Genomic DNA, 164,953 nt, shown 5'->3' on the forward strand with positions numbered 1-164,953 from the left:
TTCATCCGACCGCTCCTTCGGGGCGCGGGATCGAGAGGGCTCATCGCCTCCCGCCGCAACTTGGACGCTTGTACAAGACGCTTGACTTGTACGAGCGACCGTCTCATTCTGAGTGAACTGAAGTCAACGTTCCGGCGGGGAGTTCTCGTGACCCAGAATCAATCCCTCGTGGCGGCAGGCCCTCCGACGGGCGCGCGCATCGCGGTGGACGACCCCGCCACCGGAGAGGTGGTCGGCGAGGTGCCCGACACGTCCGCGGCGGAGGTGGCGCGGGCGGTGGAGCGTGCCCGGCGGGCGCAGCGGGGCTGGGCCGGGCTGGACACCCGGGCTCGCGCCGAGTTCTTCGCGCGCGGCCGCCGCTGGCTGCTGGCCCACCGGGAGGAGGTCGCCGACCGCATCGTCGAGGAGAACGGCAAGGCGCGGGAGGACGCGATCGTCGAGATCGTCTACTGTGCCGCCGCCTTCGCCCACTGGGCGAAGCGGGCGCGCGGCCTGCTCGCCCCGACGCGGATCCGCTCCCTCTCGCCCTTCGTCCTGGGCCGCAGCATGTACACGCGCAGGGTGCCGCGCGGTGTCGTCGGGGTCATCGGCCCGTGGAACAACCCGCTGCTCAACTCCTTCGGGGACGCCATACCCGCGCTCGCCGCAGGCAACGCGGTCGTCCTGAAGCCCTCCGAACAGACCCCGCTCACCGCGCTGCTCATGGAGCGGATGGCACGCGAGTGCGACTGGCCCGAGGGCGTCTTCCAGGTCGTCACCGGCGCGGGAGCCACCGGGCGCGCGGTCGTGGACACCGTGGACTTCGTGATGTTCACCGGATCGACCAGGACCGGCCGCCAGGTCGCGGCGCGGGCGGGCGAGCGTCTCATCCCCTGCTCACTGGAGCTCGGCGGCAAGGACGCCCTGGTCGTCCTCGCCGACGCCGCCCTGGAGCGGGCCGTCAACGTGACCGTCCAGGGGGCGCTGTCCAACGGCGGTCAGATGTGCACCTCGGTGGAGCGGGTCTACGTCGAGGCGCCGGTGTACGACGCGTACCTCGCCCTGCTGCGGGAACGGTTCCAGCAGGTCACCTCGGGCCGGCCGGGCGGGCTCGGCAGCGTCGACGTGGGCGCCGTCACCTTCCCGCCCCAACTGGCGCTCATCGAGGACCATGTGGAGGACGCCGTACGCAAGGGCGCCCGTGTACTCGTCGGCGGCCGGGTCGCCGAAGGGCCCGGCCGGTTCTTCGAACCCACGCTGCTCGTCGACGTCGACCACAGCATGACGTGCATGCGGGAGGAGACCTTCGGCCCCACGCTGCCCGTGATGAAGGTCGCCGACGCCGAGGAAGCCCTCCGGCTGGTCAACGACAGCACGTACGGGCTTCAGGCCTCGATCATCGGATCGGACGTGAAGCGCGCCCGCCGCCTCGCCGAACGCTTCGAGGCCGGTTGCGTCACCATCAACGACGCCCAGACCAACTACATGGCCCTGGGCCTGCCGATGGGCGGCTGGAAGGAGTCGGGCCTCGGGGTCCGGCACGGGGCCGAGGGATTTCTGAAGTACACCCGGCTCCAGGCCGTCAGCACGAACCGGTTCCCGATGCGCCGGGACCTGCACATGATCCCGTACGAGCCCTCGGCCTACCGGTTGCTCCTCCGCCTGGTGGACGTCATGTACGGCACCGGCCTGCGCCGCCGCGCGAAGTAGCGGTTCACATAACCCAGTTCACGTAACCACGGTTCACGTAACCCCAGTTCAGGCATCCGCAGTTCACGCATCCGCAGTTCACGAGAGGGCCGGATCATGACCACCACTCCCGAGGCACCCGTGCACGCCTCCGTCGGCACCCTGCCCGAAGGCGTCTCCCTGCCGCTGCCCCGGCAGAACCTGACCCACGAGCAGGAGCGCGAGGTGCGCAAGCAGGAACTCGCCGCCGCCTTCCGCCTGTTCGCCCGTTTCGGCTTCTCCGAGGGGGTGGCCGGCCACATCACGGCCCGTGACCCCGAGAACCCGTCGGCCTTCTGGGTCAACCCCTTCGGAATGTCGTTCAGCCGGATCCGCGTCTCGGACCTGATCCTCGTCGACCACGACGGCACGCTCCTGGAAGGCAGGCGCCCGGTCAACAACGCCGCGTTCTGCATCCACTCCGAGGTGCACCGGGCCAGGCCGGAGGTGGTCGCGGCGGCCCACACCCACTCCGTGCACGGCAAGGCCTTCTCCAGCCTCGGCGTCCCGCTGGCACCGATCACCCAGGACGCCTGCGCCTTCTACGAGGACCACGGCGTCTACGCGGACTACCGGGGCGTGGTGAACGACACCGAGGAGGGCCGGCGCATCGGTGTGGCCCTCGGCGACGGCAAGGCCGTCGTGCTCCGGAACCACGGACTGCTCACGGTCGGCGCGTCCGTCGCCGAGGCGGCCTGGTACTTCATCACCATGGAGCGGTCCTGCCAGGCCCAGCTGCTGGCCATGGCGGCCGGAGAGCCCACACTCATCGACCCGGAGACGGCGCGAACGGTCCGTGACCAGATCTCCGGTCCGCTGCCGGGCTGGTTCCAGTTCCGCCCGCTCTGGGACCAGATCACCGCGGAACAGCCGGACCTGTTCGACTAGGCCGCTCGCGGGCGGGCCAGCGTCAGGAGGTGTTCGCCGGTCAGGCGCAGGACCTCGCGGCTGTGCTCGCTGTCGCGGTCGACCAGCCAGCTCAGAGTGATGCCGTCGAGCACCGCGTTGAGGTAGCGGGCCAGCACCGGAACGGGCACGGTCCACTCGATGTCAGCGGCCTCGGCGGCCTCTTCCAGGAGCTCCTCGTGGACTTCCCGGTAGTGCCGGTACTGGCGCCGGGCCAGGTCCTCCAGCCCGGCCTGGCGCAGGGCGTAGTGCGTGAGCTCGTAGCTGACCTGGTGCTCTCCCGGGCTGAGTTCGACGGTGCCCCAGAAGGCGCTCAGGCTCCTGGTGATACGCGATCCGAGGTCACCCTCCCCCTCGAACGTCTTCCGTGCGGTGGCCACCGTGGTGTCGGTGAAGCGGGTGAGGACTTCCTGAAGCAGTTCCTCGCGCGAGTTGAAGCAGTAGTGGAAGACGCCCAACGGCATTTTCGCCTCGTTGACGATGGCCCGTGTGGTCGCCTTCGCGACTCCCTCACGGATCATCACCCGAAACCCCGCCGCGATCAGCTCTTCGCGTCGGTCCTTCGCTGCCATACGAGACATCTGGCCGCCTTCTGCTTCGAGAACGGAATGCGTGTGCCACTCATGCTATCGCAGCGTCTTGGACGGTTGACCAAATCCTGGCCTCAGCCGTTCCCGCCGCCCAGCTCGCGCAGCCGTTCGGGCAGGGCGATCCCGATGGGGTCCCGGATGATCTCGTCGGCGAGTCCGTCGTACGGCGTCGGCTCGGCGTTGACGATGATCAGCCGGGCGCCGTGGTCGGCGGCCACGCCCGCGAGTCCGGCGGCGGGCTGCACCTGGAGGGTGCTGCCGACGGCGATGAACACCGTGCAGGCCTTGCTGATGGCGAGGGCCTCGCCCAGCACGACCGGGTCGAGCCGCTCACCGAACATCACCGTCGCCGACTTGAGGATGCCCCCGCACTCCAGGCACGGCGGGTCCTCCTCGCCGGCCTCGACGCGGGCGATCGCGTCCACCATCGGCCCTCGCGCATGGCACTTGGTGCACACGACACTGCGTGCCGAGCCGTGCAGTTCGAGCACCTTGCGGGCGGGCATGCCGGCGAGCTGGTGCAGCCCGTCCACGTTCTGCGTGATCACCCGTACGGGTGTCCCCGACTTCTCCAGTTCGGCGACGGCCCGGTGCGCCGCGTTCGGCTCGGCCGTCAGCGTCCGGTTCTTCCGCCGCATCTGCCAGGACCGGCGCCGGATCTCCGGGTCGCCCATGTAGTACTCGTACGTCACGAGCTTCTCGGCCTCGGGATCCTTCCGCCACAGCCCGTTGGGACCGCGATAATCAGGAATCCCGGAATCGGTGGAGATGCCTGCGCCACTCAGGAGGGCGACGAGAGGCTTGTTCATAGGCCGAGACTAGGACGCCTGCGCGGACGGAGGCGAACGGATATCCGGGTGCGGCCGTGTCCCCGGTGCACCGCTCCGGCCGAATCCCGTGACGCCTCGCCGATCTCAGACCGACGCTGGTACTTGGCGCCAGGTGCGTTCACTGCCCGGGCGGGCGCGGTTTTCGGCCGACGCTCCGGACGGATCACGTGGCGGACGGGCCAAACGGGCGCGGGGGGCGTCGGGGCGGTGGTTCACCGTCATCCCTGTCCGGCGGCCGGTGCCGGAACGGGACATCGTCGTCGACCTGTTCGGGTCTTGACCAGGTGCGATAGCCGGCGGGTGGATCGCCTCGTTCCCATTCTGGGTCTGCCATCTCGAAGCGACGCGCGCCTGTAACCTCAAGAAGATCTTGCAGCATCCGGCGGGTCAGGGCTTGGTCGAGATGCTCGGCAACGCCTTCCGATCCCCAACGGACAACAAGTTCAGCGGCTTTTGTGAGGCCTTCTGCGGAAGCACCTGGAAACGCTAGGGCGAGGGAGGCTCGCACAATCTCAACGGCGTCTTCGGATCGCACGGTTACCGCCTCCTCTCACACACGATGCAGATGCCCGCCTGGGCTGTGATGACGAACGTGAGATGTGCGGTGTCTTGCGCTTGGCTGAGGCATTCATGTCGGTCCAGGTGAGCGTACTGCTGGGTCGACACCATGTCTCGGATGAAGACTTCCCAGTGGTCTTGGGCGCGCTCCCAGTCGTTGCGATGGGCGATGCGTACCCACGCGTCGACGAAGTTCTGCTGGGCGTAAGAGCCGTGGAAATACGTCCGTAGGTCTGGGATGAGACCAGGGGGTTTCAGCCTCTGCCCCCAGGTGCGGCGGCGGAACAACTTCTCTGTGGAGATCGCCTTCACGCTGCTGATGCGCTGGGCAATGACATGACCGGCCACGCCACCGATGATCGCCGGCACAAGGAGCCACCCGACGACGGACGGTAACCACAGCGCGAAGCGATCCGGAGGGTCGATCAGCGTGAAGGCCCTGTACACGTGGCTGGGTGAGGTGGTGCGCGCGGCGTAGACGTATACGGCGATCGCGCCTGCAGTGAGCGGTATGCCCCAGTCGATCAGCCACTGGGTAAAGCCCTTGAGTGCCTTCCTTGATCGCCATGATCGGCGCATTCGCGCACGTAGAGGGCTCTTGGCCGGTGCCAGCTTCAAATCCGGCGGGATCGGGATGGGTCCCCCAGACAACACAGTCCCCCGTTCACGACTCGCTGCGCGCATGATCTGCGCAGTACAGATCCCATCGCGTCAGCGGGGGTAGATTTTGCACCACCTGCCAGACTGGCGCCAACGGATCATGGATTCGTGTCACCGTCGTAACCTCGGTCGCCGTCAGGGCCCCCAGACACTGATCGCACGGGTTGAACCACGAATCTCTTGGTTGGTCACCCGCTCCCGGGGGCCTCAGCGCACCTGGCACTACAGGCAGGCGGGAAGCCTCCGGTCGGTCGGGATACCGGCGCCCCTGAGGATGGCGCCGAGGGGCTTGGCCATGTGTTCGGGGGTGGGGTGTTGGTGGCGAACGGTTGTCGCCCGCCCCCCCGGGGTCACTCCGCGCGGTGGCCGTTCTCCAGCTCTGCGGTGCCCGCGCTCTCGTCCAGCACGTCCAGTGCGGCCAGTACGCGGCGGCCCAGGGAGCCCGCCAGATACGTGGTGAGTTCCACGCGGGGGACCAGCCGCCAGGACAGCAGCTCCTCCTCCTGGAGCCGGATCGCCTTGAGGTCGGCGTCGGAGAGGACGCCGCCGTCGTACAGATAGGCGACGATCGGCGGTCGACCCGTGCCGTGCACCCAGTCCACCGCGAGCAGCCGGCCCATCTCGCGGTCCAGGCCGATCTCCTCCAGGGTCTCCCGGCGGGCGCCCTGCCGCGGGGTTTCCCCGTCGTCGGACTCGACGGTCCCGCCCGGCAGCGCCCAGCCCTCCCGATAGTTGGGTTCGACGAGCAGCACCCGTCCCTCGGTGTCCCGGATGAGCGCGGCGGCCCCGGCGAGGATCCGGGGGAGGCTCGCGATGTACGCGGCGTAGGCGTCAGTCGTGGTCACTCAGGAAGAGTAGCCAGTGCGGACTCCGTGCTCGTCCGGGCGAGGCGCACGGTGCGCTCCGCCAGGTCGCTGATGCGGGCCCCGTCGAAGCCGAAGACGGCGCTGCGGACCGTGTCCTCAAGGGGGGCCTTCCACTGCTCCGGGACGGCCGCCGCGCCGGTCATCACCCCGGCCACCGAGCCCGCCGTCGCCCCGTTGGAGTCGGTGTCCAGGCCGCCGCGCACGGTGAGGGCGATGGTCCGGGTGAAGTCGCCGTCGCCGTAGAGCAGTCCGGCGGTGAGCACGGCCACGTTCGGGACGGTGTGGATCCAGCCGAGGCCGGAGGTCTCGGCGGAGACGGTGTCGAGGGTGTCCTCCCAGCTCAGCCGGGTCTCGTACAGGGAGACGACCCGGCGCACGGTCCGGGCCACGCGGCAGCTCGCCGGTACGACGGTGAGCGCGGTGTCGACCGCCTGCCGCACCGTCGGCGCGGTGAACGCCGCCGAGATCAGCGCGGCGGCCCACATCGCGCCGTACACCCCGTTCCCGGAATGGGAGAGCACGGCGTCGCGGCGGGCCAGGGTGGCGGCCCGGTGCGGGGCGCCGGGGGAGGTCCAGCCGAAGACGTCGGCGCGGATCAGGGCGCCGATCCACTCCTGGTAGGGGTTGTCGTAGGTGGCGGTGAGGGGCGGTTTCAGCCCGTTGGCGAGGTTGCGGTAGGCGGCCCGCTCCGCGGTGAACGTCTGGAGGTACGGCAGCCGTTGCAGCCACAGCTCGCCGACCTGCTCGGTGCTGAAGCCGAACCCGTGGGTCTCCAGGAGGTGCAGGCCGAGGATCGCGTAGTCGACGTCGTCGTCGCGGCAGCTGCCGTGGACGCGGCCGCGCACGCACTGCCGCCACTCCGGCCGCAGGGCGAGGGCGTCGCTCTCGTCGGCGGGCTCGGGGAGGTAGTCGGTGAGCGGCAGGGCGGCGGCCCGCCGCAGATAGCCGTCGATGCGTCCACGGGTCCACAGGTCGCCGCGCTCGACCGGTTTGCCGAGCATGTTGCCCGCGATCCGGCCGAGCCAGCCGCCGAGCACACGATCGGTGAATCCTTGCCCCGGACTGCTCATGGCTGTGGTCTACCCGTTTTCCGGCGCCTTGCCTTCCTGGGCGGTGGCCGGCCCTTTCCCAGGCTTCGGGCGGAGCATGACGGCGAGGGTGTCCTCCGGTTAAGGTCACAGCGGCGCGACTGGCCTTGACGTGCGCGAGGCCCGGAGAGCAAGGGGATACAGGTGACACAGCGCGTGCTCATCGCCGCGGACAAGTTCAAGGGCTCGCTGACGGCCGTACAGGTCGCCGAGCGGGTCACGGCGGGGCTCAGGCGGGTCGTGCCCGGCCTCGACGTCGAGGCGCTGCCCGTCGCGGACGGCGGGGACGGCACGGTGGCGGCGGCCGTCGCGGCCGGATTCGAACGGCACGAGCGGCAGGTCGCCGGACCCCTGGGGCAGGAGGTCACCGCCGCGTTCGCGCTGCGCGGTGACACCGCGGTCGTGGAGATGGCCGAGGCGAGCGGTCTCCAGCGGCTGCCCCGCGGTGTCTTCGCGCCCCTGACGGCCTCCACGTACGGCTCCGGAGAACTGCTGCGGGCCGCGCTGGACGCGGGTGCGCGCACGATCGTCTTCGGTGTCGGGGGGAGCGCCACGACCGACGGCGGCGCCGGGATGCTCTCCGCGCTCGGGGCGCGGTTCCTGGACGAGGACGGCGAACCGGTACCGCCGGGCGGCGGCGGCCTCGCCGGCCTGGCCCGCGTGGACCTGTCCGGGCTGGACCCGCGCCTGTCCGACATCGACCTGGTCCTCGCCAGCGACGTCGACAACCCGCTCACGGGCCCGAAGGGCGCGCCCGCGGTGTACGGCCCGCAGAAGGGGGCCTCGCCGGACGACGTGGCGGCCCTGGACGAGGCGCTGAGCCACTTCGTGAAGGTCCTGGAGGCCGAGGGCGGTCCGCGCGCCGTCGAGTACGCGGTCGCGCCGGGCGCGGGGGCCGCCGGGGGCATCGGATACGGCGCCCTGCTGCTCGGCGCCCGCTTCCGGCCCGGTATCGAGGTCATGCTCGACGTCCTGGGCTTCGCGCCCGCGCTGGAGCGGGCCTCGCTGGTGATCACGGGCGAGGGGTCGCTGGACGAGCAGACCCTGCACGGGAAGGCGCCGGCCGGAGTGGCGGCCGCGGCACGCGCCGCCGACAAGGAGGTCGTGGCGGTGTGCGGCCGCCTCGCCCTGCCGCCGGCGGCGCTCGGCCGGGCCGGTATCCGTCGCGCCTACCCGCTGACCGAGGTGGAGCCCGACGTGGTGAAGTGCATCGCGGACGCCGGGCCGATCCTGGAGCGGGTGGCGGAGCAGATCGCGCGTGACTTTCTCTGCTGAGGGCGGCCTAGACCGGCGTCAGGGCGCCCGTTGAGTCACGGTAGTAGCTGCCGCTCGTGAGGCCCCACACCTTGTGCTTGTTGTGGAGCCACTGGAACGCGATGTCGTGCACGATCTCGGCGGGGCGCTCCCAGACTACGGAGTGTCCCGCACCCTCCAGCTGGAACATCAGCTTCTCGGGCCCCCCGATGGCCTTGTAGAGGGCCGGCACGGAGAAGCGCAGGGGCGGGGGAACCGGGACGTTCGGCTGGGTGTTGGCCGTCTTGTCCAGTTCTCCGTAGACGATGGCGACCGGAACCCGGTCACCGAGGACGTAGTTGCCCAACGCGTCCTGGTAGGGCACCGTCTCGTTGGTCCAGCCCCAGGAGTAGAGGTTCCGGAACCGGTGGATGCCCTCGTACACGCCGGGTGACAGCTCCCGTCCCCATTTGCTGCCGACGGGGTCGTTCGCCATCATGGCGGCCCATGCCGCGTCCCCCATGCCGGGCTCCCGTTGGGGTGGGTTGCCCTGCTCCTTGGCCCATGCGTCCACGAAGCTCTTCTTGTCGCTGACGAACATGGGGAAGCCGTACAGCGTGGGCGGGTCGGAGACCGGCAGCGAGGTGCCCGCCGGAAGGGCGAAGGGGTCCGCGGGGTCGCCCGACCACCGCCCCGCAGGCGGGAAGATGGGGGCGAGCAGGAACAGGCTCTTGACCATCTCGGGGTGCTGGAGGGTGTACGGCCCCATGGATGGCGCCGCGGCGGACCAGCCGATGAAGTCCATCGGCTTGTTCCTGCCGGGCAGCGACCTGATGAAGTCGACCACGGTGGCCAGCTCGGCACATTCGCTGTCGGTGTTGCTCAGCTGGTGTGGGTACAGCGGTGGCCCGGTGTACGGGGGCGACAGCGGATTGGGCGACAGGACGCTCCGCTGCGCCGGGTTGGCGTTGCGGGGCTCGTCCATCTTCGGGCGTGGCGACCGTCCGTTGCCCTGGAGGTCCATCATGAAGACGTCGAAGTGGTGCTTGGCCAGGTCCTGTGCCCAGTTGTAGTCGATGGCGGACCCGGGGACCGTCAGGTCGTACCCGGCGAGGACCGGCACGCTCCTGCCGTGGAGCATCAGCACCGGTTCGCGGGGCTGGTTGCCCTGGGTGCCGTCGTACTCCCGGACGAAGAGCTTCACGGTGTCGCCCTCGTTCGCCGGAAGCTTCGAGACGTGCGGGACCGAGTAGTCCTTGTGCGTGAATGCGGCCATGGCTGTCCTCCGATCCGTAGGAGGGGAGTGATCCCCATCCCCGAATGGGGACAAATCCCCGTAAAGTTCAGCCCAATTCCACCGTCCTCCCTTGTCTCGTCCTGCGCAACTCGGCCCTGGCCAGGGGTGGTTGACCGGTCAAAGGCCAACGCCGTGTGCCCTTGAAGCCGAAACGGGTGTGGCCCGAGCCTCGCAGGCTCGGGCCACACCCGTTTCGCGTCGTCAGGAGACTCAGGGCAGCTGCGCCGCCCGTGCCTCGCGCCGGTTGTCGCGGATGTTGTTCACCCGGCGGGCCGTGGCGAACAGCGGGATCACCGCGCCCATCACCAGCTGCAGCGCACAGCCGGTCTGGAGCAGGAGCTGGCCGCCGGGGGCGTCGAAGGCCCAGGCCGCCAGGAGCCCCATCGAGAGGACGATCCAGGCCAGCATCGCCCCGGCGAGACGCCCGCGCGGCTTCGGGTACTCGACCCGGCTCACCATCAGCCACGCCGTGCCGAGGATCGCCAGGAGGGTCGCGAAGAAAGGCAGCTCGAGCAGCACGATCGAGACGACCGTGAGCGCACCGAACGGCGACGGCATGCCTTGGAACATGCCGTTCGGCGGCGACACGCAGCTGAAGCGCGCCAGCCGCAGCACCACCGCCAGCAGCACGACCACCGCTCCGACCGCGGCCACCTTCTGGTACGCGTCGTCGGCCACCATGCCGTAGACGAGCACGAAGTACGCGGGGGCCAGACCGAAGCTGATCAGGTCCGAGAGGTTGTCCAGCTCGGCGCCCATGGGGGAGGAGCGCAGCTTGCGTGCGACGAGGCCGTCGAACAGGTCGAAGACCGCCGCGCAGAGCATGAGGATGACCGCGGTGGCGGCGCTGTGCCGCGCCATGCCCGCCGACTGGTCGTCCCCGGTGAGGTGCGGGATCAGGATGCCGGTGGTGGTGAAGTACACCGCCATGAAGCCGCACGTGGCGTTGCCCAGCGTGAGGGTGTCCGCTATCGAGAGGCGGAGAGAGAGCGGCATCTCCTCCTCGTCGTCGCCGACCTCGTCGGCCTCGGGCACCCAGCCCGCCTGGGTCTCCGGATCAATCACGGTCAATGCGAGTCACCCCAGCCACGGTCTTCTGCCCGACCTCGACCGCGACCTCCACGCCCTCGGGCAGGTAGATGTCGACGCGCGAGCCGAAGCGGATCAGACCGATGCGGTCGCCCTGCTCGACCTTCGTGCCCTGCGGGACGTAGGGCACGATGCGACGGGCCACCGCGCCGGCGATCTGGATCATCTCGATGTCGCCGAGTTCGGTGTCGAAATGCCAGACTACGCGCTCGTTGTTCTCGCTCTCCTTGTTGAAGGCGGGAACGAAGCCACCGGGGATGTGCTCCACCGACGTCACCTCGCCGGACAGCGGCGCCCGGTTGACGTGGACGTTGAGCGGGCTCATGAAGATCGCGACGCGGGTGCGGCCGTCCTTCCACGGCATGATGCTCTGCACCACACCGTCGGCGGGGGAGATGACACGGCCCTGGGCGATCTCACGCTCGGGGTCGCGGAAGAACCACAGCATGCCCGCCGCGAGCGCGGTGGCGGGCAGGGCGACGGCCTTCGCGGCGCCGGAGCGACGGGCGCGGAGGAGGCTGACGGCTGCGGTGGCGACGGTCGGGAGAAGCCACGGCGATGCTCCGCGCGCGAGGCGTACGCCGGCCAGGCTGTCTCGATGTGCAGAGGTTTGGCTGTGGGGCATGGATGACCTTCGTAGCGGATGATGCCGCGCGGGAAATGGGGACGGCGGCTTTCCGGGATCGTACCGGTCGGGGGCTGCAACTGGGCAAGCCAGGAAGCCGAGTCGGCGGCCGAAGACCGCTGACGGGGTGTGATCTTCTTCTCGAAGAAAACACCCCGTACCCGGACAATCAGCCCTGGAATCGATACTCTTCGAGCAACCTTCGCCCGATGATCATTTTCTGGATCTCGGCGGTACCTTCGCCGATCAGCAGCATCGGCGCCTCACGGTAGAGACGTTCGATCTCGTACTCCTTGGAGAATCCGTAGCCGCCGTGGATCCGGAAGGCGTCCTCCACGACCTCCTTGCAGTACTCGGAGGCGAGGTACTTCGCCATCCCGGCCTCAAGGTCGTTTCGTTCCCCCGAGTCCTTTTTGCGTGCAGCGTTGACCATCATGGCATGCGCGGCCTCGACCTTGGTGGCCATCTCCGCGAGCTTGAACTGGATGGCCTGATGCTGGGCGATCGGCTTGCCGAAAGTGTGACGCTGCTGGGCGTACCGGACACCCAGTTCGAACGCACGCTGCGCGACACCGCAGCCACGCGCCGCCACGTTGACGCGGCCGACCTCGACTCCGTCCATCATTTGGTAAAAACCTCGGCCGGTGGCCCCGCCCAGCACCCGATTGGCCGGAATCCTGAGCCCGTCCATGATCAGCTCGGTGGTGTCGACGCCCTTGTAGCCCATCTTGTCGATCTTGCCCGGGATGGTGAGGCCGGGGCGGACCTCTCCGAAGCCGGGCTCCTTCTCGACCAGGAAGGTCGTCATCGACTTGTGGGGGGCCGTGCCCTCGGGGTGGCCTTCGTCACTCCGGACGAGGACGGCCACGAGGGACGACGTGCCGCCGTTCGTCAGCCACATCTTCTGGCCGTTCAGGACGTACTCGTCGCCGTCCTTCACCGCCTTCGAGGCGATCGCCGACACGTCCGAGCCCAGGCCCGGCTCCGACATCGAGAACGCGCCCCGGATGTCGCCGGCCGCCATGCGCGGCAGGAAGTGGTCCTTCTGCTCCTGCGTGCCGTGCTGCTTGAGCATGTACGCCACGATGAAGTGCGTGTTGATGATCCCGGAGACGGACATCCAGCCCCGGGCGATCTCCTCGACGCACAGCGCGTACGTCAGGAGGGACTCGCCCAGGCCGCCGTACTCCTCGGGGATCATCAGGCCGAACAGGCCGAGTTCCCGGAGGCCGTCGACGATCTGCTGCGGGTACTCGTCGCGGTGCTCCAGCTCGGTGGCGACCGGGATGATCTCCTTGTCCACGAAGTCGCGGACGGTGGAGAGGATCTCCTGCTGGACGTCGGTCAGACCGGCGGTCTGGGCGAGACGGGCCATGGCTACTTCTCCTGCTCCCTGAGCTCCGGGCGGCCCGGCTGCTCGCCGCCGCGCTCCTTGATGTACGTCTCGGTCGGCACCATCACCTTGCGGCGGAAGATGCACACCAGCGTGCCGTCCTGCTTGTAGCCCTTGGTCTCGACGTAGACGATCCCGCGGTCGTTCTTCGACTTCGAGGGCCACTTGTCGAGCACGGTCGTCTGGCCGTAGATCGTGTCGCCGTGGAAGGTCGGCGCCACGTGCTTGAGCGACTCGATCTCCAGGTTGGCGATCGCCTTGCCGGAGATGTCCGGCACGCTCATGCCGAGCAGCAGCGAGTAGATGTAGTTCCCGACCACCACGTTCTTGCCGAAGTCCGTCGTCTTCTCGGCGTAGTTGGTGTCCATGTGGAGCGGGTGGTGGTTCATGGTGAGGAGACAGAACAGGTGGTCGTCGTACTCCGTGACCGTCTTTCCGGGCCAGTGCTTGTACGTCGCCCCGACCTCGAACTCCTCGTACGTGCGTCCGAACTGCATCGCGCTCAGTCCTCCGGGATCTCGAACGTCGACGTGCGCTGCATGCCGGCGGCCCGGCCCTTGCCGGAGATGACCAGGGCCATCTTGCGGCTGGCCTCGTCGATCATCTCGTCGCCGAGCATCGCGGAGCCCTTCTTGCCGCCCGCCTCGGACGTGTAGTAGTTGTACGCGTCCAGGATCAGCTCGGCGTGGTCGTAGTCCTCCTGGGACGGCGAGAAGATCTCGTTGGACGCCTCGACCTGGCCGGGGTGCAGCACCCACTTGCCGTCGAAGCCGAGGGCCGCGGCGCGCTGGGCGACCTCGCGGTAGCCCTCCACGTTGCGGATCTGGAGGTAGGGGCCGTCGATCGCCTGGAGGTTGTTGGCGCGGGCGGCCATCAGGATCTTCATCAGGATGTAGTGGTAGGCGTCCGCCGGGTAGCCGGGCGGCTGCTCGCCCACGACCAGCGACTTCATGTTGATGGATGCCATGAAATCGGCCGGGCCGAAGATGATGGTCTCGACACGCTGGGACGCGGTGGCGATCTCGTTGACGTTGTTGAGGCCCTGCGCGTTCTCGATCTGCGCCTCGATGCCGATCTTGCCGACCTCGAAGCCCATGGTCTTCTCGATCTGGGTGAGGAGCAGGTCCAGCGCGACGACCTGCTGGGCCGTCTGCACCTTCGGCAGCATGATGCAGTCGAGGTTCTGGCCGGCGCCCTCGACGACCGTGACGACGTCGCGGTACGTCCACTCGGTCGTCCAGTCGTTGACGCGCACCACCCGCGTCTTGCCCGTCCAGTCACCCTCGTTGAGGAACTTCACGATGGTGTGCCGCGCCTCGGGCTTGGCGAGCGGCGCGCACGCGTCCTCCAGGTCCAGGAAGACCTGGTCCGCCGGGAGACCCTGGGCCTTCTCCAGGAAGCGGGGGTTCGAGCCGGGCACGGCCAGGCAGGAGCGCCGCGGGCGGAGCCGGTTGACGGGCGTGGTCATGCGGGGACCTCCAGGGGGTCGAGCTTGTTCGCTTTCCGGATCTCGTCGACGATGCGGCCGATGATTCCGGTGATGTCGAAGTCCTTCGGGGTGAAGACCGCGGCCACTCCGGCTTCCCTGAGCTGCTCGGCGTCACCATTCGGGATGATGCCACCGGCGATGACGGGTATATCTGTGGCACCGGCCACACGGAGTCGTTCCAGGACGTCCGGGACCAGCTGGGCGTGCGAGCCGGACAGGATCGACAGGCCCACCGCGTGCACGTCCTCGGCCAGGGCCGCGTCCACGATCTGCTCGGGCGTCAGCCGGATTCCCTGGTACACCACTTCGAAGCCGGCGTCCCTGGCCCGCACGGCGATCTGCTCGGCGCCGTTGGAGTGTCCGTCAAGACCCGGCTTGCCGACCAGGAAGCGGAGCTTGCCGCTGCCCAGGTCACGGGCGGTGGCGTCCACCTTCGCCCGCACCTCGGCCAGCGCCGAGCCCGCCTCGACGGGGACGGCGACGGGAGCGGAGGAGACGCCGGTAGGCGCCCGGAACTCGCCGAACACCTCCCGCAGCGCGCCCGCCCACTCGCCGGTCGTGACCCCGGCGCGGGCGCACTCCAGGGTGACCTCCATGAGGTTGCCGGTGCCCTTGGCGGCCTCCTTCAGCCGCTCCAGCGCCTTGCAGGGCCGCGGGTGGTTGAACGGCGGCTGGTAGCGCGTGTCGCGCCAGCGGCCGATCGCCGCCACCACCCGGGCCTCGACCGCCGGGTCGACCGTCTGGATCGCGGTGTCCAGGTCGGCGGTGAGCGGGTTGGGCTCGGTCGTCTCGAAGATGTTGACGCCGACGATCTTCTCCCGCCCGGACTCGATCCGGCCCCGGCGCTCCGCGTGCGAGGCGACCAGCTGCGACTTGAGATAGCCGGACTCGACTGCGGCCATCGCGCCGCCCATCTCCTGGATCCGGCCCATCTCGGCGAGGGAGTCCTCGACCAGCTGGGCGACCTTCGCCTCGATGACGTGCGAGCCCTCGAAGATGTCCTCGTACTCCAGCAGGTCGCTCTCGTGGGCGAGCACCTGCTGGATGCGCAGCGACCACTGCTGGTCCCAGGGCCGGGGCAGGCCCAGCGCCTCGTTCCAGGCGGGCAGCTGCACGGCACGCGCGCGGGCGTCCTTCGACAGCGTCACGGCGAGCATCTCCAGGACGATCCGCTGGACGTTGTTCTCCGGCTGCGCCTCGGTCAGCCCCAGCGAGTTGACCTGGACGCCGTACCGGAAGCGCCGCTGCTTGGGGTTCTCGATGCCGTACCGCTCGCGGGTGACCTTGTCCCAGATGCGGCCGAACGCCCGCATCTTGCACATCTCCTCGACGAACCGGACGCCCGCGTTCACGAAGAAGGAGATGCGGGCGACGACATCGCCCATGCGCTCCTGCGGCACCTGGCCGCTGTCGCGGACGGCGTCGAGGACGGCGACGGCGGTGGACATCGCGTACGCGATCTCCTGGACCGGGGTGGCGCCCGCCTCCTGCAGGTGGTAGCTGCAGATGTTGATCGGGTTCCACTTCGGCATGTGGGAGACCGTGTACGCGATCATGTCCGTCGTCAGCCGGAGCGAGGGACCCGGCGGGAAGACATGCGTCCCCCGGGACAGGTACTCCTTGACGATGTCGTTCTGGGTCGTGCCCTGGAGCTGGGTGATGTCCGCACCCTGCTCCTCGGCGACGACCTGGTAGAGCGCCAGCAGCCACATGGCGGTGGCGTTGATCGTCATCGAGGTGTTCATCTGCTCCAGGGGGATGTCCTGGAACAGCCGGCGCATGTCACCGAGGTGCGAGACGGGTACGCCCACCCGGCCGACCTCGCCGCGGGCGAGGATGTGGTCGGGGTCGTAGCCGGTCTGCGTCGGCAGGTCGAACGCCACCGACAGGCCGGTCTGGCCCTTGTCGAGGTTGCGCCGGTACAGCTCGTTGGACGCCTCGGCCGTGGAGTGCCCGGCATACGTGCGCATGAGCCACGGCCGGTCCTTCTCCCTCGGCGCCTGCGGCACGGAACCCCGCCCGCCGTCGGCGATCTGACGCTCAGTCATCTATGACCTCGGGTGTCTCAGATGTTGCGGAAGCGGTTGATGGCGTCGAGGTGCTTGGCGCGCATCTCCTCGTCGCGCACGCCCAGGCCCTCCTCGGGGGCGAGGCAGAGGACGCCGACCTTGCCCTGATGGAGGTTGCGGTGCACGTCGTAGGCGGCCTGGCCGGTCTCCTCCAGGGAGTAGACCTTCGACAGCGTCGGGTGGATCTTGCCCTTCGCGATCAGCCGGTTGGCCTCCCAGGCCTCGCGGTAGTTGGCGAAGTGCGAGCCGATGATCCGCTTCAGGGACATCCACAGGTAGCGGTTGTCGTACTCGTGGTTGTAGCCCGAGGTGGAGGCGCAGGTGACGATCGTGCCGCCCTTGCGGGTGACGTAGACCGAGGCGCCGAAGGTCTCGCGGCCCGGGTGCTCGAAGACGATGTCGACGTCCTCGCCGCCGGTGAGCTCGCGGATGCGCTTGCCGAAACGCTTCCACTCCTTCGGGTCCTGCTCGTGCTCGTTCTTCCAGAACTTGTAGTCCTCGGCGTTGCGGTCGATGATCGCCTCGGCGCCCATCGACCGGCAGATCTCCGCCTTCTGCGGCGAGGACACGACACAGATCGGGTTGGCCCCGCCGGCCAGCGCGAACTGGGTGGCGTAGGAGCCGAGTCCGCCGCTCGCGCCCCAGATGAGCACGTTGTCGCCCTGCTTCATGCCGGCGCCGTTGCGGGAGACCAGCTGCCGGTAGGCGGTGGAGTTGACCAGACCCGGGGCGGCGGCCTCCTCCCAGCTCAGGTGGTTCGGCTTCGGCATCAGCTGGTTGGACTTGACCAGCGCGATCTCGGCGAGGCCGCCGAAGTTGGTCTCGAAGCCCCAGATGCGCTGCTCCGGGTCGAGCATGGTGTCGTTGTGGCCGTCGGACGACTCCAGCTCCACGCTCAGGCAGTGCGCGACGACCTCGTCACCGGGCTTCCAGGCGTTGACGCCCGGGCCGGTGCGCAGGACCACGCCCGCGAGGTCGGAGCCGATGATGTGGTACGGCAGGTCGTGCCGCTTGGTCAGCTCGGAGAGCCTGCCGTAGCGCTCCAGGAACCCGAAGGTCGACAGCGGCTCGAAGATCGAGGTCCAGACCGAGTTGTAGTTGACGCTCGATGCCATGACGGCCACCAGGGCCTCGCCCGGGCCCAGCTCGGGCAGGGCCACCTCGTCGAGGTGGGTGGACTTGCGCGGGTCCTTGTCGCGGGTCTCCAGGCCCGCGAACATCTCCGTCTCGTCCTTGTGCACGGTGATCGCGCGGTACGACTCCGGGAGGGGCAGGGCGGCGAAGTCGGCCGGCGTCGAGTCCGGCGACTGGATCGCGTCGAGAATGGCCTGAGTGGTCACGGTGTTGCCTCCGGCGGTGTGCGCCCCTGAGGGAGGGGGCGCTGAGGGTTCGTCGGTGCTGCTGAGGGTTTGGGGAAGGTGCCGTCGGTTCGGCGTGGGTGGTGCTTCGGCAGCGCTTTGTGGCGCGGGAGGTTGCCTGTGACGCAGGCGTCCGGCGGGCGGGCTGGTGGGCTCACCGGGACAGGCCGGACACCAACAACGTATGACACCGCGTGTCAGGTGGCAAGGCACTGAGTGCCAGAACTTGCTCTCAGATGAAATCTTTACGTAACAAATGAGCGATGATCGATCAAAGCTACTGACGGGTAGGCCAAGGTGTGCCGACTTGCGGGGGTCGTCCCGATGTCGGAGCCGTCACCCGGCACGCAGTGCCATCGCCTGCGGTAGCTGGAACCGGCCCCAGGGGCCGGCCGGGTTACGGAGAACGCCTCCTCATGGCCGGCGGCGGGATTCTCACCGGCCAGGCGCTGACGCGCCCGAGAGGGGCGCGAGGCTGTGTCGATCCGCTGCTCCGCCGCGTGGGCGCGACCAGTCACGACGATGCCGCACGCGCGAGACGGAACATCGCGGCACCCCCTGGGTGCTCAACGCTCCTTCAGCGCCTGCTCGATCGTGCGCATGACCTCGTCCAGCGGCGCGTCCGTCCGGGCCACCGTCACCAGTACCTCGCCCTGCGAGGCCACCGACGCCGTCGTGGCCGGCCGGGGTGCGGTCTCCCGTCCCGCCCCGATCCCCGTCCCGAACGTCTTCCGCACGATCGCGAAGGCGTGGTCGAGCTGCGCCTCCACGTCGCCCTGCCCGCCGGCCCGCAGCCAGCGCCGCAGGACATGGTTGTGGGCGGTGACCACCGCCGACGCGGCGACCTCGGCCAGCAGCGGGTCGTCGTTCGCGTCGTCCGCGTGCGCGTGCTCATCGAAATGGCCGAGGAGATAGCGGGTGAAGAGGCGCTCGTAGCGGGCCACCGAGGCGATCTCGGCCTCACGGAGGGTGGGCACCTCGCGGGTGAGCTTGTAGCGGGCGACCGAGATGTCCGGCCGGGCCGCGTACATCTTCATGACTTCCTTGATGCCACGGCACACGGTGTCGAGTGGGTGCTCGTGCGCCGGGGCCGCGTTGAGCACGGCCTCCGCGCGGATCAGTGTGTCGTCGTGGTCCGGGAAGATCGCCTCTTCCTTGGAGCGGAAGTGGCGGAAGAAGGTGCGTCGGGCGACCCCGGCCGCGGCCGCGATCTCGTCGACGGTGGTCGCCTCGTACCCCTTGGTCGCGAACAGCTCCATCGCGGCAGCCGCCAGTTCTCGGCGCATCTTGAGCCGCTGGGCGGCCGCGCGACTGCCGGCGGCACTTTCCGGCGCGTCGGGCGTGGCTGGTGTACGTGAGGACCTGGCGGACTGGGGCATGACCCGAACGTACTGCATGTGCGCAGCTTGATGGGCATGTCCGGGGTTTCCCCCGCCCGTGCGGGGCGGGGGACCGCCGGACGGGGCGGGCGGGGGAGGGCTGTGCCGGATGGGCGGGGGGCGGCCGCCCGGGTCGAGCAGCCCGCCCCACTCCCGCTCGTCCCGGAACCAGTCGCCGAGGCCCTCAGCGGCGGGCATATTCGCGGAAGCCACGGCCGGTCTTGCGGCCGAGGCAGCCCGCGGCCACCAGATGCTCAAGGAGGGGCGAGGGCGCGAGGCCGGGGTCGCGGAACTCCCGGTGCAGGACCTTTTCGATCGCGAGCGAGACGTCCAGGCCGACCACGTCCAGCAGCTCGAACGGGCCCATCGGGTAACCGCCGCCGAGCTTCATCGCCGCGTCGATGTCGTCCAGCGAGGCGTAGTGCTCCTCGACCATCTTGATCGCGTTGTTGAGGTACGGGAACAGCAGCGCGTTCACGATGAACCCGGCCCGGTCACCGCAGTCGACGGCGTGCTTCCTGATGTTCGCGCAGACCTCGCGGACGGTCGCGTGGACGTCCTCGGCGGTCAGCACGGTACGGACGACCTCGACCAGCTTCATGGCCGGCGCCGGGTTGAAGAAGTGCATGCCGATCACGTCCTGGGGACGCGAGGTGGCCCGGGCGCAGGCCACGACCGGGAGCGAGGAGGTCGTGGTGGCCAGGACCGCGCCGGGCTTGCAGACCTTGTCCAGCGTCGCGAACAGCTGCTGCTTGATCTCCAGGTCCTCGGCGACCGCCTCGACGGCCAGGTCGACGTCGGCGAAGGCGTCGTACGAACCCGCCGCGGTGATCAGGTCCAGGGTCCCCGCCGCGGCCTCGGCGGTCATCCGCCCCTTGCCGACGGAGCGGTCCAGGGACTTGCCGATCCTGGCCTTGGCCGCCTGGGCCTTGTCCTCGCTGCGGGCGGCGAGGACGACCTGGTAGCCGGCCTTGGCGAAGACCTCGGCGATACCGGAGGCCATGGTGCCGGAGCCGGCCACCCCGACCGAGCGGACCGTACGGCCGGGGGTGAGGGCGGCGCCCTCCAGCGGGGTGTGCGCGTCCCGGACGACGGTGGCGCTGCCCGGGGCCTCGTAGGTGTAGAAACCGCGCCCGGACTTGCGGCCGGTCAGGCCCGCCTCGCTGAGCTGCTTGAGGACGGGGGCCGGGGCGTGCAGCCGGTCGCGGGACTCGGCGTACATGGCCTCCAGGACGGTACGCGCGGTGTCGATGCCGATCAGGTCGAGCAGGGCGAGCGGGCCCATCGGCAGGCCGCAGCCGAGCCGCATGGCCGCGTCGATGTCCTCGCGGGAGGCGTACTTCGCCTCGTACATCGCGGCGGCCTGGTTGAGGTAGCCGAACAGCAGCCCGTCCGCGACGAACCCGGGGCGGTCGCCGACCGCGACCGGCTCCTTGCCCAGTTCCAGCGCGAGGTCGGTGACCGCGGCGACCGCACTGGGGGCGGTGAGCACCGAGGAGACGACCTCGACCAGCTTCATCGCCGGGGCCGGGTTGAAGAAGTGCAGGCCGAGGACGCGCTCGGGACGGGCCGAGTCGGCGGCCAGCCGCGTCACGGAGAGCGCGTTGGTACCGGTGGCCAGGATCGTCCCGGGGCGGACGATGCCGTCCAGCTCGCGGAAGATCTGGTGCTTGATGTCGTACGACTCCGGGACCACCTCGATGACGAGGTCGGCGCCGGCCGCGGCCGTGAGGTCGGTGCCGGTGCGGACCCGGGCGAGGACGTCGGTGCGCTCCTGCTCGGTCAGCCGGCCACGGGCCACGGCACGGGCCGTGGAGGCCTCCAGGGCGGCGAGGGAGCCGGCGGCCTGGGCCTCGCTGACGTCGATGCCGATCACCTCGCGGCCGGCCTTCGCGAGGACCTCGGTGATACCGGTGCCCATGGTGCCGAGGCCGACGACGGCGACGGTCCTGAGCGGGGACAGGGAGGGGTCGGACTGGGGAGTGGCCATCGCGGGACTCCAGGAATGAGGGTGACGACTGGAAACGCCCCCGGGTGCGCCGAAGGGGCGCACCGGGTGCGGAAAGAGCTGCGTGAGAGCTGCGTGAATGCGGGTGTTACCGGGCTACTGGCGCACACGCCCGGTGCCGTCACCACAGGCGTGCACACGCCTGGGAGCGGCTGATCCCGACCGGCCCTGTCCCGGAGCCGAGTCGTACGTACGGTACGAGGTACCGAACCTGATGCTCACGACGGCTGCGTCACCAAACCGGAGTGAGCGTTAGTGCGAGTGGGTGACTCGCTCGATTGAGCTTAACCGGCGGGTAACGAGCGCGCCAGCCCCCCGACTTTGTGATGTACGTCCCTCGGCTCCCGCAACCCCTCTACGCTGGGCTTCGTGGACGAAGAGTTGCGATCACTCACGGAGCGTCTGCGCCAGGAGTCGCAGGGAACGGCCGCCTACGACCGGCTCCTGGCCACCGAGGACCACGACGAGTTGGCGGAGGTGCTCACCGCCGCCGGACAGCCCCTGTGGGCCAGGGAGTTGGCGGCGTACCGCCTGGGGACGGCCGGCGACCGGCGCGCCTTCGAAACCCTGGTCCTCCTTTTGAACCACCGTGACCCACCCCGCTGCGCCTCCGCCGCGCACGCCCTCGCCCGCCTGGAGGACCCGCGCACCGCCCGCGCGGCCGCCGCCCTCGCCACCAACGAACTCCGGGTCGCCTACGCCCTGCACCCGGTCCGTCTCCTGGTCGTGCTCCGCGCCCCGGAGTCCGTGCCGGCCCTCATCACCACCCTGGAGCGCCGACTGCGTCCCCACGACCCCTACCGCAAGGTCGCCCTCGCCTGTGTGGAGGGCCTCGGCACCCTGGGCGACACCCGGGCCCGCCGCGTCCTGAGCGAGGCGCTGGCCCACCCCACCCTCGCCGAGGCCGCGGTCCAGGCCCTGTCCCACATCCCTAGGCCGAGGTGAGGTCGCGGTCCCTGACGTACCGCACCTCGGGCACGGGCACCCCGTCGACCTCGTACGGCTCCTCGGTGCCGTCGGGCCGGAAGCCCGCCGTCTCGTAGAACCGCCGGGCGCGCGCGTTCCCCTTCAGTACCCACAGGTACACGCGCGCCTGCCGGGCGCACTGCCTGAGCACCGTCTCCAGGAGCCGCCGCCCGGCCCCGGTCCCGACATGCGCCGGGTCGAGGTAGATCGCGTACAACTCGGCGTCGCCGGTGCGTACTTCCCCGTCCCGGTACGGCCCGTGCGCCGCCCAGCCGACTATCTTGCCGCCCAGCTCGGCGACCAGGTCCGTCACCCCGTCCTCGCCGTCCCGGAACCGGGCCCGCCGGCGCTCGGCGTCCCGCTCGACACTGAGCCCGTCCAGGAACGGCTGCGGCATGAGCCCCCGGTAGGCGTACTGCCAGCCCCGGACGCGTATCTCCGAGACACGGTCGCAGTCGTCGAGGGCCATCGGTCGGATGCGGAGGGAGTCGTCGGTCATGACGGCACCTTAGGAAGCCGACGGTCCGGGCCGCCCGGGATTTCGCTCAGTCCGCCACCACCGCGAGGGCCTCGATCTCCATCAGGAACTGGGGCGCGACGAGTGCGGCCACCTGGATCGCGGACGACGCCGGGAGGCGGTCGTCGGGTATGTGGGCGGCGCGCGCCTCGCGGACGGCCGGCAGATGGGCCATGTCCGTGACGAAGTAGGTGAGCTTGACGACGTCGTCGAAGCCGGCGCCGGCGGCCGCCAGGCAGCGGCGCAGGTTCTCGAAGACCTGGCGGGCCTGGGCGGCCGGGTCGCCCTCGCCGACGAGCCTGCCCTCCTCGTCCAGCGGCAGCTGGCCGGAGACGGCGACGAACCGGCCGGTGGCCGCCACCACATGGCTGTACTGGGCGGCCGGGGCGACGCCGTCGGGGGCGGTGATGCGGGTCGGGTCAGTCATGCGTCCATGGTGGACCATGGGTCCGACAACGCCCCCGACGGGCCGTCAGGACCGGTTCAGCCGCGGAAGCCCAGCAGCCCGTGCAGGGTCGAGCCGCGGGACGACGTCGACGCGGCCTTCGTGCTCAGGGGCTTCGGGTCCGGGGTCTTCCGGCAGACCGCGTCGGCGGTGCCGTCGCCGTGCGGGACCTTGCCGTCGGTCAGATAGGCGGCGAGGTAGTCGTCCAGGCAGGTGTTGCCGCTCAGGGTGATGCCGTGGTTGCCGCCGCCCTGCTCGACGACCAGGCTGGAGCCGGCCAGCAGGCGGTGGGCCGTGACGCCGCCCTGGTAGGGCGTGGCCGCGTCGTCCGTGGCCTGGAAGAGGAGGGCCGGCGGGAGTTTGCCGTTGGCGATGTCCGGCGGCTTCAGGGCGGACGTCGGCCAGGAGGTGCACGCCGCGTTGTACCAGGCGTTGTTCCAGACCATGAACGGCGCCTTCTCGTAGGCCGCCCAGTTGTCCTTGCGCCACTGGTTCCAGTCCCGCGGCCAGGAGACGTCCCGGCACTGGACGGCCGCGTAGACGCTGTAGCCGTTCTCACCCGAGGCGTCGACGGCGGCGAAGTTCTGGTACGCCTCGACCAGTGCCGCCGTCTTCTTGCCGTGGACGTAGGCCGAGAACGCCTCCGCCAGGTAGGGCCAGTAGCCGTTGTAGTAGCCGCCCGGGATGAAGGTGTCCTCCAACTCGGCGGCGCCCACCTTGCCGCCCGCCGGCTTCTTCGCCAGTGCCGCCCGCATGGCATACCACTTGGCCTCGACCTGCTTCGGGTCGGTGCCGAGCTTGTAGGTGGCGTCGTACTTCGCGATCCACGCCATCAGGGCGCGGTGGCGGTCGTTGAACGCGTAGTCCTGGCCCAGGTTGTCGTCGTACCAGACACCCGTCGGGTCCACGATCGAGTCCAGGACCAGGCGGCGGATCCGCTCCGGGTGCAGCTTCGCGTACACGGCGCCCAGGTAGGTGCCGTACGAGTAGCCGAAGTAGCTGATCCGCTCGGAGCCGAGGGCCTGGCGGACGGAGTCCATGTCCTGTGCGGCGCTGACCGTGTCGAGGTACGGCAGCAGGCTCGCGTACTTCTTGCCGCAGGCCGCCGCGAAGGACTGCACGCGCTTGAGGTTCGCCTGTTCCAGGGCGGGCGTGGCCGGCACCGAGTCGGGGCGCACCGGGTCGAAGTAGCCGGGCGCGCAGTCGATCGCCGGGCTGCTCTTGCCGACGCCACGCGGGTCGAAGCCGATGACGTCGTACTGGGCCGCCACCTTTTTCGGCAGCGTGGAGGCGACGAAGCCCGCGAGGCTCAGCCCGCTGCCGCCGGGGCCGCCGGGGTTGACCAGCAGCGGCCCCTGGTACGTGGACGCGGTGTGCGGGATGCGGGAGAGGGCGAGCGTGATCTGCTTCCCGCCCGGGTTCCGGTGGTCGAGGGGCGCCTTGACGGTGCCGCACTGCAGCGTCGGATAGTCGGTGGTGCCGCACTTCTTCCAGCTCACCGAGGGTGCCTGGACGGCGGCTCGGGCGGTGGCGCTCGCGGGCAGGGCGGTGAACGACCCGGCCACGACAGCGGCGGCGGCGCACAGCACGGCTGCGCGTGTTCGCATGGGGTCCTCCCAGGACGGAGGTGTCGCGGACCGCACGTGTCACGGTCCTCGCCGCATCGTCCCGGGAACAGCACCCGGAAGAACCTATTCTGACGATTATTGACCCAATTGGGCCGAGGGTTGCGCTCGAACGCTCTCAGCTGTGAACGCCTCGGTCGCGAACGCTCTCAGAGCAGCGTGAGTTGTGTCGGCTCCGGCAGCGCGGGCTCCTCCTCCGCCGTCGGCACCGGCATCCGGCGGGGGGTGGCGGCGCGGTTCGGCCCGATGCCGTACTCCTCGGCCAGCTCGTGCACCTGACGGGTGATCCGGCGCTGGTACCACTTGGGCGCGTAGGCGCCCTCCGCGTACAGCCGCTCGTAGCGCCGGACGAGGTGCGGGTGGTGGGCCGCGAGCCAGCTCATGAACCACTCGCGGGCGCCGGGGCGCAAGTGCAGCACCAGCGGGGTCACGGAGGTGGCCCCGGCGGCCGCGATCGCCCGCACGGTGGCCCGCAGTTGGGCCGGGTGGTCGCCCAGGAAGGGGATCACGGGCGCCATCAGGACCCCGCACCCGATACCGGCCTCGGTGAGGGCCCGCACGGCGTCCAGGCGGCGCTCGGGGGCCGGGGTGCCCGGCTCCACGGTGCGCCACAGCTCGGGGTCCACGAAGCCGACCGAGACCGAGATGCCGACGTCCGTGACGTCCGCGGCCCGGCGCAGCAGATCGAGGTCGCGCAGGATCAGGGTGCCCTTGGTCAGGATCGAGAACGGGTTCGCGTGCTCGGTGAGGGCGGAGATGATCCCCGGCATCAGCCGGTAGCGGCCCTCCGCGCGCTGGTAGCAGTCGACGTTGGTGCCCATCGCGATGTGGTCGCCCAGCCAGCGCCGTGAGCCCAGCTGGCGGCGGAGCAGATCGGGGGCGTTCACCTTGACCACGATCTGGGTGTCGAAGCCGATCCCGGTGTCGAGGTCCAGATAGCTGTGCGTCTTGCGCGCGAAGCAGTACACGCACGCGTGCGTGCAGCCCCGGTACGGGTTCACCGTCCATTCGAACGGCATCCGCGAGGCGCCCGGCACCCGGTTGATGATCGACCGCGCCCGCACCTCGTGGAACGTGATCCCCCGGAACTCGGGGCTGTCGAAGGTGCGGGTCGTCACCGCGTCCGCGCCGAACAGCGCGGTGTCGGCGCGGCCGTGTCCGGACTCCTCGGTGAGGTTCTCCCAGCGCATGACGCCTCCTCGGTAGCACTGGGCCCAGAATAGAACATCTGTTCCCATGATCGTGCGAACGATCTGTGGAGACCGCGCGGACACCGTTTCCGACCGCTTCCGGCACCCCGATTTGGGCGGCCGGGCGCCGGGGTGGTTGGCTTGCCCCGATCCCCGAGAACCCAGGTGCTGGAGGAAGTCAATGGCGCAGGTCGAGGCCACTACGGAGCGGGTCGTCGCGGCGGACGCGGAGACGGTGTTCGACGCGCTCGCCGACTACAGCGGCACGCGCGCGAAGCTGCTGCCCCAGCACTTCAGTGAGTACGAGGTGCGCGAGGGCGGCGACGGCGAGGGCACCCTGGTCCACTGGAAGCTCCAGGCCACCAGCAAGCGTGTCCGCGACTGCCTCCTGGAGGTCAGCGAGCCCACCGACGGCGAGCTGGTCGAGAAGGACCGCAACTCCTCCATGGTCACCACCTGGCGCGTCACCCCGGCCGGCGAGGGCAGCTCCAAGGTCGTCGTCCACACCACCTGGCAGGGGGCCGGAGGCATCGGCGGCTTCTTCGAGAAGACCTTCGCCCCCAAGGGCCTCGGCCGGATCTACGACGAGGTGCTCGGCAAGCTCGCCACCGAGGTCGAGAAGTAGTCCTGCTCCACGGCGGTAGGTAACCGCCGGATGAACAGGGGGTGTTGACCCCCCTCACCGGTTCGAGTGGATCTCCGGGCCGGTCGGCCTCGTGCCGTAACTCGTCGTGCTTGCCCACAGTTGTCGCCCTACGGGACATAAGGCGGCAACTGTGCGCAGGCGCGACGAGGGGAGCGGTACGTGGGAACGACTCTGGTGCAGTACGAGGAGCCGGCCGCGGCGCCTGCCGACGCCCCCGCGCCGGAACCCGCCCCGGCCCCCGGACTCGGGCCGCGCCGCACCCGGTTGGTGTTCTGCGGGCTGATGCTCGCCCTGCTCCTGGCCGCCCTGGACCAGATGATCGTCGCCACCGCGCTGCCGAGGATCGTCGGCGAGCTGCACGGCCTGGACCGGATGTCCTGGGCGATCACCGCCTACCTGCTCACCTCCACCATCGGCCTCCCGGTCTACGGCAAGCTCGGCGACCTCATCGGCCGCAAGAGCGTCTTCCAGTTCGCCATCCTGGTCTTCGTCGTCGGCTCCGCGCTGGCCGGACGGGCACAGAGCATGGACCAGCTGATCGCCTTCCGCGCGGTGCAGGGCGTCGGCGCCGGCGGGCTGATGATCGGCGTCCAGGCGATCATCGCCGACATCGTGCCGCCCCGGCAGCGCGGCCGCTTCATGGGGCTGATCGGCGCCGCCTTCGGCCTCGCCTCCGTCGCCGGGCCGCTGCTCGGCGGCTACTTCACCGACCACCTCTCCTGGCGCTGGTGCTTCTACGTCAACGTGCCCTTCGGGCTGGTCACGCTGGCCGTCATCACCGCCGTACTGAAGCTGCCGAAACCCCGGGTCCGGGCCCGCTTCGACGTCCTGGGCACCCTGCTGCTGGCCGCCGCCTCCACCTGCCTGGTGCTGCTGACCAGTTGGGGCGGCACGGAGTACGCGTGGGGCTCGCGGGTCATCCTCGGGCTCGGGGCCGGCGCCGTGGCAGCCACCGTGCTGTTCCTGTTCGCCGAGCACCGCGCGGCCGAACCCCTCATCCCGCTGCGGCTGTTCCGGGACTCCGTCTTCAACGTGACCGGACTCGTCGGACTGGTCGTCGGCGTCGCGCTGTTCGGCGCCGCCAGCTATCTGCCGACCTTCCTGCAGATGGTCGACGGCGCCTCGGCCACCGAGTCCGGGCTGCTGATGCTGCCCATGATGGGCGGGATCGTCGGCGCCTCGATCGTCGCCGGCCAGCTCATCAGCCACACCGGGCACTACCGGATCTACCCGGTGCTCGGCGGGGCGCTGTCCGTTCTCGGCATGTGGCTCCTCTCCCGGCTCGAAGTCGACACCCCGCGCTGGCAGTACAGCGTCTGGATGGCCGTGCTCGGCGCCGGCATCGGCATGGTGATGCCGGTGCTCATCCTCGCCGTGCAGAACTCCGTACCGCCCGCCGACCTCGGCACCGCCACCAGCGCCAACAACTACTTCCGGCAGATCGGCGGCAGCGTCGGCGCCGCCGTCTTCGGCACCCTGTTCGCCGACCGGCTCACCGACGCCCTGCACAAACGTCTCCCCGCCGACGCCGGCGCCCGGCTGCCCGACCCCGAGTCCCTCACCCCGCAGCTCGTTCACGCGCTGCCCCCGGCGCTGCGTGACGCCTACATCCGCGCCTACGCCGACGCGATGCCACGGATCTTCCTCTACCTGGTCCCGCTGCTCGTCCTCGGCCTGCTCATCGCCTGCTTCCTCAAGGAGAAACCGCTGGTGTCCCACCACACCGCCGATACCGAGTCCATCCCCGTGAACGCCCCGATCCCACAGGCTCGTTCGCCGTACACCGGCGCCGGGATCCCGGTCTGCGGCACGGTGCAGCACCCCGACGGGACCGTGGTGCCCCGCGCCGCACTCACCCTCATCGACGCCGTCGGCCGGCAGATCGGCCGGGGCGCCAGCGGCGACGACGGACGGTACGCCCTGTCCACGCCCGGCTCCGGGGCGTACGTCCTGATCGCCGCCGCAGGCGGCCACCAGCCGCAGGCGGTCACCGTGACCGTCGGCGAGCGGCCCGTCGAACTCGACGTCGTCCTCGGCGGTGCCGGACGCCTCGCGGGCACCGTCCGCACCGCCGACGGCACGCCCGTCCGCGATGCCACCGTCACGCTCACCAACGTGCAGGGCGAGGTCGTCGCCAGCACCCGCAGCGGACGCGAGGGCGGCTATGTCATCACCGAGCTGGTGGCCGGCGAGTACACCCTCGCCGGCAGCGCGCCCGCCTTCCGCCCGGCCGCCCTCCCGGTCACCGTCCAGGCCTCCCGGGAGACCCGGCAGGACGTCGAACTCGCCGGCGGCGCCGTGCTGAAGGGCACCGTCCGGGCCGGGGGCGGGCGGCCCGTCGAGGACGCGCGCGTGACCCTGCTCGACGCCGCCGGGAACGTCGTGGACACCCTCACCACCGGTCCCGACGGAACGTTCCGGTTCGTCGACCTCTCCTCCGGCGAGTACACCGTCATCGCCGCCGGTTACCCGCCGGTCGCCACCGTGCTCCAGGTCGCGGGCGGCGGCCGCACCGAGCGCGATCTCCAACTGGGGCACGAGGACTGACCGGAGGGGGCGCGAGGACCGGCCGGGCCGGGCGCGAGGGCGCGGACCTGCGCGTCGGCGCGCTCCGGTGAAACCAATTCCAGGAATGCCACACATCGCAACCGACGGCCACCGTACGGTAGTGGCGGGCGGCACAGATCTTTCGCGGAGCCGTGGGGAGAGAGGGCCTGGGCCATGGACCATGGCAGCGAGCGGGACACGCCTCCCGGCCTCGGTGCTGGGGAGGGCGCGCCGGGCCGCATCCCGCTGGCCGTGGTCGTCGTCGACCGCGACGGGCGGGTCTCCCACTGGAGCACCGGCGCACGCCGGCTGTTCGGCGCCGCCAGGGAACAGGCGATCGGCCACCCCGTCCTCGACCTGCTGCCGGTCTCCGGGGCGCTTCCCGAGTACGACGAGATCACTCCGTACGGCGCCTACGCGGCCTACGACGGACTCGGCCCCGACCTGGAGTCCTCCCTCGACGGACGGCTGAACTTCCCCGCCGCGGGCCGCGCCCGGCTCACCGTGCCGGACCGCGACCGCGTCGATGTGCTGTGGTGGGCGTATCCGCTGGTCGGCCCCGGCGAGGAGCGGCTGCTGGTGCTCGCCGCCGACGCCGAACGGCTCCGCCGGTCCGAGCACGCCGAGGACGTGGCCTTCGAGCGCATAGCGCCCGGATTCGCCCTGCACACCGACTTCCCCGGCGCCGAGGAACTCGCCCGCAGGCTCCCCGAGATCCTGCCCAGCATGAGCGTCGACGAGAGTGCCCGGATCGTCGCCCAGGTCCTCGAACTCGGCTATCCGATCCTGGAGTTCAGCCAGAACGACCGGGTTCCCGTCACCCCCGACTGGGGCGTCGCCCGGCGCACCGAGCGTAAGGCCCGCCGGGAGCACGCCGCCCGGGTGGCCGCCCAGGGCCTGCCGGTGCCCGCCGACCTCACCGACGACGAGGGCGAGGACCTGGAGTACGCGGCCGTCCGCGAGCGCCTCGAATTCCTCAACGAGGTCAGCGGGAGGATCGGCACCTCGCTCGACCTGTCCCGCACGATCGTCGAGGTCAGCAGAGCCGTCGTGCCCCGCTTCACCGATGTCGCCGGCACCTATCTGCGCGAACAGGTCGTCGCGGGCGAGGGGTTCCCGGACGGTGTGCCCGACACCACCACCATGTGGCACCGGGTCGCCCTGGAGCACACCGACGAACCCGGCCGCTGGGACGACGTCGTCCCGGTCGGCGAGGCCATGCCGTTCCCCGCGCACACCCCGTTCTTCCAGTGCATGACCAGCGGCGAGCCGGTGCTGGTGCCGCGCATCAGCGTGGAGATGGGCCACGCCATCGCCTCCCAGTTCGAGAAGCGGGACATCCGGCCCCTGATCACCGGCCGCTCGATGCTGGTCGTCCCCCTCAAGGCTCGCCAGGTCGTGCTCGGCTTCATGATCCTGCTGCGCCACCCCGAACGCGAGATGTTCAACGACATGGACCGCGTCACCGGCGCCGAACTCGCCGCCCGCGCGGGCCTCGTGCTCGACAACGCACGCATGTACACCTTCCAGGAGAGCGTCGCCGAGACCCTCCAGGACAGCATGCTGCCGCACATCCCGCCGCGCATGGCCGGCTGTGACATCGCCACCCGGTACCTGCCGGGCACCCTGCTGGGCCGTGTCGGCGGCGACTGGTTCGACTCCGTGAAACTCCCCGGCGCCCGCACCGCCCTCGTCGTCGGCGACGTCATGGGCCACGGCCTCAACTCGGCCGCGATGATGGGCCAGTTGCGGACGGCCGTCCAGACCATGGCGGCCCTGGACCTGCCGCCGGCCCAGCTCCTGCGCAACCTCGACGACCTGGCCCAGCGGCTCGGCGACGGCTACCTCGCCACCTGCCTCTACGCCGTCTACGACCCGATCGAGAGCGAACTCCACCTCGCCAACGCGGGCCACATCCCGCCCGTGCTGGTCCGTGCCGTCGACGGCCGCAGCGAACTCCTCGACCTGCCCACCGGGGCGCCCATCGGCGTCGGCGGGGTCGCCTTCGAGTCGCTGCGGGTGCGCGTGGCCCCCGGCGACCGGCTGGTGATGTGCACCGACGGACTCGTCGAGATGCGCGGCGAGGACATCGGCGTCGGCCTCGCCACCCTCTGCGAGTCCGCCGCCCACCCGGCCGCCTCCATGGACGACGCCTGCGACACCGTCATCCGCGCCCTGAACACACGCGGCGGCCGCAAGGACGACGTCGCCCTGCTGATGGCCCGCCTCAACGGCATCGAACCGGACGATGTCGCCGAATGGCGGCTCGCCCTCGACCCCGCCGAGGTCCGCCGCGCCCGCGCCGCGGTCCGCGAACAGCTCCACGACTGGGGCCTGGCCCGGCTCGCCGACCCCACCGAGCTGATGGTCAGCGAACTCGTCACCAACGCGCTACGGCACTCCCACAGCCGTCCGGTCCAGCTCCGGCTGATCCACGGCGAGAACCTGCTGTGCGAGGTCGATGACGACGACCACGCCCTGCCGACCCTGCTCAGCGCGGAACCCGGCGCCGCCGCCGGACGCGGACTGCGGGTGGTCAGCACGCTGGCCCGGGAGTGGGGCACCAGCCGTACGGCCGCCGGGAAGACCGTCTGGTTCGAGCTGACCTCACGCCGCCGCTGACCGAGGGGCGCACGTTCGTCGAAAGTGGGGTGAAGGTACGCGCTGGGCGCTTGTGGCCGAAACCGGCGCAGGGTAAACCGTACTGGCCCGTCACATACGGCGGCCTTCTGCGGTCACACCCTGGGGAGTTGGGCATGAGCGTGACGAGTCGATACCGGGACGCCTGGGAGGGCTTCTGGCGCGAGGCGCCCAGTGAGACGGGGGCGGTGTTCTGGGACGCGGAGCCGGGCGTGACCGCCTCGGTCCATGTCCCCCTCTTCGAGCCCCACCTCACCGACCCCGGCCTGCCGCTGGTCGACCTCGGCTGCGGCAACGGTACCCAGACCCGCTTCCTCGCCGGCCGCTTTCCACGGGTGCTGGGCACCGACATCGCCGAGGCCGCCCTGGAGCACGCCCGGCACGCCGACCCCGCCGGACTGGCCCGCTACCGTCAGCTGGACGCGGCCGAGAAGAGCGAGGCCGAGGCCCTGCACGCCGAACTCGGGGACGCCAACGTCTATATGCGGGGCGTTCTGCACCAGTGCGAACCCGACGACCGGCAGCCGTTGACCGACGCCGTCGCCACGCTCGTCGGCGGTCGCGGCCGGGCCTTCCTCGTCGAGCTCTCCGAGGCCGCCGGCCCCATCCTCGGCGGCCTCGCCCAGAGCCCGTCCGGTCCGCCGCCCAAGCTCGCCCCGGTCTTCCGGCACGGCATCGCCCCCGGCGAGGTCGCCGACGACGCGGTACCCGAGTACCTGCGCAACGCCGGCCTCACGGTCCTCGCGAGCGGCGAACTTCCCTTGACGACAACGGAGTTCACCCCGGACGGCGAGCGGATCGTGCTGCCGTCGCGGTGGCTGGTGGCCGGCCGCGCGAACTGACCATCAGGACAGCGCGAGTCCGCCCCTCGGCGTGGCGTGGCCGCGGGGTGGACCGCTGTGCCGGGCCGGTCAGGTGCTGTCGCGGCCACGGCGGTAGGCCGCCCAGCCCGTGCCCAGCAGCGCCGCCGCGAGCGCGGCCGCGGAGAGCGCGCCGACGCCCGTGGCGGCGAGACTGCCACCGGAGACGGCGGTTCCGGTGCCGCCGGTGGTGGTTGCGGTGCCTCCAGCGGTGGTTGCGGTGCCTCCGGCGGTGGAGGTGCCACCGGCCGTGGTGACCGAGCCCGAGCCGCTTCCGCCGGAGCCGCCGTCGCCCCCGGTGGTGGTCCCGCCGTCCGTCGGACCGCCGGTACCGCCGTCGTCACCACCGGCCCCGCCGTCGTTCCCGCCGTCGTCCTCGCCCGGTTCGGAGACCGTGAGGGTGACCGGTGAAGTGCGCGTGGTCCCCGCCGAGTTGGTGAACTCGGCGCGGTAGCGCTCACCGTCCTGACGGATCCCCGCGGTGAAGGTGTACGACGTCTCCGTGGCCCCCTCGACCGCCGACCAGGTCTGTCCCTCGTCGGTGCTGACCTGCCACCGCACGGTCGGCTCCGGTGTGCCCTCGGCCGCCGCGGCGAACGTGACCTCCTCGCCCGGTGCCGCGGTCCGGTCGGCCGGGGCCCGCACGATCTTCGGGGACATCCGCAGCTCGAACCTCAGCACCTTGCTCTCGGCGCCGTCCGTGACGAAGACCGTGCCTGCGCCCGGGGCGACCGCGACGCCCGCGTAGGCATCGGCGCGGCTGCCCGGCAGGGCGACCGGCTCGGCCACGCGCCCGAAGTGCCCGCTGTCGTAGACCTCCAGGGCCCCGGTGTTGTCGGCGCCGTCGTCGGCGTTGCCGTAGTCCTCCCGGAGTACGTAGGCCCGGCGGGTCGCCGTGTCGAAGGCGAGGGCCGTCGGGCGGTCGTCGCCCTCCAGGGTGGCGAGGAGCTTCGCGTCCCCGTCGTAGACGAGCACCGAGTCCCCGCTGCCCACCCAGACGTTGCCGGTGGCCGGATCGGCTTCGAGGAACGTGACGTAGGCGTCGGGGAGTCGGGCCGTCGCCGTCACGGTGAAGGAACCGGTGTCGATCCGGCGCAGCTGTCCGCCCGCCGAACCGGCCGACCAGGCGGCCGAGCCGGCGCTGTCCACGCCGAGGACCGAGCCGCCGTCGAGGGTGAGGGTCCGCCGGACGGCGCCCGTGGCCGTCTCGACCTCGGAGAGGGCCGGGCCCTGGGCGACCAGTACCGTGCCGGCCGATGTGCCGGAGCCCACGCCGGTGACCGTGGCGCCCGCGAGCCAGACGCCGCCCGCGGTCGCGTCGCCGTCCTTCGCGGTGCCGATGCCGCGCAGCGGGTAGTGGAAGACCACCCCGTCGCCGGCCAGCGGTGCGACGAGCAGCGGTACGTTGCGGGCGGCGAGCGCTCCCGTGGAGCCGGGCGCCTGCGCGATGTGCGACAGGACCCTTCCGTCCGCCGGGTCCAGGGCGTACAGGCCGCGCTCGTTGACGTCGGCCGTGTCCGGGATGTCCGCCGAACCGACGTACAGCTTCCCGGAGTCCGGGTGGAGCAGCAGGTCCTGCGGGCGGCCGGCGGTGGTGAACTCCGCCGTCTTCGCGTAACTCACCGTGCCCGGCGGCACGTCGACGCCGTCGCCGCCGTCCTCGGGGGCCTGCCCCGCGAAGACGACCGGGACACGGACGTCCTGCGAGCGGTCCCCGGTGCCGCGGTGGTCGACGCGGGTGACGACCGAGCAGACGACCTGCGCACAGTCGACGTGGGAGTCCTTCGCCCTGACGGCGAGCCGGATGTCGAAGGTGCCGCCGGGGCCGTAGGCCTGGGCGAGCTCGCCCTCGTTGGGGTCGCCGTCGGGGACGATCCATGTCGAGGCGCCCGCGCCGCCGGAGGTGTCGGCGCCGCCGACGCACGGGCCGGGGATCCGGTCGTCGCCGTTGTCCTTGCACAGGGCGACGTAGATGCCCTTGGTCTCGTCGTAGCCCGCGCCGGTGACCTGGACGGTGTCGCCGTCGGGGCCGAGGTTCGCGGTGGCCGAGACGGTGAGTTCCTGGCCGCCCGGACCGTGCGCGGTCCGCGGGGTGTCCGCGGCCCGGGCGGCGGACCCGGTCGCGATCGAGGCGGTGGCGAGCGCGGCGGCGCCGAGGAGCGCCGCCGGGCCGGTGTGTCTGCTCCGGGTCACTGGAAGGTGATCGGGACGTGGACGTCGTACTTGCGGTCCTCGCTGTCGAAGTGGTCGGCGCGGGTGACCACGGCGCAGGTGACGTCCTCGCCGCAGACGCTGCCGTCGTCGAGGGCCGCCTTCACGTAGATCTGCACACTGAAGGTGCCGCCGGTGCCGAACCTGGAGCTGTTGGCGAAGAGCCCGCCGAAGGTGTTGTTGACCCAGTGCGAGGCGCCCGTGGTGCCGGACTCGTCCTGACCGCCGAGGCAGGGGCTCGGCTTGTTGGCGCCCGGCGTGCCGTCGACCACGCACAGGCCGACGTAGACGCCCTGGCTCGTGTTGTACCCGGAGCCCGTGACGGTGATCGTCCGGCCGGCGGCGGCGGCCGTGTCGGGGGCGCTGAGCGACAGGCTGTAGGTGGTGCCGGCGTCGGTGACCGTGCGGGTCGAGGTGGCGGCGGAGGCGGAGCCGGCCAGGCCCAGGGTGAGGGCTGCGGAGGCGGTGACGGCGAGCGCGGCACGGGCGACGGTACGGGATCTCATGACGGAGGGTGAACCCTTCTCGACGGGAGGTGACTTAGGTAAGGCTTACCTAAATGCAAGGTTCCGTCTTTTGTCAACGCACGGCAAAGAACGTCAACTGCGCACCATGTCAGCGGGGTTGGAGGACGACGCCTTGCTTCCTGGCCGGTGGCCGCCCGGACGCGTAACGTGGCGCACCATGAAGATCCTCATCAGCGCCGACATGGAGGGCGCCACCGGGGTGACCTGGCCCGGCGACGTACTGCCCGGAACGCCGCAGTGGGAGCGGTGCAGGTCGATGTTCACCTCCGACGTCAACGCCGCCGTCCTCGGCTTCCTCGACGGCGGTGCCGACGAGGTCGTCATCAACGAGGCCCACTGGAGCATGCGCAACCTGCTCCTGGAGCAGCTCGACGAGCGCGCCGAGATGATCACCGGCCGCCACAAGACCCTCTCCATGGTCGAGGGCGTCCAGCACGGCGACGTCGACGGCATCGCCTTCGTCGGCTACCACACCGGAGCCGGCATGGAGGGCGTCCTCGCCCACACCTACCTCGCCAACTCCATCACCGGCGTCTGGCTCAACGACGTCCGCGCCAGCGAGGGCCTGCTCAACGCGCACGTCGTCGCCGAGTACGGCGTCCCCGTCGTCCTCGTCACCGGCGACGACCTGGCCTGCGAGGACGCCCTCGGCTACGCGCCCGAGGCGCTCAAGGTCGCCGTCAAGGACCACGTGTCCAGGTACGCGGCCAAGTGCCGCACGCCCGCCAGGACCGCCGCCGACATCCGCGCCGCCGCCAAGGACGCGGCCGGGCTCGCGGTGCGGCACGAACCCGTGACCGGCGGGCCGTTCACCGTCGCCCTGGAGTTCGACGCCGAGCACCTCGCCCTCTCCGCCACCGTCGTCCCGGGCGTGGAGCGGACCGGCGAGCGGAAGGTGGCGTACACCGAGGGGACCATGTACGACGCCATCCGCACCTTCAAGGCGGTCACCACGATCGTCTCGGCAGCCGTGGAGGAGCAGTATGGCTGACCAGCAGGCGCTGGACGAGGTCGTCCGGTTCACCTCCGAGCTGATCAGGATCGACACCAGCAACTTCGGCGGCGGTGACTGCCGCGAGCGGCCCGCCGCCGAGTACGCGGCGGAACAGCTGGCGGGAGCGGGTCTGGAGCCGATCCTCCTGGAGCGGACCGAGGGCCGCACCAACGTCGTCGCCCGGATCGAGGGGACGGACGCGACGGCGGACGCGCTCCTCGTCCACGGGCACCTGGACGTGGTGCCCGCGCAGGCCGCCGACTGGAGCGTCGCCCCCTTCTCCGGGGAGATCCGCGACGGGGTCGTGTGGGGCCGGGGCGCCGTCGACATGAAGAACATGGACGCGATGATCCTGGCCGTGATGCGGGCCTGGGCCCGGGAGGGGGTGCGGCCGCGCCGGGACATCGTCGTCGCGTTCACCGCCGACGAGGAGGCCAGCGCCGAGGACGGCTCCGGCTTCCTCGCCGGCCACCACCCCGAGCTGTTCGAGGGCTGCACCGAGGGCGTCAGCGAGTCGGGCGCCTTCACCTTCCACGACGGCACCGGGCGGCAGCTCTACCCCATCGCGGCGGGGGAGCGCGGCACCGGCTGGCTGAAGCTCACCGCGCGCGGCCGGGCCGGACACGGCTCCAAGGTCAACAAGGAGAACGCGGTCACCCGGCTGGCCGCCGCCGTCACGCGCATCGGCGAGCACACCTGGCCGACCCGGCTCACCCCGACGGTCACCGCCGCCCTCACCGAACTCGCTGTCCTCTACGGCATCGAGCCCGACCTGGACGAGGTCGACCTGCTCCTCGACAAGCTCGGCCCGGCCGCCAAGCTGGTCGAGGCCACCGTCCGCAACAGCGCCAACCCGACCATGCTGAACGCCGGTTACAAGGTCAACGTCATTCCCGGCGAGGCCGTCGCCTTCATCGACGGACGCCATCTGTACGGCACCGAGGACGAGTTCCGCGCCACCCTGGACCGGCTCACCGGGCCCGACATCGACTGGGAGTTCCACCACCGCGAGGTCGCCCTCCAGGCACCGCTCGACTCACCGACGTACGCCCGGATGCGCGCCGCCGTCGAGGAGTTCGCGCCCGAAGGGCATGTGGTGCCGTACTGCATGTCGGGCGGCACCGACGCCAAGCAGTTCTCCCGGCTCGGCATCACCGGCTACGGTTTCACACCGCTCCGGCTGCCCGAGGGCTACGACTACCAGGCCATGTTCCACGGCGTCGACGAACGCGTCCCCGTCGAGGCCCTGCACTTCGGCGTCCGGGTCCTGGACCGCTTCCTGCGCACGGCATAGGAGACATCGTGGAGACGAAGCCGTACGGCTCCTGGCCCTCGCCCATCGACGCGGCGCTGGCCGCCGCGCACGACGGCAGCCCCGACTGGGTGGGCTTCGTCGGCGACGAGACCTGGTGGACCGAACCCCGCCCGCGGGAGGGCGGGCGCCGGACCCTGGTGCGGGGCAGCACCCGGGAGTCGGTGCTGCCCGCGCCGTGGAACGTCCGCAGCCGGGTCATCGAGTACGGCGGACAGCCCTGGGCCGGTGCGGTGCCCGCCGGCGGCGAACCGCTGCTGGTCTTCGTCCACTTCGACGACCAGCGGCTGTACCGGTACGAGCCGGGCGCCGAGCCCCGCCCGCTGACCCCGCCCGGACTCCGCTGGGCCGACCCGCGGTTGCTGCTCGACCGGGGTGAGGTCTGGTGCGTCCTTGAGGAGTTCACCGGGGACGGCCCCGGCGATGTGCGGCGGGTGCTCGCCGCCGTACCGCTGGACGGCTCGGCCGCCGAGGACCGGGCCGCCGTACGCGAACTCACCGGCGAACGGCACCGGTTCGTGACCGGGCCGCGTCTCTCGCACGACGGGCGGCGGGCCGCCTGGCTCGCCTGGGACCATCCGCGGATGCCGTGGGACGGCACGGAACTGCTGGTCGGCGAGGTCGGTGACGACGGTGTGCTGCACGAGGTCCGTACGGTCGCGGGCGGGCCCGAGGAGTCCATCGCCCAGGTCGAATGGTCGAAGGACGGCCGCCTCCTGTACGCGAGCGACCGCAGCGGCTGGTGGAACCTCTACCGCGACGGCACCCCCCTGTGCCCGCGCGAGGAGGAGTTCGCCGGGCCGCTCTGGAGGCTCGGCCAGCGCTGGTTCGCACCGCTGGACAACGGGCTGATCGCCGTCGTCCACGGCCGCGGGGCGACCGCACTCGGGATACTCGACCCGGAGTCCGGTGAACTCGTCGACGCCGCCGGACACTGGACCGAGTTCGCCCCCACCCTCGCGGCGCACGGCACCCGCGTCGCCGGGGTCGGCGCCGGCCCGCGCACCGCGGGTGAGGTGATCGAACTCGACACCGCGAGCGGCCGCGCCCGGGTCGTCGGCACCCCCCACCGCGACCCGGTCGACCCCGCCTACTACCCCGAGCCGCGGGCCCGCACCTTCACCGGCCCGGACGGCCGCGAGGTGCACGCCCACATCTACCCGCCCCACCACCCCGGCCACACCGCCCCCGACGGCGAGCTGCCGCCGTACGTCGTCTGGGCACACGGCGGCCCCACCAGCCGGGCGTCCCTCGTCCTCGACCTGGCGATCGGCTACTTCACCTCCCGGGGCATCGGGGTCGCCGAGGTCAACTACGGCGGCTCCACCGGGTACGGGCGGGAGTACCGCAACCGGCTGCGCGAGCAGTGGGGCGTGGTCGACGTCGAGGACTGCGCGGCCGTCGCCCTCGCCCTCGCCGAGGAGGGCACCGCCGACCGCGCCCGGCTCGCGATCCGGGGCGGCAGCGCCGGCGGCTGGACCGCCGCCGCCTCGCTGACCAGTACCGACGTCTACGCCTGCGGCACCATCGCCTATCCCGTCCTCGACCTCACCACCTGGGGCTCGGGAGAGACCCACGACTTCGAGTCCCGGTACCTGGAGTCACTGATCGGACCGCTGGCCGAGGTGCCCGAGCGATACCTGGAACGCTCGCCCAGCGAGCACGCCGACCGGCTCGCCGCGCCCTTCCTGCTGCTCCAGGGCCTGGACGACGTGATCTGCCCGCCCGCGCAGTGCGAACGCTTCCTCGCCCACCTCGACGGACGGCGCGTGCCGCACGCCTACCTCACCTTCGCGGGCGAGGGCCACGGCTTCCGTCGCGCCGAGACCATGGTTCGCGCCCTGGAGGCCGAACTCGCCCTGTATGCGCAGGTGTTCGGGCTGACCGTGCCCGGCATCCCCGAGTTGGAGCTGGTGAAGTGACAGAGCTGGTACGGCCGTCGAGGCTCGCCCCCGGAGCGCGGGTCGCCGTGGTGGCGCCGAGCGGACCGGTGGTGGAGGAGCGGCTCCAGGCGGGCCTCGACATCCTGCGCGGCTGGGACCTCGACCCGGTGCTGACACCCCATGTGCTCGCCAGGGACGGGAAGCTGGGCTACCTCGCGGGCTCCGACGCCGACCGGGCCGCCGACCTCCAGCGGGCCTGGTGCGACCCGTCCGTGTCCGCCGTGCTCTGCGCGCGCGGCGGCTACGGCGCCCAGCGCCTGGTCGACCTGCTCGACTGGGAGGCGATGCGGGCCGCCGGGCCGAAGGCCTTCGTCGGCTTCAGCGACGGGACCGTACTGCACGACGCGTTCGCCACCCGGCTCGGGCTCGCCACCCTGTACGGGCCGGTGGCCGCAGGCGCCGACTTCGTCAAGAGCACCGAGGCCCAGGAGCACCTGCGGGCCACCCTGTTCGCCCCGGAGACGGTGCGCACGATCACCGGCCGAGGCAGGGCGCTGGTGCCGGGCCGGGCCCGGGGCGTCACGGTCGGCGGCTGCCTGCGCCTGCTCGCGACCGGCATCGGCACCCCGCACACCCACCCCGGCGCGCGCGGCGGGCTGCTCCTGCTGGAGGACGTGGGCGAGCAGCCGTACAGCCTCGACCGGAGCATCACCCAGCTGCTGCGGTCCGGCTGGCTCGACGGGGTCGCCGGGATCCTGCTCGGGTCCTGGGACCGGTGCGGGCCGTACGAGGGCGTGCGGGCGGTGCTCGCCGACCGGCTCGGCGGGCTCGGGGTACCGGTGGTGGAGGAGTTCGGCTTCGGGCACTGCGAGTCGGCCCTGACCATCCCGCTCGGCGTCGCGGCGGAGCTGGACGCCGACGCGGGCACGCTCACCCTGCTGGAACCGGCGCTGCGCTGAGACCGCACGGCCGGTCGCGCTCGCCGTGCGGGGCACGTTTCGTGAAACGCCGTGGCCGGCTTTGCGTAGGGTGGCCGAATGCCGCACATCGCTTCCCGCTATCTCGCCGAGGGCCCTCGCGTGGGCATCCGCCACTTCAGCTACGAGGACGGCGCCGAGTTCATCGCCCGGGCCCGGGAGAGCAAGGACCTCCACCAGCCCTGGCTGTTCCCGCCCACCACGGACGCGGCCTACGCCGGCTACGCGGGCCGCCTGATCGAGGACCGCAGCAAGGCCGGGTTCCTGGTCTGCGCGAAGGACGGCGGAGAGCACGGTGGGGCGATCGCCGGGTTCATCAACATCAACAACATCGTCGAGGGCGGCTTCCAGTGCGGTGCCCTCGGTTACGGGGTGTTCGCGCACGCCGCCGGGCGCGGACTGATGCGGGAGGCGATGGGGCTGGTCGTGGACCACGCCTTCGGGCCGATGCGGCTGCACCGGCTGGAGATCAACGCCCAGCCCGGCAACGCCGCGTCCATCGCGCTCGCGCGCGGCGCCGGGTTCCGCCTGGAGGGCTTCTCGCCGAACATGATCTACATCGACGGGGCCTGGCGGGACCACGAGCGGTGGGCGATCACGGCGGAGATGCGCTGATTCCGGCAGGTGTCCGGCCTTTGCGGAATCCTGACCGGCAGCTCCCCTGGTCAGCTCGTCCCGCGCCGGGTTCCATGGCGATCGTGACGAGGATCCGACGTGAGGTACTGACCCTGCCCGCGGCGGAGCTGGGCCCGGACAACCCGCTGCCCCCGCTCCGCCCCCTCGACGAGGTTCACCGCGTCGACGAGCGCGACCGGGACGAACTGCCCGCCGACATGGCCCGGCAGCTCGGCTACGAGCCGCTCCGCAGCCTCCTCCCGGTACGGATCCGCGACGGCTACGGCAGAACCCGCGAGCCCCGCGCCCTCGACGCGCTCGTGATCGAGAACGACCGGCTGCGCGCCACCGTCCTGCCCGGCCTCGGCGGCCGTGTCGCCTCCCTCGTCCACCTGCCCACCGGCCGTGAACTCCTCTACCGCAACCCGGTGTTCCAGCCCGCCGACTTCGCCCTCAACGGCGCCTGGTACGCCGGTGGCATCGAATGGAACATCGGTGCCACCGGCCACACCACCCTGTCCTGCGCCCCGCTGCACGCGGCCCGCGTCCCCGCCCCCGACGGCGGGGAGATGCTCCGGCTGTGGGAGTGGGAACGGCTGCGCGACCTGCCCTTCCAGGTCGACCTGTGGCTGCCGGACGGCTCCGACTTCCTGTACGTCGGCGTCCGCGTCCGCAATCCGCACGAACGCCCGGTGCCGCTCTACTGGTGGTCCAACACGGCCGTCCCCGAGGACCGCCGGGTCGTGGTACCGGCCGCGGAGGCCTGGGAGTTCGGGCCCGAACGGCGGCTGCGCCGGGTGCCCGTTCCGCCGTACGACACCCAACACGACTACGCCACCGACTACTTCTACGACGTGCCGGACGGCCGGCGCCCCTGGATCGCCGCGCTGGACGCGGACGGGCACGGGCTGGTGCAGACCTCGACCGACGGACTGCGCGGCCGGAAGCTGTTCGTGTGGGGCTCGGGTCCCGGTGGCCGGCGCTGGCAGGAATGGCTCGGCGGACCCGGCACCGGCGGCTATCGCGAGATCCAGGCCGGGCTCGCCCGCACCCAGTTGGAGCACGTCCGGCTGGAGGCGGAGAGCGAGGTCTCCTGGCTGGAGGCGTACGGGCCGCTGCCCGTGTCGGCGGAGACGGCGCCGGAGTGGGCGCCGGAGACCGTCGAGGAGCGGCTGGCGGCCGCCCTGCCCCGCACCGCGCTCGATGCCGCGTACGCGGCCTGGCAGCCCTGCGCCGACACCGCACCCGGCGAGATCCTCGCCACCGGCTCCGGCTGGGGCGCCCTCGAAGTCCTGCGCACGGACTGGAAACTGCCCGGCACGCCGTTCGCCGAGTCGACGCTGGGCGAGGAGCAGGCGCCCTGGGTGGCACTGCTGCGCACCGGCACGCTGCCCGAACCCCGCCGGGTCCGGCCGCCGGGACCCACCCTGGTCGCCCCGATCTGGCGGGACATGCTGGAGACGGCCCCCGCGACCCCGCACACCGAGTACCACCTCGGCGTCGCCCAGTGGCACGCCGGCGACCGTGCCCAGGCCGTCCGCAGCTGGGAGCGGGCCCTCCAGCTCGCGCCGTCCCTGTGGCCGTTGCTGCGCTGTCTCGCCGTCGCCGACCAGGAGTACGGGCACCACGAGCGGGCCGCCGAGCGGTACGCCGACGCATTCGACGACCTGTGCCGGGAACGCCGCGACGACGGTGCGGCCTGGACGGCGGCCGGTGCCGCGCTGGGCCGCGAGGCCCTCGAAGCGCTGCTGCGGGTCCGGCGGGTCGCGGACGCCCGCACCGTCTGGGAGGCGCTGCCGCCGGCCACCCGGGAACGCGGCCGGTTCCGGCTCCTGGCGGCCGAGTTGCTGCTCGCCGAGGGGCGGCGGGAAGCGGCCCGGGCCGTGTTCGAGGACGGGTTCGAGGTCGCCGACCTGCGGGAAGGGGCCGATCCCGTCGGCGTGTTGTGGGCGCGGCTCGGTGACGAGCCGCTGCCCGGTCGGTACGACTTCCGGATGCGGCCGCGGAACCCCTGATCAGGCCGGGTGCTGATCGACGTACTCGAACACCGAGCCGTCCGGGTGCATCGCGAGCAGGTTGCGGCCGGCGGGGGTGGGTACCGGCCCCGCGAGGATGTGGGCGCCGAGGTCGTCCAGCAACCGGTGGGCCGCGTCGACGTCCTGTACCGCGATCGTCGCGGTCACCTTGCGCAGCACCTCCAGCTCCGCCTCCGGGCCGCTCATCAGAAGGAAGGAGCCGACCGCGGCGACCTGGACGCCCCCGCGTTCGAAGCGGAGGGCTCTGCCGCCGGAGAGGCGTTCGTAGAACGGGATCGCGCTTTCGAGGTCGTCGACGCAGATGCGCAGGGAGGCGCCCAGAATCTCCATGCGACGAGCCTAGTTGGCCCCGGACGGGAAGACGCCACCTCCGGTGATCTCCTGTTACGGCTTTTCGCGTCCGGGTACCCGGCCCGCATGGCACATCTGGATCATCTCGAACATCTGGACAAGGATCTCGTCGACGAACTGGCGCAGGTCGCCCGCGAGACCGTACGGGATGAGCTGCGCGAGCAGGGCCGGAAACGCCGACGGGCCGCCCTGCTGTACGGCGCCTCCGGTGCGGTCGCCCTGTACGCCGGGGCGGCGGTGGCGGCGGCCGTGGGCCTGGCGCTGGCGATCGTGCTGCCGGGGTGGGCCGCGGCACTGCTCACCGCGGTGATCCTGGGTGCGGTCGCCGGCCTGCTGCGGGAGGCCGGCCGGCCCAGGAGGCCGCACGCTCCCCACCGGGGCATCGGCGAACCGGCGCCCGCGGGGCCGCCCGGCGGGCTGCCGTATCCGCCCATGCCGTCCGAGCCGCCGGTCCCGCCCGTCACTCCGGTCACGCCCCTGACGCCCGACGCCGGCCAGGAGGCACCGCACGATCGGGCCTGAGGCGGACACCCGCCGTGCCGTCGGCCGCCCGCGCGTGTGCGGCCGGTCGCACGGTGCCGCGTTCGCAGGGCGGGGCGCCTTCGGCGGGCGGCGTTTGGCCGGTCCGCCTACGGTTACCTGGGAAGCCTCGGAACCCAGACGCATGCCCGGAGGCGCACCGTGAGCCGTCGACCCCGGATCGTGACCGTCGGCGCCGGTTTCGCCGGGTGTCGCGCGGTCTCCATCCTTGCGCGGCCGGCCCGGCACCGGGCCGCCGTCACTCTGTCCGACCCCGCCGACCACTTTCCGTTTCCGCCCTCGTCGAGGCTCGCACCGTCCTCGCCGGGGCCGCTGGACACGGACTCGCCGGCAGCTGCCTGAAGGCCCCCGGAACCGCTACGGACACTCCCTCCGAAGGAGTCTCATGAACACCGCCGAACTCGTCGAGCTCGCCCAGCAGTTGCGTGTGGACAGCGTGCGGGCGGCGGCCGCGGCCGAGTCCGGGCATCCGACCTCGTCGATGTCCGCCGCCGATCTGATGGCCGTCCTGCTCGCCCGCCATCTGCGCTACGACTTCGACCGGCCCGCCCACCCCGGCAACGACCGTCTCATCCTCTCCAAGGGCCACGCCTCGCCCCTGCTGTACGCCGCCTACAAGGCGGCCGGCGCCATCGACGACGCCGAACTGCTCACCTTCCGCAAGCTCGGCTCCCATCTGGAGGGTCACCCCACCCCGCGCCGGCTGCCCTGGGTCGAGACCGCCACCGGCTCCCTCGGCCAGGGTCTGCCGGTCGGCGTCGGCATCGCGCTGTCCGGGAAGCGGCTGGAGCACGGCCGGTACCGGACCTGGGTGCTGTGCGGGGACAGCGAGCTGGCCGAGGGTTCCGTGTGGGAAGCCGCCGAACACGCCGGGTACGAGCATCTCGACAACCTCACCGCGATCGTCGACGTCAACCGGCTCGGCCAGCGCGGCCCCACCCGGCACGGCCACGACCTGGACGCCTACGCCCGTCGCTTCCAGGCCTTCGGCTGGCACACCGTACAGATCGACGGCCATGACGTGGACGCCGTCGACCGCGCCTGCACCGAGGCCGCGGCCACCGCGGGGCAGCCCACCGTGATCCTCGCCCGCACCCGCAAGGGCCGGGGCGTCGCCGCCGTCGAGGACCGCGAGGGCATGCACGGCAAGCCGCTGCCGGACCCCGAGGAGGCCGTCGCCGAACTGGGCGGCGTCCGGAACCTCCACGTCCATGTGAAGGAGCCGCCGGCGGCCCGTGCCCTGCACTCCGTGCCCACCGGTGCGCTCGAACTCCCGCGCTACGACAAAGGGGACGAGGTCCCCACCCGTGACGCGTTCGGCAAGGCGCTGGTCGCGCTCGGCACCGCCCGTGCCGACATCGTCGCGCTGGACGGCGAGGTCGGCGACTCCACCCGTACCGAGCTCTTCGGCAAGGAACACCCCGACCGGTACTTCGAGTTCTACATCGCCGAACAGCAACTCGTCGCGGGTGCCGTCGGGATGGCCGCGCGCGGCTGGGTGCCGTACGCCGTCACCTTCGCCGCCTTCCTCAGCCGGGCCCACGACTTCGTCCGCATGGCCTCGGTCAGCGGCAGCGGGATCAACCTGGTCGGCTCGCACGCCGGTGTCGCGATCGGGCAGGACGGGCCCTCCCAGATGGGCCTGGAGGACCTGGCGATGTTCCGTTCCCTGTACGGCTCGACCGTGCTGTACCCCTGCGACGCCAACCAGACCGCCAAGCTTGTCGCGGCCATGGCCGGGCTGGACGGCATCCGCTATCTGCGCACCTCGCGCGGTGCGAGCCCGGTGATCTACGGGCCTGACGAGGAGTTCCCGGTGGGCGGCAGCAAGGTGCTGCGCTCCTCCGACGCGGACCGGCTGACCGTGATCGCCGCCGGCGTCACCCTGCACGAGGCGCTGAAGGCCGCCGACGCGCTCGCCGAGGACGGCATCCGGATCCGGGTGGTCGACCTGTACTCCGTCAAGCCTGTCGACCGGGGGACCCTGCACCGGGCCGCCGAGGAGACCGGCTGCCTGCTCACCGTCGAGGACCATCACGAGGAGGGCGGGCTCGGCGACGCGGTCGCCGAGGCGTTCGCCGACGGCCGGCCGGTACCGCGCCTGGTGCGGCTCGCCGTGCGGACCATGCCGGGCTCGGCCGCCCCCGACCAGCAGCTGCACGCGGCGGGCATCGACGCCGAGGCGATCGCGGCGGCCGGGCGGCTGCTGGTCGAGGAAGCGATCGTGCGATGAGCGGCGACGACGACGGTGACGAGGCGGTCGTGCGATGAGCGGTGGCGGGGTGCGGGAGCCGGTGGTGGCTCTGGCGGCCGGACGTGGACGGTGGCAGGAGGCGGACCCATGAGCGGACAGGCCGGACTCCGGTACGTGTACGCAGTCTGCCGCCCCTTCGAGGCGGCCCTGCAGGCCCAGCTCACCGGCGTGGCCGGCGTCCCGCCCGGGCTGCTCAGGCACCACGGGCTGGTCGCCGTCGTCAGCACGGTCCCGGAGGGTGACTTCGCCGAGGCGCCCCTGCGGGACCATCTGGAGGACCCGGACTGGCTGGCCGCGACCGCCCGCGCCCATCAGGGCGTGGTCGACGCGCTCACCACGGTCACCACCCCGCTGCCGCTGGGGGTGGCCACGGTCTTCCGGGACGACAGCGGCGTACGGACCATGATGGAGGCCCGAGAGGCCGACTTCCTGCACACCCTCGACCGGCTCGACGGCCGGGTCGAGTGGGGCGTCATGCTGTACGCCGACCCGTCCGAGAAAGAGCCGGCGCCCGCCGAGGAATTCGCCCGCACCCTGCACGAGCGGCTTTCCCGGTACGCCGAGGATTCCCGGCTGCACCCGCCACCGAAAGCGCCGCCCACCGGAGCGCCGGAACGGAATCTGTTCTGCGCCGCCTATCTGGTGGCGCGCGCGAATTGCGAGGAATTCGTGGAACTGGTGGACCGTACGAAGGACGAGAGGCCGGGAATACGGGTGGAACTCGCCGGCCCATGGGCGGCCTACTCGTTCACCGACTACATCGCCCTGCAGGAGCATCCCGATCTGCTGGACCTCTGCACGCGGCCCGGCTCCGGGACCGTGACGGGCAGCGGCCCGAGGACCTGAATCCGGACCTCGGACCGCTGGGGCCGCTGTTGCCGCTGTTACCGCGCGAGTGAACCGGCCACCGGAGGCGGCTCTACCACCGGTACCAGCGGCCCCTGCCACCGGTGCCGGTCGTGCCGCGTACCAGGAATCCGAGAAGCCACAGCACGAGCACGACGAGCGCGATCCACCAGAGCAGTTTCACCGCGAATCCGGCACCGAAAAGTATCAGCACCAGAAGCAGAACCAGCAGAATGGGAACCATAGTCTGACCTCCTGCGATCCGGGTTTCCCGAATGGCTTGGATCAGGCTCACTTACGGCAGAGAATTTCTCCGTGCAGGACGGCGAACCAGCCGTCGTCCGATGCCGCCCATTCCCGCCAGGCCCCCGCGATCGCCCGCAGTTCCGCGGTGGTCGCGTGACCCCCCTCGGTGGCCTGCTCGGCGTACGACGAGGCGACCGTGCGGTCCGCCCACAGCCCGCCCCACCACGCCCGCTCCTCGGCCGTGCTGTACGTCCAGGTGCCGGAGGTCGCGGTGATGTCGGTCAGTCCAGCCGCCAGCGCCCAGGACTTCAGCCGCCGCCCGGCGTCCGGCTCGCCCCCGTTGGCCCGGGCCACCCGCCGGTACAGCTCCAGCCAGTCGTCCAGGCCCGGCACGGCCGGGTACCAGGTCATCGCCGCGTAGTCCGAGTCCCGTACGGCGATGAAGCCGCCGGGCTTGGTGACCCGGCGCATCTCGCGCAGCGCCTGCACCGGGTCGCCCACGTGCTGGAGCACCTGGTGGGCGTGGACCACGCAGAAGGTGTCGTCCGGGTAGTCCAGGGCGTGCACGTCGGCGACCGTGAAGTCCACGTTCGTCAGTCCGCGCCCGGCGACGGTCTCCCGGGCCTGCTCCAGGATGCCCGGCGCGTGGTCGGCGCCGGTGACTCGGCCGTCGGGGACCAGTTCCGCCAGGTCGGCGGTGATGGTGCCGGGGCCGCAGCCGATGTCCAGGATCCGCATGTGGGGCTTCAGTGAACCGAGCAGATAGGCCGCGGAGTTGGCGGCGGTGCGCCAGGTGTGGGAACGCAGCACCGACTCGTGGTGCCCGTGCGTGTAGACGGCGGTCTCCTGCGGTTTCGACATGGCTCAGCCCCTTCGCTTCACACCAGGCGGACGGGGCCGGACGACCCCGTCCCGCGGTATCCGCAACGCTACGCCCGCATGCCGAATGATGAGACCCGCGTTTTATGATGTGGACTGACGCTCTGTCAGAGCGGCCGGTAGACGGTCAGCGCCTCCGGCAGCTTGTCCACCGTCACCTCGCCCTGCACGTCGGTGACTTCCCCGTCGTACGCGAGCGGGGTACCGGTCTTGAGGCCGGTGAGCCGCAGCCGGCTCACCCGCACCTCCGCGTGTGCGGGGGAGCGGGTCAACGGGCCCGCGAGGGCGGCGGTGAGCAGGCGCAGCGCGGGATGCCTGCCGCCGTGCACCACCCGTACGTCCAGCTGGCCGTCCGCCAGGTCGGTACGCCGGCCCGGTGTCAGGCCCATCCGGTGGTAGACGCAGTTGCCGACGAACAGCAGCCACAACGGGTGGGCGGAGCCGCCGAGTTCGACCTCCAGCGGATGCCGGTCGGTGCGCAGCACGCGCAGCGCCGCGAGCACCTCGGCGGGCCGGCCGCCGATGCGGTGCGCCCAGCGCTCCCGCTCGCGCACCAGCTCCGGATACACACCGAGGCTCAGCGTGTTGAGGAAGACGCCCTCCTGGCCGTCACTGGCGAAGCGGCCGACGTCCACCCGGACCGCCTCGCCGTCGCGCACCGCGCGGCCCAGGCCGCGGCCGCCCTCCACGGTCAGGTCGTAGGCGAAGTGGTTGAGGGTGCCGCCGGGCAGCACCGCGAGCGGCAGGCCGTGCCGCAGGGCGATCCGGGCGGCCGCGTTCACGGTGCCGTCGCCGCCGCACACCCCTAGCGCCCGCGCCCGCAGCGCCGCCTTCTCCAACTCGGCCTGCACCTCTGCCGGTTCGCACTCCACCAGCTCGGCCATCGGCAGCTCGTCGTGGAGCGCCCGGACCCGGTCGGAGCTGCCCGAGGCCTGGTTGGCCACCACCACCAGACCCTCCCCGTCCGGCAGCGCCGGGACCTTGGCGCGCGGCCGGGGCGGCGGGCCGATCTGGCCCCGGGTCGGCACCAGCCGGCGTATCGCGAACGCGGCGCCCACGCCCAGAGCCGCACCCGCGAGCACGTCGCTCGGGAAGTGCACGCCCGTGTAGACCCGGGACATCGCGACCGAGAACGCCACCGGTGCCACCACCGCGCCCCACCCCGGGGACTCCAGGGCGACCCCCGCCGCGAACGCCGCCGCCGACGCGGCATGACCGGAGGGGAACGAGGTGGTGATCGGCTGCCGCTTCAGATGCCGCACCGCCGGCACCGGGTCCAGGACCGGCCGGGGCCGGCGCACCGAGCGCTTGCCGAGGGTGTTGATGGTCAGGGAGGCCAGGCTGAGCGAGGCCAGGCCGCGGGCGGCGGCCCGGCGGGCCCGGGGAGTGCGGGACGCCGCCACCGCGGCGGCCGCCGCGAACCACAGCACGCCGTGGTTGGCGCCGCGGCTCAGCCGGGGCAGCACCGGTTCGGCGAACGGCCAGTTCCGCTCGGCCGCCACCTCGAACAGCCTCAGGTCGAGAGCGAGCAGCCGGTCGCGCAGCGCGTGCCGGCCGGGCTTCAGGACGGTCAGGTCAACATCTGGGCTCATGCGGGTCCGGGTACCCTGAAGTGGCTGTTTCCTGCCGGTACGCGGTGTGGTCGAGTGAGAGGAACCCCTGGATGCGCCTGCTCCTCATACGTCATGGGCAGACCCCCACCAACGTGGACTTCCTGCTCGACACGGGCGTACCGGGCCCCGGTCTGACCGCGCTCGGCGAGCGGCAGGCGGCGGCCCTGCCCGAGGCCCTCGCCGGCGAGGACGTCGAGGTGCTCTACGTCTCCACGCTGACCCGCACCCAGCTCACCGCCGCGCCGCTGGCCGCCGCCCGCGGTCTCGTCCCGATCGTGCGTGACGGCATCCGCGAGGTCTCCGCCGGCGACCTGGAGCTGCTGCCCGGCCACTCCGAGCGGGGCCAGGAGTACATGCGGACCGTGTTCGCCTGGGCGGCCGGGGACACCGGGCTGCGCATGCCCGGCGGGGAGACCGGGGACGAGACCCTGGCCCGCTACGACGCGGTGATCGCCGAGGCCGCGGCGAGCGGTGCCGGGACGGTCGCCGTGATCAGCCACGGTGCCGCGATCCGCCTGTGGACGGCGGCCCGCGCCGACAACGTCGACGTCCCCTTCGCCGCCGCCCGTCCCCTCGACAACACCGGCGTGGTCGTCCTGGAGGGCTCCCCGGCCGACGGCTGGAAGGCGGTGTCCTGGGAGGGTGCGGTGGTGGAGCCGGCGGGGGAGAGCGGGCCGACGGGGGAGCCGCTGGAGTCCGCCGCGGAGTGACTGCGTCACGGGGCTGCCGACGTGTTCGGGTGCGGGCCGGTGGGGGCTGGTCGCGCCCACGCGGCGGCAGCCGCATATCGATACAGCCCCGCGCCCCTTTCAGGGGCGTCCACTTGGCGCCCCTTCAGGGGCGCGAGCAACCACGACGCGTCCGCGGCCGAAGGCATCGGGCCGATAACGGTTTGCCCTATCTCGGCGGTGCCGCGCAGAATCCCTGACCATGGGACACCTGGAAGCCGCGCATCTCGAGTACTACCTCCCCGACGGGAGGGCCCTGCTCGGCGATGTGTCGTTCCGGGTCGGTGAGGGGGCCGCCGTCGCGCTGGTCGGCCCCAATGGCGCCGGCAAGACCACCCTGCTGCGGCTGATCTCCGGCGAGCTGAAGCCGCACGGCGGCACCGTGACCGTGAGCGGCGGCCTCGGCGTGATGCGCCAGTTCGTGGGCTCTGTACGGGACGAGACCACCGTGCGTGATCTGCTGGTGTCGGTGGCGCCGCCCGGGATCCGGGAGGCCGCGCAGGCCGTGGACCGGGCCGAGCACGGCATCATGACCGTCGACGACGAAGCCGCCCAGCTCCGCTACGCGCAGGCACTCGCCGACTGGGCCGAGGTGCGCGGCTACGAGCACGAGACGCTCTGGGACATGTGCACGATGGCCGCGCTCGGCGTGCCGTACGACAAGGCCCAGTGGCGGCAGGTGCGCACCCTCTCCGGCGGCGAGCAGAAGCGGCTGGTGCTGGAGGCCCTGTTCCGCGGCACCGACGAGGTGCTGCTCCTCGACGAGCCGGACAACTACCTCGACGTCCCCGGCAAGCGCTGGCTGGAGGCGCAGCTGGGGGAGACCCGCAAGACGGTCCTGTTCGTCTCCCACGACCGGGAGCTCCTCGCCCGCGCCGCCGAGAAGATCGTCTCCGTGGAACCCTCGCCGACCGGCGCCGACGCCTGGGTGCACGGCGGCGGCTTCGCCACCTACCACGACGCCCGGCGTGAACGCTTCGCCCGCTTCGAGGAACTGCGCCGCCGCTGGGACGAGAAGCACGCCCAGCTGAAGAAGCTGGTGCTGAACCTCCGCCAGGCCGCCGCCGTCTCCCACGAGATGGCCTCCCGGTACGCGGCCGCGCAGACCCGGCTGCGCAAGTTCGAGGAGGCCGGGCCGCCCCCGGAGCCGCCGCGCGACCAGGACATCAGGATGCGGCTGCGCGGCGGCCGGACCGGCGTGCGTGCCGTCACCTGCGCGGGACTCGAACTCACCAGCCTGATGAAACCCTTCGACCTGGAGGTCTTCTACGGCGAACGGGTCGCCGTCCTCGGCTCCAACGGCTCCGGCAAGTCGCACTTCCTGCGGCTGCTGGCCGGGGAGGAGGTGGCGCACACGGGACAGTGGAAGCTGGGCGCACGGGTGGTGCCCGGGCACTTCGCCCAGACCCACGCCCACCCCGAGCTGCAGGGCCGTACCCTCCTCGACATCCTGTGGACGGAACACTCCCAGGACCGGGGCGCCGCGATGTCCCGGCTGCGCCGCTACGAGCTGACCCACCAGGCCGAACAGACCTTCGAGCGGCTCTCCGGCGGCCAGCAGGCCCGGTTCCAGATCCTCTTGCTGGAGCTACAGGGTGTAACGGCACTGCTGCTCGACGAGCCGACCGACAACCTCGACCTGGAGTCCGCCGAAGCCCTCCAGGAGGGCCTGGAGGCCTTCGACGGCACGGTGCTCGCCGTCACCCACGACCGCTGGTTCGCCCGTGCCTTCGACCGCTACCTGGTCTTCGGCACCGACGGCCGGGTCCGCGAGACCCCGGAGCCGGTGTGGGACGAGCGCCGGGTGGAGCGCGCCCGCTAGACAGGCCCGGCAGCCCGGACCTTCGTACAGTGGATGCAGGGATCCGGACCGCCGGGACGGACACGACGAGCGGGGTACCACCATGACCGGAGTCGACCCCAGCCGGCTGGACGACCAGCAGCTCATGAAGGAGCTGGAGACCATCCACCGGACGCGCCACGACACCCTGCTGTACGGCTCCAACGACGCGCTGCGCGCCCACAACGAGCGCATGGCCCAGCTGGAGGGCGAGTACCTGCGCCGCAACCCGCGCCGCATCGTCGCCGCCGGCCGCACCCGGGAGGGCGCCAGGGAGCGCAGCTGCTCGGAGACGGCGACACCGCGCGCCTCCGCGAGCTGAGACCGGCGCCCTGCTCGGGCTCAGGCCTCGCGGAGCGCGTCGAGGAAGGCCTCGCAGAAGGCCTTCAGGTCGTCCGGCTTACGACTGGTGACCAGCGTGTTGGGACCGGCCCCGCAGACCTGGGCCTGCTCGTCGACCCAGGTGCCGCCGGCGTTGCGGATGTCGGTCCGCAGGCTCGGCCAGGACGTCAGGGTCCGGCCCCGCACGACATCGGCCTCGATCAGCGTCCAGGGCGCGTGACAGATCGCCGCGACCGGCCGGCCCGCCTCGAAGAAGCCCTTCACGAACGCCACGGCCCGCTCGTCCGTCCGCAGAATGTCCGGATTGGCGACCCCGCCGGGCAGCACCAGCGCACCGAACGAGTCCGCCGAGGCGTCGCCGACCACCTCGTCCACGGGGAACGTGTCCGCCTTGTCGAGATGGTCGAAGCCTTGGACCCGCCCCGGCTGCGTCGACACCAGCACCGGCTCGTGCCCGGCGTCGGAGACCGCCTTCCACGGCTCGGTCAGCTCCACCTGCTCCACGCCCTCGGGCGCGGTCAGAAACGCGATACGCATGATGTCCACTCCTTGCTTCCTGGGCTTGCCCGCCGGCGTCCCGGCCCGGACCTGAGCAGCTCGTGGTTCACCTCGTCGTCCCGGTGAACGCTCAGCCGGTCACTGCCGCGCTGCACATCTCCCCCAGATGCTTCGGGGAGTGCGGGACGCGTACCCGGTGACAAGGGGCCGACACGCCGAACCGGCCCGTCAGGTCACCCGAAAGGGCGGGCGTGTCCCGCGAATGGGGGTCGGCCGCGCGCGGCACGGCGTGGGGCGGGCTGTGATGGCTGCGGGGGCACCAGCCGCGTGTCCCCGGAGTCGTACGTTCCGAGGAGCCACCCCATGCGCCGTACCGCTCGCGCTCTGTCCGTCGCCGTCCTGGCGGGTGCCGCCTTCGGCGTCGCCGGTACGACCGCCGCGGCCGGCCCCGCCGCCGAAGCCGGCCCCGGCGCCGCGCCGCCCGGCGCTTCCGTCTCTGTCACCTGCGGGACGGCCGACGGGACCTGCCCGGCGGCGGGCGGGGTGCAGGGGCCGCCCTGGAGCACACCCCTCACGGTCGCCGGGAGCCAGGGGAGCGCCGTCGGGAGTGGGGGGAGCGCCCTCCGGAATGAGGGGAGCGCCGTGCCCCCGGCCGACGGTGGCGCGGTCCCGGGCGGGGACAGCGGGGTGCCGCACGGGGACGCCGGCGCGGTACCCGGCGGAGACAGCGGGGTCGCTCACGGGGATGACGGCACGGTCTCTCGGGGGGACGACGGCACGGTCCCGCACGGCGACGATGCCACGGCTCCTTGGGGCGACAGCGACAGCGACAGCGGCAGCGGCACGGGCGCTCGGGGCGACAGCGGCACGGGTGCGCGGAGTGACAGCGGCACGGGTGCTTGGGGAGACGACGGCGGCACGGCTGCTCGGGGTGACGCAGGCACAGGCGGTCGGGGTGACGATGCCACGGGTTCCCGCGGGGACGTCGGGGGCGGCACGGCGACCGGGGGCAGTGGCGAGCGGCCCTGTTCCGCGGGGCAGAAGTCGTGCGGCGAGGGCGGACACGAGTGTGCCTCCTCCGGTTCCTCCCATTCCTTCGGCTCCTCTTCCTCCGGTTCCTCCGGTTCCGGCGGAGCCGGTTTCTCCGGTTCCTCCGGCCCCTGCGCGGACGACCAAGCGTGTGACGAGCCGCGCGGCGGTGACGCCTCCTGTGATCCGCCGACCGTCGAGCACGGCGTGGAGGCCGGGGCGGGCGGCGCCTTCACGGACTCGGTTCCCGCACTGGTCGCGGGCGGCATGCTGATCGCGGCCGCGTGCGGCGGTGCGGTGTACCGGCTGGCCGGCGGGAGGTCCCGCGCGGACGGATGAGACGGCCGCCACCGGGTAACCCCTGGGGCGACCACTCCGGCACCGTACGCATCACCACCCGACGGAGCGCGCGGCCCGGACCGGACGGCACACGGCACCACGGACTGCGCGGAGGCGGACATGCGGCAGACGGATCCCGAGGATCAGCGGCCGCTCCGGGACACGCCCGCGCGGGGCCACGGACCCGTCCGGTACGGGCCGCCGCTGCCCGACGACGGGCTGCCCGTCCTGCCCGAACTCTCCGCCGCGCTGGCCGCCGCCGCGAGCCGGGGCGGCGAGGAACCCGTCGGCGGCGGTCCGGCGCTGCTCGACGCGGCCCGCGGCTACTGGGAGCGCCGCGGGCTGACCGCCACGCCCGGCCGGGTGACCGCGGGCCCCGGCGCCCCCGCCCTCCTGCTGGCGCTCACCGCCGCGCTCGGCGGCGACGTCCTGGTGCCGCGCCCCTGCGCCGCCTGGTGGGCGCCGTACGCCCGACTCCTCGGCCGGCCCGTCTTCCACGTGGCCACCCCCGCCGAGTCCGGGGGCGTGCCCGACCCCTACGCGCTGCTGGAGACCGTGCGCCGGGTCCGGGACGAGGGCGGCGACCCCCGGCTGCTGGTCCTCTCCGTCGCCGACGACCCGACCGCCACCGTCGCCCCGCCCGAACTGCTGCACGCGACCGTCGAGGCGGCCACCGGCGAGGGACTCCACCTGGTCAGCGACGAGACCTGGCGCGACACCCTGCACGCGCCGCACGCCACGGTGCTGCTCAGTCCCGCCGAGATGCTCCCGGACCGGGTCACCGTCGTCACCGACCTGGCCGGCGCCCTGCTGCCGGCCGGCTGGCCCGCCGCCGTCGCCCGGTTCCCCGAGGGCGACACCGCTTCGGCCCTGCACGCGCGCGTGCTCGACGTCCTCACCGCGCTCGGCGCCCGCCTCGCCGGACCGGTCGCGGTCGCCGCCGCCCACGCGCTCGACGAGCCCGAGCCCGTCACCACCCGCCGGGCGGACGCCGTACGCCTGCACGCGCGCCTGGCCGCCGCCGTGCACACCGCGGTGGTCGAGGGCGGCGGCGTGGCCCGGCCCCCGCAGGCCGGCCGTCACCTGTACGCCGACCTGGAATCGCTGCGCGCCGCGCTCGGCGCTCAGGGGGTCGGCGACGCACAGGAGTTGGAGGAGTTCCTCACCGCCCGGCTCGGCATGCCCGCGCCCGGCGGCCACCGCTTCGGCGACGACCTCCAGGCGCTGCGCGTCCGGCTCGCCACCGGGCCACTGCTGGGCGGAACCGACGAGGAACGCCTGGAATGCCTCACGTCCCCCGCACCGTTGGAACTGCCACACGTGCAACGCGCGTTGATGTCCTTGAGGTCGGTACTCGACGATCTCCGCGACGACGCTCAGCGATGGGAGCCTCCTCGATGACGCAGCAGACGCAGCAGACGCATGAGTCAGGATCCACCACGACGACTGCCACCACGACGACTGCCCCGGCGACGACTGCCGACCCGCCTGCCACGACGCCCCGGGACGCCACCACTCCCACCGTCACGACCCCCACCTCCCCCACCCCCAGCGCTCCGACTCCTTACGCGCCTCCGTTCCCGCCGCTCGCCGACCCCCGTCCGCTGGGCGAAGTCCGGTTCTGGCCGCGGACCTTCCACGACCGGCTGACCGCACCCCTGCCCGGCCTCAAGGCCATGGCCCGCTTCGCCCGCGAGGGCTCCGTCCGCCCAGGGCGCGAGGGCCTCGCCGACATCCCCCGGCTGCCCTACGAGCCGGGCCCGCTGCCCCGCGTCGACACCGACACGGTCGCCGTCACCTGGGCGGGGCACGCCAGTTGGGTCGTCCGGATCGGCGGCCTGACCGTCCTCACCGACCCCGTCTGGTCCCGCCGCATCATCGGCACCCCGGCCCGGGTCACCCCGGTCGGCGTCGACTGGGAGACGCTGCCGCGCGTCGACGCGGTCGTCATCAGCCACAACCACTACGACCACCTGGACGCCCCCACCCTGCGCCGCCTCCCGCGCGACACCCCGGTGTTCGCACCGGCCGGCCTCGGCCGCTGGTTCCGGCGCCGCCGCTTCACCACCGTCACCGAGCTGGACTGGTGGGAGGCGGCGGAACTGCCCGGTGTCCGTTTCGACTTCGTCCCCGCCCACCACTGGTCCAAGCGCACCCTCACCGACACCTGTCACAGCCTCTGGGGCGGCTGGGTCCTCACCGCCGCCGACGGGCAGCGCGTCTACTTCGCCGGCGACACGGGATACGGCCACTGGTTCTCCCGCATCGGCGGCCGCTACCCGGGCATCGACCTGGCCCTGATGCCCATCGGCGCCTACGACCCCCGCTGGTGGCTGAGCGACGTCCACCTCGACCCCGAGGAGGCGGTCCGGGCGACCGAGGACCTGGGGGCGAGGCGGATGGCCCCCATGCACTGGGGGACCTTCATCCTCTCGGCAGAGCCGGTACTGGAGCCGTTGCGGCGGGTACGGGCGGCCTGGAAGAAGGCGGGGCTGGACCGGGAGAACCTGTGGGATCTGCCGGTCGGGGGGTCGAAGGTGCTGGAGTTCAGCGCCCCATAGGGGCGCGGCGCCCGCGGTCAGCCACGCACCGCACCACCCCGAACTCGCCGCACCACACCCGGCATCGCGCTGATCACCACGGTCAGCGCGACCGCCAGCACAACCCCCTCCCACGGCTCCGGGAACAACGACCCGCCCAGAATCCCGATCAACTGATAAGTCGCGGCCCACGCCACACAGGCCGGCGCGTTCCCCCGGGCGAACCGCCGCAACGGCCAGTCGGCCAGCAGACACGCCAGCATCACCGGGATGCGGCCGGCCGGCACCAGCCGTGACAACACCAGTACGGCAACCCCGTGCTCGGCCAACCTCGCCTGCGCCTGCTCCAGCCGGTCCTCCGGCGCCCGGGCCCGGATCGCCGCCAGCCACCGCGACCCGTTCTTCGACCCCATCCCGCGCCGCCCCAGCCAGTACAGCGCCGCGTCCCCCAGGAAGGCGGCCAGCGACGCCGTCACCAAGACCAGCGCCAGCGCGAACGGCGCCGTCTGGTGAAAGGCCACCACCGCCGCCGAACTCACCAGCGCCCCCGTCGGCACCACCGGCACCAGCGCCCCCACCAACACCAGCAGAAACAGCGTCGGATAGCCGATCGCCTGCTGCGTGGACTCGGTCGACGAGGGCGACGAGGTGGCTGCCGTGGCGCCGGCGGCCGCCATCACCACCAGCAGTCTCACCGTGCGACCTCCAGCCGCACGCTCTCCCCGTGACCGAGCTTGTGCACCGCCACCCGCGGCGCGTACTCCGCCGCCAGGCGCACGAACTCGTCGCCCGGCGCATGGAACTCGTGCGGGCGCACCCCGTCCATGCCGATCGGCCAGTACGTGCCGTAGTGCACCGGCACCGCGCTGCGCGGCGCCAGCCGGGCCAGTGCCCGCGCCGCCCGCCCGGCGTCGAGATGCCCCTCTCCGAGGTGGGGCCCCCACCCGCCGACCGGCAGGAGGGCCACGTCCACCGGCCCGACCGCCTCGGCCATCTCGTCGAACAGCCCGGTGTCCCCGGCGAAGTACGTCCGTGCCGCACCCTCGACGACGTACCCGAGGGCGGGGGAGCGGTGCGGGCCGACCGGCAGCCGGCGCCCGTCGTGACGTGCGGGCACGACGCGTACGACGAGCGGGCCGACGGATATCTCGTCCCCGACACCGACCTCGGTGATCCGCAGCTGCCGGAGCCGACGGAGCGTGGGCACCGCCCGTGGTGCGCCCCGGGGCACAAGCAGGCGCGTGCCCGGGGCGAGCCCGGCCAGCGAGGGGACGTGCAGATGGTCGGCGTGCAGGTGGGAGACGAGCGCGAGGTCCGCACGACGGGCCTCGGGCGGCGGCGGGGCGCCACGGCGGCGGCGCAGGTGCGCGAGCCTGCGAGCGAACAGAGGATCGGTCAGCAGTCGTACGCCCGAATCCTCGATCGTGCAGGTGGCGTGACCCCACCAGGTGATCTCCACCGGCACCTCTTTGCCTCCTTCGCGCGACTCCCCGAAGCCTACGTGCAGGAGTAGGGTCGGCGGCGAAACCCGGAGGTGAGGGGGGACGCCATGGGACAGGTGCGGGGTGCCTACGGCGGGCTCGCGCCGGTGCGGGTGACCGCCATCGCGAGTCTGACGCCCCTGGAGGAACTGGAGATCGACCCCTTCCTGGTCGACTCCCGCAGCCAGCACGCGATGTGCGCGCGCTGGGCACTGGAGCACGGGTACGTCATCGCCCGGGAACTCCTGGTCCGCGGGCTGCGCCACGACCACAGCGCCCTGTGGGCGGGTGTCCGGCCCGGCCTGGACGTCTTCGTCGCACCGAGCAGCCGGGTGCTGGAGAGCGCGCTGTCGTCGGTCGAGGACTTCACGGCGGAGTGCGTGAGACGCGGGGTGCGGGTGGAGACGGTGGGGCGGGCCGAGCCCCGCTACGACGCCCAGATGAAGGCGAGGGTCCACCGGCGGCTGTCGATGCCGACGGCGGGGTACGACGGCAGGTGAGCCCGCTCGCGCCCATGGCCGTGTGACAGTGTGGGCGGCAGCAGACCCGCGGCGGACGCGGGTCGCGGACGTGAGGTCGGTGGGGCGTGCGGTGGCGGCGGGTCGTCAGTCAGATCGGGCGGAGCGTCGTGGTGTGGGCGGTGTCCACCGTGACCATGCTGGTCCTCGCCGGGATCCTGCCCGACTTCCAGCTCCAGTCCGCCGACGGTGACAGCGCCACCCGTATCGCCGTGACCGCGGCCCTCGGCGCCGGCGCCTTCGGTGTGCTGTCGGCCGTCGTATGGCCCCTTCTGGTACGACTGCTGCTGCTGGTGCCCGCGCTCGTCCTCGGCCTGCTGGTCTTCGCCCTCAACGGCTCCCTCCTCCTCGTCGCCCTGCGTATCAACCCCTCCGGACAGAGCGAGGCCGCCCCGGAGACCGCCGTGATCGTGGCCGCCGTGATGTCCGCCGTCGCCTCCGCCACCGGCGGTGCCCTCGCCGTCCGCGACGACGACGCCTACCGGCGCCGGCTCTCCCGCCTCGCCACCCGCCGCCGCGGCTCCCGCCCGCCCTGCCCGGCCACCCCCGGCACCGTCTTCCTCCAGCTCGACGGCGTCGGCCACGACGTCCTCACCGACGCCGTCGCCAAGGGACTGATGCCGACGGTCGCCGCCTGGCTGGACGCCACCCACCGGCTCACCTGCTGGCGCACCGACTGGTCCAGCCAGACCGGCGCCAGCCAGCTGGGCATCCTGCACGGCTCCACCTTCGACGTCCCGGCCTTCCGCTGGTACGAGAAGGACAGCCGGGAGGTGATGGTCTGCAACCGGCCGACCAGCGCCGCCGAACTCCAGCGCCGTGCCGTCGAGCGCACCGCCGACGGGGGACTGCTCACCCTGGACGGCGCCAGCCGCGGCAACCTCTTCAGCGGCGGCGCCGACGAACAGGCGCTCGTGCTGTCCATAGCCACCCGCCGACGAGGCCGGGAGAACCGTTCCCGCGCCGGTTACTTCGCCTACTTCTCCGACCCGGCCAACGCCGTCCGCACCGCGCTCTCCTTCTTCGCCGAGGTCGGCCGCGAGATCGGCCAGTCCGCCACGGCCCGGACGCGCAAGCAGCGGCCCCGCGTCAAGCGCGGCGGCCTCTACCCCTTCGTCCGCGCCTTCGCCACCGTCGTCGAACGGGACGTCGTCGTCGCCGCGGTCATGGGCGACCTGCTCGCCGGCCGCACCGCCGTCTACGCCGACCTCGTCGCCTACGACGAGGTCGCCCACCACTCGGGGCCGCACAGCCGGGACGCCGAGAAGGTGCTGCAACGCCTGGACCGCGCCCTCGCGCTGATCGAGAAGGTCGCCGAGCACGCGCCGCGGCAGTACCGGATCGTCGTCCTCTCCGACCACGGGCAGAGCCCCGGCGAGACCTTCCACTCCCGGTACGGCCTCACCCTCGGTGACCTGGTCCGGGCCGGCTGCGGGCTGCACGTGCCGCGCCGCGCCGAGCGGACGCACAGCGGCGCCGAGGCCCGGGCCGCCGTCCGCGCGGCCCTGCGCAGGCCGGTCGAGGAGGGCGGTGAGAAGCACCGGCCCACCCGGCGCTCGGAACCGGTCGTGCTCGCCTCCGGCAACCTCGGCCTGGTCTCCTTCCCGGACGTGCCGCACCGCATGACCAAGGAGGAGATCGACGCCCGGTACCCGGCGCTGCTCACCACCCTCGCCAACCACCCCGGCATCGGGTTCCTGCTGGTGCGCAGCGAGGAGCACGGCGGGGTGGTGCTCGGGGCGTACGGCGCGGAGATACCGCTGGACCGGCTCGACGGCGTCGCGGGGCCGCTCGCCGTGTTCGGGCCGGGCGCTGCTGATGCCGTGCGGCGGACCCACTCCTTCCCGCACACCGCCGACATCATGGTGAACTCGTCGTTCGATCCGGAGTCCGGGGAGGTGCTCGCCTTCGAGGAGCAGATCGGGTCGCACGGGGGGCTCGGCGGGGCCCAGGGGAGGCCGTTCCTGCTGTCGCCGGTCTGCGTCTCGGAGCCGGCTGAGGAGTCGGAGGAGCTCGTGGGCGCGGAGGCCGTGCACGGAGTGCTGCGGCGGTGGCTTCGGGAGGCGGACGGGCCGCAGGTGCCGGTGCCTGCGGAAGGGGAGAGGGCCGCGTGAGGGTGCGGGCCGGTGGGGGTTGTTCGCGCAGTTCCCCGCGCCCCTGACGGGGCGCTCCAGTCCAGCCCGGATAAATCAGCTGCGTTCCTCTCGCTCCCGGCACACACTGATTCGAGTCGCAAGTCTCTCGAACACTCCTCAGGAGCCGTCCCTTTGCAGGCAGCCGTTACCGTCACCCCCGCCCGTCTCCCCGAGCTCCTGCTCGGCCTTGCCACCGTGCGGCCCGTGTTCATCTGGGGGGCGCCCGGGATCGGGAAGTCCTCGCTGGTGCGGGCGTTCGCCGAGTCCCTGGGGCTGGAGTGTGTGAGTCTGCTCGGTACGCAGCTCGCGCCCGAGGACCTGATCGGCGTTCCGCAGATCCGTGACGGGCGGTCGGTGTTCTGCCCGCCCGAGGTGATCGCCCGGGACGAGCCGTACTGCCTCTTCCTCGACGAGCTGAACGCGGCCACCCCGGATGTGCAGAAGGCGTTCTACTCGCTGATTCTCGACCGCCGGATCGGCAGCTACGAGCTGCCGAAGGGGTCGATCGTCATCGGCGCCGGCAACCGTGCCACCGACAACGCCCTCGCCCGGCCCATCGCCTCCGCGCTCGTCAACCGGCTCGCCCACGTCCACCTGACGGCCTCGGCCCACGACTGGCTCGCCTGGGCCGCCGGCAACGGCATCCACCCGTGGATCCTGGACCACCTCACCGACCGGCCCGACCATCTGTGGTCCAAGCCGCCGAAGACCGAGGAGCCGTTCTCCACCCCGCGCTCCTGGCACATGCTCTCCGACGCCCTGCACTCCTTCGGGCGCGACCTCGACGAGGAGACCCTGAAGGTCCTCGCGCACGGCACGCTCACCCCGGCCCACGCGACCGCCTTCTGCGGATACGTCAAGATCGTGCGCAGCCGGTTCGGGATCGAGGCGATCCTCAAGGGCGACGCCGGCTGGCCGCACCGGATCGAGGACCGCGACCTGCTGTACTACCTCGCCGAGTCGTTCCGCGGGCGGCTCGTCAAGGAACTGCCCGTCGACAAGGAGCACATGTCGGCGAACGGCCGGCAGACCGCGTACCGCGCCAAGTCGCTGCTCGTGCAGCTCGCCGAGATCTCCGTCGAGGTCGCCCAGACCGTCATCGCCTCCGACGCCGACGGCAACCCCGTGCTGCCCGCCTGGTTCCTGATCGAGGCGGCCCGGGACATGCCCCGGCTGGTGGAGGCCCGCCGGTGAGCCGGGCCGCCGCCCGCAAGGAGCAGCAGAAGAAGAAGGACCCCGCCGCGGAGAACTTCGCGGCCGGCGTCGAGCTGCTGCGCGCCAACCCGGCCCTGCGGGCAGTGGAGTTCACCATCTGCCGGCACGAGAAGTGCGAACTGGCACCCCACGAGGGGCTGGTACGGGCCGACTCCGACGGCGTCCTGCACGCCCACGCCACCCGGCGCGCCGAACCGGCCGAGTGGGCCTGGGCGCTGGCCCACTGCACCATCCATCTCGGCTTCGGCCACCTGCCCGCCGCGACCGGGCCGCGCACCCAGCCCGACCGCTACGACCTCGCCGCCCGCTGCACCGTCGTCAACCGCTTCCTGGAGACCTTTCCGGTCGGCGAGGCACCGGACCACCTGCCCGCGTCCTATCCGGAGGGTGACGAGGAACGGCTCGCCGCCGGCTGGCGCCGCGTCGGCTCCATCCCGGCCGCGTACGAGCGGGGCGGCACCAGCGGCGGCGAACCGGACCAGCTGCTCCTCTCCTGGAACAAGTGGGCCGGCCAAGTCCCCGACTGGCAGGTCGGGTTCGCGCACGCACTGACCCGCACCATGTCCCGGGCGATGGACCTGGCCGGCGGCCGCCGCACCTCCATGACCGGGCCGCCGACCCCGCTGCGCCCCTGGGAACAGGCGCTGAGCTGGTTCGTATCCTCCTATCCGCTGCTCGGCGGGATCGCGGCCGGCATCAAGCTGGTCGCCGACGCCGAACTGGCCCGCGCCCACGACATCGCGATCGCCGCCGTCAACCCCGAGGCCGGCGAGATCTACGTCAACCCGCTGCGCACCCTGGACGACGAGGAGTGGCGGTTCGTCCTCGCCCACGAGATGCTGCACGCCGCCCTGCGCCACGGCGGCCGCCTCGGCGGCCGCGACCCCTACCTCTTCAACGTCGCCTGCGACTACGTCATCAACGGCTGGCTGGTCGAGATGCGGGTCGGCACCATGCCCGAGGGGCTCCTGCACGACCCGGAGCTGAAGGACCTGTCGGCGGAGGAGGTGTACGACCGGATCGCCGTCGACCTGCGCCGGATGCGGCGCCTGGCCACCCTGCGCGGCAAAGGGCGCGGCGATGTCCTGGGCGCGCCGCTCGGCCCGCCCGGCGCCTGTGTCGACCTCGACGAGTTCTACCGCCGGGGTCTCGGCCAGGGTCTCGACCTGCACCAGACGCAGGGCCGCGGCTTCCTGCCCGGCGGCCTGGTCGAGGAGATCCGCGCGCTCAGCCATCCGCCGCTGCCCTGGGACGCCCAGCTCGCCCGCTGGTTCGACGAGTTCGTGCCCCGGCCGGAAGCCGTCCGGTCCTACGCCCGGCCCTCCCGCCGGCAGTCGTCCACCCCGGACATCCCGCGCGCGGGCCGCTACTTCCCGCCCGAGGAGGTCGCCCGCTGCACCTTCGGCGTGGTCCTGGACACCTCCGGCTCCATGGACCGCACCCTGCTCGGCAAGGCCCTCGGCGCGATCGCCTCCTACGCCGAGGCCCGTGACGTACCGGCGGCCCGTGTGGTGTTCTGCGACGCCGCGCCGCACGACGCCGGGTACCTGCCGACGACCGAGATCGCCGGGCGGGTCCGGGTGCACGGCCGCGGCGGAACCGTCCTCCAGCCCGGGATCGACCTGTTGCAGCGCGCGGACGACTTCCCGCCGACCGCACCGGTCCTGGTGATCACCGACGGCTGGTGCGACGTCCTGCGGGTGCGGCGCGAGCACGCCTACCTCGTCCCCGACGGCCGTCGCCTGCCGTTCACTCCCCGTGGGCCGGTCTTCCGCGTGCGGTGAGCCCGGATGTGATCGGATGGGAGGCAGCGAAACCGGTTCATTCGCCTTCGTACGCCGAAAGGAACAACCGTGGCCACCACGCGCACCGCACACACCGTTTGGGAAGGCAACCTCCTGGAGGGCAACGGTGTCATCACCTTCGACTCCTCCGGTATCGGCCAGCAGCCGGTCACGTGGGCCTCGCGTTCCCAGGATGCGAACGGCAAGACCAGCCCGGAGGAGCTGATCGCCGGCGCCCACTCCAGCTGCTTCTCCATGGCCCTCTCGCACGCCCTGGCCGGCGCCGGCACCCCGCCCACCAGGCTGGTGACCAACGCCGACGTCAAGTTTCAGCCGGGTGAGGGCATCACCGGGATCCACCTGACCGTCGAGGGCACGGTGCCCGGCCTGGACGAGGCGGGCTTCGCCGCCGCCGCCGAGGACGCCAAGAAGAACTGCCCGGTCAGCCAGGCCCTGGCCGGCACCACCATCACCCTGGACGCGAAGCTCGCCTGACCGTCGTACCCCTTCGGATGCCGCGTCCCCGTGCTGGGGCGCGGCATCGTCGTTCACGGGGCTCCCGGCATTGACAACGGCTCGCTCAAGTTTTGTGCTGGAGTCGGGGAAGTGCCCCGGGCGGAAGGGGACGGACATGACACGTGCGGTCGGGATCGACCTCGGTACGACGAACTCGGTGGTGGCCGTCCTGGAGGGCGGTGAGCCCACCGTCGTCGCCAACGCCGAGGGGGCGCGCACCACCCCGTCGGTGGTGGCCTTCGCGAAGAACGGCGATGTGCTGGTCGGAGAGGTCGCCAAGCGGCAGGCGGTGACCAATGTGGACCGCACCGCGCGCTCGGTGAAGCGGCACATGGGCGACGGTGCCTGGCGGTTCCCGGAGAGCGGGAGCGTCGACGGCACGCGGTACCGGGCCCAGGAGCTGTCGGCGCGGGTGCTGCAGAAGCTGAAGCGGGACGCCGAGGCGTACCTCGGCGAGGACGTCACCGACGCGGTGATCACCGTACCCGCGTATTTCGACGACTCGCAGCGGCAGGCCACCAAGGAGGCCGGGGAGATCGCCGGCCTGAAGGTGCTGCGGATCATCAACGAGCCGACCGCCGCGGCGCTCGCCTACGGCCTCGACCGGGGCGAGGAGCAGACGGTCCTCGTCTTCGACCTCGGGGGCGGAACTTTCGACGTTTCCCTCCTTGAGATCGGCGACGGTGTGATCGAGGTCAAGGCCACCAACGGCGACACGCACCTCGGTGGCGACGACTGGGACCAGCGGGTCGTCGAGCATCTGGTCAAGCGCTTCAAGGGGCAGTACGGCATCGACCTGGGCAACGACAAGATGGCACTGCAACGGCTGCGCGAGGGTGCCGAGAAGGCGAAGATCGAGCTGTCCTCGTCCACGGAGACGTCGGTCAACCTGCCGTACATCACGGCATCCGCCGAGGGCCCGCTGCATCTGGAGGAGAAGCTGACGCGGGCTCAGTTCCAGCAGCTGACCGCGGACTTGCTGGACCGCTGCAAGAAGCCGTTCCATCAGGCCGTCAAGGACGCGGGTGTGGCGCTGTCCGCGATCGACCATGTGATCCTGGTCGGCGGCTCGACCCGGATGCCCGCCGTCACCGACCTGGTCAAGGAACTCACCGGCAAGGACCCGCACAAGGGCGTCAACCCGGACGAGGTGGTGGCGGTCGGCGCCGCCCTCCAGGCAGGCGTGATCCGCGGCGACGTCAAGGACGTCCTGCTCCTGGACGTCACCCCGCTGTCCCTGGGCATCGAGACCAAGGGCGGCATCATGACGAAGCTGATCGAGCGCAACACCACGATCCCGACCCGGCGTTCGGAGATCTTCACGACCGCCGCCGACAACCAACCCTCGGTGGGCATCCAGGTCTACCAGGGCGAACGGGAGATCGCGGCCTACAACAAGAAGCTCGGTGTCTTCGACCTCACCGGCCTGCCGCCGGCACCGCGCGGTGTGCCACAGATCGAGGTCGCCTTCGACATCGACGCGAACGGGATCATGCACGTCTCGGCGAAGGACCTGGCGACCGGGCGTGAGCAGAAGATGACCGTGACCGGCGGCTCCGCCCTTCCCAAGGACGACATCGACCGCATGATGCGGGAGGCCGAGCAGTACGCCGAGGAGGACCGCAAACGCCGCGAGGCCGCCGAGACCCGCAACCAGGCCGAGCAACTCGTCTACCAGACCGAGAAGTTCGTCCGCGACAACGAGGACCGCGTGCCGGCCGACACGAAGACCGACGTGGAATCGGCGATCACCGAGCTCAAGACCCTGCTGGACCGCGACGCGGACACCGCGGAGCTGCGCCAGGGCGTGGAGAAACTGGCGACTGTCAGCCAGCGGATGGGCCAGGCCATGTACGCGTCTGCCTCCGGCGGTTCGGCCGAAGAACAGCGCCCGCCCGAGGCCGACGAAGAGGGAGTGGTGGACGCGGAGATCGTGGACGACGAGAGGGGCGCGGCCGGGTGAGGAACCGCCGGAATCCGTCGTCGTGGCTGATCACCGTCGCGGCGGAGAGAGGGTGAGCGGCGGCAAGAAGGGTGCGTGCGGCAAGAAGGGTGCGTGCGGCCGGAAGGGAGCGGCTGGGGGTCAGCGGCGGGTTGTCTCCCAGCCTCGGCGTTCCGGGCGGGGGCCCAGTTGGTGGGGGTCTCGGCTGCGGTAGATCACGTAGGGGCGGAAGAGGTACTGGAGAGGGGCGCTGAACATGTGGACCAGGCGGGTGTAGGGGACCAGGGCGATCAGGGCCATGCCGATGACCGCGTGGATCTGGTAGAGGAGCGGGACGTCCGCCATGAGCGCCGTCTTCGGCTGGAGGGTGAAGAGGCTGCGGGCCCAGGGGGCGATCGTCTCGCGGTAGTGGTAGCCGTCGCCGGAGGTGCGGCTGAGTTTGGCGGTCATGCCCATGAGGAGCGCGGCCGCCAGAAACAGGTACATCACCTTGTCGTTGGCCGTCGTGGCGCGGAAGACCGGTGCCCGGGTGCGGCGGCGGAAGACCAGCAAGGCCAGGCCGGCCACCGCGAGGACGCCCGCGAACGTGCCGCCGTACAGGGAGAACAGGTGGTACGTGTGCTCGCTCACGCCGATCGCGTGCGTCCAGGACATCGGGATGAACAGGCCGATGAGATGGCCGGCCAGGACGAACAGGATGCCGTAGTGGAAGACGGGCGAGGCGATGTTGAGGAGCTTCGACTCGTAGACCTGGGAGGAGCGGGTCGTCCAGCCGTACTTGTCGTAGCGGTACCGCCAGACCAGGCCGGCGACGAGCAGCGCGAACGCGACGTAGGGCAGGGCGCCCCACAGGAGGATGCTCATCGGCGGGCTCCGGTGCGTGCGGTCGGCAGGGCCGCACAGACCGCGTCCAGCACACACGCGTACGGAGTGCCGAAGTCGGCGAGCCTGCGCCGGAGTTCCGACAGGCAGTCACGGTGCTCGGTGAGCAGGTCCGTGTTTCCGGTGCGCGCCGTGAACTCCAGGACCGCGGGCAGGAAGTCCGGCAGTTCCTCGCCGGTGAACTCCATGCCGTACGCCTTGTAGACGTCCTTGAAGCGGACCAGGGACATGCCCCGGCGGCGGGTGTCGCCGTCGTGCCACCAGCTGAGATAGAGGCTGTGCCGGTTCTTGAAGTCGAAGACCTGCACATAGTGCGCGGCCAGCTCCTGCGGCGGGGTCACCGCCGCATGGTCGGTGAACTCCCGCAGTTGCGGGGCTGCTTCGCGCAGCAGCGGCAGCCGGGCGATGAAGTCGTCGTCCGGGTAGGTGAGGCAGAGCGCCGCCGCCTGGTAGAACACCGCGTCCGTGGACATCAGGCCTCCTTAGCCTCGTCCGGGGTGTCGGCGGTCTGCCGTCTGCGCAGCAGGTGGAAGTTCTCCACCGACACCAGGGGGAGCAGTTTCCGGCCCGAGTCCTGGCCGAAGGGTCCGTCGCCGCCCATGCCCGGGCCGCCGTCGTAGTCGAGGCTGCACCCGTCCGGGAGCGCGGACTCCTCCAGCCGGCGTGCGTCGCCGACCGCCGCGGTCGGGATCACATACCGGTCCTCGTACTTGGCGATCGCCAGCAGCCGGTACATCGTCTCGAGCTCCGCCGCGGTCATGCCCACCTCGGCGCAGATCCGCGCGTCCGGCTCCTCGCCGAGGTTGAGCGCCCGCATGTGGGAGCGCATGGCGGCCAGCTTCTCCAGGGACGCCCGCACCGGCGCGGTGTCGCCCGCCGTGAACAGCTCGGCCAGGTAGGCGAGCGGGATGCGCAGGGTGTCGATCGCGGCGAAGAGGTTCTGGGCGTCCTCGCCGTCGTGGCCCGTCTCGGACAGGGCCTCCACGACGGGGGACAGGGGCGGGATGTACCAGACCATCGGCATCGTGCGGTACTCCGGGTGCAGGGGCAGGGCCACCCGGTAGGTGTGGATCAGCCGGTACACGGGGGAGCGGCGGGCCGCCTCCAGCCAGTCGTACGGGATGCCCGCCTCCTCGCAGGCCTGCCGCACCGCCGGATCCTCCGGGTCCAGGAAGACGCCCAACTGGGCCTCGTACAGGGCCTTCTCGTCCTTGGTCTCGGCCGCCGCGGTCACCCGGTCGGCGTCGTAGAGGATCACCCCGAGATAGCGCAGCCGGCCCACGCAGGTCTCCGAGCAGACCGTCGGCAGCCCCACCTCCAGGCGCGGATAGCACATAGTGCACTTCTCGGCCTTGCCGGTGGCGTGGTTGAAGTAGACCTTCTTGTACGGGCATCCGGTCACGCACATCCGCCAGCCCCGGCACCGGTCCTGGTCGACGAGGACGATGCCGTCCTCGGCCCGCTTGTACATCGCCCCGGACGGGCAGGAGGCCACGCACGACGGATTGAGGCAGTGTTCGCAGATACGCGGCAGATAGAACATGAAGGTCTGCTCGAACTCGAACCGCACCTTGTCCGAGGCCTGTTGCCGGGTCCGCTCGACCATCGGGTCCAGGTCGCCGTAGGCGGGGGCGCCGGCCAGGTTGTCGTCCCAGTTCGACGACCACTCGATCTTCATCGGCTTGCCGTCGAGCTGGGAGACCGGGCGGGCGACCGGGTAGTCGTCGCCGAGCGGGGCGTCGGTGAGGTTCTTGTAGTCGTACGTCCAGGGCTCGTAGTAGTCCTTGATCTCCGGGAGCCTGGGGTTGGAGAAGATCCCGGCGAGCTTGTGCAGCCGGCCGCCCGCCTTGAGCTTCAGCGCGCCGCGCCGGTTCAGCTCCCAGCCGCCGCGCCAGGTCTCCTGGTCCTCGTAACGGCGTGGATAGCCCTGGCCGGGCCGGGTCTCGACGTTGTTGAACCAGACGTACTCCATGCCCCGCCGGTTGGTCCATGCCTGCTTGCAGGTGACCGAACAGGTGTGGCAGCCGATGCACTTGTCGAGGTTCATGACCATCGCGATCTGGGCCATGGGACGCATCAGTATTCGACCTCCTGGCCGCGGCGGCGGATCACCGTCACCTCGTCGCGCTGGTTGCCCGTCGGACCCAGGTAGTTGAAGGCCCAGGAGAGCTGCGCGTATCCGCCGATCAGATGGGACGGCTTGAGGATCAGCCGGGTGAGCGTGTTGTGGGTGCCGCCGCGCATGCCGGTGGCCTCCGTCTTGGGGACGGCCACCGTGCGTTCCTGGGCGTGGTGCATGTAGACCGTGCCGGGCGGCATCCGGTGCGAGACGACCGCGCGGGCCACGACCACGCCGTTGCGGTTGACCGCCTCGATCCAGTCGTTGTCCGACACCCCGATCGCGTCCGCGTCCTGCGGGGACATCCAGATGTTCTGGCCGCCCCGGGAGAGCGCGAGCATGAACAGGTTGTCCTGGTACTCGGAGTGGATCGACCACTTGTTGTGCGGGGTGAGGTATCGGACCGTCACCTCCCGCTGTCCGTCCGGGCCGAGGCGCGGCTCGCCGAAGAGCCGGTTCATGTCCAGCGGCGGCCGGTAGACCGGGAGCGCCTCGCCCAGTTCGTGGATCCAGTCGTGGTCGAGGAAGAAGTGCTGGCGGCCGGTGAGCGTGTGCCAGGGCTTGAGGTGCTCGGTGTTGAGGGTGAACGCCGTGTAGCGGCGGCCGCCGGACTCGCTGCCCGACCACTCCGGAGAGGTGATCACCGGGACCGGCGCCGCCTGGGTGTCGGCGTAGGTGACCCGCTTGCCCTCGTGCTCGGCGGCGAGGTGGGCCATCTCCTGCCCGGTGCGCTGCTCCAGGGTGCGGAAGCCCTGGGTGGCGAGCCGCCCGTTGGTGGTGCCGGACAGCGCCAGGATGGTGTTCGCCGCCTTGACCGCGGTGTCGAGGGAGGGGCGGCCTTCGAAGCCGGTGCCGTTCAACTCCTTCAGATACGCGACCTCTTGGTCCGGTCTGAGGGCGATGCCCTTGGCGGGCAGACCCAGTTGCTCCACCAGGGGTCCGAGTGCCGCGAATCTTCCGCCGATCGCGGTGTAGTCCCGTTCGACCACGACCAGGTTCGGCATGGTCCGCCCGGGCACCGGCTCGCACTCCCCGCGCTTCCAGTCCCGCACCACCCCGCCGGGCTGGGCGATCTCGTCCGGGGTGTCGTGCTGGAGCGGCGCGGCCACCAGGTCCCTGCGTACCCCGAGATGGCGCACGGCCAGCTCGCTCAGCCGCTCGGCCAGTGCCTTGAAGGTGTCGAAGTCGGTGCGCGCCTGCCAGGGCGGGTCCACGGCCGGGGTGAACGAGTGCACATAGGGGTGCATGTCGGTGGACGACAGGTCGTGCTTCTCGTACCAGGTGGCGGCCGGCAGGACGACGTCCGACAGCAGGGTGGAGGAGGTCTGCCGGAAGTCCAGCGAGAGCAGCAGGTCCAGCTTGCCCTCGGGCGCCTCCTCCCGCCAGGTCACGTCCCGGGGCCGCTCGTCCGGGGCCGCCTCCTCGGCGCGCAGCGAGGAGTGGGTGCCCAGCAGGTGCTTGGTGAAGTACTCGGCGCCCTTCGCCGACGAGCCCAGCAGGTTGGCCCGCCACAGGGTCAGGACCCGCGGCCAGTTCTCCGGGGCGTCCGGGTCCTCGCACGCGAACTTCAGTGTCCCCGCGCGGAGTTCGTCCACCGCCTTGGCCACCGGGTCGCCGAACGCACCGCCCAGTTCGAGGGGGTTGCGGTCGAAGGTCGGGTACGACGGCATCCAGCCCGAACGGGCCGACAGCGCCAGGCAGTCGGCGCCCGTCATTCCGGCGAACCTGCCCTCACCGAGGGGCGAGGCCAGGACGTCGGCGCCGAAACGGTCGTAGCGCCACTGGTCGGTGTGGAGGAACCAGTAGGCCGTGCCGATCATCTGGCGCGGCGGCCGGGACCAGTCGCCCGCGGAGGCCAGAGTGGCCCAGCCGGTGACCGGGCGGCACTTCTCCTGGCCGACGTAGTGCGCCCAGCCGCCGCCGTTGCGGCCCTGGCAGCCGGTCAGCTGGAGCAGGGCCAGGAAGGTGCGGTAGATGGTCTCCGAGTGGAACCAGTGGTTGGTGCCCGCGCCCATCAGGATCATGCAGCGGCCCTTGGAACGCTCCGCGGTGCGCGCGAACTCCCGGGCGATCTTTATGCACTTGGCGGCCGGGACCGAGGTGTGCTGCTCCTGCCAGGCGGGGGTGCCCGGGGAGCGCGCGTCCTCGTAGCTCGCGGGCCAGCTCCCCGGCAGACCGTGCCGCCACACCCCGTACTGCGCCACCAGCAGGTCGAACACCGTCGTCACGAGTGGGCCGTCGGTCCCGCCCAGCCGCGTCGCCGGCACCCCGCGCCGCAGCACTTCCCCGCGGCCCTGTCCGTGCTCGCCGCCGTCCGTGTCGAAGCGCGGGAGCAGCACCTCGACCCCGCTCGCCACCTCACTGCCGTACAGGCTCAACACCGGCTCGATGTCCCCGAGTTCGAGGTTCCAGAGGCCCTTGCCGGTGTCGGTCCAGCGGAAGCCCAGGGAGCCGTTCGGGACGACCGCGCGGCCGGACGCCGCGTCCAGGACGACCGTCTTCCACTCGGCGCCCTCGCCCCGGTGCCCGATATCGGTGGCGCGCAGGAACTTGCCCGGCACGTACGCGCCGTCCCGTTCGGTGAGGGTGACCAGGAAGGGCAGGTCGGTGAACTTCTTTACGTAGTCCGCGAAGAACGGGGTCTCCCGGTCGACGAAGAACTCCTTCAGGACGACGTGGCCCATCGCCAGGGCCAGCGCGCCGTCGGTGCCGGGGTGCGGATGCAGCCACTCGTCGGCGAACTTGGCGTTGTCCGCGTAGTCGGGGGCGACGACCACCACCTTCTGGCCGCGGTAGCGGGCCTCCGCCATCCAGTGCGCGTCCGGGGTGCGGGTCACCGGGACGTTCGAGCCCCACATCATCAGATAGGCCGCGTCCCACCAGTCGCCCGACTCGGGGACGTCCGTCTGGTCGCCGAAGACCTGCGGCGAGGCCACCGGGAGGTCGGCGTACCAGTCGTAGAACGACAGCATCGGGGCGCCGATGAGGGAGTGGTAGCGGGCGCCGGCCGCGTGGGACACCATCGACATCGCCGGGACGGGGGAGAAGCCGGCGATCCGGTCCGGGCCGTAGGCCGCGATGGTGTGCACCTGGGCGGCGGCGACGATCTCCACCGCCTCGTCCCAAGTGGCCCGCACCAGACCGCCCTTGCCCCGCGCCCGCTGGTAACGGCGGCGCCGCTCGGGGTCGTTCTGGATGTCCGCCCAGGCGGCCACCGGATCCCGCAGCCGGCTCTTCGCCTCCCGGTACATCTCCAGCAGCACGCCCCGGACGTACGGGTACCGCACCCGGGTCGGCGAGTACGTGTACCAGGAGAACGCGGCACCGCGCGGGCAGCCGCGCGGCTCGTACTCGGGGCGGTCGGGGCCGACCGACGGGTAGTCCGTCTCCTGGGTCTCCCAGGTGATGATCCCGTCCTTGACGTACACCTTCCAGCGGCAGGAGCCGGTGCAGTTCACGCCGTGCGTGGAGTGCACGACCTTGTCGTGGCTCCAGCGGTCCCGGTAGAAGGCGTCCGCCTCCCGGCCGCCGGTCAGGGCCACACTGTGCAGATCGGGCGCGGGCGTGCCGGGGCGGAAGAACCGGGCGGCACCGAGCAGCGCCGCACCGGGCTCCCTGGGAGGTGTCTGCGTGTCGGTCACCTGCGCTCCCTTGCTCACCCGTCGCTTCGACGCTAGGGGCGGGCGCGGGAACGCACCTGTCCAGACGATCCGAACGGGTCACCCGGCCGAGCCGTACGACCGGGTCGTCGGTCCGGAGCGACCGAACGGCTCAGGCCTTGCGGGCCACCCCTCCGTACACCGGCACGATGCCCTCCTGCTGGAGGGCCACGTCCTCGGGGTCCGGGCGCCAGCCGGAGACCGGGATCACCCCGGGGCCGAGCAGTTCCAGTCCGTCGAAGAAGCGGTGGAAGCCGGTCAGCGGGCGCGGGTGGAAGGGCGTCCCGCTGCGCCGGAAGTGCGCGGCCGCCTGCGCCACGGCCTCGGGGCTCAGGTCCGGGGTGACCTGGGACAGGATCAGATGGCTGCCCGGGGCGAGCGCGTCGACGTACCTCTTCAGCAGGCCGTGGACGTCGTCGCCGTCCGGGTCGTCGTCGAGGTAGTGGGTCAGCGCCACCAGCGACAGGGCGATCGGCTCCGCGAAGTCCAGGGTGTCGGCGGCGCGGGCCAGCAGGGTGTCGGGGTCGCGGACGTCGGCGTGGACATAGGCGGTGCTGCCCTCGGGCGTGCCGCGCAGCAGGGCCTCCGCGTGCCGCAGCACGATCGGGTCGTTGTCCGCGTACACCACCCTCGACTCCGCCGCGACGCCCTGCGCCACCTGGTGCAGATTCGGTTCCGTGGGGATGCCCGTGCCGATGTCCAGGAACTGACGGGTCCCGGACTCGGCGACGACGCGCACCGCCCGCTGCATGAACCGGCGGTTGGCGCGCGCACCGCGCAGCACCGTGCCGTCCACGGCGAGGATCTTCCGGGCGAGCTCCTCGTCCACCGGGTAGTTGTCCTTGCCGCCCAGCCACCAGTCGTACACCCGCGCCGGATGCGGCCGGCTGGTGTCGACGGCGGTGGGTGCTGCGGGCTCGGATGCGGTCACGGTCGCTGCTCCTCAGAGGTTGTGACGGTACTCCCGCAGCAGTTCCTCGGTCCGCTGCGCCGAGGCGGCCCGGGCCGTCATGTGGTCCAGCACCTCCAGATGGGCGCCGACCTCGTCACGGGAGTCCAGATACAGGGCGCCGGTCAGATACTCGGTGAAGACCATGTCGGGCAGCTCGGGTTCGGCGAACCGGAACAGCGTGAACGGCGCGTACGTCCCCGGGTGGGGGCCGCTCGCGAACTCGGCGATCTGGAGCGTGATCCGGTCCCGTTCGACGAAGGCGAGAAGCTTGTCGACCTGGTCGCGCATCACCCCGCAGTCGGTGCTGACCGGGCGCCGCAGCACCGTCTCGTCCATGATCACCCACAGGTGGGGCGGATCGTCCTGCTCCAGCAGCCGCTGCCGGGTCAGGCGCAGCGACACATGCCGTTCCACGGCCGTGGGGTCGCTGTGGCCTATCGTCCCGGCCTCCAGCACGGCCCGCGCATACGCCTCGGTCTGCAACAGGCCGGGCAGGAAGTGCGGTTCGTAGGAGCGGATGACCCGGGCCGCGCCCTCCAGGCTCACGTACAGGCTGAACCAGTCCGGCAGCACGTCGTGGAACCGCTGCCACCAGCCCGGCTGGTTGGCCTCCTCGGCCAGCCGCACGAACGCGGCGTGCTCCTCCTCGGGCACCCCGTACGTCTCCAGCAGCACCTGGACGTACGGGATCTTCAGCGCGACCTCGGCCATCTCCATCCGCCGTACGGTCGCCTGGGCCACCCGCAACACCCGCGCCGCCTCGTCCCGGCCGAGGCCCGAGGCCTCCCGCAGTTCCTGCAACCGCTTGCCGAGCACGACCTGCCCTACGGTGGGCGCAGCACGCCGCTCACTCACGCCACGCCTCCCCTACGTGCACAAGTACGGGGAGCAGTGTGCCACGCGATGCTGCCTCGCACACCTGGTCGAGACAACCTCTTGGGTCAACTTGCCAGTGAGTGCAGGTACTTGCTCGTCGCCGGATCCGCGGGCAAGAACGTCTCGATGGCCAGCTCGGCGACCGTCACGTCCATCGGGGTGTTGAACGTCGAGATCGACGACACGAACGACAGCACCCGCCCCTGGTGCTCGATCCGCATCGGCAGCGCGAACCAGGCGACGGGCTCGGCGGGTCGGACGTCGTCCACGCCCGCCGGGGCCGGATAGCCGGCGACCTCCTCGTACAACTCCCGCAGCGCGTCCGAGCGGTGCAGCGCGATCTGCCGTTGCATCTGCTCCAGCAGGTGCCCGCGCCACTCGCGCAGGTTGCGGATGCGCGGTGCCAGGCCCTCCGGATGCAGGGTCAGCCGCATCGCGTTCGGCGCGGGCGCGAGCAGCGACTCCGGTACGCCCTCCAGCAGCATCGCGATGCCCCGGTTGGCGGCGACCACGGTGTACGTGGCGTCCACGACCAGCGCCGGATACGGCTCGTAGCCCTGGATCAGCCGCTCCATGCCGTCGCGCAGCGCGTCCAGCGCCGGGTCGTCCAGCGGGGTCTCCGGGTAGTGCGGGGCGTAACCGGCCGCCAGCAGCAGCGCGTTGCGCTCCCGCACCGGCACGTCCAGGTGCTCGGCCAGCCGCAGCACCATCTCCTCGCTGGGCCGCGAGCGGCCGGTCTCGACGAAGCTGATGTGCCGGGCCGAGGAGTCGGCGCGCAGGGCCAGCTCCAGCTGGCTGACCCGCTGCCGCTCCCGCCAGGCGCGCAGCAGCGGGCCGACACCCTTGCCGTCGGGGGCGGGCGGGGAGGCGGCGGGGCCGGGGGCGACAGCGGTCATGCGGACGACGGTAGTCGAGGAGGGGGCCGCCCTCCGGGCCGAGAGGGCGGCTCCCGTCGAGGGCGCGGGCCGCGCGGCGACGCGCACCGCCGTGCGTCCGCGCCCGCAAGGCCCGGTCGTGGCAGGCTGAACCCACGTACGCCCCCGGGCATCTCAGGGAAGGAAGCCGCACCATGGCCGTCGAACCGCTGGCGCAGCAGGAGATCGAGGACCGGCTGGCCGAGCTGCCGGGCTGGTCGGTGGACGGCGACCGGCTCGTCCGCGTCTACCGTCTCGACTCGCACTTCGCCGCCGCCGCACTCGTCGTGCACATCGCCCGGATCCAGGACGAGCTCGACCACCACTCCGACCTCACCCTCGGCTACCACACGGTCACCCTCGCCGTGAACACCCACAGCGTGGGCGGCGCCGTCACCGGCCTGGACTTCGAACTCGCCCGCAGAGTGGAGGACATCACCCCAGGTCACGGCGCACACTGAGCCATGTGCTCGACACCGACCCGCGGCCCGGCCGGTTCACGGTGCTACGGCCGTCGAACCCGGCGGACGGCTGAAGTCCATCGTCCAGTTGGTCACCCAGGTCTCCCCGCCGTCCACCGAGAACGCCTGCTCCCAGCGCGCGCCGGCGGGAGAGACCCCCGACCACACGAACCGGACCCGCACGTCCTTGCCGTCGTACGTGTCGTCGCCGTAGAACTCCCCGCGGTTCCCGTCGAACCGCCCGACGACCGGCGGGAAGAGCGTCCCGCTCCGGCTCGCCGCCCAGTTCAGTGACCACTGGCCGGTCTCCCGGTCGAAGAGCCGCAGGGTGGCGCCCTTCGCCCGCAGATGCGGCATGTCGATCTCGTCGACGTTCGCGGCGCCGTCGAACAGCGGCCAGCAGCGGTTGGTGGCGGGGAACTCCTCCCAGGCGCTGTCCGGGTCGAGGAAGTCGGTACGGCGTCGGTTGCGGACCTGCCACTCGCCGTGGAAGAAGTCGAAGTCGTGCGAGCTGCTCATGCGCGGTCTCCTGTGGTTCCCTCGGGCAGCGAGTCGGCCAAGTAGGCGGCCAGGTCGGGGAGTTCGGGCGCGAGGAGGTGCCGTACCCAGGCGTCCCGTTCGTGCTGGATCGGCGGCAGTTCCCAGACGCAGCCGATCCACGGCAGATCGGGCTTGATGAAGTGGGCCGGGTCCTCGTCCGGACAGCCGAGCACCGGCTGGCCCGCCGAGGCGCCCCGGAAGTGCAGCACGTTGTCCCACACCCAGCTGTACGCGTTGAGGTAGGCGCCGGTGTCGCCGCCCTTGTGCAGGACCACGAAGGTCGCGGGCGGGGTGCCGTCCGGCTCGGGCAGCAGCTCGGGCAGGATCTCGTACGCCGCCTTCTCGATGGCGGGCGCGATGCCGGTGGGGTCGGCGGTCACGTGGTAGCGCTTGACGTGCCGGCCGGCGACCTCGATCGGTGGCGGCACGGTCAGCAGTTTCTCCCTGAAGCTCATGGCCGGTGACGCTAGGCCCGCTCCACTGACATCTGCTGTCAGTGGAGACTGGGATTCTGGGGTGGTGAAGTCCAGCCGACTCGTCTCGATCCTGCTCCTGCTCCAGACCCGGGGCCGGATGACCGCCGCCCAGCTCGCCGCTGAGCTGGAGGTGTCCGTCCGCACGGTCTACCGGGACGTCGAGGCCCTCTCCGTGGCCGGCGTCCCGCTGTACGGCGACGCGGGCCACGCCGGCGGCTACCGCCTCCTAGACGGCTGGCGCACCCGCCTCACCGGCCTCACCACGGGGGAGGCCGAGGCCCTCTTCCTGGCCGGTGCCCCCGGTCCCGCCGCCGACCTCGGCCTGGGCCCGGTCCTGGCCGCCGCCCAGCTCAAGGTGCGCGCCGCCCTCCCGCCGGACCTGCGCGCCCACGCCGACCGGATCAGCGGCCGCTTCCACCTCGACGCTCCCGGCTGGTACACGGACGCCGTCGAGGCCCCGTACCTTCCCGCGGTGGCCGAAGCCGTCTGGAGCGGCCGAGCCCTGGACGTCCGGTACCGGCGCTGGCGCGAACCCACCGATGTACGGCGGCGCCTGGAGCCGTACGGACTGGTCCTGAAGGCGGGCCGCTGGTATGTCGTGGCGGCCCCGGGCCCGCGCACCTACCGTGTCGACCAGATCCTCGAACTGACCCTCCTGGAGGAGGAGTTCGACCGCCCGCCGGACTTCGACCTGGCCGCCCACTGGACCGCCTACCAACGCGACTTCCACGCCCGGTTGTACGGCGGCGGGGGCGAGGCCCTGGTCCGGCTGGCGCCCGGAGCGACGCTCCCCAGAGGAGCGAAGGCCGACGCCGCGCAGGACGCCGACGCCTGGACCGTGGCCCGGGTCCCCATCGAGTCGGTCGACCACGCCGTTGCCGAATTCCTGCGCCTGGGCGCGGACATCGAGGTCCTGGACCCGCCCGAGCTGCGTGAACGCATCGCCCGTACGGTCGCCGAACTGGCCGAAAGATACGGCAACTCCGGGACGGACGGCGCCGACTGACGGAGGACCCCGTCCGTCTCCCGGAAGGCATGTCCCGTGCAGCACCCGCATCGCAGCCGCCGCTCCGCCGTCCTGGCAGCGCTCACCACCACGGCCGCCCTGGTCGGCGCCGGCCTGACCGCCCTCTCCGCGGGCAGCGCCCAGGCGGCCACCGCCCGCCAGGCCGAGGCCCTCGACCGGGGCGTGGTCAGCGTCCACACCGACGCCGGCAACCTGGTCAGCTGGCGCTGGCTGGGCACCGACCCCGACAACGTCTCCTTCAACCTCTACCGCGCCGGTACGAAGGTCAACTCCACCCCCGTCACCGGCTCCACGAACTACTTCCACGCCGGTGCCCCGGCCCAGGCCGACTACACGGTCCGCGCGATCGTGAACGGTGTCGAACAGGCCGACTCGGTCCACGCGATCCAGTTCCGCACCGGCTACAAGGACGTCCCGATCACCCCGCCCGCGGGCGGCACCACCCCCGACGGGGTGTCCTACACCTACGAGGCGAACGACGCCTCCGTCGGCGACCTCGACGGCGACGGCCAACTGGACTTCGTCCTCAAATGGCAGCCGACCAACGCCAAGGACAACTCCCAGTCCGGCTACACCGGCGACACGATCCTCGACGGCATCAAGCTCGACGGCACCCGCCTGTGGCGCATCGACCTCGGCCGCAACATCCGCTCCGGCGCCCACTACACCCAGTTCCAGGTCTACGACTACGACGGCGACGGCAAGGCCGAGGTCGCCATGAAGACGGCGGACGGCACGGTCGACGGCACCGGCACCGTGATCGGCAGCGCGTCCGCCGACTACCGCAACTCCAGCGGATACGTCCTCTCCGGACCCGAGTACCTGACCATGTTCAACGGGCAGACCGGCAAGGCGATGGGCACGGTGGACTACGTCCCGGCCCGCGGCACGGTGTCGTCATGGGGCGACTCCTACGGCAACCGCGTCGACCGCTTCCTCGCCGGCACCGCCTACCTGGACGGCTCCCGCCCCTCCCTGATCGAGGCCCGCGGCTACTACACCCGCACGGTCATCGCCGCCTGGGACTGGCGCAACGGCGCCTTCACCCGCCGCTGGACCTTCGACACCAACTCCTCCACCAACACCGGCAAGGGCTACGACGCCCAGGGCAACCACCAGTTGTCCGTCGCGGACGTCGACGGGGACGGCAGGGACGAGATCGTCTACGGCTCGATGGCCGTCGACGACAACGGCAACGGCCTGTGGACGACGAAGAACGGCCACGGCGACGCCATGCACGTCGGCGACCTCGACCCGTCCCGCCCCGGCCTGGAGGAGTTCAAGGTCGACGAGGACAGCTCCAAGCCCTCCTCCTGGATGGCGGACGCCAGGACCGGCGAGATCATCTGGTCCACGCCCGCCAACGGCGACAACGGCCGGGGTGTCTCCGGCGACATCTGGGCGGGCAGCGCGGGCGCCGAGTCCTGGTCGTCACGCGCGGACGGGGTGCGCGACCCGAAGGGCACGGTGGTCGCGAGCCGCAAGCCCTCCAGCATCAACTTCCTCTCCTGGTGGGACGGCGACCCGGTCCGCGAACTCCTGGACGACACCCACATAGACAAGTACGGCACGGCATCCGACACCCGTCTCCTGACCGGCGCCGGCGTCCACTCCGACAACAGCACCAAGGCGACCCCGGCCCTCTCCGGAGACATCCTCGGCGACTGGCGCGAGGAGGCCGTCTGGCCGACGACGGACAACACGGCCCTGCGCGTCTACTCCACGCCGTACGAGACCAGTACGAAGATCACCACGCTCCTCCACGACACCCAGTACCGCACGGCCCTGGCCTGGCAGAACACCGCCTACAACCAACCCCCGCACCCGAGCTTCTTCATCGGCGACGGGATGGGCACGGCACCTCGTCCGACGGTCTACACACCCTGAGCGGCAGCGGGCGCGTGCCGGAGACGGCACGCGCCCGCGCTCGATGACGTGCGCGTCGCCGCGTGGCACCGGTTGCGGTCGGTCACTCGGCGCGCGCTCCGTCGCGTGCACGGAACGGAATGCTTGACTTACCCGAGGAATTGGACATTCAGTAACCACTCCACATCAAGGTGCGAAATCGTGCAGACGATCATGACCGAACCCCCGAACCTCCGATCCGACGCGTTCGAGGCGTTGATCCGTGGCATCGTCGGGCCGCTCGCCGACGAGGTGGACCGGGCCGGCCGCTTCCCGCGGGAGGGGATCCGGGCGCTGGGCGAGGCCGGGCTGCTGGGGTTGCTCAGCGCGCGGGAGAACGGTGGAGCGGGCGCGGGACTGCGTGAGGCCGCCCAGGTGATCGAAGGGCTCGCGGGTGCGTGCGGGTCGACGGCCATGGTGCTGCTCATGCACTACTCGGCGGTCACCGCCCTCGACCGGCACGCACCCGAGGACGTCCGGCGCGAGATCGCCGCCGGCCGCCATCTGACCACCCTGGCGTTCTCCGAGCGCGGCTCCCGCAGCCACTTCTGGGCCCCGGTGAGCACCGCCGAGCCCCAGGGCGCCGACGCGGTGCGCCTGGACGCGCAGAAGTCCTGGGTCACCGCGGCCGGCGAGGCCGACAGCTACGTCTGGTCCAGCAGGCCGCTGCGGGCGGACGGCCCGATGTCGCTGTGGCTGGTGCCCGCCGGCAGCGCCGGACTCGAAGTACACGGCGACTACGACGGGTTCGGGCTGCGCGGCAACGCGTCCAGCCCCGTGTCGGCGACGGCCGTCGCCGTGCCCCGGTCCGCGCTGCTCGGTGCCGACGGGGAAGGACTGAGCACCGCTCTCGAAGTGGTGCTGCCGTGCTTCCTCGTGCTGAGCGCGGCCTTCTCGCTCGGCGTGACCGAAGCACTGCTCGGCCTCACTGCCGCGCACCTTCGCAACACCCGCCTGGCGCACCTGGACCAGACACTGGCCCAGCAGCCGATGACCCGCAACCAGTTCGCGGGGCTGCGACTGCGTGCCGACGCGCTGCGCGCCCTGCTGGAGGAGACGCTCACCGCGACGGAGACCGGACGCCCCGAGGCGACGCTGCGGGTCCTGCAGATCAAGGCCCTCGCCGCGGAGACCGCCGCCGAGGTGGCGGACGGCGCGATGCGCCTGTGCGGCGGCGCCGCCTTCCGCCGTGAGACGGGTGTGGAGCGACGGTTCCGGGACGCCCTCGCGGCCCGGGTGATGGCACCCACCACCGAGGCGCTGCACGACTTCTGCGGCCGTGTGGAACTGGGCCTCCCGCTCTTCGAGGAGGCCTGATGCCAGAGCTGGTCCTCGGTGCCGTCGCCTACGATCCGAAGGTCGTCACCCTCTGGTCCGGCTTCCGGTCCTGGCTCCTCGCGCAGGGTCTGCCCTTCGACTTCGTGCTCTACGCCCACTACGAGCGGCAGGCACAGGACCTGGTCGACGGGCGGATCGACGCGGCCTGGCACTCGCCGCTGGCCTGGCTGCGCACCCGCCGGCTGGCCGCCGCCGCGGGTGCGGAGGTGGCGCCGCTCGTGATGCGGGACACCGACCGCGACCTGACCTCCGTGGTGGTGGTCCGGGCGGACGGCGAGATCCGCTCGACGGCCGATCTGAAAGGCCGGACGGTAGCCGTCGGCGCGGTCGACTCGCCCCAGTCGACCCTGATCCCCCTGCAGCACCTGGCCGATCTCGGCCTGGTCGCGGGCACCGACTTCGAGGTGCGCCGCCATGACACCGGGGTCGGCCTGCACGGCGACCACATCGGCGGCGAACGGGACGCGGCCCGCGCGCTGATGGCCGGGGAGGCGGACGCCGCCTGCATGATCGACGCCGGCCACCTGCTGTTCGGGCAGGAGGGCACCCTGCCGCCCGGCGGCACCCGGCTGCTGTCGCGCACCGAGCCCTACGACCACTGCGTGCTGGCGGCCGGACCGTCCCTGGACAAGGAACTCGGCGACCGGTTCTCGGCGCTGCTGCTCTCCATGTCGTACAGCGATCCCGAGGTGCGCCGACTCCTGGACCTGGAAGGGCTCACCCGGTGGCTGCCCGGCCGGGAGACCGGCTTCGGGCAGCTGACCGCGGCCGTCGACGCCACCGGCTTCTACGACGCGGCCGGCCGGATCACCGCGGCCGGCTACCGGCCGTGACAACCGCCGGCGCGGTCTCGGCCGACCTCGGCACGCTCGGCTTCGAGCAGGGCGCGCGGCTGCTGCTGAGCCGCGCCCTGCGGCAGGCACCGCCCGGCACACGGGTCGACGTGCTCGGGACGGACCCGGCGCTGCTGCCCCATCTGGCCGTCTGGTGCCGCCACGAGGGGCACGAGCTGGAGGCCGCGGAGCCGCGGGCAGCGCCGGTGGTAGCGCGGGTGCGGGCGGGGCCTGTCGCGGGCGCCCGCCTGCACGGGGCGGAACGCGCCGGCGGCGTGTCGGCGGGCGGGGTCGCGGACCGGGCGCCCCTGCACTGGGGACTCGCCGCGCGCGGAGCGCTGGTGGAGGCGGGCGGACCGGACGTGCCCTTCGCCGTCGTCGACAGGGACGTCGCGTGGACCGACCTCGCGCCCCGTCTGTACCGGCAGGCGGTCACCTCGCAGTGGGACCCCTACCGCGCGGTGGAGTGGGACGAGGACTTCACCCTGCCCGACGAGATCGAGACCGCCGTCGTCCAGGTGATGACCTACCTGGTGGAGAACGAGCAGGCCGCCCTGGTGATCCCCGGGCGGCTGCTGGTCCAGGTCCATCCGCACTTCCGCGAGGTGCTCCAACTGCTCGCGGTACAGGCCGCCGACGAGGCCAGGCACGTGGAGGTCTTCACCCGGCGGGCGCTGCTGCGCGGCGGCGAGATGGGCACCTCCTCGGCGGGCGGCCGGGCCTCCCTGGCGACCCTGCTGACCGAACCGGACTTCTCCATCGCGTCCTTCCTGCTGTCCGTGCTCGGGGAGGGCAGCTTCCTCAACCTCCTGTCCTTCCTGGAGCGGCACGCCCCCGACCCGGTCACCCGCCGCATCAGCCGTCTGGTCCGCCAGGACGAGGCACGGCACGTGGCGTTCGGCGTCGGGCATCTGGAGCACCGGGCCACGGTCGACCCGCTGCTGCACGGCCGGCTGCGTGCCGCGGTGGAGCGGCGGCACGACGCGCTGACCGGCACCGCGGGACTCAACCAGGACGTCTTCGACTCCCTGGTGCTGCTCGCCGCGGGCTCCTGGGCGCCGCGGGACATCGCCCGCGGCTGGCAGGCGGTGCGGCAACTCCAGAAGGAGATGGACGAAGGACGCCGCCACCGCCTGGCCCGCCTGGGATTCCCCGACGACGAGGCGGCGGCCCTGTCGGCACTGCACACCCGCAACTTCATGTGACATCCACGGGCGTCACAGCCGCAGGCCGCACCCAGGAACCCGGCTCCGCGAACCCGGCTCCGCGAACCCGGCTCCGTCCGCGAACGAACGAATGCGCAGGGACCATGACGAACACGCCGGAGCCCCCCGGCCAGGACGACGCTCCGATCTACCTGGACCACAACGCCACCACCCCCGTCGATCCCCGGGTGGTGGAGGCGATGCTGCCCTTCCTGGCCGACGGCTTCGGCAACCCGTCCAGCGCACACGCCTATGGGCGGGCGCCGCGCACCGCGCTGGCCCGGGCCCGACGGCAGATCGGCGCACTCGTCGGAGCCGAGCCGCGGGAGATCGTGCTCACCGGCTCCGGATCCGAGGCGAACAACCTCGCGCTGCGCGGCGCCGTCCTCGCCTCCGCCGCCGGCAGACGGCGAGTGATCACGCAGGTCACCGAGCACCCGGCCGTGCTGGAGACCTGCCGTGCCCTGCACCGGCTGCACGGCGTGGACGTGACGTACCTGCCCGTCGACGGGCAGGGCCTGGTCGATCCCGCCGACCTGGCCGCGACGCTGGACGAGCGCACCGCGGTGGTCTCCGTCATGGCCGCCAACAACGAGACCGGCGCCCTGCAGCCGGTCGCCGAACTGGCCCGGCTCGCCCACGACCACGGCGCGCTGTTCCACTGCGACGCCGCCCAGGCCGCCGGCAAGATCCCGGTGGACGTACGCACGCTCGGCGCCGACCTGCTGACCGTCGTGGGCCACAAGATGTACGCCCCGAAGGGCGTCGCCGCGCTGCGCGTACGGGCCGGCGTCCGCCTCGAACCCCTGGTCCACGGCGGCGGCCAGGAGGGCGGGCTCCGCGCCGGTACCGAGAACGTCGCCCTCGCCGTGGCGCTGGGCACCGCCGCCGAACTCGCCGCCACCGAACTCGCCGAGGGCGGTGCCCGGCGCGTCGAGGCACTGCGCGACCGCCTGCACCGCTGGCTCACCGCCGCGCTCCCCGGCCGGGTGCGCCTGAACGGCAGCGCCCGTCGCCTGCCCGGCACCCTGAACGTCAGCGTCGACGGCACCACGGGCCACGAACTCCTGGCCGCCGTGCCGCACCTCGCCGCCTCCACCGGCTCGGCGTGCCACAGCGGGACGCACACGCCGTCGCCGGTACTGCGCGCGATGGGCCTGGACGACACCCGGGCGCTGGCCGCCGTGCGGCTGTCCCTGGGCCGCTGGACGACACCGGCGGACGTGGACCGGGCGGCCGGGATGCTGGCCGACGCCGCACGCTCGCTCACCACCGCGGGCCGGGCCGGGCCCCGGTCCGCGGTGCCCTGAACTTGCCGCGGCCCGCCCCGCGGGTAGCGTGGGAACGAGGCCGGGGGCCCTGACGCGAAGGAGCGGGCGGATGGGCGTGAAGCGGTGGGCGGACCTGTGGCCGGTGTACCGGCAGATCACCGGAGCCGACCGGCTGGGCCGGGGCCGGGCGGTCCAGTCGAAGCGGTCGAGGACCCTCACGCCCCACACCGAGGACGCCGACCAGGTCGTGCACTCGGTGTGCCCCTACTGTGCCGTCGGCTGCGCCCAGAACGTCTACGTCCAGGACGAGCAGGTCACCCAGATCGAGGGCAACCCGGACAGCCCGGTCTCCCGCGGCCGCCTGTGCCCCAAGGGCTCCTCCAGCAAGCAGCTGGTCACCGGACCGCAGCGCGAGGACAAGGTGCGCTACCGGGCCCCGTACGCCACCGAATGGCAGGACCTGGACCTGGAGACGGCCCTCGACATGGTGGCCGACCGGGTCCTCGCCGCCCGCCGCCGGGGCTGGCAGGACACCGACGAGCACGGCAACCCGCTCCGCCGCACCATGGGCTTCGCGAGCCTCGGCGGCGCGGCGCTGGACAACGAGGAGAACTACCTCATCAAGAAGCTGTTCACCGCCCTGGGCGCCCTGCAGATCGAGAACCAGGCGCGCATTTGACACTCCGCCACGGTTCCCGGTCTGGGAACCTCGCTCGGCCGTGGCGGTGCCACGGACACCCCGGAGAGCCTGACGGACGCCGACTGCATCGTCATCATGGGCTCCAACATGGCCGAGGCCCATCCGGTCGCCTTCCAGTGGGTCATCGAGGCGAAGAAGCTCGGTGCCCGGGTGGTCCACATCGACCCCCGGTTCACCCGCACCAGCGCGCACGCCGACCAGCACGTGCGGATCAGGGTGGGCAGCGACATCGCCTTCCTCGGCGGCGTCGTCAACCACATCCTCGCCAACGACCTGCACTTCGAGGAGTACGTACGGGCCTACACCAACGCCACGTTCCTGGTGCGCGAGGACTTCCGGGACACCGAGGACCTGGACGGCCTGTTCAGCGGCTACAACCCGGAGACCGGCAAGTACGACAGCAGCAGCTGGGCGTACGAGTGCGTCGGCGGCGAAGGCGACGGCAGGCAGGGCAGCACGCTCATCTCCGCCACCCCCGCCCAGTCGGCCGGCGGTCACGAGGACCTGCCCGGCCCCGCCGGCCGGATCGCGACGGACCCCACGATGCGGCACCCGCGCTGTGTGCTCCAGATCCTCAAGCGGCACTTCTCCCGGTACACCCCGGAGATGGTGGAGCGGGTCTGCGGCATCACCCGGCGGCAGTTCCTCGACGTGTGCCGCGCCTGGACCGAGAACTCCGGCCGGGAACGCACCACTTCGCTCGTCTACAGCGTGGGCTGGACACAGCACTCCGTCGGCGCCCAGTACATCCGGGCCGGCGCCATCGTCCAGCTCCTCCTGGGCAACATGGGACGGCCCGGCGGGAGCATCCTGGCGCTGCGCGGCCACGCCAGCATCCAGGGCTCCACGGACATCCCGACCCTGTACAACCTGCTGCCCGGCTACCTGCCGATGCCCAACGTCACCCACACCAGCCTGACCAGGTTCGTGGACGACGTACGCCATGTGATGCGCAAGGGGTACTTCGCGAACGCCAGGACGTACATGGTCTCCCTGCTCAAGGAGTACTGGGGCGACGCGGCCACCCAGGAGAACGACTTCCGCTACGACTGGCTGCCACGCATCAACGGCGACCACGGCACCTACCGCACCGCGATGGACATGATCGCCGGCACGGTCTACGGCTTCTTCCTGGTCGGGCAGAACCCGGCGGTGGGGTCGGCCCACGGACGGCTCCAGCGGCTCGGCATCGCCAACCTGGAGTGGCTGGTCGTCCGCGACCTCGCGATGATCGAGAGCGCGACGGTCTGGAAGGACGCGCCCGAGATCGAGACGGGCGAGATCTCCACCGGGACCTGCAAGACCGAGGTGTTCTTCTTCCCCGCCGCCTCGCACGTCGAGAAGTCCGGCACGTTCACCCAGACCCAGCGCATGGTCCAGTGGCGCGACCAGGCGCTCGAACCGATCGGCGACCGCCGCTCCGACCTGTGGTTCTTCTACCACCTCGGGCGGATCGTCCGGGAGAAGCTGGCGGGGTCGCGGGACGAACGCGACCGACCGGTCCTCGATCTGGCCTGGGACTACGCGATGGAGCAGGGGGACGAACCGTCCGCCGAGGACGTCCTGCGCCACATCAACGGCATCGACCTCACCACCGGACGCACCGTCAACTCCTACGAGGAGCTCAAGGACGACGGGACCACCGCGTGCGGCTGCTGGATCTACAGCGGCGTCTTCGCGAACGAGACGAACCAGGCCCGGCGCCGCACCTCGCGGTTCGAGCACCCGATCACGGACAACCAGTGGGGATTCGTGTGGCCGCTCAACCGCAGGGTCCTCTACAACCGGGCGTCCGCGGACCCCGACGGCAGGCCGTGGAGCGCGCGCAAGGCTCTCGTCTGGTGGGACGGCGACCGCGGCGAGTGGACCGGCCACGACGTCCCCGACTTCCAGCGGCACAAGCCTCCGCACCACCGGCCGCCGCCGGAAGCCACCGGTACGGACGCGCTGGCCGGGGACGACGCGTTCATCATGATGGGCGACGGGAAGGCGGCGCTGTTCGCACCGACCGGCCTGGTCGACGGGCCGCTGCCCACCCACTACGAACCCGAAGAGTCCCCGGTGCGCAACGCGCTCTACACGCAGCAGTCCAACCCGACCCGGCTGACCTACGCGCGCGCCGACAACCCGTACAACCCCTCGCCTCCCGAGCCCCACACCGAGGTGTTCCCGTACGTGTTCACCGCCTCCCGGTACACCGAGCACCACACGGCCGGCGCGATGAGCCGCCAGCTCCCCTACCTCTCGGAGCTCCAGCCCGGACTGACGGTGGAGGTCTCCCCGGAACTCGCCGCCGAGCGCGGACTGCACCACATGGGCTGGGCGCACGTGATCACCAGCCGGACTGCGGTGGAGGCCAAGGTGGCCGTCACCGACCGGCTGGCCCCGCTGCGGCTCGACGGCCACACGGTCCACCAGATCTGGATGCCCTACCACTGGGGCAGTCGCGGCATCACCACCGGTGACGTCGTCAACGACCTGATCGGCGTGGTGGCCGACGCCAACGTGCTGATCCAGGAGAGCAAGGTGCTCACCTGCGACATCCGGCCCGGGCGGCGCCCGCGCGGCCCCGCACTCCGCGCGTACGTCGAGGACTACCGGCGCCGGGCGGGGATCACCACCGGGACCGGCACCAGCGAGGTGACGGCCCACGGCCACCGGACGGACGGGCCCCCTGACGACGGCCGCCGTCCAGCGCCGGACGGACCGGAGGACTCCGGCCGCCCGGCCACCTCTGAAGGGCCGGAGGAACCCAGATGAGCGAGCACGAGAACAGCTTCTTCGGCCCGCTGGCGGACCCGGCCGGCGACGCCGGCCACCCCGAGGACCACCCGCCCCGGGTCGGCTTCTTCACCGACACCTCCGTCTGCATCGGCTGCAAGGCGTGCGAGGTGGCCTGCAAGGAGTGGAACGACGTCCCGGCGGACGGCTTCGACCTGCTCGGCATGTCCTACGACAACACCGGCTCGCTCGGCGCGAGCACCTGGCGGCACGTCGCCTTCATCGAGCAGGACCTGCGGCTCGGCGACCAGGACTCCGGCCTGGTCGGCCTGCCCACCGGACCGTCCGGGACGGAGACCACCCGCGAGGTGGTCGCGGAGGCGCTGCACGACGCGGGCCACCGGGCCGGCGCCGAACTAGGCACGGAACCGGTCGACCTGGGCTTCCCCAGCTTCGACCTGCCCGGCGCCGGGAGCGGCGCGGAGACCCGCACCGACTTCCGCTGGCTGATGTCGTCGGACGTGTGCAAGCACTGCACCCATGCCGCATGCCTGGACGTCTGCCCCACCGGGGCGCTCTTCCGTACCGAGTTCGGCACCGTCGTCGTCCAGCCCGACATCTGCAACGGCTGCGGCTACTGCGTCTCCGCCTGCCCCTACGGCGTCATCGACCGCCGCCCCGACGACGGCCGGGCCTGGAAGTGCACCATGTGCTACGACCGGCTCAAGGGCGGGCTGGAACCGGCCTGCGCCAAGGCCTGCCCGACCGACTCCATCCAGTTCGGCGTGCTCGACGAACTGCGCGAGCGCGCCGACGCCCGCCTGGAACAACTCCACGAGGCAGGCGTGCCCGAGGCCCGGCTGTACGGCCGCGACCCCGACGACGGAGTCGGCGGCGACGGCGCGTTCTTCCTGCTCCTCGACGAGCCGGAGGTCTACGGGCTGCCGCCGGACCCGGTCGTCACCACCCGTGACCTGGGATCCATGTGGAAGCACGCGGCCGTGGCGGCCGGGATGATGGTGGCCGCGTCCGCAGCGGTGTTCGTCAAGGGAGGCCGTCGATGACCGGGCGCGGCGGGGGCGGGAAGCACCGCGGGGGCGGCGGTGGCGAGGAGCCGATGGTCCCGCGCGCGGAGTTCCGCTCCTACTACGGTCGTCCGGTGCTGAAGCCGCCGGTCTGGGAGTGGAAGGTCCCCGCCTACCTCCTCACCGGCGGACTCTCGGCGGGCGCCGCCCTGCTGGCCGTCGGCGCCGACCTGACCGGGCGGCCCGAGATGCGCAGGTCCTGCCGCGTCGGCAGCTTCGGGGCGCTGCTCGCCAGCAGTTACCTCCTCATCGGCGACCTCGGCCGGCCGCTGCGCTTCCACCACATGATGCGGGTGGCGAAGCCGAGTTCCCCGATGTCGATGGGCACCTGGATCCTGATGTCGTACGGCCCCGGCTGCTCCCTGGCCGGCATCGCCGAGCTCGTGCCGAAGCCCTGGCTGGACCGGGCCGGGCTCACCACCGCCGTGCAGTGGGCCGCCCGCCTCGGCGGCGTCTCCGCGGCCGCGATCGCCCCCGCGCTCGCCTCGTACACGGCGGTTCTGCTCTCCCAGACGGCCGTGCCGGCCTGGCACGAGGCCCACAAGGAGCTGCCGTTCGTCTTCACGGGGTCCGCCGCGGCGAGCGGCGCCGGTCTGGCGATGATCTGCGCCCCGCCGGCGGAGGCGGGACCGGCCCGCCGGCTGGCTCTCCTCGGGGCCGCGACCGAGATCGTGGCGTCCCGCCTCATCGACCGCAAGCCGCAGTTCGAGACCTCGGCGTTCACCCACGGCGCCGCCCACCGGATGCGCAGGGCGTCGGAGTACCTGACCATCGGCGGGGCGTGCGCCGCACTGACCTTCGCCCGACGCAGCCGGGTCGCCGCCGCGCTCGGCGGCCTCGCGCTCCTGGCGGGCAGCGGGTTCCAGCGGTTCGGGACCTTCGAGGCGGGCGTGGCGTCCACGAAGGACCCCGCGTACGTGGTGAAGCCGCAGCGCGAACGCCTCGACGCCCGGCGCGAGGCCGAGGGCGGTACGTGACCCCGTCACACTCCGCACGAGGCCCGCGCACCGGGCCCTGAGCCGCGCCGGTCCGACCCGGACCCCGCACGGTGCGGCGCGGGCTCCGGGAGCGGCCGCCGACCTAGCCTGGCAGGGATGCCGTCAGCAGGGCCGGAGCGGAGGTGCACGAGATGGCGCGCGACCACGCCGGCGCGGCGGGCGCCGCCCCGCCCGTCGACGAACGGCGGCGGCTGCCGCGCACCGATGTGCTGCTGGCCGATCCCCGGCTGACCGCGGCGGCACGGCGGCTCGGACGGGAGCTGGTCAAGGACGTGGTCGCGGAAGTGCAGTCCCGGGCCCGGGCGGGCGAGGTACCCGCCGACGAGATCGCCGACCGCGCTGTGGCCGCCCTCCCCGCCACCGCCTGCGCCCTGCGCCCGGTCGTCAACGCCACCGGCGTACTGCTCCACACCAACCTGGGCCGGGCCGCCCTCTCGCAGGCCGCCCGGGACGCCGTGCTGTCCGCGTCCGGCACCACGGACGTCGAACTCGACCTCACCACCGGCACCCGGTCCGGGCGCGGGCGGGCCGCGCTCGACGCCCTGCTGCGCGCCGTGCCGGCCGCCGAGGCCGCCCATGTGGTCAACAACGGCGCGGCGGCCCTCGTCCTGGCCGCGACCGCGCTCGCCCAGGGACGGGAGATCGTCGTCAGCCGGGGCGAGATGGTGGAGATCGGGGACGGCTTCCGCCTGCCCGACCTGCTCGTCTCCACCGGCGCCCGGTTGCGCGAGGTCGGCACCACCAACCGCACCACCCCCGCCGACTACGCCGCGGCCGTGGGCCCGGACACCGGTTTCGTCCTGAAGGTCCACCCCTCCAACTTCCGTGTCACCGGCTTCACCCGGGAGGCGTCGGTCGCCGAACTGGCCCCGCTGGGCGTGCCCGTGGTGGCCGACATCGGCTCGGGCCTGCTCACCCCGGAGCCCGCACTGCCCGGCGAGCCCGACGCGACGACCTGGCTGCGGGCCGGGGCGTCCCTGGTCACCGCCAGCGGCGACAAGCTGCTCGGCGGACCGCAGTGCGGGCTCCTGCTGGGCGACGCGGAACTGGTACGGCGGCTGGCCCGGCACCCGCTGGCCCGTGCCCTGCGCGTGGACAAGCTGACCCTGGCCGCCCTGGAGGCGACCGTGCGCGGCCCCGTCCCGCCGACCGTCACCGCGCTGCGCGCCGACCCCGTACGGCTGCGGGAACGCGCCCGGGACCTCGCCGCGGGCCTCGGCGCGGACGGGATCGACAGCCAAGCCGTCGACACCGAGGCGGTGGTGGGCGGTGGCGGTGCGCCGGGCGTGACGCTGCCGAGCGCCGCCGTCTCGCTGCCCGCCGCCTACGCGGCCCCGCTGCGCGCCACCGACCCCGCCGTCATGGCCCGCGTCGAGGACGGCCGCTGCCTGCTGGACCTGCGGGCGCTGCCGCCGGAGGCCGACGCGCTCCTGGCACGGGCGGTGCGCCTGGCCGAGGTCCCGCCCGGGGCGGCCGGGCCGGGAACCGGGAACTGACCCGTGCACGTCGTCGCCACCGCGGGACACGTCGACCACGGCAAGTCCGCGCTGCTGCGCGCCCTGACGGGGATGGAGCCCGACCGCTGGGCGGAGGAACGCCGCCGGGGCATGACACTGGACCTGGGTTTCGTGTGGACGCGGCTGCCCGGTGCGGGTGACGTGGCCTTCGTGGACGTACCGGGGCACGAACGCCTCGTCGGCAACATGCTGGCCGGGGTCGGCCCGGTCCCCGCCGTCCTCTTCGTCGTCGCCGCCGACCAGGGCTGGCAACCGCAGTCCGAGGAACACCTGTCCGTCCTGGACGCGCTCGGGGTACGGCACGGCATCCTCGCCGTCACCCGCTGCGACCTGGCCGGACCGGACGCGGTCCGCGCCGAGGCGCTCGCCCGGATCGCCCGCTCGTCCCTGGGCGACGTACCGAGTGTGGCCGTCAGCGCGGTGACGGGTACCGGCCTCGACGCGCTGCGCGCCGCCCTGGTCCGGATGAGCGGCGGCCTGCCCGCCCCGGACCTGGCCGCGGACGTACGGCTGTGGGTGGACCGGGCGTTCACGGTGCGCGGCCACGGCACGGTCGTCACCGGCACCCTCGGCGCGGGGACCGTGCGCGTCGGCGACCGGCTCCAGCACGCGCACGACGGGCGGACGCTGCGGGTACGCGGGCTGGAGTGCCTCAAGGAGCCGTGCCAGGAGGCCGGGGCGGTCGCACGGGTGGCGGTCAACGTGACGGGACCGGGCGCGGGGGACCTGCGTCGCGGGCACGCGCTGCTTACCCCGGACCGCTGGCTGACCACCGACCTCGTGGACGTACGGCTGCGCGGCGACGCGGCCCGTGATCTGCCGCGCGACCTCACCCTGCACGCGGGCTCCGCGGCGGTGCCGGTGACGGTTCGTCCGCTCGGCGCGGACACCGCGCGCCTGCGGCTGGCCGTACCGCTGCCGCTGCGCGTCGGCGACCGCGCGCTGCTGCGCGACCCCGGACGGCACCGCGTCCCGGCGGGCATCACCGTGCTCGACGTCCGCCCGCCGCGGCTGACCCGGCGCGGTGCGGCGGCGGCCCGGGCCCGGGAACTGGCGGTGGCGCCGGGACCCGCCGACGGAGCCGGGGAACTGCGCCGACGCGGCCTGATCCGCCGCTCGGAACTGCTCGCCATGGGCGTGGAACCGCCGGTGGAGCCGGTCGCGGGGGAGTGGCTGGCGGACCCGGCCCACTGGGCGGCGCTGCGCGAGCGCCTGGCCGAGGCGGTCGAGGAGCACGCCGCCGGTAACCCCCTCGAACCCGGCATGCCCCTGGAGACGGCCCGCCAGACGCTCGGACTGCCGGACCGCGGCCTCGTCGACGCGCTCCGGGCACGGTCGCCCGGCCTGCGCTACAGCGACGGCCGGCTCTACGGCAGCCACGGCGGCCCCACGCTGCCGCCCGCGATCGAGGCCGCGCTGGAAGCCGTACGCGCGGACCTCGCCCGTGCGCCCTTCCACGCCCCGGACGCCGACCGGCTGCACCAACTCGGCCTCACACCCAAGCTGCTGGCCGCCGCCGAGGCCGCGGGCGTCCTGCTGCGGATCGGCCCGGGGATCGTGCTGCTGCCGGACGCGGACGTACGGGCCGCCGCCGTCCTCGCCCGGCTGGAGCAGCCGTTCACCACCAGTCAGGCACGCCGGGCGCTGGACACCACGCGCCGGGTCGCCGTCCCGCTGCTGGAATACCTGGACCGGCACGGCCACACCGTACGGGTGGACGCCGCGCTGCGCCGCTGCCCCGCCACAGTCCTGGACGGCCGGTGACGCGGCCGGCACGCGCCGATCGGCGGAGACGGACGGGAATCGAACCCGCCTGCCCGAGTTGCTCGGACACCTCGGTTTTGAAGACCGGGAGGGCCACCAGGCACCCTTACGCCTCCTCGCAGGGTCATCGAACCGTCGCATTCCCGGGCAAGTCAACGCGCCACACGGCGCTCCCCGTCACCCGCAAGGATTGATGCAGCCATGACTGGCACACGAACCGGCATCCATGAGCCACCACGGCAGGGGACCGTGCGGCTCACGCAGTACGCCCACGGCGGCGGCTGCGCCTGCAAGATTCCCCCCGGCGAACTGGAGGAGATCGTCGCCGGACTGACGGCCCCGGGGACGCCCGGCGTCGCCACGGGCGACCTGCTCGTGGGCCTCGAAGCCGGCGACGACGCGGCGGTCATCCGGCTGCCGGGCCACGCCGGCGCGACCGCCGCCGTCGCCACGGCGGACTTCTTCACGCCGGTGGTCGACGACCCCTACGACTGGGGCCGCATCGCCGCCGCCAACGCGCTCTCCGACGTCTACGCCATGGGCGGCACCCCGCTGGTGGCGGTCAACCTCCTGTGCTGGCCCCGCGACGTGCTGCCGTTCGATCTGGCGCGAGAAGTACTGCGCGGCGGAATGGACATCGCCGCGGCGGCGGGCTGCGTCGTGGCGGGCGGCCACAGCGTCGACGACCCGGAACCCAAGTACGGCATGGCGGTGACCGGCACCGTCGACCCGGACCACCTCCTGCGCAACGACGCGGGACGGCCGGGGACGCCACTGTCCCTGACCAAGCCGCTGGGCCTGGGAGTCCTCAACAACCTGCACAAGACGACCGGCGAGGTCTTCCCGCACGCGATCGAGACGATGGTGGCGCTCAACCGCGACGCGGCGCGCGCCGCGGTGGCCGCGGGGGCGGTCTGCGCCACCGACGTCACCGGCTTCGGCCTGCTCGGCCACCTGTACAAGCTCGCCCGCGCGTCGGACGTGACCGCCGTCGTCGACTCCGCCGCGGTGCCGTTCCTCGACGGCGCCCGGGAGGCCGCCCGCACCGGGCACATCAGCGGCGGCACCCGTCGCAACCTCGCGTGGGTCACCCCGCACACCGACTTCGGCGGCGCCGACGAGCTGACCCGGCTCCTCCTCGCCGACGCCCAGACCTCCGGCGGCCTCCTCGTCGCCGGCGAGGTCCCGGGCGCCCCGGTCATCGGCGAACTGGTCCCGGCGGGACCGCACCGACTGGTCGTGCGCTGACCGGACCCGTCGCGCGGCCGAGAGGGCGCGTGCCCGGTGCGGCACGCGCCCTCGGCCGGTCAGGCGACCGTGCAGGTCTGGTCGCCCAGTTTGAAGGACGTGGGTTTGGTGTTCGCCCCCGTCCAGGTGCCCGTGAAGCCGAAGGACACCGAGGAGCCGGCCGCGACCGTGCCGTTCCAGCTGACGTTCTTCGCCGTCACCGAGGCGCCGGACTGGGTCCAGTCGGCGTTCCAGAGCTGACCGACGGTCTGGCCGCTCGGGAAGGACCAGGCCAGGGACCAGCCGGTCCAGGACGCGGAACCGGTGTTGGTGAGCCGGACGTCCGCCTGGAAGCCGCCCGTCCACTGGTTGGTGATGCCGTAGGCGACCGTGCAGGCGCCGGTCGGGGTGGGATCCGTGCCGCCTCCGCCGTCGTCACCGCCTCCGGCCGTGTCGCCGTAGATCACGCCCCGGCCGTTCGTGGAGACGTACACCCGGCCGTACACCCGCGGATCCCCCGTGATCGCCGCGCCGGTCCAACCCCACTGGTGGGCATCGTCGTTGATGCGCGTCCAGGTCGTGCCCTTGTCGATGGAGCGGAAGATGCCGCGTACTCCGCCGATCTTCGCGCTGGTGTAGAGGGTCTGGTACGAGGCGCCGGTCGCCGCCTTGCCGAAGCCGATCGTGTCGGCCTGGTCGACGTTCGAGAGCTTGGCGAAGCTCGCGCCGCCGTCCGTGGAGTGCCACAGCCCGTACGCGCCGTCCGTGGCGCCGCCGGCCAGCCACACATCGCCCTTCGTCCCGGGCAGCGCCTTGAAACGCACGCTGTCGCCGCTCGGGAGGCCGCTCGCGGCGGACGCGGTGAAGCTCGCGCCGCCGTCCGTACTGACGTAGAACTTGCCTGACTTGAAGCCGTAGAAGGTCTTCGGGTCGACGCGGTCCGACTCGACGGCCGCCCCGGCCGGGATCCCGCTCGACGCCGACCAGGACGAGCCGAAGCCCGTCGTGTACTGGACGCCGGTGCCCGCCGGGCTCCAGACGAACCGGCTGCCGTCGGCGGCCGCGGCGACCGTACCGCCGCCGCTCACCCCCGAAGGGTCCGTCCCGGCGAACCAGTTGGCGCCGTTGTCCGTCGAGAACGCGACGTGCGGGCCGGAGTCGAGATTGCCCACCCTGACCACGGTGTTGGGGTTCGTCTCCGCGAAGTCCAGGCTCGTCGTGGTGGTGAAGGTGGGGGACGTGTACATCAGCGAGGGGACCTTGGTCAGGTCCGTGTGGCGGAAGCCGCCGATGTCACCGAGCGCGCTGAAGAGCTGGGCCCCGCCGGACGGGGGCGCGGCCAGGTCGTCGACCGCCGTCTCCTCCAGGCCCTGCACCATCGGCTTGACCGTGAACTGGCCGCCGGAGTCCCAGTTGCCCAGGTTCTCGGTGCCGTAGAGCGTCGCTCCCGTCCCGTACATCATCCGGTTCGAGTTGAACGGGTCGATCTCCAGCGCCTCCGTCATCCAGCCCAGTTTCGGGGCCTGTTCGGGCGGAGAGGGGTTCGCTCCGAAGGTGAGCCAGGGGGAGGACGAGACGTCCATCGTGTAGCGGTTCGAGCGGTTGGGGTACGACGTGTAGTCCCACGCCTTCGTCCAGGTCGCACCGCTGTCCGTGGAGCGGAAGAGCTGGGTGTCCGGCCACCAGGAGCTGTACGCCGTCGCCATCACCGTGCCGGGGTGCTGCCGGTCGACCGTCAGTCCCGAGAAGCCGTAGTACGTGTCGGTCTCCGCCACCGGGCTGATGTCCGTCCAGGTGCCGGTCGCGGTCGTGTACCGCCACAGCCGGCCCTTGCCGCCGTCGTACGGGCCGCCCTTGTCGCTGTAGGAGAGATACAGATAGCCGTTGACGGCGTCCAGCACACCCTTGTGCGCCAGATACCCCGTCGGCTGTCCGGCGAGCCGGGTCCAGGTGGCACCCGCGTCCGTCGAGCGGTACACCGAGTTCTGCAGGTCGGCGACCCCGACGTAGATCGTCTTCGTCGCCGTGCCGGCCGTCCCGGTCGACTCGTCGAAGGTGACCCAGGTGATGCCCTGGTTGTCGGAGGCGTAGCCGCTGGTGTCGGCCGGATCCTGCACGTAGTTGCCGACGTTGGGGAAGCCGGCCACCTGCGCCCAGGTCACCCCGGAGTCCGTCGACCGCCACAGCCCCTTGCCGCTGGGGGCGCCCAGATACAGCACACTGTCCTTGTTCGGGTCGACCGCCAGCCGCTCGCCCATGCCCCGGCCGGGCATGTTGCCGCCCAGCTTGAACGGCAGATCGGTCTTCTGCCAGCTGGCACCACGGTCCGCGGAGCGCAGCACGGCCCCGTTCGTCGGGTCCCAGCCGTTGGTGTACGTCCCGACGGCCGCGTACACCCTGTTCGGATCGACCGGGTCCGAGGCCAGACTGACCACGCCCGTGTGGCCCCACTCGTCCCAGCCGACCGAGTCGAGCAACGGCGTCCAGGTCTTCGACGACTCCTGCCAGCGGTAGGCGCCGCCGATGTCGGTACGGGCGTAGGCGAGGTTCTTCTCGCTGCGGTTGAAGACGATCCCGGGGACGAAGCCACCCCCGTCGATCCGGGCGTTGTGCCAGGTGTACGTGTCGGCTGCGAGCGTGACCTGCGCGGTCTCATGGACGGCGAGCGCGGGCGGGGTGCCGACGAGTAAGCCGGCTGCGAGGGCGAGGACGGCGGTGAGGATGCGGGTTCTTTGCACGGAGGCTCCTTCCAAGAATGAGTGGAGTAAGCGCTTTCCGTCTGGTGTGAGAGGTGCCGGGCCGCCCCCAGTGCGGGTGAGGACGGCCCGGCTGCAGCGCCCCGTAAGGGGCGCGGGGCTGTATCGATATGCGGCTCCGCCGCGTGGGCGCGACCAGCCACGACGAAACCCGCGGCCGACCACGGCAATCACCGGAACTACTCAAGAAGCTCCGCATACGACCCCATGGCCAGCGCGATGTCCGCCTGAGCCCAGAACCGGTGATAGCTGAACGACGGCGCGGCCCCGCCCGCCAGATAGCTCTCGATCTTCGACCACGCCGGGTCGTCCTGATAGAAGGACCGCAGCGAGGCGAACGTCGACGACGAGTTGACCGCGTCACCGTTCGGCATCTTCCCGGACCACCCGCTCGGCACGTACACGCTGTCGTCGAAGCGGTTGTAGTCGGCCCGCGTCTCCGGCACCGCGATCCCCAGGCCGTCCTGGTAGTGGGCCCACATGCCGTCGAGCAGCGCCTTGGCCGTCGACTTCGCCGTCGCGTTGCCGGACTTGGCGGCGTAGTACGTCAACGTTTTGGCGTACGCGGCCGCCACGCCCACGTCGTTCGTGTAGTCGGCGACGGTGACGTGAAGTCCGCTGTTGGAGCCGGGACTTGAGGCGTTCCAGGTGTCGGGCTGGCCCGACCACTGGAGCGTCGAGGGGATCTGGTAGGTGCCGTCCGGGTTGATCGTGGTCTTGGACAGCGCCCACGCCACCCACTTGTCGAGGATCGCCTTGGCCGTGGCGTTCCCGGTCTGCTGGTAGTACTCGGCGACCCGCTCCATCGACCAGGCCTGGAAGCCGAACCACTGGTTGGACGGCGGGTCGTGGTAGACGGGCTGCTGGTCGTAGTACATGCCGTAGAACGTGGACGTACCGGCCGGCGGACTCGCGTACCTGCCCTGCCAGCTGTTCGTCGCACCGCCCGCGATGGCGCCCTCGGAGGACTGCAGCCAGCGGTAGAACTCCAGCTGCCGGGTGAGGGACGTGCCCCAGTCCGCCGCGCCCGTGGTCGACTTGGGCTTCAGGTCGGCGTACGAACTCAACGCATAGGCGGCCAGGGGATTCTGATAGCCCCCGTGCACATGGCTGGACCCGATCCGCCACGCCCAGCCCGCACTCGTGTCGGTCGCGCCGCCCCATGCGTAGTACCAGGACAGCAGATAGTCCGAGGCGTCCTTGCCGGTGCCGGCCGCGCAGGTCGACGGGCCGACGCAGTTGCCGATCTTCTTGAAGTACTTGTCGTACATGGCGTAGCGCAGATAGTCGCCCATCTTCGCCGCCTTGCCGACCGTGGCGGAGACATCGGCGCCCTTGCCCTGCGCCTTCGCCCACACGTCCGCCCAGTACGCGGCCTGCACCGCCCGCGCGTCGGCGTCCGGGGCGTCCGTGTACTTCCACTGCTTGGCGTACGACGAGTCGCCGGTGAACAGGTCCAGGTACCCGTTCGTGCCGCCGTACTTGAAGGCGTCGCAGGTCGGCTGCGGGACCGTCTCCCACACCGACTCCTGCGCCCCGCGCTGGAAGGTGTTGATGTAGGACGGCCCGTCGGCCGCCGGGCCCGCCTCGCAGCCGCCGCCCGGAGTGTCGCCGTAGCCGTAGACGTTGTCGACGTCCTGTAGCCAGTGCATGCCGTAGACGTCGTCCGTGCCGTACGCGGTCTTCAGTTCGGCGGCGATCGGGTCCGAGCCCACCGGCACCGAGGTGTCCAGCTTCGCCGGGTACTCGTTCGGGGTGTCCAGCTCCGGTGCGTACGTGGCCGGTTTGGACGCGTTGTAGAAGGAGTTGGTCGGCTGGTCGGCGTGGGTCGGGATCATGTACTTCTCCATGAGGGCCCACGCGCCGTTGAACTTGGACCAGTCACCGGTGACCTTGCCGTACATGGCCTGCAGCCAGAGAAGGTAGCTGTAGGCCTCCGACGTGGTCTCATGCCCCTGGTCCGGCGCCTCGACGATCAGCGTCTCGACCGAGTGGTACGGGATGCCCTCGGGGGAGAAGTAGCCGTTCGCCGGGTTGGTGATCCTCCCGTAGAGGTCCAGGAAGCGCGCGTCGTACGTCTTCGACGCGGCCAGTTCCGTCACGGTGACCGCGGCGCTCGTGTAGCCGGTCGCCGACGCGGTGAAGGTCGCGGTGCCGGTGCCGGCGGAGTCCGCGGCGACGGTCACGTTCTGCGCGGTGTTCCAGTTGGAGGGGGTGAAGGTCAGCGACGATCCGGCGCTCACCGACAGTCCGGTGTTCCCGGCCGTCCGGGCCACCGAGACCGTCACGTTGGCGGTCGGCTGCTTCGACAGGCGCACCCCGAACGTGCCGGTCGCGCCCTGCTGGATGCCCAGCTGGGTGGGCGAGGCGACCACGGCGGGACCGGAGGCGACCGTGATGCCGACCGGGGTCGAGGACGCGGAGGCGCCCAGGCTGTCGTACGCCTTCGCCACCAGCGAGTAGCTGCCCACGGTCAGACCCGTGACCGAGAGCGAGTACGGCGACGAGGTGTCCGTCCCCAGCAGTGTGGTGTCGTCGTAGAACTCCACCTTGCTGATCGTCGCGCCGTCGGCCGCCGCAGCGGTCGCCGCCAGCGGCACCGCGTCGCCCTGCGTGTAGACCGCGCCCGCGCCCGGGCTGGTCAGCACGGTGACCGGCGGCTGGTGCGCGCCGGCGCAGGTCGTGCCGTTGACCGCGAAACCGGTGGGCGCCGCGTTGCTGCCGGTGTACGAGAACTGGGCGCCCGTCGACACCGCCGCGCCCGCCGCGACGGTGCCGTTGTACGACGCGTTCTGCAGGGTGACCGAGGTGCCGGACTGGGACCAGATGCCGTTCCAGCCGTTCGTCAGCTTCTGGTTGCCCGTGTACGCGTAGGTCAGCGTCCAGCCGTTGATCGCGTCGGTACCGCGGTTGGTGAGGGTCAGGTCGGCGGTGAAGCCGGTGCCCCAGTCGTTGGTCCTGTAGTCGACGCTGCACTGGACCGTCGCCGCATGGGCGGGAGTCGTCCCGGTGGCGAGCATCGACAGCGGCAGGGCGAGGGCAGCGACGACGGCCGTCCACAACCGTCGTACGGCTCTGCGTCTCCGCCCGGGGTGCGGGGGGTGTGCGGGATGCATGTGCTGGTTCCTCCTTGCGCTTGCGGCTCGGGAAGAAGTCAAGGCTTGAACCAGTGGGAGCGCTCCCATAGTGGAGACGTGGCATGGTGCGGTCAAGGCAGTTGAAGAGTCGAAAAGATTCGACGGACGCCGCTGAGGAAAAGTCAAGCAACTCCCCTGTTCTTTGCTGTCACTTGGCGCTACCTTCCTTCGCACCAGTGGGAGCGATTCCGTTCAGTCGACGCGTCCGTCACGACGCGCCCGAGCTGCAAGGAGTCGCTCATGCGACACCCCCCGCGTTCAGTTCTTTTAGCCGTCGCCGGTGCGGTCGCCCTCGTCGGGTCCGCGCTGGTGCCGGTGGTGTCGGCGTCCGGAGCAACGCCGGCGTGCACGGTGCAGTACACGGTCACCGGCCAGTGGGACACCGGCTTCCAGGCCTCCGTGACCATCACCAACAACATGGCGGCCATGAGCGGCTGGAGCCTCGGCTTCGGCTTCGCGAACGGCCAGAAGGTCACCCAGGGCTGGAGCGCCAAGTGGTCCCAGTCCGGTACGGCGGTCACCGCCACGAACGAGAGCTGGAACGGCCCGCTGGCCACCGGCGCCAGCGTCAGTGCCGGGTTCCTCGGCTCCTGGTCGGGGAGCAACACCGTGCCGACGGCGTTCAAGCTCAACGGCACGACCTGCAACGTCGATTCTGAACCCACTCCCACTCCCACTCCCACCCCGACCCCGACCGAGCCGCCCGGCACCGGCACGGCGCCCGCCCTGCATGTCTCCGGCACCAAGCTCGTGGACGCCGGCGGCACGGCCCACCGCCTCCTCGGCGTGAACCGCTCCGGCGGCGAGTTCATGTGCGTGCAGGGCTACGGGATCTGGGACGGCCCGGTGGACGACGCGGCGATCAAGGCGATCGCCGACTGGAAGGCGAACGCGGTCCGCATCCCGCTCAACGAGGAGTGCTGGCTGGGCCTGTCCAACGTCAAGCCCGAGTACGGCGGCGCCAACTACATCAACGCGGTCAAGGACCTGGTCGCCCGCGTCGAGTCGTTCGGCATGACGCCGATCCTCGAACTCCACTGGTCCTACGGCCAGTACACCGGTAACTCCGCGGGCTGCTCCGACGTGCACGCCACCTGCCAGAAGCCGATGCCGGACGCGCAGTACACCCCGTCCTTCTGGTCCTCGGTGGCCGGCACCTTCAAGGACGACCCGGCGGCCGTGTTCGACCTGTTCAACGAGCCGTACCCGGACCGGGCGACCTCCACCACCACCCAGGCCTGGCAGTGCTGGCGGGACGGCGGCACCTGCCCGGGCATCGGGTACGAGGTCGCCGGCATGCAGGATCTGGTGGACGGCATCCGGTCGGCGGGCGCCAGGAACGTGATCATGATCGGCGGGCTGGCGTACTCGAACGACCTCAGCCAGTGGCTCGCGTACAAACCCACCGACCCGGCCGGCAATCTCGTCGCCGCCTACCACGTCTACAACTTCAACACCTGCGCCAGTGAGAGCTGCTGGAACTCCACCCTCGCCCCGGTCGCGGCCCAGGTGCCGCTGGTCGCCGGGGAGATCGGCGAGAACACCTGCTCGCACGGCTTCGTCGACCAGGTCATGAAGTGGTTCGACGACCGCGGCCTGTCCTATCTGGGCTGGACCTGGAACACGTGGGACTGCTCCTCCGGCCCGTCCCTGATCTCCGACTACAGCGGTACGCCGACGGCGTACGGCGCCGGTCTGCGCGACCACCTCCAGGTCGTCAACCCGTAAGCACGCCCACCGAAGAAGAAGGAACCCGCACTCATGAGCCGTACCAGAACAGCGGTACTCGCCGCCCTGGCGCTCGTCGCCGGGGTGGCCGGGCCGGCGGTCGCCGTGACCCCCTCCTCGGCGGCGGCCGTCGCCGCGATCCCCTGCACCGTCGACTACAAGATCCAGAACGACTGGGGCGCCGGCTTCACCGCGGCCGTCACCGTCACCAACAACTCGGCGGCGAAGTCGAGTTGGGCGGTGAAATGGTCGTACGCCGGGAACCAGAAGGTGACCAGCTTCTGGAACAGCAGGATCACCCAGAGCGGCACCGCCGTCACCGCGGCCAACGAGACCTACAACGGCACGCTGGCCACCGGCGGTTCGGTCAGCTTCGGCTTCAACGGGTCCTACAGCGGCACCAACGCGCTCCCGACCGCCTTCACCCTCGACGGCGTCACCTGCAACGTCGACGACGGCAGCGGCGGTGGCGGGGACAACGGGGGCGGCTCCGGGACCCGCGTCGACAACCCCTACACCGGCGCCAAGGTGTACGTGAACCCCGAGTGGTCCGCGAAGGCCGCCGCCGAGACCGGTGGCAGCCGGATCTCCAACCAGCCCACCGGCGTCTGGCTGGACCGCATCGCCGCCATCGCGGGCGTGAACGGGGGCATGGGCCTGCGCGCCCACCTGGACGCCGCCCTCGCCCAGAAGGGCAGCGGCGAGGAGGTCGTCCAGCTGGTCGTCTACGACCTGCCCGGACGGGACTGCGCGGCCCTCGCCTCCAACGGCGAACTCGGGCCGACGGAGATCGACAAGTACAAGACGCAGTTCATCGACCCGATCGCGACGATCCTCGCCGACCCCAAGTACGCCTCGCTCAGGATCGTCACCACCATCGAGATCGACTCACTGCCCAACCTGGTCACCAACACCGGCAGCCGCGCCACCGCCACGGCCAACTGCAACACCATGCTGGGCAACGGCAACTACGTGAAGGGCGTCGGTTACGCGCTCGCCAAGCTGGGCGCGATCCCGAACGTCTACAACTACCTCGACGCCGGCCACCACGGCTGGCTCGGCTGGGACGACAACTTCGCCCCGTCGGCCACCCTGTTCAAGCAGGCGGCCACCAGCGAGGGCGCGACCGTCGACGACGTGGCCGGCTTCATCACCAACACGGCCAACTACAGCGCCCTGAAGGAGAACAACTTCACCGTCAACGACACGGTGAACGGCACCTCCGTGCGCCAGTCCAAGTGGGTCGACTGGAACCGCTACGTCGACGAGCTGTCCTTCGCCCAGGCCTTCCGCACCCAGCTGGTCTCGGTCGGCTTCAACTCCGGCATCGGCATGCTGATCGACACCTCCCGCAACGGCTGGGGCGGCAGCGCCCGCCCGGCCGGCCCCGGCGCGACGACCAGCGTGGACACCTACGTCGACGGCGGCCGCTACGACCGCCGGATCCACGTCGGCAACTGGTGCAACCAGTCCGGAGCCGGTCTCGGCGAGCGCCCGCAGGCAAGTCCGGCCACCGGGATCGACGCCTATGTCTGGATGAAGCCCCCGGGCGAGTCCGACGGCTCCAGCACCGCCATCCCGAACGACGAGGGCAAGGGCTTCGACCAGATGTGCGACCCGACGTACACGGGCAACGCCCGCAACGGCAACAGCATGTCCGGCGCCCTGCCGAACGCGCCGCTGTCCGGGCACTGGTTCTCCGCCCAGTTCCAGCAGCTGATGGCGAACGCGTACCCGCCGTTGTCGTAGGACGGTGACCGTCCGCCGGGGTCAGCCCTCAGCAGAGTCCAGGGCGAGGCCCCGGCGGACCGCGAGCTCGACCGGCGAGTAGGTCCCGTCGGGGCGGTCCAGCTCCAGGGGCGCGTTCAGGTACAGCGGCGGCTGGGCCAGGAAGCGCGGACGGGTGCCGTGGTTCGGCTGGGCCGCGTGGACCAGGAACGGGTGGCACAGGTAGACGTCGCCCGGCCGGCCGGTGGCGAGGGCGACCGGGCGGTGCGCGGAGGCCGCCGCCACCAGCGGGCCGAGCTCCTGCAGCGTGGCACCCTCCGCGCCGTACGGCTCCAGGATCCGGGGCACGTCCAGGTGCGAGCCGACCCGGATGCGGGTCGGGGCGTCCGCCTCGGTCACCTCGCTGAACAGGAACAGCATCAGCAGGGCGCGCTCCCTGGACCACACGTTGGCGTACCAGTCGGTGGCGCCCTCCGGCTGGAAACTCGTGTCGATGTGCCAGCCCGCGTCGTCCGGCTCCTCCCGGTGCGGGAACCTGAGCGGGAAGGCGCCCAGCGAATAGCGCGGATCCCAGCGCCGCTCACCGACCAGCAGGTCGAACGCCTCGTGCAGCGCAAGGGAGTTGGGGGCGGCGGCGAAGGGGCCGTCGGCCAGGCCGCCCACCCAGACCACCGGGTCCTTCCAGGTGCCCGGGTCCTCGGGGTCGTATCCCGTCTCCCGCCACAGCCGCCGGGCGCAGCCCTCGGCGACACGGGGCGCGACGGCACCCTCGATCTTCACGAAGCCGTCGGTCAGGAAGCGCTCCACCAACTCGTCGTCCATCCGGCCATCGTGGCCCGCCGGTCTTGCCGTCCGCATCCTGTTTTTTGCCGCACCGGCAACAGGACTGGCCCGCGGGCGGTGCGTCGGCGCACCCTGGCGGCACCCGGACGAGAGGCTGCTCCCATGGCGCACGATCACCACCACCAGCACACCGACACCCACACCCATCCCCACGCGCACACCGACATCGACTGGGCCGAGATGGCCCCGCACCTGGAGTCGCAGGCGGAGCTGTTCGCCCCGCTCTACGAGCACGCCCTGGGCTGGCTCGGCAAGGAGGTCACCGAGCCGGGGCTGATCGTCGACGTGGGCAGCGGGCCCGGTGTGGTGTCGTGTCTGTTCGCCGAGGCCTTCCCGGGTGCGCGGGTGCTGGCCGTGGACGGCAGCGAACCGCTCCTCGACCGGGCCACGGCCCGCGCCGAGCGACTCGGCGTGGGGGACCGGTTCGGCGTCCTCGCCGGTGAACTGCCGGGCGTCCTGGACAGGCTGGACTACCCGGCGGACCTCCTGTGGGCGGGGCACAGCCTGCACCACCTCGGTGACCAGCGGGCCGCGCTCACCGCCTTCGGCGAGCGGCTGGCCCCGGGCGGCACCCTGGCCATCCTCGAAGGCGGCCTGCCCAGCCGCTTCCTGCCCCGTGACCTCGGCATCGGCCGGGCCGGGCTCCAGGCACGGCTGGACGCGCTGCAGGAGGAGTGGTTCGCACAGATGCGCACCGACCTGCCCGGAGCCGTCGCCGAGGCCGAGGACTGGCCCGCGCTGCTCGGCTCCGCCGGGCTCAAGTACGCCCGCAGCCGCAGCTTCCTCATCGACCTGCCCGCCCCGGCCTCCGACCGGGCCCGCGCCTACGTGACCGAGATCCTCTCCCGGCTGCGCGACACCGTCGGCGAGGGGCTCGACGCCGACGACCGCACCACCCTGGACCGCCTCCTCGACCCGGCCGACCCGGCGAGCGTGCACCGCAGGTCCGACGTGTTCGTCCTCGGCGCCCGGACGGTGCACACCGCCGTACGGCCCGTCTAGCAGCGGAGCGCGTACACGCTCACCCGCGCTCCCCGCACCGTCCGCGTCCCGCACTCCTCGAACCGCTCGGCGAGCGTCCTGCGCTTCATGACCTCACCGGGCGCGGTGTCCGGCGGCTGTCCCACCGGATCCCGCAGTACGACGACGCGGTGCGCGGTGAGCAGCCGGGCCCGGATCACGGACGGCCCGGCCTCCGTGTCGTACAGCGTTCCGGAGGCCGCGGGGGTGCGGTCCAGGGCGAGGTCGCGCAGCCCCCGCACGGTGCCCGGGTCGGCGAGCGACCAGACCCGGCGGCGGGCCGGCAGGTAGAGGATCCCGTCGGCGCCCGTGCCCGCCGTACGTACGGCCGCGCCGATGGCGGTGACGTCGTCCAGGCGGCTGCCCGGGGTGCGCAGGTACGCGGTGACGGGAGCAGTGCGGCGACGGCCGCGCCCGCGGCGAGCAGCGCGGCCGCCCGGCGCGGACCGCCGGCCCGGATCAGCCGGTCCAGGGCGGCACCGACCAGCAGTGCGGTGCCCGCCTGGCCGTAGAGGACGTACCGGTCGACGTACAAGGGCTTGGCCAGCGACACCAGCATCAGCAGCCCGGCGGGCAGCACGGTGAGCGGCAGGGCGAGCCGGACCAGCGCCCTCGGCAGCACCGTCGCGCAGGCGCACCCGAGCAGCGCGACCCCGCCGAAGCCCAGCAGCGCCCCGGCCCCGAGCCCGCCGATCCACGCCACCTGCGCCGACTGCCGCATGCTCAGGACGGCGAGGGGTGCCAGCGCGGCGACGACCGGGCACACCGTCCTCAGCCACGCGCGCCGGGCCTCGCGGGGTACGGCCACGGCGTGCGCGGCGAGTACCAGTACCGCGAACTCGTGCAGCAGACAGGCAGTCAGCAGCACGGCGCCGTAGCCGGCCCAGGCCCGGGCGGTGCCGGTGTCCACGGCCCGGACCAGCAGACACGTCGCCCAGACGACGAGGGCGCAGACCAGCGCGTACGACCTGCCCTCCTGCGCGTAGCGCTGGACCGGCGGCAGCACCGCGAACACCAGCCCGGCGAGCAGCCCCGCGCGCGGCCCCGCGTACCGGGCGCCGAGCAGGGTGAGCAGGCCGGCCGTGACGGCGACGGCCAGCACGGAGGGCAGCCGCAGTACGAGCAGCGGGTCGGCCCCGGGGAAGAGCCGGAACAGGGCGTGCAGGAGGAGGTAGTAGAGGCCGTGCACGGCGTCGGCCCGCTCCAACGTCCGTGTCAGATCCGGGAGTTCGCGCCGGGACAGGTCGTAGCTGACCACCTCGTCCCGCCACAGGGCGCCGTCGCGTCCGATCCCCCACAGGCCGAGGGCGAGGGAGAGGACGACCGGGGCGAGGGCGGGCAAGGTTCGGTGCCGTGGCCGGGCCGGAACGGGCGGGGACGCGGTGCGGGTGGCGTGCAGGGTGGCGATGGCGGACTCCGGTGCAGGTCGGCGGCTTGTGCACCGGCGAGTTCAGCGGCCGGGGGATTGATGGGCGGCCCCGAACCGGCTCCCCTGTCAATCCCGGTTAGGTTGCGGAGGGTTGCTGTCGACGGGGGAGACGTGGATGGGGCGCCGGGAGAAGCCGCTGGATCCGGCGGCGGGGGCGGTGGAGCGGTTCGCCTTCGAGCTGCGCAAGCTGCGGGACGAGGCGGGCACGCCGACCTACCGGGCGATGGGGCTGCGGGCCGGTTACTCGGGGCCCACGCTCTCGGCGGTGGCCGCCGGGGAGCGGCTGCCCACACTCCCCGTGGTCACGGCCTACGTCGTCGCGTGCGGCGGCGACCCCGAGGAGTGGGAGCGGCGCTGGCGGACGGCCGCCGCCGAGACCGCCGGCACCCGGCTCGCCGAGGACGACGAGCCCTGTCCCTATCCGGGCCTCGCCCGGTTCGAGGCCGGCGACCGGGACCACTTCCACGGCCGCGACGAACTGATCGCCGAACTGGTCGCACACGCCCGCCGCAACCGCTTCGGAGCGGTGGTCGGCGCCTCGGGAAGCGGCAAGTCGTCCCTCCTGCGGGCCGGGCTAGTCCCCGCCCTGCGGGAGGCCGGGGACCCGGAGCGGCGACCCGCCGTCATCCGGATCCTCACCCCGGGCGTCCACCCCGCCCGCATCCACCCGGCACTCCTCACCCCGCACGACGCCCCCGGCGACACCCTGCTCGTCGTCGACCAGTTCGAGGAGGTTTTCGCGCTCTGCGCCGACCCGGCCGAACGCGAGCTGTTCATCGGCCGGTTGCTGCACCCGGATCCCCGGCTGCGCGTACTGCTCGCCGTACGCGCCGACTTCTACCGGCACTGCGCCGAACATCCCCTGCTCGCCGAGGCGTTGCGGGACTCCACCCTGCTCGTCGGCCCGTTGGCGCCGCAGCGGCTCCGGGAGGCGGTGGTCCGGCCCGCGGCCGCCCGGCAGCACATCGTCGAACGTGCCCTGACCGCCCGGATCGTCGCCGACGTCGCCGGTGAACCCGGCGGGCCGCCGCTCATGGCCCACGCCCTGCGCGAGGTCTGGCGCCGGCGCTCCGCCAAGACCCTGACCCTCGCCGCCTACGAGGCGGTCGGCGGCGTCCGGGGCGCCGTCGCCCACACGGCCGAGGAACTCCACGCCCGCTGCACCCCCGCCGAGGCGGCCGCCGTCCGCGCCCTGCTGCTGCGCCTGGTCACCCCCGGCGACGGCACCGGCGACACCCGGCGCCCCGCACAGCGCGCCGAACTCGGCACCGGCCCCACCACCGCCCGCGTCCTCGAACGCCTGGTCAGGGCCCGTCTGCTGACCGTCGACGGCGACACCGTCGACCTCGCCCACGAGGCCCTGCTCGGTGCCTGGCCCCGGCTGCGCGGCTGGATCGACGCCGACCGCGAACGCCTGCGTGCCCACCGCCGGCTCACCGAGGCGGCGGCCGCCTGGGCCGGGCTGGAGGGGGACGCGGGGGCGCTGTACCGGGGCGCCCGCCTGACCGAAGCGCGGGAGGCCTTCGCCGAAGAGGGGCCCTACCGAGGGGAGTTGAGCCTGCTGGAGCGGGAGTTCCTGGCGGCGAGCGTCGAGTCGTACGAACGCGGGCGGCGGGCCGCCGTGCGGGCCGGGCGCCGGCTGAGGGCGCTGACCGGTGCGCTCGCCGTCCTGCTGTGTCTGGCCCTGACCGCGGGCGCCGTCGCCTGGCGGCAGAGCGCGGTGAGCGCACGGCAGCGGGATCAGGCCGAGGCCCGCCGGGTGGCCGCCCTCGCCGACAGCCTGCGTACCGCCGAGCCGCGCACCGCGATGCGCCTGGCCCTGGCCGCCTGGCGTACCGCCGACCTTCCGGAGACCCGGCAGACGCTGCGCACGGCGGCCGCGCAGAGCGAACAGGACCTGTTCGTCCAGCCCGAGGAGGGCGGCCGGGCCCTGAACGCACCCGTGTGGCTCAGCACGGACGGGCGGATCCTGACGGCGGTGGCACGCGACCGCGCCGTGCAGTGGGACGTCCGCTCCCACCGGCGCATCCACTCCCTCAGCCGACCCGGCCTGTCCGCCGGGGTGATCGCGGTCAGCGACGACGGCCGGCTGATCGCCTCCCGGGCGCCCGGCGGCACCGGCACGGTGATCCGCTCGCTCGCCGACGGCCGCACCCGGCGGCTGGCGACCGGCCCCTGGCGGGACGCCGACTGGGTGTTCGGGCCGAACGGACACACCTTCCTGGTACGACGCCTCGCCCACGACCCGGGAAGCGACCGGGCGACCCTGGACCTGTGGGACACGGCCGACACCGCCGACACCGTCGGCACCGACGACGCGGACCGGCAACGCCCGTTCCACCGGTACGCCCAGGGCGAGGACGACGGCCCGCTGCCCCTGCCGAGCCCGGACGAGCGGTACCTCGCCCTGGTGCGGTACCTGCCCTCCGTGCCGTACCGCGCCGCCTGCGGTGGTTGACATCGAGAGCGCTCGAAGTGATGGACTCCGGTCGATCGCCAACCACAGGGGGAAACCATGAACGACTCTCCGGTCGCGCTCATCACCGGCGGCGGCAGCGGCATCGGCGCCGCCGTCGGGCGCCAACTGCTGGACGCCGGCCACCGGGTGGCCGTCACCGGCCGGAGCGAGCAGCGGCTGCGCGCCTTCGCCCGCGAACTCGGCGACCCGGACGGCCTGTTGACCATCGTGGGCGACACTGCCGAGTACGCCGACGTGCAGGCGGCGGTCGACAGCACGCTCAAGGCGTACGGCCGGCTCGACACCGTCGTCGCCAACGCCGGTTTCGCCACCCACGACACCGTCGCCGACGGTGACCCGGCGGGCTGGGCCGAGATGGTGCTCACCAACGTCCTCGGCCCCGCCCTGCTGATCCGCGCCTCCGTCGACGCCCTGAAGGCGAGCCGGGGGCGGATCGTCCTGGTCGGCAGCGTCGCCGGGTTCGTGAACACGCCCGGCAACCTGTACGGCGCGACCATGGGGGTCCCCCCGCTCGAGTGAATTCGAGAGTGGGGGAGGGCGGTCACCGGGCTCGCGGAGAACACCCGCCGCCAGGTCACCGAGTTCGGCATCGGCGTCACGCTGGTCGCGCCGGGCCGGGTGGAGACCCCGTTCTGGGACGCCAACGGCAGCCTGCCGCCCGGCCTGCTGCTGACCGCCGACCAGATCGCCGACTCGGTGGTGTGGGCGATCCGGCAGCCGGCCGGCGTGGACGTCAACACCCTCGTCGTACGTCCGCTCGGGCAGCCCAACTGATATGCCCGACGGCCCGGTACCGCGTGGTACCGGGCCGCCCGCCCCGGTTCAGTTATTGGCGAGGAACTGCTTCGCCAGCTGGTCGCCGAGGGACACCGCCGCGCTGTGGCTCTCGATGGGGGAGACCGTGGAGTTCTTGAAGAGTATGTAGGTGACGCCGGAGTCGGCACCGCCGGTCTCCGGGTCGGGGTCGATGCCGAGCGCCTTGGCGGTGGCGTACGACGCCTCGCCGATGATCTTCGTGGGGCCGGTGTCGCCGACCACCGCGTACTCGACCTTGTTGTTGTAGATGACGGCGACCACGCCGCCGCCCTTGATGCCGGCGCTGGAGTAGTTCCAGATGCTGCTGGAACTGGGGACCACGACGTACGGCAGCGACTCGGCCTTGAGCGGCTTGCCGTCGGACTGGTGGAACGCGGTGTCGTCCTGGTACCAGGGGTCGCGGTCCTCGTTGCAGTTGGTGGTGCGCTGGCCGTCGCAGTCGATGTCCATGTCGGACTTCCAGAACACCGCGCCGTTCTTGCCGCACACGGGGATCGTGGCCGAGGTCTCGTCGTCGGTCTTGTACTTGCCGCTGGAGATCTGGGAGCAGGAGGTCACCTTGGCGAGCAGGTCGGCCGCGCTGACCGAGCCCTCCTGGGCGGACTTCGGGACGGTGGTGCCGGACGCGCTCGCGGGAAGCACTCCGGCGGCCAGCAGTGCGGCCCCGGAGGCCGCGGCGAGGGTCAGTGTTCGGATGCGCACTGTGGGGGGTCCCCTTCTGTTAGGAAAGTTTCCTGACCGGGTGCCGTACAAGGTGGCCCCGGCTGCATGTCCGCGTCAACCCCTGGGTGTGAACTCGGAGAATTGTCATGCATTGCGGCGATATGGAGCCCGGGGAACACTGGTGGGGCAGGACATTCCGAACATTTATGCAGGAGCCGTGCGGCGGTTGTGCGGTGGCTCCGGTGGCTCCTGGGAGGCGAGGGGTCATGTTCGTACGCACGGTGTACGCCACCGGCGATCCGGCGCAGATCGAGTCCGCCATCCGGGCGCTGAACAGCGAAGGGCGCAGTCTGCTGGAGGAACGTCCCGAGTACCGGGGCTCGGGCGTCTTCGTCGACCGGGAGCTGGGCAAACTGCTCGCGGTGAGCTGGTGGGGTTCCGAGGAGGCCCGGCGCAACAGCGACCAGGTGATGCGCGAGCGGCGCGGGCCGATGCTGGAGCCGTTCGCGGGCACCGTCGCCGTCGAGAACTACGAGGTGGGCGTCCTCCACACGGTGCAGCTGCCGAGGGTGGGCGGCGGGGTGCGGATGACCCGGGTGGAGTTCGACCCGGCCGACACGGACCTGTTCATCGAGACATTCCGGTCCTCGGGCATACCCCGCCTGGACACGCTGCCCGGCTTCGCGCGGTGTGCCCTGCTCGTCGACCGGCAGCTGGGCCGGGGCACGGTCGGTGTGCTCTTCGTCGACCGCGCCTCGATGGCCGCGTCCCGCGGCGGCCAGGCGGCCGCCCGGCGCCAGGACGTCGCCAAGGCGCATGTGACCGTGGTCGCCCTGGAGGAGTTCGAGGTCGTCCACGCGGACGTGCACTCCGACTGACGCGCCCCGCACGGGAGTCGGGGAACGCGAGCGGCCGTTCCGCCGTGTTCACGGCGGAACGGCCGATGTGCACCGGGCCGCTGCTCAGCCCGTGTCGGCTGCTCGGCCCATGCGGGCTCAGCCCATGTCGAAGGTGGCCGGGTCCGGGCCGATGCGGCGGTCCTCGTTGAGTGCGCTGATCGCCGCGAGGTCCTCGGTGTCCAGGCTGAAGTCGAACACCTCGATGTTCTCCTTGATCCGGGACGGCGTGACCGACTTCGGGATCACCACGTTGCCCAGCTGGATGTGCCAGCGCAGCACGACCTGGGCCGGGGTGCGGTTGTGCTTCTGCGCGATGGCGACGATCGCCGGCACCTCCAGCAGGCCCTTGCCCTGGCCGAGCGGGGACCAGGCCTCGGTGGCGATGCCCTGCTCGGCATGGAACTCCCGGGCGGCGCGCTGCTGCAGATGCGGGTGCAGTTCGATCTGGTTGACCGCGGGGATGACCGACGTCTCCTCGATCAGCCGCTCCAGGTGCTCCGGGAGGAAGTTGGAGACGCCGATCGCCTTGACGAGGCCGTCGGTCAGCAGCTGCTCGAACGCCTTGTAGGAGTCGATGTACTTGCCGCGGGCCGGCAGCGGCCAGTGGATGAGGTACAGGTCCAGGTAGTCCAGACCCAGCTTCGCCAGCGACGCGTCGAAGGCGCGCAGCGTGGCGTCGTACCCGTGGTCGGCGTTCCAGAGCTTGGTGGTGACGAAGATGTCCTCGCGAGGCACACCGGAGACGGCGATGGCCTTGCCGGTGCCCTCTTCGTTGCCGTAGATCGCCGCTGTGTCGATGCTGCGGTACCCGGCCTCCAGTGCCGTGGCGACGGCCCGCTCGGCCTCGTCGTCCGGCACCTGCCACACACCGAAGCCCAGCTGGGGCATCTCGACGCCGTTGTTGAGGATTTTCGGGGGGACCTTGCTGCTCACGAGCTCTCGATCCTTAGGTTGTCGACAGGTGGTACCCCCATCGTCAACGATCACCGGCCGTGATGCATTCCTGAGCCCGGAATCCGCCGGAACCGAGCGGTGCGCCGGCTTCCCGGGACGGAGATTGGCCGGAAATGCATCCGACCTCAAGGGCCCGTAACATTGACCGCGGCCCGTTTCTGCCGAGACTCTGGTTCGCATCATCGGACGTATCGCTGAACCTGGTACAGGGATGTGAACCATCCTGTGGGTTTCCCGGCAGATCCCTGTGAACGTGACTCCCCGTCTGTGCTCTGAGACCCCCCAACCTCAGGAATCCAGGTGTGCACCCATGGACGAGACGACACCCGAAGACGGCCAGGCGGAACCCACCATTCTGCAGACATCCGATGAAGAGGTCTGGCGAAGCCCCGGTTATCAGGTCGTGGAGACTGCCCTGGAAGTGACCGGCTACGCCCTCGGCGACCGCTGACCCGCACCATGACTGCCATGAGCGTCCACGCCGGGACGGCCGCCGGCCCCTGGCCGGTCACGGAGTTCACCGAACGGCTGCGCGCCGTCACCGCCGACCGCTACCACGACCGGCACCCCTTCAACCAGCGCATGCACCGGGGCGAACTGACCCCGACCGAACTGCGCCGCTGGATCACCAACCGCTTCCACTACCAGCGGCACCTCCCCGTCAAGGACGCCCTGATCCTCGCCAAACTGGACCGGCCGGCGTTGCGCCGCTCATGGCTGCGCCGCATCCGCGACCACGACGGCACCGCGGAGGGCGAGGGCGGTATCGAACGCTGGCTGCGCCTCGGCGAGGCAGCCGGCCTCACCCGCGACCAGGTGTGGGACAACTCCCGGGTGTTGCCCGGGGTGCGCTTCGCGGTCGAGGGGTACGTCACCTTCTGCCGGGTGCGCCCCGCGCTGGACGCGGTCGCCGCCTCACTCACGGAACTGTCCGCGCCCGGCCTGATGCGCACCCGTATCATCGCGTTCGAACGCCACTACCCGTGGATCGACCCGGCCGGACTCGCCTACTTCCGGACCCGTGTCGACCAGGGCACCCTGGACGGCGAGGAGGCGCTCGCCCTGGTGCTGGGCTGGGCCCGCACCAGAGAGCAGCAGCAGCGCGCCGTCGCCGCGCTCGCCTACAAGTGCGAGGTGCTGTGGGCGCTGCTCGACGCCGTGGACCGTGGGGACACCGGGGGTTGGGGCGGGTCATGACCTGGCGACCCGAACTGGCCCGCGCGGTCGTGCTGCGCCACGACCGGGTGCGCGGGACCGATCTGTTGCTGCTGCCCGAGCGGGTGGTTGTACTGCACGGCCAGGCGGGCGGGGTGCTGCGCCTGTGCGACGGCAGTCGGGCGGTGGCGGAGATCGTCACCGAACTCTCCAGGGCGTTCCCGAACGCCCCGATCGCCACCGAAGTCCCCGAGTTCCTCACGGCGCTACGGAGAGAGGGGTGGCTGAAATGACCACGGCACGCCCGGACAAGGACCCGCCCGTGACGAACACCGCCCGGCCGGCTGGGGGCCGGGCTTCACCGGCTCCCGTCGAGCCGGCTGGAGTGCTGGGCTCGCCCACCCCCGTCGAATCCGGCGAAGGACCGGCCGAACCGACCCCCGTCGCCCCGCCCTGGGCGTTGCTCGCCGAACTCACTCACGCCTGTCCCTTGCGCTGCGGGTACTGCTCCAACCCGGTCCAACTGATCGGTCGGTCAGCTGAGCTGAGGGCCGCGCGGTGGGCGGAGGTGTTTCGGCAGGCAGGTGAGCTGGGCGTGGTGCAGACCCATCTGTCCGGCGGTGAGCCGCTGCTCAGGCGGGATCTGCCCGACCTGGTCGCCGCCGCCGACACCGCCGGCCTCTACACCCAGCTCGTCACCAGCGGGGTCGGGCTGAGCGAACGGCGGCTGGCTGGGCTGGCCGGCGCCGGGCTGCGCAGTGTGCAGCTGTCCGTGCAGCACGCGAAGCCGACGGCCGCCGAACGCATCGCCGGCGCCCGCTCGTTCGCGGCCAAGGAACGCGCGGCCCGGCTGGTCCGGGCGGCGGGCCTGCCCCTCGGTCTCAACGTCGTCCTGCACCGGGGCAACCTGGACGCCGTCGAGGACCTGATCGCGCTCGCTGTGGCCTGGGGCGCGGACCGGATCGAGCTGGCCAACACCCAGTACCACGGCTGGGCGGCCCGCAACCGCGCCGCCCTGCTCCCGCTCCCCGGCCAGGTCGAGCGGGCCCGGGAGACGGTCCTTCGCCGACGCCGACACCGACGCCTGGACGAACCCGAGCTGGTCTGGGTCGCCCCCGATCTGGCGGGCGGCACGGCGAAGCCCTGCATGGGCGGCTGGGGCCGGATCTCGCTCACCGTGGCGCCGGACGGCACGGTCCTGCCCTGCCCGGCCGCGGCCGCCCTGCCCGGCCTGGACCTGCCGAACGTCCGGGAGCATGAACTCGCCTGGATCTGGCGGGAGTCGAAGGCATTCAACGCCTACCGGGGCGAGTCCTGGATGCGCGAGCCGTGCCGCGGCTGCGCCCTGCGTACCGCCGACTTCGGCGGCTGCCGCTGCCAGGCGTACGCGCTCACCGGAGACGCCCGCAACACCGACCCGGCCTGCCGCCACGCACCAGACCACCGTGCCGTACCCCTCCGGCGGACCGCCACGGCCGCCGCCGTCTACCGAGGACCGTCATGAGACCAGAGAACCTGCTGGCCCGTGCCCTGCCTCTGGCCCTTTCCACAGTGCTCGTCGCCCTGCTGCCGGGCACGGTGGTCGCGGTCGGCCTCGACACGGCCGTCGACACCCAGGCCCCCACCCGCCCCGGCCGGCCGTCCTGCTCCGACATCGGGGAGGTCGGGCTCACCCTCCGCTGGGGCGCGGCCACCGACAACGTGGGCGTCACGGCGTACGACCTCAACGAACACGGCAACAAGTTCGTCGAGGTGCCCGGGAGTTCGACGTCGAAGGTGTTGACCGGGCTTGCCCCGAACACCACCTACGACCTCACCGTCATCGCCCGCGACGCGGCGGGGAACACCTCGCCGGCCAGCCCGGTGGCCGACTGCACGACGAAGCCGAGTTCCGACACCACCTCGCCCACCGAACCCGGCACGCTGTCCGCGGCCGGCGTCACGGCGAACACCGTCGACCTCACCTGGGGCGCGTCCACCGACGACCGGGCGGTGACCGCGTACCACATCCGCAGCGGGTCGGCGGTCTACCGGACGGTCACCGGCGCCACGACCAGCACCCTCACCAGCCTCGCCTGCGACAGCCCCTACACCCTGGACGTCGTCGCCCGGGACGCGGCAGGCAACGTCTCCGAGCCGAGCAACAGCGTCACCTTCACCACCAAGGCCTGCACCACCGGCGGCGGTGTCCCCTCCTCCGTCGCCACCCTTTCCTCCGGCTGGACGATCCCCTGGGGCACCTACTGGATGCCCGACGGCAAGACCGCCCTGGTCACCGAGCGGGACGACTTCCGGGTCCGGAAGGTGGCCAAGGACGGTACGAAGACCCAGGTGGGGACCGTCCCGAACGCCGTCACCACCAACGGCGAGGGCGGTCTGCTCGGGGTCGCGGTCGACCCCAAGTGGGAGACGAACCACTACGTCTACTTCATGCACACCGCGTCCGAGGGCAACCGGGTCGTGCGCATGACCTACGACGGCAGCAGGCTCAGCGACTACAAGGTGCTGCTCCAGGGCATCAAGAAGAACCGCTATCACGACGGCGGACGGCTCCTCTTCGGCCCCGACGGCTATCTCTACGTCTCCACCGGTGAGGCCCAGACACCCGATCTCGCCCAGGACAAGAACTCCCTGAACGGCAAGATCCTGCGGACGACGACGGATGGCAAGCCGGCCCCGGGCAACCCGTTCGGGAACTACGTCTACAGCCTCGGCCACCGCAACCCGCAGGGCCTCGCCTTCGACCGCGACGGGCGGCTGTGGGAGGCCGAGTTCGGCAACAACTCCAAGGACGAGCTGAACCTGATCAAGCCGGGCGCCGACTACGGCTGGCCCACCTGCGAGGGCACCTGCTCGGTCGCGGGGATGACCAACCCGAAGGCCACTTGGAACGTCTCGGAGGCCTCGCCGAGCGGTATCGCCATCGTCCGCAACGTCGTCTACATGGCGTCCCTGCGCGGCGAACGGCTCTGGCGCATCCCGATCAACGGCAACGCCGAGAGCGTCGGCACGCCGACGGCGTACTACGTGGGCACGTACGGTCGCCTGCGGACCGTGACCAAGGTGCCGGGCGCCGACCAGCTGTGGCTGTCCACCACCAACTGCGACAACAACGGCAACGAGCCCGACGGATCCGACAAGGTCTTCCGGATCCAGCTCAAGTGACGGGCCGTCAGGCCCGGTAGAGGGCCTCTACCTCGTTGGCGTAGGCGTTCTCGATCGCCTTGCGCTTCAGTTTCAACGACGGGGTCAGCAAGCCGTGTTCCTCGGTGAACGGCTGGGCGAGGATACGGAAGGTACGGATCGACTCGGCCTGGGAGACCAGGGTGTTGGCGGCCACCACCGCGCGCCGCACCTCGGTCTCCAGGTCGGCGTCGCGCACCAGCTGGGCCTCGGACATCCGGGGCTTGCCGCGCATCTGCAGCCAGTGCTCGACGGACTCGGTGTCCAGCGTGACCAGGGCCGCGATGTAGGGGCGGTCGTTGCCGACGACGATGCACTGGTTGACCAGCGGATGGTCGCGCACCCGCTCCTCCAGGACACCGGGGGAGACGCTCTTGCCGCCGGAGGTCACCAGGATCTCCTTCTTGCGGCCGGTGATGGTGAGGTAGCCGTCCTCGTCCAGGGAGCCCAGGTCCCCGGTGGCCAGCCAGCCGTCGTGCAGGGTGGCGTCGGTGGCCTTCTGGTTGTTGAGGTAGCCCTGGAAGACATGGCCGCCGTGCAGCCAGACCTCGCCGTCGTCCGCGATGTGCACGGTGGTGCCCGGGACGGCCTGGCCGACCGTGCCGTAGCGGGTGTGCTCGGGCGGGTTGGCGGTGGCGGCCGCCGTCGACTCGGTCAGGCCGTAACCCTCGTAGATCTGCACGCCAGCGCCGGCGAAGAACAGGCCGAGCCTGCGGTCCATGGCCGAGCCGCCGGACATGGCGTTGCGGATCCGGCCGCCCATCGCCGCCCGCACCTTGGAGTAGACGAGCTTGTCGAAGACCTGGTGCTGCAAGCGCAGCGACGCCGACGGGCCGGGCCCGGTGCCCCATGCCTTCGCCTCGACGGCGTCCGCGTACTTCACGGCGAGCTCCACCGCCTTCTCGAACGGGCCGCCCTTGCCCTCCTTCTCCGCCTTCCGCCGGGCCGCGTTGAACACCTTCTCGAAGATGTACGGCACGGCCAGGATGAACGTCGGCCGGAACGCGGCCAGATCGGGCAGCAGCGCCGCCGCGTTCAGCTGCGGCTGATGGCCGAAGCGGACGCCGTGCCGGATGGCGGCGACCTCCACCATGCGGCCGAAGACGTGCGCGAGCGGCAGGAAGAGCAGGGTGGAGACCTCCTCGCCCTTCTTCGCGCGGAACACCGACTCCCAGCGGCCGACGACCGTGTCCGCCTCGAACATGAAGTTGCCGTGCGAGAGCACACAGCCCTTCGGGCGGCCGGTGGTGCCCGAGGTGTAGATGATCGTGGCGACCGAGTCCGGGGTGACCGCCTGCCGGTGCCGGTGCACGACCTCGTCCTCCAGGTGCGCGCCCGCGTCGTACAGCTCCTGCACCGCGCCGGAGTCCAGCTGCCACAGCTGGCGCAGCTGCGGCAGCCGGTCGATGACGGTGGCGATCGTCATCGCGTGGTCCTCGTGCTCCACGATCGCGGCCGTGCACTCGGCGTCGTAGAGCATCCAGAAGCACTGTTCGGCCGACGACGTGGGGTAGACCGGCACCACCTGGGCACCGATCGTCCACAGGGCGAAGTCGAACAGGGTCCACTCGTAGCGCGTGCGGGACATGATCGCGACCCGGTCGCCGAACCGGATGCCGCGCGCCAGCAGGCCCTTGGCGAGGGCCAGGACCTCGTCACGGAACTCGGCGGAGGTCACGTCACGCCACTGGCCGAGGTCGTCCTTGCGGCCCAGGGCGATGTGCAGCGGGTCCGTCAGGGCATGCTCGAACACACAGTCGGCCAGACCGCCGACCGGCGGTGCCGACGCCAACGGCGGGTTGGTGAACTCGCGCAAACCCCGCTCCCGCTTCTCGCTCCCCAGTCACTCTCCGCACAGCGCCGTGAAAGCTACCCCACCGGCAGACCGTTCGGGAGGGGGTGCGAAAACGAGCATTGCTCTCGTATGCTCCCGCCAGGGCCTGCAAAATACACTCACATGGGGAAGGGTCGGACAGAATCCTTACGGTTCAGTAAGTTCCGCCTCCGTAATCTCCACTGAATCTGTACGACCCGATTACCGCCCCCGGCCGGTTACCGGCCGGTCAGGCCCGCGGCAGTGCCGGGCCCTGAGAGGACTGCGCCGCCGGGGCCGATTCCGTCACCGGGCCGTCCGCGCGCGGGGCCCGCACCAGCACCAGGACCAGTGCGCCCGCCACCACGGCGGCGCCCCCCAGCACCATCAGGGCACCGTTCAGCCCCGAGGCGAAGGCCGTGCGCAGGGTGTGCTCGGCGAAGGTGCCCCGCAGTGCTCCGGCGCCGCCGCCCGCCAGTGTGTGCGCCGCGTCGTGCGGGAGGGTGGCGGTCATCCTGGAGGTCACCACGGTCCCGGAGACGGCGACCCCGAGCGCGTACCCCAGCTGCCGGACCGTGTTCACCGCACCGCCCGCCATCCCGGCCCGCTCGGGCGGCACCGCGGCCAGCGCCGCGCCCGCGACCGTCGGCGACACGAGCCCGGTGCCGACGCCCACCAGCACGAACCCGGGTATCAGCGCCGTCCAGGAGGAGCCCGCGCCCAGCACCGCCTGGCAGAGGTCGCCCGCGCCGATCAGCAGCAGCCCGCCGCCGACCGTCAGCCGGGCCGGCGCCCCGTGCAGCAGCCGTCCCACCAGCACCGCGACCACCATCGCCGCCACCGTCATCGGCAGCAGCGTCAGCCCGCCCCGCACCGGGGTCATCCCGAGCAGGGTCTGCATCCAGATCGACACGTACGGCAGCGCGCCGAAGGCGACCCCGCTGAACGCGAACGCGCCCACCATCACCCCGGTGAACGACCGGCCGCGCAGCAGCGACAGCTCAAGGAGCGGATGCGCGGCCCGCCGTTCCACCAGCACGAACACCAGTAGCCCGAGGGCCGCCGCGGCGAACGCGCCGAGCGCCGCCGGCGCCGTCCAGCCGTCCTCCCCGGCCCGTACGACCCCGTAGGTCACGCCACCGGCGAACAGCGCGAACGCGACCGTACCCGCCCAGTCCACGCGCATCCCCCGCGGACCCCGCGACTCCGGTACGACCCGCAGCGTCAGCCACACCGCCACCACACTGACCGGCAGGTTCACCAGGAAGATCCACCGCCAGCCGGGCCCCGCCGTCAGCAGCCCGCCGACCACAGGCCCGACCGCCGCGGCCCCGCCGCTCACCGCGCCCCACACGCCGAGCGCCGCCGACCGCTGCCGCCCCTGGTAGACCGAGCCGAGCAGCGGCAGCGTCGTCGCGAACATCGCGGCCGCGCCCACTCCCTGCACGGCCCGTGCCGCCACCAGCGTCCCCGGCCCCGGCGCCAGCCCGCACAGCAGGCTCGCGGCGGCGAACAGCACGACACCGGCCACATGCACCCGGCGCCGGCCGAGGATGTCGGCCGCCGCCCCCGCCCCCAGCAGCAGCGCGGCCAGCGCCAGGGCGTAGCCGTCCACCACCCACTGCAGATCGCTCAGGGACGCGTGCAGTGCCGCCGCCATGTCCGGCAGCGCCACCACCACGATCGTCACGTCGAGCAACAACATGAACGTTCCCAGACACACCGCGGTCAGCGGCCCCCACCTGCGCATCTCTTCACTCCTCGGCAGAACGGTCGGCCCAACGGCCTGCTGTCACTCCGTACCATGGGGCCACTCCGGCCGATCAGGGCGGTGGAACAAGCTTGATCGGCGGAATCCGAGGGGAGAGGCCGTGCTGGCACTGGAATCCGACACGTTCGACGAGCTGGACCTGCGGCTGCTCAGTGCGCTGGAGGTCGACGGCCGGGCCTCCTTCAGCCGGATCGGGGCGGTGCTCGGCGTCTCCGACCAGACGATCGCCCGCCGCTACCGCCGACTGTGCGCCGAGGCCGGACTGCGGGTGGTCGCGGTCCGGGACGCCGAACGGCTCGGCCAGGACCAGTGGATGCTCCGGCTGCGCTGCGCGCCCGACGGCGCCACCGTCATCGCCGACGCCCTCGCCAAACGCCCCGACACCGCCTGGATCGGGCTGGCCTCCGGCGGCACCGAGATCGCCTGCATGACCCGGCCGCGCCACCCCGGGGACCACGACGACCTGCTGCTCGGCAAACTGCCGCGCACCCCCAGCGTGGTGGAGATCCGTGCCCAGCAGCTCCTGCACCGCTTCTACGGGGGGCCGTCCGGGTGGATGCGGAAGTTCCGGGCGCTGTCGGACGACCAGGTCGCCGCTCTGCGCCCGCCGGTGACCGGGGGCGACGGGCCGGCCCGCCTGGACCCCGAGGACGCGCCGCTGCTCGCCGCGCTGGAACGGGACGGCCGGGCGACCTACCCGGAGCTGCAGCGGGCGACCGGCCGGTCCGAGTCGGCGGTGAAGCGCCGGCTGGCCGCACTGATCGCCTCCGGGGCGGTGTACATCGACGTCGAGTACCGCTCCGAGGTCCTCGGGTACGGCATGGCCGCGGTGCTGTGGATCACCACCGCGCCGTCCGCGATGCACTCCGTCGGGGAGGCCCTCGCGGAGCACGACGAGGTGGCGTTCGCGGCGGCCACCGCCGGCCCCTCGCACATCGTCGTCACCGCGGTGATGCGGAACACGGCCGGTCTCTACGCCTACCTGAGCGGGCCGCTCGGACGGCTGGAGGGAGTGCAGCACGTGGAGGCCACGCCGTTCCTGCGCACGGTGAAGCAGCTGACGTATCAGGAGGTGTGGTGAGGCGCGCGTCGCCGAGGCCGCGCTGTGACGGTCAGCTCCTTCGGTGCAGGCGCTCCCCGCCCCGGAGGATCGCCGCCGCCAGCGCGTCCGCCGCCGACTGCGCCGGTGAGCGCCGGTGGCCGTGCACCAGTACGAAGTCGATCTTGCCCAGCTCCGGCAGGTCCGCCCGGTCCGGGACGCGGAACAGCCCCGGCGGGACCAGGCCCTTGGAATGGGCCATCACGCCCAGGCCCGCCCGCGCCGCCGCGATCAGGCCGTTGAGACTGCCGCTGGTGCAGACGATGCGCCACTCGCGGCCCTGGCGTTCCAGCGCCTCCAGGGCCAGGGCGCGGGTGATGCCCGGCGGGGGATAGACGATCAGCGGGACCGGGCGGTCGGGGTCCAGACGGATCCGCTCCGCACCGATCCACACCAGGTCGTCGTGCCAGACCAGCTCGCCCAGCGGATCCTCCGCGCGCCGCTTCGCCAGCACCAGGTCCAGCTTCCCGGCGGCCAGCTGCTCGTGCAGGGTGCCCGACAGCTCCACCGTCAGCTCCAGGTCGACCTCGGGGTGGTCGGAGCGGAAGCCCTCCAGGATCTCCGGCAGCCGGGTGAGGACGAAGTCCTCCGACGCGCCGAACCGGAGCCGGCCGCGCACCCTGGTTCCGGTGAAGAAGGCCGCCGCCTGCTCGTGCACCTCCAGGATCCGGCGGGCGAAACCCAGCATCGCCTCGCCGTCCTCGGTCAGTTCCACCGAGTGGGTGTCCCGGGAGAACAGCTGGCGGCCGGCCGCGTCCTCCAGACGGCGTACGTGCTGGCTGACCGTCGACTGGCGCAGTCCCAGGCGGCGGGCCGCCTGGGTGAAGCTGAGCGTCTGGGCCACCGCGAGGAAGGTCCGCAACTGCGAAGGGTCATACACTCGAACATGTTATCGCGGAACGCGATGGCAGTCAGAGTGGTATACCGGATTCCCGATCACCTGCCGGAGGAGGACGATGGAGAGGGCCCTTCCGGCCACCGGCGAGAGCCCGGCGTACGCGCCGGTCCGACACCATTGACCGACCCGCAAGTGGAGCACCGTGAAACGCCTGAGCTGGCCCAGTTGGATGCCGATCGACCCGTACGTCCTGCTGTTGCTCGGGACGGTATGCGTCGCCGCGCTCCTCCCGGCCCGGGACACCGCCGCCGACGTGGCCTCCGGCGCCTCCACGGCCGCGATCGCCTTTCTCTTCTTCCTCTACGGCGCCCGGCTCTCCACCCGCGAGGCCGTCGACGGACTGCGGCACTGGCGGCTCCACGTCACGGTCCTGGTCTGCACCTTCGTGATCTTCCCGGTGCTGGGCCTGGCCGCCCGCGGCCTGGTGCCCGTGCTGCTCACCCATCCGCTCTACCAGGGGTTCCTCTTCCTCACCCTGGTGCCCTCGACCATCCAGTCGTCGATCGCCTTCACCTCGATCGCTCGGGGCAACGTGCCCGCCGCGATCTGCGCCGGGTCCTTCTCCTCGCTGATCGGCATCGTCGTCACCCCGCTGCTGGCCGCCGCGCTGCTCGGCAGCAACGGGGGCGGCTTCTCCGCCGACTCGATCGTCAAGATCGTCCTCCAGCTGCTGGTGCCGTTCGTCGCCGGACAGCTGCTGCGCCGCTGGATCGGCGAGTTCATCGCCCGGCACAAGAGGATCCTCGGCCTGGTCGACCGCGGCTCGATCCTGCTCGTCGTCTACACCGCGTTCAGCGAGGGCATGGTCCGGGGCATCTGGCACCAGGTCAGCGCCGTCCGGCTGGCCGGACTCCTCGCCGTCGAGGCGGTGCTGCTCGCCGTGATGCTCGTCCTGACCTGGTACGGCGCCAAGGCGCTGGGCTTCGGCCGCGGCGACCGCATCGCCATCCAGTTCGCCGGGTCGAAGAAGTCCCTCGCCTCCGGACTGCCCATGGCCAGCGTCCTGTTCGGCGCCCACGCCTCGCTGGCCGTGCTGCCGCTGATGCTCTTCCACCAGATGCAGCTCATGGTGTGCGCGGTCATCGCCAAGCGCCGCGCCCACGACCCGGAGGCCCAGGAGGACCCCGTGCCCCCGGCCGCCCCCGCGGCCAAGTCACGGTCGGCCGTCAGCACCGGGACCGCCGGCCGCTGACCGGCCGGCGAGGGGCGGCCGCTCCGAGGCCGGCCCGGGACCCGGTCACCGGTGTCGTCGGCTGCCGAACGCGACCAGTTCACGGGCCTGTTGATCCGGATTTCCGGTACGGACGGCTGATGACGGCTAACGTTCCGTCATGACCGCACCCCTGGCGCTCGACCCGGCGCGCACCGCTCTCGTCCTCGTCGACCTGATGGACCGCATCGTCGCGCTGCCCCTGGAGCCCCGCAAGGGCACCGACGTCCTGCACACCGCCGAGGAGCTGGCCCACTCCTTCCGCGCGGCCGGCGCACCCGTGGTGCTCCTGCGCGTCGAACGGCCCGCGCTCGCCGAGCAGCCGCCCGGCAGCAGGCTGGTGGCCGGACTCCGCAGAGAAGGGGACATGGAGATCGTCAAGCGCACGATCGGCGGCTTCCAGGGCACGGACCTCGACGCCCGGCTGCGCCGGCTCGGCGTCACCCGTCTGGTGTTCGGCGGCATCGCCACCAACCTCGGCGTCGAGTCCACCGCCCGCGCCGCCGCCGACCTGGGCTACGACCTCGTCTTCGTGGCGGACGCCATGGCCGCCTTCACCGCCGCCGAGCACGAGGCGTCCGTCCGGCTCGACTTCCCGCGCCTGGGCACGGTCGTGACCGCCGCCGACGTACGCCTCACCCCGGCCTGACCGCTCAGACCAGCGACCCGCCTCCGTCCACGACCACCACGGACCCGGTGCTGTACCCCCCACGCATCAGGTACAGGTACGCCTCCGCCACATCCGCCGGCTCGCCGACCCGCCCCACCGGCAGCGACTCGGCGGACGACCGGAAGAGACCGTCCCGGTCCGCCTCCGGCAGCTCCCGCCACAGCTCGGTCCGCACCACTCCCGGCGACACCACGTTGACCCGCAGCGGCGCCAGCTCCACGGCCAGCGCCCGGGTCAGCGACTCCATCGCCCCGCACAGCGCCGACGCGACGCTCGAACCCGGCATCGGCCGCTGCCCCGCCGTGCCCGTGGTCAGCACCACCGACCCGCCCGGGCGGATCGACCCGGCGCCGTACTTCACCGCCGTGTACGCACCGAACAGCCGGGTGTCCAGGAAACGCCGGGCCGCCACGACGCTCGTCTCGGCCACGGTCTCCAGCAGCAGCGACTCACCCGCCGTGAACACCAGGTGGTCGTATCCGCCGATCCGCGCGAAGAAGCCGCGCACCGCGTCCTCGTCCGTGGCGTCCAGCACCTGGCCCTCGGCGTCCTCGGGCAGCACCTTCAGCGCCGCGTCCACGCTCTCCTGCCGGCGCGAGGCGACGACCACCCGCGCGCCCTCCCGCGCCGCGCCCTCGGCGACCGCGAGCCCAATACCCGACGTACCTCCGACGACGACGACACGCTGTCCCTGCAGACCCATGACCGGACCCCTCTCCAAGCTGCTGTTCCGTCCCGTTCGGACGCTTCCAGCCTGCGGCCCGGCGGCATCGGCCGTCCAAGACCTCTTCCGGCGGTGGCGATACCCTGAAGGCATCGCCGTCACTGGCCAGGAGGTGCGGGCATGGACCTGGATCTGCGCAAGATCCGTTACTTCACGGCGGTCGCCGAGCTCCTCCACTTCGGCCGGGCGGCCGAGCTGCTGCACATCGCCCAGCCGGTGCTCAGCCGTCAGATCCGCGCGCTGGAGAAGGACTTGGGCGCCGAGCTGTTCGTACGGGACAGCCACGGCGTCACCTTGACCGACGCCGGACACCAACTCCTCGACGACGCCCACCAGTTGCTGGCCACCGCCGACGGCACCCGGCGCCGCGTCCTGCGGGCGGCACGCGGCCGGCGGCGGCTCGTCGTCGGCTTCCGCGCCGGTGTCGTCGTCACCCCCGCGCTGCGTGCCTTCGCCGCGGTCCACCCGGACGTCGAGGCGGGCGCCCGCCGGGTCGAGTGGGACGACCAGGAGCGGCTCGTCCTCGACGGCACCGTCGACATCGCCTATGTACGGCGGCCGGTCCGGGAGGACGGACTGGAACTGCGCCCCCTGTACAGCGAGACCCGCGTGGCCATGCTCCCCGCCGAGCACCGGCTCGCCGGGAAACCGGAGATCATGCTCGCCGACCTCGACGGCGAGCGATGGCTGCGCTACAACGATCCCCTCCCCGGCGACCTGCCGCTGCGCACCATCGAGGAGAAGTTCGAGCGCGTGGCCGCCGGCACCGGCATCACCCTGGTGCCGCACTCGGTCGCCGAGCAGTACTCCCGCCCGGACATCGCCTACGTCCCGGTCTCCGACGCCGATCCCGACCGGGTGCTGCTGGCCTGGGCGGCCGGCCGCCGCTCACCGCTGATCGCCGCGTTCGCCGAGGCCGCGGCGGGCGCCGCGGTGCCCGACTGAGGCGGGGCCCCTGCGGCGCAGGGGGCGCTCCCCGCCGGTCGGGGCCCCGCCGCCGTGCCGCGGGGAGCCGGTCAGCCCTGGGCGGCCGCGGCCCGCAGGGCGATGCGGTCCTCGCCCGCGTACACGTTCATGTTGCTGCCCCGCAGGAAGCCGACCAGGGTCAGCCCGGTCTCCGCCGCCAGGTCCACCGCCAGCGAGGACGGCGCGGAGACCGCCGCCAGCAGCGGGATGCCCGCCATCACCGCCTTCTGCGCCAGCTCGAAGGAGGCCCGCCCGGAGACCAGCAGGATCGCCCGGGACAGCGGCAGGCCGCCGTTCTGCAGGGCCCGCCCGACCAGTTTGTCGACCGCGTTGTGCCGGCCGACGTCCTCCCGGATGTCCAGCAGCTCCCCGTCCTCGGAGAACAGGGCCGCCGCGTGCAGCCCCCCGGTCCGGTCGAACACCTGCTGAGACGCGCGGAGCCGGTCGGGGAGGCTCGCGAGCAGCTCGGGTCCGACCCGGACCGGGGGAGTGTCGGCGATCGGCCAGCGGGCCGTCGTACGCACCGCGTCGAGGCTCGCCTTGCCGCACAGCCCGCAGGACGAGGAGGTGTAGACGTTCCGCTCCAGGGTGAAGTCGGGGAGCCTGACGCCCGGCGTGGTCCGCACGTCGACCACGTTGTAGCTGTTCGAGCCGTCCACCGTCGCTCCCGCACAGTAGACGATGTTCTGCAGATCGTCGGCGGTCGCCAGGACGCCTTCGCTCACCAGGAACCCGGCCGCCAGCGCGAAGTCGTCGCCGGGCGTGCGCATCGTGATGGCCAGGGGTTTCCCGTTGAGCCTGATCTCCAGCGGTTCCTCGGCGACGAGTGTGTCCGGCCGGGCGGAGACCGCTCCGTCGCGGATGCGGATGACCTTGCGTCGTTCCGTGACTCGTCCCATGGTCTGATCAGCCCCGGTTCTGTACGTGCTGGTAGCCGAAACGGCCCTTGATGCAGAGGTTGCCGTGGGTCACCGGGTTGTCGTGCGGCGAGGTGACCTTGACTATCTCATTGTCCTGCACGTGGAGCGTGAGGTTGCAGCCCACACCGCAGTACGCGCACACCGTGGTCGTCTCCGTCTGCCGTGACTCGTCCCAGCTGCCCGCCGCCCGCATGTCGAACTCCGACTTGAACGACAGCGCCCCGGTCGGACACACCTCCACACAGTTCCCGCAGTAGACGCAGGCCGAGTCGGTCAGCGGGGCGTCGTGCTCCACGGCGATCCGGGCGTCGAAGCCCCGCCCGGCGACCGAGATCGCGAAACTGTTCTGCCACTGGTCGCCGCAGGCGTCCACACACTTGTAGCAGAGGATGCACTTGTCGTAGTCGCGCACATACAGTTCGTTGTCGACCCTGGGCTCCTCGTCCAGGCGGGCCGCGCCGGGCCCGAAGCGGTCCGGCTTCGCCTCGTACTCCTTGATCCACTCGGCGGCGCGCGGGGTCGTGGACAGGTCCACCGAGGAGGCCAGCAGCTCCAGCACGATCCTGCGGCTGTGCCGGACGCGCTCGGTGCCGGTACGCACCACCATCCCCGGCTCGGCCTTCCGGGAGCAGGCCGGCACCAGGGTCCGGGCCCCCTCCACCTCGACCACGCACACCCGGCAGGCGTTCTTCGGGCGCAGGGTGTCGCCCTCGCACAGGGTCGGCACGTCCTTCCCGGCCGCCCGGCAGGCGTCCAGGACGGTCGAGCCCTCCGGAACCCGCACCTCCTGGCCGTCGAGCGTGAACTCCAGCAGCCGGCGCGGGATCCCCAGCGGTGTGACGGTCATGCGTACGCCCCCAGACGGTCGATGGCGGATTCCACGGCGTTCCAGGCGGTCTGGCCGAGACCGCAGATCGAGGCGTCCCGCATCGCCCGGCCGACCTCGCGCAGCAGCGCGATGTCGTCGGCCGCGCCGGCGCCGGTGCGCTCGGCGATCCGGTGCAGCGCCTCCTCCTGCCGGACCGTCCCCACCCGGCACGGCACACACTGCCCGCAGGACTCGTCCCGGAAGAACTCCGCGATGCGGAGCAGGAGCCGGGGCAGCGGCACGGTGCCGTCGAAGGCCATGACCACACCGGAACCGAGCGTGGTGCCCGCCTCCCTGGTGCCCTCGAAGGTGAGCGGGATGCCCAGTTCGTCCGGCCGTACGAAGCCGCCGGCGGCCCCGCCGAGCAGCACGGCCCGCAAGTCGTCCTGTACCCCGGCGAGTTGGAGCAGCTCGCCGAGCGTGGCGCCGAAGGGGAGCTCGTAGACACCGGGGCGGGCCACGCTCCCCGACACGCAGAACAGCTTGGGTCCGGTGGACCTGGCGGTCCCGATCGCCGCGTACGCCGGGGCGCCCATGGTCAGGATCGGCAGCACGTTGACCAGCGTCTCCACGTTGTTCTCGACCGTCGGTCTGCCGAACAGCCCCTTCTCCACCGGGAACGGCGGCTTCGAGCGAGGTTCGCCCCGGTACCCCTCGATGGAGTTGAACAGGGCCGTCTCCTCACCGCAGATGTACGCCCCCGCCCCGCGCCGGATCTCGATGTCGAAGGCGAAGCCCTGACCGAGGATGTCGTCGCCGAGGAAGCCGCGGGCACGCGCCTGGTCGACCGCGTGCTGTATCCGTCGTGTCGCGCGCGGATACTCGCCGCGGATGTACAGGAAACCCCGGTGCGCGCCGATCGCGTACGCGGCGACGGTCATCGCCTCCACCAGCGCGTACGGGTCGCCCTCCATGAGCACACGGTCCTTGAAGGTGCCCGGCTCCGATTCGTCGGCGTTGCAGACGAGGTAGTGCGGGCGGTCCGGCTGGGACGCCGTGGCCTGCCACTTGCGGCCGGTGGGGAAGGCGGCGCCCCCGCGTCCGACCAGGCCGGAGTCGGTGACCTCGCGGATGACCCCGGCGGGCCCGAGGGCGAAGGCCTGGCGCAGGGCGGTGTATCCGCCGTGCGCCCGGTAGTCGTCGAGCGAGGACGGGTCGACCACGCCCACCCGTTTCAACAGGGTCAGACCTTCCTGTCCCGCCTGCGGTACGGCCGTCGCGGCCGGCGGCTCCTCGGGCGCCGAGTCGGGCGCGGTGGCCGCGAGGACGGCCGTCCTGACCGTCGCCGGGGCCGCCACCGCCGTACGCACCGGGTCCCCGGCCCGGATCGCGAGGGCGGCCGGAGCCCGCTCGCACAGCCCCAGGCAGGGACTGCGTTCCAGGTGCACCCCGGGGCCCAGATCCGCTTCGACGCCGGCGCACAGTTCCGGTGCCCCGGCCGCCGTGCACGCCAGGTCCGTGCAGACGTGCAGGACGGTCGCGGGGCGGGGCCCGACGGAGAACATCGCGTAGAAGGTGGCCACGCCGTAGGCCTCGGCCGGCGGGACCGTCAGGCGGCGGCACAGATAGCCGAGGGCGCCCTCGCTGATCCAGCCGACGCGGTCGTTGATCGCGTGCAGCCCCGGCAACAGCAGGTCGCGGCGGTCCCGGGCGGGGCGCCCGCCGCGTGCCCACCGCAGATCCGCGTCGGAGCGGTCGGCGCCCTCCCAGGAGGACTCCGGAGGGCCGAGCAGGGCGTCAACGGCCGAGCGTTCCTCGTCCGTCGGTTTGCTGTCGCCGAAGTGCAGGTCCACTTACGTCACCTCACGATGGTCGCGACCGGGAGCTTCTCGATACGGATCGCCGACGCCTTGAACTCCGCCGTCCCCGCGATCGGGCAGTTGGCCTCGATCGTCAGCTGGTTGGTGTCCACCTCGTCGGGAAAGTGCATGGTCATGAAGGCGAGACCGGGGCGCAGGGCGGTGTCGATCCAGACGGGGGCCACGACCGAGCCCCGCCGCGAGGACACCTGGACCTCCTCGCCGACGACGACCCCGTACCGCTCGGCGTCCTCCGGGCACAGCTCGATGTACTCGCCGCGCCGCAGCGGGGAGGCGTAACCACCGCTCTGCACCCCGGTGTTGTAGGAGTCGAGCCGCCGCCCGGTGGTGAGCCGGACGGGGTACTCCTCGTCGGTGAGGTCGACCGGCGGATCGTGCCGGACCAGCCCGAAGGGGGCCGGGGTGCCGCGCCGCGCCGGTTCCTTCTCCCACAATCTGCCGTGCAGGTAGGCCGGTTCGAGACGCTCGGTGCTCGGGCACGGCCACTGGATGCCCTGGTGCTCGACGAGCCGGTCGTACGTCATCCCGTAGTGGTCCGGGGAGACCGACCTCAGCTCGTTCCAGACGGTCTCCGCGTCGGCGTACTTCCAGTCGTGGCCGAGGCGGGTGGCGAGGTCGCAGAGGATGTCGATGTCCTCGCGGGCCTCGCCGGGCGGGGTCACGGCCCGGCGCACCCGCTGCACCCGCCGTTCGCTGTTGGTGGTCGTGCCCTCGGTCTCCGCCCAGCCGGCGGTCGCGGGCAGCACCACGTCCGCCAGCTCCGCCGTCTTCGTGAGGAAGATGTCCTGGACGACCAGGAAGTCGAGGGCGCTCAGCCGGCGGATCGCCTGCTCGCTGTCGGCCTCCGACTGGGCCGGGTTCTCGCCGATGCAGTAGACCGCCTTGAGCGTGCCCTCCTCCATCGCCTCGAACATCTCGGTGAGGTTCAGCCCGTAGTGCGGCTGGATGACCGTGTCCCAGGCCGACTCGAACTTCAGCCGGGCGTCCGGGTCGAGGATGTCCTGGAAGCCGGGGAGGCGGTTGGGGATCGCGCCCATGTCGCCGCCGCCCTGCACGTTGTTCTGGCCGCGCAGCGGTTGCAACCCGGCGCCGTAGCGGCCCACCTGTCCGGTGAGCAGGGAGAGGTTGATCAGGGCGCGGACGTTGTCGGTGCCGTTGTGGTGCTCGGTGATGCCGAGGGTCCAGCACAGCTGGGCGCGCTCGGCGCGGGCGTAGGCGTGCGCCAACTCCCGGATGGCGGCGGCCGGAACGCCCGTCACCTTCTCCGTCAGCGACAGCGTCCACGGTTCGACGAGCGCCCGGTACTCCTCGAAGCCGGTCGTCGCCCGCTCGATGAACGCCTCGTTGGCCAGCCCCGCGTGGATGATCTCCCGGCCGATCGCGTGCGCCATCGGGATGTCCGTGCCGACGTTCAGCCCGAGCCAGCTCTCCGCCCACTCGGCGGTGGAGGTGCGGCGCGGGTCGACGGCGTACATCCGGGCGCCGTTCCTGATCCCCTTCAGCACGTGCTGGAAGAAGATCGGGTGCGCGAAGCGGGCGTTGGAGCCCCACATCACGATGACGTCGGTGTGCTCGATCTCCTCGTACGAGGACGTGCCGCCGCCGGAGCCGAAGGCGGCGCTCAGTCCGGCCACGCTCGGGGCGTGACAGGTCCGGTTGCAGGAGTCGACGTTGTTGGTGCCCATCACCACCCGGGCGAACTTCTGGGCCACGTAGTTCATCTCGTTGGTGGCGCGGGCGCAGGAGAACAGCCCGAACGCGCCGCGGTTGCGGTCCAGGCCGCGGGCCGCGCGGTCCAGGGCCTCCTGCCAGCTCGCCCGCCGGAACGGCTCGTCACGGGAGTCCCGCACGAGGGGGTGGGTGAGCCGGGTGTAGGTCTTCTGCTGCCGTTTCCTCATGCGGCGCTCCTCAGCGCGAGCAGGTCCGAGATGGCGTGCACGGTGCGCAGGGTGGGCACCGGTACGCCGGTGATCTCCGCCAGCTCGACGACGGCCGCGAGGAGCACGTCGAGTTCCAGCGGCTTGCCGCGCTCCAGGTCCTGGAGCGTGGAGGTGCGGTGGTCGCCGACCTTCTCGGCGCCCGCGAGCCGGCGTTCGATGGAGACACCGACCTCGCAGCCGAGCGCCTCGGCGACCGAGAGTGTCTCGCGCATCATGATCTCGATGACCCGGCGGGTGCCGCCGTGCAGGCACATCTGCCGCATCGTGGCCCGGGCCAGCGCGCTGATCGGGTTGAAGGAGATGTTGCCGAGCAGCTTGAGCCAGATGTCGTTGCGCAGGTCCGGCTCCACCGGGCACTTCAGCCCGCCGGTCTGCATGGCCTCGCTGAACCGCAGACAGCGCTCGGACACACTGCGGTCGGGCTCGCCGATCGAGAACCGGGTGCCTTCCAGGTGCCGTACCACGCCCGGGGCCTCCAGCTCGGTGGCCGCGTAGACCACACAGCCGACGGCGCGTTCGGGAGCGAGTACGGCGCTGACCGCGCCGCCCGGGTCGACGCTCTCGACGCGGTGGCCGTCGTGGGGGCCGCCGTGCCGGTGGAAGTACCACCAGGGGATGCCGTTCTGGGCCGCGACCACCGCCGTGCGCTCGTTCAGCAGCGGCTCGATCAGCGGCCCGCACGCCGCGTACGAGTTGGCCTTCAGCCCGAGGAAGACGTAGTCGACCGGGCCGACCTCGGCCGGGTCGTCGGTGGCGTGGGCATGCGCGGTGAAGTCGCCGCGCGGGCTCAGCACCCGTACTCCGTACTGCCTCATGGCCGCCAGATGGGGTCCACGGGCGACGAGATGCACATCGGCGCCCGCGCGGTGGAGCGCGGCACCGACATAGGCGCCGATCGCACCGGCGCCGAGAACTGCGACTTTCACGGAACACTCCGTTCGGTTTGAGGGATACCGCGGAGGTGGCCTCGGGGAGACCGGGTCGTGGGTCGTCGTGTGAAGCGGTCCGGCCGTCGGCCGAATCATGTCGACGAAATATTGTCTACAGTATGGAGTCAGGCCCGACAAGGGTTCGGACAGCGACCGTTCGGCGCATTCTGGATACCGCTCATCGCATACGATCGAGCCGTCGGGTTCTCAACCACCCTGGCCCGGCCCTACCGTTCGGGACTCATGAGCAGCCCCCCTGTAGCGCCTCCGGGCTGGAGCCGCTGGCTCGTCCCGCCCGCCGCCCTCTCCGTCCACCTCTCCATCGGCCAGGCCTACGCCTGGAGCGTCTTCAAGCCGCCGCTCGAATCCGCGCTGAACCTCAGCGGCACCGAGAGCGCGCTGCCCTTCCAGCTCGCGATCGTGATGCTCGGTCTGTCGGCCGCGTTCGGCGGCACCCTCGTCGAGCGCAACGGACCGCGCTGGGCCATGACGGTCGCCCTGGTGTGCTTCTCCACCGGCTTCCTGATCTCCGCGCTGGGCGCCGAGACCGAGCAGTACTGGCTGATCGTCCTCGGCTACGGCTTCGTCGGCGGCATCGGCCTGGGCATCGGCTACATCTCGCCGGTCTCCACGCTGATCAAGTGGTTCCCGGACCGGCCCGGCATGGCCACCGGCATCGCCATCATGGGCTTCGGCGGCGGCGCGCTGATCGCCTCGCCCTGGTCCGCGCAGATGCTCTCCTCCTTCGGCAGTGACAACGATGGCATCGCCCTCGCCTTCCTGGTGCACGGGCTGGCGTACGCCGTCTTCATGACCCTCGGGGTACTGCTGATCCGGGTGCCGCGCAGCGAGAAGCCGGTCGCGAACGCGCCGAGCGCCTTCGAGGGCGTGCAGGTCTCGGCCAACACCGCGATCCGCACCCCGCAGTTCTGGTTCCTGTGGGTCGTGCTCTGCATGAACGTGACCGCGGGCATCGGCATCCTGGAGAAGGCCGCCCCGATGATCACGGACTTCTTCGCCGACAGCTCCACCCCGGTGACGGTGTCCGCGGCGGCCGGGTTCGTCGCCCTGCTGTCCGCCGCCAACATGGCGGGCCGCATCGGCTGGTCGTCCACCTCCGACCTGGTCGGCCGCAAGAACATCTACCGCGTCTACCTCGGCGTCGGCGCGCTGATGTACCTGCTCATCACGTTGTTCGGGAACTCCTCCAAGCCGCTGTTCATCCTCTGCGCGCTGGTGATCCTCTCCTTCTACGGCGGCGGCTTCGCCACCGTCCCCGCCTATCTGAAGGACCTGTTCGGCACCTACCAGGTCGGCGCGATCCACGGCCGGCTGCTCACCGCCTGGTCCCTCGCCGGTGTGCTCGGGCCGCTGATCGTCAACTGGATCGCCGACCACCAGAAGGACGCCGGCAAGCACGGCTCCGACCTGTACACCCTGTCCTTCGGCATCATGATCGGACTGCTCGTCGTCGGGTTCGTCGCCAACGAGCTGATCCGGCCCGTCAACGCCCGCCACCACATCCCCGCACCCAGGGAGGCCGTCGATGTCGAACGACAGCAGCCTGCATGAACCCGACCGCCGCTGGCTGATCGCCGTCGCCTGGCTCTGGGTGGGCGCGCCCTTCGCCTACGGCGTGTACGAACTCGTACAGAAAGCGACACAGCTGTTCAACGGGTGAACCAGGAGAATGTTCGGGCGTCCGAGTGTCTGCAAGAAGCCGACAACTCGGGCGCCCGTTTCCTGTGGCCTTACGTGCCGTCGTACCCGTGAGTCACTGAACAGACTGGTGGGCCCATACCGAGGCAACGAGGGGGACCCACCACCCATGAACGGCTCGCGCATCGCCGCCGTCGGCCACTACCAGCCCGCGAAGGTACTCACCAACGAGGACCTGGCGGGCATGGTCGACACCAGTGACGAGTGGATCCGCAGCCGGGTGGGCATCAACACCCGGCACATCGCGGGCCCCGACGAACCCGTCGACGAGCTGGCCGCGCACGCCGCGGCCAAGGCCCTCGCGGCGGCCGGCCTCACCCCCGCGGACATCGACCTGGTCCTGGTCGCCACCTCCACCGCGATCGACCGCTCCCCGAACATGGCCGCTCGCGTCGCCGCCCGGCTCGGCATCCCGCAGCCCGCCGCGATGGACGTCAACGTCGTGTGCGCCGGTTTCACCCACGCCCTCGCCACCGCCGACCACACCGTCCGCGCGGGCGCCGCCACCCGTGCGCTCGTCATCGGCGCCGACAAGATGTCCGAGGTGACGGACTGGACCGACCGCACGACGTGCGTCCTGGTCGGCGACGGGGCGGGCGCGGCGGTGGTCGAGGCGTGCGGGCCGGGCGAGGAGCCCGGGATCGGGCCGGTGCTGTGGGGTTCCGTCCCCGAGATGAGCCACGCCGTACGCATCGAGGGCACCCCGCCCCGGTTCGCGCAGGAGGGGCAGAGCGTCTACCGCTGGGCCACCACCCAGCTGCCGCCCATCGCCCGGCGCGCCTGCGAGAAGGCCGGGGTCACCCCCGCCGACCTCGCGGCGGTCGTGCTGCACCAGGCCAACCTGCGGATCATCGAGCCGCTCGCGCAGAAGATCGGCGCGGTCAACGCGGTGGTCGCCAGGGACGTCACCGAATCGGGCAACACCTCGGCCGCGAGCATCCCGCTCGCGTTCTCCAAGCTGGTCGAGCAGGGGAGCGTCTCCAGCGGCGACTCGGTCCTGCTGTTCGGTTTCGGCGGCAACCTGTCCTACGCGGGGCAGGTCGTGCGGTGTCCGTGAGAGCGCGTTCTGCGGTGTGACGTGGTCAACTCGCGCTTCCCCTGGCAGTTGTGCGCCGTAGACTGTAGACGAAAGACAATCGATACTGAGTGTCCGCTCGTAACGGGTGTCTGCCGAAGGGGGACCCGATGTTGTCAGCCGGACTGCCGCAGGGCGCGGTGCCCAAGCTCGAACGCCCCGGCCCGCTCCGCGACCGCGTGTACGAGGCGCTGCTCGAACTCATCACCACCCGCGCCCTCCAGCCCGGCCAGCACCTCGTCGAGAGCGAACTCGCCGGTCACCTGGGCGTCTCCCGGCAGCCGGTGCGCGAGGCGCTGCAGCGGCTGAACACCGAGGGCTGGGTCGACCTCCGGCCCGCCCAGGGTGCGTTCGTGCACGAGCCCACGGAGGACGAGGCCGACCAACTCCTCACGGTCCGCACCCTGTTGGAGGCCGAGGCGGCGCGGCTGGCGGCGGCCAACGCCGGCAGCGCGGGAGTGGCCGCGCTGGAATCCCTGTGCGCCGAGGGCGAGAAGGCCGTCGCCGCGGACGACGTGGACGGGGCCGTCGCCCTGAACGCCGCGTTCCACACCAAGATCATGGACCTGGCCGGCAACGCGGTCCTCGCCGAACTCGCCGCCCAGGTCGACCGCAGGGTCCGCTGGTACTACACGCCGGTGGCCCGGCAGCGCGGCCACCAGTCCTGGATCGAACACCGTGAACTGATCGCGGCGATCACGGCCCGCGACGAACAGCTGGCGACCCGCCTGATGCGCGAACACACGGAGCACACCCGGCGTTCGTACCACGAGCGGGCGACGTCCTGACCGAGCCGCCGGCGCGAATGCCCCGGTTCCTCACCGTCAGGCTTGGCGGGCGTAGGAGGCGAGGCGGTCGGCGAACGCGGTGACGAGGTCGCGCAGTTCACCGGGGCGCTCGATGACGAACGGCCGGTCGAGTGAGGCGAGTACCGGAGGCAGCCAGTCGAGCCGCTCCGCCCGTAGGTCGACGCGCCGCCAGCGCTCGGTCGCCCGGTCCTCGTCCGCCGCGGGCACAGGCTCCTCCAGGCTCGCGACGCCGGCGGGAAGGCGGGCGCGGATCTGCTCGACGGTCCCGTGGATCCGCAAGGTCACCTCATGCCGGTACTCGGCCGTGGCGAACCCCGACAGCACGCGCTGCGCCGGATCGAGGCCCACGGGCGCCTCGAATGAGCCGGGCAGGGTCCTCGCGTCCGCGATGCGGTCGAGCCGGAAGGTCCGGGCCTCGCCGATCTCGGGGTCCGTGCCCGTGACGTACCACCGGCCCGCATGGGCGACGATCCCGTACGCGTGCAGCGTGCGTCGGCTGTGCCGGCCGTCGCGGTCGGTGTATCCGATCGAGACCGGTCGGCGGTGGCGTACCGCATCGGCGATGGTGAGCAGGACTCCGGCGTCCGGGGTGGCGAACTCACCGGGCTGGTCCGTGAAGGCGAGAGATTCCAGGAGTGCGTCGAGCCGGCGGGCGACGTGCTTGGGCAGCACCCGCCGGATCTTGGCCGATACCGTCTCGCTCGCCGTGCGCTCCGCCGTCATCAGCCCTGCTCGGCGGCCGGCGACCAGGCCGAGCAGCACGGCCAGCGCCTCGTCGTCGCTGAGCATCAGCGGAGGCAGACGGTATCCGGGGCCGAGCCGGTACCCGCCGTAGCGGCCGCGCACCGACTCCACGGGCACGTCGAGGTCGATCAGGTGATCCACGTACCGCCGCACGGTGCGCCCGTCGACGCCGAGCCGGTCGGCGAGTTCGGTCACCGTCCGGGTGCCGCCCGACTGCAGCAGTTCCAGGAGTGTCAGTACGCGGCCGGTGGGTCCAGGCATGCGCCCAGCCTAGTGCGAATACCGGACCGATTCTGTCCACTATCTCTCCTAGCCTACGACGTGCAGCAACCCCGTCAGCCAAGGAGAAACACCATGGACTTCGTCTCGATCCGCATCATTACCAGCGACGTCGCGCGCCTCGTCGAGTTCTACGAGCGCGTCACAGGGGTGCAGGCGACGTGGGCCACTGAGGACTTCGCCGAACTCGGGACTCCCCACGCCACCCTCGCGATCGCCGGCACCCGCACCGTCCCGCTGTTCGCCCCGGGCTCCGCCCGCCCGGCGGACAACCACAGCGTGATCACCGAGTTCCGCGTCGACGACGTGGACCGCGTTCACCGGGACCTGACCGGCTTCGTCACCGACTTCGTCAACGAGCCCACCACGATGCCCTGGGGCAACCGGTCGCTGCTGTTCCGTGACCCCGACGGCAACCTCGTCAACTTCTTCACCCCCGTCACCCCGGCGGCCGTCGAGAAGTTCGCACGTGGACAGCAGGGGGGTATTCCCCTGCCCTCGGGTGCGAGGACATCCCTACGGCACGCGGGCGACGCCGACGTAGAAGCCGCTCAGCTCCTCGGCGGGAGCCGGTGAATCCTTGTACCACTTGGTCGCCGTGACCAGCCCTGGAGCCACCAGTTCCAGGCCCTCGAAGAACGGCTCGATCTCGGCCCGCGTACGCATGCGCAGGGGGATCTCGCCCTTGCGGTACGTCGTGGTCACCGACTTGGCGAGGTGCGGGTGCTCATCCGTGGTGCCGTGGGAGAACATGAAGTAACTGCCCGAGGGCAGCGCGTCGAGAATCGTCCGCGTAAGACCGTAGGGGTTCTCGTCGTCGGTGATGAAGTGCATCAGCGCGATCATCGACAGCGCGACGGGCCGGGTGAAGTCCAGGAACGTACGGGCGTGGTCGAGGATGGTTCCCGGCTTCCGTACGTCGGCCTCGATGTAGTCGGTGTTTCCCTCGGGAGTGCTGATGAGCAGAGCCTCCGCGTGCCGCAGCACGATGGGGTCGTTGTCGGCGTAGGCGACCCGCGCCGACGGCACTATGCCCTGCACGATCTGATGCAGGTTCGGCTGGGTCGGGATGCCCGTACCGATATCGAGGAACTGGTCGATGCCGTTGCCGGCCAGCCAGGCCGCCGCGCGGTGCATGAACGCCCTGTTGCGCATGGCGTTGAGACGCGCTTCCGGTGGCAGCTTCGCCGCCACCTCCTCATCGACCGGATAGTTGTCCTTGCCGCCCAGCAGCCAGTCGTAGACGCGTGCCGGGTGGGGCCTGCTCGTGTCGATACGACTTTCGCGGGAGGGGTCTGCCGTCATGCATGACTCCAGCGGGTACTAGATCGCTGACCGACTCACCGAGGTCGCTTCGCGCGCCGTGGATGAGGCGGTGGAGGGCATGGCGATTGTGCCATTGGCCCAGCCCTCACGCAGAGTTGGTGCTCGATTGAGCGAGGAGCGCTGCTGACCTTGGACGACGGGGACACTTGTCCAGGGTTCATTCGTCATGGCGAGGGGCGTCACCCGGCGGGCGTGCAGTGGTGGTGGGGGCAGGTGCAGCGGCGGATGAGCAGGATCCCGAGGCTGTGGGGGAGCGGGATGTCCTGGGTCTGGCTGCACTTCTCGTGCCAGGCCGAGTACCCCCGTCGCTGGGCCGGCGCGCATTCCGCGGACATGGTCGAGGTGTCCTGGGCGGGTGCGGTCACGAGAAGATGCCGCCGCTGCTGGCGGAGTTCAGGGCGCGGGTGCGCTCGGCCACGGCTCTCAGCCGCTCCTCGTCGGTGGCGCGCCGGACGTGGGCGGGGTCGGCGTCCCACTCGCGCCCGCCGGCCACCGGCCGCAGCTGGACGTACGGACCCTCGCGCCCCATGACGTACCCGAGCCTGTCCTGGGCGGTGTCGATGACCAGGGTGCCGGCGGGTTCATCCTCGGCGGTCACTCGCGGGTCCCCTGCTGGAGCACGCCGGCGAGGCGGACGGCGACGTCGACGCGCACCCGTCCCAGCTCGACCAACTGCAGCCCGGGCGAAGCCGGATCGACCCTCAGCGAGGGAAACACGATTCCCACGCCGCCCAGGGCGGTTCTGATTGCCTCGACTGCGGCCTGTGTGTCGGTGACGTTCTGTGTCTTCTTCGGTGCCATGAAACGGACGCTAGAGCTCAGGCGTTGGAGAGCGCGATGGAAGTTGCGCGAAGTTGCTTGACGCTTCCTCTGGGTTGCGGAAGGTTGCTGATAAAGGCCGTCGCAACCCGGGTCGGCGGCCTCCGAACTCGGACAAGCTTTGGAGATCAGTCCTCTGACGAAAGGAACTGATCATGGCGCGTCGACTGCGCTTCAACGGCACGGGCAGCGGCGTCAACGGGTGCCCGTCCGTGCACGAAGATCTCGACTCGGGTGAGGTCATCGTGCACGGTCCGGCTCTCACCGACCCTGACGACATCGGTCAGCTCCGGCACCTGAACGGGGGCGAGGTGGCCATCGTGGTACCGCGCGAACTGCTCGTCGACTTCCGCCCGAAGGAGGTCACCCGCGTGCCGGACATCATCGGACTGGACGAGTTCGACCGGCTCTTCACCCAGTTCGAACACACGGCCTGGCGGTTGGAGACACGGCGCCGGTACGCCTCGGACGAAGCCACCGCGACCTACGCCCAGTTCACTCGCGGTGAGCCCGTGAACTGGGACGGAGTCGACGCCGCGTGGTGCGCCGAACGCCGGGAGCAGACCGCGCTGGGAAAGCGATTCGAGCGCGCGCGGATCATCGACAGCCCGCCGACGGCCGGACAGCTCTACCTCCTCGAAAACGCCCGGCGGAACAGTGCCGTCGGGGAGAAGATCTTCAGCCTGCCGCGCGCCGATGCCGACCTGCTCGCCCTGCCCGCAGAGGATTTCTGGATCTTCGACTCCAGGCTGGTCGCCCTGCTCAACTTCGACCAGGGCGACAACCTGCTGAACGTCGAGCTGATCACCGAGCCCGCAGCGGTTCTGCGGCACGCCCAGGCCCGGGACGCGGCGATGCACCGCGCGGTCCCCTACGAACAGTTCGCGGCACAGCTGGCCGCGAAGGAGTAAGGCAGGTTGCTGACCGGTGAGCACGGACTACCAGCAGGCGCGCGAGGCGCTCGGCGTGCGGCTGCGTGAACTGAGGCTTTCGGCCCCAGGCGGTCGGCTCACCGGTCAGCAGCTGGCCGAGGCGTACGGGTGGAACAAGTCGAAGGTCAGCAGGCTGGAGAACGGCAGGCAGACCCCCACGACCGACGACCTGCGCAAGTGGGCGGATGTCACCGGCCACCCCGAGGCGTACGACGAACTGCTCGCCAGGCTTCGGGGCTTCGAGTCGCACATCCGGTCGTGGCGGCGGCAGCTGGCTTCCGGACACAAGCCGGTGCAGGACACCCACCTGGGTGCGCATGTCGACGCCTCGGTATTCCGTGGCTGGGAGTCCTCCATGATCTTCGGCGTGCTGCAGACGCCGGACTACGCCCGGTCGATCTTCACCAGGTACGCGGAGCTCCAGCGGTCGCCGCGCGACACCGAGGAGGCCGTCCGCTCCCGCATAAGACGGCAGGAGGCGCTGTACGACTCCTCGAAGCGCTTTCACCTCATCCTCTGGGAGGCCGCCCTCCACGCCCTGATCTGCCCGCCCTCGGTGCTCATGGCACAGCTGGACCGGCTGTCGGGAGCCATCGGCCTGGACACGGTCGAGCTGGGCATCATCCCGCTGTCGGCGTCTCTCAAGATTCCTCCGGCCACCACCTTCTGGATCTACGACGACCGCCAGGTGATCGTGGAGAACTGGCACGCCGAGCTGTGGATCGACGACTCCGACAGCGTCGCCACCTACCTGCGCACCTGGCGGACCCTCCATGAATCCGCCGTCTACGGCGCCGACGCCCACAACGTCATCAACTCGGCCAGGCGCGCCTTGAACCCCAACACCTGACGCAGACCTGTTCTTCGGGCCGCGGACGGCCGGGTGCACCGAGTCCGGAAACGGTTGAGTCCCGGATGTCGATCCGGGACTCAACAAGCTCACTTTGCAGTGAGACCAAGAGGGAGGACCCGTCAGGTCGCCGTCTGTGGCTGTACCGCGCCCACCTTCGCCGTCGCGCCCGGGCCGCGGCCCGGCTGGCGGAGCAGGAGCGCCACCCCCGCCGCCAGCATCGAGATGCCGCCGGCCAGGGCGTACGCACCGTTGTAGCCCCAGGCGCCGACCACCATGGAGCCGAGGCCGCCGCCGAACAGGCCGCTGACGAGTTTGCCGCTGTAGACCAGGCCGTAGTTGGTGGCGTTGTAGTTCTCGCCGAAGTAGTCCGGGGTGAGGGCGGCGAAGAGCGGGTAGAAGGCGCCGCCGCCGAAGCCGGAGAGGAAGGCGAAGAACAGGAACAGCCACTCGCTCTTGACGTCACCGGCCCAGATCACGCCGAACTGGGCCAGGCCCAGGACGACGATGACGAAGACGAGGGTCGGTTTCCGGCCGAGGCGGTCGGAGAGCCAGCCGACCACGCCCCGCCCGATGCCGTTGATGACCGCCATCACGCCCATGGACGAGGCCGCGACCAGCGGGCCGAAGCCGACGTCCTTGGCGAAGTCCACCTGGAAGGAGATACCGAAGATCGAGACGCCCGCCGTCATGACGATCGCGATCCACATCAGGGGGAGCATGCCCGTGCGGATCGCCTCCTTCGGGGTGAACTGCCGTACCGCGGGCGGGTTCTTGGCGAGAGCCATGGCGTTCTTTGCGTCGCCCGAGGGGGCGAGCGGGTCGATGTCGGCCGGCCACCAGTTCTTCGGCGGGTCCTTGAAGAAGAACGCGGTGACCAGGACCACGACCATCACGTAGGCGCCGATGAGGTCCAGCACCCGGTGGTAGTTGGCCGTGTCGAAGGCGTAGTTGAAGATGAAGATGAAGGGGAGTGAGCCGTAGGCGAAGCCGCCGTTCACGAATCCCGTGCGGGCGCCCCGGCGTTCGGGGAACCACTTGCCGACCATGTTGATGCAGGTCGCGTAGACCAGGCCGGAGCCGAGACCGCCGATCACACCGAAGCCGAGGATCGCCAGCCATATCTCGCTGATGTGCGAGAGGGCCAGGAACCCGATCAGGCACATACCGGAACCCGTGTACATCGCCCGGCGGGCCGTGAGGATGCCTTTCTCGCGCAGCCAGCCCGCCGGGAAGGCGATGCCGGCCTGGAAGAACACCCAGACGCTCAGGATCCAGAAGGTGTTGGACTGCGTCCAGCCGTGCGCGTGGGACAGGGTGTCCTCCGCGGAGCCGTACGCGTACTCGAAGACGCTGATGGCCATCATGGCCACCCACGGGAGATACACCATGAAGTTGCGGGAGTGGCCGAGGATGTCCCGGTCGGTCTCGCCGATCCGGTACACCCGGCCGCGGGCGTCCGTCACCTCACGGTACGGACGCCGTCCGGCGCCGGTGCTGTTCGTGGCTACAGGGTCTGCCGTCATGTCACGCCATCTCCTCGCCGAGCGGGTGCGGGTTGGGGACGATGTCCCGGGCGCTGGGCCTGCCCGGTGCCTTGAGGAAGAGCGCCAGCACCGCGGAGGCCAGGCCGACGGAGCCCGCGAGGACGAACGCGCCGTGGTAGTCCCACTCACCCACGACGACCGCGCCCAGACCGGAGCCCACCAGGCCGGAGATCAGCTTGGAGCTGTAGACCATCCCGTAGTTGGTGGCGTTGTTGTTCTCACCGAAGTAGTCCGCCGTCATGGCCGCGAAGAGCGGGAAGATCGCCCCGCCGCCGAACCCGGAGACCATGGAGCAGAACAGGAAGAACGGCATGCTGCCCATCTGGCCGGAGACCAGCACACCGAACTGCGCGCTGCCGAGCACGATGCACACGATGATCAGGGTGTTGCGGCGGCCGTACCGGTCGGAGATCCAGCCGATCACCCCGCGGCCGGTGCCGTTGACGATTGCCTTCAGGGACATGGCCGTGGCCACGATCCCGCCCGCGAACCCCATGTCCTTGCCGAACGGCACCTGGAAGGCGATGCCGAAGATGTTGATCCCGGCCGTGCAGAGCAGGCAGAACCACATCATCCACAGGACGGGCGTACGGGCCGCCTCCTTCGGGGTGTACTGCTTGACCGCCGGCGGGTTCTTCTCCAGCGCCCGCCGTATCCGCGGATCCTGGGTGGCCTTCAGGGGATCGACGTGCGGCGGCCACCAGCTCTTCGGCGGGTCCTTGAAGAACCAGCCCGCCGACGCCACCACCAGACACAGTCCGATGCCGACCGAGGTGAGCAGGACCTTGTAGTTGCCCAGGTCCAGCACGGAGGTGAAGAGGAACACGAACGGCACGGACCCGTAGGCGAAACCGCCGTTCACGAAGCCGGTCTTGCCGCCCTTGCGCTCCGGATACCACTTGCCGACCATGTTCACGCAGGTCGCGTAGACGAGACCGGCGCCGATACCGCTGCACATGCCGAAGCCGAGGTAGGCGACGAGCACGTTCGGCGCGAACGCCAGCGCCACATAGCCCAGCAGGGTGCCGACCGCGCCGATCAGCATGGCCGTCCGGGCGGGAAGCCGTCCGCTCTCCCGCAGTTGCCCGGCCGGGAAGGCCACGGCCGCCTGGAAGAACACCCAGACGCCCATCAGCCAGAAGATGTGTCCGCTGCTCCACAGATGCGCGTCGTGCAGCGTGTCCTCCGCCGACGTGAACGCGTACTCGGCGGAACTGATGCCCATCATGCCCACCCAGGGCAGGATGACCATCCACTTGCGTGTCCGGCCCATCAGATCGACGTCGGTCTCGCCGATCCGGTATGTGCGGCCGTTGCGGTCCGTCACCTCCCTGAAGGGGACGGATGTCGTTAGATCGATGGATGACATGTTCGTTCAGCACCCCTTGCGTCGAAAGCTCTGGCCAGCGCCCCCTGTCCAATGCCTTTCGTGCGCGCACGGGTCCCGGGGCCGGCCGCAGCGCACCGCCGGCCGGCCCCCTCCTCGGCTAGGTCATGAGCCGCCCCCCAGCAGTCCGGCCGCCCGCGCCCAGCGGTACTTGGCGCCGAGCACGGCCACCGGCCGTTCGGTCGTGTACGGATACGCCACGACCCCCCGCTCGTACAGGTACTGGCAGGCCTCCTCGACCTCGACGTCCCCCGCGAGCGAGGCGACGACCGGCTTCTCGATGCCTCGCTCCCGGAACTCCGCCACCACACGCGCGGTCAGCTCCGCGAACACCATCGGCGGGGTGACGATGGTGTGCCAGTAGCCGAGGACCAGGGCGTGGATGCGCGGGTCCTCAAGACCGAGCCGGATCGTCGCCTCGTACGTCGACGGCGGCTCGCCGCCCGTGATGTCCACCGGGTTGCCCGCGGCTCCGAACGGCGGGATGAAGCGCCGGAACGCCTCGTCCAGGTCCGGCGGTATCTCCATCAGGGACAGGCCGTTGTCGGTGATGGCGTCGGACAGCAGCACGCCGCTGCCGCCCGCGCCGGTGATGATCACGACGTTGTCGCCGCGCGGGGCCGGCAGCACCGGCAGGCCGCGCGCGTACTCCAGCATGTCGTTCAGGCCCGGCGCCCGGATCACGCCCGCCTGCCGCAGGATGTCGTCGTACACGGCGTCGTCACCCGCGAGGGCCCCCGTGTGCGAACCCGCCGCCTTGGCACCGGCCGCCGTACGCCCCGCCTTGAGGACCACAACGGGCTTCCTCGGTACGGTGTTCCGCGCCGCGTCGACGAAGGCGCGGCCGTCCTTGAGGTCCTCCAGGTGCATCGCGATGCACTCGGTGTGCGGGTCCTCGCCGAACCAGGTCAGCAGGTCGTCCTCGTCCAGGTCCGACTTGTTGCCGAGGCCGACGATCGCCGACACCCCCGTCTTGGTGGTCCGCGCGAAGCCCAGGATCGCCATCCCGATGCCGCCCGACTGGGACGTCAGTGCCACGCCGCCCTTCACGTCGTACGGCGTGCAGAACGTGGCGCACAGGTCCTGCCAGGTGGAGTAGTAGCCGTAGATGTTCGGGCCGAGGAGGCGGACGCCGTACCGCTCGCCGATCGCGACGATCTCCTCCTGGAGTTCGTGTTCGCCGGTCTCCGCGAAACCGGAGGGGATCAGGACGGCGTTGGGGATCTTCTTCCGGCCCACCTCCTCCAGTGCCGCTGCCACGAACCTGGCGGGAATGGCGAAGACTGCCACGTCCACCTCACCGGGAACGTCCGTGACACTCTTGTACGCCTTGCGGCCCAGAATGTCATCGGCCTTGGGGTTCACCGGATGGATCTCCCCGGCGAAGCCGCCGTCCACGAGGTTGCGCATCACCGAGTTGCCGATCTTGCCCTGCTCGTTGGAGGCGCCGATCACGGCCACCGAGCGGGGCTGCATCAGCCGGCGCATGGAGGTGAGGATCTCCTCGCGCGCGTACTTCCGGCGCGACGGCGGCTGCTTGTCGGCGAGGATGATCCGGATGTCGGCGGCGACCGCGCCCTCCGGGGTGGCGATCACCGGGTTGAGGTCCACCTCGGCGATCTCGGGGAAGTCCGCGACCAGTTGGGAGACCCGGCGGATCTGCTCGGCGACCGCCCACCGGTCCACGCCGGCCTGCCCGCGCACCCCGCGCAGCACTTCGGCCGCCTTGATGGAGTCCAGCATGGACAGCGCCTCGTCGGCGGAGACGGGCGCGAGCCGGAAGGTCACGTCCTTCAGCACCTCGACCAGCACCCCGCCGAGCCCGAAGGCCACGACCTTCCCGAACGTCGGGTCGGTCACCGCGCCGACGATGACCTCCTGCCCCTTCGGGAGCAGCTCCTGCACCTGCACGCCCTCGATCCGGGCGTCGGCGTCGTAGGCCTTCGCGTTCCCGACGATCCGGTGGAAGGCCGCGCGCACGTCCGCCGCGCCCTCGACCCCTACGATCACCCCGCCCGCGTCGGTCTTGTGCAGGATGTCCGGCGAGACGATCTTCATCACCACCGGCCCGGCGAAGCGCGCCGCGTACGCCACCGCCTCGTCCACGTCGGTCGCCAGCTCCTCGCCGGGTACGGCGATCCCGTACGCGTCGGCGATCACCTTGCCCTCGGGCGCGGTGAGCGCGTTACGGCCCTCCGCGCGCACGGAGTCGAGGAGTGTGCGGACCCGCAGCTCCCGGTCCTCTGCCATCACGTCAGATCACTCCGTTCGACTTGAGCAGGCGCAACTCTTCGTCGCCCAGACCGAGTTCGCCGATGTAGACCTCTGCGTTGTGCTCGCCGAGGAGCGGTGAACTGGTCACGTCCACGGGGGAGTCGGAGAGCTTGAGCGGGCTGCCGACGGTGACGAACTCACCGCGCTCGGGGTGCGGGACGGTGACCACCATCTCGTTGGCGACCAGCGACTCGTCCTCGATGATCTCCTTGGTGGAGAGGATCGGCCCGCACGGGATGTTGTGGGCGTTGAGCTTCTCCAGCACCTCCCACTTGGGGAGCGTCGAGGACCACTCCTCGATCAGCTGGAACATCTTGCCGAGCTTGGGCAGCCGGGCCTCCGGGGTCGCCCACTCCGGGTCGTCCGCCAGCTCCGGCCGGCCGATCAGCTGGGTGATCGGCTGCCAGCCGACGGGCTGCACGATGACGTACACGTAGTCGTTCGGGCCGCCCGGCGCACACTGGACCGCCCAGCCGGGCTGGCCGCCGCCGGAGGCGTTGCCGGAGCGGGGCACCTGGTCGCCGAAGTCCTCGTTGGGGTACTCGGCGAGCGGCCCGTGCACCAGCCGCTGCTGGTCGCGCAGCTTCACCCGGCAGAGGTTGAGCACGGCGTGCTGCATGGCTACGTTGACGCGCTGGCCGCGTCCGGTGTGCTCCCGCTGGAACAGAGCCGCCAGTATTCCGGCGACGGTGTGCACCCCGGTGCCCGAGTCACCGATCTGCGCGCCCGTGGCCAGCGGTGGCCCGTCCTCGAAGCCGGTGGTGGCCATCGAGCCGCCCATCGCCTGGGCGACCACCTCGTACGCCTTGAAGTTGGTGTACGGACCGTCCCCGAAGCCCTTGATCGACGCGTACACGATCCGGGGGTTGATCTCCTGTATGCGGTCCCACGTGAACCCCATGCGGTCGACCGCACCCGGGCCGAAGTTCTCCACCATGACGTCCGAGCGGCGTATCAGCTCGGTGAGGAGCTCCTTGCCGCGCTCGGTCTTGGTGTTGAGGGTGATGCTCCGCTTGTTGCAGTTGAGCATCGTGAAGTAGAGGGAGTCGACGTCCGGGAGGTCACGCAGCTGCTTGCGCGTGATGTCACCGGTCGGCGCCTCCAGCTTGACGACGTCCGCGCCGAGCCAGGCGAGCAGCTGGGTGGCGGACGGCCCCGACTGGACATGGGTCATGTCGAGGACGCGGATGCCTTCGAGTGCCTTGGTGGTCATCGGCGTTCACCTCACTTGTACATGGTCTGGTTCATGGTTCCGGGGGCGTAGGCGTCCGGGTCGACCCAGACGTTGATCAGCGACGGCTTGCCCGACTCCCTGGCCCGGCGCAGGGCGGGGCCGATGTCGGCGGGGTCGCGGACCTCCTCGCCGTACCCGCCCAGCATCTGGGCGAACTTGTCGTAGTGGACGTCGCCGAGGGTGTTGCCGACCCGCTCGCGCTCCTTGCCGTACTTGGCGGCCTGGCCGTAACGGATCTGGTTCATCGAGGAGTTGTTCCCGACGATCCCGACGAAGGGCAGGTCGTAGCGGACCAGCGTCTCGAAGTCCCAGCCGGTGAGGGAGAACGCGCCGTCGCCGAAGAGGGCGACGACCTCCTTGTCGGGGCGGGCCTGCTTGGCGGCGAGCACGAAGGGGACGCCGACGCCGAGGGTGCCGAGCGGGCCCGGGTCCATCCAGTGCCCGGGCGACTTGGGCTGCACGACCTGTCCGGAGAAGGTGACGATGTCGCCGCCGTCGCCGATGTAGATCGAGTCCTCGGTGAGGAAGTCGTTGATCTCGCTGACCAGGCGGTAGGGGTGGATGGGGGAGGCGTCCGAGCGGAGTTGAGGCAGCCGCTTCTCCAGTGCGGTCTGCTCGGCGGCGCGCAGCTCGTCGAGCCACTCCTTGCGCCTGGAAGCGCCCCCGTTGACCCTGCCGGAGGCGGCCTCGGTCACCGACTTCAGGACCAGGCCCGCGTCGCCGACGATCCCGAGGTCGATGTCCCGGTTCTTGCCGACCGTCCGGTAGTCGAGGTCGATCTGTACGACGGTCGCGGCGGGGGAGAGGCGCTTGCCGTAGCCCATGCGGAAGTCGAAGGGCGTGCCGACGATCACGATGACGTCGGCGTTGGAGAACGCGTACCGGCGGGAGAGCTGGAAGTGGTGCGGGTCGCCGGGCGGCAGGGTGCCGCGGCCGGCGCCGTTCATGTACGCCGGGATGTTGAGGGTGCGGACCAGCTCGATGGCGGCCGCGGTGCCCCGGGTCGTCCAGACCTGGCTGCCCAGCAGGATGGCCGGTTTCTCCGCGTGCACGAGCAGGTCGGCGAGCTTCTCGATCGCCTCCGGGTCGCCGGCCGAGCGGGTGGAGGCCCGGTAGGCGCCGGACCTGGGGATGCGTGCCTTCTCCGCCGGGACCTTGGCGTCCAGGACGTCGCGCGGTATCTCCAGGAAGGAGGGGCCGGGGGCGCCGTGGTAGCACTCGCGGAACGCCATGGAGACCATGTCGGCGGCGCGGGCGGTGTCCGGGACGGTCGCCGCGAACTTGGTGATCGGCGCCATCATGTCGACGTGCGGAAGGTCCTGAAGGGACCCCATCTTGTGCTGGGTGAGCGCGCCCTGGCCGCCGATCAGCAGCATCGGGGACTCCGCGCGGAAGGCGTTGGCGACCCCGGTGACGGCGTCGGTCGTCCCCGGTCCCGCGGTGACGACCGCGCATCCTGGCTTGCCGGTGATGCGTGCGTAGCCGTCGGCGGCGTGGGCCGCCACCTGCTCGTGGCGGACGTCGACGACTTCTATGCCCTCGTCTACGCAGCCGTCGTAGATGTCGATGATGTGGCCGCCGCAGAGGGTGTAGATGCGGTCGACCCCCTCGGCCTTGAGTGCCTTGGCAACGAGATGACCACCGGAAATCACGTCCTGGGTGTCGTCGGGCATGGCGAAGTCCTGTCCCTTCGTAGGGGGTGGGATGCCGTCTTCGTACATTGCATACAGTCGACGAATACTGTATGAAGCTTGTTATCCCGCATCCGGTGGGTGGTGTCCAGGGGGCGTGCGGCACTTTTCAGTCATCGGAGTTCGGCCTCTCGATGACTTCTGGATGACTTCGCAGACAGGAGCCGGAATGGACCTGTACGAACACCAGGCAAGGGAACTCTTCGAGGAACACGGCATCGTGGTGCCGAGGGCCGAGGTCACCGACTCGCCCAAGGAGGCGCGGGAGATCGCCCGCAGGCTCGGCGGCCGGGTCGTAGTGAAGGCGCAGGTCAAGACCGGTGGCCGGGGCAAGGCGGGCGGCGTCAAGCTGGCCGCCGACCCGGCCGCCGCGGAACTGACGGCCCGGCAGATCCTGGGCATGGACATCAAGGGGCACACGGTCGGCAAGGTGATGCTGGCCCAACCCGTTGAGATCGAGAGCGAGTTCTACGTCTCCTACGTCCTGGACCGCGCGGCGGGCGCCTTCCTCGCGATCGCCTCCGCCGAGGGCGGCATGGAGATCGAGGAGGTGGCCGCGACCCGTCCCGAGGCGGTGGCCCGGGTGCCCGTCGATCCCGCGGTGGGCGTCACCTCCGCCAAGGCCCAGGAGATCGCCGGGGCCGCAGGACTGCCCCCGCAGACGGTCGACGTCCTCGTACGGCTCTGGGAGGTGCTGGTCCGCGAGGACGCCCTGCTCGTCGAGGTGAACCCGCTCGTGCGGACCAAGGAGGGCCGGATCCTGGCGCTCGATGGCAAGGTCACCCTGGACGACAACGCCCGTTTCCGACAGGCCCGTTGGGGCGCCGACGAGGACGGGCACCACGACCCGCTGGAGGCGACGGCCGCCGCCAAGGGCCTCAACTACGTCAAGCTGGACGGCGAGGTCGGCATCATCGGCAACGGCGCCGGCCTGGTGATGTCCACCCTGGACGTGGTGGCCGGCTGCGGCGCGAGCCCCGCCGACTTCCTGGACATCGGCGGCGGAGCCTCCGCCCAGATCATGGCCGACGGGCTCTCGGTGATCCTCTCCGACCCGGCCGTGAAGTCGGTCTTCGTCAACGTCTTCGGCGGGATCACGGCGTGCGACGCGGTCGCCGACGGGATCGTGCAGGCCCTGGAGACCGTCCGGCTGACCAAGCCGCTGGTGGTCCGCCTCGACGGCAACAACGCGGCGCGCGGCCGGGCGATCCTCGACGGACGTGCGCACCCCCTGGTCGAACAGGCCACCACCATGGACGGCGCCGCCCGCCGCGCCGCCGAACTCGCCCACACCGCCTGAGGAGTCCGGACATGGCGATCTACCTGACCAAGGAGAGCAGGGTCCTCGTCCAGGGCATGACCGGCGGCGAGGGCATGAAGCACACCCGGCGGATGCTCGCCGCCGGGACGGACGTCGTCGGCGGGGTCAACCCGCGCAAGGCCGGCCAGACCGTCGAATTCGACGTCCCCCAGTGCCCGAACGGCCTGGGAGGTGCCCCCGTCGCGGTCCCGGTCTTCGGCACGGTCGCCGAGGGCATGGCCGCGACCGGCGCCGACGTCACGGTCGTCTTCGTGCCGCCCGCGTTCGCCAAGGCGGCGGTCCTGGAGGCCGCCGACGCCGGGATCGGCCTCGCGGTCGTGATCACCGAGGGCATCCCGGTCCACGATTCGGTGTCCTTCACGGCGTATGCGAAGCGGAACGGCACCCGGATCATCGGCCCCAACTGCCCCGGCCTGATCACCCCCGGCCAGTCCAACGCGGGCATCATCCCCGCCGACATCACCAAGCCCGGCCGGATCGGCCTCGTCTCCAAGTCGGGCACGCTGACCTACCAACTCATGTACGAGCTACGGGACATCGGCTTCTCCACCTGCGTGGGCATCGGCGGCGACCCGGTCGTCGGCACGAGCCACATCGACTGCCTGGCCGCCTTCCAGGAGGACCCCGACACCGAACTCGTCGTCCTCATAGGGGAGATCGGCGGCGACGCGGAGGAACGGGCCGCCGCCTACATCCGGGAGCACGTCACCAAGCCGGTCGTCGCTTACATCGCCGGGTTCACCGCGCCCGAGGGACGGACCATGGGCCACGCGGGCGCGATCGTCTCCGGTTCGGCCGGCACCGCGCGGGCCAAGCAGGAGGCGCTGGAAGCGGTCGGGGTGCGGGTGGGGAGCACACCGACCGAGACCGCCCGGCTGGTCCTCGACCTGCTGGACGCACGGCAGCCGGAAGGGAGCTGAGCCATGGCCCTCGGCGCTTCGATCCCGTTGGTCCACAAGCCCGGCACCGGGTGGCGCGACGCCTGGGCGCGCTGCCTCGCTCTCGCCCCCGAGGCCTTCGAGGACGAGCGTGTCCTCAACCTCTGGGCCGGCACCTGGCATCCTGACGGCCGGCCGCTGCCCGCCACCAGCCCCGTCGACGGCAGCCCCATCGCCGGCCCCCCACGGCTCGACCGCGGCACCGCGCACCGGGCCGTCCGCGCCTGCCTCGACCAGCACCGCGCCTGGCGGCACGTCCCGCTGGAAGAGCGCCGGGCCAGGGTGGCCGCCACCCTGGACGCCCTGACCGAACACCGCGAACTGCTCGCCCTGCTCCTGGTCTGGGAGATCGGCAAGCCCTGGCGGCTGGCCCAGGCGGACGTGGACCGGGCGATCGACGGGGTGCGCTGGTACGTCGACGGCATCGAGCCGATGCTCGCGGGGCGCGCCCCGCTGGACGGGCCGGTGTCCAACATCGCCAGCTGGAACTACCCGATGAGCGTGCTCGTTCACGCGGTCCTGGTGCAGGCCCTGGCGGGCAACGCGGTGGTGGCGAAGACCCCGACCGACGGCGGGGTCGCCTGCCTCACCCTGGCCTGCGCGCTGGCCGCCCGGGAGGGCCTGCCGGTCACGCTGCTGAGCGGCAGCGGGGGCGAGTTGTCCGAGGTGCTGGTGCGGGCGCCGGAGATCGGCTGCGTCTCCTTCGTCGGCGGCCGGGACACGGGAGCCGCGGTGGCCACCGCCGTCGCCGACCTCGGCAAGCGGCACGTCCTCGAACAGGAGGGGCTCAACACCTGGGGCATCTGGGACTTCACCGACTGGGAGGCATTCACCGCCGTCGTCCCCAAGCTCTTCGACTACGGCAAGCAGCGCTGCACCGCCTACCCGCGCTTCGTCGTCCAGCGCGAACTGTTCGACGAGTTCCTGACCGCCTACCTCCCGGCGGTCCGCGAACTGCGTGTGGGCCACCCCCTCGCGGTCGCCGACCCAGCGGACCCGCTCCCGGAGCTGGACTTCGGGCCGGTGATCAACGCGGCCAAGGCCAAGGACCTGACCGACCAGGTCGCCGAGGCCGTCGACCGCGGCGCCGTCCCGCTGCACCGCGGCCGCCCGGCCGACGCGCGCTTCCTGCCCGGCCAGGACACCTCGTCGTACGTGCACCCGGTCACCCTCCTCAACCCGCCCCGGTCCTCCCCCCTCCACCACGCGGAACCCTTCGGCCCGGTCGACACGATCGTCCTGGTCGACACGGAGGCCGAACTGCTGGCCGCCATGAACGCGTCCAACGGCGCACTGGTCGCCACCCTCTCCACCGACGACGAGGCCACCTTCGCGCGGCTGGCCCCGCAGATCCGCGCCTTCAAGGTCGGCCACGGCGCTCCGCGTTCACGCGGCGACCGGGACGAACTGTTCGGCGGCTTCGGCGCGTCCTGGCGGGGCGCCTTCGTCGGCGGCGAACTGCTGGTGCGCGCGGTGACACAGGGGCCGGTGGGGGAGCGGCTGCCGGGGAACTTCCCGGAGTACCAGCTCATGCCGTGAGGTCGAGCACCGGGGCCATGACCTCCTCGGCGAGCCGGCGGGCCACCCCCTGCGGGTAAGGGCGCGGCAGGTTCAGCACGATGTGGTTCATCCCGGCCCGGACGAGGGCGGTGACCGTCGCCCGGGTGGCCGCGGGTTCGTCGTACGACACCAGGACCTGGACCGAGCGGACGATCTCCGCAGGATCCCGGCCCAGTCCGGCGCAGTGCGCGTCCAGCACCCGGGCGCGCTCGGCGACGAACTCCACGGTGTTGTGCGGCGGTCCGGGCACGTTCCAGATGTCCGCGTGTTCGGCGACCAGCCGCAGCAGCCGGGTGCCCCAGCCGCCGACGAGCAGCGGGGGACCCGGACGCTGCACCGGTTTGGGTTCGTTGCGCGTGCCCCTGAGCCGGTAGTACCTGCCCTCGAAGTCGAAGACGTCCCGGGTCCACATCAGCCTGAGGATCCGTACGGTCTCGTCGAGCCGGGCGATGCCCTCGGCGGGCGGCACGAGGGTGAGGCCGTACGCCTCGTACTCGGCCACCGCCGGATTCTCGCCGGGGATCCCGCCCGCCCCCGGCGGCTGATGCGTCCCGCCGACCCCCAGACCCAGGACCAGCCGCCCGCCCGAGACCACGTCCACGGTGGAGGCCATCTTGCCGAGGAGGGCGGGCGGCCGGATCCGGTTGCCGGTCACCAGCAGGCCGAGCCGCAGCCGCTCGGTCTGCGCGGCCAGCGCGGCGAGCAGCGTCCAGCCCTCGTGGACGGCGCCGTCCCGCGGGCCGGCCACGGGCAGCAGATGGTCCCAGAGCCAGGCGTCCGAGATCTCCGGTATCGCGTCGGCTTCCTGCCAGACCCGGCGGATGTCGTCGTAGGGAACGTGCATGGGTGTCGTCTTGATGCCGAAACGCACGGTCGTCGTCATGGCCGTCAGCGTAGGGGATCGTCAGCTCTGCTGACGATCAGTTTTCGATATCGTCTACGGCATGGTCAGTGATCCCCTCGAATCCCGGCTGGGCTACCTGCTCAAGCACGTCCAGACCGAGCTGACGCGGAGTTCGGCCGAGGCGCTCGCGCCGTACGGCATGGACGGGCACGAACTGGTGGTGCTGGTGGTGCTGGCCGGGGCCGAGCCGCTGTCGCAGATCGAGGTGGCCGGGCGGCTCGGGGTCGATCGCACGACGATGGTGGCCCTGCTCGACAGCCTTGAGGGGCGAGGGCTGGTCGTGCGGCGGCGCAGTCCCCAGGATCGGCGGCGCAACATCGTCGAGCTGACCGACGCCGGGCGTGAGCGGATGGGGCGGGCCGAGGAGGCGCGGCTGGCGGCCGAGCGGCGGTTTCTCGCGCCGCTGGACGACGAGACGGCCGCGACGCTGGTGCGGGCCCTGCGCGCGTTGCTCCCGGCTCGGTAGCCGATCGGACACGCACGGTGAGGGGGTGTCCCACCTGCGGAGATGCCGACGGAAACGCAGGTGAAGGGCACTCCGAAAGCTTGGTATTGTTGTCCATGTCGCCGCGGGGAACACCCCCGGTCAGGCGGCAGACACCTGGTCCGGGTGGCGGAATGGCAGACGCGCTAGCTTGAGGTGCTAGTGCCCTTTATCGGGCGTGGGGGTTCAAGTCCCCCCTCGGACACATCACTGGCCCTGAGTACCGTTTCGCGGGCAGGGCAGACTGGCACCCGCTTCTGGCTTCTGGCCGGGCGCGGGTGTTCTTCGTTTTGGCAGGCTTCTGACTTCCTCGTCGCGGGTCTGTACGGTCATCGCGCTGCGGACCCGGATACGGGCGCGGGTGATCTCCCGTTTGGAGAGGATGCCGAGGAGGATCATGAGTTCTTCCTGGCCGGCGATCTGCGGGTCGATGGCGCCGCAGTTCCGGTACCCACACCTCCACCCCGTAGTGCTCAAACAGCGGGGCCATGGCTGAGAACTGGTTGCCGTAGAAGGCGCGTTCGCTGGAACCGACGATGACCGCATCGAAGTCCCGGGCCGGATCGGTAGAGCAGCGAGAGGCGCGCGCCACCATCGCCGCCTACGCCAACCACATCCAGGCATTGACCCTGCGTAACGCCGAACTCGAAGCGGAGAATGCCGCCCTGCGCGAAGCTCTCCACCAGCCCGGCGGCAACGTAGCCTCTCTCCCCGTGACGTCTTGAAGGCGGGCGTGGCGCCAGGGCTCAGGCGTTGAGCGCCTTGGTGAGGAAGCCGATCGCCTCTGGGTGACGGTGGCCGCGGCGGGTGCGCCGGCTGTTACGAGCGCCGGTCCGCTGGCCATCCCTGCGCGTCGAATACGGCGATGGGATCCAGGTAGTCGCGCCAGTGCGTCACCTTGCGGTCCTTGACGGTCACGACGGAGACGAAGCGGTTGTCGTAGGGCCGTCCCGTCACCGCCGACGTGCCGTGGACCTCGTACTCCAGGACGACCGTCGAGGTCTCGGGGTCCCGGTGAACGCGGAGGTTGTCCGCGCCGTGCAGCTTGATGTAGTCCCCGTAGTCGCTGTACAGGTCGATGATCCCCTGGCGTCCCTCGACCCGCCGGGGGTAGCCCGGCACGGTGATCACGTACTCGAAGACCACGTCCTCGGCGAGCAGGTCGTAGTAGTCCTCCCCGTCGACCAGGCCGTCCAGCCCCTCCTTGATGATGCGGAAGAACGGGCTGTTCGCCCCGAAGGGAGCCTTGTCGTCAACGGCCTTGGTCACTTCGCCTCCGGGGTCCAGGCGTGGGCGGTGCGCTCGGCGAACGCGCGGAAGGTGGTGGCCGGCCGGTCGGTGACCTTCTCGATGTCGCCGGTGGGCGTAGCACCGTTGCCGGCGATGACGCTGCCGGTGAGCCAGCGCATCATCACCGCGTAGTCGGCGGGGACTCCTGCGGCGAGCGCGCCGTTGATCCACGTTTCCTGGTCGATGTCGTGGTAAGCGACGGGGCGGCCGCTCACGGCGGCGATGATGTCCGCGACCTCCTGGAAGGTGAGGGCCTGCGGGCCGGTGAGCGAGTAGGTGGCGCCGGCGTGGGTTTCGGGGTCCAGCAGCGTCTGGGCCGCGACCGCCGCGATGTCGGCCGCGTCGACGAAGGCTTCCCTGCCGCCGGCGCTCGGGACCATGATCACTCCGTCGATCACCGGGAGGTGGTCGTCGGCGAAGTTCTGCATCACCCACGACGTGCGCAGGACCGAGTGCGTGATGCCGTGCCGGGACGCCAGATCGGCCTCGACGGCCGCGATGTCGACCTCCGTCGGCGCCTGGTCGGCGTTGTAGACGCTCAGGTAGGTGACGTGGCGCACGCTGGCCGCCTCGGCGAGGTCCAGGAAGGCCCTGACCTGGCCGGCGTAGCTGATACGCGCGGTGGGTGTCACCAGATAGAGGCGGTCAACGCCGTCCAGGGCGGCCTGGTGGGTGGCCGGGGCGTCCCAGTCGAACCGGACGTCCGCTTCGCTTCGTGCCGCGGTACGGGGGATGATCCCTCGCTGGGCGAGCGCGTCGGCCAGCAGCGAGCCGGTCCGGCCGGTGCCGCCGAGGATGAGTGCGATGGGTGCTTCGTTGTTCATGACTCCATGCTCGAAGCCCAGAGCGAGACAATCCATGCGTGATTTGCTCGGACTTTTACGTAAAGCTCTCACACCTTGACCCTGGATACTCGTGCTGGTCAAGCTGATCCCATGGACCTGCTAGCTGACCACCTGGTGCGGGCACGCGCCACCGGCGCGGTGTTCGCGCGGACGGTCGCCCAGCCGCCGTGGGGCCTGCGGCTGGGCGGTTCGATACAGCTGTCGGTACACACGGTCGTCCGCGGCCGCGGCTACCTCTGGCTGAACACCCCCGACAGCACCGTGGAGCTCATACCGGGAAGCGTCACCCTGGTACGCGGCGGACCGGACCACTACATCGGGCATGAGCCGGGCGCCGCCTGCCTGGAGCCGGAGGAGTTCCGGGCACGCCACGCCCAGTCGCGCCCCGGGGACAACCCGCAGGCCACCGTTTTCCTGTGCGGCGCCTACCAGTTCTCCGGCGATGTCGGCAGCGGGCTGCTGGACGCGCTGCCCCAGGTCATGACCCTCTCGGCGGCCGATGACGATCCGCTGCGGGACGTGATCACCTTGCTGTCCCGCGAACTGGTCCGCAACGAGCTCGCCCAGCAGATCGTCCTGGACCGCCTCCTGGATCTGCTGCTCGTCCTGGCCATCCGCAGCGACTTTCGTCGCAGTGCGACCGCACCGCGCTGGTACCGGGCGGCCGCGGACCCGCGGCTGGGAGCCGCGCTGCAAGCCATGCATGAGAACGCGGCCCACCCGTGGACGGTCCCTGAACTCGCCGCGGTCAGCGGCCTGTCCCGGGCCGCCTTCGCGCGGGTGTTCCGGGAGGCTCTCGGTCAGGCCCCCATGCAGTATCTGACCGAATGGCGCATGACCATCGCCCGCGACCACCTGCGCGCCGACGATCTCACCCTGCCCCAGATCGCCGACGCCGTCGGCTACGGCTCCCCCTTCGCCTTCGCCGCAGCCTTCCGCCGCCACCACGGAGAACCGCCCGGAACCTGGCGACAGAGGGAGCGAACGGCCGCCCAGACGCGACTGCTCACCACGCACCACGGCTCGTGAGCAGCGTCATGCAGGTCGCATAACGCCGTCCGGTGCTGTCGCGTCCGGCAGCCGGCTGCTCCCGCATTCGATCTCCGGGAACGAAGCCGCCAGGCTCGTGCCCCGCCGTGAGTGCAGCACTACCCGGCCCACGTCGATGCAGACCAGGGCCCGCCCTCCGTCCTGCTTCGGCTCACCCGCCCACCCCGGCGGCACGGCAGGATCGGACACAGGGGCGGCGAGTATCGGTTCCGGCAGTGTCCACGTCACAGCCCATGCCTTCCACCCAGCCCGCCCGTCGGCAGTCCGAGTGCGCGTACGCACCCGACTACCGGCCTGACCACGGCAGGTCAGCGCACTACAACACCTCGCCGGGGGCTGTGTGCTGAGCTCCTGGCGCACGTCCAGGCAGCGCAGCCGGACACCGGGCTGCCCGGATCCCGTGGCGTACGGTCTGATGTCGCGGTCGCCCACCGTCCGCAACGGATCTCACCGAACCCGGTGGTGCCGCCGGTACGGCCGAAAGATCTGAACCAATACCGGGAATCAGGCCGCGACGAGCTCCTGCTCGCGCTCCGGCGTCTTGACCTTGGGCTTCTTGTTCGGCAGCGAGAGCCGGAAGACCTTGTGCCACGCGGAGAACACCTGCTTGGGCAGTGGCCCGGTGACGTACTCCAGCTCGTACTTCTCGAACAGTGCGCGCACCTTCACCGCGACCTCGGCGTACCGGTTGCTCGGCAGGTCCGGGAAGAGGTGGTGTTCGATCTGGTGGGAGAGGTTGCCGGTCATGAAGTGCATGGCCTTGCTGCCGCTGATGTTCGCCGAGCCCATCATCTGGCGCAGGTACCACTGGCCGCGCGTCTCGCCCTTGATCGACCGGCGCTCGAAGACCTGCACGCCCTCGGGGAAATGCCCGCACATGATCACCGAGTGGGACCAGATGTTGCGGACCAGGTTCGCGGTGAACGTGGCGGCGAGCGTGGTGAGGAACGACGGGCCCGACAGCAGCGGGTGGATCACGTAGTCCTTGAGCACCTGCTTGCGGATCTTGCGGCCCACGGCCCTGGCCCGCGCGCGGAACTCCGGGTTCTTGCGGCGGCGCTTGTTCAGGTTCTTGCCCAGCTCCAGGTCGTACGCCGCGATGCCGTACTCGAAGAAGCATGCGTTGAGGAAGTTCCACAGCGGCTGGCCGAGGTAGATCGGGTGCCACCTCTGGTCCTCGTCGACGCGCATGATGCCGTAGCCGAGGTCGTTGTCCTTGCCGATCACGTTGGTGTACGTGTGGTGCAGCTCGTTGTGCGAGTGCTTCCACTGCTCGGCCGGCGAGACGTGATCCCACTCCCAGGTGGTGGAGTGGATCTTCGGGTCCCGCATCCAGTCCCACTGGCCGTGCAGGATGTTGTGCCCGATCTCCATGTTGTCCATGATCTTCGCCACGGACAGACCGGCGGTGCCGAGCAGCCACGCGGGCGGGAAGAACGAGAACAGCAGCACGCCCCGGCTGGCCAGTTCGAGCTTGCGCTGCGCCGAGATGACCTTGCGGATGTAGGCGGCGTCCTTCTCGCCGCGGCCGGCGATCACCTCGTCGCGGATCGCGTCCAGCTCGCGGCCGAGCTCCTCGATCTGCTCCGCGGTCAGGTGGGCGGTGGGGTCGATGGCGGTCAAGGTGCTCCTACCGTTCGATGTCGCAGGGGCCCGCCGCGGCGGACACGCAGGTCTGGATGAGGACGCCCGGCTCGGCCGCGGTGATCTCGCCGGTGCGCAGGTCGCGGACGGCGCCCGCCTTGAGCGGCGTGACGCAGCCGAAGCAGATGCCCATGCGGCACCCGGAGGGCATGAGCACGCCGGCCTCCTCGCCGATGTCCAGCAACGGCGTGGCGCCGTCCGCGTCGACGGTCTTGCCGGTGGCGCTGAACGTGACCTCACCGCCGTCGCCGGTGACGATGATGCCGGGGCGGAAGCGTTCGGTGTGCAGGCGCTCTCGTACGCCGTGCTCGCTCCAGTGCCCTTCGGCGGCGTCGAGCAGGCCCGTGGGCCCGCAGGCCCAGGTCTCGCGCTCAGCCCAGTCGGGCACGAGTTCATCGAGACGGGCGATGTCGAGCGTGCCGTCCGTGTCGGTGTGCACCTCGGTGAGCCGCAGCTTCTTGTCCGCGACCAGGTCGTGCAGTTCGTTGCGGAAGATCACGTCGTGCGGCTGCGGCGCGCAGTGGACCATGACGACGTCGTCGAACTCGGAGTCGCGCAGCATGCCCATCACGGGCGTGATGCCGCTGCCGGCCGTCAGATAGAGCACCTTGGCGGGCTTGGCCTTCGGCAGCACGAAGTCACCGGTCGCCTGGTCGAGTTGGATCAGCGTGCCCGGTCTGGTCCTGCGGACCAGGTGGTTGCTGACCTTGCCGTCCGGGATCGCCTTCACGGTGATCGTGACGCGGCCGTCCTGGCGGTCGGTCGGCGAGGTGAGGGAGTAGGCACGCCACAGGCGCACCCCGTCGACGTCGACCCCGATCCGCACGTACTGACCGGCCGTGTGGCCGCGCCAGCCCCGTCCCGGCCTGATCACGATGGTCGCGGCGTCACCCGTCTCGGGGTGCACGGCCTCGATGCGCCCACGCAGGTCGGCGCCCGCACGCAGGGGGCTGACCAGGTCGAGGTAGTCCGACGGCAGCAGCGGCGTCGTGACCATCTCCAGCAGTTTCCACGCCCTGCTGCGAAGGGCTGCACTCGTCATGGCTCCAGCTTGCTGCGCCTCAGGGCGTAAAGTCCTGACCGCAGGACGTGAATCTGGTCGGCTGAATTGTTCGCAGGGAACAAAAACGTGAGCCATGCAATCGAGAGGGCCAGCGAACTGGCCCTGGATGAGACGACGGTCACCGCACTTCGGGCCGCGCTGACGAGCACCGCCGATGAGGTCGTCCAGGCGATCATCGACGAGGTCCCTCCCTACGCCAACGCCCTTTCGGGCCGCATGGGCGTCACCATCCGCCGAGCCGTCCGCACCGCCCTGGGGAACTACCTGGACCTCGCGAGCGGGAACGCCACAGGCGGCGACGCCGGTGACGCAGCCTACGAGCTGGGCCGTGGCGAGGTCCGGGACGGCCGTTCGATGGACGCCCTGCTCAGCGCCTACCGCGTCGGTGCCCGCGTGGCCTGGCGATGCCTGGCGGCAGGTGCCGTACCCGCGGGTCTGCCGGCCGCCGAGGTCGCCAAGTTCGCCGAGCTGACCTTCGCCTACATCGACGAGCTCTCCGCCGCGAGCGCCGCGGGCCACGCCGACGAACTGGCCGCCCGGGGCAGGGCCCAGGAGCGCCACCTGGAGCACCTGGCCCGCGACCTCCTCGCCGGCGCGAGCCCGGACGTGCTGCTGGCCTCTGTTCAACGGGCCGGGTGGCAGCCTCCGGTTTCGCTGACCGCGGTCCTGCTGCCCGCCGCCCAGGCCCGGCCTGCCTACCGCACGCTCGACCCGAGCACCCTCGTCCTCGACGATCTGCCGGACGCCACCGGTGTGCTGCTCGTCCCCGATGCCGACCGATCACATCTCTTGCGGCAGCTCACCGACCGCACCGCCGTGGTCGGCCCGGCCCGGCCATGGGCTCGCGCGTCCGCCTCGTACGCACGAGCCGCACGCGCGCGCTCCCTCTCCTCCGATATTCGCGACACCGAGGACCACCTGCCCGAGCTGGTGCTGAGCGCCGACGCGGCCGCGTTCGCAGACCTGCGTGCCCGAGCCCTCGCACCGTTGCGGACCTTGCCTGTCGCCACCGCACGGCGGCTGGAGGAGACGTTGCGGGCGTGGCTGCTGCACCAGGGCAGGCGGGACGAGGTGGCGGCGGCGTTGTTCGTCCATCCCCAGACAGTCCGATACCGGATGTCGCAGCTGCGGGAGCTGTTTCCGGATCTCGCATCGCCACACCGGGTCCTTGAACTGACGCTGGCGGTCGGTCTTCGGGTCAGCTGACGCGTACTTCGACCGTCCACGGCCGCGTCCGCGAGCGGTCCAGGAATCGTGCCTCGTTCTCGGTGCCATCAGCTGGCTCATGCGGCGCGGGAAGATCGGTATCAGCCGGCTGAGACCGGGGGTTGATGTGAAGACCGGACAAGGCCTCGGGAAGCCCGTCGGGGGCGTTGTCTCTGAGAAGCGCGGTGACAGATACGGCTCGACTGGATCCGGTGGACGATGCGCTCCGGCCCGCTCGTCGACGCGCTCATCGAGCATCAGGTCGATGAGCTGGGCCGCTACGCCCTGGAAAACGGCTTTCATGTCGTCGTGGAGGGCGCTGTCCTGGCACGGGCTGACCCACGGGCGCGCGGCGGGCTGCAGCTGGGTGACCGGCGGGGCGGCCAGGCCGGGTCACCAGGGGCGGGGGCCGGGCCGCTCCCGCCGGGGACCACCGTGGTTCTGCGACGGCCCCGTGCCTCCCTTCCGACAGGTCAACCGGACGACCAACCGGGTCGGCCTGGCACACCGCTCGAGGGATGATGGGGATGGAATGACGGAACGTGAGGTCAGGAGTATCCATGACGAAGCGGGTTCACCGACCCCGTGAGGACGCGGAGTTCAATTTCATCCTCGGGATGAGCGGAGTTCCGGTCCTCGCATACTTCACAGGGACATGGCCCAAGGCAATCGACCCCTGCCGGGTGATGGACCGCGTCGTGGATGGCATCGCCGACGACTACACGGGCCGCCTGACGGCCGTCCGCGCCGACATCACGCGTTGTCCGGCCGCAACCGAGCGATACGGGATCACCGGAGCCCCGTCCTACGTCCTGCTGAAGGAGGGAGAGGCGGTGGCGCACGGCACGGGGCCTATGACCACCGCCGAGGTACGAAGTTCCTGGACGGCCACCTCTGAGCGGCCGCTGCGGCACGTGGCCGCGACGCCCGTCACGTCTCGTCTATGGGAGCTGCGCCGCCTGAGACACCTTGGGGCTGAGACACCCCACGGGTCACATAATGCCGTCCAGGGCGGTGCCCACCGGCAACTGGTCGAGCGCTGCCGCCCGGATATCAGGGAACGCCGGCGTCATGTCCGTGCCGCGACGGGAGCGCAGCACGACCCGGTCGCTCGTGACGACGGCGAGCTGGACGGGAGAGCGTGGAGCAGGGTCAGCGGGTCGGTCGGCCGCCGCGGGTTCTGACCTTTCGCAGCGAAGATTGAGCGGCACTGCGCGGCGAGCACGGGCTGCCCTGTGAGCTGCCAGCCGTGGCGTGATGTACGGCCGCATACGGCCGACCGACCCGCACCGGCGCATCGGCTCCGGTACGGGCCCTGGCCCGGTCAGAACCGGAACGCCGATGTCACGACATGAAGATCACGGAGCGGAACTCCATGCCCGCGCCTCCCTCGCCGACCTCTTTGGCCAGGACGTATTCCGTGCCCTCGCAGTCTGGTTCCGCGTAGACATAGGCCTTGTCGTCCGTGCGGTTATAGGGCGAGTGCGCGGGCTTCTCGGCGTCCGGGTCGTCCGCTTGCTCGATGTTGTGGCAAACGTTGCTCTTAGGATCTTCGAGCCTGTCCCTGAGCGTATTTCCGGCCGAGTCGACGTAGCTGTAGGTGAAGGTGCCGACGGTGGCGTGGGCGGAGCCGGGGGTGGCGACGAGCAATGTCAGGGTGCTGATGGCGGCAAAGGCGATGGCGCGTAGACGCAACAAAGTGGGGTCCTTACGTGGAGGGGGGCTTGCTCAGGCGCTTCCGGGTTATCCGGAAAAGCCGCTGGTAGGCCGTGTTTCCCCTGAACGGGGCGGGAGAAATGTCTTCCGTGCCCATGCGGGCTGTCCTGGCGCGGGCATCGTCCGCGCCAGGGGCGGCTACAGGGTGCCGGTGACGTTGGTGGCAGTCACCACTACGCCCGTGATCAGGTTCTGGGCCGTGGCGACGGCCGAGGCGGCAGCGGTGCGACGCATGGCGAAGTGCCTTTCAAAAAAGGGAAGATGGCGCTCAACTCAGCAACCGGAGCGAGCCGTTCCCCTCAACGGCCCGAGGCGATGATCGGACACGTCCCCTCACTCGTACGAGCAGACAGAACCGGAAGCGGTGGTTCGATCCGTGTGTGGCGCCGTCATCTGGCTTTGCGACATCAACCGGTCTCCTCCAGTAACACCGGCCGCCGGGTGTCGGCAATCCACAGTGCCCCGGCTGTCCGCCGCCGGCTCTCGCCTGCTACTGAACCTGAAAGCGTGATGTCGGTCCCGTTCGTCGGACATCGGGCCCTCCGAGCCGGTAGTCCAGTGCGGGTGAGGTATGCACAGGGCGGCG

General features: G+C 71.4%; 140 protein-coding genes, 2 tRNA genes and 3 pseudogenes (1 of these 145 only partly in view). 73 read left to right on the top strand and 72 right to left on the bottom strand.

Annotated features, from left to right (window positions below):
* Window positions 1-5 carry the 5' end (the start) of an SMP-30/gluconolactonase/LRE family protein gene (locus ACFWXC_RS01405; RefSeq protein WP_384471178.1) on the bottom strand. It extends 976 nt beyond the left edge of the window, so the window shows 5 of its 981 coding nt (coding positions 1-5); the start codon lies at window positions 3-5; the stop codon falls past the left edge of the window.
* A gap of 142 nt (window positions 6-147) precedes the next feature.
* Between ACFWXC_RS01405 and ACFWXC_RS01410 the strand changes: the two genes are divergently transcribed.
* Together ACFWXC_RS01410 and ACFWXC_RS01415 are read left to right on the top strand one after the other, a co-directional pair.
* Window positions 148-1,689 (top strand): aldehyde dehydrogenase family protein, encoded by a 1,542-nt coding sequence (locus ACFWXC_RS01410; protein WP_384471181.1) that lies wholly within the window; start codon window positions 148-150, stop codon window positions 1,687-1,689.
* 96 nt (window positions 1,690-1,785) lie between these two features.
* A complete protein-coding gene (locus ACFWXC_RS01415) occupies window positions 1,786-2,595 on the top strand; it encodes a class II aldolase/adducin family protein (protein WP_384471184.1) in 810 nt (269 codons plus the stop codon).
* On the opposite strand, the gene ACFWXC_RS01420 is transcribed toward ACFWXC_RS01415, so the two are convergent.
* The 5 genes from ACFWXC_RS01420 to ACFWXC_RS01440 all read right to left on the bottom strand — a co-directional run bounded on the left by ACFWXC_RS01420 (window position 2,592) and on the right by ACFWXC_RS01440 (window position 7,187).
* Window positions 2,592-3,185, bottom strand: a complete 594-nt coding sequence (locus tag ACFWXC_RS01420) for a TetR/AcrR family transcriptional regulator (RefSeq protein WP_384471188.1) — start codon at window positions 3,183-3,185, stop codon at window positions 2,592-2,594. The genes ACFWXC_RS01415 and ACFWXC_RS01420 overlap by 4 nt on opposite strands.
* 92 nt (window positions 3,186-3,277) lie before the next feature.
* A complete protein-coding gene (locus ACFWXC_RS01425; protein ID WP_384471190.1) occupies window positions 3,278-4,012 on the bottom strand; it encodes an NAD-dependent deacetylase in 735 nt (244 codons plus the stop codon).
* A gap of 558 nt (window positions 4,013-4,570) precedes the next feature.
* On the bottom strand, window positions 4,571-5,275 hold the full coding sequence (locus tag ACFWXC_RS01430) for a DUF6313 family protein (RefSeq protein ID WP_384471193.1): 705 nt from the start codon (window positions 5,273-5,275) through the stop codon (window positions 4,571-4,573).
* A 326-nt stretch (window positions 5,276-5,601) separates the two neighbouring features.
* Window positions 5,602-6,096: an NUDIX domain-containing protein gene (locus ACFWXC_RS01435; RefSeq protein ID WP_384471196.1), complete on the bottom strand. Its 495-nt coding sequence runs from the start codon at window positions 6,094-6,096 to the stop codon at window positions 5,602-5,604.
* On the bottom strand, window positions 6,093-7,187 hold the full coding sequence (locus tag ACFWXC_RS01440) for an ADP-ribosylglycohydrolase family protein (RefSeq protein WP_384471198.1): 1,095 nt from the start codon (window positions 7,185-7,187) through the stop codon (window positions 6,093-6,095). The genes ACFWXC_RS01435 and ACFWXC_RS01440 overlap by 4 nt, the downstream gene beginning before the upstream one ends.
* A 156-nt stretch (window positions 7,188-7,343) precedes the next feature.
* On the opposite strand from ACFWXC_RS01440, the gene ACFWXC_RS01445 reads away from it, so the two are divergent.
* Window positions 7,344-8,480: a glycerate kinase gene (locus ACFWXC_RS01445; RefSeq protein ID WP_384471566.1), complete on the top strand. Its 1,137-nt coding sequence runs from the start codon at window positions 7,344-7,346 to the stop codon at window positions 8,478-8,480.
* A 7-nt stretch (window positions 8,481-8,487) separates the two neighbouring features.
* Here the strand turns inward: ACFWXC_RS01445 and ACFWXC_RS01450 are convergent, their stop codons facing one another.
* The 10 genes from ACFWXC_RS01450 to ACFWXC_RS01495 form a co-directional block, all read right to left on the bottom strand.
* Window positions 8,488-9,714: an alpha/beta fold hydrolase gene (locus ACFWXC_RS01450; RefSeq protein WP_384471201.1), complete on the bottom strand. Its 1,227-nt coding sequence runs from the start codon at window positions 9,712-9,714 to the stop codon at window positions 8,488-8,490.
* A 231-nt stretch (window positions 9,715-9,945) separates the two neighbouring features.
* Window positions 9,946-10,770, bottom strand: coding sequence for a CDP-diacylglycerol--serine O-phosphatidyltransferase (gene pssA, locus ACFWXC_RS01455; RefSeq protein WP_384471569.1), 825 nt, complete (start codon window positions 10,768-10,770; stop codon window positions 9,946-9,948).
* A 22-nt stretch (window positions 10,771-10,792) separates the two neighbouring features.
* Window positions 10,793-11,449, bottom strand: a complete 657-nt coding sequence (locus ACFWXC_RS01460; RefSeq protein ID WP_351698945.1) for a phosphatidylserine decarboxylase — start codon at window positions 11,447-11,449, stop codon at window positions 10,793-10,795.
* Between the two features lie 169 nt (window positions 11,450-11,618).
* On the bottom strand, window positions 11,619-12,824 hold the full coding sequence (locus ACFWXC_RS01465) for an acyl-CoA dehydrogenase family protein (protein ID WP_384471204.1): 1,206 nt from the start codon (window positions 12,822-12,824) through the stop codon (window positions 11,619-11,621).
* Window positions 12,825-12,826: 2 nt separating this feature from the next.
* Window positions 12,827-13,339: a MaoC family dehydratase gene (locus ACFWXC_RS01470; protein WP_360474917.1), complete on the bottom strand. Its 513-nt coding sequence runs from the start codon at window positions 13,337-13,339 to the stop codon at window positions 12,827-12,829.
* Between the two features lie 5 nt (window positions 13,340-13,344).
* Window positions 13,345-14,310 carry an HpcH/HpaI aldolase/citrate lyase family protein gene (locus tag ACFWXC_RS01475; protein ID WP_384471208.1) on the bottom strand — a complete coding sequence of 322 codons (966 nt, stop codon included), beginning with the start codon at window positions 14,308-14,310 and terminating at the stop codon, window positions 13,345-13,347.
* On the bottom strand, window positions 14,307-16,379 hold the full coding sequence (locus tag ACFWXC_RS01480; RefSeq protein WP_384471211.1) for a protein meaA: 2,073 nt from the start codon (window positions 16,377-16,379) through the stop codon (window positions 14,307-14,309). The genes ACFWXC_RS01475 and ACFWXC_RS01480 overlap by 4 nt, the downstream gene beginning before the upstream one ends.
* Before the next feature lie 17 nt (window positions 16,380-16,396).
* Complete coding sequence (ccrA, locus tag ACFWXC_RS01485; protein WP_351698953.1) at window positions 16,397-17,740, bottom strand: crotonyl-CoA carboxylase/reductase; 1,344 nt, start codon at window positions 17,738-17,740, stop codon at window positions 16,397-16,399.
* A 584-nt stretch (window positions 17,741-18,324) separates the two neighbouring features.
* Entirely contained in the window at window positions 18,325-19,137 is an 813-nt protein-coding gene (locus ACFWXC_RS01490; protein WP_384471214.1) for a TetR family transcriptional regulator, read from the bottom strand.
* A 184-nt stretch (window positions 19,138-19,321) separates the two neighbouring features.
* A complete protein-coding gene (locus ACFWXC_RS01495; protein WP_384471217.1) occupies window positions 19,322-21,127 on the bottom strand; it encodes a 3-hydroxyacyl-CoA dehydrogenase family protein in 1,806 nt (601 codons plus the stop codon).
* A 387-nt stretch (window positions 21,128-21,514) separates the two neighbouring features.
* Here ACFWXC_RS01495 and ACFWXC_RS01500 point away from each other — a divergent pair, with 387 nt between their 5' ends.
* Window positions 21,515-22,090, top strand: a complete 576-nt coding sequence (locus ACFWXC_RS01500; protein ID WP_384471220.1) for an adenylosuccinate lyase — start codon at window positions 21,515-21,517, stop codon at window positions 22,088-22,090.
* Here the strand turns inward: ACFWXC_RS01500 and ACFWXC_RS01505 are convergent.
* From ACFWXC_RS01505 to ACFWXC_RS01520, 4 genes are all read right to left on the bottom strand, one after another.
* Window positions 22,077-22,610: a GNAT family N-acetyltransferase gene (locus tag ACFWXC_RS01505; RefSeq protein ID WP_384471223.1), complete on the bottom strand. Its 534-nt coding sequence runs from the start codon at window positions 22,608-22,610 to the stop codon at window positions 22,077-22,079. The genes ACFWXC_RS01500 and ACFWXC_RS01505 overlap by 14 nt on opposite strands.
* Before the next feature lie 46 nt (window positions 22,611-22,656).
* Complete coding sequence (locus ACFWXC_RS01510; RefSeq protein WP_384471226.1) at window positions 22,657-23,055, bottom strand: RidA family protein; 399 nt, start codon at window positions 23,053-23,055, stop codon at window positions 22,657-22,659.
* Between the two features lie 56 nt (window positions 23,056-23,111).
* Window positions 23,112-24,680 (bottom strand): alpha/beta hydrolase, encoded by a 1,569-nt coding sequence (locus ACFWXC_RS01515; RefSeq protein ID WP_384471229.1) that lies wholly within the window; start codon window positions 24,678-24,680, stop codon window positions 23,112-23,114.
* A gap of 167 nt (window positions 24,681-24,847) precedes the next feature.
* Window positions 24,848-25,888 carry an Rv2578c family radical SAM protein gene (locus tag ACFWXC_RS01520; protein WP_384471232.1) on the bottom strand — a complete coding sequence of 347 codons (1,041 nt, stop codon included), beginning with the start codon at window positions 25,886-25,888 and terminating at the stop codon, window positions 24,848-24,850.
* A gap of 181 nt (window positions 25,889-26,069) precedes the next feature.
* Between ACFWXC_RS01520 and ACFWXC_RS01525 the strand changes: the two genes are divergently transcribed.
* The 4 genes from ACFWXC_RS01525 to ACFWXC_RS01540 all read left to right on the top strand — a co-directional run bounded on the left by ACFWXC_RS01525 (window position 26,070) and on the right by ACFWXC_RS01540 (window position 32,563).
* Window positions 26,070-26,513 (top strand): SRPBCC family protein, encoded by a 444-nt coding sequence (locus tag ACFWXC_RS01525; RefSeq protein WP_352224235.1) that lies wholly within the window; start codon window positions 26,070-26,072, stop codon window positions 26,511-26,513.
* Window positions 26,514-26,693: 180 nt separating this feature from the next.
* Window positions 26,694-29,081, top strand: a complete 2,388-nt coding sequence (locus ACFWXC_RS01530) for an MFS transporter (RefSeq protein ID WP_384471236.1) — start codon at window positions 26,694-26,696, stop codon at window positions 29,079-29,081.
* A gap of 174 nt (window positions 29,082-29,255) precedes the next feature.
* Entirely contained in the window at window positions 29,256-31,703 is a 2,448-nt protein-coding gene (locus tag ACFWXC_RS01535; protein WP_384471239.1) for a SpoIIE family protein phosphatase, read from the top strand.
* A 134-nt stretch (window positions 31,704-31,837) separates the two neighbouring features.
* Window positions 31,838-32,563 (top strand): class I SAM-dependent methyltransferase, encoded by a 726-nt coding sequence (locus ACFWXC_RS01540; RefSeq protein WP_384471242.1) that lies wholly within the window; start codon window positions 31,838-31,840, stop codon window positions 32,561-32,563.
* Between the two features lie 69 nt (window positions 32,564-32,632).
* Here the strand turns inward: ACFWXC_RS01540 and ACFWXC_RS01545 are convergent, their stop codons facing one another.
* Both ACFWXC_RS01545 and ACFWXC_RS01550 read right to left on the bottom strand, forming a co-directional pair.
* A complete protein-coding gene (locus tag ACFWXC_RS01545; protein WP_384471245.1) occupies window positions 32,633-34,774 on the bottom strand; it encodes a hypothetical protein in 2,142 nt (713 codons plus the stop codon).
* Window positions 34,771-35,298 (bottom strand): hypothetical protein, encoded by a 528-nt coding sequence (locus tag ACFWXC_RS01550; protein ID WP_384471248.1) that lies wholly within the window; start codon window positions 35,296-35,298, stop codon window positions 34,771-34,773. The genes ACFWXC_RS01545 and ACFWXC_RS01550 overlap by 4 nt, the downstream gene beginning before the upstream one ends.
* Window positions 35,299-35,476: 178 nt before the next feature.
* Here ACFWXC_RS01550 and ACFWXC_RS01555 point away from each other — a divergent pair, with 178 nt between their 5' ends.
* The 6 genes from ACFWXC_RS01555 to ACFWXC_RS01580 all read left to right on the top strand — a co-directional run bounded on the left by ACFWXC_RS01555 (window position 35,477) and on the right by ACFWXC_RS01580 (window position 43,115).
* A complete protein-coding gene (locus ACFWXC_RS01555) occupies window positions 35,477-36,310 on the top strand; it encodes a M55 family metallopeptidase (protein ID WP_384471251.1) in 834 nt (277 codons plus the stop codon).
* Complete coding sequence (locus ACFWXC_RS01560) at window positions 36,303-37,607, top strand: M20/M25/M40 family metallo-hydrolase (protein ID WP_384471254.1); 1,305 nt, start codon at window positions 36,303-36,305, stop codon at window positions 37,605-37,607. The genes ACFWXC_RS01555 and ACFWXC_RS01560 overlap by 8 nt, the downstream gene beginning before the upstream one ends.
* An 8-nt stretch (window positions 37,608-37,615) precedes the next feature.
* Window positions 37,616-39,547 carry an LpqB family beta-propeller domain-containing protein gene (locus ACFWXC_RS01565; RefSeq protein WP_384471257.1) on the top strand — a complete coding sequence of 644 codons (1,932 nt, stop codon included), beginning with the start codon at window positions 37,616-37,618 and terminating at the stop codon, window positions 39,545-39,547.
* On the top strand, window positions 39,544-40,467 hold the full coding sequence (locus tag ACFWXC_RS01570) for an LD-carboxypeptidase (RefSeq protein ID WP_384471260.1): 924 nt from the start codon (window positions 39,544-39,546) through the stop codon (window positions 40,465-40,467). Before ACFWXC_RS01565 ends, ACFWXC_RS01570 begins: the two co-directional genes overlap by 4 nt.
* Before the next feature lie 78 nt (window positions 40,468-40,545).
* A complete protein-coding gene (locus ACFWXC_RS01575) occupies window positions 40,546-41,100 on the top strand; it encodes a GNAT family N-acetyltransferase (RefSeq protein ID WP_384471263.1) in 555 nt (184 codons plus the stop codon).
* Between the two features lie 74 nt (window positions 41,101-41,174).
* Window positions 41,175-43,115, top strand: a complete 1,941-nt coding sequence (locus ACFWXC_RS01580) for a DUF5107 domain-containing protein (RefSeq protein ID WP_384471266.1) — start codon at window positions 41,175-41,177, stop codon at window positions 43,113-43,115.
* Here ACFWXC_RS01580 and ACFWXC_RS01585 read toward each other — a convergent pair whose 3' ends face one another.
* Window positions 43,116-43,466, bottom strand: coding sequence for a VOC family protein (locus tag ACFWXC_RS01585; protein ID WP_384471269.1), 351 nt, complete (start codon window positions 43,464-43,466; stop codon window positions 43,116-43,118).
* 87 nt (window positions 43,467-43,553) lie between these two features.
* Between ACFWXC_RS01585 and ACFWXC_RS01590 the strand changes: the two genes are divergently transcribed.
* The 3 genes from ACFWXC_RS01590 (at window position 43,554) to ACFWXC_RS01600 (ending at window position 47,127) form a co-directional block, all read left to right on the top strand.
* Window positions 43,554-44,009 (top strand): phage holin family protein, encoded by a 456-nt coding sequence (locus ACFWXC_RS01590; protein WP_384471271.1) that lies wholly within the window; start codon window positions 43,554-43,556, stop codon window positions 44,007-44,009.
* Window positions 44,010-44,412: 403 nt separating this feature from the next.
* A complete protein-coding gene (locus ACFWXC_RS01595) occupies window positions 44,413-46,260 on the top strand; it encodes a transketolase (RefSeq protein WP_384471274.1) in 1,848 nt (615 codons plus the stop codon).
* Between the two features lie 108 nt (window positions 46,261-46,368).
* Window positions 46,369-47,127 (top strand): GvpL/GvpF family gas vesicle protein, encoded by a 759-nt coding sequence (locus ACFWXC_RS01600; protein ID WP_384471277.1) that lies wholly within the window; start codon window positions 46,369-46,371, stop codon window positions 47,125-47,127.
* A 73-nt stretch (window positions 47,128-47,200) separates the two neighbouring features.
* On the opposite strand, the gene ACFWXC_RS01605 is transcribed toward ACFWXC_RS01600, so the two are convergent.
* From ACFWXC_RS01605 to ACFWXC_RS01615, 3 genes are all read right to left on the bottom strand, one after another.
* Complete coding sequence (locus ACFWXC_RS01605; protein ID WP_351730305.1) at window positions 47,201-47,371, bottom strand: hydrophobic protein; 171 nt, start codon at window positions 47,369-47,371, stop codon at window positions 47,201-47,203.
* A gap of 47 nt (window positions 47,372-47,418) precedes the next feature.
* Entirely contained in the window at window positions 47,419-48,234 is an 816-nt protein-coding gene (locus tag ACFWXC_RS01610) for a class I SAM-dependent methyltransferase (protein ID WP_384471280.1), read from the bottom strand.
* Between the two features lie 125 nt (window positions 48,235-48,359).
* Complete coding sequence (locus tag ACFWXC_RS01615) at window positions 48,360-49,844, bottom strand: bifunctional phosphatase PAP2/diacylglycerol kinase family protein (RefSeq protein WP_384471283.1); 1,485 nt, start codon at window positions 49,842-49,844, stop codon at window positions 48,360-48,362.
* A gap of 71 nt (window positions 49,845-49,915) precedes the next feature.
* Here ACFWXC_RS01615 and ACFWXC_RS01620 point away from each other — a divergent pair, with 71 nt between their 5' ends.
* From ACFWXC_RS01620 to ACFWXC_RS01630, 3 genes are all read left to right on the top strand, one after another.
* The gene (locus ACFWXC_RS01620) at window positions 49,916-50,575 is read left to right on the top strand and encodes a histidine phosphatase family protein (RefSeq protein WP_384471285.1); all 660 of its coding nucleotides are present in this window, start codon (window positions 49,916-49,918) and stop codon (window positions 50,573-50,575) included.
* Window positions 50,576-50,795: 220 nt separating this feature from the next.
* The gene (locus ACFWXC_RS01625; protein WP_384471288.1) at window positions 50,796-52,415 is read left to right on the top strand and encodes an ABC-F family ATP-binding cassette domain-containing protein; all 1,620 of its coding nucleotides are present in this window, start codon (window positions 50,796-50,798) and stop codon (window positions 52,413-52,415) included.
* Window positions 52,416-52,497: 82 nt separating this feature from the next.
* Entirely contained in the window at window positions 52,498-52,755 is a 258-nt protein-coding gene (locus ACFWXC_RS01630; RefSeq protein ID WP_384471291.1) for a DUF6158 family protein, read from the top strand.
* A 20-nt stretch (window positions 52,756-52,775) separates the two neighbouring features.
* On the opposite strand, the gene ACFWXC_RS01635 is transcribed toward ACFWXC_RS01630, so the two are convergent.
* A complete protein-coding gene (locus tag ACFWXC_RS01635) occupies window positions 52,776-53,312 on the bottom strand; it encodes a type 1 glutamine amidotransferase domain-containing protein (protein ID WP_384471294.1) in 537 nt (178 codons plus the stop codon).
* A 324-nt stretch (window positions 53,313-53,636) separates the two neighbouring features.
* Between ACFWXC_RS01635 and ACFWXC_RS01640 the strand changes: the two genes are divergently transcribed.
* From ACFWXC_RS01640 to ACFWXC_RS01650, 3 genes are all read left to right on the top strand, one after another.
* The gene (locus ACFWXC_RS01640; protein ID WP_384471297.1) at window positions 53,637-54,641 is read left to right on the top strand and encodes a hypothetical protein; all 1,005 of its coding nucleotides are present in this window, start codon (window positions 53,637-53,639) and stop codon (window positions 54,639-54,641) included.
* 120 nt (window positions 54,642-54,761) lie between these two features.
* Window positions 54,762-56,042 (top strand): aminotransferase class I/II-fold pyridoxal phosphate-dependent enzyme, encoded by a 1,281-nt coding sequence (locus ACFWXC_RS01645; protein ID WP_384471300.1) that lies wholly within the window; start codon window positions 54,762-54,764, stop codon window positions 56,040-56,042.
* Window positions 56,039-57,202, top strand: coding sequence for an MBL fold metallo-hydrolase (locus ACFWXC_RS01650; protein WP_384471302.1), 1,164 nt, complete (start codon window positions 56,039-56,041; stop codon window positions 57,200-57,202). The genes ACFWXC_RS01645 and ACFWXC_RS01650 overlap by 4 nt, the downstream gene beginning before the upstream one ends.
* A gap of 17 nt (window positions 57,203-57,219) precedes the next feature.
* On the opposite strand, the gene ACFWXC_RS01655 is transcribed toward ACFWXC_RS01650, so the two are convergent.
* Together ACFWXC_RS01655 and ACFWXC_RS01660 are read right to left on the bottom strand one after the other, a co-directional pair.
* Window positions 57,220-57,858 (bottom strand): DedA family protein, encoded by a 639-nt coding sequence (locus tag ACFWXC_RS01655; protein WP_384471572.1) that lies wholly within the window; start codon window positions 57,856-57,858, stop codon window positions 57,220-57,222.
* Between the two features lie 14 nt (window positions 57,859-57,872).
* Window positions 57,873-58,646: an MBL fold metallo-hydrolase gene (locus tag ACFWXC_RS01660; protein WP_384471304.1), complete on the bottom strand. Its 774-nt coding sequence runs from the start codon at window positions 58,644-58,646 to the stop codon at window positions 57,873-57,875.
* An 84-nt stretch (window positions 58,647-58,730) separates the two neighbouring features.
* On the opposite strand from ACFWXC_RS01660, the gene ACFWXC_RS01665 reads away from it, so the two are divergent.
* The 6 genes from ACFWXC_RS01665 (at window position 58,731) to dnaK (ending at window position 66,793) form a co-directional block, all read left to right on the top strand.
* A complete protein-coding gene (locus ACFWXC_RS01665; protein ID WP_384471307.1) occupies window positions 58,731-59,162 on the top strand; it encodes a hypothetical protein in 432 nt (143 codons plus the stop codon).
* A 131-nt stretch (window positions 59,163-59,293) separates the two neighbouring features.
* Entirely contained in the window at window positions 59,294-61,294 is a 2,001-nt protein-coding gene (locus ACFWXC_RS01670) for an alkaline phosphatase family protein (RefSeq protein ID WP_384471575.1), read from the top strand.
* Between the two features lie 153 nt (window positions 61,295-61,447).
* Complete coding sequence (locus ACFWXC_RS01675; RefSeq protein ID WP_384471310.1) at window positions 61,448-62,509, top strand: ATP-binding protein; 1,062 nt, start codon at window positions 61,448-61,450, stop codon at window positions 62,507-62,509.
* On the top strand, window positions 62,506-64,314 hold the full coding sequence (locus ACFWXC_RS01680; protein ID WP_384471313.1) for a hypothetical protein: 1,809 nt from the start codon (window positions 62,506-62,508) through the stop codon (window positions 64,312-64,314). Before ACFWXC_RS01675 ends, ACFWXC_RS01680 begins: the two co-directional genes overlap by 4 nt.
* A 69-nt stretch (window positions 64,315-64,383) precedes the next feature.
* Window positions 64,384-64,809: an OsmC family peroxiredoxin gene (locus ACFWXC_RS01685; protein WP_384471316.1), complete on the top strand. Its 426-nt coding sequence runs from the start codon at window positions 64,384-64,386 to the stop codon at window positions 64,807-64,809.
* Between the two features lie 136 nt (window positions 64,810-64,945).
* Window positions 64,946-66,793, top strand: a complete 1,848-nt coding sequence (gene dnaK, locus ACFWXC_RS01690; RefSeq protein WP_384471319.1) for a molecular chaperone DnaK — start codon at window positions 64,946-64,948, stop codon at window positions 66,791-66,793.
* A 120-nt stretch (window positions 66,794-66,913) separates the two neighbouring features.
* Here dnaK and narI read toward each other — a convergent pair whose 3' ends face one another.
* The 7 genes from narI to ACFWXC_RS01725 form a co-directional block, all read right to left on the bottom strand.
* On the bottom strand, window positions 66,914-67,636 hold the full coding sequence (gene narI, locus ACFWXC_RS01695; protein WP_384471322.1) for a respiratory nitrate reductase subunit gamma: 723 nt from the start codon (window positions 67,634-67,636) through the stop codon (window positions 66,914-66,916).
* On the bottom strand, window positions 67,633-68,127 hold the full coding sequence (gene narJ, locus ACFWXC_RS01700) for a nitrate reductase molybdenum cofactor assembly chaperone (protein WP_384471325.1): 495 nt from the start codon (window positions 68,125-68,127) through the stop codon (window positions 67,633-67,635). The genes narI and narJ overlap by 4 nt, the downstream gene beginning before the upstream one ends.
* Window positions 68,127-69,731: a nitrate reductase subunit beta gene (narH, locus tag ACFWXC_RS01705; protein WP_384471328.1), complete on the bottom strand. Its 1,605-nt coding sequence runs from the start codon at window positions 69,729-69,731 to the stop codon at window positions 68,127-68,129. The genes narJ and narH overlap by 1 nt, the downstream gene beginning before the upstream one ends.
* Window positions 69,731-73,414, bottom strand: coding sequence for a nitrate reductase subunit alpha (locus tag ACFWXC_RS01710; protein WP_384471331.1), 3,684 nt, complete (start codon window positions 73,412-73,414; stop codon window positions 69,731-69,733). The genes narH and ACFWXC_RS01710 overlap by 1 nt, the downstream gene beginning before the upstream one ends.
* 130 nt (window positions 73,415-73,544) lie before the next feature.
* Window positions 73,545-74,363 carry an SAM-dependent methyltransferase gene (locus ACFWXC_RS01715; RefSeq protein WP_384471334.1) on the bottom strand — a complete coding sequence of 273 codons (819 nt, stop codon included), beginning with the start codon at window positions 74,361-74,363 and terminating at the stop codon, window positions 73,545-73,547.
* Window positions 74,364-74,375: 12 nt separating this feature from the next.
* Window positions 74,376-75,239, bottom strand: a complete 864-nt coding sequence (locus tag ACFWXC_RS01720; RefSeq protein WP_384471337.1) for a helix-turn-helix domain-containing protein — start codon at window positions 75,237-75,239, stop codon at window positions 74,376-74,378.
* 86 nt (window positions 75,240-75,325) lie between these two features.
* On the bottom strand, window positions 75,326-76,156 hold the full coding sequence (locus ACFWXC_RS01725) for a helix-turn-helix domain-containing protein (protein ID WP_384471340.1): 831 nt from the start codon (window positions 76,154-76,156) through the stop codon (window positions 75,326-75,328).
* A gap of 173 nt (window positions 76,157-76,329) precedes the next feature.
* On the opposite strand from ACFWXC_RS01725, the gene ACFWXC_RS01730 reads away from it, so the two are divergent.
* The gene (locus tag ACFWXC_RS01730; protein ID WP_384471343.1) at window positions 76,330-76,635 is read left to right on the top strand and encodes a 4a-hydroxytetrahydrobiopterin dehydratase; all 306 of its coding nucleotides are present in this window, start codon (window positions 76,330-76,332) and stop codon (window positions 76,633-76,635) included.
* A gap of 36 nt (window positions 76,636-76,671) precedes the next feature.
* Here ACFWXC_RS01730 and ACFWXC_RS01735 read toward each other — a convergent pair whose 3' ends face one another.
* Together ACFWXC_RS01735 and ACFWXC_RS01740 are read right to left on the bottom strand one after the other, a co-directional pair.
* Window positions 76,672-77,154 carry a hypothetical protein gene (locus ACFWXC_RS01735; protein WP_384471346.1) on the bottom strand — a complete coding sequence of 161 codons (483 nt, stop codon included), beginning with the start codon at window positions 77,152-77,154 and terminating at the stop codon, window positions 76,672-76,674.
* Window positions 77,151-77,630: a hypothetical protein gene (locus ACFWXC_RS01740; protein WP_384471349.1), complete on the bottom strand. Its 480-nt coding sequence runs from the start codon at window positions 77,628-77,630 to the stop codon at window positions 77,151-77,153. The genes ACFWXC_RS01735 and ACFWXC_RS01740 overlap by 4 nt, the downstream gene beginning before the upstream one ends.
* Before the next feature lie 64 nt (window positions 77,631-77,694).
* Here ACFWXC_RS01740 and ACFWXC_RS01745 point away from each other — a divergent pair, with 64 nt between their 5' ends.
* The 11 genes from ACFWXC_RS01745 to selB all read left to right on the top strand — a co-directional run bounded on the left by ACFWXC_RS01745 (window position 77,695) and on the right by selB (window position 94,015).
* The gene (locus ACFWXC_RS01745) at window positions 77,695-78,657 is read left to right on the top strand and encodes a helix-turn-helix transcriptional regulator (protein WP_384471352.1); all 963 of its coding nucleotides are present in this window, start codon (window positions 77,695-77,697) and stop codon (window positions 78,655-78,657) included.
* A gap of 36 nt (window positions 78,658-78,693) precedes the next feature.
* Window positions 78,694-80,565 carry a rhamnogalacturonan lyase gene (locus ACFWXC_RS01750; RefSeq protein ID WP_384471355.1) on the top strand — a complete coding sequence of 624 codons (1,872 nt, stop codon included), beginning with the start codon at window positions 78,694-78,696 and terminating at the stop codon, window positions 80,563-80,565.
* 180 nt (window positions 80,566-80,745) lie between these two features.
* Window positions 80,746-81,900, top strand: a complete 1,155-nt coding sequence (locus tag ACFWXC_RS01755) for an acyl-CoA dehydrogenase family protein (RefSeq protein ID WP_384471358.1) — start codon at window positions 80,746-80,748, stop codon at window positions 81,898-81,900.
* Window positions 81,900-82,754 (top strand): phosphate/phosphite/phosphonate ABC transporter substrate-binding protein, encoded by an 855-nt coding sequence (locus ACFWXC_RS01760; RefSeq protein ID WP_384471361.1) that lies wholly within the window; start codon window positions 81,900-81,902, stop codon window positions 82,752-82,754. Before ACFWXC_RS01755 ends, ACFWXC_RS01760 begins: the two co-directional genes overlap by 1 nt.
* On the top strand, window positions 82,751-83,959 hold the full coding sequence (locus tag ACFWXC_RS01765) for a ferritin-like domain-containing protein (RefSeq protein ID WP_384471364.1): 1,209 nt from the start codon (window positions 82,751-82,753) through the stop codon (window positions 83,957-83,959). Before ACFWXC_RS01760 ends, ACFWXC_RS01765 begins: the two co-directional genes overlap by 4 nt.
* Window positions 83,960-84,063: 104 nt before the next feature.
* The gene (locus tag ACFWXC_RS01770) at window positions 84,064-85,269 is read left to right on the top strand and encodes a cysteine desulfurase family protein (protein WP_384471367.1); all 1,206 of its coding nucleotides are present in this window, start codon (window positions 84,064-84,066) and stop codon (window positions 85,267-85,269) included.
* Window positions 85,270-85,339: 70 nt separating this feature from the next.
* Window positions 85,340-88,690 carry a formate dehydrogenase gene (gene fdh, locus ACFWXC_RS01775; protein ID WP_384471370.1) on the top strand — a complete coding sequence of 1,117 codons (3,351 nt, stop codon included), beginning with the start codon at window positions 85,340-85,342 and terminating at the stop codon, window positions 88,688-88,690.
* The gene (locus ACFWXC_RS01780) at window positions 88,687-89,715 is read left to right on the top strand and encodes a 4Fe-4S dicluster domain-containing protein (protein WP_384471373.1); all 1,029 of its coding nucleotides are present in this window, start codon (window positions 88,687-88,689) and stop codon (window positions 89,713-89,715) included. The genes fdh and ACFWXC_RS01780 overlap by 4 nt, the downstream gene beginning before the upstream one ends.
* Window positions 89,712-90,713 carry an NrfD/PsrC family molybdoenzyme membrane anchor subunit gene (gene nrfD, locus ACFWXC_RS01785; RefSeq protein WP_384471376.1) on the top strand — a complete coding sequence of 334 codons (1,002 nt, stop codon included), beginning with the start codon at window positions 89,712-89,714 and terminating at the stop codon, window positions 90,711-90,713. The genes ACFWXC_RS01780 and nrfD overlap by 4 nt, the downstream gene beginning before the upstream one ends.
* 152 nt (window positions 90,714-90,865) lie before the next feature.
* Complete coding sequence (gene selA / locus ACFWXC_RS01790; RefSeq protein WP_384471379.1) at window positions 90,866-92,230, top strand: L-seryl-tRNA(Sec) selenium transferase; 1,365 nt, start codon at window positions 90,866-90,868, stop codon at window positions 92,228-92,230.
* 3 nt (window positions 92,231-92,233) lie between these two features.
* Window positions 92,234-94,015: a selenocysteine-specific translation elongation factor gene (selB, locus tag ACFWXC_RS01795; RefSeq protein ID WP_384471382.1), complete on the top strand. Its 1,782-nt coding sequence runs from the start codon at window positions 92,234-92,236 to the stop codon at window positions 94,013-94,015.
* 23 nt (window positions 94,016-94,038) lie between these two features.
* Here selB and ACFWXC_RS01800 read toward each other — a convergent pair.
* Window positions 94,039-94,131: transfer RNA gene (locus ACFWXC_RS01800), tRNA-Sec, on the bottom strand.
* 85 nt (window positions 94,132-94,216) lie between these two features.
* On the opposite strand from ACFWXC_RS01800, the gene selD reads away from it, so the two are divergent.
* Window positions 94,217-95,263: a selenide, water dikinase SelD gene (selD, locus tag ACFWXC_RS01805; protein ID WP_384471385.1), complete on the top strand. Its 1,047-nt coding sequence runs from the start codon at window positions 94,217-94,219 to the stop codon at window positions 95,261-95,263.
* A gap of 59 nt (window positions 95,264-95,322) precedes the next feature.
* On the opposite strand, the gene ACFWXC_RS01810 is transcribed toward selD, so the two are convergent.
* Both ACFWXC_RS01810 and ACFWXC_RS01815 read right to left on the bottom strand, forming a co-directional pair.
* Window positions 95,323-97,980, bottom strand: coding sequence for a cellulose binding domain-containing protein (locus ACFWXC_RS01810; RefSeq protein WP_384471388.1), 2,658 nt, complete (start codon window positions 97,978-97,980; stop codon window positions 95,323-95,325).
* Between the two features lie 197 nt (window positions 97,981-98,177).
* Window positions 98,178-101,114, bottom strand: coding sequence for a glycoside hydrolase family 48 protein (locus ACFWXC_RS01815; protein WP_384471391.1), 2,937 nt, complete (start codon window positions 101,112-101,114; stop codon window positions 98,178-98,180).
* A 261-nt stretch (window positions 101,115-101,375) separates the two neighbouring features.
* Here ACFWXC_RS01815 and ACFWXC_RS01820 point away from each other — a divergent pair, with 261 nt between their 5' ends.
* Window positions 101,376-102,863, top strand: a complete 1,488-nt coding sequence (locus ACFWXC_RS01820; protein WP_384471394.1) for a cellulase family glycosylhydrolase — start codon at window positions 101,376-101,378, stop codon at window positions 102,861-102,863.
* A gap of 33 nt (window positions 102,864-102,896) precedes the next feature.
* Window positions 102,897-104,612, top strand: coding sequence for a glycoside hydrolase family 6 protein (locus tag ACFWXC_RS01825; protein WP_384471397.1), 1,716 nt, complete (start codon window positions 102,897-102,899; stop codon window positions 104,610-104,612).
* A gap of 21 nt (window positions 104,613-104,633) precedes the next feature.
* Here ACFWXC_RS01825 and ACFWXC_RS01830 read toward each other — a convergent pair whose 3' ends face one another.
* Window positions 104,634-105,413, bottom strand: coding sequence for a phytanoyl-CoA dioxygenase family protein (locus tag ACFWXC_RS01830; RefSeq protein ID WP_384471400.1), 780 nt, complete (start codon window positions 105,411-105,413; stop codon window positions 104,634-104,636).
* 123 nt (window positions 105,414-105,536) lie between these two features.
* Between ACFWXC_RS01830 and ACFWXC_RS01835 the strand changes: the two genes are divergently transcribed.
* The gene (locus ACFWXC_RS01835; protein WP_384471403.1) at window positions 105,537-106,436 is read left to right on the top strand and encodes a class I SAM-dependent methyltransferase; all 900 of its coding nucleotides are present in this window, start codon (window positions 105,537-105,539) and stop codon (window positions 106,434-106,436) included.
* Here ACFWXC_RS01835 and ACFWXC_RS01840 read toward each other — a convergent pair.
* Window positions 106,433-106,615: a hypothetical protein gene (locus tag ACFWXC_RS01840; RefSeq protein WP_384471406.1), complete on the bottom strand. Its 183-nt coding sequence runs from the start codon at window positions 106,613-106,615 to the stop codon at window positions 106,433-106,435. The two genes, ACFWXC_RS01835 and ACFWXC_RS01840, sit on opposite strands and share 4 nt — an antisense overlap.
* Window positions 106,612-107,796, bottom strand: coding sequence for a glycosyltransferase family 39 protein (locus tag ACFWXC_RS01845; RefSeq protein ID WP_384471409.1), 1,185 nt, complete (start codon window positions 107,794-107,796; stop codon window positions 106,612-106,614). The genes ACFWXC_RS01840 and ACFWXC_RS01845 overlap by 4 nt, the downstream gene beginning before the upstream one ends.
* 202 nt (window positions 107,797-107,998) lie before the next feature.
* On the opposite strand from ACFWXC_RS01845, the gene ACFWXC_RS01850 reads away from it, so the two are divergent.
* Complete coding sequence (locus ACFWXC_RS01850; protein ID WP_384471412.1) at window positions 107,999-110,341, top strand: hypothetical protein; 2,343 nt, start codon at window positions 107,999-108,001, stop codon at window positions 110,339-110,341.
* Between the two features lie 57 nt (window positions 110,342-110,398).
* Window positions 110,399-111,136: pseudogene (locus ACFWXC_RS01855) on the top strand (SDR family oxidoreductase).
* A gap of 48 nt (window positions 111,137-111,184) precedes the next feature.
* On the opposite strand, the gene ACFWXC_RS01860 reads toward ACFWXC_RS01855, so the two are convergent.
* Window positions 111,185-111,880, bottom strand: a complete 696-nt coding sequence (locus tag ACFWXC_RS01860; protein WP_384471415.1) for a glycoside hydrolase family 75 protein — start codon at window positions 111,878-111,880, stop codon at window positions 111,185-111,187.
* A gap of 227 nt (window positions 111,881-112,107) precedes the next feature.
* On the opposite strand from ACFWXC_RS01860, the gene ACFWXC_RS01865 reads away from it, so the two are divergent.
* Window positions 112,108-112,719 carry a hypothetical protein gene (locus ACFWXC_RS01865; RefSeq protein WP_384471417.1) on the top strand — a complete coding sequence of 204 codons (612 nt, stop codon included), beginning with the start codon at window positions 112,108-112,110 and terminating at the stop codon, window positions 112,717-112,719.
* Between the two features lie 117 nt (window positions 112,720-112,836).
* Here ACFWXC_RS01865 and ACFWXC_RS01870 read toward each other — a convergent pair whose 3' ends face one another.
* Window positions 112,837-113,673: an aldo/keto reductase gene (locus ACFWXC_RS01870; protein ID WP_384471420.1), complete on the bottom strand. Its 837-nt coding sequence runs from the start codon at window positions 113,671-113,673 to the stop codon at window positions 112,837-112,839.
* 331 nt (window positions 113,674-114,004) lie between these two features.
* Here ACFWXC_RS01870 and ACFWXC_RS01875 point away from each other — a divergent pair, with 331 nt between their 5' ends.
* The 5 genes from ACFWXC_RS01875 to ACFWXC_RS01895 are packed head-to-tail and all read left to right on the top strand — an operon-like array spanning window position 114,005 to window position 118,014.
* Window positions 114,005-114,145 carry a pyrroloquinoline quinone precursor peptide PqqA gene (locus ACFWXC_RS01875; protein ID WP_384471423.1) on the top strand — a complete coding sequence of 47 codons (141 nt, stop codon included), beginning with the start codon at window positions 114,005-114,007 and terminating at the stop codon, window positions 114,143-114,145.
* Window positions 114,146-114,153: 8 nt separating this feature from the next.
* Window positions 114,154-114,891 carry a pyrroloquinoline-quinone synthase PqqC gene (gene pqqC, locus ACFWXC_RS01880; RefSeq protein WP_384471426.1) on the top strand — a complete coding sequence of 246 codons (738 nt, stop codon included), beginning with the start codon at window positions 114,154-114,156 and terminating at the stop codon, window positions 114,889-114,891.
* A complete protein-coding gene (gene pqqD / locus ACFWXC_RS01885; protein ID WP_384471429.1) occupies window positions 114,888-115,142 on the top strand; it encodes a pyrroloquinoline quinone biosynthesis peptide chaperone PqqD in 255 nt (84 codons plus the stop codon). Before pqqC ends, pqqD begins: the two co-directional genes overlap by 4 nt.
* Window positions 115,139-116,353 carry a pyrroloquinoline quinone biosynthesis protein PqqE gene (gene pqqE, locus ACFWXC_RS01890; RefSeq protein WP_384471432.1) on the top strand — a complete coding sequence of 405 codons (1,215 nt, stop codon included), beginning with the start codon at window positions 115,139-115,141 and terminating at the stop codon, window positions 116,351-116,353. Before pqqD ends, pqqE begins: the two co-directional genes overlap by 4 nt.
* On the top strand, window positions 116,350-118,014 hold the full coding sequence (locus tag ACFWXC_RS01895; protein ID WP_384471435.1) for a PQQ-dependent sugar dehydrogenase: 1,665 nt from the start codon (window positions 116,350-116,352) through the stop codon (window positions 118,012-118,014). The genes pqqE and ACFWXC_RS01895 overlap by 4 nt, the downstream gene beginning before the upstream one ends.
* Window positions 118,015-118,021: 7 nt before the next feature.
* Here the strand turns inward: ACFWXC_RS01895 and ACFWXC_RS01900 are convergent, their stop codons facing one another.
* Window positions 118,022-119,848, bottom strand: coding sequence for an AMP-dependent synthetase/ligase (locus ACFWXC_RS01900; protein ID WP_384471438.1), 1,827 nt, complete (start codon window positions 119,846-119,848; stop codon window positions 118,022-118,024).
* Window positions 119,849-120,095: 247 nt separating this feature from the next.
* Complete coding sequence (locus ACFWXC_RS01905; protein ID WP_384471441.1) at window positions 120,096-121,595, bottom strand: MFS transporter; 1,500 nt, start codon at window positions 121,593-121,595, stop codon at window positions 120,096-120,098.
* A gap of 124 nt (window positions 121,596-121,719) precedes the next feature.
* Here ACFWXC_RS01905 and ACFWXC_RS01910 point away from each other — a divergent pair, with 124 nt between their 5' ends.
* Window positions 121,720-122,697 carry an Lrp/AsnC family transcriptional regulator gene (locus ACFWXC_RS01910; RefSeq protein ID WP_384471578.1) on the top strand — a complete coding sequence of 326 codons (978 nt, stop codon included), beginning with the start codon at window positions 121,720-121,722 and terminating at the stop codon, window positions 122,695-122,697.
* 31 nt (window positions 122,698-122,728) lie between these two features.
* Here the strand turns inward: ACFWXC_RS01910 and ACFWXC_RS01915 are convergent, their stop codons facing one another.
* Window positions 122,729-123,595 carry a LysR substrate-binding domain-containing protein gene (locus ACFWXC_RS01915; RefSeq protein WP_384471444.1) on the bottom strand — a complete coding sequence of 289 codons (867 nt, stop codon included), beginning with the start codon at window positions 123,593-123,595 and terminating at the stop codon, window positions 122,729-122,731.
* A gap of 187 nt (window positions 123,596-123,782) precedes the next feature.
* Here ACFWXC_RS01915 and ACFWXC_RS01920 point away from each other — a divergent pair, with 187 nt between their 5' ends.
* Both ACFWXC_RS01920 and ACFWXC_RS01925 read left to right on the top strand, forming a co-directional pair.
* A complete protein-coding gene (locus tag ACFWXC_RS01920) occupies window positions 123,783-124,805 on the top strand; it encodes a bile acid:sodium symporter family protein (RefSeq protein ID WP_384471581.1) in 1,023 nt (340 codons plus the stop codon).
* 139 nt (window positions 124,806-124,944) lie between these two features.
* Complete coding sequence (locus ACFWXC_RS01925) at window positions 124,945-125,472, top strand: isochorismatase family protein (RefSeq protein ID WP_384471447.1); 528 nt, start codon at window positions 124,945-124,947, stop codon at window positions 125,470-125,472.
* 4 nt (window positions 125,473-125,476) lie between these two features.
* On the opposite strand, the gene ACFWXC_RS01930 is transcribed toward ACFWXC_RS01925, so the two are convergent.
* Entirely contained in the window at window positions 125,477-126,196 is a 720-nt protein-coding gene (locus ACFWXC_RS01930; RefSeq protein WP_384471450.1) for an SDR family oxidoreductase, read from the bottom strand.
* A 141-nt stretch (window positions 126,197-126,337) separates the two neighbouring features.
* Here ACFWXC_RS01930 and ACFWXC_RS01935 point away from each other — a divergent pair, with 141 nt between their 5' ends.
* A complete protein-coding gene (locus ACFWXC_RS01935; RefSeq protein WP_384471453.1) occupies window positions 126,338-127,162 on the top strand; it encodes a LysR family transcriptional regulator in 825 nt (274 codons plus the stop codon).
* Window positions 127,163-127,233: 71 nt separating this feature from the next.
* On the opposite strand, the gene fdhD is transcribed toward ACFWXC_RS01935, so the two are convergent.
* Genes fdhD through ACFWXC_RS01960 form a run of 5 tightly spaced genes read right to left on the bottom strand, consistent with a single transcriptional unit; the run spans window position 127,234 to window position 133,657 of the window.
* Window positions 127,234-128,082 (bottom strand): formate dehydrogenase accessory sulfurtransferase FdhD, encoded by an 849-nt coding sequence (fdhD, locus tag ACFWXC_RS01940; RefSeq protein ID WP_384471456.1) that lies wholly within the window; start codon window positions 128,080-128,082, stop codon window positions 127,234-127,236.
* Window positions 128,083-128,089: 7 nt separating this feature from the next.
* On the bottom strand, window positions 128,090-128,950 hold the full coding sequence (locus tag ACFWXC_RS01945) for a 2Fe-2S iron-sulfur cluster-binding protein (protein ID WP_384471459.1): 861 nt from the start codon (window positions 128,948-128,950) through the stop codon (window positions 128,090-128,092).
* Window positions 128,947-130,764 (bottom strand): NADH-ubiquinone oxidoreductase-F iron-sulfur binding region domain-containing protein, encoded by a 1,818-nt coding sequence (locus ACFWXC_RS01950; protein WP_384471462.1) that lies wholly within the window; start codon window positions 130,762-130,764, stop codon window positions 128,947-128,949. Before ACFWXC_RS01950 ends, ACFWXC_RS01945 begins: the two co-directional genes overlap by 4 nt.
* A gap of 5 nt (window positions 130,765-130,769) precedes the next feature.
* Window positions 130,770-132,689: a molybdopterin oxidoreductase family protein gene (locus tag ACFWXC_RS01955; RefSeq protein ID WP_384471465.1), complete on the bottom strand. Its 1,920-nt coding sequence runs from the start codon at window positions 132,687-132,689 to the stop codon at window positions 130,770-130,772.
* Window positions 132,686-133,657: a 2-dehydropantoate 2-reductase gene (locus tag ACFWXC_RS01960; protein ID WP_384471468.1), complete on the bottom strand. Its 972-nt coding sequence runs from the start codon at window positions 133,655-133,657 to the stop codon at window positions 132,686-132,688. The genes ACFWXC_RS01955 and ACFWXC_RS01960 overlap by 4 nt, the downstream gene beginning before the upstream one ends.
* A gap of 246 nt (window positions 133,658-133,903) precedes the next feature.
* Here ACFWXC_RS01960 and ACFWXC_RS01965 point away from each other — a divergent pair, with 246 nt between their 5' ends.
* From ACFWXC_RS01965 to ACFWXC_RS01980, 4 genes are all read left to right on the top strand, one after another.
* A complete protein-coding gene (locus ACFWXC_RS01965) occupies window positions 133,904-135,232 on the top strand; it encodes an OFA family MFS transporter (protein WP_384471471.1) in 1,329 nt (442 codons plus the stop codon).
* Window positions 135,207-135,341 (top strand): hypothetical protein, encoded by a 135-nt coding sequence (locus tag ACFWXC_RS01970; RefSeq protein WP_351315073.1) that lies wholly within the window; start codon window positions 135,207-135,209, stop codon window positions 135,339-135,341. Before ACFWXC_RS01965 ends, ACFWXC_RS01970 begins: the two co-directional genes overlap by 26 nt.
* A gap of 147 nt (window positions 135,342-135,488) precedes the next feature.
* A complete protein-coding gene (locus ACFWXC_RS01975; protein WP_384471475.1) occupies window positions 135,489-136,436 on the top strand; it encodes a beta-ketoacyl-ACP synthase III in 948 nt (315 codons plus the stop codon).
* A 128-nt stretch (window positions 136,437-136,564) separates the two neighbouring features.
* A complete protein-coding gene (locus ACFWXC_RS01980; RefSeq protein ID WP_384471478.1) occupies window positions 136,565-137,242 on the top strand; it encodes a GntR family transcriptional regulator in 678 nt (225 codons plus the stop codon).
* 36 nt (window positions 137,243-137,278) lie between these two features.
* Here the strand turns inward: ACFWXC_RS01980 and ACFWXC_RS01985 are convergent, their stop codons facing one another.
* Window positions 137,279-138,268: a helix-turn-helix transcriptional regulator gene (locus ACFWXC_RS01985; RefSeq protein ID WP_384471481.1), complete on the bottom strand. Its 990-nt coding sequence runs from the start codon at window positions 138,266-138,268 to the stop codon at window positions 137,279-137,281.
* Window positions 138,269-138,361: 93 nt separating this feature from the next.
* Here ACFWXC_RS01985 and ACFWXC_RS01990 point away from each other — a divergent pair.
* Window positions 138,362-138,757, top strand: a pseudogene (locus ACFWXC_RS01990) (VOC family protein); the annotation flags it as partial.
* A 45-nt stretch (window positions 138,758-138,802) separates the two neighbouring features.
* Here the strand turns inward: ACFWXC_RS01990 and ACFWXC_RS01995 are convergent.
* From ACFWXC_RS01995 to ACFWXC_RS02010, 4 genes are all read right to left on the bottom strand, one after another.
* A complete protein-coding gene (locus tag ACFWXC_RS01995) occupies window positions 138,803-139,591 on the bottom strand; it encodes an SAM-dependent methyltransferase (protein WP_384471484.1) in 789 nt (262 codons plus the stop codon).
* A 200-nt stretch (window positions 139,592-139,791) separates the two neighbouring features.
* Complete coding sequence (locus ACFWXC_RS02000; RefSeq protein ID WP_384471487.1) at window positions 139,792-139,977, bottom strand: hypothetical protein; 186 nt, start codon at window positions 139,975-139,977, stop codon at window positions 139,792-139,794.
* A complete protein-coding gene (locus ACFWXC_RS02005) occupies window positions 139,974-140,210 on the bottom strand; it encodes a hypothetical protein (RefSeq protein WP_384471588.1) in 237 nt (78 codons plus the stop codon). The genes ACFWXC_RS02000 and ACFWXC_RS02005 overlap by 4 nt, the downstream gene beginning before the upstream one ends.
* Window positions 140,207-140,413, bottom strand: coding sequence for a hypothetical protein (locus ACFWXC_RS02010; RefSeq protein WP_384471490.1), 207 nt, complete (start codon window positions 140,411-140,413; stop codon window positions 140,207-140,209). Before ACFWXC_RS02010 ends, ACFWXC_RS02005 begins: the two co-directional genes overlap by 4 nt.
* Before the next feature lie 173 nt (window positions 140,414-140,586).
* Between ACFWXC_RS02010 and ACFWXC_RS02015 the strand changes: the two genes are divergently transcribed.
* The gene (locus ACFWXC_RS02015; protein WP_384471492.1) at window positions 140,587-141,342 is read left to right on the top strand and encodes a DUF6879 family protein; all 756 of its coding nucleotides are present in this window, start codon (window positions 140,587-140,589) and stop codon (window positions 141,340-141,342) included.
* Window positions 141,343-141,358: 16 nt separating this feature from the next.
* On the top strand, window positions 141,359-142,213 hold the full coding sequence (locus tag ACFWXC_RS02020; protein WP_384471494.1) for a helix-turn-helix domain-containing protein: 855 nt from the start codon (window positions 141,359-141,361) through the stop codon (window positions 142,211-142,213).
* Window positions 142,214-142,335: 122 nt separating this feature from the next.
* Here the strand turns inward: ACFWXC_RS02020 and ACFWXC_RS02025 are convergent, their stop codons facing one another.
* The 5 genes from ACFWXC_RS02025 to ACFWXC_RS02045 form a co-directional block, all read right to left on the bottom strand.
* Window positions 142,336-143,739, bottom strand: a complete 1,404-nt coding sequence (locus ACFWXC_RS02025; RefSeq protein WP_384471497.1) for an OFA family MFS transporter — start codon at window positions 143,737-143,739, stop codon at window positions 142,336-142,338.
* A gap of 1 nt (window position 143,740) precedes the next feature.
* On the bottom strand, window positions 143,741-145,129 hold the full coding sequence (locus ACFWXC_RS02030) for an OFA family MFS transporter (protein WP_384471500.1): 1,389 nt from the start codon (window positions 145,127-145,129) through the stop codon (window positions 143,741-143,743).
* A 123-nt stretch (window positions 145,130-145,252) separates the two neighbouring features.
* Window positions 145,253-147,397, bottom strand: a complete 2,145-nt coding sequence (locus ACFWXC_RS02035) for an acetate--CoA ligase family protein (protein WP_384471584.1) — start codon at window positions 147,395-147,397, stop codon at window positions 145,253-145,255.
* Window positions 147,398-147,401: 4 nt separating this feature from the next.
* Window positions 147,402-148,634, bottom strand: coding sequence for a formyl-CoA transferase (frc, locus tag ACFWXC_RS02040; protein ID WP_384471502.1), 1,233 nt, complete (start codon window positions 148,632-148,634; stop codon window positions 147,402-147,404).
* Window positions 148,635-148,645: 11 nt separating this feature from the next.
* Window positions 148,646-150,328, bottom strand: a complete 1,683-nt coding sequence (locus tag ACFWXC_RS02045; RefSeq protein ID WP_384471505.1) for a thiamine pyrophosphate-binding protein — start codon at window positions 150,326-150,328, stop codon at window positions 148,646-148,648.
* Window positions 150,329-150,515: 187 nt separating this feature from the next.
* Between ACFWXC_RS02045 and sucC the strand changes: the two genes are divergently transcribed.
* Genes sucC through ACFWXC_RS02060 form a run of 3 tightly spaced genes read left to right on the top strand, consistent with a single transcriptional unit; the run spans window position 150,516 to window position 154,144 of the window.
* A complete protein-coding gene (gene sucC / locus ACFWXC_RS02050; RefSeq protein WP_384471508.1) occupies window positions 150,516-151,646 on the top strand; it encodes an ADP-forming succinate--CoA ligase subunit beta in 1,131 nt (376 codons plus the stop codon).
* Window positions 151,647-151,657: 11 nt separating this feature from the next.
* A complete protein-coding gene (gene sucD, locus ACFWXC_RS02055; protein ID WP_384471511.1) occupies window positions 151,658-152,587 on the top strand; it encodes a succinate--CoA ligase subunit alpha in 930 nt (309 codons plus the stop codon).
* 3 nt (window positions 152,588-152,590) lie between these two features.
* Window positions 152,591-154,144: an aldehyde dehydrogenase family protein gene (locus ACFWXC_RS02060; protein WP_384471514.1), complete on the top strand. Its 1,554-nt coding sequence runs from the start codon at window positions 152,591-152,593 to the stop codon at window positions 154,142-154,144.
* Here the strand turns inward: ACFWXC_RS02060 and ACFWXC_RS02065 are convergent.
* A complete protein-coding gene (locus tag ACFWXC_RS02065) occupies window positions 154,134-155,048 on the bottom strand; it encodes an LLM class flavin-dependent oxidoreductase (RefSeq protein WP_384471516.1) in 915 nt (304 codons plus the stop codon). The genes ACFWXC_RS02060 and ACFWXC_RS02065 overlap by 11 nt on opposite strands.
* Window positions 155,049-155,109: 61 nt before the next feature.
* Here ACFWXC_RS02065 and ACFWXC_RS02070 point away from each other — a divergent pair, with 61 nt between their 5' ends.
* A complete protein-coding gene (locus tag ACFWXC_RS02070; protein ID WP_384471519.1) occupies window positions 155,110-155,535 on the top strand; it encodes a MarR family winged helix-turn-helix transcriptional regulator in 426 nt (141 codons plus the stop codon).
* 138 nt (window positions 155,536-155,673) lie between these two features.
* Window positions 155,674-155,758 (top strand) — tRNA-Leu (locus tag ACFWXC_RS02075).
* Between the two features lie 2 nt (window positions 155,759-155,760).
* Here the strand turns inward: ACFWXC_RS02075 and ACFWXC_RS02080 are convergent.
* Window positions 155,761-155,952 carry a hypothetical protein gene (locus ACFWXC_RS02080; protein ID WP_384471522.1) on the bottom strand — a complete coding sequence of 64 codons (192 nt, stop codon included), beginning with the start codon at window positions 155,950-155,952 and terminating at the stop codon, window positions 155,761-155,763.
* Window positions 155,953-156,089: 137 nt separating this feature from the next.
* Here ACFWXC_RS02080 and ACFWXC_RS02085 point away from each other — a divergent pair, with 137 nt between their 5' ends.
* Complete coding sequence (locus tag ACFWXC_RS02085) at window positions 156,090-156,278, top strand: hypothetical protein (protein ID WP_384471525.1); 189 nt, start codon at window positions 156,090-156,092, stop codon at window positions 156,276-156,278.
* Window positions 156,279-156,372: 94 nt separating this feature from the next.
* On the opposite strand, the gene ACFWXC_RS02090 is transcribed toward ACFWXC_RS02085, so the two are convergent.
* Both ACFWXC_RS02090 and ACFWXC_RS02095 read right to left on the bottom strand, forming a co-directional pair.
* Window positions 156,373-156,822, bottom strand: a complete 450-nt coding sequence (locus tag ACFWXC_RS02090; RefSeq protein ID WP_384471528.1) for a nuclear transport factor 2 family protein — start codon at window positions 156,820-156,822, stop codon at window positions 156,373-156,375.
* A complete protein-coding gene (locus tag ACFWXC_RS02095) occupies window positions 156,819-157,667 on the bottom strand; it encodes an NmrA family NAD(P)-binding protein (protein ID WP_384471531.1) in 849 nt (282 codons plus the stop codon). Before ACFWXC_RS02095 ends, ACFWXC_RS02090 begins: the two co-directional genes overlap by 4 nt.
* 111 nt (window positions 157,668-157,778) lie before the next feature.
* Between ACFWXC_RS02095 and ACFWXC_RS02100 the strand changes: the two genes are divergently transcribed.
* Window positions 157,779-158,717, top strand: coding sequence for an AraC family transcriptional regulator (locus ACFWXC_RS02100; RefSeq protein WP_217558096.1), 939 nt, complete (start codon window positions 157,779-157,781; stop codon window positions 158,715-158,717).
* Between the two features lie 525 nt (window positions 158,718-159,242).
* Here ACFWXC_RS02100 and ACFWXC_RS02105 read toward each other — a convergent pair.
* Window positions 159,243-160,361 (bottom strand): fatty acid desaturase family protein, encoded by a 1,119-nt coding sequence (locus tag ACFWXC_RS02105; RefSeq protein WP_384471534.1) that lies wholly within the window; start codon window positions 160,359-160,361, stop codon window positions 159,243-159,245.
* Window positions 160,362-160,368: 7 nt separating this feature from the next.
* Window positions 160,369-161,424 (bottom strand): ferredoxin reductase, encoded by a 1,056-nt coding sequence (locus ACFWXC_RS02110; RefSeq protein ID WP_384471536.1) that lies wholly within the window; start codon window positions 161,422-161,424, stop codon window positions 160,369-160,371.
* A gap of 87 nt (window positions 161,425-161,511) precedes the next feature.
* Here ACFWXC_RS02110 and ACFWXC_RS02115 point away from each other — a divergent pair, with 87 nt between their 5' ends.
* Both ACFWXC_RS02115 and ACFWXC_RS02120 read left to right on the top strand, forming a co-directional pair.
* Window positions 161,512-162,651: a helix-turn-helix domain-containing protein gene (locus ACFWXC_RS02115; RefSeq protein WP_384471539.1), complete on the top strand. Its 1,140-nt coding sequence runs from the start codon at window positions 161,512-161,514 to the stop codon at window positions 162,649-162,651.
* A gap of 560 nt (window positions 162,652-163,211) precedes the next feature.
* Window positions 163,212-163,549 (top strand): annotated as a pseudogene (locus ACFWXC_RS02120) (thioredoxin family protein).
* 446 nt (window positions 163,550-163,995) lie between these two features.
* On the opposite strand, the gene ACFWXC_RS02125 reads toward ACFWXC_RS02120, so the two are convergent.
* Complete coding sequence (locus tag ACFWXC_RS02125) at window positions 163,996-164,349, bottom strand: hypothetical protein (protein ID WP_384471542.1); 354 nt, start codon at window positions 164,347-164,349, stop codon at window positions 163,996-163,998.
* Between the last annotated feature and the right edge of the window lie 604 nt (window positions 164,350-164,953).

It is taken from the genome of Streptomyces sp. NPDC058683, assembly GCF_042716195.1.
GTDB lineage: Bacteria > Actinomycetota > Actinomycetes > Streptomycetales > Streptomycetaceae > Streptomyces.

Bases quoted from the DNA above. Each gene is read 5' to 3' on its own strand.
- ACFWXC_RS02100 (WP_217558096.1), top strand. From the start codon at position 157,779: ATGGACCTGCTAGCTGACCACCTGGTGCGGGCACGCGCCACCGGCGCG.
- ACFWXC_RS01605 (WP_351730305.1), bottom strand. From the start codon at position 47,371: ATGGTTCCCATTCTGCTGGTTCTGCTTCTGGTGCTGATACTTTTCGGT.
- ACFWXC_RS01575 (WP_384471263.1), top strand. From the start codon at position 40,546: ATGCCGCACATCGCTTCCCGCTATCTCGCCGAGGGCCCTCGCGTGGGC.
- pqqD (WP_384471429.1), top strand. From the start codon at position 114,888: ATGACCTGGCGACCCGAACTGGCCCGCGCGGTCGTGCTGCGCCACGAC.
- ACFWXC_RS01865 (WP_384471417.1), top strand. From the start codon at position 112,108: ATGTTCGTACGCACGGTGTACGCCACCGGCGATCCGGCGCAGATCGAG.
- ACFWXC_RS01555 (WP_384471251.1), top strand. From the start codon at position 35,477: ATGAAGATCCTCATCAGCGCCGACATGGAGGGCGCCACCGGGGTGACC.
- ACFWXC_RS02045 (WP_384471505.1), bottom strand. From the start codon at position 150,328: ATGCCCGACGACACCCAGGACGTGATTTCCGGTGGTCATCTCGTTGCC.
- ACFWXC_RS01830 (WP_384471400.1), bottom strand. From the start codon at position 105,413: ATGGACGACGAGTTGGTGGAGCGCTTCCTGACCGACGGCTTCGTGAAG.
- narI (WP_384471322.1), bottom strand. From the start codon at position 67,636: ATGAGCATCCTCCTGTGGGGCGCCCTGCCCTACGTCGCGTTCGCGCTG.
- ACFWXC_RS01540 (WP_384471242.1), top strand. From the start codon at position 31,838: ATGAGCGTGACGAGTCGATACCGGGACGCCTGGGAGGGCTTCTGGCGC.
- ACFWXC_RS02065 (WP_384471516.1), bottom strand. From the start codon at position 155,048: ATGACGACGACCGTGCGTTTCGGCATCAAGACGACACCCATGCACGTT.
- ACFWXC_RS02015 (WP_384471492.1), top strand. From the start codon at position 140,587: ATGGCGCGTCGACTGCGCTTCAACGGCACGGGCAGCGGCGTCAACGGG.
- ACFWXC_RS01505 (WP_384471223.1), bottom strand. From the start codon at position 22,610: ATGACCGACGACTCCCTCCGCATCCGACCGATGGCCCTCGACGACTGC.
- narH (WP_384471328.1), bottom strand. From the start codon at position 69,731: ATGCGTCCCATGGCCCAGATCGCGATGGTCATGAACCTCGACAAGTGC.
- ACFWXC_RS02085 (WP_384471525.1), top strand. From the start codon at position 156,090: ATGACCGCATCGAAGTCCCGGGCCGGATCGGTAGAGCAGCGAGAGGCG.
- ACFWXC_RS01640 (WP_384471297.1), top strand. From the start codon at position 53,637: ATGCGCCGTACCGCTCGCGCTCTGTCCGTCGCCGTCCTGGCGGGTGCC.
- ACFWXC_RS02070 (WP_384471519.1), top strand. From the start codon at position 155,110: ATGGTCAGTGATCCCCTCGAATCCCGGCTGGGCTACCTGCTCAAGCAC.
- ACFWXC_RS01825 (WP_384471397.1), top strand. From the start codon at position 102,897: ATGAGCCGTACCAGAACAGCGGTACTCGCCGCCCTGGCGCTCGTCGCC.
- selD (WP_384471385.1), top strand. From the start codon at position 94,217: ATGACTGGCACACGAACCGGCATCCATGAGCCACCACGGCAGGGGACC.
- ACFWXC_RS01725 (WP_384471340.1), bottom strand. From the start codon at position 76,156: ATGACCGCTGTCGCCCCCGGCCCCGCCGCCTCCCCGCCCGCCCCCGAC.
- fdhD (WP_384471456.1), bottom strand. From the start codon at position 128,082: ATGGGACGAGTCACGGAACGACGCAAGGTCATCCGCATCCGCGACGGA.
- ACFWXC_RS01650 (WP_384471302.1), top strand. From the start codon at position 56,039: ATGACGCAGCAGACGCAGCAGACGCATGAGTCAGGATCCACCACGACG.
- ACFWXC_RS02030 (WP_384471500.1), bottom strand. From the start codon at position 145,129: ATGTCATCCATCGATCTAACGACATCCGTCCCCTTCAGGGAGGTGACG.
- ACFWXC_RS01630 (WP_384471291.1), top strand. From the start codon at position 52,498: ATGACCGGAGTCGACCCCAGCCGGCTGGACGACCAGCAGCTCATGAAG.
- ACFWXC_RS01985 (WP_384471481.1), bottom strand. From the start codon at position 138,268: ATGCCTGGACCCACCGGCCGCGTACTGACACTCCTGGAACTGCTGCAG.
- ACFWXC_RS01615 (WP_384471283.1), bottom strand. From the start codon at position 49,844: ATGAGCCCAGATGTTGACCTGACCGTCCTGAAGCCCGGCCGGCACGCG.
- ACFWXC_RS02110 (WP_384471536.1), bottom strand. From the start codon at position 161,424: ATGACGAGTGCAGCCCTTCGCAGCAGGGCGTGGAAACTGCTGGAGATG.
- ACFWXC_RS01820 (WP_384471394.1), top strand. From the start codon at position 101,376: ATGCGACACCCCCCGCGTTCAGTTCTTTTAGCCGTCGCCGGTGCGGTC.
- ACFWXC_RS01970 (WP_351315073.1), top strand. From the start codon at position 135,207: ATGTCGAACGACAGCAGCCTGCATGAACCCGACCGCCGCTGGCTGATC.
- ACFWXC_RS02025 (WP_384471497.1), bottom strand. From the start codon at position 143,739: ATGACGGCAGACCCTGTAGCCACGAACAGCACCGGCGCCGGACGGCGT.
- ACFWXC_RS01430 (WP_384471193.1), bottom strand. From the start codon at position 5,275: ATGCGCGCAGCGAGTCGTGAACGGGGGACTGTGTTGTCTGGGGGACCC.
- ACFWXC_RS01525 (WP_352224235.1), top strand. From the start codon at position 26,070: ATGGCGCAGGTCGAGGCCACTACGGAGCGGGTCGTCGCGGCGGACGCG.
- ACFWXC_RS01955 (WP_384471465.1), bottom strand. From the start codon at position 132,689: ATGAGGAAACGGCAGCAGAAGACCTACACCCGGCTCACCCACCCCCTC.
- ACFWXC_RS01495 (WP_384471217.1), bottom strand. From the start codon at position 21,127: ATGGCCACTCCCCAGTCCGACCCCTCCCTGTCCCCGCTCAGGACCGTC.
- ACFWXC_RS01815 (WP_384471391.1), bottom strand. From the start codon at position 101,114: ATGCATCCCGCACACCCCCCGCACCCCGGGCGGAGACGCAGAGCCGTA.
- ACFWXC_RS01735 (WP_384471346.1), bottom strand. From the start codon at position 77,154: ATGAGCAGCTCGCACGACTTCGACTTCTTCCACGGCGAGTGGCAGGTC.
- ACFWXC_RS01450 (WP_384471201.1), bottom strand. From the start codon at position 9,714: ATGGCCGCATTCACGCACAAGGACTACTCGGTCCCGCACGTCTCGAAG.
- ACFWXC_RS01595 (WP_384471274.1), top strand. From the start codon at position 44,413: ATGAACACCGCCGAACTCGTCGAGCTCGCCCAGCAGTTGCGTGTGGAC.
- ACFWXC_RS01975 (WP_384471475.1), top strand. From the start codon at position 135,489: ATGAACGGCTCGCGCATCGCCGCCGTCGGCCACTACCAGCCCGCGAAG.
- ACFWXC_RS01895 (WP_384471435.1), top strand. From the start codon at position 116,350: ATGAGACCAGAGAACCTGCTGGCCCGTGCCCTGCCTCTGGCCCTTTCC.
- narJ (WP_384471325.1), bottom strand. From the start codon at position 68,127: ATGTCCACGGACGCGGTGTTCTACCAGGCGGCGGCGCTCTGCCTCACC.
- ACFWXC_RS01610 (WP_384471280.1), bottom strand. From the start codon at position 48,234: ATGTCGAAACCGCAGGAGACCGCCGTCTACACGCACGGGCACCACGAG.
- ACFWXC_RS01945 (WP_384471459.1), bottom strand. From the start codon at position 128,950: ATGACCGTCACACCGCTGGGGATCCCGCGCCGGCTGCTGGAGTTCACG.
- ACFWXC_RS01460 (WP_351698945.1), bottom strand. From the start codon at position 11,449: ATGCCCCACAGCCAAACCTCTGCACATCGAGACAGCCTGGCCGGCGTA.
- ACFWXC_RS01760 (WP_384471361.1), top strand. From the start codon at position 81,900: ATGCCAGAGCTGGTCCTCGGTGCCGTCGCCTACGATCCGAAGGTCGTC.
- ACFWXC_RS01925 (WP_384471447.1), top strand. From the start codon at position 124,945: ATGACCGCACCCCTGGCGCTCGACCCGGCGCGCACCGCTCTCGTCCTC.
- ACFWXC_RS01730 (WP_384471343.1), top strand. From the start codon at position 76,330: ATGGCCGTCGAACCGCTGGCGCAGCAGGAGATCGAGGACCGGCTGGCC.
- ACFWXC_RS01600 (WP_384471277.1), top strand. From the start codon at position 46,369: ATGAGCGGACAGGCCGGACTCCGGTACGTGTACGCAGTCTGCCGCCCC.
- ACFWXC_RS01930 (WP_384471450.1), bottom strand. From the start codon at position 126,196: ATGGGTCTGCAGGGACAGCGTGTCGTCGTCGTCGGAGGTACGTCGGGT.
- ACFWXC_RS01875 (WP_384471423.1), top strand. From the start codon at position 114,005: ATGGACGAGACGACACCCGAAGACGGCCAGGCGGAACCCACCATTCTG.
- ACFWXC_RS01625 (WP_384471288.1), top strand. From the start codon at position 50,796: ATGGGACACCTGGAAGCCGCGCATCTCGAGTACTACCTCCCCGACGGG.
- ACFWXC_RS01665 (WP_384471307.1), top strand. From the start codon at position 58,731: ATGGGACAGGTGCGGGGTGCCTACGGCGGGCTCGCGCCGGTGCGGGTG.
- ACFWXC_RS01440 (WP_384471198.1), bottom strand. From the start codon at position 7,187: ATGAGCAGTCCGGGGCAAGGATTCACCGATCGTGTGCTCGGCGGCTGG.
- sucD (WP_384471511.1), top strand. From the start codon at position 151,658: ATGGCGATCTACCTGACCAAGGAGAGCAGGGTCCTCGTCCAGGGCATG.
- ACFWXC_RS02095 (WP_384471531.1), bottom strand. From the start codon at position 157,667: ATGAACAACGAAGCACCCATCGCACTCATCCTCGGCGGCACCGGCCGG.
- ACFWXC_RS01585 (WP_384471269.1), bottom strand. From the start codon at position 43,466: ATGGAGATTCTGGGCGCCTCCCTGCGCATCTGCGTCGACGACCTCGAA.
- ACFWXC_RS01490 (WP_384471214.1), bottom strand. From the start codon at position 19,137: ATGCCCCAGTCCGCCAGGTCCTCACGTACACCAGCCACGCCCGACGCG.
- ACFWXC_RS01995 (WP_384471484.1), bottom strand. From the start codon at position 139,591: ATGACGGCAGACCCCTCCCGCGAAAGTCGTATCGACACGAGCAGGCCC.
- ACFWXC_RS01965 (WP_384471471.1), top strand. From the start codon at position 133,904: ATGAGCAGCCCCCCTGTAGCGCCTCCGGGCTGGAGCCGCTGGCTCGTC.
- pqqC (WP_384471426.1), top strand. From the start codon at position 114,154: ATGACTGCCATGAGCGTCCACGCCGGGACGGCCGCCGGCCCCTGGCCG.
- ACFWXC_RS01470 (WP_360474917.1), bottom strand. From the start codon at position 13,339: ATGCAGTTCGGACGCACGTACGAGGAGTTCGAGGTCGGGGCGACGTAC.
- ACFWXC_RS01635 (WP_384471294.1), bottom strand. From the start codon at position 53,312: ATGCGTATCGCGTTTCTGACCGCGCCCGAGGGCGTGGAGCAGGTGGAG.
- ACFWXC_RS01420 (WP_384471188.1), bottom strand. From the start codon at position 3,185: ATGGCAGCGAAGGACCGACGCGAAGAGCTGATCGCGGCGGGGTTTCGG.
- ACFWXC_RS01510 (WP_384471226.1), bottom strand. From the start codon at position 23,055: ATGACTGACCCGACCCGCATCACCGCCCCCGACGGCGTCGCCCCGGCC.
- ACFWXC_RS01770 (WP_384471367.1), top strand. From the start codon at position 84,064: ATGACGAACACGCCGGAGCCCCCCGGCCAGGACGACGCTCCGATCTAC.
- ACFWXC_RS01590 (WP_384471271.1), top strand. From the start codon at position 43,554: ATGGCACATCTGGATCATCTCGAACATCTGGACAAGGATCTCGTCGAC.
- ACFWXC_RS01425 (WP_384471190.1), bottom strand. From the start codon at position 4,012: ATGAACAAGCCTCTCGTCGCCCTCCTGAGTGGCGCAGGCATCTCCACC.
- frc (WP_384471502.1), bottom strand. From the start codon at position 148,634: ATGACCACCAAGGCACTCGAAGGCATCCGCGTCCTCGACATGACCCAT.
- ACFWXC_RS01655 (WP_384471572.1), bottom strand. From the start codon at position 57,858: ATGGCGGCCGCCGGCGCCACGGCAGCCACCTCGTCGCCCTCGTCGACC.
- ACFWXC_RS01465 (WP_384471204.1), bottom strand. From the start codon at position 12,824: ATGGCCCGTCTCGCCCAGACCGCCGGTCTGACCGACGTCCAGCAGGAG.
- ACFWXC_RS02080 (WP_384471522.1), bottom strand. From the start codon at position 155,952: ATGATCCTCCTCGGCATCCTCTCCAAACGGGAGATCACCCGCGCCCGT.
- ACFWXC_RS01480 (WP_384471211.1), bottom strand. From the start codon at position 16,379: ATGACTGAGCGTCAGATCGCCGACGGCGGGCGGGGTTCCGTGCCGCAG.
- ACFWXC_RS01515 (WP_384471229.1), bottom strand. From the start codon at position 24,680: ATGCGAACACGCGCAGCCGTGCTGTGCGCCGCCGCCGCTGTCGTGGCC.
- pqqE (WP_384471432.1), top strand. From the start codon at position 115,139: ATGACCACGGCACGCCCGGACAAGGACCCGCCCGTGACGAACACCGCC.
- ACFWXC_RS01740 (WP_384471349.1), bottom strand. From the start codon at position 77,630: ATGAGCTTCAGGGAGAAACTGCTGACCGTGCCGCCACCGATCGAGGTC.
- ACFWXC_RS01645 (WP_384471300.1), top strand. From the start codon at position 54,762: ATGCGGCAGACGGATCCCGAGGATCAGCGGCCGCTCCGGGACACGCCC.
- ACFWXC_RS01935 (WP_384471453.1), top strand. From the start codon at position 126,338: ATGGACCTGGATCTGCGCAAGATCCGTTACTTCACGGCGGTCGCCGAG.
- ACFWXC_RS01560 (WP_384471254.1), top strand. From the start codon at position 36,303: ATGGCTGACCAGCAGGCGCTGGACGAGGTCGTCCGGTTCACCTCCGAG.
- ACFWXC_RS02035 (WP_384471584.1), bottom strand. From the start codon at position 147,397: ATGGCAGAGGACCGGGAGCTGCGGGTCCGCACACTCCTCGACTCCGTG.
- selA (WP_384471379.1), top strand. From the start codon at position 90,866: ATGGCGCGCGACCACGCCGGCGCGGCGGGCGCCGCCCCGCCCGTCGAC.
- ACFWXC_RS01475 (WP_384471208.1), bottom strand. From the start codon at position 14,310: ATGACCACGCCCGTCAACCGGCTCCGCCCGCGGCGCTCCTGCCTGGCC.
- ACFWXC_RS01415 (WP_384471184.1), top strand. From the start codon at position 1,786: ATGACCACCACTCCCGAGGCACCCGTGCACGCCTCCGTCGGCACCCTG.
- ACFWXC_RS01920 (WP_384471581.1), top strand. From the start codon at position 123,783: ATGCCGATCGACCCGTACGTCCTGCTGTTGCTCGGGACGGTATGCGTC.
- ACFWXC_RS01835 (WP_384471403.1), top strand. From the start codon at position 105,537: ATGGCGCACGATCACCACCACCAGCACACCGACACCCACACCCATCCC.
- ACFWXC_RS02060 (WP_384471514.1), top strand. From the start codon at position 152,591: ATGGCCCTCGGCGCTTCGATCCCGTTGGTCCACAAGCCCGGCACCGGG.
- nrfD (WP_384471376.1), top strand. From the start codon at position 89,712: ATGACCGGGCGCGGCGGGGGCGGGAAGCACCGCGGGGGCGGCGGTGGC.
- ACFWXC_RS01520 (WP_384471232.1), bottom strand. From the start codon at position 25,888: ATGCGCTGGGAGAACCTCACCGAGGAGTCCGGACACGGCCGCGCCGAC.
- ACFWXC_RS01535 (WP_384471239.1), top strand. From the start codon at position 29,256: ATGGACCATGGCAGCGAGCGGGACACGCCTCCCGGCCTCGGTGCTGGG.
- ACFWXC_RS01850 (WP_384471412.1), top strand. From the start codon at position 107,999: ATGGGGCGCCGGGAGAAGCCGCTGGATCCGGCGGCGGGGGCGGTGGAG.
- ACFWXC_RS01980 (WP_384471478.1), top strand. From the start codon at position 136,565: ATGTTGTCAGCCGGACTGCCGCAGGGCGCGGTGCCCAAGCTCGAACGC.
- dnaK (WP_384471319.1), top strand. From the start codon at position 64,946: ATGACACGTGCGGTCGGGATCGACCTCGGTACGACGAACTCGGTGGTG.
- ACFWXC_RS01780 (WP_384471373.1), top strand. From the start codon at position 88,687: ATGAGCGAGCACGAGAACAGCTTCTTCGGCCCGCTGGCGGACCCGGCC.
- ACFWXC_RS01580 (WP_384471266.1), top strand. From the start codon at position 41,175: ATGGCGATCGTGACGAGGATCCGACGTGAGGTACTGACCCTGCCCGCG.
- ACFWXC_RS02010 (WP_384471490.1), bottom strand. From the start codon at position 140,413: ATGGCACCGAAGAAGACACAGAACGTCACCGACACACAGGCCGCAGTC.
- ACFWXC_RS01620 (WP_384471285.1), top strand. From the start codon at position 49,916: ATGCGCCTGCTCCTCATACGTCATGGGCAGACCCCCACCAACGTGGAC.
- ACFWXC_RS01905 (WP_384471441.1), bottom strand. From the start codon at position 121,595: ATGCGCAGGTGGGGGCCGCTGACCGCGGTGTGTCTGGGAACGTTCATG.
- ACFWXC_RS01550 (WP_384471248.1), bottom strand. From the start codon at position 35,298: ATGAGATCCCGTACCGTCGCCCGTGCCGCGCTCGCCGTCACCGCCTCC.
- sucC (WP_384471508.1), top strand. From the start codon at position 150,516: ATGGACCTGTACGAACACCAGGCAAGGGAACTCTTCGAGGAACACGGC.